The sequence below is a fragment of the Paraburkholderia tropica genome, assembly GCF_900109265.1.
GTDB classification, from domain to species: Bacteria; Pseudomonadota; Gammaproteobacteria; order Burkholderiales; family Burkholderiaceae; genus Paraburkholderia; species Paraburkholderia tropica.
Window position 1 is genome coordinate 1 of record NZ_FNZM01000013.1, and the last position, 224,362, is coordinate 224,362.

The following is a 224,362-nucleotide window of genomic DNA, read 5'->3' on the forward strand; positions in this document are numbered from 1 at the left end:
CATTCTGCGTAATTCGAATGGCGAACGTTTCATGGAACGCTATGCGCCGACGCTGAAGGATCTCGCGCCGCGTGACTTTGTTTCGCGTTCGATGGGGCAAGAGATTATCGAAGGCCGTGGCGTGGGTCCGAAGCAGGATCATATTCTGCTCGACCTCTCGCATATCGGCGCCGAGACCATCATGAAGCGCCTGCCGTCGATTCGCGAAATCGCCATTCGCTTTGCCAACGTCGATCCGATCAAGGAGCCGATTCCGGTCGTGCCCACCATCCACTATCAGATGGGCGGCATTCCCACCAACGTTCATGGCCAGGTCGTGGGCACGTCGAAGGGCTTCAAGGATCCGATCAACGGCTTCTACGCCGTGGGCGAATGCTCGTGCGTCTCGGTGCACGGCGCGAACCGCCTGGGCACGAACTCGCTGCTCGATCTCGTGGTGTTCGGCCGCGCGGCCGGCAATCACATCATCGATCATGTGAAAACCATTCGCAGCCACAAACCGCTGCCCGCCGATGCCGCCGACTTCGCCCTCTCGCGTTTGAACCAGCTGGAAAAATCGACATCGGGCGAGCACACGCAGGCCGTGGCGCGCGATATCCGCTCGACCATGCAGAATCACGCGGGCGTGTTCCGCACCGAAAAACTCATGGCCGAAGGCGTCAAGATGATCGGTGAGGTGGCGCAACGCGTCGGCGATCTGCATCTGAAAGACAAGTCGAAGGTGTTCAACACGGCGCGCGTGGAAGCGCTCGAAGTGGCGAACATGATCGAGGTGGCGCGCGCGACGATGGTCTCGGCGGAAGCGCGCAAGGAAAGCCGCGGCGCACACGCGCCGAGCGAGCACAAGGAACGCGACGATCAGAACTGGCTGCGTCACACGCTGTGGTACAGCGAAGGCGATCGCCTCGACTACAAGCCGGTGCAGATGCAGCCGATGAGCGTCGCGTCGGTGCCGCCCAAGCCGCGTACGTTCTGATCGCGCACGCCTGTCACAAGGAACTGGAAATGGCTAAACGCATTTTTGAAGTCTATCGCTACGATCCCGACAAGGACGCCGCGCCGCGCATGCAAACCTACGAGCTGGATCTCACGCACGAGCGCATGCTGCTCGACGCGCTGGTGAAGCTCAAGGAAGTGGACGAAACACTGTCGTTCCGCCGCTCGTGCCGCGAAGGCGTGTGCGGTTCGGACGCCATGAACATCAACGGCAAGAACGGTCTCGCGTGCCTCACGAACCTGAACGATCTGCCGCAGAAAATCGTGCTGCGCCCGTTGCCCGGCCTGCCGGTCGTGCGCGACATGATCGTGGACATGACGCACTTCTTTAATCAGTATCACTCGATCAAGCCGTATTTGATCAACGATACGCCGCCGCCCGAGAAAGAACGGCTTCAAACACCGGATCAACGCGACGAACTCGACGGCGTGTACGAATGTATTCTGTGCGCGAGCTGCTCGACTTCGTGTCCGAGCTTCTGGTGGAACCCGGATAAATTCGTCGGCCCGGCGGGTTTGTTGCAGGCTTACCGCTTTATCGCGGACAGCCGCGACGAAGCCACCGGCGAGCGTCTGGACAATCTCGAAGATCCGTATCGCCTGTTCCGCTGCCACACGATCATGAATTGCGTGGACGTGTGCCCGAAGGGTTTGAATCCGACCCGTGCCATCGGCAAAATCAAGGAATTGATGGTGCGCCGCGCGGTGTAACGAACGAGACGGCAATAAAGAACGCCCCGGCAGGTTGATCCTGGCGGGGCGTCTTCTTTATGCGACGTAAAACTTCAAACGGCGCTTCAAACGGCGATTTCGCAGGCGGGAATCACCGAGCAGCCGCTATCCATCACGAAGTTCAGCAGATGAGCGCACGACGATTCATAGCGCTGCGCGGGAACGGTTTGAAGCTGCCAGTCGTGCAGGCTCAGCACCGTCTTGAGCGCTTCGATTTCCGCGTCGTTCAGGTGCCACGCGCCCTGATCTTCCGCGCGGCTGCTGCAACGGCACAATGCGGCTTCGGCTTCCTGAAACACCTCGATCTCGCGGCTTTGATCGTTCAGGTCGCTCATCAGATAAGTCAGGTAGACGGCGCGAAACAGAAACGTCACATGCAGGCTCGCACCGTGGCGGCTACGCAGCGCTTCGAGCGCGAGATGGTTTTGCAGCGAGGTGGCCTGCACCATCGCGCCGGAGAGCGGCAACAGCTTGCTGCGGGTCACTCCCTGGCGATTGTTTTTTCTGGATCTGGAGTGGCCCATGCATTGGCTCCCTGCTTCTGAAATGAGCCTGTATTGTAGAGAAACCCCTATTATTCAACGCCATCCGATTGTGAAAGGTGAATTTCAAAACACTCAACGATCCGGACGTGAATTGAGTTCACGGAGCACTCGGTTACACGCCGCGTTACGAATGTAATCCACGCGCACCGGCGCGAAATTCCCTCGCAACCGCGCACCGGCACACTGCTCGTTCCCCTGCATCCGGGCGGCCCGACGGCTCGCTCTCCGCAGGTTCAGTTCGAGGAGCCGATGCCATGAAAGTCGCGCTGTTTATACCGTGTTTTATCGACGCCTTCTTCCCCGAAGTGGGCGTCGCCACCCTGCAATTGCTGGAGCGTCTGGGCTGCTCCGTGGACTATCCGCTGGATCAGACCTGTTGCGGTCAGCCCATGGGCAATAGCGGCTGCGAAAAGCAGGCCGCCGCCACCGAAAATCTCTTCGTGCGCAATTTCACCGGCTACGATTACATCGTCTCGCCGAGCGGCAGTTGCGTGCATCACGTGCGCGACCATCTCACGGCCGCCGATCAGACGCGCGACACCCACACCGTGCGCCGCAACACCTACGAACTCGTCGAATTCATTCACGACGTCTTGCAGGTGCGCGAATTTCCGTGGGCGTCGTTTCCTCACAAGGTCGGGCTGCACAATAGTTGTGGCACGCTGCGCGCGCTGCGGACCGCGAGCATGTCGGAAATCGACGAACCCTTCTTTTCGAAACCGCTCGCGCTGCTGAACAACGTCGCAGGCATCGAGTTCATCAAACCCGATCGTCCCGATGAATGCTGCGGTTTCGGCGGCACTTTCTGCGTTTCCGAAGAACCCGTCTCCGCGCGCATGGGTGGCGACAAGGTCCGCGACCATCAGCGCAACGGCGCCGAATATATCGTCTCGGCCGATTCGTCGTGCCTGATGCACCAGAAAGGCTGCTCGGATCGTCTCGGTCTCGGCCTCAAGTTCATTCACATCGCCCAGATTCTCAACGGAGCCACGGCATGAAGCGCGTCGATCATGCAGCGTATTCGAAAACGTTTATCGCCGACGAAAAACACATTGCGTTTCACGACAAGCGTCTGTGGGATTTGCGTTCCGCGCGCGATGTGGAAGTGCACGGCATTCCCGAATGGGAGGCGCTGCGTTCGCTCGCTTCGGCGATCAAGGAGCATACGCTCACGCATTTGCCCGATTATCTGGAAGAATTCGAGCGCAACGCCACGGCTAACGGCGTGACCGTGCATTGGGCCAAGGATGCGGAGGAACATAACCGCATCGTTCATCAGATTCTGCGCTCGCGCGGCGCGCGCCTGCTGGTCAAGAGCAAGTCGATGCTGACCGAGGAATGCGAAATGCGCCCGTATCTGGAGGCGCGCGGCATTGCGGTGGTGGAAACCGATCTTGGCGAACAGATCCAGCAACTCGACGACCAGATGCCCTCGCATATCGTCGTGCCCGCCGTGCATAAACTCGCCACCGACGTAGCCAAAACCTTCGCGAACAAATTCGGCACCGACCCGAACGAAAGCGATATTCCGAAGCTCGCCGAAGCGCAACGCCAGGCCACGCGCCCGCGCATTCTGCGCGCCGACGCGGGCATGACCGGCTGCAATTTCGCGGTGGCGGAAACCGGCGGCATCACCGTCTGCACCAACGAAGGCAATGCCGATCTGAGCGCCAACGTGCCGCCGCTGCATATTGCGTCGATCGGCATCGAGAAACTGATTCCCAAACTCGAACATCTGGGCGTATTTGTGCGCATGCTCTCGCGCAACGCGCTCGGTTCGCCGATCACGCAATACACCTCGCATTTTCGCGGCCCGCGTGACGGCGGCGAAATGCATTTCGTGCTCGTCGATAATGGCCGCTCCGAACGTCTCGCGATGGACGACTTCTGGTATTCGCTCAAATGCATTCGCTGCGGCGCGTGCATGAATACCTGTCCGGTGTACCGGCGCAGCAGCGGACTCAGTTATGGCGGCGTGTATTCCGGGCCGATCGGCGCCATTATCAATCCCACCTTTGATCTGAAGAAGTACAGCGCGCTGCCGTTCGCGTCCACGCTCAATGGCAGTTGCACCAATGTCTGTCCCGTGAAAATCAATATTCACGAGCAGATTTACAAATGGCGGCAGATCATTGCCGAGCAGCACGAGCTCCCGTTCGTCAAACGCGAGGCGATGAAAGTCGCCGGTCAGGTGCTCTCGCATCCGACGCTCTATCGCGCGGCCATCAAGGGCGCGGGCAAAGCCGTTGCGACATTGCCGCGCGCGGTGCTCTACAATCCGCTCAACGCATGGGGCAAGCAGCGCGAGCTACCCGACGCGCCGAAGCAGACCTTCCGCGACTGGTATCTGAAACACAACAAGAGGAACAAGTCATGAGTAGCCGCGACGCCATTCTTTCCCGTCTGCGCGAAGTCGGGCGCGCCGCGCGTCCGCTGCCGACGGTGCCGACCTACGACACACCGCCCGAAGCGGCGCTCGACACCTTCAAGACCTCGCTCGCGCGGCTCGGTGGCGTCTGGTGCGAACCGCCTGCCGACGGCGATCTCGACGCCTTCATCCGCACGCGCTTTCCCGAGGCGCGCGTGATCTGCTCGGCCACGCCCGAAGTGCGCGGCACGCGCGAGCTCGACGCCGTCGCGCGGCCGCACGACCTCGCGGACGTCGACGTCGGCATCGTGCGCCCCGCGTTCGCGGTGGCGGAAACCGGCTCGATCTGGCTCAGCGAGCACGAGTATCGCGTCAATGCGCTCGGCTATCTGCCGCAGCATCTGGTGGCGCTGCTCGATCCCGATCAGATCGTCGGCAATCTGCATCATGCTTACCGGCGGCGCGATTTTTTCGAGGCGCGCTATGCGGTGCTGATGAGCGGGCCGTCCGCGACCGCCGATATCGAGGGCGTGCTGGTTCGCGGCGCGCAAGGCATCCGTTCGCTGACCGTCGTGCCGGTGCGCCAGCCGCGCGTGGCCAGCTAGTTCGACGAGGACGCGCATGATCTTTTCGATGGCCGGGCGCGCCGCGCTCCTGCGTTCCCTCTCGCATGGCCGCCACCGGCTGCCGTTCTCCGAATCGGTGCGCGGCGGCCTGATCTGCGCCGCGCCCGCCGTGCTCGCGGCGGCATGGCACGCGCCGCTGCTCTGCTGGTCGGCGATCGCGGCGTTCTGGACCTGTCTCTGCGACGACTCCGGCACGCGGCCGCGCGAGCGCATCGTCCAGGGCTTGCTGTTCGCCGTGCTCGGCGGTCTCGCGGCGGGCTGCGCGATCGCGGCGGGCGCGGTGCCCGGCCTCGCCATCGTGCTCGCGGGCGCGAGCGCCTGGCTCGGCGCGCTGGTGCGTTGCCGCGGCGCGTTGCCGGGCCTGCGCGGCCTGCTGGTGGCCACGGCCTTCGCCGTCTGCGCGGCCTTTCCGGTCCACGGATTGCAGGACGCGCGCGAGTATGCGCTGTACTTCATCGCCGGCGGCGTCTGGGCCACCGCCTGCAATCTCGCGCTCTGGCAATACAGCGCCGATACCCGCGTGCGCGCGGCAACCTTCGCCTGGCTCTATGGGCTCGGCTCCTACGTCGGCAAGCTCGCGCAGGCGCCCGACAGCCGTCACGGCGCCGCCGCGAGCCGCGCCCAGTTGCGCGCCTCGCTCGACACGATGAGCGCCGCGATCACGGCCGCGCCCGGCGCGGTCGCGCCCGCCTGCCGCCGCTGGCTGGCCGATGCGGAACAGGCGATGGCGCTGCTCGCGGGCATCGAAAGCCTGTTGCACAGCCGCCGACGCGCGCCGCAGGCGGAGGCCGAAGCGGCCACGCTCGACCTGATCCGCGCCGTGCTCGAACGGCTGGCCGAAGCCATCGACGCCTGCGCGGCCGACCTGCGCCGCGCCGCGAAGCCCGACGCCGCGCTGACCGCCGAGCGTCTGCGCCCGTTCGCCGAACATGCGGAACTCGCGCGCGAATCGGCCGATGCCGAAGCGCCGTCGAGCGATGCACGCGCGTGGCGCGAGACGTTCATGACGCTCTGCGCGCGCCTCGCGACGCTGGCCGCCGACGCCGATCCCGACAGCGACACGCGCGCCGCCGCCCGTGCCGCGGACGCCGCCGCGTCGCGCGCGAGCCAGCCGTGGCGCAACGCGCTGCACGCCGTGGTCGCGCAAGTCCGCACGCATGGCGTGTTCGCGCGCTACGCTGCGCGCCTCGCCGTCGCGGCCATGATCGCCGTGACGCTCGCGCGCTGGCGCAGCGCGGAGCAAGGTTACTGGCTCGCGCTGACGACCATGTTCATCGTGCAGCCGACGTTTTCGCAGACGGTGCGCGTCTCGAGTCTGCGCATCGGCGGGACGATGCTCGGCGCGGTGCTCGCTTCGGCGCTCGCGCTGGCGATCCACAGCCCGATCCTGCTCGCGCTCGCGATCCTGCCGCTCGCCACCGGGACGCTCGCCGCGCGCGCGGTCAGCTATGTCTCGTACATCCTGTTCCTCACCTCGCATTTCGTGCTGGTCGCGCATTTGGGCACGCCCGTGGGCGAGCCGTGGGATCTCGCGGTCTCGCGCGTGCTCAACAGCCTCGCGGGCGTCGCGGTCGGCGTGGCGGCGAGCTTTCTGGCGTGGCCCGAATGGGAGCAGCACAAACTCGGTCCCGCCGCCGCGCACGCGCTCAAGTGCGTGAGCGAGTACGTGCAGGCGGTGTTACGCGGACGCGCCTCGGAATCCGGCGATGACACGCAGCAGGAACAGCACGCCGAACAGCAGGCCGAACGCAACGCACGCGAGATCGCCGCGCTGCGTCGTCAGGCTTGCCTCGCCGTCGATACGCTCGAATCGGTGATTTCGGCCACGCGGCTCGAATCGCTGAGCTCGAATCATCGCGCGGCGCATGCGAGCGTGCTGATGCTGCGTCTGCGCAAGCTCGTGGGCGTGGTCTCGCCGCTCGAAGGCGCGGACGCCGCGCTCGACCACGCGGACCGCGCGCGCCTGGCCGCGCTCGCGCAATCGGTGGGCGCGCTGCTGCGCGCCACGCGTGAGCAGCGCGCCGGTCTGCGCGCGCAACTGCAAGCTGCGGATTCCACCGAATCCATTGAGTCCATTGCATCCGCCGATTACGCCACGCACGCGCGCTCGTTCTTCGCGCGCCATATCGAACATGAGGTGATCGACGGCGCGCTGGCCGTCTCGATGGTGGTGCCCGACGTACTCGATGCCTGATCGAAGCGCTCGTCGCCGCGCGTATCGGCGTTAAAGTTCGCCGCTCCAGCCCGTCGCGTGAGTGAGTTTCTCGACGGGCGCCGCGAACACATAACCCGCGCCGCGCTCGGTCTTGATGAACTCGGGCCGCGCGGGCACGGCCTCGATCTTTCGACGCAAACGCAGGATCTGCACGTCGATCGAGCGGTCGTAGACATCGGCGTACAAACGGCTCGCTTCGAGCAGTTGTTCGCGCGCGAGCACGCAGCCCGGCGCGGCGAGAAACGCCTGCAGCAGGCTGAATTCGCCGTTGGTCAGCGGCACGGCCTCGCCGCGCGGCGACGTGAGCTTGCGCGTGCCGAGGTTCAACTCCCAACCCGCGAATCGATACGCGCGCGCATCGGTCTGACGCCCCGCGCCCGCCGCCGACATCGACGCGGATGCCGACGCCAGCACCGCCGACGCGGCATTCGCACGCCTGAGCAACGCCCGCACGCGCGCGAGCAATTCGCGCGAGCTGAACGGCTTGGTCAGATAATCGTCGGCGCCCAGTTCGAGCGCCATCACGCGATCGGCTTCCTCGCGCAAACCCGAGACCACGATGATCGGCAGCGCCGATTGCACGCGAATCCGCCGCGCGATCTCGATCCCGTCCTCGCCCGGCAGGCGCAGGTCGAGAATCACGAGGTCGATCGCCTGCTCCGCGAGCGCGGCCGACATGGCCTTGCCGCTGGCCGCTTCGCTCACGCGCATGCCGTTCTCGCCGAGATAGGCGGCGATCAGTTCGCGGATGGCGGGGTCGTCGTCGACGACCAGAATGTGGGGGGCGTTGGGCTCGTTCATGACGGCAAGGGCAGCAGCGCGGATGGCGATAGTCGATTCATCGCGACGGAAAATTATAGCGGCAGCGCCGCGCGGATCGCGCGCCCGAGCGCGGCGCGATCGACGGGCTTTTTCAGCACCGCACGCACGCCCGCCGCGCGCGCCGCTTCGTCGAGCAGCGCCGTGCCGTAGCCGCTTACGAGCACGGCGGGCAGATCGGGGCGCTGCGCGTGCAGACGCTCGATCAATTCGATGCCGCTCATCTCCGGCATGGTCTGATCGGTCAGCACGAGGTCGAAGCGCTGCGGATCGGCGAGAAACGCATCGAGCGCGTCTTGTGGCGACGCGAAACCCACCGGCTCGTAACCGAGTTCGGCCAGCCATTCCTCGCCCAGTTCGACGAGCGCGCGTTCGTCGTCGACGAGCAGGATGGTTTCGCCCTGGCCTTGCGGCGCGTGCATGCTGTCTTGCAGCGTGGTTGATGCATCGATCTCACGTGACTCACGTGACGCAATGCACTGAATCGGCAGATCGATCAGAAAACACGCGCCTTCGCCGGGCGCGCTGCGCACCTCGATGGTCCCGCCGTATTCCTTCACGATGCCGTCGACGAGCGACAGGCCGAGGCCCGTGCCCGCGCCGCGCCGCCGCGTCGTGAAGAACGGATCGAAGATGCGTTCGCGCACCTCGGGCGCAATGCCCGCGCCGTTATCGGCCACGCCGATGCGCACGTGACGCGGCGCGTGCCTAGCGTTCGCATCGCCCGCTGCCACTTCATCGACCGACACCGTGATCGCGCCGTCGCCGTCGAGCGCATGCAGCGCGTTGCTGCACAGATTCATCACGACCTGATGCAGATGCGTGGGATCGCCGAGCACGACGGCGTCGGGCGCGTCGATGCGCAGTGTCACGCTCACGCCGGGCGGCACCTGCGCCTTGAACAGATCGACGGTTTCCTCGACCACCGACGCCACCTGCACCGGCAGACGCGCCGCCATGCCGCTGCGGCTGAACGCGAGAATGCGCTCGACGAGTTGACTCGCGCGCGTGCCCGCGTTGAGCACCTGCTGCGCATCGCGGCGCGCGGGCGAGTCGGCAGGCAGTGCCGCGAACACGCGCTCGCCATAGCCGAGAATCGCGCTGAGAATATTGTTGAAGTCGTGCGCGATGCCGCCCGCGAACGTGCCGAGCGCTTCGAGCTTCTGGGCCTGACGCAATTGCGCTTCGAGACGCAGACGCTCCGCTTCGGCGGCGCGGCGCGCGCTCACGTCGTCGATGACGGCGACCAGCATGCCATCGAGTTCGCCCGAGCCGGACAGCCGCGAAATGCTCATCTCCGTCCAGATCACCGAGCCGTCTCGATGCACGTAGCGCTTTTCGAACGTCACGTGCGCGCGCGCGCCGCGTTCGAGTTCGGCGACCTTCGCGCGCGTGAGCGCGACGTCGTCGGGATGCGTGATGTCGTCGGGCGCGAGCGCGTGCAGCGCGTCGAGCGGATAGCCGACCATGCGGCAGAACGCGGGATTCGCGACCATGTACGGCTGGTTCGGCAGCAACATGACGATGCCGACCGGCGCGTTGTCGAACACGGCGCGCCAGCGTTGCTCGCCCGCGCGCAGGTCCGCGTTCGCGCGATCCTGGCGGCGCGCCTCGCGCATCAGCAGATAAAGCAGCACCAGCACGAACGCCGAGATCGCGACCGTGCGGGCGAGCGTGGCGTGGGTCGCGCTGCGCCAGCCGCCCAGCATGGCGTCGCGCGAGCGGCCCACCGCGACGACGAGCGGATAGCCGGGCACTTGCGCGCGCACGGCGATGGTGTTGGCAATGTCGTTGGCGGCGTCGGCATCGGCATGGTCTTGAGCCGACGTCGTGCAGTTGAACGCGCGCGCCTGGCCGCTGCCTTCGATCGCGAGCGTGACGCGTTCGTCGCGCGCGACATCGCCGAGACCGGCCAGCAGCGCGGCGCATTCGCCCGCCGCAAACTCAGGCGACGCGGCAGGCGCATGCCCGAGCGTCTGCCCGATCTGCCCGGCCAGCACGCGCGCCACCAGTTGCAGCGTGCGTTGCCCTTCGGCGAGCGTCGCGCTGCGGCTTTGCCAGACGTTCACGCAGGCCGCCGCACAGAGCACGAACACCACGAGCAGACCGCCCGCGAGCGTGCTGCGATGAAACGAGCGTGTTGGCTTGATCACGGCGCCGACGCCATCAATTGCCGCACGCCCGCGACCAGCGCGGCGCAGTCGAGCGGCTTGGCGATCACGCGGTCCGCTCCGAGCTGACGCGCGACCGAGGCCGCCGTCGCCACGTTGAAGCGAAAACGTCCCGAGATCGCGACGACGCGCGCACGCGGAAACCGCTCGCGCAGCCGCAGCAGACGCGCCGCGCCGTCGCACTTGGGCTCGCCCAGATCGACGACGATCACCGCGACGCCGCCGAGCGACGCCTCGCCCGAACCCTCGCCCGCCGCGGCATGCGCGACGAAGCCCGCATCGCGCAAGGTCGACGCGATCAGCTCGCGCGTGCCGGGATCGTCTTCCAGCACCAGAATCGAATCGGACATGAGCGCCTTGATCCGGCCACCTGCCCGGCCGCGGGGCTGCGGCCCCGAAACGGGCCAGCGACGTTAGTTTACGGGAGCGCGGTTACGCGCGGGTTTCGGGCGGGCAAGCGGCGGATTACAAATGCAATCTCGGGACGGCAACCGGCGCACGACGCCGCCCGAACGGCGTTCCCGACGCTTCAAAAGCATTTCACGCCCGCGCAACTATCCTTAGCTCGATTCGATACTTCGCATCGCGGCCCTCGCCGCTTAGATTCGTAGCGCAACGCTCCTGCGCCCGCCCGGGCGACCGCCATAACAACGAATCGACGACGACATGAACCGCGAGACAACCCGCCCCTTCGCCCTCAAACGCGCCGCCACGGCGATCGCCCTCGCGCTCGGCGCGTTCACGGCGCTGGCCGCTTCAAGCCCCGCCGCGCACGCTCAAGGCGACGCGCTCGCCAGCCCGCAGTCCAATCCGCAAGCCAGCGCCGATGTACCCTCGCTCAAAGGCAAGCGCATCGGCATCACGGCGGCCGGCACCGACCATTACTGGGATCTGAAGGCCTATCAGGGCGCGATCGACGAAGTGAAGCGCCTCGGCGGCACGCCCATCGCGCTCGACGCGGGCCGCAACGACAATCGCCAGATCGCGCAGATTCAAACGCTGATCGCGCAAAAGCCCGACGCCATCGTCGAGCAGCTCGGCACCGCTTCGGTGCTGGAGCCGTGGTTGCAGAAAATCCGCCAGGCGGGCATCCCGCTGTTCACGATCGACACGGCCTCGCCGTCGAGCATCAACGACACCACCTCGGACAACTTCTTCATCGGCGAACAACTGGCGCTCAAGCTCGTCAACGATATTCACGGCGAAGGCAATATCCTCGTGTTCAACGGCTTTTACGGCGTGCCCGTGTGCGCGATCCGGTACGACCAGTTGAAGGCCGTGCTCAAGTACTACCCGAAGGTGCACATCATTCAGCCCGAACTGCGCGACGTGATTCCGAACACCGTGCAAAGCGCCTATGCGCAGGTCAGCCAGTTGCTCGCCAAGTATCCGAAGGGGCAGATTGCGGCGATCTGGTCGGCGTGGGACGTGCCGCAGGTCGGCGCGACGCAGGCGGTCGACGCGGCGCATCGCAACGAGATCCGCACCTATGCGGTCGATGGCAGCCCGGACGTCGTCACGCTCGTGAAGGACCCGAAATCGAGCGCCGCCGCCGTGGTCGCGCAGCAGCCCGCGCTGATCGGCAAGACCGCCGTGGACAACGTCGCGCGCTATCTGGCCGGTCAGCGCGATCTGCCGCCGTACACCTACGTGCCGTCGATTCTCGCGACCAAGGAGAACGCCGGCGAGGTGCAGAAGGCGCTCGGTCAGGCCGCGCAAACCGGCCAGCTCGCCGCGAAATGAGCACGCCACGCGACGACGCGCGCGGCGAGCCGCCCACGCCGCAAGCGTACGAAACGCCGGCAGCACCCGCGCTCGAACTGCGCGGGCTCGTCAAGCAGTACGGCGGCGTGCAGGCGCTGCGCGGCGCGTCGTTGAGCGCGGCGCGCGGCACCGTGCACGGTCTGATCGGCCAGAACGGCGCGGGCAAGTCCACGCTCATCAAGATACTCGCGGGGCTGGAGCGCGCGGATGCGGGCGAGATTCGCGTCGATGGCGTGAAGCGCGACGGCGGTGCGCCTGGCGAGATCGCGTTCATTCATCAGGAGCGGCTGCTGTCGCCGACCTTCACCGTGGCCGAAGCGCTGGCGCTCGGCGACGAACCGCGCGTGCCCGGCCTGCGGCGCCTGCGCGCCTTGCGCTCGCTGCTGCCGCTCGATCTGCGCCGCATGCGCCGGCGCGCGAGCGAGGCGCTCGCCGAACATTTCGACATCGCGCTGCCGCCCGACCGGCTGATCGGCGAACTGAGCGTGGCCGAACAGCAGATCGTGCAGATCACGCGCGCGCTCATGCGTGCGCCGCGCATTCTCGTTTTCGACGAACCGACCGCCGCGCTCGTGAGCCGCGAAGTCGAGCGCCTGCTGCAGATCATCGACCGGCTGCGCGCGCGCGGCCTGACGATTCTGTACGTCTCGCACTATCTGAACGAAATCGCCTCGCTGTGCGACCGCGTGACCGTCCTGCGCGACGGCATCGACGTGGCGCAGGTCGACGCGCGCACGACGCCCGTTGAAACGCTGGTCGAAGCGATGATCGGCACGCCGCCCGCCGCCCGCGCGCGCCGCGTCTCGAACGCGCGGACCGACGCCCACGACACGCAGAACACGCACGAGGCGGTGCTCGAAGCCCGCGATCTGCACGCGCCGGGGCGCTTCGGTCCGCTGTCGTTCGCGCTGCGGCGCGGCGAAGTGCTGGGCGTGACCGGGCTGGTGGGATCGGGCGGCAAGCCGCTGGTGCGCAGCCTGTTCGGGCTGGAGCGCGGCGTACTCGGCGAACTGCGCCTGAACGGCAAGCGCGTGCGCCTGCGCCGCCCCGCCGACGCCGTGCGGCGCGGCATCGCTTTCGTGCCCGAGGACCGCCGCCGCCAGGGCGTCGCGACCGCGCTGCCCGTGCGCGAAAACCTGTCGCTGGCGAGCCTCGCGCGCTTCAGCCGCTTCGGCCTCGTCGATACGCGCCGCGAGACCGCGGCCGCGCGCGCGCTGATCGACACGCTCGGCGTGCGCACGCCCGGCCCGCACGCGCCCGTGCGCCATCTCTCGGGCGGCAACCAGCAGAAGGTCGCGCTCGGCAAATGGCTGGGCCGCGCGCAGGCCGGAGGCGGCATCTACATCCTCGATGAACCGACCGTGGGCGTCGACGTGGGCGCGAAAGCGGACATCTATCGGCTCATCGACGAACTCGTGGCGCAAGGCGCGTCGGTGCTGATCTTTTCGAGCGATCTGCACGAACTGCTCGACGTGACCGACCGCGTGCTCGTGCTGGCACGCGGCGCGATCGTGCAGGACGTGGGCTCGCAGACGGCCAGCACACAGGATCTGCTCGCGTGGGCCACGCTCGCGCGCCGCCGCGCCGGGGCCGCGCCAACTCAGGAGAACGCCGCATGAACGGCAAGGTGATCGAGCGCCTCGACGCGCTGGGCGACAAGCCCGACGCAACGCGCGATATCGACGCGACGCGCCAGCCGGCCGGCGCGCAATTCTGGCTGCGCGGCGGCGCGGTGCTCGCGTTCGCGGTGGTATTCGCGGTATTCGCGCTGACGTCGCCGCTCTTTCTCACGGTGGCGAATCTCGCCAATATCGTGCAGCAATCGGCGGTGGTCGGCGTGCTCGGGCTGGGGCTGACGGCCGTGCTGATCGGCGGCGGCGCGGATCCGATCAAGGGCGGCCTCGACCTCTCCATCGCCGCGAACATGGGCCTGTGCGCCGCCGTTTACGCGGTGACGCTGCGCGCCGGCGCGACCAGCGCCGAAGCCGTGGGCCTCACGCTCGCGGCGGGCGTGGCAGTCGGCGCGCTCAACGCCTGCGCCGTGCTCGGCTTGCGCATCCTGCCGCTGCTGGCCACGCTCACGACGATGAACCTCTGCGCGGGCCTCGAACTCGTGCTCACACAGAATACGTCGGTGCCCGCGTCCTCGCCGCTGCTCGGCTGGTTGATCGACGAAGGCGCGTTCGGCATCCCGCATATGGCGACGGCGCTGATCGCGGTCGCCGCGCTGTTCACGCTGCTGGTCCACTACACGCCGTTCGGGCTGCGTCTGCGCGCGAGCGGCGAGCACGCGCAAGCCGCGCGCGCGGCGGGCCTGAACGTGCGCGGCTACGTGGCCGCGAGCTATCTGCTCGGCGGATTCGCGGCGGGACTCGCCGCGCTCGCCTCGTCGGCGTTGCTGAGCGGCAGCTCGCCGGGCGCGGGCGAAAATCTGCTGGCGGTGGTGGCGTCGGCACTGCTCGGCGTGGTGTTTTCGCGCCGCATGGTCCCGACCATGCCCGGCACGCTGCTGGCCGTGCTGTTCATCGGCGTGGTCAGCAACGGCTTTCAACTCGACAACGTTTCCAGCTATTGGGTCAACGGCGTGGAAGGCGCGCTGATCCTGTTCGTGGTCGCGACCACGGCGCTGCTGCGTCGTCGTCATCTCGGAACCCATGCTCATGACTGACTGGTTCGCGCGCGTTCAGCGCTTTTCGCTGCCGGGCGCGCTGGTCGCCGTCAGCGTGTTCTTCGCGGTGTGCTCGCCGGGCTTCGCGCGTGCGGCCAATCTCGCCGACGTGCTGCTCAACAACTTCGCGTTGCTGGCGATTGCGTCGCTCGGCATGACGCTCGCGCTCTCGATCGGCGCGGTCGATCTCTCGCTCGGCACCGCTGTCGATGTGGGCAGCCTTGTGTTCGTGCTGCTCACCGCGCATCACGTGGGCGTGCCGCTGGCCGCGTTCGCGGGACTCGGCGCGGCCTTACTGGTGGGCGCGTTCAACGGCGTGCTGGTGGCGGGACTCGGCATCGCGCCGTTTCTGGCGACGCTCGGCACGCTGTTTATCGGCCAGACCTTGCAGCAACTCGCCACCGATGGCGGCCAACCCGTTTATCTGCTCGGCATGAGCCTCCCGCCGCTGTTCAGCGCGCTCGCGCACGGCAGCTTCGCGGGCGTGCCGCTGCCCTTGTGGATCGTGGCGGCGCTTGCGCTGGTCGTGCATGTGGCGCTAGCGCATTCGGTGTTCGGTCGCTACAGCGCCGCGCTCGGCTCGCAGCCGGGCGTCGCGCGCTATTCGGGCTTGCCGGTCGCGGCCGTGGTGGTCGCCACCTTCGTGGCGGGCGCGCTGATCTATGGCGTGGTCGGCCTGCTGCTGGCGTCGATGGTGAAAGCCTATGTGCCGCAAGCGGGCAACGGTTATCTGCTCAACGCGATCGGCGCGACCTTTATCGGCACGACGCTGTCGCGCACGCGACGCCCCAATGTGCCTGGTACGCTGCTGGGCGTGTTGCTGCTGAGTCTCGTCGCGAACGGATTGCTGCTGATCGGCTGGAACTTCTATTGGCAGCAGGTGGCCACGGGCGTGCTGATTTTCGCGGTGCTGGCGCTGAGTTTCGCCTCGCGACGCGCGGAATTCGCGTGAGGTGGTGCGCTTCGCTTACGCGAGCAGGCGCAGCGCCTCGTCGAGTGACAGCACCGTGCTGCGGGTTTCAAACGCGGTGGCGAACAGATGCTCGTGCACGACCTCATCCGGGTCGTAGCAACAGTCCTTGACGGTATAAAGGCGGAAATCCGCGTCGCTCGCGTGAGACAGCGACGAGAGCACGACGCCCGTCGACGCAATGCCCACCATGATCAGCGTATCCACGCCTTGCGCCGTGAGTTGCGCCTGCAAACCGGTGCCGGTGAATATGCTGGCGCGATGCGCGGCGATCAGCGCTTCGTCGGGCTGTTGAGCCAGTTCCGGCGCGGTCCGGTCGTCGATAAACAATCCCAGACTTTTAATGCCCTGCCCGTTCTTGTTCAACGGACTGACTTCCGGATAACCGGCGCTGAACCGCAGATTGGCGAACACCACGCGCACGCCTTTCGCTCGCGCGGCATCGCATAACGTGCGCGTATTCGCGAGCAAACCCGGCCCAACCGCTGGAAACAGCCCGAGAATATCGGTTTGATAGTGCATGACGAGCAACGCGGCGCGTGCGGGCTCGAAAGCGGTAAACACTGAATGCGCGTGAGCGGTCATGACGTCTCCACGGGGAAGCGGAACGCCACACGGTAACGCGGCGGTCCGATCCCGGCAAGTGTCATGCTCGCGCGCACACGCGCATCATGCGGGCTTATTGCAACGCAGCAACCACCGCCGCGCCCACGTCCGCCGTCTTCGACGTGCCGCCCATATCGGGCGTGCGCGGACCTTCCACGAGCACCTTTTCGATCGCCTGCATGATCGCGTCGTGCGCCGCCTTGAATTGCGCGTCGCCGTTGCCGAGGAATTCGAGCATCATCGCGCCCGACCAGATCATCGCGACCGGATTCGCAATCTGCTTGCCGAAAATATCGGGCGCGGAACCGTGAACCGGTTCGAACAGCGACGGAAATTTGCGCTCCGGATTCAGATTCGCCGATGCCGCGAGGCCGATCGTGCCCGTGCACGCAGGTCCGAGGTCGGAAAGAATATCGCCGAACAGATTGGAGGCCACCACCACGTCGAAACGATCGGGCTGCAAAACGAAGCGCGCGCACAGAATGTCGATGTGCTGCTTGTCCCATTGCACTTGCGGATACTGCTGCGCCATCTCAGCGACGCGTTCGTCCCAATACGGCATGCTGATCGAAATGCCATTCGACTTCGTGGCCGCCGTGAGTTTCTTGCGGCCGCGCTGATTCGCGAGTTCGAATGCGTATTTGAGAATGCGATCCACGCCCTGGCGCGTGAACACCGATTCCTGCAGTACGAATTCGCGCTCGGTGCCTTCGAACATCTTGCCGCCCACCGAGCTGTATTCGCCTTCGGTGTTTTCGCGCACGACGAAAAAGTCGATATCGCCGGGCTTGCGGTTGGCGAGCGGACACGGCACGCCCGGCAGCAGACGCACGGGACGCAGATTCACATACTGGTCGAATTCGCGGCGGAATTTGAGCAGCGAACCCCACAGCGAAATATGGTCGGGCACCTTCTCGGGCCAACCCACCGCGCCGAAGTAAATCGCATCGAAACCCTTGAGCGTGGCGAACCAGTCGTCGGGCATCATCTTGCCGTGCTGCAGGTAGTAATCGCAGCTCGCCCAGTCGAAATGCGTGAATTCGATCGAGAGGCCGAATTGCTTCGCGGCGGCTTCCACCACGCGCACGCCCTCGGGCATCACTTCCTGACCAATGCCGTCGCCGGCAATGGCCGCGATCCTGTAAGTCTTGCTCATTGTTTCGGTTACCTGTTCGTGTGTGAAGAGACCATGGGGCAGGAATGGCGATGATCCATCCTGCCGCGCCGCCAAACCGCATCGAATATCGCCGCATTGTAGACGCGATTTGGCGAACCGCGAAGCGCTCCGGCACACGCGGCGCGGCGTTCGAACGCCCCAGCAGAAAATGCTGAAAAGCCCGCAAAAAGAGTATGCCGCTGCTGTTTGCGTGATTTTTTCCCTGCACGCCAATGCACGCGCGGCGCTACCATCGTGCGATCCACTTTGTCACTCACCGTCAATCAACGGGACCGTCACGTCATGTCCAATTCGCCGCTGATCGAAGCCGATCGCAAGCATCTGATTCACCCTGTCATCAACTATCGCGCGCATGAAGCGCGAGGGACGACCGTGCTCGAATCCGGTCACGGCGCGTATCTGCGCGATATCGACGGCAATGAATTGCTCGACGCGTTTTCGGGCCTCTGGTGCGTGAACGTCGGTTACGGTCAGCAGAGCATCGTCGAAGCCGCCACGCGCCAGATGACGCGCCTGCCTTACGCGACCACGTATTTCCATTTCTCGTCGGAACCGGCCATCGAACTGGCGCAGAAACTCGTCGAACTGACGCCGGCTTCGCTGCAACACGTGTATTTCACGCTCGGCGGCTCCGATGCGGTCGATTCGGCAATTCGTTTTATCACGCATTATTTCAACGCCACGGGCCGCCCGGGCAAGAAGCAGATGATCGCGCTCGAACGCGGTTATCACGGCTCGTCGTCGGTGGGCGCGGGCCTCACGGCGCTGCCGGCCTTTCATCGCCATTTCGATCTGCCGCTGCCGAACCAGCACCATCTGCCCTCGCCGTATGCGTATCGCCGCGAAGACGGTGCCGACGACGCCGCGCTGATCGCGGCCTCCGTCGCGTCGCTCGAAGCGAAAGTCGCGCAGCTCGGCGCGGAGCATGTGGCCGCGTTTTTCTGCGAGCCGATTCAAGGTTCGGGCGGCGTGATCGTGCCGCCGCGCGGCTGGCTCAAGGCGATGCGCGACGCGTGCCGCCGTCTCGACATTTTGTTCGTCGCTGACGAAGTCATCACGGGTTTCGGCCGCACCGGCCCGCTATTTGCCTGCGAAGCCGAAGATGTCGAGCCCGATCTGATGACGGTCGCGAAAGGCCTGACCTCGGGTTATGCGCCGATGGGCGCGGTGCTCATGTCCGACGCCGTGTATCAAGGCATCGCGGGGGACAAGAACGATACGGCGATCGTGGGCCACGGCCAGACCTACTCCGCGCATCCGGTGAGCGCCGCGATCGGTCTCGAAGTCTTGCGCCTCTATCACGAAGGCGGTCTGCTCGCGAATGCGCAGGCATTGGCACCCCGTTTCGCCGCCGGTCTCGACGGCCTGCTCGATCATCCGCTCGTAGGCGATTCGCGTCATCGCGGCCTGCTTGGCGCACTCGAGCTCGTCGCGAACAAAACTACGCGCGCGCGTTTCGATGCCTCATTGAAGCTCTCGGATCGCATCGCGGCTTCGGCTTATCGCAATCGCCTCGTGTTCCGCGCTTTCGGCGACAACATTCTCGGTTTCGCGCCCGCACTCTGTTATGGCGAAGCGGAATTCGAGCAATTGTTCACGCGCCTGAAACGCACGCTCGATGACGTGCTCGAAGACCGCGAGGTACGCGCCGCATTGTCGTAAAGGGATTGCTGAATTGCACGCGCTTTCTGAAAAGATACGCGCGCAAGCATCGCCTAAGTTCCGGCTGCGAGATTCGCCTTGAGTCTCGCGGCTTTTTTATTGCGAGCACGGATCAAGACGCGCCAGGCGCGCCGTGCGTAAAGAACGGCGCGCCGCCAGAAGCGAAGTTGAATTCGGAAGCGTGGTGATATGAGGCGTTTTCAGCCGTTGGGCCCGAACGGCGCGCCTGCATTGAGCCATTCGACCGGCGTGCAGCCCAACACACGCTTGAAATGACGGCACAAATGGCTTTGATCGAAGAAGCCCACTTCCGCCGCCACGAGCGAGGGGGATACGCCACGACGCAGCAAACGTTGCGCGTGACGCACGCGCACGATGCGCACATATTGTTGCGGCGACACACCCATTTCGCCGCTAAAACGCGCCGCGAAACGCGACACGCTCAGTCCCGCGATTTCCGCGAGTTCAGTCAGGCTGATCGGCTCGGCAAAACACGACTCGATGAAATCGAGCGCGCGTTGTATGGCGCGCGTCGTTTCCGTGGTGCGGGTTTCGCCGCTGCGCCGTGAAGTCGGCGCGGTCTGCAAAGTCGGAGCAATCAACATGGCATGCCTGCGAATCTTTGAATCAGGTTGCCGGAACCGATTGTTGCGCGGACTGCGAACTACCCGCGGGCGGCCGAAAAGCGGCAAAGCGACGAATGTCGAACGGCTCGATCGGCGTCGAGGTGGCGCCCGTGTCGATCAGTTCGGCCATCGTATCGCCCACGCCCGGTCCGAGTTGAAAACCGTGCCCGCAGAATCCGAATGCGTAGAACAAGCCGCTCGTCGTCCCGCTTGCACCCATGATCGGCCGATCGTCGGGCATATAGCCCTCAACACCACTCCAGACGCGAATGATATTGAGCCGTCTGAGCGCGGGCGCGACGCGCTGCGCCTGGCGAAATTGCAGCAAGGTGCTGTGCGGCAGCACTTTCGCACGGCGCGCGTCGAGAAACGCGGGCCCACGTGCGCAGCCGCCAATCACGATATTGCCGCGCGCGACCTGGCGGAAATACACGACCTCCGCGATCTGCGGCGACGACACGCCGACTGCCGGCGCGATGCTATACGGCACCGGTTCGGTCACGGCCATTTGCGGACCGTGCACGGCAATCGGCACCGGCTCGCCGAATTGCTCGCTCAAGGTGCTGCCCCATGCGCCCGCCGTAATCAGCAGAACGGGCGCATGAAACGTGCGGCCGTCGGCGCTGGTGGCGCGAAACTCATTGCCTTCTTTTTCGACCGAGACAATATCGGTGTTTTCAAAGATTTGCGCACCGAGTTTCGCGGCGGCGCGTCCGAACGCAGGCGCGGCGAGACGCGGATTCGCATGCCCGTCGATGGGCGCATACGAACCGGCCAGCACTTCAGGACCGATAAACGGAAAGCGCTTGCGCAAGGCATCGCCGTGCAGCATTTCCAGATCGAGGTTGTAATGCTTCGCCTCGCGCGCGTAGGTCTCGAACATGTCGGCCTGCTCGGAGCGATAGCACACGCGCAAATGGCCCGACATCAGAAACTCGGCATCGTGACCGATCAATTCCGGCATGCGCAGCCAGATTTCCCGCGAGCGGTTCGCGAGCGGCAATTGCGCCAGCAAACGCCCTTGACGGCGCACGTTGCCGAAATTGGTGCCGCTCGCCTGCTGGCCGATCAACTGGCGTTCGAGCAGAATCACCGACTTGCCACGGCGACGCAGAAAAAACGCGGTGGCGGCACCCATGAAGCCGCCACCCACGATCAATACATCGGCTTGCGCGCGCTTCACTCCGTCTCCTCCACAGTCGCGATGGCCAGCGGCTTCACGGGCGCCTGCCCGCGCAAACGTCCGACTTGCTCGAGCGGCACGCGCGCGGCGTCCGCGATAATTTCCGCCGCCGCGTGGCCGCAATAGCGCCCCTGGCAACGGCCCATGCCGACACGGCTCAGCGCCTTCGCGCGATTCGCTTCCTGCGCGCCCTCGTCGTGGATCACGCGGCGCAATTCACCCGCCGTGATGCCTTCGCAGCGGCACACCATGGTTTCGTCAGGCAGCTTCGCGGCCTGTTGCGCGGGCCATTCGAACGCCTGCGCCAGCCCTTCGCGAAAGCGGTCCATGCGGCGCTGCTCGCGTTTGAGCGCATCGAGCACGGCCGCTTGCGCGCCGCGGCCCAGATCGATCAGCGCGGCATGCGCGGCGAGACGCCCCGCGTTCTCCGCACCATCCGCGCCGAGCACACGCACGCCGTCGCCCGCGAGATACACGCCCGGCACGCTGCTGCGGCCGAGTTCGTCGATTTGCGGGAGCCATTGGCGCGTCAGCGTATCGAAGCGGAACGCGCAGCGCGCGAGATCGGCGAGTTGCGTTTCGGGACGCAAGTGATAGCCCATGCCGATGGCGTCGCAATCGATCTGTTCGATCTTGCCGCTCGCGGTGCGAAAGCGCACGGCGCTCACACCCTCGTCCGGCGTGCCGACGATTTCGACCGGCTCGATGCCGTTGTACATTTGCACGCCCGCGCGCTTGAGCGCACCCACGAGCGCACTGCCTTTGCGCAAGACATCGAAACGCGCGAGCAGCTTCGGCAACGCACGCAGACGCGCGCCCGCCGCCGACGTGTCGAGCACGGCGGCGACTTTCGCACCCGCCTGCACATATTGACTCGCGACCAGATACAGCAGCGGCCCGGTGCCCATGAACACCACGCGCCGCCCGATCGAACAGGCCTGCGATTTCAGCGCGATCTGCGCCGCGCCGAGGCTATACGTACCCGCGAATTGCCAGCCCTTCACGGGAATCAAACGATCGGTTGCGCCGGGACACAGAATCAGCGCATCGTAATCGAGCGCGCTCGCGTGACCGTCGCGCACGATATGCAGTTTTTTGTCCCAGATATTCCACGCGAGCGTTTGCGGCCGATAATCGATCTGCGCGCGCAAGCGCGTGAACGTCTCGTGCAGATCCTGCGCACGCAGCGCTTCGGTGCCGTAGAGCTTCGCATAGGGGCGCGTAAAACCATCGGGCTGACGCCGATAGATCTGGCCGCCGTCGCGGCGGCCTTCGTCGATCAGCGTCGGGCGCAGCCCCGCGGCCAGCAGTGTTTGCGCGCAACGCACGCCCGCCGGCCCCGCGCCAACGATCACAATGCGAGGTTCGCCCATTGCGCCTCCGGTTGAGTGGTCACGAGGCGCATGCCCGCTTCGACCACGGTCGTGCAGGCACGCAGGCGTTCGCCCGTATCGGTCCAGACCCAGCAGTCCTGGCACGCGCCCATCAGGCAATAGCCCGCGCGCTTTTCCTCGCCGAATTCCGACTGGCGCACATATCGCACGCTGCACAGCATGGCCGTGAGCAACGTATCGCCTTCGAGCGCCTCAACGCTGTGTCCGTCGATCACGATCGACACGTTGGCGCGTGCGGTTTCGCCGAGCCGCACGAATCGTCCGTTCATGCCGCCGCTCCCGTCGCGCCTTCCGGCGCGCTTTGCGCCTCGCCGCGATTGCCGAGCACGTGACGCAGGAATTCGCGCGTGCGGGCTTCGCGCGGCGCGCACAACACCTGCTGAGCGCTGCCCTGTTCGATGATGTGGCCGCCGTGCAGGAAGCACACGCGGTCCGCGACTTCGCGCGCGAAACCCATTTCGTGCGTGACCACCAGCATCGTCATGCCTTCCTTCGCGAGCGTGCGCATGACGCTGAGCACTTCGCCGACGAGTTCGGGATCGAGCGCGGAGGTAGGTTCATCGAACAGAATCGCTTTCGGCTTCATCGCGAGCGAACGCGCAATCGCCACGCGCTGCTGCTGACCGCCCGAAAGCTGATGCGGATAGTAATGAAGCTTGTGGCCGAGCCCGACCTTGTTGAGCAATTCCTCAGCGTCGCGCTTGGCCGAATGCAGCGGTTCCTTCTTCACATGCACGGGCCCTTCCATCACGTTTTCGAGCGCAGTGCGATGCGGAAACAGATTGAATCGCTGAAACACCATGCCCACTTGCGTGCGCAGATGATTGATATGACGCGAGCGCTGTTCGACACGCTGATCGAGCAGTTTGATTTCGCCCGCGTCGTACGATTCGAGCGCGTTAATGCAGCGCAGCAGCGTCGATTTGCCGGAGCCGGACGCGCCGATCAGACACACCACTTCGCCCTGTTCGATCTTCAGCGAAACGCCGTTGAGCACGGGCGTGGCGCCAAAGCTCTTGTGGACATCGGTAATTTCGATCATCGCAACCTCACTTCTTCGCCTTGTGCTTGCCGAAACGGCGCTCGAGATGCCGCGTCATGCTCATGAGCGGCAGGCTCATCAGCAGATAGCCGATCGCCACGAGCGTATAGACGGTGATGTTCTGGAACGTCGATGCCGCGATCAACTGACCTTGCCGCGTCATTTCCGCCACCGTGATGGTGGACGCGAGCGACGAGTCCTTGAGCATCATCACCAGCGTATTGCTGTACGGCGGCAGCGCGACCTTCACCGCTTGCGGCAGGATCACGCGCACCATCGTTTTCACGCGGCCCATGCCAAGCGATTGCGCCGCTTCATACTGGCCCGGATCGACGGCCTCGATACCCGAGCGGATGATTTCCGCCACGTAGGTCGAATAACCGAAACTCAAGCCGATAATGCTCGCCTGCAATGCCGACACTTCAATATGAAAGTCCGGCAAGACGAAATAAATATAGAACAGCAGGACAATCATCGGCAGGCCGCGCACCACGTTGATCATCGCGCTCACGGCCGTCACCACCGCCGGATAACGCGACATCTTGAGCAGCGCCCACACGAGGCCGAGCGCAGTGCTCAGCAGCAGGCAGCCAACCGTGATGATGATGCTCATCACCGCGCCTTGCAGCAGGATCGGGACAAAATCGACTATGTCGTGCCAACGCATGGTGTGCCTTATGCTTTCATTCGCGAACGGGGGAATGCCCGCGAGTCATACGCCGCGCCGCAAAGGCGGGCCGGGCCGGAACGCGGCGCGGAGCAAACCGTCTCGCCGCTCCGCATTCCGGTCGTTCAGTGGCGGATCAGCTCGCCAGGTGCCACTTCTTCAGGATCTTGTCGAGCGTGCCGTCGGCCTTCATCTTCGTGAGTGCGTCGTTCACTTTCGCCAGCAGCGCCGTGTTGCCCTTCTTCACGCCCACGGCGATGTCGAACTTCTCCATCGGCACGTAATCGTCGTCCACGCGCGTACCGGCCATCGCGCCCGCGGATTCCTGCGCCTTGAGAATCGGGTAGTCGTTGAAGCCCGCCACGATGCGGCCGATCGCAACGTCGCGCGTCATGTCGGCCGGGCTGTCGTACATCTTCACTTCCTTGAAGATGCCGAGCTTGACGAGCTGGTCGCCGTAGTCGGTGCCCGTGGGCGCGCCGACCGACATGCCCTTCATGTCCTGCACCGACTTGTAGTTGGTCTTGTTCGTCGACTTCACGATAATGCCTTCGCCGAACGCCGTCACCGGCTGCGAGAAGTCCACCACTTCGGCGCGCTTGGGCGTGGGCGTCATGCCCGCGACGATGATGTCGATCTTGCCCGAGACCACGGAGGGAATCAGCGCGGAGAAGGGCACGGCCTGATACGACACGTCGAAGCCCTCGCGCTTGCCGATTTCGCGCACGACGTCGGGCATGATGCCTTCGATCTTCTGCGTCTTGACGTCGAGGAAGGTGGTCGGCGCGCTCGACGGCGGCGAGCCCGCGGTCAGCGTCGGGGTATCGGCATGGGCAGCGCCGCACAACAGCGAGAACGCGACGGAAGCGGCGGCGAATGCAAGGGTGGTACGCGACATGGTCTGGTTTCCTTGTGGAGAGTCTTGACTATTTGCGCTGCGCCGTGAAAGGGTCGGCGCTCGGCATCGGCTCAATGAAGCACGTCCTGCAACCGGTAATACGCGCCGACGAGCGGCAGAAACCACGCGCGCCCGAAGTGTCCGGGTATCGCAGGCCATTCGAGCGCTCGCCACGGGTTGCGCGTGGCGGCACCGAACATCACGTCGGCCATCACGCGGCCCATGTGCACCGACATCTGCACACCGTGGCCGCTGTAGCCCATCGAATAGAACAAACCTTCGTGCTCGCCCGCGCGCGGCAGCCGGTCGGCCGTCATGTCGACGAGACCGCCCCAGCAGTAATCGAGGCGCACGTCGGCGAGTTGCGGAAAATACTGAAGCATGCCGTCACGCAAAATACGGCCGCTCTTTTCGTCCGAACGCGGATTCGACATCGCGAAACGCGCACGGCCGCCGAACAGCAAACGGTCGTCGTGCGTCGGACGAAAGTAATTGCCGATCTGGCGCGTCGTCACATACGAACGGCGCGTGGGCAGCAGCGCATCGAGACGCGCCTTGCCGAGCGGCTCCGTGACGACGATAAAACTGCCGACCGGCGCGATGCGGCGGCGAAACCATTGCAGCGGACCGCTCTGCGAAGCACCGGTAGCGAGCAGCACGCGATCGGCGCGCAGCGTGCCGCGTTCGCACTGCACTTCGTAGGCGTGGCCGCCGAGCGGCTTGAGGCCGACCATCGGCGTTTCTTCGAAGATCTGCGCGCCGTGACGCGCCGCCGCTTCGGCCAGACCGACACCGAACTTGCCCATATGCAGCTGCATGCCGTTGTGCTGCACGAGGCCGCCATAGAAACCGTCCGATGCGATTTCGTCGCGAATACGTTCGCGCGAAATCAGCTCGACATCTTTATCGACATCGCGCTTCAACGCTTCGAAAGTCTTCGCCAGCGATGCGTAGTGATGCGGCTTCGCAGCGAGCTTGATCTTGCCGCTCTTGCGCAGATCGCAGGGAATCTGTTCTTCCTCGACGATCTGCGCGACCGACTTCACGGCTTCGGCATAGGCGCGATAGAACAGCGAGGCGCGCTCCGTGCCGAGCTTCGCCGAGAGCGCCGCATAATCCTGCGCGACGCCCGTATTGCAGTGCCCGCCGTTGCGGCCCGACGCCTGGCCTGCGATGCGCCCGGCTTCCAGCACGGTGACCGAGTAGCCGCGCTTCGCGAGCGCCAGCGCCGCCGACAGCCCGGTAAAACCGCCGCCGACCACGACCACGTCCACGCGGCCGGCGAGCGGCCCCTGGGCGGGCTTCGTAAAGCGCGGCGCGGTATCGAGCCAGTACGAATCGAGCTTCATCGTGTTGCGTTCCTGATGACCGACGGTAAGTGCAAGTGGGCGAATGAACGGGCGGCCGAGACGCTTAGACGCCGAGGAGTTCGGCGAGCTGCGGCAGCTGCTTCACTTCGTTGACCTGGTAATACGGCGTGAGCGGCTCATGGTTGCGATTCACGAAAGCCTTGTGCTTGATACCCATGTCATAAGCCGTCATCAGGTCGTAACGGAAACTCGACGACACGTGCAGCACGTCTTCCGGATTGCAGTCGAGCTGGTCGAACATGTACTCGAACGCCTTGCGCAGCGGCTTGTACGCCTGCGCCTGCTGAGCGGTGCAGACCTTGTGGAACGGCGCGCCAAGCTTTTCCACGTTGCTGTGGATCTGCGAGTCGTCGGCGTTCGAGAGAATCACGAGCTTGTACTTCGTGGCGAGGCGCGACAGACCTTCCGGCACGTCCGGATGCGGGCCCCACGTGGGCACTGCCTCGTAGAACTTCAGCGCCGTGGCTTCGTCGAACGGCACGCCGGTGCGCTCGCAGGTGCGGCGAATCGAATTCACCACGACGTCGCGAAACGGCTTCCACGCGCCCATCACCTCGTCCAGACGATAACCGCGGAAGAACTCCACGAACTCGTTCATCCTGGCGGCATCGAGCTTGTCGCCGTAAAGCTGGCGCGCGGTCTCGGCCATCTGGAAGTTGGTCAGCGTGCCGTAGCAGTCGAAGGTGATGTACTTCGGCTCGAAATCGATCATGGTCTGCATCCTGTCGTCGTGGCGAACCTGTTTTCAGGCTCGAATCAAGTGAGAACGGCGCGCTGCGCATGCATGCCAATTAATCAGTCATGCTGACGAACTTGGCGCGGCCCGCGGTGTCGAAATTACCTGTGAAGCGTTGCGCGCAATCCGTGTTCGCTGAAATGAACGCGGCACGGATCGTGCATCTATACGGCGAAGCTGGAACCGAAGTTAAAGCGTGAGTTGAAGCGAATGCGGTAATACTCAGGCCGTGTCGAAATCGATCAGCACGCTCTTGTGGCGCATGCTGGCTTCGAGCGCCTGGCGTCCGAGATCCTTGCCGATACCCGACTGCTTGAAGCCGCCGGTCGGAATGATCATGTCGCCGCTGCGGCCATAGCGATTGATCCAGACCGTGCCCGCCGCAATGCGCCGCATCGCCCGCATGGCCTGGCCGATATCGCTCGTATGCACGCCTGCCGCGAGACCGTAGGTCGGGTGCGCCGCGAGCGCGATGCCCTCCTCTTCGTCCTCGAAGGTTTGCACGGTGAGCACGGGGCCGAACAATTCTTCGCGCACGGCGGGCGTGTCGTCGGTGACGTTGGCGAGCAACGTCGGGCGATGAAACCAGCCGTTTTCGGTGTCGTCGAAAAAGCCGCCGCCGCACAGCACTTCCGCGCCTTGCGCACGGCTCTCGTCGATCAGCGTGGCAATGCGTTGCGCCTGTGCGGGGCTGATGATCGGCGAATAACGCGTCGCGCTCGACCACATCGCGCCCGGCGCGATGCCCGCGAGTTCGCGTTGCACGGCGTCGATCAGCGGTTCGGCAATGTGCTTATGAACGATCAGGCGCGTACCCGCCACGCAGGCCTGGCCGCCGTTCGCAGTAAAGCCGCGCGCCACGCAGCGCGCCGTGTGCGCGAGGTCCGGCACCTGCGCGAACACCAGTTGCGGGCTCTTGCCGCCCAGTTCGAGCGTGACCGGCTTGGTGCCGTGAAAAGCGGCTTCGCTCATGATCGCGGCGCCCGTGCGCGTCGATCCGGTGAAGCTCACCTTCGAGATATCGGGGTGACGCGTGATCGCCGAACCGGTGGTCGCGCCGCGACCGTTCACGACATTGAAAATGCCGGGCGGCATGCCCGCTTCAATCGCCAGTTCAGCAAGACGCAACGTGGAAAACGGCGTCATTTCCGAGGCTTTGAGCACGACCGCATTGCCGGCCGCGAGTGCCGGACCGCATTTCCACGAACACATCGAAAGCGGAAAATTCCACGGCGTGATCGCGCCGATCACCCCATAGGGCTCCGAGGCGACGAAGCCGAGACTGCCTTGACGCGTCGCCGCGATGTCGCCGCCGAGCTTGTCCGCGAGTTCCGCGAAGAAGCGAATCGCTTCGGCCGTGAACGGCACATCCGACGCATACGCTTCCGCAACCGGCCGCGTGGAGCTGACTGCTTCGAGCTGCGCCAGCGCGACCACGTTTTCGTCGATCAGTTGCGCCCAGCGCGTCAGCACCCGGGCGCGTTCGCGCGGCGAGCGCGTGCCCCAGCCGCTCGTCTTCCATGCCTGCAGCGCATTCGATACCGCGTAATCGACGGTCTGCGCCGTGGCGTCCGGCACATAACCCAGCAGACGGCCGTCCGAAGGACGATGCACGGCGATCGGCGTTTCATCGGTCTGGTAGTACGCGCCGCCAATGAAATGGCCTTGCGGCAGCGTGATTGCGGACGGATCGAAATCCAGCGACGGAGTAGTCATGCTCTGCCTGTTCGAAAACCGGTTAGCCCGGCGATGGCGCGCTCGCGAGTCGTCACGTGCGCGGCTTCGCCGCTTCAGCAAGTGGTGGTTCGATGCCTTGGCGGCAAAATGAACAACCACGCGTTGAAATTCATTATAGTGAACAGAAGAGGCTTGGCTAGTGATCAAAAATAATTCTGCGAAAAGCATGCTCATGCGCTTTGCTTACGCGAGAAACGGGCCAGGGCGAACCCGTAGCGGCGAGTTGACACACGCGCGCTTCATTAATGGCGCGCAGGTGACACGCAGTCGGCACGCAGGCAATCGGCAGAAGAATGAAACAACAAGGCGTGCGCGTTCATCCGCGCGATACAGGCCAGTATCGCGGGCATCAACAGGAATGAAAGCGTGGGGAGATCGCGCGTGAAGCGCGTTCAGAAAAAAGCGAGGAAGAACAACCGGGATGCGGCGCCGATACCGGCGAAAAGCGGCGCCGCCAGAGATACTTAAAGATGAATGACCGGCGGGCGCGTGTTCATGATCCACAACAGCCGCGCCGTCTTGCTACTTTCATTGCGCACACTGTGCGGCACCGTGCTCTTGAACTGGAAACTGTCGCCCGCGCGCAGTTCGGCGCGCTGATCGCCCACGTTCAGGATCACCGTGCCCTCCATCACGAGGCCACATTTTTCGCCGACGCCCACCAGCACTTCCTCCGACCCCGAGCCCGCCGGCAGCATGATGACCATCATCTGCAAATCGTGCTCGCCGTGCGGCGAAAGCAGCTCTTTCTGCATGCCGTTTTTGCCCACCTCGAACAGCGGGCGCTCCGCCGCGCGCCGCACGAAATCGCCCGTGAGCGGATCGGACGGCGCGTCGTCTTCTTCCAGCAACGCGCTCAACGGCACGTCGAGCGCCTGACGCAGACGCTCCAGAATGCGCACGGACGGATTGGCCTTGTTGCGCTCGACCTGGCTCACGGTGCCGACCGACACGCCCGCGCGCAACGCGAGTTCATTGACGGACAGGCCGCGAGCATTGCGCAGCGCGCGCAGCCGCGCGCCGACATCGGCGTGGCTCGGCAACACCGCGATTTTCTTGCTGGACTGGGTTCGCATGAGTTTCCTGTTGAATTCGGTGCCGGACGCGCAAAACCGGTTCGTTCCCCAACGCCGGCGCACGATTTCGGTGCATGGCGACGGCGCGGCGCGCCCGCTGCGTGACATCGAGGCACGCACACTGCCACTCATTATATTGAAACTTTTCTGAATGCGATGAACAATAAAAAAGCCGCGCGCTGCCGCCGCTTGTGCTCGCTCAAGTCAGGAAGATCGTCCTATGAAGCCTGTGAGCCGCATGCGACAGTCGAATCTGAACATGCCGTCCACGTCGTTATCCAGGAGTCCGCTGTGTCCGAATCCGCCGTCAAGCCCGACCTTCACTATCGCCGTTTCAGCGCCGACGACATCGACGCCGCCCACGGTCTTTCCGTGGCCGTGCGCTGGCCGCATCGCCCCGAAGACTGGCGCTTCGCCGTCGAGGCGGGCGAAGGCTTCGTCGCCGTCGACAACGGCGTCGTGATCGGCACGGCGCTGTGCTGGAAATTCGGCGCCGACCGCGCCACGCTCGGCATGGTGATCGTCTCGCCCGATCAGCAAGGACGCGGCATCGGCCGCAAGCTGATGGAACTCGTGCTCGAGGCGCTCGGCGAGCGCGTGACTTTCCTGCACGCCACGCCCGCCGGTCAGCCGCTCTACGAGAAGCTCGGCTTCGCCGCGTGCGGCGGCCTCACGCAACATCAGGGCACGGTCGAACAGGCGCCCGCCGTCGTGCTGCCGCAAGGCGAAACGCTGCGCGCCGTCACGCCCGCCGATCTGCCGACGCTCATCGATCTCGCCTCGCGCGGCTGCGGTCTCGACCGCAGCGCCACGCTGCCCGCCCTGCTCGCGGTCGCGCAAGGCGGCGTCGTGCTCGAACGCGACGGCATCATCACCGGCTTCGCGCTCGCGCGCCGCTTCGGCCGCGGCTACGCCATCGGCCCGGTGGTCGCCGCGACGGCGGGCGATAGCGGCGATCAAGACGATCACGCGCGCGCGAAAGCCCTCGTCTCGCACTGGCTCGCGCAACACGTCGGCGACTTCGTGCGCCTCGACGTGCCGGGCGGCGCGGGCATCGAAGCGTGGCTGCCGGGCGTCGGCCTCGTGCCGGTGGATTCGGTCGTCAAGATGGTGCGCAACGCGAGCGCGGCGCAGCACAGCGGCGAGCCCGACGCGGCCTGGCGCGCTTACGGCATCATCAATCAGGCGATGGGCTGACGTGCCATGACGGTGCGCATCCAGCCCGCCCTGTAGCGGACTGGATGCCGCCCGCATTCGCCAAGGAACCCGAATCAACCGGCCCCGACTCGACGCTTCTCCGTCGATCAACTTTCTCAGCCAGGAGGTCCCGCATGAGCATGGACGCCTATCCGATCGAAGTCGCGTTCCCCGACATCGCCGCGCACGCCGAAGGCAACACCGGCATCGCCTACGTGCATACGTTCGACTCCGGCGCGCCCGGTCCGCATGTGATGGTGAACGCCCTCACGCACGGCAATGAAGTGTGCGGCGCGATCGTCGTCGATGCCTTGTTGCGCGCGCAACTTCGTCCGCGCCGCGGCCGTCTCACGCTGGCGTTCGCGAACGTCGATGCGTACGCGCGCTTCGATCCCGCGCAACCGGACAAGGCGCGTTTCGTCGATCAGGATTTCAACCGCGTCTGGACCGCCGCCACGCTCGACGATACGTCGCGCCGCTCGTCCGAACTCGATCGCGCGCGCGCCATGCGCCCCGTGATCGACAGCGTCGATCTGCTGCTCGATCTGCATTCGATGCACGAAAAAAGCGCGCCGCTGATCGTCGCCGGGCCGCTCGACAAGGGCATCGCGCTGTCCGCGCAACTCGGCGTGCCCGCCACCGTGATCTGCGACGAGGGCCATCCGGAAGGCCGACGCATGCGCGACTACGAAGGTTTCGGCGATCCTCAAAGCGCGAAGAACGCACTGCTGATCGAGTGCGGACAGCATTGGGAAAAGCGTGCCGTCGATGTCGCGCGCGACAGCACCGCGCGCTTTCTGCTGCACGCGGGCGTGATCGACGCGAGCGATCTGCCCGGCGGCTGGCTCCTGCCGCTGCCCGCGCAGATGACCGTCGTGCGCGTAACCGAACCCGTGGTCGCGAGCAGCATGGATTTCCGTTTCGCCGGTCCTTATACGGGCCTCGAAACTTTCGATACGGCGGGCACGGTGATTGGCTGGTCGAACGGCGAGCCCGTGCTCACGCCCTACGACGACTGCATGCTCGTCATGCCTTCGCTGCGTCAGTTGCGGCCCGGCGTAACCGTCGTGCGGCTCGGCCGCATCGAACAACGACTCGATCACACTTCACGTCAACAGGAATTCATTCAGTGAAAGTTCAGCAGATTCAGCAGGCCGCCCAGGTGGCGGGACTCGAAGACTGGGGTACGGCGGGCCTGCCCGGCACGCAGCCCGCGCGCGTCACGGGCCGCCAGGTGGTGATTCCCGGCGCGGAAGCCGTCGATACGGGCGTGTTCGAATGCTCGCCTGGCACCTACCGGCGTTCGGTGAAGGAAGCGGAGGTGATGCACTTTCTGTCCGGCTCGGGGAGCTTCACGCCCGATGGCGAAAAAGCGCTGCATTTCAAGGGCGGCGACACGATGTTCTTCGAAGCCAATACCGAAGGCCTTTGGGAAATCAACGAAACGCTGCGCAAGATCTACGTGATTTTCTGATGCTGCATCGCACCGCGCCAAATCTCCGGCGCGGCGGTGCGTGCTAAAAGGGATTCATCAGTCCGACATTTCACGCCCACGTTTTTTTGCCACCTGATAGATTGCACGAACGCTCAGCTAAGGAGACCGTGCAATGGCTGGCAACAACACCTCCCCACCTTCGAATTCGAATCACCTCGGCGCGCTGGCGCTGATCGGCGTCGTCGTGCTGGCGCTGGCCGCCGCGTTCGCCTGGACCGCCGGCTGGCTGTCGCCGCATCGGCTCACGCCCGCCAAACTGGTCGACCGGCTCGCCCCGCCGGGCGGCCCCGCGCTGGGCTTCCGGCGCAATCACGCGAAGGGCATCTGCTTCACGGGCCGCTTCGAATCGAACGGCGCGGGCGCGCAACTGTCGAGCGCGCCGATGCTCGCCGCCGGCACGTTCGCCGCCACGGGCCGCTTCAATCTCGCGACCGCCGACCCGAATGCGCCCGACCCGAGCGTGCACGTGCGCGGTCTCGGCCTGCTCATCGGCTCGCCCGGTGGCAGCGAATGGCGCTCGGCCATGATCGACGCGCCGTTCTTCCCCGTCGCCACGCCGCAAGCGTTCTACGAACTGCTCGGCGCGGCGGGCAACAAGAGCGATCCGGACGCGATGAAGCACTTCATCGCCGCGCATCCCGAGTTCGCGCACTTCGGCGCGTGGGCGTCGACGACGCCGCTGACCGCGTCGTTCGCGCAGGACCGCTACAACAGCCTGAACAGTTTCATCTTCACAAACGCGGCGGGCGAGGCGCATGCCGTGCGCTGGTCCTTCGTGCCGGCGGCCGCGCCGCAACCGCTCTCCGCCGCCGACGCGGCACACCTCGCGCCCAACTTCCTCGAAACCGATATCGTCCAGCGTGTGCAGTCCGCGCCGCAACGCTGGACGCTGCGCATCACGGTCGCGAATCCCGGCGACGCGACCGCCGATCCGAGCCAGGCGTGGCCGGACGACCGGCGCACCGTCGACGCGGGCACGCTCATCGTCACGGCCATCGAGCCGGAAGCGGACGGCCCGTGCCGCAACCTCAACTTCGACCCGACGGTACTGCCCGCCGGCATACACGTCTCGGACGATCCGTTCCCGGCCGCGCGCTCGGCCGCCTATTCGGTATCGTTCAACCGCCGCACCGCCGAAGACAAGGACTACCCGCGCGGCAACGCGCAAGGAGTCGCGCCATGAACGCCGTCCACCCCCGCTTCAGTCCCGCGCAGCGCGTCCTGCACTGGCTCATGGCGATCTGCATTCTCGCGATGCTGTTTATCGGCGTGGGCATGGTGTCGACGGTGCGCCCCGACTACCTCACGCTCGTCTCCATCCACAAGCCGCTCGGCATCGCGATTCTGGTGCTCGCGCTGATCCGCCTCGTGCTGCGGCTCGTGCGCGGCGCGCCGCCGCTGCCCGCGGCCATGCCGGAACCGATGAAGCTCGTCGCCCGCCTCTCGCACGTCGTGCTGTACGCGCTGATGATCGCGCTGCCGCTGATCGGTTGGGGCATGCTCTCGGCGGCGGATTATCCGGTGATGGTGCTGGGCGTGCGCCTGCCCGCGTTCCTGCCGCACAGCAACGCGCTGCATTCGGCGCTCTGGAACGCGCATCGCTTTCTCGCGCTGTGCTTTTTCGCGCTGATCCTGCTGCATCTCGCGGCGGCACTCCTGCATGCACTGGTGCGCCGCGACGGCGTGTTCGAGTCGATGGCGTCGTGGCGCTGAGCATCCGCCAGCAGAGGTTGCGAGGACGATAAAGACGTCGCGCGCATCAACGCCGGACGCTGAAAATACGCTTCGCGGCCACCACGTACACGCTTTCCGGCCCGCGCTCGCCGGTGGCCTCGTAGCCGCCGGTCAGCGCGCCGAAGGCCGGCAGCACGCCCACGCGCGCGCCGAAGCGAAAGCACGGCAAACGCACACGATCGACGCCCGTGCGCAGCGTATAGACCGGATGCTCGTGACCGGCGAGCACATAGCCGTCCGCGTGCGGCTGCGGATGATGGCACAGCGTCCACGGCCCGAGTCGATATGGTTCGAACACGGTCTCGATGCCGAATTCATCGGCAAGCGCGCCCGCGTGACGATCGTGATTACCCTCCACCAGCACGAGGCGCAGCCCGCGATGCGCGGCGCGCCAGCGGCTCAATCCGTCGAGCACCTCGGGCGCGTGCGATTCGCGCGCGTGCAGCAGATCGCCGAGAAAATACAGCGATTGCGGCGCGAACTGCGCGATCACGGCATCGAGGCGCGCGAACGTGTCGGCCGTCGCGCCCGTCGGCACCGGAATGCCGCGCGCGCGAAACACGGCGTCCTTGCCCAGATGTACATCCGCGACGAACACCGCGCGGCTCACGGGATCGAACGCCGCGCGCTGCGCCGAGAGCGTCAGCGGCGCGCCGTTCACGTCGATCGGGTAGGTTTGCGCGGCCATGTCAGTCGGCGCGACGCGCGGCGGTTTCGAGTTCCGCGAGCATGCGCTCGACGCGATCGGCCAGATGCTCGGTGGTCACTTTTTCGCGCAGCCTGGCGACGATCAGCGGGAACGCAAACGGCGTCGGCCTCGGCGGCCGCGCGAGCGCGAAGCGGCTTGTGCTCATGCGCGCGAGCGCCGCGCGGATACGCTCGAACTCCAGCTCTTGCCGCACGACTTCCTGATCGGCCTGCGTGAGCAACAGGTTCGCGCTGTCGTATCGGCGAAAGACTTCGTAGAACAGTCCGCTCGACGCCTGCAACTGGCGCGCACTCTTTTGCTGGCCCGGATGCCCCTGAAAAACCAGCCCCGAAACGCGCGCGATCTCGCGAAAGCGTCGCGCGGCGAGTTCCGATGCGTTGAGGCTCGCGAGGATGTCGTCTTCGAGATGGGCGGCGGAGAACAGGCCGTCGTCGACCAGCGCCTGCCAGTCGAACGGTTGCGCGCACAGCAGTTCGAAGCCGTAGTCGTTCACCGAGATCGAAAACGTGCTCGGCTGGTCGCGCGCCACGCGCCAGCCGATCAACGCGCCCAGCCCGATATGCGCCATGCGGCCCGCGAACGGAAAGCAGAAGAAATGATGGCCTTCGCGCGTGCGCACGCTTTCGGCAACCAGCACGCCCGGTCCGGGCAGCGCCGACCAGCGCGCCTGGAGTTCGAGCAACGGCTGGATCGCGCGCATTTCGGGTTCGTCGTAGATGCCTTCGCTGGCGCGCGCGAGCATCACGAGCGCGGCGTCGGCCAGTTCGGACGACAACGGCATCTTGCTGCCCGCCCATTGCGGCATCGCGCCGCGCGAGGAATTCGCGCGCTTCACGTAGGCGGTCATGTCGCGCACGCGCACGAGTTCGAGCGCGCGACCGCCGAACGTAAAGACGTCGCCAGGTTTGAGGCGCGCAATGAACGATTCCTCCATCGCGCCGATGCGGCCGCCCGACAAAAAGCGCACGTCGATGGTCGAGTTGGCAACGATCGTGCCGATGTTGTTGCGATGGCGGCGCGCGAGGTCGTCGCGCGGCACGCGATAGACGCCGTCGGCGTCCGCCGCGACGCGGTGATAGTCGGGATACGCGCCGAGCGACGCGCCACCGCGTTCGACAAAGGTCAGCGCCCAGTCGAATTCGGCTTGTGTGAGATCGCGATACGCGTAGGCGCTGCGAATCTCGTCATAGAGCGCGCCCGGCGTGAAACCGCCGCCGATCGCCACCGTCACGAGATGCTGCACGAGGACGTCGAAAGGTTTGACCGGCATGTCGCGGCCTTCGATGCGGCGCTCGCCGATGGCCCAGCGCGCGGCGGCCGCCTCGACCAGTTCGAGCGCATGCGTGGGCACGATGGTCACGCGCGAGACGCGGCCCGGCGCGTGGCCCGAGCGCCCCGCGCGCTGCATCAGCCGCGCGACGCCTTTGGGCGAGCCGATCTGAAACACGCGCTCGACGGGCAGAAAGTCCACGCCGAGATCGAGACTCGACGTGCAGACGACCGCTTTCAGGCGGCCGTGCTTCAGCCCGGATTCGACCCAGTCGCGCACCGACTTGTCGAGCGAGCCGTGATGCAAGGCGATGAGCCCGGCCCACTCGGGCCGCAGTTCGAGCAGCGACCGATACCAGGCTTCGGCCTGCGAGCGCGTGTTGGTGAACACCAGCGAGCTTTGCGCCGCGTCGACCCCCGCGGCGACCGCGCCCACCTGGCGCGTGCCCAGATGGCAGCCCCACGGAAAGCGTTCGATGGTGGCGGGAATCAGCGTATCGACGATCAGGGTTTTGGGTTGCGCGCCGCGCACGTTCACGCGCGGCGTGCGCACGCCATGCAGCAGCGCGTCGTGTGCGAGCGCGAGATTGCCGAGCGTCGCCGACAGCCCCCAGACCTGGAGTTCGGGCCGCCAGTGCGTGAGGCGCGCGAGCGCGAGCTGCGTTTGCGTGCCGCGCTTGTTGCCGAGCAGCTCGTGCCATTCGTCGACCACGACGAGCCGCAGATGCGCCAGCTCCTCGCGCGCCTGGGCGCGCGTGAGCATCAGCGTGAGGCTTTCGGGCGTGGTGACGAGCGCCGACGGCATGCGGCGGTTCTGCCGCGCGCGCTCGGTCGACGAGGTGTCGCCCGTGCGCAGCCCGATGGTCCACGGCGCGCCCAGCGCTTTGGCGGCGCTCTGTAGCGCCCGCGCGCTATCGGCGGCGAGCGCGCGCATCGGCGTGATCCAGAGCACCGTGAGCGGCGCGGGCAACGGCGCGCGCCGCGCGGTTCCTGGCGAAGACGCCGAAGCCGAAACCGAAGCCTCCGCCCACGCCGCCAGCGCGCCAATCCACACCGCCCACGTCTTGCCCGCGCCGGTCGTCGCGTGCAGCAGGCCGCTCGCGCCGCGCGCGATCTCGCGCCAGACCGTCTGCTGAAACGCGAACGGCTGCCAGCCCTGCGCCGCGAACCACTGCGCGATGCGCGTCTCGATCGGCGTCTGCGCGGCGTATGCGTCATATGCGAACGGCTCGGGCGTGAACGCGTCGGCGCTGGCCGCGTCGAGTATTTCCTGCGCCGCGCGCGAACGCGGGATGCGGCGCGGACGCGCTTTGCGCGGCGCGGCTTCAGGGCTCTCGTCGGCGTCAGTGTCGGCGTCCGCGTCGGCGTCCGCATTTGCGTTATTCGGCGCGCTCATGTTAGCGCCTCGTTCAAAAAGCCTTTGAGCATGTCGAGCGTGTCGGCGTCGTCGATCGACTTGTCGGTGCGCCAGCGCAGCATGCGCGGAAACCGCACGGCGATGCCCGATTTGTGGCGCGGACTCGCCTGGATTCCCTCGAAGCCGATTTCGAACACGAGCGTCGGCGTCACGCTGCGCACCGGACCGAACTTCTCGACCGTCGTCTTGCGCACGACCGCATCGACCTTGCGCATTTCCTCGTCGGTCAGGCCGGAATACGCCTTGGCGAACGGCACAAGCGTGCGCGTGCCGTCGCGCTCGTCCCAGACCGCGAAGGTGAAATCGGTGTAGAGACTCGCGCGACGACCGTGACCGCGCTGCGCGTAGAGCAGCACGGCGTCGATCGAATACGGCTCGATCTTCCATTTCCACCACGTACCCGACGCCTTGGTGCGCCCCACCCCGTACATCGACGCGCGCTCCTTGAGCATCAGCCCTTCCACGCCGCGCGCGCGGCTCTGCTCGCGCAGCGCGGCGAGCGCGGGCCAGTCCGGCGCCTCGACGATCGGCGACACACGCAGCAGATCGAGCGCCAGCGTCGCCGACATCGTCCGCGCCAGCGTATCGAGCCGCGCGCGGCGGGCGTCGAGCGGCTCGCCGCGCAGATCGCGGCCGTGCTCTTCCAGCAGATCGTAGGCGAGCAGCGCGGCCGGCGAATCGGCGAGCACTTTGCGGGTCAGCGTCTTGCGCGTGATGCGCGGTTGCAGCCGCGCGAACGGCAGCGGCGCGGTCGCGCCCGGCTCCCACGCGAGAATTTCCCCGTCGATCACGGTGCCGTCGGGCAGCGCCTCGCCCAGCGAAGCCAGCTCGGGAAAGCGCTCGGTCACGAGATCCTCGCCGCGCGACCAGATCCACACGCGCCCCGCGCGCTTGACGATCTGCGCGCGAATGCCGTCCCATTTCCATTCGGCGATCCACCCCGCGACCGCGCCCAGCGTGGCGGGATCGCTCTGGAGCGGATGCGCGAGAAAGAACGGATACGGCAAGCCAACGTCGCTCTCGTGCGGCGTATCGACGTCGTCGCCTTCGGCAGCCGGCGCGATCAGACGCAGATAGCGGGCCGCGCTGGGCGCCTGGCGCGAATCGGTCCAGCCGACCATGCGTTGCGCGATGCGTTTGTGATCGACGCCCGCCACGCGCGCGAGCGCGCGCACGACAAGCTGCCGCGACACGCCCACGCGAAAGCCGCCGCCGATCAGCTTGGTCAGCAGAAAACGCTCGCTCCAGTTCAGTTCGTCCCAATACTGCGTCAGGCGCGCGCACAGATCGGCGGGATCGCTGCCGCGCAACGGCAGCACGCGCTGCTCGATCCATTGCGCGAGACCCAGCTCCGTTTCGCGCGTCGCGGGCGGCAGCACGTGCGCGACGGTTTCGGCGAGATCGCCCACCGCCTGATACGACTCCTCGAACAGCCAGTCGGGCAGCCGCGCCCGGTCGCGCGCGCACTCGACCAGCACGCGCGTCGGCACCGCCTGGCGCGGCTTGCCGCCGGCCAGAAAATACGCGGCCCAGGCGGCGTCCTCGGGTTCGGCGGCGGAGAAATAGCTCAGCAACGCGTCGAGCTTGTCGTTCGTCGAGGTCGTGGCGTCGAGCGCCGTATAGAGGGCCGCGAACTGTCTCATGGCTGCGCGCTCGCGGCGTCGGGCGCGGCGCTGTCGTCGGCGTCGGCGGCGCGATCGGCGGCACCGGCTTCGATCGCCTCGTCGCCGTATTCGGTGGCGAACGCGCCCGCGTCGAGCCCTTGCGACGCGAGCCAGCGCACCATCGGCTCGATCTGCCCATGCGTGACGATCACGCGTTGCGCGCCCGTCGCGCCGATCGCCTGTTGCAGACCGGGCCAGTCGGCGTGATCCGACAGCACCATGCCGCGATCGACGCCGCGCCGACGCCGCATGCCGCGCACGCGCATCCAGCCGGACGCGAAGGCATCGCTGTAATCGCCGAAGCGGCGCATCCACGCGCTGCCCTGCGCCGAGGGCGGCGCAACGATCAGCGCGTCCCTGAACGCCGACTTGTCGCGCGCCGCGATCTCGCTGACGAGACGCGTCGGCGGCAGCGCGACGCCCGCCTCGCGATACGCGCGGTTCAGCGTTTCGACCGCACCGTGGCAGAAGATCGGGCCGATGCCGCAATCGACGCTCGCGAGCACGCGCTGCGCCTTGCCGAACGCGTAGCAGAACAGCACCGACGCGCGGCCCGCCGCGGCGTTGTGACGCCACCAGGCGTCGATGCCCGCGAAGATATCGGCGGACGGCTCCCAGCGATAGATCGGCAAGCCGAACGTGGATTCGGTGATGAAGGTATCGCAGCGCACCGGTTCGAACGGCGCGCAGGTCGGATCGGGCTCGACCTTGTAATCGCCGGACGCGACCCACACGCGGCCGCCGTGCTCGACGCGCACCTGCGCCGAACCCAGCACGTGTCCCGCCGGATGCAGCGAGACGCGCACGCCGTTGATCTCGACCTCTTCGCCGTAACGCACGCCCTGCACGCTGATGCCCGGCAGCCGCGCAAGCAGCACGCCGAGCCCCGCCTGCGCGGCGAGATAGCGCGCGTGGCCACTGCGCGCGTGGTCCGCGTGCGCGTGCGTGATGATGGCGCGCTCGACCGGCCGCCACGGATCGATATGGAAATCGCCGGGCGGGCAATACAGTCCTTCGGGGCGCGCCACAATCAGATCGGAGGAATGGATCACGCCTGCCTGCTCCCTGTCGAGGTCGAACGTTCGCCTCGCTCGCGTGACGCAAGAAGCGGTCCCGAGACGGGCGGTCCCGAGACGGGCGCGTTCGCGGTAAAAAATTTCAGCCGACGCTCGCCAGGATTACATCGGCCTCATCGCGCGGTAGCGGCCGCCCACAGGAAGCCACAGACAACGGCTCGAAACCGCGCGTTCGCACGCCGCGACGCAGCATGGCCCGAGCTTTGCTTCAACCGCGTGTTGGTTTGAATGAATGCATCGTCGCCTGGACAACAGCCTGTATGTCGGGGCGTGTTTTGCTCGCTGCGGGTCCGCGCCCGCCGAGCGAGAATGCCGCCACTATCATCGGAGATCACCTGCATGCGAAAGAAGATTCTCGTTACCGCACTCGCCGGCGCCGCGCTATTGCTCGGTGCCTGCGCGTACATACCGCGTCCGGGGCCGGTCGGTAATCGCGCCGTGCCCGAGCCCGCCCGATCCGTCGACCTGACGAAATACATGGGCCGCTGGTACGAACAGTTCCGCTACGAAGCCTCGTTCGAAAAGGACATGGATGCGGTGACGGCGGACTACTCGCTCAACGAAAACGGCACGGTAAAGGTCGTCAATCGCGGCCGCAAAGGCGGCGTGACGGGTGACGAACACGAATCGACCGGCAAGGCCAAGGTCGTCGATGCCGCGACGAACGCCAAGCTCAAGGTGTCGTTCTTCGGGCCGTTCTACGGCGACTACTGGATTCTCGATCACGGCGACGCATACGACTGGTCGATCGTGGGCGAACCATCGGGCCGTTATCTGTGGGTGTTGACCCGCGCGGCCCACCCGTCGTCCGCGCTGCTCGACAGCCTGCGCGAACGCGTGAAGGCGCTCGGTTACGACTGGTCGCTCGTGAGAGTGACGCAGCAAGCGCCGGATTGACGCGGCGTTTTTGTATGGTTTTGTACGGCGTCGAGGCGGCGGCGGCGAGCGCGCAGCCTCAACGCGCGTGCACCGTCCACGCCACCAGCCGGGCGACGATCGGGCGCACGATCAGCACGCAAATAAACGCCGACGGCATCGCCACCCGATACGCATTCATCACATTTTCCATGTAATGCCCGTTAATGCCGAATTCGGCGACGGTAATCACGAGACACATCAGAAACGCCATGATGGTCGCCATATAAAGCGCAAAGACATAAGGCGTCGTCGAGATGGGAAAGCGAATGCGGCGGTTTTGCGGTGTTCCGGCTGGCATGAATGCGACCTCGTTCTTGTGGGCTGTTTAACGGATCGCCAGCGTAACAAGGCCGCGAATACGTGCCCAGCCGTCCAGCGCTTGATTCATTTTTAAGTAAAATTTACGAAATGACCGATCAGCGCGACGTAAAACAAGAGACATAAAACACTGAACACAGGGCAATGGATATTCTCGGCTTGATCAACTGCTTCATCCGCGTCGTGGAAACCGGCAGCATCGCGGCGGCGGCGCGCGCACAAGGCGTGAGCGCGGCGGCCGTGAGTCAGAGCATCGCGCGGCTCGAAACGCACCTGGGCGTGCGCGTGCTGTCGCGAACGACGCGCAGCATGGCGCTCACCGAAAGCGGCGCGCGTTATTACGCCAGGGTCCGCCATATTCCCGGCGACATCGATCTCGCCTCGCAGGTCGCCACGGCCGAGGCGCAGCCGCACGGCGCGCTGTGCGTCGCCACCACGGCGGCGTTCGGCCGCCACGTGCTCGCGCCGCTGATGCCGGGCTTCAAGACCGCGTATCCGCGCATCGATCTCGAACTCATCAGCACCGACCGGGCCGTCGATCATCGGCTCGAGGGCGTCGACGTCAGTATCCGGATCGCCGCGCAACTCGATGAGCGGCTGATCGCCCGGCGCATCGCGTCGAGACCGTTTCTGGTCTGCGCTGCGCGTGCGTATCTGGATCGCGCGGGCGTGCCGCTCACGCCCGAAGACCTCAAGCATCACGCATGCGCCGTGTTCCGCTATCCAACGGACGGCCGCTTTCTGCCGTGGGGATTCGTGCGCGAAGGCAAGTGTTTCGACGCGCCGATCAACCCCGCCTTCGTCTGCGACGACATCGACATGCTGGCGCAGATCGCGGCGAACGGCGGCGGCATCGCGCGGCTCGCGAGTTTCGTGGCGCAGCCGCTGATCGACAGCGGCAAGCTGGTCACGCTGTTCGAGCCGCACGACGAAGGCACCGTCCACGCCGAACCCGAGCCGATGGAACTCTATGCATGCGTCGCCGAGCGGTCGGCGATGAATGCGCGAGCGCGAGCCTTTATCGACTATGTCGAGCAGGCGTTGCAGAGCGAAACGGATTCATGCGATACAGCGGTCGCACGATGACCCGCGACGCGCGGCCAATTCCGGCGCCCGAGGAATGAACGCGGCCAGCATGTCGGCACGCCGCCGCACCACGCCGTGACACGGCGCGCGATACGATGCGATGCGATGACAATGCCGATAACCACGCAATGCCGATGCGCCCGGACATCCTCGATGTCCGGGCTCACCATTAAACCAGGTCGAATCGATCCAGATTCATGACCCTGGTCCACGCCGCGACGAAGTCGTTCACGAACTTCTCCTTCGCATCGGCGCTCGCATAGACCTCCGCGAGCGCGCGCAGCACGGCGTTCGAACCGAACACCAGATCGACGCGCGTGCCGGTGTATTTCACTTCCGCGCTCTTGCGGTCGCGCCCTTCGAAACGTTCCGACGACGCATCGGCCGCTTTCCACGCCGTGCCCATATCGAGCAGGTTGATAAAGAAGTCATTGCTCAACACGCCCGGCCTGCCGGTCAGCACGCCGTCGCGATTCCCGTGCGCATTCGCGCCCAGCACGCGCAGGCCGCCGACCAGCACCGTCATTTCCGGTGCGGTCAGCGTAAGCTGCTGCGCCTTGTCGATCAGCAGCATTTCCGCCGCCGGACCGTCCTGCACGCTGCGATAGTTGCGGAAGCCGTCGGCGCGCGGTTCGAGCACATTGACCGACTCGATATCGGTCTGATCCTGGCGTGCGTCCACACGGCCCGGCGCGAACGGCACGTCGATCTCGACGCCCGCCGCGCGCGCGGCCTGCTCGACACCGACCACGCCGGCCAGCACGATCACATCGGCGAGCGATGCCTTGCCCGACGCCTGCTGGATTGCCTGAAGCGTCGGCAGCACGGCAACGGCGTCCTTGTTCACGTCCCAGTCCTTTTGCGGGGCGAGCGCGATGCGCGCGCCATTTGCGCCGCCGCGCTTGTCGCCGCCACGGAACGTCGACGCCGACGCCCACGCAACCGACACCAGTTCGCTCACCGACAGCCCCGACGCCGCGATTTTCGCCTTGAGATCCGCAATGTCGGCCGCACTCGGCTGATGCACCGGCGCGGGCAGCGGGTCTTGCCACAACAGATCCTGCGCGGGCACTTCCGGACCGAGATAACGCGCCTTCGGCCCCATGTCGCGATGGGTCAGCTTGAACCACGCACGCGCGAACGCTTCGTTGAACGCCTGCGGATCGCCGAGGAAGCGGCGCGAAATCTTTTCGAATTCCGGATCGAAACGCAGCGTGAGATCGGTGACCAGCATGGTCGGCTTGCGCTTCTTCGACGCGTCGAACGGATCGGGAATGATCTCAGGCGCGTCCTTCGCTTCGAACTGGATCGCGCCCGCCGGGCTGCGCGTCTGCACCCACTCGTACTTGAACAGGTTTTCGAAGAAGTGATTGCTCCACTGCGTGGGCGTTTGCGTCCAGACCACTTCGAGACCCGACGTGATCGCATCCGCACCCGCGCCCGAGCCGAATCGGCTCTGCCAGCCCAGACCCTGCGCGTCGAGCGACGACGCTTCCGGGTCCGTGCTCACGTTCTCCGCCGAACCCGCGCCGTGAGTCTTGCCGAGCGTGTGACCGCCGGCGATCAGCGCGACGATTTCCTCGTCGTCCATCGCCATGTTGCCAAAGGTCGCGCGGATGGCCGCTGCCGCCGACGCCGGGTCGCCGCTCGCGTTCGGACCTTCGGGATTCACGTAGATCAGGCCCATTTCCGTGGCCGACAACGGGTTCTTCGCGAGCGTTTCCGGATCGCGGTGCGTCAGCCATTTGGCTTCGTCGCCCCAGTTCACGTCCATATCCGGTTCCCACACGTCTTCGCGGCCAGCCGCGAAACCGAGCGTCTGGAAACCGGCGCTTTCCAGCGCGACGTTGCCGGCCAGCACGATCAGATCGGCCCACGAAATCTTCTGCCCGTACTTCTGCTTGACCGGCCAAAGCAGGCGACGCGCCTTGTCGAGGTTGACGTTGTCGGGCCACGCGTTGAGCGGCGCGAAGCGCTGCTGGCCGCGGCCCGCACCGCCGCGGCCATCGATCATGCGGTAGGTGCCCGCGCTATGCCAGGCCATGCGGATGAACAGACCCGCGTAGGTGCCCCAGTCGGCGGGCCACCACGGCTGCGAGTCGGTCAGCACCGTGCGCAGGTCGGCCTTCAATGCGTCGTAATCGAGCTTCTTGAATTCCGCGCGATAGTCGAATTGCTCGCCGAGCGGATTCGAGCGCTGCGAATGCTGATTGAGCAGATCGACGCGCAACTGATTGGGCCACCAGTGAAGATTGGCGGTGCCGCTGCCGGCAATGGTCTTTGCAGCGGCGTGGAACGGGCACTTGCCTTGTTCGGGCGTCGGTGTATCGATGGGCGTGCTCATGTCGATCAAATTCGGGTTGGGGATTTTTAAATATAGCAGTGATCAATTACCTACCGGCGACCATTTTTCTTCTCTACGCATTACGCCGAACCGCGCAACAAGGCGTAAACCCATGATCGCAAAAGCGTTACGCCGGGTTGACATCGAACCGTGTGCGCAAATGCACAATCGGCTTTTAATATCCGCATGATGAATTAAGAATAATTCAGGTTATGCCCATCACCTTAACGGCGCGCTCGTTCCGCTTTATTTAACCGATGGCTTGCCCCGAACACCAGGCTTAAGGTAAAGAATCCTGTACGCTTGCGCATTCGGCATGCGCTTCAGCAATCGATCCTGCAAAAGGATTTTGCAGAAAATTCAGAAAATTCAGGCCCGGAGGGCGATCGGCATGAACCAGGCAGTGGCATCAGAGCAGGCAACAAAGCAGTCAGCAGTCACCGTGGCGGGCGTGGTCGGCTCGGGTTTGATGGGCGTGGGCATCGCGACGCAATGCGCGCTGCACGGTCTGCGCACCATCGTCCACGATGTCGATCCCGCGCGCCTCGCAGGCGTGACGGCAAAAGCCGAAGCCGTGCTCGACGAACTGATCGACGCGGGCCGTATCGACGCGAACGCGCGCGCCGCCGCGCTCGCGCGCATCGAAACGAGCGTCTCGCTCGACGTCATGGCGCACGCGCAGTTCGTCTTCGAAGCCGTGCCCGAAGTGCTCGAACTCAAACATCGGCTCTACGCGCAACTCGGCGCGGTGCTCGCGCCCGATGCGATCCTCGCGAGCAACACCAGCGGCTTCGAGCCCGATCTGCTCGCGAGCGCGCTGCCCGCGCCCGAGCGTTTCGTGATCGCGCATTTCTGGAATCCGCCGCACATGATCCCGCTCGTCGAAGTCGTCCCCGGCAGCGCCACGCGCGCGGACGTCACCGCGCGCACCGAGTCGCTGATGAGCGGCATCGGCATGGAGCCGGTCGTGCTCGCAAAGTCGATTCCGGGTTTCGTCGGCAACCGGCTGCAATTCGCGGTGCTGCGCGAGGCGCTCAATATCGTGCGCTCGGGCGCGGCGAGCGCCGAAGTCGTCGACCGCGTGATGAAGGCGTCGCTCGGCCGGCGCTGGGGCATCGTCGGTCCGTTCGAGGGCGCGGACATGGGCGGGCTCGACACCTTCGTCGATATCTCCTCGCATCTGATGCCCGAACTCGCCAAGGACGAAGGCGTGATCGACCTGCTGCGCGAGAAGGTGGCCGCCGGACGCGTCGGCGTGCGCAGCGGCGCGGGCTTCTACGACTGGGACGAGGCACGCCTCGCCCGCGTGAAGGCCGCGCGGCGCAAGCTGATCGCGGGCCGTTAAAGCCCGAAGCGGGCGCGGCGCCGGCTCGGCGCGGCCCGCTTCGCGGCTGACGACGGGCTTACCGAAACCGTTCAATTGCCTCATCGGAATCGCCCTCATCCGTTATTAACGGCACTTCGCCGACGAAAAAGAGCCCGATCACCACGCTTTTCGCTGGATTTAAATCGCCGCGCGTCGCGGACAATACGGTCATAGCCCAAAAAGCGGCTACTTCAGGGGTGCACGTCACGGCGTCAACCCGAAGATCGATGTCAATAAAAAAGGGGTGACCGCCTTGTTTGTCCGGATCGTGCTGCTATCGATTGCGTCCTTGATGCTGGTGCAGGTGGGCTTGCGCCAACTCGACGCGAACGCGCCGTTCATGTCCGGCGACGCGCCTTTCGAACAGGCGTCCGGCGCGCCCGCCGCGTGGCAGGACGATCCCGCCGCCGATCTCGCCGCTTCGAGCGAGAGCGCGCACGGCATTGCACCGCGTGTGTCGATCCGTCCGCACATCGTCGATCTGCGTGCGCGCGTGAAACCGCATCTGCGCGACGCCGTCTGGGAAGCCGACGCCGCGTTCGCCGCTGTCGGCAGCGATGCCGATGCGCATTGCACGGCGGCCATCTCCTGCATGCAGGCGTTCGCGCGCTCGATCGATGCGCGCTTCGTCGCGCGTTTCGCGGTGCTCGCGCTCGCGGTGTGCGCGTTTCTGCTCGCGCTGCGCGCCTGGTGGCTGCGCCGTATCCGCGACGATCTGCACGCATTGACGGCGGCCTTGCGCGCGGCGGTCCGCTGTCCCACGACCACGGCGGGCGATGCGTCCTCGTCGTCATCCTCGTCTTTGTTATCAGCCCCGCCCTCGTTCGACGGCCGCCTGCGCGAACTGCACGGCGTCGCCCGCGCGCTGGGCGATCTGCTGTGCCGCCGCAGCGGCGCGGATCAGGACCGCTCGACGTTTTTCCCCGCATTCCTTCGCCAGATCGAATCGCACGCGGCGCGGCTGCGCGCCTACGCGACGAACGGCGCGCGCTGGCATCTGCGCGTCGCGCTGGTCGAGGACATCGATCTCTTTCAGGATCTCGCGCGCCAGTTCGTCGAAACGGTGGGCGGCGGCGCGGATCATGCGCCCGTGGGCGTGGAAGCGTATCTGAGAGACCGCTTCATCTTCGGCGCGAATACCAGCGACGCGCGCATCGTGCTGCACCTCAATGCCGGCGAGGCGTTCGAACTGCCGCGCACCGCGCTCGTGCGTCTCGTCGACAACCTCGTCGGCAATGCGCTCGCGCACGGCGCGCCGCCCGTCGAAATCTGCACGGCGCGCGGCCCGCGTTCGTGGACCTTGAGCGTGCGCGATCACGGGCAAGGCGTCGGCGCGAGTCTGCCCGACGAAGGCGCGCTGGCCGCGCCGTCACTCGCCGCGCGCGCGGCGCGGGCCTCGACGCTCGGCCTCGGCAAGCATTGGGGCATGGGCATGTCGATCGTGCGCCGCCTCGCGCGGCTGTGCAACGCGAAACTCAAGATCGGCGATCACCCGGAAGGCGGTTTGTGGGTGCGCGTGATCGTGCCGATGGAAAAGGAAGCGCGCGCTTAAGCGCGCCGGGAGCGAACGGAAGCGAACAGCAAACAGCGAACGCACAGCGGGCCGGTCGAAGTCTCCGCTTCGACCGGCCCGCTGTGCTTTACACCGACGCTCGCCCGTGTTCAATACCCGCGCGCCGCATCCACGCAGGGCGGAATCGCCCCGCTTTCGCGATACGCCGCGAGGTTGGCCGCCACGATGCGCGACGCCGTCGAACGATCGGTCGGCGCGGAAATATGCGGCAGCACCGTCACGCGCGGATGCGCCCAGTGCCAGCTATCGGCGGGCAGCGGCTCGACCGCGAACACGTCGAGCACCGCATGCGCGAGCGCCCCGCGTTCGAGCGCCGCGCGCAAGGCCGTATCGTCGACGATCGCGCCGCGCGCGAAGTTGATCAGCGACGCGTGCGCGGGCAATTGCGCCAGCACCTGCGTATCGACGATCCCCGCCGTCTGCGGCGTCAGCGGCAGCAGGCAGACGAGGATATCGGTCTGCGCGAGCATCGCGCCGAGTTCGTCCTCGCCCGTATGACACTGCACGCCGTCGATCGCCTTGCGCGTGCGGCTCCATCCGCGGACCTTGAAACCCGCCGCGAGCAGACGCCGCGCCGCCGCTTCGCCGAGCGCGCCGAGCCCGAGCAGCGACACCGTCTTGTCCTGCGCGCGCACGTAATCCTGCGCGCGCCACTCGCGCGCCGCCTGCTGCGCCGCGTAGCGCGGCATGTCGCGGTGCAGATAAAAGGTCCACGCGAGCACGGCTTCGGCCATCGTGTCCGCGAGTTGCGGATCGACGAGGCGCACGATTTGCAGCTTCATGTCGGCGAGATCGGCGACGAGGCGCTCGACGCCCGCCCACACGCTATGCACCCAGCGCAGATTCGGCAGCCGCCGCAGATCCTCCGGACGCGGATTCGCGACGATCGCCACCGTGCATCCGGCGCGCTCGGCCTCGCTCATGTCGTCGAGCGCGACGAGCGTTTCCTGCGGCATCGCCGCCTGCAACGCGGCGAGCCATGGCGCCGTGAACGCGTAATCGGGATTGGCGATGAACGGCAGCACGCGCCTCATTTCGCGTACACCTTGCCGAGATTCGCGAAGCCCTTCACCTCGATCGGATTGCCGCACGGATCGAGAAAGAACATGGTGGCCTGCTCGCCGGGCTGGCCTTCGAAACGCAACGTCGGCGCGATCACGAATTCGAGTCCGCTGGCGCTCAGGCGGTCGGCGAGCGCGCGCCAGTCGGGCATGTCCATGACGAGGCCCAGATGCGGCATCGGCACCCAGTGATCGCCGACGCGTCCCGTGTTCGTCACCGGAAACGGCTCGCCCAGATGCAGCGAGATCTGATGGCCGAAGAAGTCGAAATCGACCCACGTTTCCGTGCTGCGGCCTTCGCGGCAGCCGAGCAGATCGCCGTAGAAAGCGCGCGAGGCGTCAAGATCGCGGACGTGATACGCGAGGTGAAAAGCGGTGTGCATGAGCGTTCCAGTGTTCCGGTGTTCGAGTAATCGGGGCGAAGAATGAAGCCGAGCGTAGCAGCGCCACTTCAAAAGAGATAGCATGGATTTTTTTATGCATCGAAAGGAAAACTTTTGGAGACGCGCTACCTCAAGAGCCTGATCGCCATCGTCGATTGCGGTTCGATCGCCGATGCCGCGCGCACCGAGCACGTCACGGCCGCGGCCATGGGCCAGCGCGTGCAGGCGCTCGAACGCGAACTCGGTTTTGCGCTGCTGTCGCGGCGCGGCCATACGGCCCAGCCCACGCCCGCGTGTCTCGCACTGCTGCCGCGCGCGCGCCGGCTGGTGCGCGAGGCGGCGCTGCTCGGCGGCGACGCCGATCGCGACGGCCTGAGCGGCACGCTACGAGTCGGCGCGATCTCCACGGCGCTCACCGGCATGCTGCCGGCCGCGCTGCGTGCGCTCACGCGCGACGCACCGAAAGCCCGGCTGGCGATCGCGCCCGGCACCTCGCAGAGCCTGTTCCAGCAGTTGCAGGCCGGCCAGATCGACGCCGCCATCACGGTCGCGCCGCCGTTCGACCTGCCGAAAACCGTGCGCGCCACCGCGCTGCGCCGCGAACCGCTCGTCATGCTCGCGCCGAAGAAAGCGCGCGGCACGCCGCTCGCGCTGCTGGCCGAGCGCCCCTATATCCGCTACGACCCGAACGCGTGGGGCGGGCGCTTCGCCACGCGCTGGCTCGCCGATCAGGGCAGGGAACCCGCCGTGCTGTGCGACCTCGATGCGCTCGAAGCCATCGCGATGCTGGTCGCCGACGGCATGGGCGTCGGGCTCGTGCCCCGCTGGTCGGGCATCGAGCGTTTCGCGGGCGACTGCCGCGTGATCGCGCTGCCGGGCGCGGCCTACGAGCGCGAAATCGTGCTGCTCGCCGACGCCGATCCCGAGCGTCCGAATCTGCTCGCGGCGCTGGCGAAGACGCTGGCGCAGTGAGCGGCGAGTCGGCGCGCTGGGTCGTCGATTGTTCTTTTCTGCGCCCCACTATGTACAACTGTGCAATAAAAATACAAACAGGCGATCACATCGCGCATAAAAAATTCATGTGATTTCAAGGCCACACGCGGACGGGCTTTTTTATTCTCGCTTGACGTACATTTTTCACGTTTGTATAAATTTGTACAACTCAAGCAAAACACACCGCCCGCCAACAGGACCCACCATGAACGCACGCTTGCCGATTTCCGCCCTTTCCTCGCTCCGCGCCGTCCCCGTTCTTCCGGCCCTCGTGGCCTGCGCCGCGCTGTGCAGCGCACTCGCCGCGCCCGCCGCCTCGGCGGCCGACGCCGTCAAGACGCTCGACTCGGGCAAGCTCACTTACGGCGTCGCGGCGAGCTTCGCGCCGTTCGAATTCACGCGCAGCGGCACGCTGACCGGCTTCGACATCGACCTCGCCCAGGCCGTCGCCAAGGAAATGAAACTCGAACCGGCGCCGCAGAACATGCAGTTCAACGGCCTGATTCCGGCGCTGCAAGGCGGCCGCATCGACCTCATTAATTCGGCGATGTACATCACGCCCGCCCGCAGCGCGCAGGTCGATTTCGTGCCCTATCTGCGCGTGGGCGACCGCATCATCGTGCAGCAGAGCAATCCCGCGAAGATCACGGGCCGCGACGACTCGCTGTGCGGCAAGAACGTGGCCGTCACGCTCGGCGGCATCGAGGAAACCTACGCGCGCGCCGACGCGAAGCGCTGCACCGCCGAAGGCAAGACCGCGCCGAACGTCATGACGCTGCCGACCGCGCAGGATGCCGCGCTGAGCCTGCGCCAGGGCCGCGCCGACGCGATCTACAACTCCACGCCCGGCACCGTGCAATTGCTCGCCGAAGTGCCCAACACGTACAAGGCCGTCGGCCCCGAATTCGAGCAGACCACCACGATCGGCTTCGCCGTCGCCAAGGGCAATACGGCGATGGCCGGCGCACTCAAGGACGCGCTCGCGAAAGTGGTCGCGCAAGGCACTTATCGCCAGTTGATCGCCAAGTGGAAGCTGCCCGCTTCCGTGTCGATCTTCGACGGCGCGGGCACCGTCGCGAAGGCCGATTGACCGACGCGCCTCGCGCGCGCTTCGCTCACCCTCCTGTTTCGTTTTGTGGTTCGCGTTGACGGTTCCGGAGCGGCCTGACCGCTCCGGCGGGCGCGCTCGCGCCTGCTTTGCGCCTGCTCAGCCCGATACCTCGACGTCCGCTTGATCGCTTTCATCCGCCGCACGCTTCTCGCACATCACCTCAATCACAATTAATTCGCACAACAGATGAAAACCCTGAAAGCACGACTCGCACTCACCGGCGCGGTGCTCGCCGGCGCCGGCATCGGCAACGCTCATGCACAAAGCAGCATCACGCTCTACGGCATCGTCGATGCGGGCATCAGCTATCTGAAGACCCAGAACGGCAACCGCTTCAGCCTGCTCAGCGGCGGTCTCTCGGGCAACCGCTGGGGCCTCAAGGGCAGCGAAGATCTCGGCGGCGGACTGAAGGCGATCTTCCAGCTCGAATCGGGCTTCGCGATCGGCACCGGCAAGTCGCTGCAAAGCAGCCGCGAATTCGGCCGCCAGTCCTTCGTGGGACTGTCGGGCGACCGCTGGGGTTCGCTCGTCGCGGGCCGCATGTACGACCCGATCGTCGATCTCGTGCAGCCGATCACCGCAGACGGCGCAGGCGGCAGCGTGCCGTTCGCCACGCCCGGCGACGTCGACAACAACGACTTCAGCGCGCGCGTTTCGAACGCCCTGAAATACACCTCGCCGAACTTCGGCGGCCTCCAGTTCGAAGCGCTCGTCGCGCCCGGCGGCGTGGCCGGCTCGCTCGGCCAGGGCTACACGCTCAGCACCGCCGCGCTCTACGCGAACGGCCCGCTCAAGCTCGCGGCGGGCTACTTCCAGGCCGCCAACGCCAACGCATCGACGGGCGCACGCACGGGCTGGACCAGCGCCACCACCGACGCGCTCTTCGAAGGCGGCTCGATCAACACCGCCTACCAGAGCGCGCACGTGCTCGGCATCGCCCAGGCCGCGGCGCAGTACCAGCTCGGCGCGTTCCAACTTGGCGCGGGCTACAGCAACGCGCGCTACACCGCCGACGGCGAGTCGAGCTTCGCGCACACGCAGCGCTACAACACGGGCCGCGTGTACGCGTTCTACCGCGTCTCGCCCGCGCTGCGCTTCGGCCTCGGCTACGTCTTCACCGATGCGAGCGGCGACGCGTCCGCGCGCTACAACCAGGTCAGCACGGGCGCGTTCTACACGCTCTCCAAAGCCACCGACGTCTACGCCACCGCCGCCTTCCAGCACGCGAGCGGCGAGCAGCGCACGAGTTCGGGCGCGCTCCAGGACGCGCGCGCGACGATCTCGTCGTATGGCGTGGACGGCACCAGCACGCAGGCGATCGTGACAGTCGGCCTGCGGCATCGTTTCTGATCCGGTTCACGCCGGATCGCCTGGCGCGGCGCACCGATTGCGTTCGCCGCGCGTTTATCGAGGATCGCAACATGTTGTCTTTCCAGACCCCCGCCGCCCGCGACGTGCTCGACGCCGCCGCGCGCCTGCACAACGTCGCCGTCGATACGCCGCTCGTGCGTTCGGATCTGCTCGACGCGCTCACGGGTGCGCGCGTGGTCGTCAAGCTCGAATCGCTGCAACACACGGGCGCGTTCAAATTTCGCGGCGCCTATAACTGCCTGTCGCGGCTTGACCGCGCGCTCTGCCCCGACGGCGTGGTCGCCTACTCGACCGGCAATCACGGTCAGGCGATCGCCACGGTCGGGCGCATGCTCGGTCTCGCGACCACGGTCGTAATGCCGTCGAATGCGCCTGAAAACAAGGTCGAAAAAGCGCGGCTCGCGGGCGCGCGCATCGTGCGCTACGACCGCGAGCGTCAAAGCCGCGAGGAAGTGGCCGCCGAACTCGCGCGCGAAGGCCGCTACACGGTCGTGCCGCCCGGCGATCATCATCATGTGATCGCGGGCCAGGGCACGGTCGCGCTCGAATCGCTCGAACGCCTCGGCGCGGCGGAAGTCGATGCGATCGTCGTGCCGTGCGGCGGCGGCGGACTCGCGGCGGGCACCTGTCTCGCCGTCGAGGCGGCCGGCTCGCACGCCGAAGTCTGGGCCGCCGAACCGGCAAGCTTCGACGATACGCGCCGCTCGCTCGCGTCGGGCGCGCGCGAAACGAATCCGGCCGGACGCGTATCGATCTGCGACGCGCTGCTCGCCCCCGTGCCCGCCGAACTGCCGTTCTCGATCAACCGTTCGCGCCTCGCGGGCGCGCTCGTCGCCGACGACGAAGCCGTGCGCCGCGCGATGGCGTTCTGCTTCGAAACCTTCCGCGTGGTGGTCGAGCCCGGCGGGGCGACCGCGCTGGCCGCGATGATGGCCGATCCGGCCGCCTCGGCGCTGCGCGGCAAGCGCGTGCTCGTGGTCGCCTCGGGCGGCAACGTGGATGCGGAATTGTTTGCGCAGGCGCTGGCTTCGCAGGCTGCGTGATCGATCGATATCGATGGGCGTAAAAAAGGCGCGCCAGAGCGGCGCGCCTTTTTTCGTGACGCGGCTGCGTGCGTTCAGTGCCCGCGCGCCGCCTGCAACCACGCGATCAGCAACGGATGCGGCGCACCCTCGCGCGACGACAATTCCGGATGCCCCTGCATGCCCGCGAAGAACGGATGATCGCGCGCCTCGATCGCATCGGCGATCTCGCCACTGGCGTCGCGCGCGGCAATCGTCACGCCGACACGCGCCAGCGGCGCTTCGAGCGACTTTTCCAGCCGATAACGATGATTGCAGCGAATCGGCGCTCGCGTGCCATCGAGCCAGTGCGCGAGCTGCGAATCGTGCGAGATCGATACCGCTTGCACGCCCGCGCGATGCGCGAGACTGCCATCGTGCTCCTCGCGAATCGGCACGAAACTCGGCACACGCGCGTGCGGTTGCGCTTCGAGCATGCCGACATCGTCGCGTTCGAGCGCCACGCGGGCGAGCGCCGTCGCCATCGACTGCATGCCGAGACACAAGCCGACCACGGGCACGCGCGCGCTCCACGCATGACGCGCCGCCGCGATCTGCCCGGCCACGCGCGACATGTCCGCGCCGCCCGGCAACAAGATCGCCTGCGCGCCACGCAACTGCGCGGCCACGGTCGACGCGTCGAGCGATTGCGCGGCCACGAAGCGCACATCGAGGTCGAGCGCGAGCGCATCGGCGGCGTCGCCGAGCGCGGCGAGCGTCGCCGGATATTGCGCACGCTGCTCGCTTTCGCTGCCGATCAACGCGACGACGAGCGACGCGCGCGATGACGTTTCAAGGTCGACATCGGCAACGGCATCGACGTCAGCATCGCGCCATCGGCCAAAGCGGTCTTGCGTTGCGGCATCGCACAACACGCGATGCTCGTCGATCACCCGCGCGACGGACGACGCGCGTTCAACCACGTAGCGCGTCGACGTCACGCCTTCACGTTCGGCGCGCGACGCAAACGCCTCGCGCAGCGCGGCCGGCTCGCCATTGGCGGGATGCACGGGCACGACCACCTCGGCGTGCCGCGCGCGCATCACGATCTCGTCGATGTCGAGTTCGCCCTGCACGCCGCCGGGACACGCGCGGTCGCGCCAGAGCAAACCGCTCGCGACCAGCGCGCCTTCCGTGCAGACGTGCTGCATCGCATCCGGAAAGCGCGTCGTGTCGAATCGCGCGGGCAGATGCGCGAAGATCGCCTCGCCCGCGGCCAGCCGCATCGCCAGCCGCGCCGCGAGCGCGCCATATTGCACGGGTTCGCTCGCGGCGTCTTCGATCAGATGCAGCATCGCGCACCGCCTGGCAGGATCGCGTGACGAAGGTCCACGCTCATGCGCCCGCTTCCAGCGGCGCGAGCGTGAGCGTCGTGCACGCGGCTTCGATGCGGCGGCACGCTTCCTTCAGCGTCTCGACCGGCACCGCATACGCGATGCGCACGTGATCCTCCACGCCGAACGCGCTGCCGTGCACCACGCCCACATGCGCCGATTCGAGCAGCCACGTCGCCACGGCGAGGTCGTCGCGCAGGACCGCGCCATCGGGCGTCGTCGCGCCGATCAGGCCCGCGCAGTTCACGAACGCATAGAACGCGCCATCGGCGGGCTCGCAATGCAGCCCCGGACACCGCGCGATGGTTGCGTTCACGAGATCGCGGTTCGCGCGCAGCTCCACGAGCCAGTCGTCGAGAAACGACAGCCCGCCGCGCAGCGCCGCAACGGTCGCCGCCTGCGAAATCGTGCTCGGATTCGAGGTGCTTTGCGATTGCAGGATCTGCATCGCGCGCACCAGCCACGCCGGGCCGCCCGCGTAACCGATGCGCCAGCCCGTCATCGAATAGCCCTTCGAGACGCCGTTCACCGTGAGCGTGCGCTCGCGCAGACGCGGCTCGACTTCGGCCGGCGTGCTGAACGCGCCGCCAAAACGCACGTGCTCGTAGATGTCGTCGGCCATCAAGAGGACGTGCTCGTGGTCGAGCAGCACGTCGGCGAGCGCGCGCAATTCCTCGCGCGTGTAGACCGCGCCCGTGGGATTGTTCGGCGAATTCAGGATCAGCCAGCGCGTTTTCGGCGTGATGGCGGCGCGCAGCGTCGGCGCGTCGAGCTTCCAGCCGTTCGACGGATCGCCGCTCAGCACGCGCGCGCGGCCTTCGGCCAGCGCCACCATATCCGGATACGACACCCAGTACGGCGCGCAGATCAGCACTTCGTCGCCGGGCGCGAGCGTCGCGAGCAGCGCGTTGAAAATCAACTGCTTCGCGCCCGTGCCCGCGATCACTTCGTCCATCGCGTAACGCACGCCATTCTCGCGCTCGAACTTCTCGACGATCGCCGCGAGCAGTTCGTTCGTGCCCGCCACGGCGGTGTACTTCGTGTCGCCGCGCTCGATCGCTTCGATGCCCGCCCGCTTGATGTGCGCGGGCGTGTCGAAGTGCAATTCGCCTTCACCGAGATTGATGACGGACTTGCCGGCGGCAAGCAACTCGCGCACCTTGTCGGAAATCGCGGCCGTGGGCGAGGGGCGCACGCGGCTCATGCGCGGCGCCAGTTGGGAAAAAGACATAGACACCTCTTGATTCTTTGGACTGCGCGTTCGCACGCGTTCGGGCACGCTCAGGCGGCCACGCGCAGCAGCGGACGCGCGATATTGCCAAGTGCGCGATAGCCGGTTTCGGTCACGACCACGGTTTCGCTGACACCGACGGTGAACTCGCCGTAGATGCGCAGCGCGGGCGGAATATGGAACGTCATGCCCGGACGCAGCGGCGTCGTCACGCCCGTGTAGAGGCTCAGGATCGAGCCTTCGCCCCAATCCGGCGCGAACGAAATACCGACCGAGTAGCCGGTGCGCTTCTTGAAGTTGTCGGTGTAACCCGCGCGGTCGATCACGGCCTGGCAAGCAAGGTGCGGCGCTTCGCACGGCGCGCCCGGCACGATGGCGTCGAGCGCCGCCTGCAGCGCTTCCTGGCAGACCTTTTCCATATCGAGCGCTTCGGGACGCACGTCGCCGATCCACGCCGAACGCATCAGCGCCGCGTGATAGCGGTCGTGGCACGCGGCCATTTCGAGGAACGCGGGCGCGTTCGCTTCGAGCGCGCGACGACGCCACGTGCCGTGCGGCACGCCCGTGCGCGGACCGGCCGAGACGAGCGGCTCCATGCCGACGTATTCCGAACCGGCCGCGATCGCCGCGCCCATCATCGCCGCGACCAGCGTGTTTTCCGTGTTGCCCACATGCACCGCGTCGAGCCCCGCGCGCATGCCCGCATCGACATAGCTCGCGGCTTTTTCGAGCTTGGCGATTTCGGCGGGCGACTTCACCGCGCGCAATTGCTCGACCACGCCCGCCGCGTCGGCGATGGTGCCGAGCTTCGCGCCCAGCGCCTCGTAGACCGCGATCGGCAGGAACCAGCCGCGCTTGTCGATCGCCACGCGCTTGCCCGCCAGACCTTTCTGCTGGATCACGCGCACGAGCACGTCGACGGGATTGTCGCCGTCGCCGTACACCTGCGCATCGGAAATAAAGGTATTGGCGATGAAGTTGAAATATTCGAGCTGGCGGATCACGAACACCGGATCGCCCTCGACCGGCAGCACCAGCGCCTGGAAGGTGTAGTAGCCCGGCGTCTGCTGGCCCGTCAGATAGAAGATGTTTTCCGGGCCGGTGACGACCATCGCGTCGATCTGGTTGCGCGCGAGCAGCTCGCGGGCGCGCGCGACGCGATGCGCGTATTCGGCGGCCGTGAAGGCCGATTCGCTGCCCTGTGCGGGGCCGTGATTCGCTTGCATGCTGTCAGTCCTTGTGTCGTTCAAAGTGTCGTGGTGAGGGCGGCGTCGAAGCTCACGCCCAGTCCGTGCGGATCGGTGACGTTCACGCCGCCGTCGCGGTAGACGATGCCGCGCGCGGGGTCGTCGACGAGACCGTCCGCGCCGTAGAGTTCCGCCCAGCGCGGCCCGCACGCGCAGCACGCCTGGAGCGCGGCCGCCGTGGCGAGCGCGCCTTCGTTCATCTGGCCGATCATCAGCGCCACGCCCGCCGCCTGGAGCTTGCGCGCCGCGGCCACCGTCGCCGCGATGCCGCCGAGCTTGAGCAGCTTCAGATGCGCGGCGACCGGCAGGCCCGCGAGTGCGCAGAGCGCGTCGATATCGGCGGCCGATTGCAGGCTCTCGTCGAGCATCAGCGTGATCGGGCTGGCGCGCGCGACGTCGCGCAGCGCGTCCCAGTCGCCGGCTGCGATGGGCTGCTCGACGTAGTCCACGCCGCGCGCGGCGAGCGCCGCGAAACGCGTCGCGCAGTCTTCGGGACGCCACTGGCCGTTCGCGTCGACGGAGAGCGTGAGGCGCGCGCCGAAGCGCGAATGCAGCAGGTCGATGCGGCGCAGGTCGTCGTCGAAATGGGCGACGCCCACGCGCAGCTTCAGGTCGCGAAAGCCGCGGTCGAGATACTGCGCGGCGCGCGCGAGCATGGCGTCGTCGCTGGACCAGAACAGCGTCTGGTTGGTACGCCACGACGGCGCCTGCGCGCGCTGCGCCGCGCCATACAACGCGGCCACGCTGATGCCGAGCTGACGCGCGCGCAGATCGTGCAAGGCGCTGTCGATCAACGTGCGCACCGGCGCACCGTAAGGCGCGATCAGCGCGCCGAGCGAGTCGAACAAGGCATGCGCGCCTTGGGACCAGTCGATTTGCCCGATCGCCTTGAGCGCTTCGTCGACGATCTGTTCCGCCGCGTAACCGTTGAGATACGCGCAATTGATGCGCACCTCGCCGGTGCCGCACTGCCCCGCTTCTTCGAGCCGCAGATAAAGCGCCTCCAGACTCGCCACGCTGCCCGACGACGCCGTATGCAGCACGAGGCCGCCGCCGTAATGCAGCGCCGCGCGATGCAGGCTCGCGCGAATGCCCGCGGCGCGCGAAAGCGTCAGCGCCGCGTCGTTCATTGCTCCGCCTTGAGCATCTCGATCGCGACGTCGCGATAGATCAGGCTCGACGCGAGGAATTCGTCGATCGGCACGAACTCGTCGGGCTTGTGCGCGACTTCGAGCGTGCCCGGGCCGATCACCACGCCCGCCGCGCCCACGCTGCGGAAATGCACCAGATCGCAGCCGCCCTGGAAGCCGAACGGACCCGGCTCGCTGTTGCCGTGCGCGCGGCACGCGGCGAGGCTCGCCTGCACGATCTTCGAGTCGGCGGCGGTTTCGGTCGCGCCGCCCGTGGTCGGCTTGTATTCGAGCACTTCCGCGCGCACGCCGAACTGCTCGCGCGCCGTTTCCAGCAGTTGCTCGATTTCGCGCTTGACGTCCTCTTCGAGTTCGCCGGGCACCATGCGGCGGTCGAGCAGCAGATCGCACGCGCCGGGCACGACGTTGTCGGCGTGACCGCCGAGCGCGCGTGTGACCGTGAGACTCGCCGAACCGACGAGCGGATGGCAGCGGCAACGCACTTCGTTTTCGTGATGGCCTTCGACGAGCTTGAGCAGTTGCGCCGCGCGATAGATCGCGTTGTCGCCGAGATGCGGCGTGCCCGAATGCGCCGTCACGCCGTGCACGCGCACAAGCGGACGCAGGCTGCCCTTGTGCGCCGAGAACGTTGCGTTCGAGGTCGGTTCGCCGACCACCACGAAGTCGACGTGCGGACGGCTCGCCGCGTAGAACTTCGCGCCTTCGCTGGCGATTTCCTCGTCGGCGGTGAACACGCCGAGCAGCGTGCCCGACCAGCGCGAGCGGTCGGCCGCGAGCATGCGCATGGCTTCGAGCATGGCGGCGAGCGGGCCCTTGGCGTCGCACGAACCACGTCCGTAGAGGCGGCCGTCGGCTTCGCGCAGCACGAACGGATCGGACTGCCAGCCGGTGCCGGCGGGCACCACGTCGAGGTGCGTGTTGAACGCGAAGGTCGGGCCCGGCCCGTTTTCGAGGCGCGCCATCACGTTGGCGCGGCCCGGCTTGTATTCGCTCAGCGACAGATCGAAGCCCGCTTCTTCGAGCAGACGATGCACGAGTTGCGCGGCCTCGATCTCGCGTCCCGGCGGGTTCTCGGTATTGATGCCGACGAGGGCGGCGAGATCGCGCTTCATGCGCGCGAGATCGGGTTGCATGGCGGGTTGCGTGGCGGATTGTGTAGCGGATGCGGCGGAAGACGGCGTGGAAAGAATCGCGGACATGCAGGGGGCTCCGGTCAATGCAGGATCTGGTCGAGAAAGCGGCGCGCGCGCTCGTGCGTCGTGCCGCTGAAAAACTGTTCGCTGGACTCGGTGAGAATCACCTCGCCCGCTTCCATGAAAACGATGCGGTCCGCCGCGCGGCGCGCGAAACCCATCTCGTGCGTGACGACGAGACTCGTCATGCCTTCGGCGCTCAGCTCGGCCATCACCTCGGTGACTTCGTTCACCATTTCGGGGTCGAGCGCCGAGGTCGGCTCGTCGTAGAGCATGACTTTCGGCTTCATCGCCAGCGCGCGCGCAATCGCCACGCGCTGCTGCTGGCCGCCGGAAAGCTGGTCGGGATAGTGATCGGCGCGTTCGCGCAGATGCACCTTGTTGAGCAGCGCGAGCGCGAGATCGTGCGCGTCGAGCCGCGAGACGCCCGCCACCGACATCGGCGCGAGCATGATGTTTTCGATCGCCGAAAGATGCGAGAACAGCTCGAAGTTCTGGAACACCATGCCGATCTGCTGGCGCACCTGATGCACGCGCTTAAGTTCGCGCGTGAGGTCGCGGCCTTCGAACAGGATGTTGCCGGCGTCGACGGATTCGAGCAGATTCACGCAGCGCAGCAGCGTCGATTTGCCCGAGCCCGACGGCCCGACGATCACGATGGTTTCCTTCGGCGCGACTTCGAGCGAGCAACTTTTGAGCACCTGGGTGCCGCCATAGCTCTTGTCGATGCGGTGAATCTTGAGAAGCGGCGAAGCGGGTACGGTCGACATGAACAAGCCTTTAGCGGACGACGGGTTGCGAAACACCGAGCAGACGTTCGGCGAAGGACGTGCGGCGCACGGCGCTCTTGCGGCGGCGGTTCAGCGCGCGCTCCATCCAGCCTTGCAGCAGCATGAACAGCGTCGTGAACGCGAGGTAATAGATGCCGGCGGCGCTCAGCGCCTCCAGATAGCGGAAGTTCGCGCTGGCCGCCTGATTGGCCACGAGCAGCAGTTCCTGCACGGCGATCACCGACACCAGCGCGCTCAGCTTGAGCATGCCGATCATCTGGTTGCCGATGGGCGGCAGCACCACGCGCAGCGCCTGCGGCAGCACGATGTGGCGGAACACCTTGGCGCCGTTCATGCCGAGCGCGAAGCCCGCCGTGCGCTGGCCCTGCTTCACCGCATGCAGGCCCGAACGGAAGATCTCGGACATGAACGCGCCTTCGTTGAGCGAAAGCGCGAGCACGGCGCACACGAAGGCGCTGAAGCGGATGCCGAACGACGGCAGCACGTTGTAGATGAAGATGATCTGGAACAGCACCGGCGTGCCGCGGAACAGCCACAGATAGAGGAACGTGAAGGTGCGCGCGACACGGTTACGGCTGCCTTGCAGCAGCGCCAGCACGAGGCCGATCAGCATGCCGCACAGCAGGGAGACGACGGTAATCGCCAGCGTCATGGCCGCGCCGCGCACGAAATCGGCCGAGATGAGGTAGTCGAACAACAGGGATAGAGACATTCGCAAACTCCGTTCTTTGCATCACGTTTGTTTCAATTGTCTCAATTTATACAAACGACAAAAACACGGGTCAAGCAATAAAAAAGCCCTCTTGCATGGTTTTTTTTGGCGAGCGAGGATGTTTGCGCCCTCTTTGTGGCACCCAGAATTTGTATTTTTTGTTATTCTTCCGCCATCGACTGGAGGAATGCGGAAATGATCAAGCGCCCGGGCAAAGCCGCCCATGTGCTGGCCAAACAGATCATCGACTTGATTCAGGAAGCGCACTTCGAGGTCGGGCATCATCTGCGCGAGCAGCAGCTCGCGGATCTGCTCGGCGTCTCGCGTACGCCCGTGCGCGCCGCGATGGCGCTGCTCGAATCGTTCGGCGTGATCGAGTCGCGCGAGAATCGCGGTTTTTTCCTCGCGAAGCCCGCCGACGGGCTGCATCGCATCGAACTCGAACTGCCCACTTCGGGCGACGAAGACCTGTACAACCGTCTCGTCACCGACCGGCTCGCGGGCACGCTGCCCGCCTCGCTCACGCAGACCGACATCTGCCAGCGTTACGGCGTCGACCGCATGACGATGACGCGCGCGCTCTCGCGGCTCTCGGAAGACGGGCTCATCGTGCGCAACAAGGGCCATGGCTGGAGCTTCCAGCCGTCGCTCGATTCGGCGCTCACGCTCAAGAGCAGCTACGACTTCCGTCTCACGATGGAACCGGCGGGCCTGATGCTCGCCACCTTCTCCGCCGACCGCTCGGCGCTGGAGCGCTGCAAGCGCGAGCATCTGTTTCTGCTTTCGCAACTGGGCGGCGAGAGCGTCACGCCGCGCCAGGTGTTCGACACCGACGCGAACTTTCACGAACTGCTCGCCGAGTACAGCGGCAACGTGTTCATGCATCAATCGATGCAGCAGCAGAATCGTTTGCGGCGTCTGCTGGAATTTCAGGGCTATGTGAACCGCAAGCGCATTCGCGAGTGGTGCAACGAGCACATCGAGATCATCGACGCGATTCTTGCGGGTGACATGGAAGTGGCCGCGTCGCGCATGCACGAGCATCTGCGCCACGCGTATCACACGACCGGCGCCGCCGATGCGAGCGTGAAACCCGCGACCAAAGCCGTGCGCGCGAAGAAGCCGGTGACGGCCTGAGCGGCGTCGTGTGTTGCGGATTTCGGGCGTGCCAGGACGTGCATGACGGTGCCTGAAATCCGCCGCTTACATTCCTTAATATTGCTGAAAGCATACGGAAATCTGCATCCGCGAAATTGGCGCGCGTTTGCCCCTTTGCTCCGCTCCTCATCGCACCTGCGGGCTTGTTAGTCTTGAGCGTCACTGAAACTGGCGTCTGACGCGCGTATTCGCGACTCCGCGGATCCACGCTTCGGCGCGCCGCCGCACAGACGCTCACACGCCCGATGAAGTCCAACGCTCTCAATTTTTCCGGCGGTCCCGGCGCGTTGCCGGCCGCCGTACTCGACGCCACGCAAACCGCCATCGCCGCGCTGCCGGAAACGGGGCTGTCCGTGCTCGGCATGAGTCATCGCTCGGACTGGTTCGAGCAGATCGTCGACGAAGCCGAGCGCAATCTGCGCGCCCTGCTCGGTTTGCCCGAGCGTTTCGCGGTGTCGTTTCTGCAAGGCGGCAGCAGCCTGTTGTTCGCGACGATTCCGCTGAACTTCGCCACGCGCGCCTTCGCTGCGCCCGATTACGTCAACTCCGGTTACTGGAGCAGCCGCGCGAGCGCCGAAGCCCAACGCGTGGGCCCGTGCCGCGTAGTGTGGGACGGCGCGCCGTCCGGCTTTCGCGAGTTGCCGTCGCTCGATCGGCTCGCCGTCGCGCCGAGCGCCGCGTATCTGCATTACGTGTCGAACGAAACCGTCGAGGGGCTGCAATTCGCCGCGCCCGACACGACGCCGCGTGTGCCGCTGATCGCCGATATGTCGTCGGACTTTCTGTCGCGTCCGTTCGACACGGGACGCTACGGCATGATCTACGCGCACGCGCAAAAGAATCTCGGCCCGGCGGGCGTAACCGTCGCCATGATCGACCGCGCATTGCTCGAGCGCATTCCCGAGGGCCTGCCGCAGATTCTCGACCTGCGCACGCAGATCGCGCATCGCTCGAACTACAACACGCCGCCCGTCTTCGCGATCTACGTGCTCACGCTGGTCACGCGCTGGCTTCGCGACACGATCGGCGGACTCGACGCGATGCAGCGCATCAACGCAACGAAATCGACGCGTCTTTACGACACGCTCGACGCGATGCGCGATGCCGTCGATGTGCATGCGCTCAAGCCGTGGCGCTCGCAGATGAACGCGGCCTTCACGTTCCGCGACGCGCGTCTCGACCGCGCGTTCCTCGACTTCGCGGACGAGCGCGGCATGGTGGGACTCGAAGGACATCGCTCGATCGGCGGGCTGCGCGCGTCGCTCTATAACGCGGTCACGCTCGAAGCCGTCGAGACGCTGTGCGACGCGCTGCGCGAATTCGGAGCACGTCATGGCTGACACACTCGTGGCAACGGAAGTGGATTCGATCGAAGCGGATTCGATTGAAACAATGTCGCGAGCGCTCGACGCCGCGCCGCTCGATCTCGGCTTGCATACGCGCATGCTCGCGGCCCTGCGCGCGGCTCACGACGTGGCGGGCAGCGCCGCGCACGAACTGGCGCTCGCCGCGTTCGGCATGCTCGGCGCGACGCACGGCGATCATTCCACGCATCAGCCCACCCTGCAGCCCACCCCGCAGCACGCGCTCGTGCTCTACAACATCGCGACCGTCTACGCGATGAACGGACGGCGCAAGGAAGCGATCCGCTGGTATCGGCTCGCGCTGGAGATCGATCCGGCGCTCGCCATCGCGCATCAGAATCTGGCCGCGACGCTCGACCGCGAAGGGCTCGCCGATGAAGCGCGCGTGCATCGCGAACGCGCGTACCGGCTGCAACGCGTGTTCGTCGATCGGGCGCTCGGCACGGAAACGCTGCGCGTGCTGATACTCGGCGTGGGTCACGGCACCGGCAACGTGCCGATCGACGCGCTGCTCGATGCGCAAACGACCACGCGCATCCGCTATGCGATCGATTGCGCCGGCGACGCCGAAGACGCGCAGTTGCCGCCGCATGACGTGGTGTTCAACGGTATCGGCGACGCCGATGTGGCCGCGCCGCTCGCCGCTCGCCTCACGCGTTTCGCGGATTTCGCGGCGCGTCGCGAACGGCCGCTGCTCAATGCGCCGGACGCGATTGCGCGCACGCATCGTCATCGGCTGGGGGAATTACTCGACGGCGTGCCCGATGTGATCGTGCCGCGCTGCGTGCGTCTGGACGCACGTCCGTCGAACGAGGCCGCGCTCGCGGCGCAGCTCGCGCAGTCGCAACTGACGCTGCCGCTCCTGCTGCGCCCGCTCGCCGCGCACGGCGGCGAAGGCGTGACGCTGCACGCCTCGCTCGATTCGTTGTGGCGCGCGCTCGCCGATCTCGATGCGCCGTGCTATCTCACGGCCTTTCACGATTTCCGCGCCGCCGATGGGCATTACCGCAAATACCGCACGCTGTTTGTCGCGGGCGAGCCGCATCCGTACCATCTCGCGATTTCGCGTCACTGGATGGTCCACTACTTTTCCGCCGATATGGCGGGGAGCCCGTGGAAGCTCAACGAGGAACAGCACTTTCTGGCCGATCCGCGCGCGGCGCTCGGCACGCGCGCGCACGAAGCGATTCGCGCCATCGGCGCGCGGCTCGGGCTTGCGTATGGTGGCGTCGACTTCACGCTTACGGCCGATGGCCGCGTGCTCGTATTCGAAGCGAACGCGACCATGCTCGCGCACCGCGAAACGCCGCATGGCCCGTTCGCGCACAAGAACCGCTACGTGGAGCGGATCATCGACGCGTTCGGGCGCATGCTACGCGACGCGGGCGACGCGGGCGCCGCGCGTTGACGCCTGGCACGTCAACGAAACCGCGTCACCAGAACTGCGGCAACACGATCGCGTCCGTCTTCGGCGCGCTCTTGCGGCGGCGGTGCAGTTTCACCTGCGTCTGCGCGATGCCGCTCCACGCCTGCTCCGCGCGGCGCACGGCGCAATCGAACGATTCGTCCTCGACCGTGCAGCGGTTGTCGACCGTGATCTGCCAGCCGTGACGCGTGCGCGTGCAGCGCACGCGGTCGTCTTCCATCAGATCGGCGTACCAGCGCCAGACGCGCGCGTCGTCGGCGTTGGCGCGCGCGGCGGCGGACAGCCGCGCGACTTCGAGACTATGCGTCTGCGTGACCATATCGTTCCCCTGTCTTCATGACGCTCAGCGTCCTCATCGTCGAATCTTTGCCCGGCGGACTTCACCAGCCGAGCTTCGCTTCGACGCCCACATAATCGGCATTGCGCGCGCCCAACGCGCGGATCGAGCTGCCCACGTTGAAGTGCACGGCTTCGAGCGCGAGCGCCACGTTGTCGTTGACGATCCAGTCGGCGCGCACCTGCGCATACATGCCCGTGTAGCGATTGCCCTTGCCCGCCGTGCCCGGCACCGTCGCCATGCCCTGGCCGTAAACGGCGTCGGCAGTCGTTTCGCGCCACTGAAAACCGAGCGCGGTCAGCAGCGTGAGCTTCGGCGTGATCTTGAACGTCAGCGAAGGCTTTACGTGGATCAGGTTGCTATAGCCGGTGTAGCCCGCGAGCGTGAAGTAATAGCCGTTCGGAAACAGCGGATTGAAGGTGCCCACGCGGCCGTCGCCGGGATGGTGATCGCCGGATGCGCCGTCGATCTGCAAGCCCGCGCGCGGCGTGCCCGGCAGCGAAGCGAGCGTGTAGCCGCCGAGCGCGCCGAACGCCCACGCGCTCACGGTGTCCGCGCCCACGTGGCCGGTCTGGAACATCGTTTCCACGTCCCAGTCGAAGGGCGCGGATTTGCCCGCGTAGCGCGCGTCGAACACATCGCGCCGCTCGTTGCCGCTCGCGTCGATGAAGCGCGCGTTATCGCGCTCGTAGCGCGACCAGTACGCCGAGAGATCGCCGGGACCGACGCTCGCACGCTCGACGCGCACGCCGTCGAAGGTCAGATGGCCGTTGGAGACATCGTCGAAATCCGAGTTGTCGCGATACTGCACCGGCTGCGTGAGATAGCCAATGAAGCGCCACTTGCCGATCTCGTAGTCGGCCCAGAGCGCGTCGAAGGCCTGGCGCACGTTCGGGCCGTCGCGCACGGACACGAAACGCTGCAAGTCGAACGCCATTTCCTGACGCCCCACGCGCGCCTTGAAGGTGCCGCCGCCCACGCCGTAGACGAACGCGACAAACGCCTGCTCGATATCGAGCGGATTTTTGTCGACGGGCGTGACCGAGTCCTTGCCGTACGGACGCGCGTCCTCGAGTTGAAAGAACGCCTGGACGTGCTCGCCGAAATGCGCATCGGCGTGTACTTCGACGCGCTGGATCAGCCAGCTGTCGGGCTTGTTCGCGCCGAGGCCGAACAGCGGCGTGTTGTTCAGTTCGAAGCGCTCACGCAGATTCGCGCCGAGCGAGAGATACCACGACGGGTCGCTCGACAGCGGCAGGTACTTGAGCGCATCGAGCGGCTTGCGCGGCACGCACGGATTCGCGAGCGCGCTCCAGTCTTCCTGCCAGCGGTTGAACGACGGAATCGGACGCTGCGCGTTGCAGGCCGCCGATGCCGACGTTGAAGCCGCCGCCGCAGCGGGCGCAGTCGAAGCCGCATCCGCTTGCGCATCCGCCGCATTCGCCGCGCCCGCCTGCAACCCGGCGAACGCGGCGCCCGCGAGCGCCGCGCGCCGCCATCCCTGCGCCTGGCGGCGCGATCGCTTGCTCGTGAGCATGCTGCTTACTTCGCGCGCTGATGCAGTTCGGCCACGTAGCCGCCGGGGAACTCGACCATCGCCGTGCGCCCTTCCACGTTCTGCGCGACGGGCACCAGCACCTTCACGCCGGCCGCCTGCGCCTTGGCGAGCGTGGCATCCAGATCGGGCACGTCGTAGCCGGTCGTTTCGCGGCCGTACGGGAACGGCAGCTTGCCGTCGGTCACGAACACGAGCATGTTGCCGAAGCCCGATTGCAGGCGCACGCGACGGATCGTTTCGCCCGGCTTGCCGATCTCGGCGCCGTCCGCGTGGTGGTTGTCGGAGACGATCTTGCCGTGCGAGAAGCGCAGGAAACGCTTGATGAAATTCTGCGCCTCGTACTTCGAAACATAGACGCGGTTGTCCGGCACGTACGCGAGCGGCGCGTACGACGGCGCCTTCGTGTGCCAGTAGAGTTGCATCGTCAGGCCGCCCGGCCATTGAATGATGGCGTCCTTGCCGATCGGATCGTCGAACGATTCGACCAGCACGTCGGCGCCCGCTGCACGCGCGGCGCGCACGGCCGTGTCGATATCGGTGACCAGATAGCCGGTGCGTTCGTTGCCGAACGGGTACGGCACAGGCGTCTGGAACGCGAACACCGAGAGCATGCCCACCGGCGTCTGCACGTATTGCGAGGCGGTCTTGCTCGGCGTCGGCGTGACCGTGAAGACGGCGCGCGGCGAAGCCTTGCCGCCGAAGGTCGCGAGGAAGCTGTTCACGAACGCGTCGATGTCGTCGTTGGCGACGTAGACGTGCGTCGTGTCGTATTGCGGACCGACCGAAACCACCGGCAATTGCGCCGATTGCTTCGCTTGCGCGGATTGCGGATATTGCGCGTCGTCGGCGAAGGCGCTCGACGCGGGCAGCATGACGCCAAGCGCCGCAAGCGCGACGACGAGCGCGCGCACGGGTCGTTGAAAGGCGGAAAGATTCACGTAATGCTCCTGATGAAAAATCGAAACGATGAAACGTTGAAAATCAAGCGGCGGATCCGGCCGGTTCCTCGCGCCACGCCGACGCGGCCAGCATCGCCAGCAACGCGAGCGGCACGACCAGCGCCCAGAACGAAGCCGTCAGCCAGCCCAGCGCGCCGCCGCCCGCGCCCAGCGCGAACGCGAGCACCGGCGGCAGCGTGCGGGCGAGCCGCTCGCGCGTGTCGGCCGGGTCCACGTGCGTGCGGCCCGGAAACAGCAGATCGAACACGTCGATCACGGCCTGCGTGACGTTGCCGGTCATGACCGTATTGGCGACCACGCTGCGCGACGCGAGCCGCGCATGCGCGTTCTGCACGCCCATCCCCGCCGCGCCGAGCAGGCCGCAGGCGATCGTGAGCGGCGCATCGGCATTCGTGATCGGCGCGGCCAGCACGCCCGCGATCATGAACGCGGCGAGCAATGCGATCTGCAAGGCGTACAGGCCGCCGGCGCGGGTGCCGTGCGCGGAATCGCGCAGCGCGTTGTCGAGCACGCGCGCCGCCACGATGCCCGCGATAAAGGCCGGAAACGCGAGCCACTTGATCAGCAGCCCGCTGCCCGCGCCCGCGAGGCCCGAGCCGATCAGAATGAAATTGCCCGTGACGTGCGCCGTAAACAGTCCGAACAGCGCGACGAAGCCGAGCGTATCGACATAGCCCGCGACGAACGCGAGCGCCACGTTTTCGCCGCGCAACGGCGCGAGCATGGCGGCGGGACTCAAGGCTCGTTGCTGCATGACGGTTGCGCCGCGGCGACGGTGGTGGTCGGGTTGACTTCCTGCGGCGCGGTCTGCGTCTGTGACTGCGCCACGGGCGGCTTCAACTGCGCCTGCACGAACGGAATCGCATGCTCGCCGATCACGATGCCCAGCAGGCCCACGAGCGCGATCAGCGGCGGCGCGGGCGACTGCACCCGCGAGAAGTAATAGAGGAAGCCGACCACGAGGCCCGCTCCCAGCGAAATCAGGTATGACATGTCTGCTTCTCCTTGCTGTGCTGCTGTAGCGGACCGCGTCAGGCGCGAGGCGCCGCGCGGGAATGCGGAGGCGTCCGGCCATCGGCTGCCTGCGCGCCCTGCCAGCGCGAGCCCAGAATCTGTCCGCAAAAATTCACGCGGCAATAGTCCGGATCGACGCGGTCGAGCACGTCCGCGCTCGCGGTGCCGAAGGTCGTGTGCGGCCGGTGCGCGACGCCGCGTCCAATCGCGCCGATGATCTCCTCCTCGAAGCCCTTGCCGCGCGGATACGCGGCCAGCACGCCCGAGCGCTCGCCGCCCGTGTAATCGTCGAACTGCGCAGCGACGAGGTCCGTGCGCACCGCGGCCGCGAGCATGTCCGCGAGCGGCGACACGCGCGCGGACACACCCGGCGTGGTGTGCAGCGCGATCGCGAGCCATGCCTCGTCCTGATCGCGCGCGCTCGCGCCATAGTGATGCAACAGGCGGCGCGCCGCGTCGGCGCTGTCGAGTTCGTAGCGCGCCGTCGAATGTGCGTAGGCGGCGCTCAAACCCATGTTCGCGTACATCGAACTCACGTAGAGCGTGCCCTCGTCGCAAGCCACGCCGCCGCGCCGCGCGTTGAGCGCCGCGAACACGAACACGCGGCTCGCATGGCCGAGCAGCACCGGCGGCAGCGCCGCGTGCGCGCTCTCCGCCGCGGCGATCGCGACCGGCGTGCACGGAATGCGTACGCCCGCCACCTCTCCGCCTGCCCTCCATGACGCTGTTCCCATGCCCCGTTTTCCTGTGCGTTGTTGTGAGTGACGTCGATGACGCGCGCCGCCGGTCAAGCGCGATGCGTCTGCGCGGCGAGCGGCGCGCCAAGCCGGTAACGGCCCGGTCCGCCGATCGCCACGGTGCCGAACAGGATCAGCAGCATCCATGCGAACTGGCCTTGTTCGAGCGTCCAGTCCGGATGCACGAGGCCGAGCGCGACCACCGTGACGACGAGAATCGGCAGCGCGGCGAGCCGCGTGTAGATGCCGAGGATCATCAGCACCGGACAGACGACTTCGGCGAAGATTGCGAATCCGAGCGTAAAACCACTGCCCAGATGCAGCGGATCTTCGATCGCGCCCAGTTGTGCGTGCACGTGCAGCGCCTTCGGCAGACCGTGCACGAACAGCACGAGCAGACTCGCGGCCACGCGCAGGAACAGCAGCGCGGCGTCGGTAGTGTCGATGCGTTTCATGATGGCGCGCTCCCCGATCAGAACGCGAAGCAGCTACAGCCGAGCGCGCCCCAGAAACCGTTCTGGTCCGAAACCGGCGCGTTGCTGCGCCACGCGCGGCCGTGTGCGTGCTGGTGCACGCCGCACAGGTTCACGCAGGCGTCGCTGCACGATTGCGCAAGCGATGCCGCATTCGCCGCCGAATTCGACACCACCGGCCGATAGCGCGCATAACCGCCGAACTCCGCAACCGGCGACCACGACGGGCTGACCGGCAACGCGGGCGGCGCGAGCGTGTCGAACTCCGCATCGGCATACACCACGCGGCCATTCACCACGGTCAGCACCGAGGTCAGATGCTTGATCGCTTCTTCCTCGACCGTGAAGAAGTCGTCGCTGAGCACGGCGAAGTCGGCGTACTGGCCCGGTACGAGCGCGCCCTTCTTCGTCTCGTCGTTCGAGAACCACGCGCTGCCCACCGTGTAGCGGCGCAGTGCTTCCATGCGGTCGAGACGGTCGCGCTGCGCGTACATCGGCGTGCCGCCCACGGTGCGACCGGAGGCCAGCCAGTAGAGCGACACGAACGGGTTGTAGCTCGCGACGCGCGTGGCGTCGGTGCCCGCGCCCACGGGCAGGCCCGCTTCGAGCATCTTGCGCACCGGCGGCGTTTGCGCGGCGGCTTCGGCGCCGTAACGCGCGATGAAATATTCGCCCTGATACGCCATCCGATGCTGCACGGCGATGCCGCCGCCCAGCGCCGCGATACGCTCGATATTGCGCTCGGAAATCGTTTCGCAGTGGTCGAAGAACCAGCGCAGACCGTTGAACGGCGTGTCGGCGTTGACGCGCTCGAACACGTTCAGGAAGCGGTCGATCGATTCGTCGTAGGTCGCGTGCAGACGCCACGGCCAGCGGTTTTGCACCAGCAGGCGCACGACGTCTTCGAGTTCTTGCTCCATGCCTTCGGGCAGGTCCGGGCGCGGCTCGAGGAAGTCCTCGAAGTCGGCGGCCGAAAACACCAGCATTTCGCCCGCGCCGTTGACCTTGAGGAAGTCGTCGCCGTCGCCGGGACGTGTGGCCTTGACCCACTTCGCGAAGTCTTCCACCTCGCGCTTCGCGTTCTGCGTGAACAGGTTGTACGCGATGCGGATGCTCAGCTGATCGCGCCTGGCCAGCTCCATGATGACGGCGTAATCGTCGGGATAGGCCTGATAACCGCCGCCCGCGTCGATGGCGCTCGTCACGCCGAGCCGGTTCAGTTCGCGCATGAACTGGCGCGAGGAATTCATCTGATCGTCGAGCGCGAGCTTCGGGCCCTTCGCCAGCGTGGCGTAGAGCAGGCCCGCGTTCGGACGCGCGATCAGCATGCCCGTCGGGTTGCCGCGCCGGTCGCGCTGAATTTCGCCGCCCGGCGGATTGGGCGTGTCGCGGTCGTAACCCACCGCGCGCAGCGCTGCCGCGTTGAGCAACGCGCTGTCGTACAGGTGCAGGATGAAGACCGGCGTGTCGGGCGCGATCGCGTTGATCTCTTCGAGCGTCGGGCCGCGCTTCTCGGCGAACTGGAATTCGTTCCAGCCGCCCACCACGCGCACCCATTGCGGCGCGGGCGTGCGCGCGACCTGCTCGCGCAGCATGGCGAGCGCGTCGGCCAGCGACGGCACGCCGTCCCAGCGCAATTCCATATTGAAGTTCAGACCGCCGCGAATCACGTGCAGGTGCGAGTCGTTGAGACCCGGAATCACGGTGCGGCCGTTCAGGTCGATGCGGCGGGCGTCGTCACGCGCCCATTGCATGACGTCGCGCTCGTTGCCGGACGCCACGACCTTGCCGTTCGACACGGCCAGTGCGGTGACGAACGAGCGGCGCTCGTCCTGGGTGGCAATCTTGCCGTTGTAGATCACCAGGTCGGCGACGCGGGCAGGTTGATCGGGTGCGCTCATCGACGCCCTCCTGTGTTCTCGATGCGGTTGATGTATTTGCTGCTGCGCGCGAAACCGGCCTTCAGGTTTTTTCAGGCGGCTTCGCGCGCGTCGTTCTGCGAGGCTCGCGACAACGCGAGCCCTTCAGCTTCAGCCCGCCTCGCTCGCGTGCTCGCCGAGGATCTGCTTGGCGTAACGCACGCCGATGCCGTACGCGCTGTGCGCCTTGAAGATGTCCATGCAGCCTTCGTAGGTCTCGCCGCGTGCCCAGTCGCGTTGCAGTTCGCACATGAACTGCAGCGAGTTCATCGGCACCGCGCCCGCCTGGACGATGCGCTGCACGGCGCGCTCGTGCGCTTCTTCCGTGATGTCGCCGCATGCGTCGGTCGGCACGTAGATCTCGAAGCCTTCGTTGAGCATCTGGATCGTCGGGAAGGTCACGCAGACTTCGGTCCACAGGCCGGCGATCACGATCTTCTTGCGGCCCGTGGCCTTGATCGCTTCACGGAAGCCCGCGTCTTCCCACGAATTCATCGACGTGCGGTCGATGGGCTTTTGCTGCGGAAACACCGCCTGCACTTCCGGCAGCAGATGGCCGCTGAACGAGTCGGCGGCGATGGTCGTGAGGACCGTCGGCACCTTGAAGAGCTTCGCGGCCTTCGCGAGAATCTGCACGTTGTGCAGCACCGTGGTGCGCTCGTGCGAGTGCGTGCCGAAGAACATCTGCGGCTGGTGGTCGATCAGCGCGAGTGCGCAGGTGTCGGGGGTCAACAGTTCTTTTGCCATGAGAGGCTCCGTTTAAAGGTTGGGTCGGCGACGTTGAGATTAGGGCTCGCGCGTCGCCGCGTCCTTGTCGTTGCGCTGAAATATCCTGAATTCGATCAGGATCGCTTACGATTTCAGGAAGGCGAGCAGATCCGCGTTGACCTTGTCGACGTGCGTGCTGCACATGCCGTGCGGTGCGCCTTCGTAGATCTTCAGCGTGGCGTTCTTGACGATCCTGGCCGACAGCTTCGCCGAATCGTCGATCGGCACGATCTGGTCGTCGTCGCCGTGCAGGATCAGCGTCGGCACGCTGATCTTCTTCAGGTCGTCGGTGTAATCGACTTCCGAGAACTGCTTGATGCACTCGTACTGGCCTTTGATCGAACCAGCCATGCCCTGACGCCAGAATTCCTGAACGAGACCTTGCGAGACCTTGGCGTTCGGACGGTTGAAGCCGTAGAACGGCTGCGCCAGATCCAGATAGAACTGCGAGCGGTTCGCGGCCACGCCCGCGCGGATGTTGTCGAACACCTGCATCGGCAGGCCGTTCGGGTTGGTCGGCGACTTGACCATCTGCGGCGGCACCGCGCCGATCAGCACGGCCTTCGCCACGCGCTTTTCGCCGTGACGGCCGATGTAATGCGCGACTTCGCCGCCGCCCGTCGAATGACCCACGAGCATCGCGCCCTTCACGTCGAGTGCGTCGAGCACGGCGGCGAGGTCGTCGGCGTAGGTGTCCATGTCGTTGCCCTCGGACGGCTGACCCGAGCGGCCATGGCCGCGGCGGTCGTGCGCGATCACGCGATAGCCCTGGTTCACGAGGAACAGCATCTGCGCGTCCCACGCGTCGGCGCACAGCGGCCAGCCGTGCGAGAACACCACCGGCGTGCCCGTGCCCCAGTCCTTGAAGTAGATCTGCGTGCCGTCCTTCGCGCTCACGTAGCTGCCGCCGTGATGGTGGCCGGTGCCGTGCGCGTGGGGCGCGGCGCCTGCCGTCGTCGCCGCGTTCGCGGACAGGCTCGACATGGCGGCCATGGCGCCGGCCATGCCCGCGCTGGCCGAAAGCATCCGGCGACGCGAGGCCGAGGGAATGGTCGTGTCGATTTGCTGCGTGTTCATGCTGGATCTCCGTCGTTGCATCGCTGCGTGTGCAGGGGGCGATGAGGTTGCGCGTGTGAATCAGGCGCAATGCGGCGGGCGAGAAGTCATGAAGTTGACGCCGCATGCGTGAGCGCAGATTACGGAGACGGTCCTGCAAAGTCCTTGGCGCGATCTGAAAAGTCCTGAATTCAGATGCGGATTGACTCGATGACGGGCAACGGGCGAGCGGCATCGGCGGCCGGGGCGAGGCCGCGATGCATCGTCGAAGGGAAGAAGGAAATGAACGCCTGAACGATCGTGCGCTCGGGCGCGAGCGGATCAGCGCGGGTTCAGGCGCGCTTCGAGAAAACGCAGCAGCGCGCGTACTTTGGTCGAATGACGCCGATTCGGCAGATATGCGGCGTGCACGACCACATCGCCGCCTTGCGGACTCACGTGCCAGCCTTCGAACGCGCGCACGAGCTGACCGGACGCGAGCGCGTCGTGCACGAGCCATGCGGGCAACAGCGCGAAACCGTGCCCCGCGTGCACGGCGGCGAGCAGCATGTCGATGCTGTCCGAGACGAGGCGGCCGCGCACGTTCACCGCCTCCTGCGTCTCGCCTTGCGTGAAGGTCCAGACCTGGCGCGCGCGATAGCCGCCGCCATAATTCACGCGCAGACAGTCGCGCCCGGCGAGATCGGCGGGCGCGTCCGGCATGCCTTCGCGCTTGATATAGGCGGCGCTCGCCACCACGATCCGCGCATTATCGGCGAGCGTCTTCACGACGAGTTGCGGATTCGCTTCGGGCACGCCGATGCGCACCGCCAGATCGATGCGCTCCAGCGCGAGATCGACATAGCGGTCGGCGGCCACCACGTCGAGCGCCATGCGCGGATGTTCGCTGAGAAACGCGGCCAGATGCGGCGCGAGCACCACGCGGTTATAGGTGGACGGCACCGCGATGCGCAGCATGCCCGCCGGTTCCGCGCCGCTGTCGAGCACGCTTTCGTCGGCTTCCGCGAGATCGTCGAGCACTTTGGCGACCTGCTCGACATAGGCCGCGCCCGCATCGGTCAGGCTGACACGGCGCGGCGTGCGCGTGAGCAGCACCGCGCCAACGTCCTGTTCGAGCGCATCCATCAAACGCGTGACCGACGAGGTCGCCACGCCGAGACGTTGCGCCGCCTTGGCGAAACCGGCGGCGTCGGCCACTTCGAGCAGGGTCTTCAAGGCGAGTAGCTTGTCCATGGCGGGCATTATGCCAGCGCTGAAACGACCATGAGCGCTGACGACGCGAAGCCGTTGCGCGCCACGCAACGCGGGATTGCGCCGCCGCCCCATTCCGCCGCCGCGACGGCGCGCCTATGCTCGTCGCACCGATTCATCGTTCAAGGAACGCCCATGTCCACGCCTTCGCGCATGCACGGCGGCACGCCGCACGCCGTGCACCTCACTCAGGGACTCATCGCGCTGTTCGCATTCAGTTGCGGCGCGATCGTCGCGAATCTCTATTACGCGCAGCCGATCATCGAACTGATCGCGCCGTCGCTGCACATGACGGGCGGCGCCGCGAGCCTGATCGTCTCGCTCACGCAGATCGGCTATGCGCTCGGCCTGTTCTTCATCGTGCCGCTCGGCGATCTGCTCGAAAACCGCCGTCTCATGATCGTGACCGCGCTTGTGTCGATCGCGAGTCTTGTCGCGGCCTCGCTCGCGCAGTCGGCCGGCGTGTTTCTGGCGATCTCGCTGCTGATCGGTTTCAGTTCGGTGGCGGTGCAGATCCTGATTCCGCTCGCCGCGCATCTCGCGCCCGATCATGCGCGCGGACGCATCGTCGGCACGATCATGGGCGGCTTGCTGCTCGGCATCCTGCTGTCACGGCCGCTGTCGAGCGTGCTCGCCGATCACTTCGGCTGGCGCACCGTGTTCGCAGGCGCGGCCATGCTGATGACGCTCGTGACCGCCGTGCTCGCGCTGACGATTCCGCGCCGTCAACCCGAGCATCGCGCGACGTACTTCGCCCTGCTCGGCTCGCTGATCACGCTCGTGCGCACGCTGCCGGTGCTGCGTCATCGTGCGCTCTATCAGGCGCTGATGTTCGCCTCGTTCAGTCTGTTCTGGACCGCCGTGCCGATCGAACTCACACGCCACTACGGCCTCTCGCAGACCGCCATCGCGCTGTTCGCGCTCGTCGGTGCGATTGGTGCGACCTCGGCGCCCGTCTCGGGACGACTCGCCGACGCCGGGCATTCCGTGCGCGCGACCGTGGTGGCGCTGATCGTCGGCACGCTGTCGTTCCTGCCCGCGCTCGTGCATCCGGCGTTCGGCGTGTTCGGGCTCGTGGTGACGGGCGTCGCGCTCGACTTTGCCGCGCAGATGAACATGGTGCTCGGCCAGCGCGAGATCTATGCGCTGCACGCGGCGAGCCGCAATCGCCTCAATGCGCTCTATATGACGAGCATTTTCGTGGGCGGCGCGTTCGGTTCCGCGCTTGCGGGCCCCTTGTACGAACGTGGTGGCTGGACGCTGGTCGCGTGCGTGGCATTGGTGTTTCCGCTCATCGCATGCGTGCATTTCCTGCTGATCGGCAAGCCACACGCGGCGGCCCAGCGCTAGTTGACTTGCAGAACCCGCCGCGCCGCGCGCGCGGCGTTCACTGTGGCGCAAGCCGCTCCGTGCGCTGCGTGCGTGCCGACTGCAGCGTCTGCCTGAGCGCGGCAAGGCGCTGAAAATCGGGCGCATTCGACGTGCGATCCCACGCCGAATCCTCCAGACCGTCGATCAACGCTGTCGCGCGCGCCGTCTCGCCCTTGTCGAATTCGTACGTCGCGAGATCGAGCGTGGCGCGCAAGGCCCACAGCGGCGCGCCGTCGGCACGCGCCATCGAGATCGCCTCGTCGAGCAGACGCCGCCCCGCTTCCTCGCGCCGCGCCACGTCGTCCGGCGGCGTGCCGCGCTGCGCCGCGCGCCGCAATTCCAGCCAGCCGCGCGCGCGCTGCAACTCGGGCGCGAAGTAACGCTCGCCATTCGCCCGCGCACTCGCAAGCGCTTCGTCGAGCCGCGTGCGCGCTTCCTCGAAACGACCCGCGTGCGCGAGCGTCTGCGCGTGCAGCACGACGAACGGCGTGACCACGCGCCGGAAACCACGCGACGCAAGCCGCGGCAACGCGTTTTCCAGCCGTTCGAGCGCGACGTCCGCATGACCCGCGAGCATGTCGCGCTTCGCCGCCAGACACTCGGTGTAGTCGAGCCAGATCTCCAGCCGATGGCTGGCCGACTGCGAGCGCAGCAGCGCCAGATAGTTGGCGGCCAACTGCCGCTCGCCGCAATCGAGCGCGATCGGCACGGCCACGCAGGCCAGCACGTGACTCAGCGAGGGCTCCAGTGCATCGCCGTGAATCAGATCGAGCGTGCTTTCCACGAGCTGCATCGCTTTCGCGGGCTGGCATTGCAGCAGCGCGATGCGCGCGAGCGTGCCGCGCGCGTAGATCAGCGGATACACCGTGAGCCAGCCGCGCGACGGCGCCGTGGCGCCGAGCGTCGTGAAGGCTTCGACCGTGCGTTCGAGCCGTTCGCGCGCCTGGTCGTGTTCGCCGCAACAGTGCAGCGAAATAGCGAGTGTCTGTTCGGCCAGCCAGCGGCGCCACGGCGAATCGCAAGCGGCGCTCGCGTGCTGAAAACGCGTGGCGTAACGCAGCGACGTGTGAATGTCGCCGCTCGATTGCATGGTGTTCCAGAGACCCCAGAGCGCGTCGGCGGCAAATTCGGCGTCGTCGGCGGCGCGCGCAAGACGCAGCACGCGTTCCCACAGCGCGACGGCGCGGCCCATGTCATCGCCCACGTGCAGCAGCGAGGTCGCGTAGGCGGCGCACAGCTTCATTTCGCAGACGACATCGACGGAGCCCGCGGGCAGCGTGTCGAGCACCGCGAGCGCGCGTTGTGCGCGCTGGCAGCATTCCTGCACGCGCGAGGCGCTGAGCAAGGTGCCGACGAGCGCGCCTGCGAGCGCGACGCCGAGCACCTTGTCGCCGTCGTCGGAGAAGGCCCAGTCGTAGGCGCTGCGCGCGTCGTCGAGCGAGAGACGCGTGCTCACATCGGCGCCCTCGTGCTCCGTCTGCGCGACGAACGGCCCGCTCTCCTCGATGCGCTTGCGCATATAGCGCACGTGGCGCGTGGCGATGATCTGCGATTCGCCTTCGTCGCGCAGCTTTTCGAGCGCATAGGCGCGCGTGCTTTCGGTCAGCCGGTAGACCGCGATCGCGCCGCGAAACTCCACATTCAGCAGCGATTTGGTCGCGAGTTCGGAAAGACTCGACACGATCACCGCGATCGACATGCCGGGCTCGGCCGTCACCGCGCAGACCGCCTCGAAGGTGAACGCGCCCGCGAAGCAGCCTGAGCGGCGAAACAGAATGCGCGACGCGGCGTCGAGCAGCATGTAGCTCCACTCGAAGGTCGCGCGCAAGGTCTGATGGCGCGGCAAGGTCGAACGCAATCCGCCCGTCAGCAGATTGAGCCGGTCGTCGAGGCGCGACGCCACGCCTTCCACGCCGAGCGTGGCCACGCGCGCGGCGGCCAGTTCGATGGCGAGCGGCAGGCCTTCGAGGCGACGGCAGATTTCGGCGACGAGCGCGATGCTCGCCTCGTCGCGCGCACAGTCGGGCGCGAGCGCGCGGGCGCGGCATAGAAACAGCGCGACCGCGGAATGCGCGAGGATCGCCTCGGTGGATGCGCCGTTGGCCGGCACCGCGAGCGGTTCGAGGCGCAGCACGGATTCGGCCCAGATGTGCAGCGGCTCGCGGCTCGTCACCAGCAGGCGCGCACCATGATGGCGCGCGACGAGGGTATCGACGAAACCGGCCACGACATCGATCACATGCTCGGCGTTATCGAGCACGAGCAGACAATTCGACGCTGCAACAGCCTCGCAGATCGCGTCCTCGCACGACACGCCCGGCTCGCCTTGCAGATCGAGCGCCTCCGCGAGCGCGGCGAACACGGTCTCGCGCGAACTGGCCTTGTTCAGTTCGACGAAGCACACGGCGCGGCCCTGGCGGCGCTGCATTTCGCGCGCGGCGTGACGCGCGAGACAGGTCTTGCCGATACCGCCCGCGCCGACGATCGTGGTCACCGGCACGTGCTCGAACTGCTCGACGATGCGTGCGATTTCGGTTTCGCGGCCGATCAGCGGCACGACGCGCAGCGACGCGAGCGAAGGCAGCGGCGCGGCCTCGCGCACTGCACCGCCTGCGTCCGCACCGGCCGTGCTCGACGCATTCGGCATGTTCGACGCCGTCGACTGGTTCGGCACGACCAGCACATAGCCGCGCCCCGCCACGGTCTTGATGAGGTCGCGTTCCGCGCCGAGCAGCTTGCGCAGCGCGGCCACGTGCACCTGCAGGCGGTTTTCCTCGACGATCGCGCCGGGCCACACGGCGTCCATGATCGCGTCCTTCGAGAGCATCGTATTGTTCGCGCGATACAGCACTTCGAGCACGTCGAACGCGCGCGCGCCAATGCGCATCACGAGTCCGTCGCGACGGATCTCGCGCTGCTCGAAACTGACCCGCAATGTGCCAATTTGGATCATGGTCATCTCCAGGACATATTTGCGTGCTCGCACGTGACCCGACACGCACCTGGTTGAACACCGTCATTCGAAACGCCATTGCCGCCCGGTTTCGAACCCAATATCGCGCCTCCTCTCATTGAACGTCGACTGCCCCCTCTATTTTCTGGGGCGAAGTGTAATGATTAGAAATAAAGCCGTCTTGAAGAATAATTCGCGGCATGCGAGGCGCAACGCGCCGCCGGAGCCGCTTGAAGCCGCCCGGGCGTCGAATTCCGGGGCCAGTGCGCCGGACGATTTTCAGCAGTTGCTGACTCCGGCGATTGTGCAAATCATTTCCGGATCGGGTCCAATCCGCAGCCAGACGGGCATTCAGCGATTCCGGAAGCGCCATTCACGCCGCATTGCAGTCGATAAGCACAAGGCATGGCACGCGTTGCCGCTATTTCTGACCGATGGTATAAATGTCACCTCGATTCTGTCGAACCGGTTACAGCGGTGTTTGATCCGCGCCGTTCAATTCATCCGGAGAATCCGGCACGAGGTCACCGTCCATGATTTCGCGAGCAATATCAGCGCCGGTCAAGGCCGCGCCCAAAGACAATCTGGGCTGTGTTGCCAGTAAATTGCGAGTCGATGTCCATGTCGACAACGGGGATATCGCGTTCTACCGCAAATGCATGGCGGAGCCGGACCTCGAACGCATTGCCATGCCGGCCAGCGAACGCGGATTTTTGACGGGTATTTCATTAGGCAATGCCCATCGCCGGAAGATATTCCGGGGGGCACGCGCTTTAGACCGGCATTTCGATACCGATTCGATCTATATCCGCGATTTTTCTGAAGATTATCAGGCGGATATGTATGGCAATTTCGATTTCGTGCTTGTCGAATTGTCACGCCCTTTTCTCGACCGGCTGGCCGACGAGCAGAATTTGCCCGCCATCAGCGGCCTGACCTGCGGCGCGCACCAGAAGGACGCGGTGCTCGGCCATCTGGCCCGCGCGCTCGCCGCGAATCTGGAACTCGCGGGCGACATCAACACGGTGTTCATCGAACAGGTCGGTCTGGCGATCGGCTCGCACGTCGCGCGCCAGTATGGCGGCTTCAACGCCACGAACGAACGCGCCAAGGGCGCGCTCTCGGCGCTCAACGAAGCTCGTGCGAAAGAACTGCTGCTGGAGCGCACGCGCGACGGCGTGTCGATTGCCGACATCGCGCGCGAGTGCAATCTGTCGCGCGGCTACTTCATCCGCGCGTTTTCGAAATCGACGGGACGCACGCCGCATCAGTGGCTGCTCGAACAGCGCACCGAGCAGGCGCGCCGGCTCGTCGAACGCACGGCCATGACGCTCTCGGAGATCGCCGCGCAATGCGGTTTCGCCGATCAGAGTCACCTGAGCCGCGTGTTCCTCAAGCTGGTGGGCGTGTCGCCAGGCGCCTGGCGGCGGCACGCCCTGCGTGCCCCGGATGCTTCTGAGGGTTAACGTACCGCAGTCGCCGCGGATGCCGCCGACGCTGAAGACGCCGCGTTCGACGTTTCCATCGCCGTGCGATCCGAGTCGGCATTGCGCGGCGCGTCGCCGGTCTGCGCAATCCAGCCACCGCCCAGATACTGATACAGATCCACGAGATTCGTGAGTCGGCTCAGATTCGCGCTGATCAGCGATTGCTGCGCGGAATACAGATCGGTCTGCGCGCTCAGCACCGAGAGGTAGCTGTCCACGCCGTTGCGATAACGCAGATCGGACAGCGTGTAACGGCGCTGCTCGCTTTCGGTGTACGCGCGCAGATCGCTGATCTGCGTATCGTACGTGCCGCGCGCGGCGAGCCCGTCCGCCACTTCGCGGAACGCCGTCTGAATCGCCTTCTCGTACGCCGCCACGTCCTCGTCTTTTTCGAGCTTCGCCACGTCGAGGCTGGCCTTGTTCGCGCCGCCTTCGAAAATCGGCATCGTGATGGTCGGCCCGAAATCCCACGCAAGCTGGCCCGGCTTGAACAGCGAGCCGAGGCTCGCGCTCGCGTAACCGAACTGCCCCGTCAAACTGATGCTCGGAAAGAACGCCGCACGCGCCGCGCCGATGTTGGCGTTGGCGGCCTTGAGCGTTTCCTCGGCTTCGAGAATGTCGGGGCGACGCGTGAGCAGATCGCTGGGCAGGCCCGCCGGAATGTCGGCGAGCAGCGCCTGCGAATCGAGCGGCAGACCCTCAGGCAGATCGGCGGGCAACGGCGCGCCCACCAGCAGCACGAGCGCGTTTTCCGCCTGCGCGCGCAGACGCACTTCGCTCTCGTAGTTCGCATGCGCCTGCTGCACCACGCCCGCCGCTTCACGCAGATCGAGTTCCGAACCGGTGCCGGTGTCGAATTCCGTCTTCGTCAGCTCGTACGATTTCTGCGCGGCGTCGAGCGTCTGCTTCGTGACCTTCATCGTGTCGTCGTAGGCGAGCATCGTCAGATACTGATCGGCGACTTCGGAGACCAACGTGATCTCCGCCGCCTTGCGCGCCTGCGCCGTCGACAGATAGGTGTGCAGCGCCTCGTTCGAGAGGCTGCGCACCTTGCCGAAGAAGTCGAGCTCCCACGACGCGCCCGCAGCCGCGTCGTAATCGCTCGCGACCGTCGCGCGGCCCACGTACGAGAGGTCGGCCGGCGTGCGGGTGCGCGTGCCGGTGCCGGTCACGGAGACCGTCGGCATCAGGTTGGCGCGCTCGATGCGGTACTGCGCGCGCGCCTGCGCAACCTTCAGCACGGAGACACGCAGATCGCGGTTGTTCTGCAGCGCCAGCTCGATGAGCCTCTGCAGGCGCGGGTCCTTGAAGAAGTCGCGCCAGCCGATGTCGGCGGCCGAATGACCCTGCGCGCTGCGCGCGTCGGCACCCGGCTGGCTGTCGTAGGCCGGACCCGTGGGATAGGCCGCCGACACCGGCGCGGCGGGTTGCGTGTAGTGCGGCTCCAGCGTGCAGGCGGCGCTCAGGAACGCCGCCGCCACGCCGAGCGCGGTCAGCGAGAGCTTATTCATCGTGGCTCTCCTGCCTGCCGTGAGCCGCATCGGTGCCGCTCTGCGGGTTGTCTTCGGAGCGGCTGAATTTCGATCGAATGACCACATAGAACATCGGAATCATGAAAATGGCGAGGAACGTGGCCGTGAACATGCCGCCGATCACGCCGGTGCCGATCGCGTGCTGGCTCGCCGAGCCCGCGCCGTTGCTGATCGACAGCGGCAGCACGCCGAGCACGAAGGCCATCGACGTCATCAGGATCGGGCGCAGACGCAGACGCGCGGCTTCGATCGCCGCCGCCACCGCGGTCATGCCCTGCTGCTCCTGCAGTTCGCGCGCGAACTCGACGATCAGAATGGCGTTCTTCGCGGACAGACCCACGGTGGTCAACAGCCCCACCTGGAAGAACACGTCGTTTTCGAGGCCGCGTAGCGTCACCGCGAGCAGTGCGCCGATCACGCCAAGCGGCACCACCAGAATCACCGCGAACGGAATCGACCAGCTTTCATACAGCGCGGCGAGACACAGGAACACCACGATGATCGAAATCGCGTAGAGCAGCGGCGCCTGCGAGCCCGATTGCAGTTCCTGGAACGACAGACCCGTCCACGAATAGCCGATGCCCGCCGGCAGTTTCGCCGCCAGTTGCTCCATCGCGCTCATCGCCTGGCCGGTCGACTTGCCTGCCGCCGCCTGGCCCTGGATTTCGAGCGACGAAATGCCGTTGTAGCGTTCGAGCTTCGGCGAACCGAACGTCCACTTGCCCGTGGCGAACGAGGTGAACGGCACCATCGTGCCGCTCGTGCCGCGCACGTACCACTTGCCCAGATCGTCCGGGTTCATGCGGAACGGGCCGTCGGCCTGCACGTAGACGCGCTTGATCCGGCCGTCGGTGTCGAGGAAGTTGTTGATGTACTTCGAGCCCCACGCGATCGAGAACGTATCGTCGATGTCGGCGGCGGCGACACCCATCGCCTGAGCCTTCTCGCGATCGATATCGACCTTGTACTGCGGCGTATCGTTCAGGCCGTTCGGACGCACGAGCGCCAGCGACGGATCCTTCGCCGCCATGCCGAGCAGCTGATTGCGCGCGGCCATCAGCTTCTCGTGACCGAGCGATGCGTTGTCGGTCAGTTCGAAGTCGAAGCCCGACGCGGTGCCGAGTTCGGGAATCGACGGCGGATTGATCGGGATGATCATCGCGTCCTTGTCGCCCGCGAAGTGCGCGAACACGCGGCCCACCAGCGCCTGCACCTTCTCGTTCGACGCGCGGCGCTTGTCGAAGTCCTTCATCTGCACGAACACCATGCCGGAGTTCTGGCCGCGGCCCGCGAAGTTGAAGCCGTTCACCGTGAACACCGACTCGACGATGTTCTTCTCGTCAGTCAGCAGATAGTCGGTGACCGCCTTGAGCGAGCGCGCCGTGATTTCCTGGGTCGAGCCCGCCGGCGTCTGCACCTGCACGTACATCGTGCCCTGATCTTCATCGGGCAGGAACGACTTCGGCAGACGCACGAACAGGAAGCCCACCGCGACGATCACGCCCAGATAGATCACGAACCAGCGCGACGAACGGCGGATCACATGCTGCACGCCGCTGTGATACTTGTCGCGGCTCTTGTCGAAGTTGCGGTTGAACCAGCCGAAGAAACCCGTCTTCGCTTCGTGATGGCCCTGCGGAATCGGCTTGAGGATGGTCGCGCACAAGGCGGGCGTGAGAATCAGCGCGCAGAGCACCGAGAGCACCATCGCGGCCACGATCGTCAGCGAGAACTGACGATAGATCGCGCCGACCGAGCCGCCCGAGAACGCCACCGGCACGAACACGGCCGAGAGCACGAGCGCCACGCCGACGAGTGCGCCGGTGATCTGGCCCATCGCCTTGCGCGTGGCTTCCTTCGGCGGCAAACCTTCTTCCGCCATCACGCGCTCGACGTTTTCGACCACCACGATCGCGTCGTCCACCAGCAGACCGATGGCGAGCACGAGCCCGAACATCGAGAGCGTGTTGATCGAGAAGCCCGCCGCCGACATCACCGCGAACGTGCCCAGCAGCACCACCGGCACGGCGATCGTCGGGATCAGCGTGGCGCGCAGATTCTGCAGGAACAGATACATCACGAGGAACACCAGCACGATGCCTTCGAGCAGCGTCTTGACCACTTCCTCGATCGACAGACGCACGAACGGCGTGGTGTCGTACGGATACTTCACGATGAGGCCGTGCGGGAAGTTCTTCGACAGTTCCGCGAGCTTCGCGCGCACCAGCTGCTCGGTTTGCAGCGCGTTCGCACCGGTCGCGAGCTGAATGCCGAAGCCCGCTGCGGGCGCGCCGTTGTACTTGGTGTCGAAGTTGTAGTTCTCGCCGCCCAGCTCGATGCGCGCCACGTCTTTCAGGCGCACCTGCGAACCATCCTGGTTCACCTTGAGCAGCACGTTGCCGAACTCCTCGGGCGTGCGAAGGAAGGACGCTTCCGTGATGGTCGCCTGCATCGCCTGGCCCTTCACGGACGGCGTGCCGCCGATCGAACCGGCCGCCACCTGCACGTTCTGGTTCGTGATGGCCGTTTCCACGTCCACCGGCGTCAGCGCGTACTGGTTGAGCTTGTCGGCGTTGAGCCACACGCGCATCGAGAACTGCGTGCCGAACAGCGTGACCGTGCCGACGCCGTCGACGCGGCTCAGCGGATCCTCGATGTGCGACGCCACGTAGTTCGAGAGGTCGTAGCGGTCCATGCTGCCGTCTTGCGAGACGAACGCCATCACCATCAGGAAGCTGTTGCTGGACTTCGTGACCTTGATGCCCGCTTCCTGGACGACGGTCGGCAGCACCGGCGTGGCGAGTTGCAGCTTGTTCTGCACCTGCACCTGCGCGATGTCGGGATTGGTGCCCGCCGCGAAGGTCAGCGTGATGGTGGCCGCGCCCGAATCGTCGGACGTCGACGACATGTACAGCAGATGGTCGAGACCGCTCATCTGCTGCTCGATCACCTGCGTCACGGTGTCTTCGACGGTCTTGGCCGATGCGCCCGCGTAGCTCGCGCTAATCTGGATGGAAGGCGGCGCGATGGTCGGATACTGCGCCACCGGCAAGGAAAAGATGGAGGCCACCCCCGCCATCATCAGGATGATCGCGATCACCCAGGCGAAGATGGGCCTGTCTATGAAAAATCGAGCCATTTAACGCGTCACCTCACACTGCGCCAGCGGACGCCGCTGCGGGCGAGGAAGCCGAAGCCGAAGCCGCTGCCGAATCCGAAGCAGCGTCGGCGGCGGCAGCCGTCGCCGAAACCGGCGTCGCGCCCTGATCGACGGCGTGCACGTTCTGACCCGGCTGCACCTTCATGCCGCCCGACACGACCACGCGATCGCCCACGTTGAGCCCCTTCTCGATGATCCAGTTGTTATCCGTCACGCCGCCCGTGGTGAGCTGGCGCAGTTCGATCTGGTCCTTCGCGTTGACGACGAGCGCCGTCGGGTTGCCCTTCTGGTCGTGCTGCACAGCGGCTTCGGGCAGCAGCACGGCCTGCTCGTTGAAGCCTTCGTCGATGCGCGCGCGCACGTACATGCCCGGCAGCAGCACGTCGTGCGGATTGTCGAAAGTCGCACGCACGGTGACCGAGCCGGTCGTCTGATCGACGGTCACGTCGGAGAATTCGAGGTGGCCCGTGCCCTTGTAGGGCTGGCCGTCTTCGAGCACCAGTTGCACCTTCGCGGCGTGCGGGCCGGTCAGCGTGATCTTGCCGTCGGCGGCGGCGCGGCGCAGCTTCAGACCGTCGACGCTCGATTGCGTCAGGTCCACGTACACCGGATCCATCTGCTGCACGGTCGCGAGTTCGGTCGCGCCGCTCGACTGCACGTACGCGCCCGGCGTCACCGACGACTTGCCGATGCGGCCCGTGATCGGCGAATAGACGGTCGTATAGCTCAGGTTGATCTTCGCGGTTTCCACGCTCGCGGCGTCGGCTTCGACATCGGCTTGCGCTTCGTCCGTGGCGGCCACGGCGTTGTCGTAATCCTGCTTGCTGACCGCGTTGGCCGCGACCAGCACCTTGTAGCGATCGGATTGCGCCTTCGCGGCGACCAGCGTCGCGCGGGCCTTCGCGAGCGCGGCCTTGGCGTTGTCGAGCGTCGCCACATAGGGCGCCGGATCGATCTGATAGAGCAGCTGGCCGGCCTTCACCTCGCTGCCTTCGACGAAGGTGCGCTTGAGCAGGATGCCGGTGGCGCGCGCCTGCACTTCGGCGACGAGATGCGCGCTCACGCGGCCCGGCAGATCGACCGTCACGGGCACGGCAGTCGTCTGCACGCGCATCACGTTGACTTCCGGCGTGGCGGAGGCCGCTTGTTGCGGTTTATCGGAGCAGCCTGCGAGGCCGATGGCGGCGCAGATCACCGCGCACTGCGCGGCGAGCGTACGGAGTGACGGCGTTCCCGGTGTGATGGCGTAGTTTCCTGAGTGTCTTGTCATATTCGCTAGAGGCGCGCCGGGCCCATGCCCGGCTGGCTTACCAATCCCTTAACCATTGCTTCACGCGGAATTTACGCAAACTGCAAGCGCGCCGGGTTACGCGAAAAACGCTCCGTAAGATTCACTAAGCAAACGCGGCGCGGGCGTTGATAAGATCGGCGCGAATTGATGTCCTGATGTCCTGCGCGGATGTCCTGCCCGCGCTCGCGCCGTATCGTCGCGCCATCGGGTGTGAGGGCCGGATGCCATGACGGTGCGGGACGCACGGAATTTGAAGGGCCGATTGATATGAGAAGGACGAGGGAGCAATCGCTCGCGCAGCGCCAGACGCTGCTCGATTGCGCGGAGCAGATCTTCTACAGGAAGGGATTCGCGGCCGCCACGCTCGAGGAAATCGCCGGCAAGGCGGGCGTGACGCGCGGCGCGATCTACGTGCATTTCCGCAGCAAGGCCGCGATATTCGAGGCGCTGTTCGAGCGCCCCGACCTGTCGCTCGCGCCCTTCGATCTGCCCGCGCGGCCGGCGACGGCGCGGCCGATGGACTGGCTCGCGCAGGAGTTGCGCGCGCGCCTCAAGCGCATGCTCGGCAATCGCTCGGCGCGCCGTCTTTACGGCATCGCGCTCGCGGACGCCGAATCGGTCCGCCGCAACGCGCCGCTCGCCGCGCGCATGCAAAGCGCAGCCACGCACGCCGAAACCACCATCGCCGCCGTGCTCGACGACGCCGCGCATCTCGGCGAGATCGAGGGGCCGCTCGACGCGCTCGGGTCCGCGCGCTTCATCTATTCGGCGCTCACGGGTTTCTTCTGCCGCCAGCTATCGAGCGGCCAGCCCGCCGCCGACGATCTGCTCGTCGCGCGCGTGGTGGAAACGGTGTTGTGCTGCGTGCAGTTGAGCGTGTCCGATCACGTGCATCACCCGGCGGCGATGCGCGAGACACCGGCGCGCGTCAGTGGCGCGCCGACGTCCATCGGCAGCGCCGATCAACCCGCCTTGCGCGGATAAGGAAAGCTCATCGTCACGACGAAGCCGCCGCGCGGATCGTTGGCGACATCCATCGCGCCGTCGTGATGACGCACGAGGCGGCGCACGATCGCGAGACCGAGGCCGCAATGCGCATCGCCGCCGCGCGCCGCGTCGAGCCGCACGAACGGACGCTGCACGCGATGCAGATCCGCTTCGGGCACGCCCGCACCGTGATCGCGCACGCGCAGCACGTAACGGCCATCGGCGAGCTTCGTCGACACTTCGACCGGCGGCTCGCCATACGTGAGCGCGTTTTCGATCAGGTTCGAGAGCATGCGGTCGAGATCGACGGCGGGCAGCATGAAGCCGTCGCCTGCGTGGAGCGCGAGCTTGACGAGTGCGCCGGCGTCAGCGTCTTCCGCTGCTGCCGTTGCGCCCGTATCGGCTGAATCGCCCGCGTGCGCGCCGTAATCGCGGCGGCAATGCGCGTCGACGCTCACGAACGCCGAATCGCTGACGTTCTCGCGCGCGAAGTCGAGAAACTGCGTGACGATGCGCGACATCGATTCCGTTTCGCGCAGGAACGCCGCGCGATCTTTCGGCGTGGCGAGCAGATCGGCGCGCAACTGCATGCGCGTGATGGGCGTGCGCAGATCGTGCGCGATGCCCGCGAGCATGACCGAGCGCTCGCGCTCGCTTTCGGCGAGTTCACTCACCATGTCGTTGAAATCGCTGACCAGTTCGCGCACTTCGTGCGGCCCCGCCTGCGCCACGCGATGCACGCCGCGCCCGATGCGATACTCGCGCGCCGCGCGCGCCAGTTCGCGCACGGGACGCTGCACCTGCCACGCGAAAATCACCGCCGTGACGATCGCGAACACGAGCGTGAGCGCCGAAAAACCCATGAAGCGGCTGAGCGGCGGCATGAAGCCCGGCATCACGATCCAGTATTTCGCGTCGCGCTGACGCACCCACACGCTGCTGGTGTCCGGCTCGACCACGACGTGACTGCCCTCGCCCAGACGCGGACGCAGACTCTCTTCGAGCGGACCATTCGTATCCGTGCACGGCGCGGGACAGCCCGCCTCGATCGCATGCGCCACACCGACGTAATGAATGCCGAGCGTGTCCGCGACGTGTTCGGCGAGCACCGGGTCGCGCTCGCGCACCTGCGCCGCTATCACGAGATTGTTGAGCGAGCGCTGCGCGTCGATCTTCGCGCGCTCCTTGTCGATCAGCAGTAGCGCCATCACATGCACCAGCACCACGAGGCCGACGATCATCAGCGAAAGGCGGCCGAACAGCGTGTCAAGCGGACGGAAGGGAAGCTTCATCGGCGTCATCGTCGGGAACGAACATATAGCCCACGCCGCGCATGGTTTGCAGGCGGCGCGGGTTGGACGGATCGACTTCGATCAGACGGCGCAGACGCCACACCGGCACGTCGATGCCGCGCTCGGTCACGGCCGCGCCCGGCCCGTGCAAGAGATCGAGCAGCTTCGCGCGCGAGAGCGTTTCCATCGGATGCTGCGCGAAGATTTCGAGCATCGCGTACTCGCTGCCCGTGAGCTTGACCGGCTCGCCGTCGCGCAGCAGCGTGCGCGTGGCGAAGTTCAATTCGAACGGACCGAAACGGCATGGCGCGCGGCGTTCGGGCGCACCGCGATCGGGCTCGCCCTGGCGGCGCAGCACGGCGCGAATGCGCGCGAGCAGTTCCTGCGGCATGAAGGGCTTGCCGAGATAGTCGTCGGCGCCGAGTTCGAGGCCGATCACGCGGTCGGCGCCATCGGCACGCGCGGTGAGCATGATGACCGGAATACGGTCTCCGCTCGCGCGCAACTGCTTGAGCGCCGTGAGGCCGTCGACGCCCGGCATCATCACGTCGAGCACGATGACCGAGGGACGCTCGCGTTCGAGGCGGCGTTCGAGCTGGGTGGCGTCGTGCAGCACCGAGAACGCGATGTTGCGCTGCTGGAAAAATTCGCGCAGGAGGTCGCGCAGCGATTCGTCATCGTCGACGAGCAGGACCTGGAACTCAGGATCGGACATCGTGGACGCCTCCGGGTGAAGCACAACAATGGGCGGCGGAAGGATGGCGCTGGGTCACGGCGGGTCTTTGCAAATCAGGGTGTGGCGGTTCGAATGGCGAAATGGCGCGGTGCGGTGTCGAAGCGGTTCGACACGCGGCGCATGGGGGTATTGTGCCTGTGTTGGCGGGGATGTGGCGGCGAGGGATGTTGCGGGGGATGAATGCACGGCGGACCGCGTGATCCGCAACGGCCGGTTCGCAACGGCCTTTGCCTGAAGAATATCAGTCAGGCAAAAGGCCGCGCGAATTTCACCTGCATCATGCAGCCGTCGCCTTCACAGGAAGTCACCAGCGGCTGGTCCGGCACGACCTTCATCGGCGTCGAATTCGCGGCGGCAGAACCGTTCCGCTACCCGGCCTCACGGTTCTGCTCATTAAACTTGGCGCCTGCGCTCAGCCAAGCGTCGGATAGTCGGTATAGAACTGCGCCGTCCCGCCAAAGAAACCTTCGCGGCGCGGCTCGTTCATCGGCGCGTGGGTCTTGATGCGCTCGACGAAATCCGGATTCGCCAGCACCATCGCGCCGTACGATTCGAGATCGGCCACGCCCGACGCCACGTCGGCGCCCACCTGCTCCCGCGCACGCCCCGCGCGGTTCACCATCAGCGTGCCGGTCCAGCGCGCGCGAATGTCGGCGAGCAACGCCTCATCGCCCTGATGCGCGATGTGAAGATACGCGAGGCCCAGTTTGTCGAGCGCCGTCACCAGATAGCGGTACAACGCGGGACCTTGCTCGCCCTCGTCGATGCCCCACAGCGCCATGCCCGGCGACAGACGGATCGCCGTGCGGTCCGCGCCAATCTCCTTCGCGATGGCCGTCGCGACCTCGATCGCAAAGCGCGCGCGATTCTCGATCGAACCGCCGTATTCATCGGTCCGCACGTTCGCGCTCGGCGCGAGAAACTGCTGCACGAGATAGGCATTCGCGCCGTGAATCTCCACGCCGTCCGCGCCCGCTTCGATCGCACGGCGCGCCGCATGCGCGAAGTCGGCGACCGTGGCGCGGACTTCCTCGGTCGAAAGCGCGCGCGGCACCGGAATGTCCTGCATGCCCTTCGCCGTGAACATGCCGGAGCCCGGCGCGATGGCGGACGGCGCGACACCGGCGCGATGATGCGGCGTGTTATCCGGATGCGACATGCGCCCCGCGTGCATCAGCTGAATGAACAGGCGGCCGCCTTTCGCGTGCACCGCGTCCACGACCAGCTTCCAGCCGGCCACGTGCGCATCGGTGTAGATGCCCGGCGTGGTCAGATAGCCCTGGCCGTCGGCGCACGGCTGCGTGCCTTCGGTGACGATCAGGCCGACGCTCGCGCGCTGCGCATAGTAAGTCGCGGCGAGATCGCCCGGCGTGCCGTCGAACTGGGCGCGCGAACGCGTCATCGGCGCCATGACCAGGCGGTTGCGCAGCGCATGACGGCCGACGCGGACGGAATCGAACAATTGCTTCATGACCAGCTCCTCGAATGGGTTGAACGCAGACGGTTCGGACCTGCGATGGCGCCATCATCGGATGCTTCATGAGGAAGATAAAGACGGCTAATCGGATATCATTGATCCACTCATGGAGCAATGAAGATGGACGATTACCTCAATGACATGGCCCTCTTCGTCGAGGTCGTAAAGGCCAAGGGCTTTCGCCACGCCGCCGACGCACTGGGCATCCCGAACTCCACGCTCTCGCGGCGCATCAGCGCGCTGGAGAAGCACATCGGGCTGCGGCTGCTGCATCGCACGACGCGCAAGATCGAGCTGACCGAAGCCGGGCAGATCTATTTTGAGCGCTGCAAGCGCATCGTCGACGAGGCGCGGCTCGCGCACGCCCAGCTCGGCACGCTGCTCGCACAGCCCAGCGGCACGCTGCGCGTCTCGCTGCCGGTGGATTTCGGCGTGACCTATCTCGCGCCGCTTGTCGTGGAGTTCGGCGAGCGATATCCGGGCATCGGTTTCGATCTCGATCTCACGCCGCGCCGCGTCGATCTCGTGAGCGAGCCGTTCGACGTGGCGATCCGTATCGGCGAATCGGAAAACTCGCAGTTGATCGCGCGTTTGCTGGCAACGCTCACGCCCTCGCTGTTTGCGTCGCCCGCGTATCTGAAACGTTCAGGCGTGCCGGAGAAACCCGCCGATCTCGAACGGCACGAATGTCTGACGATCCTGAAGGCTGCTTCATGGACGCTGCACGACGGTCAGCGCAAACGCGCGGTCACGGTGCCGGTCGGCGGACGCTATGCGCTCAACAGCGTGGGCATGATTCGCCGCCTCGCCACGCTCGATCGGGGCATCGTGCTGGTGCCGCGCGAAGTGGTCGCCGACGATCTCGCGATTGGCGCGCTGGTGCCCGTCATGCCGCAGTGGCACGGCACACCCACGCCGATCTACGCGATGACGGAAACACGCTTGCTGCCCGCGAAAACGCAGCGGTTTATCGAGTTCCTGCAAGCGCGACTGGCCGAGCAAACGCAGCGCGCCTGAACGCCGCATTCACGCTTGCTTGCAAGGCGCGAAGATCACTTTGCACACTTCGGCGAGGTGTTGCGCGCGTGCATCCTCGGTCGTGATCACCGCCAGTGCGCGCCAGCCCATTCACCTACACCCCGCCCCGCAACGCATCGGCGACAACCGTAAACGCCGGTGTCGGCTGCCGTCGGCTCGGGTAATACAGATAGAAACCGGGAAACGGCGCGCACCAGTCGCTCAGCACGCGCAGCAGTTCGCCGCGCTCGATATGCGCCAGCACGCGCGCCTCGGGCACGCACGCGAGTCCCGCGCCCGCAAGCGCGGCGCGCACCGCCAGCGTCGCCGTATTGAAGATCAGCCGGCCTTCCACACGCACCTTGAGCGCGCGCCCGGCCTTTTCGAACTCCCACGCGTAGAGGCTCCCGGCGGTCGGCATGCGGATGTTCACGCAGTTATGCGCGGTCAGATCCTGCGGCGTTTTCGGCTTCGGATGGCGCGCGAAATACGCCGGCGTACCGACCACGGCCATCCGGATGTCCGGCCCGATGCGCACGGCGACCATATCGCGCGCGACCTGCTCGCCGAGCCGCACGCCCGCATCGAGCCGCTGCTCGACGATATCGGTCAGCCCGTTGTCGATCACGAGTTCGATCGTGATGTCCGGATACGCAGGCAGCAGCTTTTCGATGGCGGGCCAGAGCAGCGATTCCGCCGCGTGCTCGCCCGCCGCGATGCGCACGATGCCCGCCGGTTTCTCGCGCAGCGCCGTCAACGCGGCCAGTTCGGCCTCGACTTCGTCCAGCCGCGGACCGACCGACTGGATCAGCCGTTCGCCCGCTTCGGTCGGCGAGACGTTGCGCGTCGTGCGCGCAAGCAGCCGCAAGCCCAGACGCGCCTCCAGATTGCGCACGGTCTGGCTCAGCGCCGACTGCGAGACGCCCAGTTGCGCGGCCGCTTTCGTGAAGCTGCCCTCGCGCGCCACGGCGAGAAATGCGGTGATATCGGCAAGATCGGAACGCGCCATGATTAATAAGCCCAGCTTCTAACTTCATCCCGATTCTAGCGCTTAATCGCAAGACGCCGCGCTGCTACATTGATCGTCGTGCCGCTGTCGGAGTCGCGACGGCAACTCAACGCATAAGGAGTCGACGATGAAAAAACGTGTTCTCGGGAAGAGCGGGCTCGAAGTGTCCGCGATCGGTCTGGGCTGCATGGGCCTGAGCTACGGCTACGGCCCCGCCACCGACAAGGCCGACGCCATCAAGCTGATCCGCGCCGCATTCGAGCGCGGCGTAACCTTCTTCGACACCGCCGAAGCCTACGCGCAAGGCGCGAACGAGGCATTGCTCGGCGAGGCGCTCGCGCCGTTTCGCGACGAGGTGGTGATCGCGACCAAATTCGGCTTCGAAGGCGGCGACGTGCAGAAAGGCGTCAACAGCAAGCCCGACAACATCCGCGCCGTGACCGACGCCGCGCTCAAGCGGCTGCGCACCGATCGCATCGATCTGCTGTATCAGCATCGCGTCGATCCGGACGTGCCGATGGAAGACGTCGCGGGCGCGGTGAAGGAGCTGATCGCGCAAGGCAAGGTCAAGCATTTCGGCATGTCGGAAGCGGGCGCGCAGTCGATTCGCCGTGCCCATGCCGTGCAGCCGGTCGCGGCGCTGGAAAGCGAATATTCGCTGTGGTGGCGCGCGCCCGAGCAGGAGATTCTGCCGCTGCTCGACGAACTCGGCATTGGTTTCGTGCCGTTCAGTCCGCTCGGCAAAGGCTTTCTGACCGGCGCGATCGACGCGACGACGAGCTTCGACAAAACGGATTTCCGTAACGTCGTGCCGCGTTTTTCGGAGGAAAACCGCCGCGCCAATCAAGCGCTCGTCGATGTGCTCAAGCAGATCGCCACGGACCTGAACGCGACGCCCGCGCAAATCGCGCTCGCCTGGCTGCTCGCGCAAAAGCCGTGGATCGCGCCGATTCCGGGCACGACCAAGATGCATCGAATGGAAGAAAACGTCGGCGCGGCGGCCATCGAATTGACCGCTGAAAATCTGCGCGACATTGAAACGGCGTTCGCGAACATCGCCGTGCAGGGCGACCGCTATCCGGCGCATTTGCAGGCGCGCGTCGGCAAGTAAGCGGCCGGGCGCGCGGCTGAGGATCGCCCGCGCCCGCCACCCGTTTAAAGGATCACTATGTCGGACAATATCGCAGGAAAAGTCATCGTCATCACAGGCGCGAGCAGCGGGCTCGGCGAAGCCGCCGTGCGCCGTCTCGCCGCCGCCGGCGCGAAGCTCGTGCTCGGCGCGCGGCGCGTCGATCGCCTCGTGGCGCTGGCCGCCGAACTCGGGTTGCCGGAGAACGCCGCCGTCGAAACCGATGTCACCGATGCGAGCCAGGTTCAGGCGCTCGTCGATCACGCAGTTGCCACGCATGGCCGTATCGACGTGTTGATCAACAACGCCGGTCTGATGCCGCATTCGCCGCTCGAACGCGGCAAAATCGCGGACTGGGATCGCATGATCGACGTGAACATCAAGGGCGTGCTGTACGGCATCGCCGCCGCGCTGCCGCCTATGACGCGGCAAAAAAGCGGTCATATCATCAACGTGTCGTCGGTCGCGGGGCACAAGGTCGGCAAGAACAACGCCGTGTATTGCGCGACGAAAACGGCGGTGCGCGTGCTCTCCGAAGGGCTGCGCCAGGAAGTGAAGCCGCACAACATCCGCACGACGATCATCTCGCCGGGCGCGGTGCAATCGGAGTTGCCGCAGAGCGTGACCGAAGCCGATGTGGCGGCCGGGATCGCCGACTTCTACGAGAAGTTCGCGATTCCCGCCGACAGCTTCGCGCGCATGGTCGCCTTCGCGATCGAGCAGCCCGACGACGTCGACGTCAACGAGATCCTGTTCCGGCCGACGGCGCAGGAGGTCTGAAGCGTGGTGTAGCGCGGCGTGCCTCAGTGCACGACCATGCCGTTGTACTGCGCGTTGCCCGCGCCCGCCGCGATATTGATGCCGATATTGCCGCTGACGTTGGCGAGCGCGCCCGCGCCGAGTGCGGCCGTGCCGCTGCCCGTCATGTGCGCGGTGCCCTGCACGGTCTGCTGCGAGACGATTTCCGCGCGCGACGTGCCGACGAGCGCGATCTGATTGGCCTGCACATTGAACGCCCCGGCGACGAGGTTCACGCCCGCGTTGCCGGTCGCGCCGCGCAGCACGTCCGCGCCCACCGAGGCCGATGGCGCGGCGAGATCCGCGTTGCCTGCCGTGCTCTGCACCGCGGTGAGCTTCACCGGCGCGAAGACGGCGGCGCTGTCGTCGTCGCTCGATACGGAGACTGCGGAGATCGCGGACAGTGGCGTCGCGCTATCCGCGAACGCCGACGTCGCGCCCGCGCACGTGGCCGCGCACAGCGTCGCGGCAATCAACAAACGTAGCTTCATCGGTGGCTCCCCGGCGTGGTCAAGTGAGTGGGATAGCTGCGATATCGACCTTTACGGGCGCGCTTGAAGTGCGGGTTTTCCCTGGGCATCGAGGGCAAGCCTTCGGGCGGGATGACGCCCTGTTTTATTGCGCCAACTCACGCTGATTCAGCCCTTTTCACCGGCGCTTCAACCGTCCCTTTCACCGGCAGCAGCACGATCACCAGCACGGCCAGCGCCGCCACCGCCGCGCCCGTGACGTAGTTCGCGCCCAGACCGCGCGCATCGACGATATAGCCCGCCAGCACCGTGCCGCAGCCGATGCCGACCTGAGTCGTGAGCGTGAACATCGCCGACACCGTCTCGTCCTCGATATCGCGAATCTGCCGATGCCACATGTTCAGCGCGAGCGGCAGCGCGCCCCACGCCACGCCCCACAGCGCGACCAGCGCAAGCACCGCGCCGCGCAGGCCCGTCGCCGCGGGCAGCGCCAGCAGCGTGACGGCCATCAGCACAGTCGCGCCGAGCAGCGTGTGACGCAGGCTGCGCGCCACGTAGCGGCTCGCGAGCGCATTCGAGAGGAAACCGAACGCGCCGTACGCGAGCAGCACCCACGTCGCGTCCTTACCCGCGATCCGGCTTCGTTGAGCAGCGGCACGAGAAACGTGTAGGTGCCGAAGTGCGCGGCGAACAGCAGCGTGATCGTGGCCATGCTGCGCTGGGCCATGCGGTTGCGCGCGAAGGCCAGCAGGCGCGCCGCGCCGGGCGTCGCCGAGGACGTGGCCGCAAGCGCGGGCAGCGCAACGATCTGCACGATCAGGGCGATGGCCGAGAGCGCGGCCGCCGCGAGAAACGCGCCGCGCCACGAGGTCAGATCCGCGACGAAGGTACCGAACGGCACGCCCACGATCATCGCCGTCGTCGCGCCGCCGAACACTGCCGCCGCCGCGTAATGCACGTGATCCGCGCGCACCAGCCGCCCGGCGACCGCCAGCGCCATCGACCAGAACGCGCCGAGACTGGCGCCGACCATTGCGCGTCCGAGCAGCATCCAGCCGAATTGCGTCGACACCGCCGACGTGAGCGCCGACGCCAGCAGCAGCACCGAAAGCGCCAGCAACAGCGTGCGCCGGTCGATCCGCTTGCCGACGAGCAGCACGCCCGGCGCGGCCAGCGCGGCGAACAGGCCCGGCAGCGTCATCATCAGACCGCCGTGTCCGGCGCTCACGCCGAACGATTTCACCACGTCCGGCAAGACGCCGACCGGCAGAAACTCGGTGGTCACCGAAGCGAACGAACCGAGCGCGAGCGAGGCCACGGCGGGCCATGCATCGCGCGAGGTATCGGGGGCGGATTGACGAAGCGGAGAATCGATTTCAGACATAAAGCGCCAGCCGGCCGAACGAAGCGCATTCAGCCGACGATGGATGAGGGGAGCGGGAGGCGGACGCCTCGCAATGAACGGCGCCGATGAATCCAGCACGAACGCCGGCACAGTCCAACGACAGGGACACATCGCGTGCAGCGAAGCGGCCGTCGCGGTTCACGAACGCACAAACGCAAAAACGCACAAACCAACGCAAACGCGAATGTTAGCGCGAGTCAGCCAACACTGGAAGCCGCGCGTAAGCTGCACGCCCGACTTCCCGCGTGCATTCAGCGCTTCGCCCTGCCCGCGTTTTTACGCGCCGGTTTGCGCACCGTCTTGCCTTCCGGCGCGGCCTGGCTCACGTCCACGGGCACGAACGGCGCTTCGAAATGCTTGACGAGAAAGTCGATGAAGGCCCGCGCGCGCGGCGACTCGTTGCGCTGACCCGGATAGTAGACGTACAGATCGGCGGACGGCAGCACCACCTCGGGCAGCACGAGTTTGAGCCGCCCGCTCTGGATGTATTTCGCGAGATCCCATTCCGAGCGGATCAGAATGCCGTGGCCGTCGAGCGCCCATCGCAGCACGATATCGCCATCGTTGCTGGACAGCGCGCCGCTCACCTTCAAGGCTTCCAGATGATCCGCCTGCATGAAGCGCCACACGCCCGACGCGTCGTCGTTCTGCGTGTGAATGATGCAGCGGTGATCGACCAGATCTTCCTTGCGACGCGGCACGCCATGTCGTTCCAGATATTTCGGCGATGCGCACAGAAAGCGCCGGTTGCTCATCAAGCGTCGCGCGCGCAGACGCTGGTCCGGCAACTCGCCGAAACGGATCGCCATATCGAACGCGCCTTCGACCAGATCGACGGGCCGGTCCGTCACCTCGAACTGGATATCGACACGCGGATAGCGCCGCGCGAACTCCGACACCAGCGGCGCAATCGTGGTGCGCCCGAAACCCAGCGTCGCGTTGATGCGCAGGCGTCCGTGCGGATCGGCGGGCGAACCGGCCATCGCGTCCTCCATCTCGCGCACCTGGTCGAGAATCTGCGCGGCGTAACGCGCGAAGGTCTCGCCTTCCGGTGTCAGGCTCACGCTGCGCGTGGTGCGGTTGACGAGCCGCGTGCCGAAGCGTTCTTCGAGGATCCCGAGCCGCTTGGTCGCCGCCGGCGGCGTGATGCCGATCGAGCGCGCCGCGCCCGAGAGACTCTTGAGCCGCGCCAGCTGCACGAAGAACGCGAAGTCGGAAGTCGAATCAGTTCTCACTTTGGGTAAAGAATGAAATGAATTGAGGTGAAGTATAGGCGGCCCGGCGACGGCTATGCTACTTCCCATTGCACCACGCTACTTGACCCGCTCAACCCACATTGCGCGCCCACGCATCCATCCAGGAGACCGCCTCATGAGAATCGTCGAGATTCGCGAGCAAACGCTGCCGATCAGTTCGCCGATCCGCAACGCCTATATCGACTTCAGCAAGATGACGCTGAGCCTCGTCGCCGTGATCACCGACGTGATCCGCGACGGCAAGCCGGTCGTCGGCTACGGTTTCAATTCGAATGGCCGTTACGGTCAAGGCAAGCTCATGCGCGAGCGCTTCATTCCGCGCCTGCTCGAAGCCGATCCCGCCTCGCTCGTCAACGACGCGGGCGACAATCTCGACCCGCACAAAATCTGGGCGACGATGTTCACCAACGAGAAGCCCGGCGGCCACGGCGAGCGCTCGGTGGCGATCGGCACGATCGACATGGCCGTGTGGGACGCGGTGGCGAAGATCGCGGGCAAGCCGCTCTTTCAACTGCTCGCCGACCGCTACGGCAACGGCGAGCCGAACCGCAAGGTGTTCGTCTATGCGGCGGGCGGCTATTACTATCCCGGCCAGAATCACGACAAGCTCAAGGACGAGATGCGCAGCTATCTCGATCGCGGCTACACGGTGGTGAAGAAGAAGATTGGCGGCGCGTCGCTCGACGAGGACCTGCGCCGCATCGACTCGATTCTGAGCGTGCTCGGCGACGGCCAGAAACTCGCGGTCGATGCGAACGGCCGCTTCGATCTCGACACCGCGATCCAGTACGCGAAGGCGCTCTCGCAATACGACCTGTTCTGGTACGAGGAAGCGGGCGATCCGCTCGACTTCGAATTGCAGGCCGCGCTGCGCAACTACTACGACAAGCCGATGGCGACCGGCGAGAATCTGTTCTCGATGCAGGACGCGCGCAATCTGATCCGCTACGGCGGCATGCGCGCGGACCGCGACTGGCTGCAATTCGATTGCGCGCTGAGCTATGGTCTCGTCGAATATCTGCGCACGCTCGACATGCTGCATCAGCATGGCTGGTCGCGCAGCCGCTGTATTCCGCACGGCGGCCATCAGATGTCGCTGAATATCGCGGCGGGTCTCGGGCTGGGCGGCAACGAGTTGTATCCGGATCTGTTCCAGCCGTTCGGTGGCTTCCCCGACGGCGTGAAGGTCGAGAACGGTTTCATCACGATGCCGGATCTGCCAGGCATCGGCTTCGAGGGCAAGGCCGATCTCTACGCGCAAATGCAGAAGCTGCCCGCCTGAACAAGCGCGCGTTTAACGAAAAAAAGCCTCACGAATGTGAGGCTTTTTTGCATGACGTGTCGCTCGATCAGGACACCGCGCGCGCCGGCAGCAGCTTGCCGTCCCACAGCAGTGCGGCCGTCTTGAAGAACAACAGGCCGATCACCAGGTTCGAGGCCGCGAACAGCACGAACGCCAGTTCGTGTTCCCAGTGCGGTGCGCCGCCTTGCGCGATCAGCATCGCCAGCGTGGGCAGCGCGGCCGTGCCGAAGCTGAAGGCCCAGTACGACGGCGCGAAGGCTTGCGCACGGATCCACGGCAGCAGACGCAGCAGCAGAAGCGCCTGATACAGACCGTAGCCGAGCAGCGCGTAAGCGATCAAACCCGTCGTGCCGGTCAGCCCCGTCGTCAAACCCGTATGTGCCGCCGTGCCGGTAATCGCCATCCACGCCACGCCGCCGACCACCGGCGGCGCGAGTTGCACGCCGAAGCCAGGGCGCAGCGCGGGCGCCGTCGGGGCGGCATGCGCGGCGCGGTTGAGCAGCATCGATTCGATCGCGAGCCACGAGAGCGCACCCGCACCGAAGAACAGCATCGCGAGTTCGGGCAGACCGAAAGCGGCGGCCGTGGTCGCGGCCACGAAGCCCGGCGCGACGGTCGGCAGATAGATCGCCGGCGTGACGAGTTCCGCATTGCGCGCGCCCTGCCAGAGCCGTCCGTGCAGCATCACACCGACGCCGAGTTGTGCGACCGCGCCCACCGCGAACAAGGCCAGCGCGAGGTCGGGCGACCAGAGCTTGATCGCCTGCGCCGCCAGCATCGCCGAAACCGGGCCGAGCGCGACGAACGACGACTGCACTTCGTGCGCCCACTCCTTGCGCGCGGCCTCGCGGTGCGCGATCCACTTGATTGCATACATTGCCGTGATCGCGCCCCACACCACGAGCGCGGCGACGGTCAGCACCTGCGCCGCCACCGTCGGCACTTCCCAAAGCTTCGCCGCGACGCGCCACGCGCCCGCCAGCGCCAGCGCGCCCACTGCGATGCCGAAAAAGCCCGCCGGCATCGGTTCATGCTTGGTGATCCATGCGTTCATGATCCACTCCAGACTTGAGACGGCGGATGCCGTCGTTCGATGGAGTGACTTTAGGCGCGCGGGCGTCTGGCGCGAATGCCGGGGGCGCTCAGGAATATGCCCGATCGTCTCAAGCGTCGAAATCCGCGCCGAAAGCGCGCGCCATGCCGCGTCACGACGCCGTCTGCGCGAAGTCCAGCACGGCCTTGAACCAGCCCGACGTCGTATCGATGACGAGCAGCGCGCCCGTCGACGGATCGACCTGACTGCTCGAAATCCACAGGATGCAGCCGTCCGCGCCCGCCGCGCGCAACGCGTCGAGACGGAAGGTCATCTGGTCGTAGGTAAGTAGATGTTCCGTCCCCGCGCTGTCGGTCCAGATCGGCGTGATGTACGGCAGTACCTTTTTCGACGTGCCGTTGAGCGTATCGAACGCGCGCGACTGGGACACGGCGAAGCTCGCGGCCGAACTCCAGTTGGCGTCGCCGGTCGCGGTGCCGTCGTAGTTGTAGTTGTACAGCGACGGGCTGTAGTAATCGACCAGCGCGGCCACGCTCGCATATTGCGGATTGAGCGCGCTGTACGTCGCCTCGGTCGAACTGCTCCAGCCGAAGGTGTTCTGCGGGACTTCGCCGTAAAGCCCGACCACGGCGCCCGGATTGTCGGCCTTGAACAATTGCAACGCCTCGCTCAGATTCTCGACGATGGTCTGGCCGTTGCCCGTCGCCACGCTCGGGTAGAAGCGCTTCGTGTCCCACACTTCGAGGTCGAGCGAAACGGGCGTCTTGCCGGTGCTGTCGGCGGCCTCGGCGGCGGTCGCGATCTTGGTGCTGTCGACGTCGTATTCGTCCGTGCAACTGGACAGCGGACACGTCACGAGCTTGCTCGAATAGATCAGGTTGAGCGGCGCGATGCGCTCGCTCCCGAACCACGCATCGGTGATCGAGTGCGTGCCGCTCGCGTCCTGATACTGTTTGAGCTTCAGGAACTCGTAGATCGAAAAGGGCTTCGCGCAGGTCACGGCGATCGTGGCCGTGTGACCGTCGGTCGTGCTCACGCTGATCGTGGCCGCGCCCGCTGCCACGCAACTCACCGCGCCCGCCGACGAAACCGTGGCAATCGACGTGTCGCCGCTCGACCACGCGATCGTGCTGCTCGCGGGCAGCACGGTCGCCTGCGCCGCCGCCGATTTGCCGACCACCAGCGCGAGCGTGGTGGGCGTGACGCTCAGGCTCGTGGTGACGGCGGTGCTGGCAGTGGCGCTGGTCGTGGCGGTGTCGCCCGGCGTGCCGCCGCCGCACGCGTTGAGGGACACCATCGCGGCGCCGAGCAGCGCCGCCCTTACAACCCGGCTTGAAACCTGGCGTAAATCCCGGCGAAAAAGCCGTAGCGGGATTCGGCTCGAAAACGTCATGTACAACCTTTATGAAATGCAGGGGATCGCAGCGGCGCGCGCGTGCTGGCGGCGCCTTTCTCCTTGTCGGCCAAATGGGGCGCGACTTGAGGGTGCGAGTTGAGCGCGCAACGATGACGAAGCCGCCCAGGCACCGCACTCACCGCGCGAATTCGCTGTCGCGCACCGCCTCGATCAGATAGTCGACGAAAGACGCAATGCGCGCTGAAATCGCCGTATTGCGGTAGTAGACCGCGTTGATCGGCTGCAGCACCTCCAGCGTCTGCGCTGTAAAAAGCTGCACGAGCGCGCCTTCGCCACGGTCGCGCGCCGTCATGAAATCGGACAGACAGACGATGCCTTCGCCCGCCAGCGCGAGTTGCCGCAGCGTCTCGCCGCTGGACGAACGGATGCCCGGCGCAATGCGATACGGCGCGTTATCCGGCCCCGCGAGCGGCCAGACGTTGAGCGCCTCGGGCTCGGTGAAACCCAGCAGCGTGTGCTTCGCGAGGTCCGCGACGCGGCGCGGCTGGCCGTGCGTCTTCAGATACGCGGGACTCGCGAGCACGCGCACGCGGCTACGCCCGACCGGCTTGCTGTGCAGCGTGGAGTCCTTCAACTGGCCGATGCGGATCGCGACGTCCGTGCGCCGCTCCAGCAGATCGATGATCCCTTCGTTGCTGTTCAGCTCCAGCTCGATCTGCGGATAGCGCGCACGATAGCCCTGCACGAGCGGCACGATCACATGCAGCATGAACGGTGTCGCCGCGTCCACCCGCAGGCGGCCCGAAGGCCGTTCGCGGCGCGCGGCCATCTGCTCCTCCGCGCCCTCCACCGACGCGATGATCGCCCGCGCGTCGCGCAGAAACGCGCTGCCCTCCTCGGTCAGTTCGAGACGCCGCGTCGTGCGCCGCAGCAACGTGGTCCTGAGCTTGTCTTCCAGACGCCCCAGCGTGCGGCTGGTGGCCGAAATCGTCAGCCCGAGCTGATGCGCGGCAGCCGTGATCGAACCCGTATCGACCACGCTCACGAAGGCTTGCAGTTCATCCAGTGTGACTTTCATTCTTGATTTGAAATCAAAACTCTTTCGTTTATAGACGACTTTTTCTGCAAAAGTAAAGCGGGCACACTGCGTCCTGTTCAAAAAACCGCTGGAGCCCCTTTCGCCATGACCCCGCCCCTCACTTCCGCGCCCGCACGCGAAGGCCACGCCTGGCTCTCGCTGCTGGCGCTCGCCATCGGCGCATTCAGCATCGGCACCACCGAGTTCTCGCCGATGGGCCTGCTGCCCGTGATCGCCGAGGGCGTACACGTGTCGATTCCCCGCGCTGGCATGCTGATCACCACTTACGCGATCGGCGTGATGGTCGGCGCGCCGCTGATGACGCTCGCGCTCTCGCGCTGGTCGCGCCGCAGCGCGCTGATCGTGCTGATGAGCCTGTTTACGATCGGCAACCTGCTCTCGGCGTTCGCCTCGGACTACACGACACTGCTGCTCGCGCGCCTCGTCACGAGCCTCAATCACGGCGCGTTCTTCGGCCTCGGTTCGCTGGTCGCCGCGAGCGTGGTGCCGCGCCACAAGCAGGCGAGCGCCGTCGCCACCATGTTCATGGGCCTGACGATCGCCAATATCGGCGGCGTGCCCGCGGCCACCTGGCTCGGCCAGACCATCGGCTGGCGGATGGCGTTCGCGGCGACCGCGGGGCTCGGCGTGCTGACGATGCTGATCCTGCGCGTCGCGCTGCCCCAGGGCGCAGCGGGCCAGGCACCCAACCTGCGCGGCGAATTGCAGGTGCTCACGCGCCCGGCCGTGCTCACGGCGATGGCGACCACCGTGCTGGGAGCGGGTGCGATGTTCACGCTCTACACCTATATCGCGCCGACGCTCGAACAGATCACGGGCGCCTCGCCGACCTTCGTCACGGCCATGCTCGTGCTCGTCGGCGTGGGTTTTTCGATCGGCAACGCGGCGGGCGGCAAGCTCGCGGACCGCTCGCTCAACGGCAGCCTCGTCGTGTTCCTGACGCTGCTGGTCGCGATCATGCTGGCGTTCCCGCTGCTCGCAAAAACGCATCTGGGCGCGGCGTTCGCCGTGGTCGTGTGGGGCCTCGCCACCTTCGCCGTGGTGCCGCCGCTGCAGATGCGCGTGATGCGCGCCGCCGCCGAAGCGCCGGGCCTCGCCTCCTCGGTCAACGTGGGCGCCTTCAATCTCGGCAACGCCGTGGGCGCGGCGGCCGGCGGCGCGGCGATCTCGGCGGGCTTCAGCTACGCCGCCGTGCCGGTGGTCGGTGCGCTGATCGCGGTCTCGGGCCTCGCGCTGGTGCTCGTGCAGATCGCCCAGAATCGCCAGCCCGCGCCAAGCGCCGCGCGCTGATTTCACGCTGCTTTTTCAATCGATTACTTCACGGAGTCCAACATGAGCAACATTCCCGCATTCGGTCTCGGCACGTTCCGCCTGCAAGGCCAAGTCGTCATCGACTCGGTGCGCAACGGTCTCGAACTCGGCTATCGCGCCATCGACACCGCGCAGATCTACGGCAACGAAGCCGAAGTCGGCGAAGCCATCGCGGCCTCGGGCGTCGCGCGCGACGACCTCTTTCTGACCACCAAGATCTGGGTCGACCACTATTCACGCGAGAAGCTGATCCCAAGCCTCAAGGACAGCCTCCACAAACTGCGCACCGACGCCGTGGATCTCACGCTGATCCACTGGCCCGCGCCGAACAACGGCGTCTCGCTCGACGAATTCATGAGCGCCCTCGCCGAAGCAAAGCAGCAAGGTCTGACGAAGCAGATCGGCGTGTCGAATTTCAATATCGAACTGACGAAGCAGGCCATTGCCGTGGTCGGCAAGGACAACATTGCGACGAATCAGATCGAATTGAGCCCATACCTGCAAAACCGCAAGCTCGTCGACTTCTTGCAGCAGGCAGGCATTCACGTGACCTCGTACATGACGCTCGCGTATGGCAAGGTGCTCGGCGACCCGGTGATCCGCGCCATCGCCGAACGCCGTCACGCGACGCCCGCCCAGGTCGCGCTCGCCTGGGCGCTGCGGCTCGGCTACTCGGTGATTCCTTCGTCGACGAAACGCGAAAATCTCGCGAGCAACCTGCTGGCGCAGACGCTCGAACTCAGCGACGACGACATGGCGCAGATCGCGGCGCTCGAACGCAATGGCCGCGAAGTGAGCCCCGAAGGTCTCGCCGCACAGTGGGACTGAGGCGCTGAATCGACCGCTTTTCGAAGCTTCGCGGCGTGCGCGCCGCGAAGCTCGCAACACGTATTTTCAAAGGAAAAATGATGGCAAGCGTGAGCGTATCCGTCGATATCGACGCGCCCGTGGAATCGGTCTGGGCCTTGCTGGGCAACTTCGACGGCCTGCCCGGCTGGCTTGAATTCGTGCGCTCGTCGCGGCTTTCGGACGACGGGCGTCTGCGCCACCTCGAAGCGATCGACGGCGCGATCATCGTCGAAGCGCTACTCGAGCACAGCGACACGGAGCGCTTCTATCGCTATGCGATTGTCGAAGGCCCCGATCCGGTGACGGGCTATGAGGCCGAGGTGTCGGCGCGGCGTATCGACGCAAACCGTACGACCGTGACGTGGGCCAGCCGCTTCGAGCCGATCGATGCGCACCACGCGGATTCACTTGTTGGGCATTACTCAGTGCTCTACCGCGCGGGGTTGAACCGGCTGAAGTCGCTGAGCGAAAAATAACGCTGCAATAATCCCGCGCTGCGACTTTAGCCACAAAATCGCAGCGCAGCATCGCCGCCCGCCTGCGGACCCGCTATTTCCCTTAAAATGGTGGTTTATCCACCCCACCCCGCAAGGCGACGCGCTGATGGAACAAGAGCGATACAAGGGCTATGTCCTGTGGGGACATGCCATCGCGCAGCAGGAAGAACTGCTCGCACCCGAGCGCTATGCGGGAAGCGGCACCATCACGCTCGACCTCAAGCTGGTCGAAGCGTCCGGCATACTCGGCACCTTCGACACCGAGCAGGAAGCGCAGGACGCCGGGCTCTCCTGGGCGCGCGCGTGGGTGGATTCGCACGGATAAGCGCACGGATAAGCGCACGGATAAGACCAGGCATCAAAACAAGCGGCGCGCTCAGGCCGCCGCTTTTCCACGCGCCCGCTCGCGTGCACGCCGTGCATCCTCATGCCGATAGTAGCGGCCCAGCACATAGCCCGCCGTCGATCCATGCAGCAACACGGAGATGACGATGGCGTCGAGCGCCGCGGGCAGCACGGGGCGCAGCACATCGCCCGCTTCGGCCAGTCCCCAGACCGCGTAATAGAACGCGCCCACGCCGCGAATCCCCATCCAGGCCATCAGGCAGCGCTGCCGCGAGTCGGCACGCGCGCCGATCATCGACACCAGCACGGCAAGCGGACGCACCACGAACACCAGCACGAGCGCGAACGAGACCGCGCGCCAATCGAGCATCTCGCGCCAGTGCGCCGACACCACACAGCCAATAATCAGCAGTACGGATAATTCGGCGAAGCGCTCGATTTCGAGCGTGAAACCCGTCATGCTCTCCGCGAGCAACACGTGCGCACGCTGCGGATCTTTCGCGGCCTCCACGCGCTCGCCAAGCTGAATGGTCTCCAGCGTCTCGGCGGGCCGTCGCTCGCCGGTCGCGCGCAATTCCTCGTGGCGCAGCGCCACGCCCGCCGCGAACACCGCCACGAACGCATACGCGTGCAGCAGCAACGCGGTGCCATACGCGACCGACATGAGCCCGATGGCGATGAAGCCATCGAGACCCACCGCTTCGCCATAACGCGTACGCAGATGAAAAACGAGGCGCACGCACAGCGTGGCCAGCACCGCGCCGACCAGCAGCGCCCCCGCAACGCCCCAGACGAGCGAGAGCGCGAAGGTCGCCGCGTTCGCCATGCCCGTGACGTGCACGCCGCACAACGCGAGGCCGAGCAAGGCGAACGGCAAGGCCGCGCCGTCGTTGAGTCCGCCTTCGCCGGACAGCGCGAAGCGCACGGGTTCCGCGTCGCCCGCTTCCTGCACGCGCAATTCGTTGGCAAGCACCGGATCGGTCGGCGCCAAAGCGGCGGCGAGAAATAGCGCAACGCCAGGCGCGGCGCCCATCGCAAGGCCGAAGCCGAACATCAACGCGACGCTGATCGCCATCGCGACCACGCCGAGCCGCAGCGGCAAGATCCAGAGCGGATCGAGCAGACGCACGCGCAAATGCATGCCCACCGAAAACAGCGAGATCACGAGCCCGGCTTCGGCCAGCACCGCAAGCGTGGACGCGTTGTCGGCAAGATCGGCGTGAACGAGACCCAGCACGCCTGGTCCGACCACGACGCCCACCGCGAGATAAATCATCGCACCCGTGAGCGGCAGGCGCGCGATCGGCCCGCGCGCGAGCGCCACGAACATCAGCAGCACGCCGACCAGTAAAAACCACAATGCTTCGTCCGACATCGCTCGTGCGTTTTCCTTTTCCTTGTGTCGATGAGAACTGCCTGCGCGTCATCCGTCGAGGCTAAATGTCTTCCGGACCTTCGATGCGATCGGGCAACACATCATCGTCGGGACGCAGGGTTTCGTCGCCGTCGGCGGACGCGCGTTCGCCCGTGCCGCTTCGGTCGGTGTCGCTGCGTTCTTCATCCGCGCCTAATTCGAGCGCGTGATTGTCGAGCTCCGTATCGCGGTCGAATTCGTGGCGCTTCGCGCCGAGCGTATCGCTGCCGCTATCCGAGGAGTCGCCGGGTCCGAGCGATTCGATATCGTGTCCGGGCGCGACGGGCGGCGTCTCTTCGCCTGCGTTGTCGTTGTCGGGGTCGAGTGTGCTGGTCATGATGTCCTCCGTCACGGTTGTCGTGCATGGCACACACTCACCTGTGCAAACGCCGAACCCGGCTCGAACCATAATGAGCGCCGCTATGTTTGCCGGTATGTTTTTACCGACAAAGTCGAAATTACCTTCATCGATAAAAACTGACATATGCCGCGCGAACGCCTACGATTCGTAGAGCTGAAAGACACGCAGTGCGCGATTTTTTTTCTCGCGCATAATGAAGTACACCGAGGACGTAACAGCGTTTCGCGTGGCAAGTCATGCAAGGACCGGCAGGACTGCACCTTGCTGCGCCAGACAGGCCCGGCCAATCCGCAGAGGATTGGCGCCGGGCATTTTCACTACGCCAAACTTCACGGAGGATCGAGATGAGAATCGAGTTTACGAATCGACGTCATAGCGTGGCGGCTGCGCGCATTGCGTTCGAAGCGCACGTCGACGACAGGCCGGTCTGGTGCAGCGTGTCGATGGACGCGCTCAATACACGCTTCGGCAATGAAGGCACGTCGTCGAGTTCGCTATTGAGTGCGTTCGACGCCAATCGGCCCACCATTGAGCGCGCGGCACGTCATGCGCTCTCGAAGAATGGCGGTCAGTCGCTCGAGCTCGAACCCGGCGATTTCTCGTGAATCGACGCGCCGCGCGCCGGGATGCGCGCGGCGCGCTCGCTCCCTTCCCCACATTCGCGTGATTCGGGTCATTCAATAAAAGTCGCGAGAAAACAGCGGACACCGTCCCGCCGCGAGACGCTGCGGAATGACGCGTTGCGCCACCGCTTCGATGCGGCTGCGATGACGGTCGAACGCGGCGATCATGCTGTCGCGACGCGAACGGCTCGCACCGAAATGCTCTTCTATGGCTTCGAGCGACAACTCGCAGATCACCTCGACGCCATCGACGAATGCCGCGAACGCAATAGTCCGGTTCGTCGTCCAGAATGCGGGTCCGGATGGAAAATTTATTAGCAACGTAGTTCTCCGACGAAAGCGCACCGTATGCGCGCTGGGCAAAAGCGCATTTTTCGCGCCCGCGCTGCCCGATCGAATCAGGTGCCAATCATCTCCGGAATGCGCGCCCTCAAGGCGTCGATGGCCACGCGCGTCTTCGCGCGCAGGTTCCGCACCTGCGGCCACACCGCATAGATTTCCTGCGAACGCACGCGATAGCTGTCGAGGACCGGCACGAGCGCGCCGCTCGCCAGATGACGCGCGACCAGCCAGCAAGGCAGCCACGCCAACCCATGACCGTCGATGGCGGCGCTCGCGATCGCCTGCACATCGTCCATGCTGATCTGCGTGCGGATACGCACGGGCTGCGTCTGCGCGTTCGGGCCGCGCGCGTCCCACGGTGCGATCACGCCCGCGCGCGAATAGGCGATGCCGGTGTGATCCGCGAGATCGGCGAGACTGGCGGGCGTGCCGTGTTGCGCCAGATACGCGGGCGCCGCGGCGATCACGATGTGCTGCGTGCCCAGATGGCGCGCCGCCAGCGTGGTGCTGTCGCGCAACTCGCCGATGCGCACGGCAAGATCCACCCCCTCTTCGATCAGATCGGTATAGCGGTCCGTGAAAGACAGATCGATCTGCAATTGCGGATACTGCCGCGCGAGATCGAGCAGCACCGGCGCGACGCACCAATGCCCGAACGCCTCGGGCACGCTCACGCGCAGCCGCCCGCCCGGCTCCACGCGGCTGATGTCGAATGAGGCTTCGGCGTCGTCGAGTTCCGCGAGCGCGCGCACGCAGCGCTCGTAATAGCACTGCCCTTCGGTCGTCAGCGTCTGGCTACGCGTGCTGCGATGAAGCAGGCGCACGCCCAGCCGCGTTTCCAGCCGCGTAATGGCCTTGCCGACCGCCGAGCGCGTGAGATTCAGCCGCTCGGCCGCCAGCGCGAAGCTGCCCGCCTCCACGACCTGCACGAAGGTCGCAACACCATCCAGTTTGTCGTTCATTGGTTCCTCACAGGAATCATGACAGGGACACAAACGCGTCAATACGGGAATTCCATTCCCATAAACTGAGTGTAGCCGATTCGACGACATGCGAATCTCCCCCGCTCACCTGGAGTCCCCACATGCAGCTATCCGAACTCGGGCAAGACCTCGCCCGCGAAACCCATGACCCGCTGCGCCCCACGCAGATGCGCCGGAACGCCCTCGCGCTGATCGCCGTCTGCCTCGCGGCCATGATGTTTTCGCTCGAAATTTCGAGCGTGCCGATGATTCTGCCGACGCTCGAAGTCGTGCTGCACGGCGACTTCAAGCAGATGCAATGGATCATGAACGCCTACACGCTCGCGTGCACGACCGTGCTGATGGCGACCGGCACGCTCGCCGACCGCTTCGGCCGCAAGCGCGTGTTCGTCGTCACCATCGTGCTGTTCGGCGCGGCGTCCTGGCTGTGCGGACTGGCGTCGAGCACGACGGCGCTGATCGCGAGCCGCTTCGTGCAAGGCGCGAGCGGCGGCGCGATGCTCATCTGCCTCGTGGCCGTGCTCTCGCATCAGTTTCCGCAAGGCGCGGCGCGCGCACGGGCATTCAGCGCGTGGGGGATCGTGCTCGGCATCGGCCTCGGATTCGGCCCGCTGGTGGGCGGCGCGATCGTGGCGCTGTCGAGCTGGAAATGGGTGTTCTGGGTGCATGTGGCGATCGCCGTGGCGACGCTCGGCCTCGCGCTCGCCGGCGTGCGCGAATCGCGCGACCCGCAGGCGCGCAAGCTCGACATCGCGGGCATGGTCACGCTGTCGGCGGCGGTGTTCGGCTTCGTCTGGACCATCACGCAAGGCGCGGATATCGGCTTTTTCAGCGTGCCGGCGCTGAGCGTGCTGGCCGCGAGCGCCGCCAGTTTCGCGGCGTTCGTCGCGATCGAATTGCGCGCCGCGCATCCGATGTTCGACTTCTCGGTTTTCAGAATCCGCAGCTTTTCGGGCGCGCTGCTCGGCTCGGTCGGCATGAACTTCAGCTTCTGGCCATTCATCATTTATTTGCCGATCTATTTCCAGAGCGTATTGCACGAAAGCCCGCTCGCTTCCGGACTGTCGCTGCTCGCCTACACGCTGCCGACGCTCGTGTTCCCGCCCATCGGCGAGCGCCTCGCGCTGCGCTTGCAGCCCGCGCGCGCGATTCCGGCGGGCCTCTTCACGATCGGCTTGGGCTTCCTGCTGATGCGCGCGGGCAGCGCCTTCGGCCACGGCCACGCGCTGGCCGTGCTGCCCGGCTGCCTCGTGGCGGGCGCGGGGCTAGGCATCACCAACACGCCGGTCACGAACACGACGACCGGTTCGGTCTCGGCGGACCGCGCGGGCATGGCCTCGGGCATCGACATGAGCGCGCGCATGGTGACGCTCGCCATCAACATCGCGCTGATGGGATCGCTGCTTGTCGCGAGCGTCGCGCGCCATCTGCAGGACGCGCTCGGCGGCGCGGCGCAGACGGTGTCGTGGCAGGCGCTGGCCGCGCGCGTGGCGGCGGGCAATCTCACGCCGGGCGATGGTTTGATCGACCCCGCGCATTTTGAACCGCACTTTGAAACGACAGCCCGCGCCGCGCTCGAAGCCGGTTTCAACACGCTGATGCTGTACGGCGGCCTCGCGGTCTGCACGCTTGCGGTGCTCAGCTATCTGATTTTCTCGCGCAGCCCAACGCGTTGAAGATGGCGTCTTCCTGCAAACGCGCCGCCGATCTATGTCATATTGGCGGTCTTGCGCGCGGCGACCGTCAGGCGAGCCGCGCGCCGCCGCACTTCCCGACACGACCCACTACCTCATGGAGCGATGAAACCGTCCCGGGCGATCGCGCGTAGCGTTCCTTTCCACGCGGCCGCCTGCGCGGCGCTCACGTTCCTCGCGAGCGGCATCGCGCACGCCCAGCACGCGCCCGACCTGCCGCTGCACTGCGCCGATCTCGCGGGCGCGCTGCTGCCGCCCGCCGCCATCGGCCTGCCGACCAACGGCGCGCTCGTGCAAACCGCCACGATGATTCCCGCCACGGCCAACGGCAACCTCAACGGGGACTTCTGCCGCCTGACCGGCGTGATCCGCGCACAGACGGCGGGCACGCCGGACATCCGCTTCGAAGTGAATCTGCCGAGCCGCTGGAATGGCCGCGCGCTGCAATTTGGCGGCGGCGGTTATAGCGGCGTAGTCGTCACCGGCACCGGACCGATGCCGTTCTCGCCGTACCGCGCGCCGCTCGCGCGCGGCTACGCCACGTTCGGCGACGACTCCGGCCACAACGGCGACGCCTCGGTCGCGACCTTCGGCCTGCTCGACGAAGCCGTGGTCAACTTCGGCTATGCACATCTGAAGAAAACCCACGACGTGGCGCTCGCGCTGATCGAACGCGGCTACGGACGCGCGCCGGAGCACATGTATTTCGCCGGCGGATCGACCGGCGGACGCGAAGGCTACACGGTCATCCAGCGCTATCCCGACGATTACGACGGCGTGATCGCCAATTCGCCTGCACTGAATTTTTCGGGCGTGAGATTGATCGGCGTGGAACTCGGGCGGCTCGAATATCGCGTGCCCGGCGGCTTCGTGCCGCCCGCTTTGCTCGAACGCGTCTACGAGCGCACGATGCAGGCGTGCGACACGCTCGACGGCGCCAGCGACGGCATTATCAGCAACGTCGAAGCCTGCCGCGCGCTGGAGCCGAAAATCATCGACTCGCTGCGCTGTCCCGCCGATGCTCTTGCATCGGCCGCGCCGTCCGTTTCTGCCGACGATTGCCTCACGCCGCCGCAACTCGCGACGCTGCTAAAACTGCGCGACGGCCTGCATCTGCCGTACGCGCTCGCCTGGAATGTCGACCGTTATCGCGGCTACAACGTGTTTCAGGGCACGCGCTTCACGAGCCTGCTCGGACTTGCGCATTCGCCCGAGCGCTCGCCGCAACTCACGTTTCGCGCGAACGGCTATCTCTACGCGCAAGGCGACGCCTACCTCAAATACTTCGTGACGCACGACCCGACCTTCGATTCGTCGAACTTCGACGTGATGCATCCGGGCCGTTATCAGCAGCGGCTCGCCACGCTTTCGGCGACCATCGGCGCGATGAATCCGGACATCGCGCATTACATCGCGCGCGGCGGCAAACTCATCACGCTGCACGGACTCGCAGACGAAGTCATCAGCCCGAATCAGACCATCGCCTCGTATGAAGGTCTCGTCGCGCGTTACGGCCAGGTGCGCGTGGACAGTTTCATGCGGCTTTACATGGTGCCGGGTTATCAGCACGGCAACGGCGTGTTCATTCCGTCCGTCGATCTGATCGGCGCGCTCGACGACTGGGTTTCGCGAGGCAACGCGCCGGATACGCTCGTGACCACCGATATCGCGCAAGACACGAACGGACGCACGCGGCCTTTGTGCCGCTATCCCGCGTATCCGCGTTATCTCGGCAAGGGCAATCTGAATCTCGCGAGCAATTACGCGTGCGCAACGCCTTCTTCACCCTGAATTACGCACGCGCGTCGTGCCCGCGTTAAACCCTGTCCGAACTGCAATGCTTACTGACGCTGCTGCTTTTGCAGATACGTCCGTATATCGCTCATCGACACGCGGCCCGTATGCGCCGTGTCGATCTGATCGAAATGCTGCGCGATATAACCGAGTCCGCTGTCTTGCGCCTGGGTTTTCGTAATCGACGCGCCGTTACTGAGCGAGGCATTCGCGCCGAGCCGCGCTTCGATCCGAGACTGCGCCTCGTCCTGCAATTGCGTGCCCGTGGTGGGCGTCACAGGCGCGGGACGGTTCGACGGAAAAAACGGCCCATCGACGCCATGTGCGCCTTGCGGAAGCTGCACGGGCGCCACGGATTGCGTGGCCGCCTGCGCGTTGACGGCGGCCGCGCACACGACGAGCGGCACGATGCAGCAGAGCTTGTCGAATAAAGACATGATCACTCGCTTTCAATAGATGAAGAACCGGTCCTCGCGCGTGCGCGCCGACGACCGGTGCTGAGCGTTACTGCAACGTAGCGGTTTGCGCCGTTTCGGTAGCCGTCGTTGTGGCCGTGGTAGTCGGGGTACTGCCTGAACTTTCATCCGACCACGGCGCGGGCAACGTCCAGAGCGAGAGCGCCAAAGGAATCGGCTGCCCCGCGTAGTAATTGACCAGATCGGCTTTCATTTTCGGCCGCGCAACGTCGTCGAGATAAATCATGTGGCCGCCGGGGAAAAAATTCACCTGCAAATTCGGGCTCAAACCCGCCACCGTCTGCAATCGCGCGAGCTGCTTTTCCGTATTGAAGAACGGCGTCGCGAGATCGTGATAGCCGTTCTCCGAGAGCACCTTCAAGTTCGGATTCAGTTTGATCGCGCCGACCAGATCGGGCAAGGTGTCCGGCAAGGTCTCGCCGTCGTGCGAAAAATCCCAGACCTGAATGATCGCGTCGTTCAGCGGCATATAGGTCGCGTTCGGCGCGGTGTAGCCGAGATAATCGGGCATCTGCGTCGCGAGCGCGGTGGTGAACGGCTGCGAAATCAGAATATCCGACGGGTCGCTATCGGCCTGCAGACGCGGATCGGAATTCGGCAGCGAAACACGTCCGTCGTAACGGCCGATCGTGGTGCCGGGAATCATCGCGTTGTTAAAGGGGTTCGTATTGAAGTAACCCTGCAAGCCCTGCATCGTCAGACTCGACGGCCACTGCCACGACTCCAGTGTGCGCGTGGGCGGCAAGACCGGTGTGCCCAGCGCATCGGGAATGCCCAACTGACTCAACACCCAGGTTTGCGCGTACTTCTTGAAATGGTTGTACTGGCCGGTTGCGAAAATTTCCGATTGCTGCGCGAACAGTCCCTGATCGATCAGACGTGGTGAAGCCAGATTGAAATACGCCGCCACTTCCGCGTAGCCGGGGTAATAGCCCGCGAGCGTATCGGTGTCGAGCGCCAAACCCGCGGTGGAATTCTCGATCGCCGTGGCTTCGATGGCATCGGCGTAATAGTTGAGAATTGCCGATTGCAGCACGATGCCCGTCAATTTCACGCCCGACGCCTCCAGCGCAAGCGCGAGCATGTCCGTCCGCGGCGTACCGTACGATTCGCCGTAAAGATATATAGGCGACGCGCTGCGATTGTTCACCGCCAGATAGCGCTGAATGAAATCGCGCATGACGTTCACGTCCGGATCGCAGCCCCAGAACTTCTGGTTCGTATTCGGCAGAATCGCTTCCGACAAACCCGTTCCCGGCGGATCGATAAAGACCATGTCCGTGGTGTCGATCAGGCTTTCCGTATTATCGACGAGCGGATAATTCGGCCAGTTCGTCATGAGCGGATCGGGCGTGGCCACGCGCGTGGGCGCGAACGAACCGAGCCGCAGCCAGATCGACGACGAACCCGGGCCGCCGTTATACACGAAGGTCACGGGGCGCGGCGAACCGTTGGTGCTCGGCGCGGTGTACGCCACGTAAGACATGCTCGCTTCAGCATTGCCTTTTGTATCTCGCGCCGTTAAGTGGCCGGTTGTCGTGGTGTAGTTGATCGTGGTGCTGCCCGAGGTCCACTGGTAATGCATGACCGCGGACCGTTCCGCGACTTGCGTCGGCGCGAGGCCGTCGCCCGCGTTGAGCGAATACGCAACGGGATCGGAATAAGGCCGGTTGGCCGCGGAAGATTGGCTTGCATCCTGCGCATTCGCCGACACCTGTTTAAAGGCCGTTGCGGATGCACCCGAACCACTATCGCCGCCGCATCCCGCGAGCATCAGCGCGGCGATACATAACGCGCTCGCACTGCGCATGGCAAAAATACGGGAGTGAAGCAAGCCGGAGCTGCCGTCTGATTTCATTATTGCCCCTTCGAATATCAATGCGCTACGCGAAAGCCGCCTGCGCCCGGCAGGCGTGTGAGAGGCGCCTCGTATTCGCATGGAAGCGAGCGGTGCGCGGCGGCTGACATTCGGCTTTCCATCCCTGACGCTATTCATTCAATTAATTGAATTGAATATCATCAGGAATACTATGCATCTGCAATGCATAGCACGGGCAAGGTCATTGCCTGTGGAAATCTTCCCCGGATGAAATATTTTGTAATGAGGATGGCAAGGGAAAAATAGAAGGCACCAGGGGGCTTTGTCAAGGCGTAGATTCGCGCCATGCGCCGTGAATGCGCATGGCGGTAACGATGGGATCGAACAGCGAAAAGCGGACCGCGAGGAGGAAAGAATTACGCAGAGGGAGAACGGTTTGCGGCACGCTGCGGAATGAAGGCCACGCAAAGCACGATAAAGACCAGCAAAATGACGGAAGCGTACAGCCGGCTAAAATGCAGGCCGCCTTGCGCCACCGGTTTGTCGAGCAGATCACCGAGCGTCGCGCCAAGCGGGCGCGTCAGCACGAATGCGGCCCAGAACAACGCGGTGCGCGACACGCCACGCCACAGCCACAACAATCCCACGACGACCAGCGCCGCGCCGAAGATGGCCGCACCGACTTCGAAGCCGAGACCGAGGCCACCGCGATCGTCGCCCGCAACCCAGTCGCCGAGCGCGGTGCCGAGCGTTTGCGAAAAGAGAATCGTGGTCCAGTAAAACCATTCGACGCGGGGCGTATTCACGCTCTCGATCGACACGGTGCCTTCGCTGCGATACCAGATCGCGAGACTCAAGACGAGCAGCGCCACGATAATCGCCACGCCGCCCGGATAGCCGATGCCGAGCGAGCGATCGCAGAAGTCGGCGAGCGTCGTGCCCAGCGTCGTGGTCGCCACAATCGTGGCCCAGTAAAGCGCAGCGCTGAATTGATACGCGCGTACCTGCGCGGAAACGAGCACGACGAATGCCGCGAGAAAAATCAGCGTGCCCACGAGATAACCGAGATTCAACGACATGGTGACCCAGTCGCCGCCCGTCTCGCCCAGCGTGGTTGCAGCGATCTTGATGATCCAGAAGCCCAGCGTGAGAGCCGGAACCTTGCTTGCCGCTTCCAGCAGCGGTTTCTCGGTGGTGGTAGTCAAGAGGAGCCTCCAGGCGGACGCAACGTCCATGGAAACGCTCTAAGCTATAGGGGCCCGACTTAAGAGAACCTTACGGCAAGGCAGAGTCATCATTGCAGTCGTCGATGCGAGACGATTATCTTGACACGAAGAAAGGTCGCTGTTTCGAATAGGCCGAAACCACCGGCAGGCTCAAGTTTTCGATTTATTTGCCGATACGTGCAGTGATGAATACAACAATCGCCCACACACAAGCTGGCAGCATCATCCGCACCGCAACGAAACTGTTCGACCTTGTGGTGGAGTCACGACAGATCGATGCACGTTCCCCCGAAGGCATCGAGCTATACAGCGAGATCGTCTATGGCGCACTCTGGCGAGCGGCGCCGCGAGCAACCATGCAAGAGTTGCTCGAACTGTTTGACGAGCCGGTCAGCGCGGTCGCCTGACACGCTGACCTGAGCGGTTCGAGACCACGCGGTCTTGCGCGACGTCTCGATCCCGCCAGCCCCAACATCCGTGCGAACGGTTTCCGACGGCACTTACTGCCGGGCGTCGCGCACACTTTGCTCCTGCACCGTCACTACCGCTTCGGGCAGCGCTTTCAGCCGCTCGATGGGAATGGGATCGCCGCTCTCATCGGAAAAGCCATACGTGCCGTCGGCGATTTTTTCCAGCGCGCGTTGAATATCGGCAATACGCTGCTGATTCACATTGCGCAGCGCCTGATTCGCGATATCCTGCTCCATCTTCTGGGCGTCGTCTTCGTATTCCTCGGCCTCCGCACCAGTCGCTTCTTCCCTGTCGCGTTCCGCGCCAATGGTGTTTTCCTCGCTGCCCAGCACGTCGCGTTGCATCTCCAGCAAGCGCTTGCGTTGCTCTTCGATGAACGCTGCGCTCAGTGTCTGTCCGGTCATGTCGATTCTCCGAAGAAAAGACCAAGGCGGTGGTTTAGTGCGTCACGCGATTGAACGGCGCGCTCACTACGCGGCCATCCATTCGACTGATCCATAGCCGAAATTCATCCTACAAATTGCTTTCAATCGATGAACACGCACTGCACATACGCCGCTTGATTCGCTGATCGAGCATAGCACCCGGCATATAAAGCGCTGAGCCTCGACGCAAAGCTGCAAAAGCCGCCGTTCAAACTGTACTCTCATCAACCGCCCGGATTTGTGCATTCCGCGACTCACTGTGTCCTTTTAACCTGTGACACATGATGGCGTCGCATCCAGTCGCGCGACGCCCCGAATCAGGAGCGCAACGAATGAAAGGATCGATCTGTCGATGGTGTCAATGGTGCCGATGGCCGGCGCGCACGCGCGCCTTGTCGCCGCAAACGGCAAGGAGCGGCGCGTGAACCTGCTGGAAGCCATGCGGATCTACGTGAGAGTGGTCGAACGCGGCAGCATGTCGGGCGCCGCGCGCGATCTGGACATCGGTCAGCCTGCCGTGAGCGAACGGATCGAACGGCTGGAGAAGTATCTCGGCTGCCAATTGCTGCTGCGCAATGCGCGTACGTTTCAATGTACGCCGGAAGGCATCCTCTTTCTCGAACGCAGCAAATTCGTGCTCGGCGCCGTGGAGCAGGTATTAGCGGAAGTGGCCAACGACGAGCACATTGTCAAGGGCACGATCCGCATTGCTGCGCCGCACTGCCTCGGTGAAACGATCTTGCCGGAAGGATTGAAACGCGTGCGCGATCTGTATCCGCGCCTCGATATCGAACTGGTGCTGAACGACAAGATCGCCGATCTCGTGACCGAAGGCGTGGATATTTCGTTTCGCGTCGGACCACTTGCGGACGGCGCGTATATTGCTTGGCCGCTCGGTCAGATCCGCCGTCTGCTGGTGGCCTCGCCCGACTATCTTGAGCGGCACACGGCCATCGAATCGCCGGCCCAACTCGCGGAGCACAATTTCATTCGCGTGAAAGGCACGTTCGACGCCAACCAGTTGCCGCTCGCGCTCGACAGCGACATCGTCGACAGCGTGCCGATCCGCACGACGATCAAGACCACGCATTGGCGGCCGATGTACGAAATGGTGCTTGCGGGCGCGGGCTTGTGCGTGCTGGAGGAACCGGCGGCCACCGCCGCCATCGAAGCAGGTCGTCTCGCGCATGTGCTGCCCGCCTGGGAAGTGCCGGCGCTCGCGCTCAATCTGCTGATTCGTCCACAACGGCCCGTACCGGCGCGCGTGCGCAAAATCGTCGATACGTTGAAGGATTTTATGGCCGAGACATTCGAGCACCGCGAGAAAGCGGAAGTCTGATAAATCATGCGACCCGGAAAGCGGCAACCTGATCAATTAATCAGGAATGCAAATAGTGATTGCATTGAAGGTTGCCGTCTTCCGCTCCGTTTCGCTCGTGTGCATCGCCCTGAACCGCGTATTGATCGTCGGCGCAGGGCAATGCCATAATGCCCCTGCAGACCTTCAAAGGGAGTCGGCCATGAAACGTGAGTCGCGGAATCGCCGCCAGCGCTTTCTGCACGATCTGAAGTGGATTGCCATTCTCTGGGGCATCGGTTTTGGCGCCACCGTCCTGCTGACCCTGCCGTTTCACTTCCTGGTCATGGCGATGATCCACAAATAGCATCGCGCGCAGCATTTCATCATATGAATCAACGTGGTTCGGCACGTATTTTTTACACGTCCGCCGCACTCGGGCACTCAAGTTTGCGTGGAAAATGCCGTTGACCCGTGCTTGACGGCACACCACGGAACCCGCATTGGCCTTTTCCCCTGACGAACGCCTCGCCGCCGCCCTCACCGGCGCGGAATTTACTGGCGCTAGCGAGTCCGGCGACTCGCCGATTATCGAGTGGCTCCTGCACGACGATCAGGTCATGCGCGAGTGTTTCCGTCACGCCGCTGCCATTCTCAAGACCGTCACGGGTGCGTCGATCACCGCGGTACTGCTGCTCGACGCCGAGCATCAGCACTATCGCGCCGAAGCCGGCGTGGTGCTGCATCCCGTGCCGCGCAAGCAGTCGTTGAGTAACTACGTGATCGAATCCGACCAGTTGTTCGTGGTGGAAGACACGCGCGGCGACCCGCGCTTCACGCAATGCCTGCTGGTCAGCAACGCGCCGTTCGTGCGCTTCTATGCGGCCATTCCGCTGCATGCGCCCGGTGGCGAGCGTGTGGGCGCGCTCTGTGCGATGGACCCCGAACCGCGCCTGCTGACCGACGCGCATCGCGACGTATTCGAGCATTTGCGCGCGATGATCGAGAACGATCTGAAGCTACGCTGCGCGACCGCCACCGACCCCGTGACACGCCTGTTCAACCGGCGCTTCATGCTGGAGAGCATTCGCCAGAAATGGCACGACGCCCAGCCCGGCGACTGGCTCACCGCCGTCATGGTCGATATCGACTGGTTCAAGCAATTCAACGACACCTACGGTCATCCGGCGGGCGACGTCTGTCTGCAGAAAGTCGCCGCGGTTCTGCAAGACGTGGCGGACGAATATCAGGTCATCGCGGGTCGTATGGGCGGCGAGGAATTCGGCATGCTGCTCAGCGGGCAGCCGCGCGGCGAGGTGCCTGCCATCCTCGAAAAATTGCGGCGTGGCGTCATGCAACTGGATATTGCGCACCGGCACTCCACGGCGGGCGTGGTGACCGTGAGCGTCGGCGCGGCGCTCACGCAGCGCTCGGCGCTGGAAGGCGCAAACAGCCAGGCTGCGTTCGCCGCCGCCGACCTCGCGCTTTACCGCGCGAAGCACGCGGGCCGCAATGCGGTCGTCATCCATTAAGCCGGTCGGCGCGCTCACTTTGCGCAAAACGCCGCGAGCTTGCCGACCGTGATGATCGCCTGTTCGATTTCCGGCGACCACGGGCTGCTGTAGTTGAGGCGAATGAAGTTGCGATAATGGTTCGAAACCGAAAACATATAGCCCGGCCCGATCGTAATGCCCTGCGCCAGTGCAAGCTGATAAAGCTTCATTGAATCGACTTTCGCGGGCAGCTCAATCCACAGCACATAACCGCCCGCCGGACTCGACATGCGCGTGCCGGCCGGAAAGAAACGCGTGACCATCGCCTTCATCAGATTGGCCTGCTGCGCGTAATTCTTGCGAACGCGCCGCAAATGATGCTCATAGCCGTCGCGTTCGAGATATTCGGCGATTGCGAGTTGCGGAACGACCGAGGTCGTCAGCGTATTCAGGAATTTCAGTTTCTCGACCTGATCGCGATAACGTCCCGGCAACGCCCAGCCAATCCGATACGCGGCGGTGAGGCTTTTCGAAAACGATCCGCAATGCAGCACCATGCCTTGTTTATCATACGATTTCAGCGTAGTGGGATGCGAGTCGCCAAAATACAGCTCGTTGTAAACGCCGTTTTCGATCACCGGAATCTCCGCTTTGGCGAGCAGTTCGACGAGTTCGCGCTTGCGTTCGTCAGGCATCAGAAAGCCGAGCGGATTCTGGAAATTCGGCATCACCATGCAGGCGGCCACTTTTTCCGTTTCGAGAATCTTCGCGAGCGCGTCTACGTCCATGCCGTACTCGGGATGCGTCGCGACCTCGATCGCCTTCATGCCCGATCGCTCGATGGCGTGCAGCATCGCGTAGAACGTGGGCGATTCCACGGCAATCACGTCGCCCGGTTTCGCCACGGCCTGCAAACATAAATTCATGGCTTCGGTCGCGCCCACGGTCACGATGATCTCGTTGGGGTCCACCGCCATGCCATTCTCGAGATAGCGCCGGGCAATTTGCCGAAGCAACTCCGGGCTTCCCGGCGGCAAGGCGTTGTTCACACCCCACAACGCCTTCCTGCGCCCAACGGCCGACGCATAGCGATTGATCTTTTCATACGGAAACAAGAACGGATCGGGATACGGCGAGCCAAGCGGCACGGCATCGTCGGCGCCGATCGAGCGTAGCGTCGAGAGCACGAGGCGGCTCACGTCCACCGTGGCCGACACGGCAATCGGCTGGCTCGGACGCAATTCATCGGATTGCACACTGCCTTCGCTCACGCGCACGCTCACGAAATAGCCCGATTGCGGACGGCTTTCGAGCACGCCACGGCTCTCCAGCCGCAGATACGCGCGAATCACGGTAGTAATGCTGATGCGGTGCTGCTGGCTCGCCTGGCGCACCGACGGCACGCGATCACCCGGCCGGTACACGCCCTTGCGGATCAACGTTTCAATGTCGTCCGCGAGCTTTTCATAGAGTTTCACTGCCTTCTCCCCGGTAGACGCTCACAACGCGCCTCGCGCAGTGTAATGCGGCGGCGCGGCGCAACTGTACTCTAAGTGCTGAATGGATTTTGTGCGTCATGCACATCGCCCTGACCTTTTACGCTTTCGGCTATGCAGTTAGCGCGCTTGACGCCTCGCGGATCGACCCCGGGGCCGCGCAACGTCAACGGAGCGAAGGGCAATGGACAAGGCGAAATCAAAGGGAAAAATCGAGGCGTATCACCACCCCGCCGCGGGTTGGGGCGCACTCAAATATGTCGCCATCAATCTGATCAAGGAGCGTGTATCGGGCGGCAATTACCGCACGCTGTTCAAACAGAATCAACCGGATGGCTTCGACTGTCCCGGCTGCGCATGGCCCGACCGCGAGCACGCCTCGACATTCGAGTTCTGTGAAAACGGCGTGAAAGCCGTGGCCGCCGAAGCCACGAGCAAACGCGTCACGCCGGACTTCTTTGCGAAGCACACTGTCGAGTCGCTGATGAAGCAGACCGATTACGAACTTGAACAGCACGGCCGCCTCACCGAACCGATGGTCTACGACGCGATCACTGACCGCTACCAGCCCATCGCATGGCACGACGCCTTCGCGCTGATCGCCGAACAATTGAACGCGCTCGATTCGCCCGACGAAGCCGCGTTCTACACCTCGGGCCGCGCGAGCAACGAAGCCGCGTTCGTCTATCAGCTGTTCGTGCGGATGTTCGGCACCAACAATTTTCCTGATTGCTCGAATATGTGTCACGAAGCGACCAGCCGCGGCCTGCCGACGACGGTGGGCATCGGCAAAGGCACGGTCACGCTCGACGATTTCGAAGCCGCCGACACCATCATGATCTTCGGCCAGAATCCGGCGACGAATCACCCGCGCATGCTCGGCGAATTGCGCGAGGCTTCGCGGCGCGGCGCGACGATCGTGTCGGTGAATCCGCTGCGCGAGCGTGGTCTCGAACGCTTCACGAGCCCGCAGCATCCGTTGGAAATGATCACGTTCGGCAGCACGAAAATTGCGTCGATGTTCATTCAACCGAAACTCGGCGGCGACTTCGCGCTGATTAAAGGCGTGGCCAAGCGGCTGATCGAACTCGACGACGAAGCGCTCGAAAACGGCACGGAACGCGTGCTCGATATCGACTTTATCCGCGAGCACACGCTGGGCTTCGCGGCCTTCGCCGAAGAGCTGCGCAACGAAAGCTGGCCGCTGCTCGAAGCGGAATCGGGCGTGGCGCGCGAAGATATCGAAGGCCTTGCTCGCGTCTATGCGAACGGCAAACGTGTGATTGCTACGTGGGGCATGGGCATCACGCAGCACAAGCACTCGGTGCAAACCGTGCATCTGCTCTCGAATCTGCTGATGATGCGCGGCAATATCGGCCGCGAGGGCGCGGGCTTGTGCCCCGTGCGCGGCCATTCGAACGTGCAGGGCAACCGCACCGTCGGCATCGAGGAAAAGCCTTCGCAAGCGTTTCTCGATCGTCTCGGCAAAGTTTTTGATTTCGCGCCGCCGCGCGAGCATGGACTCGACGTCGTGGAAACGGTCGAGCACATGATCGAAGGCCGCCTCAAGGTGTTCATCGGCCTTGGCGGCAACTTCGCGATGGCGACGCCGGACACGCTGCGCACCTTCGACGGCCTGCGCTCGTGCAGACTCACCGTTCACATCACCACCAAGCTCAATCGCAGCCACCTCGTGCATGGCGAGCGCGCCCTCATTCTGCCGACGCTCGGGCGCACCGAAATCGACATGCAGAACGGCGTCGCGCAAGGCGTGACGGTCGAGGATTCGATGAGCATGGTGCATATCTCTTACGGCATGAACAAGCCGGCCTCGCCGAACCTGATGTCGGAAACGGCGATCGTGGCGAATATCGCCCACGCCACGCTCGGCGACGGCAAAGTGGATTGGCTCGGCTATGCGAACGACTACGCCAAAGTGCGCGACGCGATCGAGCAGACTATCGAAGGTTTCGACCGGTACAACGAACGCATCCAGCACCCCGGCGGCTTTCATCTGCGCGTTGCCTCGCGCGAGCGCGACTGGAAAACCGACACCGGCAAAGCGAATTTCATCGTGCACGCGGTGCAGCAGGACACGCCGATCGCGCGCGCGAAGGCGCAGCACGGCGACCGCCTGATGACGCTGATGACGACGCGTTCGCACGACCAGTACAACACCACGGTCTACGCGCTGGACGACCGTTATCGCGGCGTATTTGGCCAGCGCCGCGTGGTGTTCATCAACCCCGCCGATATCGCGATGCTGGGCTTCAAGAATGGCGACTGGGTCGATATGAGCACCGTCTGGGAGGACGGCATCGCGCGCCGCGCCGATCATTTCCGCCTCGTGGAATACGATATTCCGCGTGGCTGTATTGGTGCGTATTACCCCGAAACCAATCCGCTCGTGCCACTCGCGAGCGTGGGCGACGTCTGCAACACGCCGACTTCCAAGTCGATTCCCGTGCTGTTGCACGCTTCCTCCGAGCCCGCGGAACTGCCCGCTTTCTAAAGCGCATGTGTGTTCATCGCTTTTCCAGTTTTCATGATGCACGAACGCGCCCAATGCGTGCGCCGATAGCTAATATCGGCCAGTACACGTTCACGCCCTGAATGCTCATCTCTAGAATAGAATGGCACGCTTCAATTCCCTCTGCTTGCAAGCCGCTTCGGTCGAATTCACCATTTTGAAGCGCACATTCGTCATTGGAAATCGATATATTCAATTAAACACAACGCAACGGAATCGGCGAGTCAAGCAAGGCGAATCGGAGTATTTCATTCTTGTCTCCATATCGGGATTTCCTAAACTGAATCCTGATAACGGGGATGAGCTTTCATCGCGATGCGGTTGCGGCGCCGTCATGCTCGGCGACTTCGGCGCGTAAGCGAAACACCGAATGGAGTTTCCTATGACGAAACTACGCGATGTGCCAGGCGTCCATCCCTACACCGGACCGGCGGGCGGCTGGGGCGCGCTCAAGGCCACGGCGCAGGCGATTCACGACCAGATGGAAAGCATCGAGGCGCCCATCACGCTGATGCGGACCAACCAGCCCGACGGCTTCGACTGCCCCGGCTGTGCGTGGCCCGACAAGGAGCACCGATCGACGTTTCAGTTCTGCGAAAACGGCGCGAAAGCGGTCACCTGGGAGGCCACCAGCAAACGCGTCACGCCTGAATTCTTCGCGGCCAATACCGTCAGCTCGCTGCTGCAAAAGACCGATTACGAACTCGAAGACATGGGGCGGCTCACCCATCCGCTCGTCTACGATCGCGCGACGGATACATTCCGCCCCGTCGACTGGGAAGACGCCTTCGCGCGCATCGGCGAAATTCTGCGTTCGCTTTCGCCGGATCAGGTGGAGTTTTATACGTCGGGACGCGCATCGAACGAAGCCGCATTTCTTTATCAATTGTTCGCGCGTGAATTCGGTACCAACAATTTTCCCGATTGCTCGAATATGTGTCACGAGCCGACCAGCGTTGGCCTGCCGCAATCAATTGGGATCGGCAAAGGCACGGTATCGCTCGACGATTTCGATTCGACCGAACTGATTATTTCCATTGGTCATAATCCCGGCACGAATCATCCACGCATGATGGGTACGCTGCACGAGGCCGCGCGCCGCAACGTGCCCATCATCGTGTTCAATCCGCTGCGCGAACGCGCGCTCGAACGTTTCGCCGATCCGCAAAGCATGATCGAAATGGCGACCTTCGGCTCGACGCGCATCGCCTCGACGTACTTCCAGGTCGATGCGGGCGGCGACGCCGCCGCGCTCAAAGGCGTAATGAAAGCGCTGCTGCAAATGGAAGCGGAGCAAAGCGGCGTGCTCGATAATGCGTTCATCGCGCAACATACCGACAATTTCGATGCTTTCGCGGCAGACCTCGAGGCGACCACGTGGGACGACATCGAGAAAGCCAGCGGCCTCGCGCGGGCCGATCTCGAACACGTGGCGATTGCCTACGCAAAATCGAATGCCACCATCGTCACGTATGGCATGGGGGTCACGCAGCACAACAAGGGCACGGCCAACGTGCGCCTGATCGCCGACCTGCTGCTGATGCGCGGCAATTTCGGCAAGCCCGGCGCGGGTATATGTCCGCTGCGCGGCCATTCGAATGTGCAAGGCAATCGCACGGTGGGCATTACCGAAAAGCCGTCGCCAGCCTTTCTCAAGCTGATCGAAGACGCCTGTGGCTTCACGCCGCCCGCCGGCCACGGTCACGACGCGGTGCAAGCCATGCAGGCGATGATCGACGGCAAGGCCAAGGCGCTGCTGTGCCTCGGCGGCAATTTCGCGGTGGCGTTGCCCGACGCCGAGCAATCGTTTCCTGCGATGGCCTCGCTCGACCTCGGCGTGCATATCGGCACGAAACTCAATCGCACGCATTTGCTGGTGTCGAAGGAAACCTATCTGTTTCCGTGTCTCGGCCGCACGGAGCTCGACATGCAAAGCAGCGGGCGCCAATCGATCACGGTGGAAGATTCGATGTCGATGGTGCATGCGTCGGCGGGCAAGCTCACGCCCGCGTCCGACCAGCTGCGCTCCGAGCCCGCCATCGTGGCCGGCATGGCGCGCGCCACGCTGCCCCATACCAAAGTGCCGTGGATGGAACTGATCGCCGATTATGACAAGATTCGCGATCTCATCGAGCGCACCGTGCCGGGCTTCGAGGACTTCAATCGGCGCATCCGCGCGCCGGGCGGTTTCCGTCTGCCGCTGCCGCCCACCGAACGGCAATGGCACACGCCCTCGGGCAAAGCCGTGTTCTCGGTGTATGGCGGCGTGAAGGAAGACGCCGACGTGCTCGGCGCTCAAAACGTGTTGCGGCTCATCACGATACGCAGCCACGACCAGTACAACACGACGATCTACGCAATGGACGACCGCTATCGCGGCGTGTTTGGCCGCCGCGACGTGCTCTTCATGAACGCCGACGATATGGCGGCTTACGGCATCGAGCACGGCGATCAGGTCGATATCGAAACCGTCACGTCATCGGGACGCACGCTTCGTCTGAAGAACATCACGGCGATTGTGTACAGCATCGCGCGTGGTTCTGTCGCTGCGTACTATCCTGAAGCCAATGTGCTCGTTCCGCTCGACTACATCGACAAGGAAAGTGGCACGCCCTCGTATAAATCCGTGCCAGTACACGTCGTGCGCGCGGCGGGAAATTAGTTGTGTGCAATGCCGCCGGGCGCCGCGCAGCCGCGTCCGGCCGCTCTGGGCATGCGCATGCAGTCGCCAATGGGAGTTTACAAAAATCATGGATATTTTCGACGCCTTTCATCTCGCCAGGCTGCAATTCGCGTTCACCGTCTCCTTTCATATTGTCTTTCCGGCAATCAGCATCGGCATGGCGAGTTTCCTGGCCGTACTCGAATGGCGTCTGCTGCTCACCGGCGACCCCGCCTATAAAGACATGTACCGCTTCTGGGTGAAGATCTTCGCCGTGGGGTTCGGCATGGGCGTGGTGTCGGGCGTCGTGATGGCTTACGAATTCGGCACGAACTGGAGCGGCTTCTCCACCATAGCGGGCAATATTACCGGACCGCTGCTGACCTATGAAGTCTTGACCGCCTTCTTTCTCGAAGCCGGTTTTCTCGGCGTCATGTTGTTCGGCTGGAATCGCGTGAGTCCGAAAGCGCATTTCTTTTCCACGCTCATGGTGGCGGTCGGCACGCTCATTTCCACTTTCTGGATTCTTGCGTCGAATAGTTTCATGCAAACGCCGCAAGGCTATGCCATCCAGAATGGCCGCATCGTGCCGGTCGACTGGTGGAAAGTGATCTTCAATCCGTCCTTCCCGTTCCGGCTCGCGCATATGACGATTGCGGCGTTTATCGTCGCCGCGTTTATCGTGGCCGCGTGCGGCGCATGGCATTTGCTGCGCGGCCGCCGCGACGTGCCGGTCAAGCGCAGCTTTTCGATGGCGCTCTGGATGCTGCTCGTGCTCGCGCCCGTGCAGATTTTCGTCGGCGACGCGCACGGGCTCAATACGCGCGAATATCAGCCCGCGAAAATCGCGGCCATCGAAGGGCTTTGGGAAACCGAGCACGGCGGCACGGCGCTCAATCTCGTCGGTCTGCCCGATATGGACGCCGAAGTCACGCGCTACGCAATCCAGGTGCCGCATTTAGGCAGCCTGATTCTCACGCATAGCTGGAATGGCGAAATTCGCGGTCTCAAGGAATTTCCGCCCCAAGACCGGCCGTATTCGCCGATCATTTTCTGGACGTTCCGCATCATGGCCGGGCTAGGCATGTTGATGCTGCTGACTGCCGTGCTGGGCCTGCTGCTGCGACCGCGCGGCCGGCTGTACGAATCGCGCGCGTTTCAGCGGCTGGTGTTCTGCATGGGCCCCTCGGGCATTCTCGCGCTGCTCGCAGGCTGGATCACCACCGAAGTCGGCCGCCAGCCGTGGACCGTTTATGGCGTGGTCCGCACCATCGATTCGGTTTCGCCTATTGGCGCACAACAGGCGGGCGTGTCGCTGCTGATCTTCGTGATCGTCTATTTCCTCGTGTTTGGCACGGGCGTGTATTACATGCTCAAGATGATGAAAAAAGGACCGGCGACCGGCGTGGAAACGAACGAGTCGCTGAAATATCCGGGCTTGCATAATCGCGCGCTAGACGCCGTGGTGGGAGAGTAAGGCCATGCAAATCGACCTTCCTGTAATCTGGGCCGCCATTATCGGGCTCGGCGTGTTTATCTACGTGATGCTCGACGGTTTCGATCTCGGCATCGGCCTGCTCTTTCCGTTTTTCGAAGGCAAGGGCGAACGCGAGGTGATGCTCAATACCGTCGCGCCGGTCTGGGACGGCAACGAAACGTTTCTCGTGCTCGGCGGCGCCGGTTTATACGGCGCGTTTCCCGTGGTGTATTCCACTTTGCTGCCCGCCAATTACATGCCGCTGATCCTGATGGTGGTAGGCCTGATATTCCGTGGCGCGGCTTTCGAATTGCGCGCAAAAGCCACGCGCACGCAACACGCATGGGACCTCGCGTTCATTGGCGGTTCGGCGCTCGCGGCCATGTGCCAGGGCGTGACGCTCGGTTCGCTGCTGCAAGGCATCAAGATCGTCGACGATAAATTCGCGGGCGATCCTTTCGACTGGTTCTCGCCGTTCAGCGTGTTCTGCGGCTTCGGCGTGTTGCTCACCTACGCCACGCTCGGCTGCGGCTGGCTCATCATGAAAACGGACGGCGACCTTCAGCGCAAGATGCGTGAAGTCATGCGCCCGCTCGTGGCGGTGCTGCTGCTGGCGATTGCCATCGTCAGCCTGTGGACCGTGCTGGGTTTGCCTTCGGTGAGACATCGCTGGTTTCTCAGCGGCAATCTCGGCTGGTTTCTGCCGGTGCCGATTCTCGTGGTCGCCAGCGTGTGGGGCATTTTCCATGCGCTGCGTGCGCGCCACGAAACCACGCCTTTCGTGCTGTCGCTGGCAATCTGCTTTCTGGGCTACACGGGGCTCATTATCAGCATCTGGCCGTATATCATCCCGCCTTCGCTCACGATCTGGGAGGCCTCGTCGACACGTTCGAGCCAGCTATTCGCGCTCGTCGGCACGGTGATCGTCTTGCCGGTCATTCTCGTCTACAACGCGATGCAATACCGCGTGTTCCGGGGCAAGGTGCGCGAAGGCGACCCAGGTTATCACTGACCGGCATGACGCCGCGCCGCGCCCGCGAGAACTGCGAGTAAAACTGCGCGGGCGCGCGCGGCATCCGCATCGTGTCCATAATAAACAAGCATCATGATTGTCCGACCGCGCGAAAACTGGTTCCGGTTGCTGTTCATCTGGAACGGCTCGGTACTCTCGTCGATCATTCCGCAGCTGATTTTCATGGCCGTGGTCAGCACCCTCGCCGTCTTCACGCACGGGCGCGTGTTCGGCGAAAAGATTCCGCTCAATACGGCGCCGTTTACCTTATTCGGCGTAGCGCTCGCGATCTTTCTCGCGTTTCGCAATAACGCGAGTTACGAACGCTTTAACGAAGCGCGCCATCTCTGGGGCAATCTGCTGATCGCTTCCCGCACGCTCACGTCGCAAATGCTCTGCTACGTGCCGGAGCGCGCCGACGCCCAACGCATCGCGCAGCAATTGATTGCCTTCATTTACGCGCTCAAACACGAATTACGCGGTTCCGATCCCTCGCAGGATCTTTTGCGCCTGCTTGGACGCGAACGGGCCGATGCGCTGAGCGGCCAGTGCTATAAACCCATGTCGATACTCAACGACATGCGGCATGAACTGGCGATCGGCCAACATCGCCTTCACGCCTCCGATACGCGTCTGTGGATGTTCGACGCGCAACTCGCCGAACTCGGCAAGTCGCTGGGCGGTTGCGAGCGCATTGCCTCCACGCCCATTCCGTTTGCGTACAACGTGCTGCTTCATCGCACGGTCTACGCGTATTGCGTGCTGCTGCCGTTCGGGCTGGTCGACTCCACGGAATTCTTCACGCCGCTGCTGTGCGTATTCATTTCCTACACGCTGATTGCGCTCGAAGCCATTGCCAGCGAAGTTGCCGATCCATTCAGCCTGACGCCCAATGCGCTCGCCCTCGACGCCATGTCGCGCAATATCGAGCGCTCCGTGCTGGAACTCTGCGGATGCGCCCTGCCCGAGCCGGTTGCGCCAGTCCGTCCCTATCAATTGACCTGAGGGTTCGCCCTCGCGGCCCAACTGTACTGCTGCGTTCCATCACCGACTGTGCACCAGCGTCGTGCGCCCGCGGCACTATGCTGCACACACGCTCGCGATATCGCTCCAATTGACCGCTGATGGAGCCTATCGACGTATTCCAATCGCCTTTTCGCCCTACCCCAACCGATCGTGAACGCCGTCGCCGAAGCTATTACCGCCCAATCCGCCGTGACTGCCCGCCCCGTCGATGCGTCCGCCGCTGCGGCACGAGACCGTCACGACCGGCCGCTGCGCGATTTGCGCCTCTCCGTGATCGACCAGTGCAATTTCCGTTGCACCTACTGCATGCCGCGCGAGGTCTTCGACGAGCACTATCGTTTTCTGCGCGCTTCCGAGCGGCTCTCGTTCGATCAGATGATGAAAATCGCGCAGGCATTCGTTGCGCTCGGCGTCGAGAAAATCCGCATCACGGGCGGCGAACCGCTGTTGCGACGCGGACTCGAAACGTTCATCGAACGTCTCGCCCGACTCACCACGCTCAACGGCAAGCCGCTCGATATCGCGCTGACGACGAATGGTTCGCTGCTCGCCGCGCGTGCGCGCGGTTTGCGCGACGCGGGCCTCTCGCGCGTGACGGTCAGCCTCGACGCGCTCGACGACACCGTATTCCGCCGCATGAGCGACGTGGATCTGCCCGTCGCGCGCATTCTCGACGGCATCGAACAGGCGCAGGCTGTGGGCCTCGCGCCGGTGAAAGTCAACACGGTGATCGAGCGCGGCGTGAATGACAATCAGATTCTGCCGCTCGTGCAGCATTTCAAAAGTAGCGATATTGCGCTGCGCTTTATCGAATTCATGGATGTGGGCGGCGCGGCGGGCTGGTCGAATTCCACGGTCCTGAAAGCGCACGAGATGCGCGCGATCGTCGAAACGGCATTTCCGCTCGTCGCTGCCGATCGTGCCGATGCCGCCGCCACGTCGGTCGATTATCGCCACGTGGACGGCCAAGGCACGGTCGGGTTCATCGCCAGCGTCTCCGAGCCGTTTTGCGGGCAATGCTCGCGCGCCCGCGTGTCCGCGGACGGGCAGCTCTATACCTGCCTGTTCGCGACGCAAGGCGCGGATCTCAAACCGTGGCTCGGCGAAGCGGTGCCCGGCGAGCACTTGCAGGACGCCATTCACGCGCGCTGGAACGCCCGCGACGACCGCTATTCGGAATTGAATGCCGACCGCCGCCGCGCCGGTACGGGCAAGAGCTGGCCCACCGTGCGCATGTCGCTGGTTGGCGGCTGAACCGCGCGCGCCGCTTTGCGCCTCACGAATCCCGCATCGCGGACGTATCGAGGACCCCAGAGGAAATAACGCAATGACACAGCCTTCGGATCGAGACGAGCGGCACGCCGATGAAAAACCGCCGGCTGAAGATCTGCGCTTGTTCGCAAGCGGCATTGCAGCGGGCTTTGAAGTGCGCGTGCAGCACGCACCCATCGACGTGGCGGCGGAAGTCACACCGATCATGCGTAACCCCAACGTGGGCGCCGTGGTGGATTTCGTCGGCATCGTGCGCAATAGCGGCGATGGCGACGACATTGTCGCGCTAGAACTCGAGCACTATCCGGGTATGACCGAGCATTCGCTCTGGAGCATCGTCGAGGAAGCGGCGGCGCGCTGGTCATTGGATGCGGTGAAGATCGTGCACCGGATAGGACGTATTGCGCTCGGTCTTCCGGTGGTGATCGTCGTGGTGGCTTCGCCGCATCGCGCAGCCGCATTCGAAGCCTGCGAATTCATCATGGATTTTCTGAAAACGCACGCGCCGTTCTGGAAAAAAGAAATATGCCGCGATGGCGAATCGCATTGGGTCGAAGCGAAAAGCCAGGACGAGCAGGCCATGCTTCGCTGGGGATGAAATCCGTTTATCGCAACACGGTTGAACATTCCCTCGCACGATTGTGCATCAGGACACTATTCATGCAACTCACTATTAAATATTTCGCGAGCATTCGCGAAACACTCGGCGTGTCCGAAGAAACACTGCAAGTCGACGACACACCGATCACCATCGACGCGCTGCGCAAACAACTCAGGCAACGCGGCGCAGGCGCGGCCGAAGCACTCGACAGCGCCCGGCCGGTACGCGTGGCGGTGAATCACGAAATGGTCAGCAACGACTTCGTGGTCAGGCAGGACAGCGAGATTGCGTTTTTCCCTCCCGTGACGGGGGGATAAGCGACGGGTCGAGCGCGGAAGCCAGCACAGCCCAGTCCGCGTTGATCGGCGCCACACCGCGCGTAAAAGGCCGATAGATCTTGTCGCCGCGCTGAATCGGCGCGCCCGTGAGCGCGCACAGCCCACGCTTTCTCGCGATGCACAGCCGCCACGGCTGTTCCGCATAACGCCCGCTGGTGGGATCGCTCCACGATACCGAAATCAGGTTGTCCGACCACGCTTCGACAAACGCAAAATGCGCGCGCAAGGCGGGCACGGGCCGCGCGATGGGAGGATCGATCCGCGCGGCTCGACTGGCGCACGCGCGACGCGAAGCGCGCACCGCATGACCGTGAGGAACCGGGCCGCCGCTAAGCAGATTGAGCGTGTATTGCCACGCATTGCCGCCGCTGAGTTCTCGCATCGTGTGCCTCTCCTGAAAGACGGGGGTTTATCTGTTTAATTCATACCGTATTACGATTCTTTTATTGAGCACGGAACGATCCCCGATTCATTTCCATGCTAGCACTCGATGCATGGAAATGAGCCATTTCAAACCGATACGATGAATCGGTCAATATCCATCGGGCAGAAGCCGGCCTGAGCAACGCGCCCGGCCCCGGCTCTCTTATCGAAATCCTCACACACCGGCGTCGTTAGCAGCGCACCGTTTCGCGCGTTTCACGCGCTTGCCGCCGCCAAGCACGTTTCCGCACCGCCCGCATCCCCATCACGGTGCATCGTGCCTTCTATGCGGTGCACATCACGGCATCGCTCACGCTCGCGGTGCACGCCGCGTCCGCACCTTCTCGCCCCCCGCCTTGTGCAGCGGCGTTTCCAGCCGCTGGCACGCATCATGCTAGTTGAACATCATTCAAGTTACTTGAATACGATTCCTGTCACTTTCACCACTCGCCACGGTCTTCCAGGGAACATCATGCATAAGTCAGTCCGCCGTTTCGTCCTCGCCCTGAGCGGCGTCTTCACGCTCGCCGCCGCCGCGCCCGTGCTCGCACAGGACGATCTGCTCGCGCGCATCAAATCGAACAAGGAAATCACGGTCGCGACCGAAGCACGTTACGCACCGTTCGAATATGTCGATAACGGCAAGATCGTCGGTTATGACGCCGACCTCATGGCCTATGTGCTCAAGTCGCTTCCCGACGTTAAGGTGAAGCAGCTCGATCTGCCGTTTCAGGGCCTGCTGCCGGGCCTCGACGCGAAGCGTTTCGACATCGTTGTGACCGCCGTCACCGTCAACAAGGATCGCGCCGATCACTTCGCCTTCACGCTGCCGGTGGCGGACGCCACGACGGGCGTGCTGCTGCGTGCGAACGAAAGCGCCATCAAATCGCCGAACGATCTGAACGGCAAGGTGGTCGGCTCGCAAACGGGTTCCGCGCAATTGCAGGCGCTCGTCGCGCTCGACAAGAAGCTCAAGGAAGCAGGCGGCCCCGGCATCAAGCAGATCAAGCAATACGTGTCGTTCGACGAAGCGTATGCGGACCTCGCGGTGGGCCGTCTCGACGCTGTTGCGCAATCGGTCGCGAATCTCGGGCCGCTGATGAAGTCGCGTCCGGGCGTGTTCACGCTGCTGCCGCAAACCATCGGCCCGAAGAGCTACTTCGCGTGGGTTGCACGCAAAGACGCAGACAGCGCCGCGCTGCTCAAGCTCTTTAGCGACGGCATCGCCCGCGCAAACAAGGACGGCACGATGAAGAAGCTGCAGGAGAAGTGGTTCGGCTCGACCATGGACGTGCCCGCTGACGCGCTGCCCGCTCCGACGCTTTAAGTCACGTTTCATCCCGCGTTTTCACCCACGATTTACCGGACCTCGCGCAACATGAACGCACCCGATCTGCTCACGCGCTGCGCCGGCTATCTGCCGCAGCTTCTCGACGGCGCGCTGACGACGCTCTGGCTGTCGGCTGTCGCCGTGGGCTGCGGCTTCTTCGTCGGTGTGTTCGTCTACACCATGTCGGTGAGCCACAGCCGCCTGTTGCGCGGCGTCGCACGCGTCTATGTGAGCGTGCTGCGCGGCACGCCGGTCCTTGCGCAATTGCTGGTGTTTTACTACGTGCCCTCGGCGCTCGGCATCGAACTGCCGGGCGTCGTGGCCGCCGCGATCGGGCTCTCGCTCAACACGGGCGCCTATCAATCGCAGATTCTCGGCGCGGGTTTTCGCGCCATCGCGCCCGGCCAGATCGAGGCCGCGCTCACCTTCAACCTCACGCGTCGCCAGGTGCTCTGGCATATCGAGGTGCCGCAGGTCGTGCGCGCCACGCTGCCCGCACTTGTTTCCGAAATGATCGACATCGTCAAGGCATCGGCGGTCGTCTCGGTGATCTCGGTGACGGACCTGATGCGCGTGGGTCAGCAACTCTCGTCGTCGAGTTATCGGCCGCTGGAAGTCTATTCGCTCGCGGCCGTCTTTTATCTGGCGATCACCTCGCTGCTCGCCTGCGCAGGCCATGTCTTCGCTCGCCGCACGGCGCGGCGCGCTTAAGTCTGCACCGATCGTCTGCACGGATGCCCCCATGGACTCGCTGATTGCCCTCGTTCCCCGCTTCGCCGCCGCCACGGCCGTCACGCTCGAAGTCAGCGTGCTCGCCGCGCTCATCGGCATGGTGGCGGGTTTCGCGCTCAATGCGCTGCGCCTCGCGTTCGGACGCGCCTTCGCGCTGCCGTATGGCGCATTCATCTGGCTGATTCGCGGCACGCCGTATCTCTCGCAACTCGTCATCGTCTATTTCGGATTGCCAATGATTGGCGTGACGATGAGCGCCGTGGAAGCCACCGTCGTTTCGCTCGCGCTCTACGCCAGCGCCTATTTTGCGGAGATTTTTCGCACGGCGTGGGCCAGCGTGCCGCGCGGCCAGCTCGAAGCAGCCGCCGCGTTCGGCGTGAGCCGGCGGGCCACGTTCCGCGCGATCGAACTGCCGCAGGCGCTCGCCTTCGCGCTGCCGCTCATCGCCAATCAAACGATTCTCGTGATCAAGGAAAGCGCGGTGGCGTCGATCATCACCGTGCCCGAACTGACGATGACGGCGAGCGACGTGGTCGCCTCGACCTATACGTATATCGGCCCGTACGCGCTGCTGATCGCGTGCTACTGGCTGCTGACCCAGGCCGTCTCGCTGCTCGCACAGCGCGCGACGGCACGCATTCCCCTTCTGCGAAAGACCTCATGAGCGCTCTTCCGATTCTCCAGCTGCGCGCCGTCGGCAAGTCATACGGCGCAAACCGCGTGCTCAAGGGCATCGACCTCGACATCATGCGCGGCGAAATCGTCACGCTGATCGGGCCGTCCGGCTCGGGCAAGACGACCGCCCTGCGCTGCATGAATTTTCTGGAAGCCTATGACGAAGGCGAAGTGTGGATCAAGGGCCAGCTGCTCGGCTATCGCTCCTCGGGCCGCACGCCGCGCGATCGTGACAGCGAAGCGAGCATCGCCGAGGTGCGCCGCCCCGTGGCCATGGTGTTTCAGCAATTCAATTTGTGGCCGCATATGAGCGTGCTCGACAACGTCGCCGCCCCGCTCGTGCTCGCGAAGAAAATGCCGAAGCGCGACGCCCGCGAGAAAGCGCGCAAGGCGCTCGAACGCGTCGGCATGGGCCACAAGGCCGACGCCTGGCCCGCGAGCCTCTCGGGCGGCCAGCAGCAGCGCGTGGGCATCGCGCGCGCGCTCGCCATTGAGCCGGAAGTGATGCTGCTCGACGAACCCACCTCGGCGCTCGATCCCGAACTCGTCGAAGAAGTGCTCAACGTGATCCGCTCGCTCGCGCAGGACGGCATGACGATGGTGATGGTCACGCACGAAATGAGTTTCGCCGCGAAGATCTCCGACAAGGTCGTGTTCATGGAAGCGGGCGCGATCGTCGAAGCGGGACCGCCCGCGCAACTGTTCGGCAACACGCGCACCCCGCGCCTGCAGCAGTTTCTCAAACCGTGGCTCGAACGCAGCCTGACGTTCGCCGCCGAACCCGCGCTCGCCGCGCAAGGAGCCGCATCGTGAACGCGCCGCATGAACTCGCGACCCGTGTCGCGCAGCACGTCGATGCCGAGCGTTTGCTCGCCGCCGTTGAAACGCTCGCGTCGTTCGGCGCGCGCGACGACGGCGGCGTGAACCGCCCCGCCCTGAGCGCCGACGATCTCGACGCGCGCCGTTATCTGATCGAGCGCGCGCATGCGCTCGGCTGCACGGTGTCCGTCGATGCGTGCGCGAATCTGTTCGTCCGGCGCGCGGGCACCGAAGCGCTCGCGCCCGTCGTCACCGGCAGCCATATCGACACGCAGCCTTCGGGCGGCAAGCTCGACGGCTGCTACGGCGTGCTCGCGGGTTTCGAAGTGCTCGAAGCGCTCAACGATGCGAACGCGCAAACGCGCCGTCCGCTCGAAGTCGCGATCTGGACCAACGAGGAAGGCACGCGATTCGCGCCGGGCGCGATGGGTTCAAGCGCGTTCGTCGAACCGGCGCGCATGGCGCGCTATCTCGACGCGCGCGATGCGCAAGGCGTGACGCTGCGCGAAGCGCTCGACGCCCATCAGCAGGCATTTCCCGAACTCGCCGCGCACGCAGCGCGCGAAGCCGCACACGCCTTCGTCGAATTGCATATCGAACAAGGCCCGCAACTCGAGAATGCGGACCTGCCGCTCGCGGTCGTCAGCGGCATTCAGGGCGTGCGCTGGTACGCGTTTCATTGCACCGGCGTGGCGGCCCACGCGGGCACCACGCCCATGCCGCTGCGCCGCGATGCGATGACGCTCGCGCTCGCGCTGCACGCCGAACTCGACGGCATCGCGCGCCGCCTGGGCGCGGAGCACACGCGCGTCACCTTCGGCCGCTGGAACGTCGAGCCGAATTCGATCAACACGATTCCTTCGAACGTGAGTTTCACGGTGGATTTCCGCCACCCCGACTCAACCGTGCTCGACGCCTTCGACGACGCCGTGCACGCGCTCGCGAAGCGCCACGAAGCACGCCTCGAAGCGCTGTTCTCGCACGCGCCCGTTGCTTTCGACGCGGCCGTGCTCGCGACGCTCGACGCCGCCTGCCAGGCGCTCGATGCGCCCGCCACGCGGCTCACGTCGGGCGCGTTTCACGACGCCATGTATCTCGCCGGCCATTGTCCGAGCGCGATGCTGTTCGTGCCGAGCATCGGCGGCATCAGCCATAACCCGGTCGAAGCCACGCATCCGCATCACCTCGTGCTGGGCGTCCGCGCGCTCGCCCACAGTTTGACCACGCTCTGCGATGCCTGAGCGATTGACCCACTTCACCCGCACCACACCAGGAGTCCCTATGAATTTCCCCGCAGCCACCGCCACGCACGCCGACGACAACGGCACCGAGAACGGCATCAACGCCACGCTGCACGAGCCGATTTCGGCGGATGGCACGCCCGAGCTCGGCAAGACCTACACCGTCCCCGCGCGCTGCGGCCGCGCCGTGCGCGTGAAGGCGGGCCAAACCATTCGCATCGCGAATCCGCACGGCACGCAGGTCTGCGATACGTGGATCTTCAACGCGCAGCATCTGAACGAATTCCTCTCGTTCGAACACACGCGCGCGTATCTCGACAAGATCATTCCGCAGCCGGGCGATCCGCTCGTGACCAACCAGCGCCGTCCGATCGCCGAACTCGTGACGGACACGTCGCCCGGCGTGCACGACACGCTGATCGCCGCGTGCGATCTGTATCGCTATCGCAATCTCGGCGTGGAGGGGTATCACGACAATTGCGCCGACAATCTGCGTCTCGCGCTCAAGGCCATCGGTCTGCGCACGCGTGAAGTGCCGCAGCCGTTCAACCTGTGGATGAACATTCCCGTGAAGCCCGATTATTCGATCGACTGGCTCCCGCCCGTTTCGAAGGCCGGCGATTACGTGGAAATCAAGGCGGTGATGGATTGCGTGGTGGCGATGTCGGCGTGCCCGCAGGATATCATTCCGATCAACGCGCTCAACCCGCTCGAAGTCGAGTTCACGGTGTTCGCGTAACACACGCTATGCCGGTGATAGTGGCGACGTTGCCGTCGCCCTGATCTCTCCGATCGACGGAAACACACACGTGGCCAACGACAAACGTTCTTCCTCGACGGGCACCGCCCGTCCTTCCCGCGCGGGCACGAATACGCGCGCCGCCGCCGGCGCCGTCGCCACTGCTGAGCCGGCGCAGAAAGCCGCTGTGAAAGCGGCGGCGAAAACCGCCCGCAAAACAGCGGTCAAAACGGCCACGGCCGCCGCGTCCACGGGCACCGACGGGCTCGGCACGCGACTGCGCCACGCGCGCCTCGTGCAGCAGATGACGCTCAAGGCGCTCGCGGAACAGGCGGGCTGCTCGGAGAGTCTGCTGTCGAAGGTCGAAGGCGGCCACGCCACGCCGTCGCTCGCCACGCTGCACCGGCTCGCGCTGGCGCTCGACACCAACGTCGCGGCGCTGGTCTCGGGTCCGGTTGCATCGGCCTCGCCGGTGCAGCGCGCGAGCGAGCGGCCCGCCGTGCGCTTTCCCGCTGCGCAGGGCGCGCGCGGGCGCTCGGCGCAACAGACGATCGTGCTCGAACGCCTCGTCGTGCCAGGACCGGGACGTCTGCTGCAAGGCGACATTCACGTGCTCGAACCGCAAGCGCGCAGCGACGAGCAGATCAGCCACGCAGGCGAGGAACTCGGCTACGTGCTCGATGGCGAACTCGAACTCACGCTCGGCGACGAGACCTGGCGTCTGCAGGCCGGCGACTCGTTCTACTTCCCGAGCACCGAGCCGCACAGCTATCGCAATCCCGGCGACACCGTCACGCGCGTCTTGTGGATCAACACACCGCCGACCTTCTGAGCGCTTGCGCCGATGACCCAGACCGACCTCTCGCAGATGCAGATGCCGCGTTTCGCCGGCATTCCCACCTTCATGCGCGTGCCGTTCGCGCGCGACCCGCAGGACTACGACATCGCGCTCGCCGGCGTGCCCTACGACGGCGGCGTGACGGCGCGGCCCGGCGCGCGCTTCGGCCCGCGCGAGATCCGCAATATGTCGACGATGATGCGCGCGATCCATCATGTCACGCGTTTCAATCCGTTCGAGGCGTGCCGCGTGGCCGATATCGGCGACGTGCCGTTCGAGCATCTTTACGACATCGAGCGCGCACATGCCGATATCCGCGCGTTCTTCGAGCCCGTGTTTCGCGCCGGAAAACGCGCGCTGATTGCGGGCGGCGACCATTCGATTACCTTTCCGATCTTCCAGGCAATCGGTGCGGCACAGGCCGCAAAGACGCCGCTCGCGCTCGTGCATATCGATGCGCACACCGACACCTGGGACGCGTACAAAGGCTCCAAATTCACGCACGGCGCGCCCTTCCGGCGCGCGGTGGAAGCGGGCCTGCTCGATCCCACGCGCACGATCCAGATCGGCATACGCGGCGCGCAGAACACCGACGAAGGCTGGCGCTATTCGCTCGACCACGGCATGCGCGTGGTATTCATCGAGGAATTCGAGGCGCTCGGGCCTGCCGCGATCGCCGCCGAGGCCAGACGCATCGTGGGCGACATGCCGGTCTATCTTTCCCTCGACGTCGACGGACTGGACCCGGTCTTCACGCCTGGCACCGGCACGCCCGAAATCGGCGGCCTCACGACGCGCGAAACGCTGGCGCTGCTGCGCGGACTCGATGGCTTGAACTGGGTGGGCGGCGACGTGGTGGAAGTCTCGCCGCCTTACGATCCGTCAGGCAATACGGCGCTGGTTGCGGCCACACTGATGTACGAAATGCTATGTCTATTCGCGCGCGGCCACGCCACCGAAAGCGCCGACCACACTTGATTCACATCGGCCAGTTCAATTTATGAATGAATCTATTGCTGAATCCGCACTAATTACGATTTTTTGATGCCATACAATGGCGTCAACTGTTTTGAGTTTCAAACAGTTATCCACGCTTTGTAGCCCCGCCTGACCGGTGGGGCTTTTTTTCTGGCGCGAAGGTTCTCTTCTGCGGCTAAAACCCCTTGAAATGTGGCGTTAAATCACTTTCAGTGAGTGCCGCATACGCTTTTTTCTTACCATTTATTTCATCGATTTCAATACGTTGGCTTAATCCGCGCCGCGGCGTCGCATACGTATTCGGATGAATTTTCTCTCCGTGTTGTCACAAATTTGCTACGGCTTTTTTAATTGCTTGCGCATCAATGAGAGCACGCGATAGCCTTCGCTTCTCGTTTCAAAAGCCGTACAACAACAACGGAGTTACAGATGAAATCACGCGCCCTTACTCTTGCAGCACTGGCCTCGTTCGGCATCGCCGGCGCCGCCCACGCTCAATCGAGCGTCTCGCTCTACGGTGTGATCGACACGTCGATCACCTACGTCAGCCACGCAGACGGCAGCAACAATCTGTGGGCCCTCGGCAACAGCAGCGCCGGCAACCTGTCGGGTTCGCGCTGGGGCGTGAAGGGTTCGGAAGATCTGGGCTCGGGCCTCAAGGCGATCTTCCAGCTCGAAAACGGTTTTAACCCGTCGACGGGTGGTCTGGGCCAAGGCAGCCGCATGTTCGGCCGTCAGGCATTCGTTGGCCTCGCCAGCGACCGCTTCGGTACGGTTACGCTCGGCCGCCAGTACGATCCGCTGATCGACCTGGTTCAAGGCATCACCGAAGACAACTACTTCGGTTCGGTGTTCGCAACCGCAGGCGACGTCGACAACTACGACAACAGCTTCCGCGTGAACAACGCAGTCAAGTACACCTCGCCGGTCTACCGTGGCCTGCAAGTGGAAACGATGTACTCGTTCGGCGGCGTCGCCGGCTCGACGGGTTCGGAGCAGTCGTACTCGGCAGCCGTTTCGTACACGAACGGCCCGCTGGCAGTCGCAGGCGGCTACTTCTACGCAGCCAACAGCGCAGGCGACCGCTCGACGTGGACGAGCACCTCGGACGGCACGTTCGACGGCGCGATCAACAACGGTTACCAGACCGCTCACTCGCTGCAGATCGCACGTATCGCCGCACAATACACGGTCGGTTCGTTCAACCTGGGCCTCGGCTACAGCAACGCGCAATACGCGGCTGATGCTGACTCGGCGTTCAACACCACGCAGAAGTACAACACGGCGCAAGGCTTCGTGAACTACCAGCTGAACCCGGCACTGCTGCTGGGCGTGGGCTACAGCTACACGCACGCAAGCGGCGACACGTCGGCGAACTACCACCAGATCTCGCTGGGCGGCGACTACAACCTGTCGAAGCGCACGGACATCTACCTGACGGCGGCTTACCAGCACGCGAGCGGCAACACGCGTGACGAAGACGGCAATGTCGTCGCAGCACAGGCTTCGATCGGCTCGTACGGTTACAGCGGCACGGGGTCGCAGACGATGGTCAACCTCGGCCTGCGTCACCGCTTCTAAGCGCATAGCCGACGATTGCGCCGGTTTGGCCGGCCACTCGCGTCGTACCCGAACCGCCCGAAACGCCCCGCGTTTCGGGCGGTTTTGCATGATGGGCCCGATCGATGCGGGCTATACTCGACCGCTCGATGCCGTCGACCTTCGCCCGCCCGTTATGAGACTCGCCCTCGACCGCCGCACCGCGACCGCTCTGCTCGTCGCCGCCGTGTTCTTCATGGAAAACCTCGACGCCACCGTGATCGGCACCGCGCTGCCCACGATGGCACGAGACTTCGGCACCGCTGCCGCGCATCTGTCGATCGGCGTCTCCGCGTACCTCGTCGCGCTCACGGTGTTCATTCCGATCAGCGGCTGGATGGCCGACCGCTTCGGCGCGCGCAACGTGTTCTGCGCCGCCATCGTCATCTTCACGCTCGCCTCGCTGCTCTGCGCCGCGAGCGGCGATCTGGTTGCGTTCACCGCGGCGCGCACGCTGCAAGGCGTGGGCGGCGCGATGATGGTGCCGGTCGGCCGCCTCGTCGTGCTGCGCCATACGCCCAAGGAAGAGATCGTGCGCGCGATCGCGATCCTCACGTGGCCCGCGCTCGTCGCGCCCGTGCTCGGTCCGCCCGTCGGTGGCTGGATCAGCACGCACTGGAGTTGGCACTGGATCTTTCTGCTGAATCTGCCGCTCGGCATCGCGGCGCTGATCGCGGCCCTCGCGCTCGTCGACAACGAGAACGCGCGCCGCGCGCCGTTCGACGTGACCGGTTTCGTGCTCACGGGCGCGGGCTTCGGCCTCTTCATGTCGGGCCTCGAAGCGGCGAGCCGCGCGGATGTGTCGCGCTGGCTCGCGCTCGCCATGCTCGCGGCTGGCCTCGCACTGCTGGCGATTTCCGCGTTCCATCTCAAGCGCGCCGCGAATCCGCTCTTCGGTCTCGCACCGCTTTCCATCGCCACGTTTCGCGTAACGGCGCTCGGCGGCTCGCTGTTTCGCATCGCCATCGGCACGGCGCCGTTTCTGCTGCCGTTGATGTTTCAGCTCGCGTTCGGTTATAGCGCGGTTGAAGCGGGCACGTTATTGCTCTGGCTGTTCGCCGGCAATCTGGCGATGAAACCCGCGACCACGCGCATCATGAATACGTTCGGTTTTCGTCAGGTGCTGATCGGCAATGGCGTGCTGGTGGCGCTGGGCTTCGCCGCCTTCACGTTGCTGAATGCGGATACGCCGCGCTGGATCGTATGCGCGCTGCTATTCGTGAGCGGCATGACGCGCTCGATGCAGTTCACGGCGATGAACACCATCGGTTTCGCCGACGTGCCGCAAACGCAAATGAGCCATGCAACGACGCTCTTTTCGGTCCTGCAGCAGATGAATGCGGGGATGGGGATTGCGATTGGCGCGCTCGCGCTATCGGTCGCGCAATTGCTGCACGGCACGCCGCAGGCCACGCCGGGCACCGCCGACTTTCATCTTGCGTTCGGCATGATCGCGGCCATGGCGGCGCTGGCGATCGTCGATAGCGTGATGCTCGCGCACGATGCGGGCGAACGTGTGCTCGCGCGCGAACGGTCCTAGCAGAAAGCTTGCGATCGAGGCATGAGGGAGCGCCTCATGCCTGAACGCGCACGCCCTATACAGAAGGCTTCAAATACGGATTGCCGCCTTCGTTTTCTCGACGCTGCGCCTTCACTTCCATACGCGCAATGCTTTGCAGATGCACTTCGTCCGGACCGTCGGCGAAACGCAGTGCGCGGCCCCACGTCCAGCTATCGGCGAGCGGCGTATCGGGCGTCAACCCCATCGCACCGAACACCTGCATCGCGCGATCGCACACGGCGGTATGCACGCCAGGCACGAGCGCCTTGATCATGGAGATTTCCTTGCGCGCGTCTTTTGCGCCCACATTGTCGATCATCCACGCGGTCTTCAACACGAACAGGCGCGCCTGATCGATTTCTATGCGCGACTTCGCAATCCATTCCGCGACCGTGCCGTGCTCGAGCAGCGTCTTGCCGAACGCGGTGCGCGACTGCGCGCGTTCGATCATCAATTCGAGCGCGAGTTCGGCTGCGCCAATCGAGCGCATGCAGTGGTGAATGCGGCCCGGCCCCAGACGCGCCTGCGCAAGCGCGAAACCACTGCCTTCCTCGCCGAGCAGATTCTCGCGCGGCACGCGCACGCCATTGAATTCGATCTCGCAGTGGCCTTCGGGCGCGACGTGATTCAGCACCGGAATATTACGGACAATCGTCACGCCCGGCGTGTCGCGCGGCACGAGAATCATGCTTTGCTGACGATGCGTAGGCGCGTCGACATCGGTCTTGCCCATCAGGATAAACAGCTGGCAATTCGGATGCGCCGCATTCGTGATAAACCATTTTCGACCGTCGATCACATAATCGTTGCCCTCGCGCCGGATCGACGTCGTGATATTCGTGGCATCGGAAGACGCCACCGCCGGCTCCGTCATCGCAAACGCCGAGCGGATCTTGCCGTCGAGCAGCGGCTCGAGCCACTGCTTGCGCTGCGCGGGCGTGGCGAACATATGGAGCAATTCCATATTGCCCGTGTCCGGCGCATTGCAGTTAAAGACTTCCGACGCCCACGACACGCGCCCCATGATTTCCGCGAGCGGCGCGTACTCCAGATTCGTGAGCCGCGTGCCCGGCTCGTCATCGCGCAGATGCGGCAAGAACAGATTCCAGAGCCCTTCCGAGCGCGCCTTGTCCTTGAGTGCCTCCATGAATGAAACCGGATATTTTCCGGCGTTCACTTCTTCATGCCATTGATGAATGCACGGCACGATATGCGTGTCCATGAACGTGCGCAATTGCGTGCGCAGCGCGTCGACCTTCGGGCTAAAGGCAAAATCCATTTCATTCTCCTTGCAGGACATTCATGCAGCAACCGGTTCAGATCGTCTGTCCGCCATCGACAACGATGCATTCGCCGGTCGTAAAGCTCGCGGCGTCCGACACCAGATAGAGCACGGTTCCGGCCATTTCGCGCGGCTCGGCATGACGGCGCAGCGGAATCGTTTTCAAGAAGCCTTCATAGAGCGCCTGATTGTCGAACAGCGCGCCGGCGAAACGCGTTTTCGTCAGCCCTGGCAGCAAAGCATTCACGCGAATGCCGAGTGGCCCGCATTCCTTGGCGAACGCGCGCGTCATGTTGACGATGGCGGCCTTCGTGATCGAATAGACCGCTTGCTTGTCGCCGGGCTGCAACGCATTCACCGACGCCGTATTGACGATCGCGCCACCGCCGTTTTCGCGCATCATCTTGCCGGCCTCGACCGACATGAAGAAATAGCCGCGTAGATTGACTTCGACGGTTTTCTCGAATGAAGCCAGATCGGTATCGAGAATATGGCCGTAATACGGATTGGTCGCGGCGTTGTTCACGAGAATATCGAGCCGGCCATGTTTTGCGCGAATATGCTCGAAGATTGCGTGAATATCGTCCATGCGGCCCACATGGCACGGATACGCCTCGGCGCTGCCGCCCGCCTCGCGAATCGCACGGGCCACCGTTTCGCAGTCGTCGCGCTTGCGGCTCGACACGATCACATGCGCGCCCTGTTCCGCGAACAGGCGCGCGATTTCTTCGCCGATACCGCGGCTCGCGCCGGTCACCAGCGCGATCTTTCCCGTCAAGTCGAAGAGATTCGTCGTCACACTTCACCTCGATGATTGTTAATGGATACGTTCCGTGGCGCAACGCCGACGCGAATCAGCCGTAAGTCACGAACTCGCGCCGGTCGGTCTGCTCCAGATGCGGCAAGACGTTGAAGCTCACGAGCGACATGGCCTGTTCGTTGAACACATACTGGCTCACGCTGCTATTGCGGATCTGCATATTGAGCGCAATGGAGGCGGCGGCAGGCGCCTGCAGGATTTGCTGCGTGAATACGGAAATGGGTCCGCCCGAACTCACGACCAGCACGCGTTTGCGGCCCATGCGCTGAATCGCCTGACGCGCGCGTTCGACACGCGCCTGAAACTGCGCCCAGCTTTCGGGCAGCTTGCCGGGCAAGCGGTCTTCCGACCAGAGATGCAGCGTCTGTTTGAGGGCTTTGTAGAAGTCTTTGGGCGAACTTTCTGGCGCGGCATCAGACGTAGACGCGCTTTGTTCGCGCGCCGCAAACAGTGCGCGAAAATCGTATTCGTTGAGGTCGGCGTCGCGCACGACGTCGGTGCGCAGTCCGCGCATGGCCCAGAGAATCGCGTCGGCGGTCTGCTCGTGGCGACGCATCGTACCGATCACCACGCGGTCGAATTCCAGCGCCTGCTGTGCGAAATATTCGCCGAGCCAGCGCGATTGCGTGCGCCCGGAAGGAGAAAGCTCGTCGTAGTTTTCAGCGCCGAACGACGCCTGTCCGTGCCGCACCAGATAGAGTTCCGCCATGCCATCCTCGTCTGAACATGGCAGTCACGATACCGGCCCGCGAGGCATTCAGGAAATTTATTCTATTTATACCGGCTCATAACCATTGGTGACACCATGGCGCATCACCGTGCGTCGAAAATCAAGGTTTTCGCGAGCGCATGAGTCGGCCGATCTGCTCACGCAGCCAGCGATGAGCAGGATCGCCGGACACGCTGCGATGCCAGTAACCATGCGACTCGAGTTCCGGCAATTCAAACGGCAAGGCGAGAATACGCGCGTCGTAGCGGCGCAAAAGTGCGAGCGGCGCGGTCAATACGAGGTCGGTGCGCATGGCGATCAGCGGGGCGACCAGATAATGCTGCACGCGGGTTTGAATCGTGCGCCGCATGCCGAGTTTGTTCAATTCCGTATCGACGAGACCCGGCCCCTGCCTGCGGCTGGACACGTGAATATGGCCGAGCTGCAGATAATCGTCGAGCGTGAGTTTTTTCTTCGTGAACGGATGATCCTTACGCAGCAGACACGCATAACGGTCGCGGCCCAGCGCCTGCTGTTCGAGTTGCGGATCGTCAATCAGCGGCGCGTCGATCGCGAGATTCACCGCCCCGCTCGCCAGCGCCTCGGGCACTTCGCGGCGCGTGGTGAAATAACTTTCGATGCGGATGCCCGGCGCCTGACGTTGCAGCACCTCTTCGAGCGCGGGCAGCAGCAAGGCTTCAGTGAGATCGTTCATGCTCAGGCGGAACGTGCGCTGCGACGTCGCCGGATCGAATTGCTCGCCCGCATGCGTGCTCGAATCGAGCAATTGCAGCGCCTCGCGCACGCGTCCGATGATGTTTTCGGAAACGGGCGTCGGCATCATGCCCGCGGACGTGCTCACGAAGAGCTGATCGCCGAAGGTTTTGCGCATGCGCGCGAGCGCATTGCTCACGGCAGGCTGCGTGATGAAAAGCAGTTCCGCCGCGCGCGTGAGATTACGCGTGCGATAGACGGCTTCGAAAACAATGAAGAGATTGAGGTCGATCTTCGTCAGACTCATGGGTACAAACTCAGGGGCTCAGCCTCGTAGACGGTTTTATTCGGGCTCGCACGAGACTAACCGGCACGGCGCGCTGCCGTCAATCGCACCGCACTATTCCACTCACTGCAGATACGCGGGCCACAACAACGGCACAAGCAGCACGTTGATCACGAGCGCCGCGAGCGAAGCGGGCAAACCAACGCGAAAGAACTCGCCGAAACGATAGCCGCCCGCCGTGCTCACCAGCGAATTCACAGGCGTGGAAACCGGCGACATATACGCCGCCGAAGCGGCCACGGCCACCGTCATCGCAAACGGATACGGCGACGCGTGCAAATGCGCGGCCATCGCAATCACCACGGGCGCCATCAGCACGGCGGTCGCCGTACTCGAAATGACGATGCCCACCACCAGCGTCAGCACGAAAATCGCTGCAAGCAAGCCATGCACGCCCCAGCCGCCCGCAATCCGCAGCACCGCATCGGCGGCCATGTCGATACCGCCGGTGCTTTGCAGCGCGATCGAAAACGGCAACATGCCGACGATCAGCACGAGGCTGCGCCAATGAATCGCGCGATAGGCGCTGTCGAGACTCACGCAGCCCAAGGCGCCCATCAGCAGGCAGCCGATCAGGCCCGCAAGCACATTCGGCACCCACGGCGTGAGCAGCAACGCGATCACCAGCGCCATACAGGCAATCGCGTGTGGCGCCTTGTGCGGCACGGGCACGAAAGCCTCGCTCTCCACCGGCATCGCGAGACAGACGATGTCGCGCTCGACCGAATCCATCGTGAAGAGACTGAGCCACGGCCCGACCACCAGCAGCGTGTCGCCGACCTTGATCTTGCTGGTTTGCAGGCTGCGCGCGAGCGGCGCGTCGCCGCGCCGCAAACCCACCACGGTCACGCCGTGACGACGCAGCGCCACCGAACTGCGCGGCACGCTGCCGACGAGATTCGAATCGGGCGGCACGATCACTTCCGCCATGCCCACGTCATGCGTCTGATCCGTGAAATACGCACCCGACATGCGCATCGGCACCAATGCGAAACGCGTGCAGAACGCCTGCACGTCGAAGTCCTCTTTCTCCACGTCAAGCAACAAGACGTCGTTGGGCGCCACATTGCTGTCCGAAGTCGCGAGCAGCACCGTCGTGCCCATACGCGCGCGGCGCTCGATGGCGACCACGTGCGCGTCGGGATTATCGTCGAGCCCGCATTCGCCGAGCGTCTGCCCCACCAGCACGGAATGCGCGCGCACGCGCAAACGAAACGCGCGCCCTTCGAGCGAATAGCGCTGCACCCAGTCGTTGATCGTCGGGCGCACGAGCGTCGTGCCGCGTTCCGCACCGCGCAAATGGCGCTTCGCGAACAGCATCCACGCAATGCAGGCGAGCAGGATCGGCACGCCAACAGGCGTGATTTCGAAGAAGCCAAAACCGTGATGGCCGCGATGCACGAGCGCGCTGTTCACGACCAGATTCGACGTGGTCGCAACGAGCGTGAGCATGCCGCTCGTCAGCGCCGCCATGCTCATCGGCATGAGCAGACGCGCGCGCGACACGCCCGATTGACGCGCGATGCGCAATACGATGGGAATGAAGATCGCGACGATGGCCGTCGAACTCATCACCGAGCCCATCAAGCCGACCACCGCCATGATCAGCACCACGAGCCGCTTTTCGTTCGAGCCGCCGCGCGCAATCAGATAGTCGCCCACGCGCTGCGCGACGCCGGTACGCACTAGTCCGTCGCCGAGCACGAACAGCGCCGCGATCAGCACGATATTGGCGTCGGAGAACCCCGCCAGCGCCTCGGGCACGGTGATCACGCCCGCCAGCGGCAGCACGACGATCATGATGAGCGCCACGGCATCCGCGCGCGGACGGCCGATCAGGAACATCGCGATGGCGCTCGCGAGACTGCCAACGGTAATCAGGAGTTCGGTGGACACGTTAAGCGCGAGGCGAGTCGAGTTTGGCCGGTCTGTCGCTGCTTCGCGGAGTGTGCCGGATTATCGCGGCGCGTGAATCGAATGGTAGTAAGTAATTGTTTTAGCGGGAGATTTCAGGCGATTAAAAAGTCTGGAGAAAAGCTGGCCGTTCAATACCACGGCACGTCTTTCAAGGTCGCGCCCGTGATGCCGACGATGAAGTCGAGAAACGCCCGCACTTTCGCGGACGGCAAACGCCGCGACGGATAAAGCGCGTAAAGCGGAAAGCGCTCGTCGGGCCAGTCGGGAAACAGATCGACGAGTTTGCCGCTGTCGAACAGCGGCTGCGTGCCGAGCGCCATGATCTGCGCAATGCCGTGGCCCGCCAGACACGCGCCGTGCATGGTCGAGACATCGTTCACCATCAGCCGTCCGCGCGCCGCAATCACGAGTTTCTTGCGCGGCCGGTGAAACTCCCACACGAACGGCCGCCCCGTTTCCGGGTCGCGATAGTGAATGCACTGATGCGGTTCGCGTTCGAGATCTGCGGGTTTGAGCGGGCGTCCGCGCTTCTTCAGATAAGCCGGCGACGCCGCCGTGACGATGCGCGTGTCCAGCAGCTTGCGCGCAATGAGCGTCGACGGACGCGGCACGCCGAAGCGCACCGCGAGATCGAAACCGTCGGCCACCATATCGCCGAGCGCGTCGCGCGTGAAGAGATCGACGTCGAGTTCGGGATAACGCTCGATGAACTGGCCGATGCACGGACTCAGCACGATCTTCGAAAAGAACGGATCGACATTCACGCGCAGCCGCCCGCGCACTGCGCTCGCCCCACCTGCCGCCGCCGACGCCGCGTCTTCGAGTCCGTCGAGCAGCGGCACCACTTGCGCGTAGAACCGGCGCCCTTCGTCGGTCAGCGTGACGGTGCGCGTGGTGCGATCGAACAGGCGGATGCCGAGCCGCGCTTCGAGCCGCGCGACCGAGCGGCTCACGCCCGATTGCGACATGTCGAGGCGCTCGGCCGCGCCCGCGAAACTGCCGCTGTCGACGATGGCCGTCATCACGCCCATGCCGTTGAGTATGCGTTCGTCGAAAGACATCGTGAATCTCCTGCCACGCTCGTCGTGGATTGATGCCATTGTGTCATGAGTCCCATGCCTTCCATGTCATGGTGTAACGCACACGCCGCGCCCACAATTCGAAGCGTCGAACACTTTCCTCGCACCACTGAACGGGAGCATGCAGATGTACGCCATTACGGGAATCACAGGTCAGGTTGGCGGCGCACTCGCGCGCACGCTGATCGCCCAGCAACAAGCGGTGCGCGCGGTCGTGCGCAGCGCCGAAAAAGGCGCGTCGTGGGCGGCGCAAGGCTGCGAAATCGCGCTCGCCGATATGAACGACGCCAACGCACTGCGCCACGCATTCGAAGGCGCGCGCGGCGTATTCGTGTTGCTGCCGCCGGTTTTCGATCCTTCGCCCGATTTCGCAGAATCGAAGCGCACGATCGAGGCGCTGCGCGTGGCGTTGAGCGCGGCGCGACCGGAACGCGTGGTCGTACTGTCGACCATCGGCGCCCAGGCGCGCGAATCGAATCTGCTCACGCAGCTCGGCCTGATGGAGACCACGTTGCACACGCTGCCCTCGCCGGTCGCCTTTCTACGCGCGGCGTGGTTCTACGAGAATGCCGCGTGGGATGTCCAGCCCGCACGCGAATCGGGCACGATCGCGAGCTTCCTGCAACCGCTCGACAAACCTGTGCCGATGGTCGCGACCGAGGATATCGGGCGTGCCGCGGCGCAGTTGCTGCAGGAAACGTGGGACGGCGCGCGCGTGGTCGAACTCGAAGGTCCACGCCGCGTGACGCCGAACGAGATCGCCGCCGCCTTCGCGCAAGTGCTGGGTCAACCGGTGCGCGCGCACGGCGTACCGCGTGAAAGTTGGGAAGCGCAATTTCGCGCCCAGGGCATGCTCAATCCACTGCCGCGCATGCGCATGCTCGACGGCTTTAACGAGGGCTGGATCAAATTCGAAGCCCCGATTCAAGCGTGGAGAGGCCGTGTGACATTGCAATCCGTCATTCAACGCCTTTGCGAGCGCGATCAATTAGCGTGACTTCGATCTTCTTACATTTCACAACGCACGCCCCATCTCGTCGAATTGCGCAATGATGCAATTCATTCCCTTATTTTTGCTCAGATAGCAATAATCAGAGGAATTCGCGGCATTTCATGTAGCGGAAAACACCAATTGCAAACCTCAATGCGTCATCGTGCCCAAATTTGATACGATGCGCGTGAGGCGGATGGCGCGCGTGTTCGCTCACCCGGCGTCCGCCTGTTCAACCCGTTTCAACGAAAGGAGTTCCGCCATGTGGACCAAGCCCGCTTATACCGACCTGCGTCTCGGTTTTGAAATCACGATGTACATCTCGAACCGTTAATTCGCAGCATCGACGGTCACGATAGCCCCGGCCCGCCGGGGCTTTTTCTCTTGACGCGCTTGACACGCACAGCGGCGTCGCCTTTCATCAAGCATGCATATTCAAATTCTCGGCTCCGCAGCCGGCGGCGGCTTTCCGCAATGGAACTGCAATTGCGCCAATTGCGCGGGCTTTCGTAGCGGCCGCATTCGCGCCCAGGCGCGCACGCAATCGTCGATTGCCGTTTCCGACGACGGCGTTTCGTGGGTGCTCTGCAACGCCTCACCGGACATCCGCGCGCAATTGCAGGGCTTCGCGCCGATGCAGCCGAACCGCGCGCTGCGCGACACCGGCATCGCGGCCATCGTGCTGATGGACAGCCAGATCGATCACACGACCGGTCTGCTGAGCCTGCGCGAAGGCTGCCCGCACGACGTCTGGTGCACCGACATGGTCCACGAGGATCTGAGCACGGGCTTTCCGCTGTTCACCATGCTGCAGCACTGGAACGGCGGATTGCGCTGGAACCCGATCGTTTCAGGCGAGGCGTTCCAGATTCCCGCGTGTCCCAATCTGCGTTTCTCGCCGTTCGCGCTGCGTAGCGCCGCGCCGCCGTATTCGCCGCATCGTCACGATCCGCATGAAGGCGATAACATCGGCCTCGTGATCGAAGATCTGCGCACGGGCGGCAAGCTGTTTTACGCGCCTGGCCTCGGCGAAGTGGACGCCGCGCTGCTCGAACGCATGCATGCGGCCGACTGCCTGCTCGTGGACGGCACGCTCTGGACCGACGACGAAATGCAGCAACGCGGCGTGGGCACGCGCACGGGCCGCCAGATGGGCCATCTCGCACAAAGCGGCACAGGCGGCATGCTGGAAGTGCTCGAACAGTTTCCGCGTGCGCGCAAGATTCTCACGCACATCAATAATACGAATCCGATTCTCGATGAAGATTCGCCCGAGCGCGCCGAACTCGCGCGCCGCCAGGTGGAAGTCGCGTTCGACGGCATGAGCATCGAGATCTGATGATTGCGATGCGCCCGTCACGCGCCCCCGACTACGCCGATTACAGCGCGCGCTGAGCGCGCTTTCCTGAGCCGCGCGCGATTTCGCCGCGACGCCATTGGACCGAACCATGAGCCAACCCGCCCTCACTCCCGAACAATTCGAACAGGCCCTGCGCGCCAAAGGCGCGTTCTATCACATTCACCATCCGTATCACGTGGCGATGTACGAGGGCCGTGCGACCCGCGAGCAGATCCAGGGCTGGGTGGCCAACCGCTTCTACTACCAGGTCAACATTCCGATGAAGGACGCGGCGATTCTCGCCAATTGTCCCGATCGCGAAGTGCGTCGCCTCTGGATTCAGCGTCTGCTCGACCACGACGGCGCGCCGGGTGAAGACGGCGGAATCGAAGCGTGGCTGCGTCTGGGCGAAGCGGTCGGGCTCGATCCCGAGCAATTGCGTTCGCAGGAACTGGTGCTGCCGGGCGTGCGTTTCGCGGTCGACGCTTACGTGAATTTCGCTCGCCGCGCGAGCTGGCAGGAAGCCGCGAGCAGCTCGCTCACCGAGCTGTTCGCGCCGCAAATTCACCAGTCGCGCCTCGATACGTGGCCGACGCATTATCCGTGGATCGACCCGCGCGGCTACGAATATTTCCGCTCGCGTCTAAGCCAGGCGCGTCGCGACGTCGAGCACGGTTTGCAGATCACGTTGCAGCATTACACGACGTTTGAAAGCCAGCAGCGTATGCTGGAGATCCTGCAATTCAAACTCGACATTCTGTGGACCATGCTCGACGCGATGTCGATGGCTTATGAACTCGGCCGCCCGCCCTATCATTCGGTCACGAACGAGCGCGTCTGGCATAAGGGCGTTTAAAAGGAACCACACTGTGAATTTCGACCGCAATCTGAAACCGGTCTGGCGCCGGGGGTATCGCTTTCAATACGAGCCCGCGCAGAACGCGCACGTGCTGCTCTATCCCGAGGGCATGGTGAAGCTCAATGAAAGCGCCTCGGCGATCGGCTCGCTGATCGACGGCGAGCGCAGCGTCGCGGCCATCATCGACCAGTTGAATACGCAATTCCCCGGCGCGCCGGAACTGGCCGAAGACGTCGAGCAATTCATGCTCGTCGCGCGTGAAAAGCACTGGATCGATCTTGTCTGAACTCACGCTTTCGCCCGCCGCCTCGACGGGCTCCGCCACCACGGCGGCGCCGAACGTCGGCCTGCCGCTGTGGCTGCTCGCCGAAGTCACGTACCGTTGCCCGCTGCAATGCCCTTATTGCTCGAATCCCGTGGATTTCGCGCGTCAGGGCAACGAACTGAGCACGCAGGACTGGATTCGCGTGATGACCGAAGCGCGCGCGATGGGCGCGGCGCAAATCGGTTTTTCCGGCGGCGAGCCGCTGGTGCGCCAGGACCTCGCCGAATTGATCGGCGAAGCGCGCAAACTCGGCTATTACACCAATCTGATTACGTCGGGCATTGGCCTCACTGAACAGAAGATCGCCGATTTTCAGCGGGCGGGACTCGATCACATTCAGATCAGTTTTCAGTCGAGCGACGAGCAGGTCAACAACATGCTCGCCGGTTCGAGCAAGGCTTTCGCGCAGAAACTCGCGATGGCGCGCGCCGTGAAGGCACACGGTTACCCGATGGTGCTGAACTTCGTCACGCACCGCTATAACATCGACGACATCGACCGCATCATCGAGTTGTGCATTGCGCTCGAAGCCGATTTCGTCGAACTCGCGACCTGCCAGTTTTACGGCTGGGCCAAACTCAATCGCGCGCAATTGCTGCCGACGCGCGAACAGCTCGAACGCGCGGAACGCATCACCAACGAATACCGCGCGAAACTTGAAGCCAGCGGCAATCCGTGCAAGCTGATTTTCGTGACGCCCGATTATTACGAGGAGCGTCCGAAGGCCTGCATGGGCGGCTGGGGCGCGATTTTTCTCACTGTCACGCCCGACGGCACCGCGCTGCCGTGCCATGGCGCGCGCCAGTTGCCGATCCAGTTTCCCAACGTGCGCGATCACGATCTGCGCCACATCTGGTACGACTCGTTCGGCTTCAACCGCTTTCGCGGCGACGCGTGGATGCCCGAGCCGTGCCGCTCGTGCGACGAAAAAGAGAAAGACTTCGGCGGCTGCCGCTGCCAGGCTTTCATGCTGACCGGCGACGCGGCGAACGCGGACCCCGTGTGCGGAAAATCGCCTGAGCACCGCATCATCGTGCAGGCGCGCAGCGAGGCGGCACAGCCGGTGCCCACGACTCAACCGCTCATCTTCCGCAATGACCGAAACTCCCGCACGCTCGGCAATCCCTGAGCGCATGACCGCCGAGCAGGCCGTGGCGGCCGGCAAGGATTTCATCGAACTGGCCGCGAGCGAGCGCGGCGCATTCTGGTCGGCGTACGATCCTGCCGATGCCGTGTGCCGGATCTGGCACGCTGTGCCGCGCGAAGCGGGCAACACGCCGCGCTGTTTGACGCCCGATGGTTTCAGCGTGCGTGGACGCGTCTACGAATACGGCGGCGGTTCATTTTGCATTGCCGCTGACGCGATCGTCTTCGTCAACGAGAAAGATCAGCAGCTTTATCGTCAGCCGATCGACGGTCATAGCGCGCCCGTTACACTCACGCAAGGCACGCGACGCTATGGCGATCTGCGCTTCAGCCACGGCGCGATTCTCGCAGTGGAAGAAGACGGCGGCACGCATCGCCTCGTGTCGATTGCACTCGATGACGGCGCGCGCTCGGTACTCGCGGAAGGCGGCGATTTTTACGCCGCGCCCTGCCTGAGCCCCGACGGTTCGCGACTGGCGTGGATCGAATGGCAACGCCCGCATCAGCCGTGGACGTCGACGCAATTGCGTCTTAGCGAACGCAGTGCGCAAGGCTGGAGCGCGCCGCGCACACTCGCCGGCGACGCACGCGAAGAAGCGTTGCAACAGCCGCATTTCGACGCGCACGGCCATCTGTTCTGCCTGAGCGATCGCGCCGGTTTCTGGCAGCCCTGGCGCGAATCCGGCGGCACGCTCGAAGCCCTGCCGAGCACGCCCGCCGACCACGCTGCCGCGCCGTGGCAACTCGGCGGACGCAGCTGGATCGCGCTCGACGACGGCACGAATCTGGGCGCATGGATGGAGCACGGCTGGGGCAAACTCGGCCATCGCGACGCCGATGGCGCATGCCACGAACTCGCCGCCGAATACAGCCGCTTTCGCAATCTCGCCGCCGACGCGGAGCATCTTTATTGCATCGCCGCTTCACCGAGTTGCCCCGCCGCCGTGCTCGCGATAGGACGTCGCGATCATCGCGTGCGTGTGCTCGCCGAAGTGTCGCCGATGATGCCGGACGCGCGTATTCCGCAGCCGGAGATTCTGCAATTCCCCAGCGGCTACGACGACGAGCAGCACGCGCATGGCGAATCGCACAGCAACGCGCATGGCTATTTCTACGCGCCCGAAGGCGACGTGAAAGCGCCGCCCGTCGTGCTGTTCATTCACGGCGGTCCGACTTCGGCCTGCTATCCCGTGTTCGATCCGCGCATTCCGTACTGGACGCAGCGCGGCTTCGCCGTCGTCAATCTGAATTATCGCGGCAGCACCGGCTATGGCCGCGCGTTTCGCGAAGCGCTGCGCGAGAACTGGGGCGTGGCCGACGTCGACGACGCCTGCAATGTCGTCGCCTGGCTGGCCGGACAACAGCGTATCGATCCCGCGCGCGCCTTCATTCGCGGCGGCAGCGCCGGCGGCTACACGGCGCTCTGCGCGCTGGCGTTCCGCAACGTATTTCGCGGCGGCGGCAGCCTGTATGGCGTGAGCGATCCGCTCACGCTCGCCGAGCACACGCACAAGTTCGAAGCCGATTATCTCGACTGGCTGATTGGCGACCCGGTTGCCGATCTCGAACGCTATCGCGCTCGCACACCGCTACTGCACGCGAGCGATATTCGCGTGCCGGTGATTTTCTTCCAGGGCGAACTCGACGCCGTCGTGACGCCCGATCAAACGCGCAGCATGGCCGCCGCGCTGGAAGAAAACGGCGTGCGCGTGGAAGCGCATTATTACGCCGACGAGCGGCACGGTTTTCGCAAGGCGGTGAATCAGGCGCACGCGCTCAAGGCCGAATACGCGTTTTACTGCGGCATTCTCGGTTTGCCCGTGAAATAAGCGGCGCGCCCTGCATCGATTCATCAGATTTCGAGCAGAATGCGGCCGCCCTCCACTTTCGCGGGCCACGTCTGGAGTTTTTCGCACACGGGCGCACACAACGGGCGCCCGTCTCGCACGTCGAAACGGCCATTGTGTTTCGGACATTCGATCACATGGCCCATCACGAGTCCCTCGCTCAAATGCACCTGCTCGTGCGTGCAGAGTCCGTCGCTCGCATACACATCCGCCCCAATGCGGTAGATCGCGTAGGTATGGCCCGCGTGATCGAAACGCATCACGTCTTCGTCTTCGATATCGTCGAGCGCCGCGGCGTCGATCCATTGCGTCATGTTCGTCTCCTGATTGTCGTGTCGATGATTGTTGTCGTGCTTTATGCCTGTGCGGCGCCCGCTTCCGGAATGGGCCGCGCGACCGCATAGGACGGATCACGCGTCTGGCGCACCAGCGCCGGAATGATCTCCGCGTATGCCGCGAGCGTGCTGGTATACGGCGTGGGCATATCGGCTTTCACCACGTCGTGCAGTTTCGGCAGCGCATGAAACGGCACCATCGGAAACATATGATGTTCGACGTGATAATTCATGTTCCAGTAAAGAAACCGAAAGAGCGGATTCATCTTCACCGTACGGCAATTGCGCCGATGATCGAGCACGTTCTCGGGCAGGCCCGCGTGTTGTGTTAGCCCGAAATACAGATAGAGCCACGCGCCATACAGGCTCGGCAGACCGATGTAAAGCAACGGCAAGATCGAGCGAAAGCCAATGCACGCAGCCAGCACGAGCGCGTAAATACCCAGTGAAATGCGCGCCTCGCGCGTCGCCTTTTTCCATTCCGATGCGGGAATAAAGGTCTCTTCTTCCGCGCCGATCCGCCCGAACGCTGCGCTGATCATGCGCGGCAATTCGTGCGCCACGTGTTTGATCGCGAAGATATTGAGCGCGAGCGCGAACCAATCGGTGGGACGTTGCGCGCCGATTTCCGGATCGCGCCCGACCACAAGCGTATCCGTATGGTGGCGCGCGTGGCTCCAGCGCCAGACCGTGGCGCGGCGGAAAACCTGAAACGAAGCGACCTGATACAGCGCGTCGTTCATCCAGCGCGTTTTGAAAGCCGTGCCGTGTCCCGCTTCATGCCAGCGCGAATCCGCGGGACTGCAATAGAGCGTGCCGTAAAGCAGAAAAGCCGGAATCGCCCAGAGCGAATGCAGATACCACGCGTAGCCCGCCACGGCAGCACTCGCGATGATCGATAGATACCAGAGCACGGTGTCGCGAATCGCACGACCGTCGCTGCGCTGCATCAATTGCTTCATCGTGGCGCGCGGCACGGGGCATTTGTACCAGTCCGCGTTGACGAGACCGGCGGCCTGCGCGCGCTCGCCCGCACCGCCAATCAAGCGATACGCCTCGCGCGCCGGATGCGCGGCCGTCTCCATGGTTTTTTCCGCAGTTTGCCTGTGCGCCACCTGTGCCACCTTGTCCGGTATGGCGCCGTGTCGTATGCGCGGCGCTCATGTGACGAACATAGGTGAGCGCGCGACGCGACTCAATGCGAAGATTGACGAAATTTCGTCTTTCTTCTAGCGTAGCCGGAGCGATCGCGCAATCAGCGTGCACCGCAGCATGACAAAAGACGACAACGAGGAGACGCAACGTGCCGAAGGCAACGCCATCGCCGTCACCAACGCCATCGCACTGGCGTAAGCGCACCGCGCGCTTCGTCGAAATCGCGGAGCTTGCGGGCGTCAGCACGACGACCGTCGACCGCGTGCTCAACGAACGTGGCAGCGTCTCGGCGCAGGCGCGCGAGCGCGTCGTGGCCGCCGCGAAACAGCTTGGCGTGCCGCGCCTGATGCCCGACACGCATCACGGCCTCGTGCATATCGACGTGCTGCTGCCGGACAGCGATCTCCCCTTCTTCCATCGCTTGCGCCAGGCCTTGCAGCGCGCAATGCAGATGCTCGACCGTCGCGTGGTCGTGCATCGCACGCTGTTGAGCGCCGCCGACGAAGCGCGTCTGACTGAATCGATCGGCCACGCCCGTCACCGCCGCGCCGCGCTCATCGTTACCGCGCGAGACACGCCCGACGTGCGCGCCGCACTGGCCGCCGCGATCGCGCGCGGCGAAACCGTCGTAACGATGGTCACCGACATCGGCGGTATCGAGCGACAGCATTTCGCGGGCATCGACAATCGGCGCGCAGGCCGCACGGCAGGCTATTTTCTCGGCCGCCTCGCGAAACCGGGTCGCGTGCTGTTGTTGCCGGCCCGACTCGACTATCGCGCACACACCGACCGCATTGAAGGCTGCCGCGAGCAGATCGCGGAACGCTATCCGCAGTTCGTCTGCGAAGTCTCGCCCAACGAATCGCAAGACGCCGACGACCGCTGCTATCGCGCCGTGAACGCCGCGCTGCGGCACGGTCCACTCGCGGGCATCTACAACACCGGTTATGGATCGGCGGGTATCGAAGCCGCACTGCGCAAAGCGGGACTCGCGGGCGACGTGGTGTGGATCGGCCACGAAATGCTCGACATTCATCGGCAATACATCGACGCCGGCATCATGGATATCGCCATTGATCAGGACCCGGACGGTCAGGTGATCGCCGCGCTCCAGCATGCGCTGCACGCGAGCGGCATCGTTGCCGACTCACCTGGCACGGAGCCGGTCGAATTTCGCGTATTTTGCCCGGCAAACGTGAGGCGCAGTCCGTACCTCGTTGCGTAGGCATGGATCGACGCTTTCCGATTCATCCGCTGATTCGTTTGCATTCGTCTGTCGAACCAGGCACCGAACCTGCTGAGATGATCCCGCGTCTTGCATTGTTGGACGCATGCAAGTCGGCGGGCATCGCCCGAGCCGGCGTGTGTCTTGAAGGCCGCCGTTGACCGGCGGCCGTTTTTTGCCAGGCGCAAATGAAAGTATTGGAAAGTTATCGTAATGAATCATGTGAATCTTTCACGATGAAAAGTAGACGACATAAAGCCGACATACATCCGACTCAATTGGTTTGCTATCCTGATCAATCGTGAAGATATTCACAGTCATTGCGACGGCAAATCGTAATGAAAATCGATATCAAAAAACGTACTCGCGCACGTGCTGTAACGATTCGTCAAATATAAGTGACGAGAATCTCCGTCGCACGACGTTGCCTTAAGCATGCCTTCAGCTAGTAGCTCGTACGATCGCGGGATCTCGAATGCGGCGCGTTGAATGGCGCATGTTTTACCGCAATCGAAATGAATGGTTCCGCATGGAATTTGAAACCCACACATGTCCGTCGTGGCATGGACCGCTGGAGTCGCACACGTGAAATTCTGGACGATTCGCCAGTGGCAAGCACATATTCTGGTTGCTGCTCTCGCTGCACTCGCAATTCAAGGCATGGTCTTTATTGGCGTACTGATTCTGGGCGCGCCGATCGAACGCTTCGACAATCCCACCTTTCATCTGGCTGCCGCGGTATCGATCGTTTTGATCGCACTGCTCGTGCGCACAATGGCGCACGCGGCGTTTCGTCACGCGGCGAGCCGCGGCTTTCTGCGTGATGCCAGCCACGCGCCGGGAATGGAGTGGATGTCACACGATTGCCCTCATCGTGTGCTGGTCAGCCTGCATTGCCTGCTTTGCGAGCCGAAACTCGACGATGCACACGGCGCATTCGCCGGCCGTCACGATGCGCCCCATTATTCAGACCCGAAGTTCTGACTTCGCTGCGTCACCATCTTCACCGACACTATGTCCGGGCATAGACCCGTGCAGGGCGACACTCAACCTATGAAAACGCTGTTCTGGCTGGCTCCGTCGAATAAGAGATTCGACGGCGGCGCGCGCTCGCTCACCTCGGTGCGCGCAGCATGATGCGTACGCCTCGTACACACGACGACCATTCGCTCAAGGCGCTGACCATTGCGTGCGTCGGTCTTTCTCTGCTGGCGATGATCGCCATCGACAAAGCCACCACGCATACTGTCGCGCATTTCCTGGCGTGCCTCGCGACACTGGCCTTTTCCATGCTCGCGGCGATCGGCATCGCTTATACCTTGTTCGCCGCGTGGAACGTGGACCGCTTTTTCCAGCGCAACGCGGCAGTGCCGGCACATTTTCCCGGCGTCACACTGATCAAGCCGCTGCACGGTACGGAGTGGCAACTCGAGGATCACCTTGCGAGCTTTTTCGATCAGGATTATCCGGGGCCGGTGCAGCACGTATTCGGCGTACACGACGCCAACGACGAAGCCCTGAACGTGGTGAATGCGCTGCGCGCGCGCTTTCCCGAAGCGGATATTGCGGTAGTCGTCGATTCGCGTCTTTATGGCCCCAATCGCAAGGTCGCGAATCTCGTCAACATGCTCGATCATGTGCGCCACGACGTGCTGTGTTTCGCCGATAGCGACGTGAGCGTCGATCGCGGTTATCTGCGCGCAATCGCGGGCGAACTCGAGCAGCCGGGCGTGGGCATCGTCACCTGCGCCTATCGCGGCATTCCTGCGCCCGGTTTCTGGACGCGCGGTTCGGTCGCCGCCACCAATTACCATTTCCTGCCCGGCGTGGTGACGGGACTGGCTATTGGCCGCGCACGCCCGTGCTTTGGCCAGACGATCGCCATGACGCGCGCCACGCTCGACGCCATCGGCGGACTCGCGCAGTTCTCGCATCATCTCGCCGAAGACCACGCGCTTGGCGAAGCCGCGCGCCGCATCGGCACGACCGTCGCGGTGCCCTCGCATCTTGTTCGTCACGCCTGCACCGAGGCCACGTTTTCCGCGCTGTTCACACATGAATTGCGCTGGAGCCGCACCATCCGCGCCGCTGATCGACTCGGCCATCTCGGCGCGTGCCTGATGCATCCAATGCCCTACGCGTTGCTGGCGCTGCTCGCGTCGAGCGGCACACTGGCTTCGTCGGGCGTGCTGCTGCTCGCCCTCGCGGCACGCCAACTGCTGCGCTGGCGCATCGACCGCGCGACGGCGCAATCCTCCAAAGGCTGGTGGCTGCTGCCGATGTGGGATATCGTGCAATTCACGGTGTATCTCAGCAGTTTTCTTTCCTCGCATGTCATGTGGCGGGGACGCCGCTTTCGCGTGAACAGCGCGGGCATGCTGACGCTTTCCTCCGATGAATGAGCCATTGGCCGCATCGAAAACGCGTGAACTTCCTTATACAAGCTGGACCAGAATGAATATGAAGCACGTCGGTCGCGTCGCCGCGCTATGCGGTTTGCTCTTCGCGATCTGGCTCGTTTGGCGAGACAATCCCGCAACCATCGTCGAATTGATGCGCAAGGCCGGCTTCGGTCTCGTGCTCGCGGCGCTCGTTCACGTGCTGCCCATGCTCGCGAATGCGTGGGACTGGCGTCTGCTGATCCGGCGCGCGCAGCGCCCTACGCTCGCGTTCATGCTTAGGCTCGTCTGGATACGCGAATCGGTGAACGGACTGCTGCCGGTTGCCCGCATCGGCGGCGAACTGGTGTCGTTCCGCCTGCTCGGCCGCCAGGGCGTGCGCCCTGCCGCCATCGTCGCGAGTCTCGTCACCGATATACAGCTCACGCTCATCAGCCAGGTGATTTTCGCGCTGCTGGCCATCGCGTATCTACTGGCGCAAACGAGCAGCATGGGCGCACGCGTGGCCGCGCATTTCGCGCTGGGCATTGCGCTCTTCATGCCGATCCTGTTGCTGTTCGCGCTCGTGCAACACGCGCGTCCGTTCGAGCGTGCGGCGAATCTCGTCAATCGCGTAACGGGTGGTAAGGTCTATGGACTGATGGGTAATTCGCGGCGTATCGACGATTCGATTAAATCGGTCTGGCGCCAGACGTCCGTGGTGATGCAATACCTCGTGATCTGGCAAACGCTGCAATGCCTCGGCCTCGCGCTTGAAATCTGGATTGCGTTGCACGCATTGGGTGTGAATGCAACGTTCGCACAGGCCTTCGTATTCGAAGCGCTCATTCAGCTTGCCAGCAGCATTGCGTTTCTCGTGCCCGGCAGTCTGGGCGTACAGGAAGGCAGTTTCGTGCTGATCGGCTCGGTGCTCGGCATCGACGCACCCACCTGCCTCGCGCTCGCGGGCGCGCGCCGCCTGCGCGATCTGCTGTTTTATCTGCCCGGACTTGTTGCCTGGCAGATCGAGGAGAACGCACCCAAGGCAGCCGCTCTCGCGAATACAACCACTACGGTGGATCGCGCCGAGACGGAGAATGTAAGCCAGACTGCACCCGACCGGCTGGATTCGCGATAATACGCAGCGTTCGATTCTCCGCTTCGTTGGCAGGACCCTTATGCGTATTCAGATCGCCTCCGATCTGCACCTCGACGCGCTCGACGCGCGCTTTGCCGAGGCGCCCCCTTTTCCGCCCACTCCCGGCGCCGACGTGCTGGTGCTCGCGGGCGATATTCATCGGGGCACCCAAGCCCTCGACGCCTTCGCGAACTGGCCCGTGCCGGTCGTCTACGTCTGCGGCAATCATGAAGCCTATGGCGGCGCATGGCCCGACGTGACCGCGGCGCTGCACGCGCGAGCCGAAGGCACGCACGTGCATTTTCTGGAACGCAGCGCGACCGTGATCGGCAACGTGCGTTTTCTGGGCTGTTGCCTGTGGACCGATTACGCGCTGTATGGCAATCGCGCGCGCGACATGCAATATGCGCTCGACACCAATTCGGATCACAGCGCGATCACGCTCGACGGCCGCGTGCCGTTCAGCCCCGAAGACGCCTTGCTCGAACATCAGCGCTCGGTTTCGTGGCTCGTACGCGAACTCGCTGCACCGTTCAAGGGCAAAACGATCGTGGTCACGCATCACGGTATTTCGCCTGATTCGATTCACGACCGCTTTGCCACGCATCCCGACAATCCCGCCTTTCTCAGCGACCTGCGTTATTTGCTGCCCTACGCGAATCTCTGGATTCACGGCCATGTGCACGATTCGTTCGACTATCGTGCGAATGGCGCGCGCGTCGTGACAAATCCGCGCGGTTACCCGCTCAATGCCGGCGAGGCGCAACGCGCCGACGAACTGGTCTGGGAAAACCGCGCCTTCGATCCGCTGCGCACCATCGAGGTCTGATCCGCCTCGCCACATGACGATTTTGTAATCCGACGGTCACCCTGCGGCAAAGCCCCCGACGTCAGACTGCGGACTTCTGCCCGCTTTGCGCGCGCGTTGCTCTGCACACCGCGCCCGCTCACCGTCAAACAGGTTCGTCATGTGGATTGTCCGGCTCGCCCTGCGCCGCCCTTATACGTTCGCCGTTCTCGCGATTCTCATCTTGATCGCGGGACCGCTCGCGATTCTTCGCACCCCCACCGATATCTTTCCGAACATCGATATTCCGGTGGTCAGCATCGTCTGGTCGTATAACGGCTTTTCGGCGCAGGACATGGCGCAGCGCATTACGTCGAATTACGAACGCGCGCTGACGTCCGACGTCGACGATATCGAACACATCGAATCGCAATCGCTGAATGGCGTGTCGGTCATCAAGGTGTTCTTTCATCCGGGCGCGGATATCAATCGCGCCATCGCGCAGGCGGCGAGCAATTCCGCGTCGATATTGCGCGTGCTGCCGCCCGGCACACTGCCGCCGAATATCATCACCTACAACGCCTCGACGGTGCCGATCCTGCAATTGGGCCTGTCGAGCGCGACCCTCGCGGAACAACAGCTTTACGACCTCGGCAACAGCTTTATTCGCACGCAGCTCGCGACCGTGCAAGGCGCGTCGGTGCCGCTGCCGTTCGGCGGCAAGGTGCGCCAGATCATGGTCGATCTCGATCCGCACGCCTTGCAGGCCAAAGGTCTCGCGCCGCTCGACGTGGTGAATGCGATCAACGCGCAGAACCTGATCCTGCCGGGCGGCACCGCGAAAATCGGCGCGCGCGAATACAACGTGCAGATGAACGGCAGCACCGACACGATCGCCGCGCTCAACAACCTGCCGGTGAAGACGGTGAACGGCAGTGTGATTTACGTGCGCGACGTCGCTCACGTGCGCGACGGTTACGCGCCGCAAACCAATATCGTGCGCAGCGACGGCAAGCGCGCGGCGCTGCTCACGATCGAAAAGACCGGCAATACGTCGACGCTGACGATCATCGACCAGGTGCGCGCGCTGCTGCCGCATATCGCGGCGGGCCTGCCGAAAGCGTTGAAGATCACGCCGCTCGGCGACCAGTCGGTCTTCGTGAAGGCCGCGATTGGCGGCGTGGTCCGCGAAGCGCTGATCGCCGCCGCGCTCACCGCGCTCATGATCCTGCTGTTTCTCGGCAGCTGGCGTGCGACGCTGATCATTGCCGTCTCGATTCCGCTTGCGGTGCTCACGTCGATACTCGCACTCTCCGCGCTCGGCCAGACCATCAACATCATGACGCTCGGCGGCCTCGCGCTCGCCGTGGGCATACTCGTGGACGACGCCACCGTCGCCATCGAAAACATCACACATCACCTCGAAAACGGCGAACTGCTTTACGACGCCATTCTTAATGGCTCGGGCGAAATTGCGGTGCCGACCTTCGTTTCCACGCTGTCGATCTGCATCGTCTTCGCGCCGATGTTTCTGCTCACCGGCGTCGCGCATTATCTGTTCGTGCCGATGGCGGAAGCGGTGATCTTCGCGATGTGCGCATCGTATTTCTTTTCGCGCACGGTTGTGCCGACGCTTGCGCTTTATTTGCTGAAAGAACGCACGACTGGGAATAAAACCAGCAAAACGCGTGCAAACGCTTTCGTTGCGAAAGTTACGCGCTTTCAGGCCGCATTCGAAGCGCGCTTCGAAGCGTTGCGTCTGCGTTATCGCGCGACGCTCGCCGGCGCCATCGCGCAACGACGCCGCTTCGTGCCGATTTTTCTCGGCTGCTGTTTTGCTTCGCTCGCACTGCTCGCCTTCACGGGCCGCGACTTTTTCCCGAGCGTGGATACCGGCGAGATCCGTTTGCATCTGCGCGCGCCCACAGGCACGCGTATCGAGCAAACCGCGCGTCTCACCGACGAAGTGGAAGCACGCATTCGCAGCGTGATTCCCCCCGCGGAACAAGGCGCGATACTCGACAATATCGGCGTGCCGGTCAGCGGCATCAATCTCACGTATGACTCGTCGGACCCAATCGGCACCGAAGACGCCGATGTGATGGTGTCGCTCAAACCGGACCACCGGCCGACCGCGCAGTATGTTGCACAACTGCGTAACGAACTCGCGAAAGCATTTCCCGGCGTGAGCTTCGCATTCCTGCCCGCCGATATCGTCAGCCAGATTCTCAACTTCGGCTTGCCCGCGCCGATCGATATTCAAATCGTCGGCAACAAGCTCGCGGCCAATCGCGTCGTCGCAAACGATCTGCTCGCGAAACTGCGTGGCGTGCGCGGCCTCGTCGATGCGCGGCTGCAACAACCGGGCGACGAACCCGCGATCAATATCGACGTGGATCGCACCAAGGCGATGCAATCGGGGCTGCTGCAACGCGACGTCGCGCAGAACCTGCTGATCGCGCTCTCGGGCAGTTCGCAAACCACACCGAATCTCTGGCTCGACCCGAAGAACGGCGTGAGTTATCCGCTGATGGTGATGATGCCGCAGTACGACGTGAATTCGCTGCAGGCGCTCGCGAATCTGCCGCTGACCGGTTCGGCAACGAGTGACACCGCTGGCCCGCAAAATGCCGCGAATGGCGCGCCGCACGTGCAGAATCTGCTCGGCTCGCTCGGCACGTTTACGCGCGGCACGCAACAAGCCGTCGTATCGCATTACAACGTACAGCCTGTGCTCGATATCTTTGGATCAGTGCAAGGCCGCGACCTGGGTAGCGTGGCGAACGACGTCGCCGCCATCGTGAAGAGCGAGGAAGCGAAACTGCCGCCGGGTTCGTCCATCGTGATTCGCGGCCAGGTGCAGGCCATGCACGAGGCATTCTCCGGACTGCTGAGCGGTCTCGTGTTCGCGGTTGCGCTCGTCTATCTGCTGATGGTCGTGAACTTCCAGTCGTGGCTCGATCCGCTCATTATCCTGAGCGGCCTGCCCGCCTCGCTCGCGGGCATTGCGTGGATGCTGTTCGCCACCGACACCACGATCAGCGTGCCCGCGCTCACCGGCACGATTCTCTGCATCGGCATCGCCACCGCGAACAGCATTCTCGTGATCACCGCCGCGCGCGAGCGGCTCGCCGAAGGCCTGGCGCCTGCGGAAGCCGCCGAACAGGCCGGGTTCACGCGCTTTCGTCCCGTCATGATGACGGCGCTCGCGATGCTGATCGGCATGTTGCCGATGGCGCTCGGACTCGGCGACGGGGGCGAACAGAATGCACCGCTCGGCCGCGCCGTGATCGGCGGTCTCGCGTGCGGCACGCTCTCCACGCTGATGTTCGTGCCGGTGGTGTTCAGCATCGTCCACGGCTGGCTCGCACGGCGCAAAGCACACGCTCAGGCGCGCGAGGCGAAAGCGGCCCAGGAAGCCGCCGCGCTCGATGCGCAATCCGCCGAAGCCGACCAATAACGCCGCGCCTGGCCGCTTCAATCGACACTCCTTATTTCTCGCTCGATTCACGATCATGAACGACATCGACAACTCACAAGAACGCGGCGGCAGCACCAAGCGCCGCTCGCGCTCCTTTGCATTGCCCTTGCTCGCCGCGCTCGCGCTCGCGTTGCTCGCAGCGGGCGTCGTGCCGCGCCTGCGTGCGAACCAGGCGCTCGCCGCGCAAACGTCCGCGCAAAACACGCTCACCGTTTCGGTCGTGCAACCGCAGCACGCGCCGGCAAGCGAAGACCTCGTGCTGCCAGGCGCGGCCACGCCTTATTCGGATGCTTCGATTTACGCACGCACGAGCGGCTATATCGCGCACTGGTACACCGACATCGGCACGCACGTGAAGGCGGGCCAGGTGCTCACCGATATCGCCGCGCCCGATCTCGACGCGCAATTGCGTGCGGCCCGCGCCGACGAAACCTCGGCGCAGGCCGCGTATGCCTATGCGAAAACCACCGCCGCGCGCTGGCAAACGATGCTGCAAAGCCAGTCGGTCGCGCAGCAGGACGCCGACGCCAAAACCAGCGACATGCAGACGAAACAGGCCGCGCTTGCCGCCGCGCAAGCAAACGTCGCGCGCCTGACGCAACTCGTTTCGTATGAAAAAGTCACCGCGCCGTTCGACGGCGTGATTACGTCGCGCGACGTGGACGTGGGCGCGCTCGTCACCGCGGGCGGCACGCCGGGCACGCCCAACGCCGCCAACGAGTTGTTCCATCTGTCGCAAACGCAGACGCTGCGTGTTTTCGTGGACGTGCCGCAGGACGACGCGGCGAGCATCACGCCCGCGACGCAGGCGTGGCTCACGACGCAGCAATATCCGGGGCGTCGTTTCAATGCGCGCGTGGCGCGCACGGCAGGCGCGCTCGATCCCACCAGCCGCACCTTGCGCGTGGAAATCGACGTCGATAATGCCGACGGCGCGCTGTTGCCGGGCGGCTATGTGCAGGCGCATCTCGCGCTCACGACGGCCACGCCCGCGCTGGAGATTCCCGTGAGCGCACTGTTGTTCCGCCCCGATGGCGTGTCCGTCGCCATCGTCGATGCGAGCGGCAAGGTGCAGATCAAGCTCGTGCATCTGGGCCGCGATTTCGGCACGCATGTGGAGATCACGTCGGGTCTCGCGGATAGCGATCGCGTGATCGACAATCCCGGCGACAGCATCACGAATGGGCAAGCGGTCAGCATCGCCACGACCACGCATGACGCGGGAGCGAAGCAATCATGAGCATTTGCACGCTGCCCAAACGCGCGCTCGCTGCGACGGTGATCGCCACGCTTGCCGCGTGCTCGACAGTCGCGCCGTATCAGGCGCCCAAGGTCGAAATTCCCACGCATTTCGCGGGCGCGTCCGACGCTTCGGCGCAGCAGTCCGCGTGGCAAGTCGCCACGCCCGCCGATGCCACGCCGCGCGGCGCGTGGTGGACCGTCTTCAACGATTCGGAATTGAATACGCTTGAAGCGCGCATCGACGTGTCGAATCAAAGTGTGCGCAAGGCGCTCGCCAATCTGAATCAGGCACGCGCGCTAACCGATTATCAACGCGCGGGGTTTCTGCCGACCATTACCGCGGGCGTCGCGCAGGACCGCTATCGCACGTCGGCGAATAAAGAAGGTTCATCGCTTGCGGGCAAGACGATTCCCGATTACGCCGTGGGCGTTTCCGCGACGTGGGAGCCCGACGTATTCGGCCGCATTCGCGACGAGGTCACTAACGCCAGCGCGAATGCACAGGCGAGCGCCGCCGATCTTGAATCCGTACGGCTGGCGATGAGCGCGCAACTCGCCGTCGACTATTTCGATTTGCGTACGCTCGACGCGCAAAAGCAATTGCTCGATGCGAGCGTACAGGCTTATGCCGACGCGCTGCGTATCGTGCAGAACCAGCAGCGCAATGGTGCGATCGACGCTTCGGCAGTAGCGCAGGCGCAAACGCAGCTCGACAGCACGCGCACGCAGGCCCGCGATATCGACGTCAATCGGACGCAACTCGAACACGCGATCGCCACGTTGATTGGCGAGCCGGCGTCGATATTTTCGCTGCCTGCCGCACACACGTCATTCACGTTGCCGACAATTCCGCCGGGGCTGCCTGCGCAATTGATCGAGCGACGTCCCGATATCGCTGCCGCCGAACGTCGCGTTGCAGCCGCCAATGCGCAGATCGGCGCGGCGCACGCGGCGTTCTTTCCGAACCTCGTGCTGAGCGCGACGGCGGGACTCGAAAGCTCGTTCTTCGCGCCCTGGCTCAGCGCGCCGAGCCTGTTCTGGTCGATCGGCCCGCAACTCGTCGGCACGTTGTTCGACGGCGGCAAGCGTACGGCCACCTTGCACGGCGCGACCGCGCAATACGACGGCACGGTGGCCGATTATCGGCAAACGGTGCTCGTGGCGTTCGAACAGGTGGAGAACAATCTTTCCGCACTGCAGACACTCGCCGACGAATCGGTTACGCAGCAGCGCGCCGCCCAAGCCGCGCAGCAGGCGCTGCAACTCACGACGAATCGCTTCAATGCGGGCGCGGTCAGTTATCTCGACGTGGTCACTTCGCAGACCATTGCGCTCACGAACGAGCGCGATGCCGTAGTGATCGAAGGACGAAGAATGGATGCCAGCGTGCGATTGATTCAGGCGCTAGGCGGCACGTGGAGCGACATGCATTGAAACGCGCGGACGCATTTCACGCCGCATCGTCCACAAAGCGGAGAATGAAACGGGTGCTGCGTGCGTCGCTTTCCGCGCGCACGCTGCCGCCGTGCAGTTCCATCACGGTGCGCACAATCGCGAGCCCGAGACCCGCCGATGCGCCCGAGCCCATCGCATCGGGCGCGCTGGTGCGCGACGGATCGGCGCGATAGAAACGCTCGAAAATACGTTCGAGATGTTCGGGGGCAATTGGCGTGCCGGGATTGTCGACGACGACATCGAGCGCATGCGCAGACGGCGTCGCTGTCAACACGATCGTGCCGCCCGCCGGCGTATAGCGCAGCGCATTCGCAATCAGATTGTTCAGCGCACGACGAAACAATTCGACGTCGACATTCACGGTGCCGCCGCCATCGACGCGAATCGCCAGCCCCGCCTCTTCCGCAAGCCCTTCGAAATAGCCTGCGATGCGTTCGAGTTCGTCGTGCACGTTCACGGCGCGACGACGCGTTTCAAAGCGAGGATGCTCCGCGCGCGCCAGAAAAATGACGTTCTCGATCATGCGCGACAGTCGCTCGCATTCCTCGAGATTCGACGCGAGCACCGTTTGATACTCCTCTTCGGGACGCGGACGCGCGAGCGCGATTTCCGTCGCGCCGCGAATATTGCTCAACGGCGTACGCATGTCGTGCGCGAGATCGGCGGTGAATTGCGAAAGCCGCTGAAAACCCGCGTGCAAACGTTCGAGCATCGCGTTCAGCGAGGCCACCAGCGTCGCCAGTTCGCCCGGCACGTGCTTCACGCGAATAGGTTGATCGAGCCGATACGCGGTGACTTCGCGCGCCTGCTCGGCAATCTGGCGCAAGGGCCGCAGCGCGAGACGAATCCACGCGTAACTGCCGAGCAGCACGACGAGCGTGCCCACGCTACCCGCGAACGCGAGCGTGTCGCGATACGAATCGAGCAGGCTCAACGGCCCGCGCATGTCGCGCGCGATGGCCACGCGCACGGTCGCGCCATCGCGCAGCGTCACGTCGAAGGCGATGCTGCGCACGGGTACGCCATGCGCGCTGCGCCATTCGCGAATCGCGCTATCGGTAATGCGCGCGTCGGGCGCGAGCACGAGCGCGCCCGCATGTGCGGGCGAGAGATCGACGTCGGCCGACGCGATGGCGTTGGAGAGCGGCGTGGGCGGTTCGTCGAACGTTTCTCCCTCGTCGTGCGCGGCGAGTTGGCGGCCCTGCGCATCGACAATCTGCAGAGCGAGCGCGGGATTGCCGAGCACGGCGCTCGAAAGGCGCTGCGCGTGCGCGAGCGCATCCTGCGGGGAGCCGAGTTCGGTGGCGAGACGGCGCACATGGCGCGCGGCGAGCACGACGTCCTGATCGTCGTGCTTGCGCACCTGCTGCGCGAGCGCGAGATACAGATACCAGCCCACGCAGACGAACACCGCGAGCGTCGTGGCGCTGAACGCCACTGCGAGCGTGACCGCGAGCGAGCGGCGCGGCATCAGTCGGCGTCCTTTTCTTCCATCACGTAGCCCACGCCGCGCACCGTGTGGATCAGCTTGACCGGGTAGCCTTCGTCGACTTTCGCGCGCAGACGGCGAATGGCGACTTCGACCACATTGGTGTCGCTGTCGAAATTCATGTCCCAGACAAACGAGGCAATCTGCGTACGGCTCAGCACTTCGCCCTGGCGGCGTGCGAGCAATTGCAGCAGGGAAAATTCGCGCGGCGTGAGATCAATACGTGTGGTGCCGCGCTTCACGCGGCGGCGAATCACGTCGATTTCCAGATCGGCGATGCGCATGCTTTCCGCTTCGCGCGGCGGACCGCGCCGCGCCAGTGTACGCACGCGCGCGAGCAGTTCGACGAAGGCGAACGGCTTGACGAGGTAATCGTCGCCGCCGAGTTCGAGCCCTTGCACGCGATCGGCCACGTCGTCGCGCGCGGTCAGGAACAGCACCGGGGTGGGCTTGCTGGCGCGCAGGCGCTTGAGCACGGCCCAGCCGTCGAGCACCGGCAGCATCACGTCGAGCACGATCACGTCGTACTCCTCTTCCTGCGCGAGCAGCAGCCCCTGAGCGCCGTCGGTCGCGAGGTCCACGCTGCAGCCCGATTCCTCCAGGCCTTTTTTCACGTAGGCGCCCGTTTTGGGCTCGTCTTCGATAACGAGGACTCGCATGTGTTTTCTCCGGCTGTATCCCGCCTCCCTGATGGCGCGATTCTACCGGGTTCGCGCACGCGTAGCGGTCAAGCGGATAACCGCCCCATTACATTTTCGACATCTTCGCCACGGCCCGTGGCGAAAACGTCGAATGGCGGTGAATAGCAATGAATGGCGCGCTTCAATGGTGTTCGTAAATCGCTTTGACGGATTGCGGCGCGACGGCGCCGCCAGACTGCGAATAGCTCGCGGGCGTCATGCCGTATGCGCTGTCGTTCTGCGTATGCGTCCGGGCGTGGATTGCGGGGTCGGGGAAACGCGTATTGGACGGATGCAAGGTGCCGTCGTGTTCGGCCTGAACGATTTGCGCCTTGACCTCGGCACGCGAGACCGGATCGTGCGACGGGAATGACGATTGCGCAAAAACCACACTCGGCAACATGGCGGCGGCAACGATCATCGAAACAAACAATTTGGCTTTCATGGATTCATCCTCGAATAAGTAAATCGGATTGACTACGGGTGAAGGCGAATCCATTTTGTGTCTCGCTGGCTTAAGCGAACATGAAACGGAATGCAGATAACGAATTGGTAATCCGGGGGTTATGTGCGTGCAATGTCACGCCAATGTCGCTCATTCGATCGCGAGCGCGTAAACCCAACGCCCGATCGGGCTCGCGAAAAAACGCTGCAATCGCGGCCGGATCGCGCGAAATGTCACGATGTGAAATACCTTCAGATCGTAAGAAACGTATAATGCAGGTTGAGAGCCCGCCGATGCGGGCGTTCGGCGTGGCATGCACGAGCTTGCGCGCACCGTGTCGAACGCAGTCTTGATTCAGCAGAGGAAACCCATGAAGCGACTTTTCCTTGCCGCGTTGGCCGGCGTCTGGACGGCGAGCGCGTTCGCGCATACCTGCACCGAGGGTCCGCAAGTGCGGATCGAGGGCGACGCGCCGGGCGCGATCAGTTACGACATCTATAGCCATCTCTACCCGCTCAGCGCGCAGAAGCTCGCGCGGCTCGCGAACGCGCAGCAGGTCACGATGATTCCGGACGGCACCATTGCGTGCACCATCGCGGACGACGGCGTCGACGATCCGCGCGCGGTGCTCATCAACGGCCCGCACGGTCAGATGAGCTACTGGCTTTCGGAAGATTACGTCAAGCCGCTGAGCTGACCGGTACGGCAACGCTTCATGACATCGCCACGCCGCAAGGCCACGGAGCCGATATCGCGCGCCGATCTGGAGGAGCTTTCCGAGTTCCGCTATCGTCTGCGCCGCTTTCTGCGCTATTCCGAAGAGATCGTGCACGCCGAAGGCGTGACGCCGCTGCAATACATGCTGATGCTGCACACCCGCGCCTTTCCAGACCGCGACTGGGCCACCGTGGGCGAACTCGCCGAACGGCTGCAGGCGTCCTCGCATGGCACCGTGGCGCTGGTCACGCGTTGCGAAGCGGCCGGTCTGGTCGAACGCGTGCCGAGCGCGCACGACCGGCGGCAGGTTCAGGTACATCTCACGGCGGAAGGCGAGCGCTGTCTGATGAAGCTGGCCGCCCTGCACAAGTCGGAAGTCCAGGCATTCGGCTGGGCGTTCCGCGACGAGCAGGCCTGATGTCCGCCGCGCCGTTTAAGCGTTCTTTTAAGTTTCCTTTAAGTATCCCGGCTTAAATTGATCGATATGTCACATCGTGATCGTTCATCGCAGCGCACCGGTAATGGGTGCGCCGCCGGGTCGCGTGACATGGTGGTGTCCTCAGCTTGCCGGACTGTACGTCCAGTTGCCACCGGCGCCAACTGGTGGTGGCTTCCCCTGACCCAGCGTGATCGCTGGGTTTTTTTTCGATCATCGGAAACGACGCGCGCGACGGCGCTATCCACACAACAGCAATCAACAACAGGAGAGACGGCACCGTGCGCATTTTCGGGCTGATCGACCGGCGCGCGATGCAGCGCGCCAACCGGCTGTGGCTGCACTACGGCGTGTTCTGGCTGGGCGCGGTGGCCGTGGGCCTCGTCGCCGTGCTGTACGCCAAGCTCATCGACTTCGGCTACGCGCTCTTTCTGCGCTACGCCGCCGAGCACTTCTGGTTGCCGCTGCTGATTGCGCCCGCGATGGGCGCGTTGACGGTCTGGATCACGCGGCGCTTTTTCGACGGCGCGGAAGGCAGCGGCATCCCGCAGGTGATCGCCATGCTGCATGGCCCCGACGCGCTCGGGCCCCGGCTGCTCACGTTGCGCATTCTCGTCGGCAAAATTTTCGTGTCGTTTCTCGCCATTCTCGGCGGCTTCACCATTGGCCGCGAAGGCCCGACCATTCACGTGGGCGCGGCGCTCATGTTCAGCCTGCGGCGTTTCTATCCGCAGCGTTTTCGCGCGATCAGCCACGGCGCGCTCGAACGCCGGCTCGCACTCGCGGGCGCAGCGGCGGGCTTGTCGGCGGCGTTCAATGCGCCGCTCGCGGGCGTGGTGTTCGCCATCGAAGAACTGATGCGCAGTTTCTCGGCACGCACCAGCGGCGTGCTGATCACGGCGATTATCTTCGCGGGTATCGTTTCGCTCGGCCTGCAAGGCAATTACGTGTATTTCGGCACCATCGACATCGGTTCGGGTTTGCCGAAGTGGCTCACGCTGGCCGTCATGCTGATCGGCATAATCGCGGGCGTTCTCGGCGGCTGCTTCTGCTGGCTGCTGCTCAACACGCGGCGCTGGATGCCCGCCCGGCTGCTCGACATGCGCGCGAAACAGCCGGTGCACTTCGGCGCGCTGTGCGGGCTGATCATCGCGGTTGTCGGCGTGATCTCGCACGGTCACGCGTTCGGCAGCGGCTATGCCGAAGCGCGCAGCATGCTGGAAGGCAACGCGCACGTAAGCGCGGCGTATCCGCTGTTCAAGATCGTATCGATGGTGGGCTCGTATCTGCCCGGCGCGCCGGGCGGCCTGTTCGCGCCGTCGCTCGCGATTGGCGCGGGCATCGGCAATACGCTGCATATGGTGTTTTCGCAGATGCAACTGTCGATGCTGATTGCGCTCGGCATGGTCGGTTATCTCGCGGCGGTCACGCAAAGTCCGATCACGGCGTTCGTGATCGTCATCGAAATGATTAACGGGCATGCGCTCGTGCTGTCGCTCATGGCGACAGCACTGATCGCGAGCCGCGTCTCGCGTTTTTTCGCGCCGCCGCTTTACGAAGCGCTTTCGGAACGTTATCTACGCGAGCCCTGACACAGGCGCTCGCGCACAATCGCACGCTATTTACGGGGTTGAAATGAGGCTCGCGGACAATCTGGAACGGCGCCTGCTGGGTACGGCGCGCGTGTTGTGCATCGTGGCGCTCGTCGGCGCGGTGCTGGCGATGATGGCGGTGATCGCCGCCCTATCCGCCTCCGGCAACGCGAACATGAGCGCCGATCCGCCCGTGAGCGCGAGCGCGGTGCTCGCCTCGATTCCGGGCACGGAGGCGGCCAACGACGCCATTTCGAACAACAACGTCAACAGCGCGAACGACGACGAGGCCACGCTCGAGCTTCCCGCCGCCGCCGGGCTGGCGTTGCCCGCGCCGTTGCGCGCCGTGCTCGATCAGCACAATGCAAGTCAGCCGATGCTCGACGCGTGGCTCGACAACGTGCCGCTCGCCGACCGCCAGCAATTCGTCGATGAACTCGGCCAGGTCATCGCGCACGCGACACACCATGCGTCGGCCTGGGAATGGGACGATCGCGACCGCTACGTGGCGACGGCGATGAATCAATACGCGCGCTTCAAGATCGAGCGCATCGCCTCGGCGCAATCGCTGATCGAGGCGGCCCAGGCACGCAGCGCGCAATTCCGCTCGTCGCTGGGCACGCTGCTCGCGTTGGCGGGCTTCCTCACCGTGCTCCTGCTGCTGCTCGCCATCGAGCGCAATACGCGCGCGTTGCGCACGCCGCAAAACGGCTGAACGCGGCGTCATCGGCGGGTCACGCGAGATCGGCACGAAGCGTGTATCCTGCACGCTGCGCCGCTGCAAGGCCACGGCGCAAGTCATGCGTGTCCGTACTCCAACCTCGATCTGGAGCATGCCGATGCATCGCGTATACAACTGGACGGCGGCCGTTGCGCTCGCCGCCGCGCTGAGCGCTTTCGCGCCCTTCGCCGCCGCTCAATCCACGAACACGGCGGAAAACACCAACGCCGTACCGCCGGGCATGCCCGTCACGCCCGCCGGCGACGGCACGTTCCTGCTGACCGTCGTCCTCAAACACGACGAATCCAAACCGCTGCCGAAGATCAATCAGCAACTCGCCGAACAAGGCTTTTACAAGGCCTTTCCGCCGCCGGGCATCGAAGTGGTGTCGTGGTACGTGATGATGGGGCTGGGCCAGGTCGTCACGTTGCGCGTGCCTGCCGCGCGGCTGCGCGAAGTGAATCGCGCCATCGAAGAAACCGCCTGGGGCGGCTATCGCACCGAGTTCTATCCGACCTACGATTACAAGGCGCTCGCCGAACAGGCCCGCGCGCGCAACGGCCATTAACGTCGGCTCATCGACACGCAACGTCCCTCGCCCTTCCATGAATCCGACCTCACTCGATCTTTCGATGTTCCCCCGTTACGCGCTGCTCGAAGGCCCGACGCCCATTCAACATTTATCGCGGCTCAGCACGCAGCTTGGCGGCGCGACTATCTATGTGAAGCGCGACGATCTGAACGGGCTCGGCGGCGGCGGAAACAAGCTGCGCAAACTCGAATTCCTGATGGGCGAAGCGCTCGCGCGTGGCGCGGATACGATCATCACCGTCGGCGCGCGGCAGTCGAATCATGCGCGCTTGACGGCGGCCGCCGCCGCGCGTGCGGGACTGCAATGCGAACTGGTGCTCACGCGCGCGGTGCCTCGATTCGACGCGGAGTACCTTGAAAACGGCAATATTCTGCTCGACGATCTGCTCGCGGCGCACGTGCACGATCTGCCTGCGGGCACCGACGCGCTGCCATTCGCCGAGGCGCGCGCCGATACGCTGCGCTCGCAGGGCCGCAACGTCTATGTGTGTCCGCTCGGAGGATCGAGCCCGGTCGGTTGCCTCGGCTATGCGGAGGGTGCAGCGGAAATCGCCGCGCAATCGCGCGCGAGCGGGATCGCGTTCGATCACATCGTCATGCCCAACGGCAGCGGCGGCATGCACGCGGGCTTCGTGGCGGGCATGAAGGCACTCGGACTGAATCCGCCCAGCGTGACGGCGTTCGCGGTTTACGCCGGCGCGGAGAAAGCGCACGCCGCGACGCTCGACAAGGCGAATCACACCGCGTGCCTCATCGACGCCAGTTTGCGTGTTGAAGCCGGTGATATCGTGATCGACGAATCACAGCTCGGTGACGGCTACGGCCTCCCCACCGATGCCATGCGCGCCGCCGTGCGCCTGCTCGCTTCGACGGAAGGTCTGCTGATCGATCCCGTGTATGGCGGCAAGGCGTTTGCGGGTCTGCTGGAGAACGTGCGGAGCGGCCGCTATGGTGCGCACGAGAACGTACTGTTCGTGATGACGGGCGGCCTGCCCGGTTTGTATGCGTATCGCAGTGCGTTTTAGTTTCAGGTGCCGCTTTAAACGCAACGTCACGCGTCGTCGATAGCGGAAAGCGGCGTGGCCACATGTTCGAGCGATTTTCGTTCGGCGTCCACGCCCCAGATCGCGGCGATCAGCGCCGCGCCCAACATCAGCGCGGAGCCGACGAGATAACCCGTGAACACTTCGCTACGCTGATGCGTATCGATCAGTCGTCCGAAGAATGCTGGTCCGATCATCCCGCCGAGTCCCGTGCCGAAGGCATAGAAAACGGCGATCGCCAGCGCGCGGATTTCGAGCGGAAACGATTCGCTCACGGTCAGATACGCCGAACTCGCCGCCGCCGAAGCGAAGAAGAAAATCACCATCCACGCCACCGTTTGCTGCACGACGGTGAGCCAACCGTGCGCGAACAGATAGCCGCTCGCGCTCAACAGCACACCCGACAGCGCGTAAGTAGCCGCGATCATCTTGCGGCGGCCCAGCACGTCGAACAGTCTGCCGAGCACGAGCGGCCCGAGAAAATTGCCGAGCGCGAACGGCAGCAGATACAGGCCCACGTCGCCGCCAGGCACGCGATAGAACTCGGTGAGCACGAGCGCGTAGGTGAAGAAGATCGCGTTGTAGAAGAAGGCCTGCGCCGTCATCAACGATAAACCCACGAAGGCGCGACGGCGATGACGCACGAAGATCGCGTGCATCACTTCGCTCAACGGCGTGTGACGGCGCGCGCGCAGACGCAGTGACGACGTCGCGTTGTCATTGAGCGTGTGACCGGCTTCGCGAAAGCGCGTTTCGATGCGTTCGACGATCGAGCGTGCTTCGTCGTGCTCGCCATGCGTAAGCAGCCAGCGCGGGCTTTCGGGAATCCAGCGGCGCATCGGCAAAATGATCAGCGCAAGTACCGCGCCGATGAGGAAGCACGCGCGCCAGCCCCAATCCGGCGGTAACCAACGCGGATCGAGCAGCGCGTAAGAGCCCAGCGCGCCGATGCCCGCGCCCACCCAGAAGGTGCCGTTGATGCTCAGATCGGTCCAGCCGCGCACGCGTGCGGGCGTGAATTCCTGAATCGTCGAATTGATGGCCGCATATTCGCCGCCGATGCCCGCGCCGGTCAGCGCGCGAAACACCATGAAGCTCGCGAAGCTCCACGAGCACGCCGTGGCGGCCGTCGCGAGCAGATAGACCGCGAGCGTGATGAAGAACAGCTTGCGTCGTCCGAGCCGGTCGGTGAGCCAGCCGAAGCCGAGCGCGCCCAGCACTGCGCCCGCGATATACGCACTGCCCGCAAGCCCGACTTGCGCGTTGTCGACGTGCAGCACCGGACTCGTCTTCAGCGCGCTCGCTACCGCGCCCGCGAGCGTCACTTCGAGTCCGTCGAGCAACCACGTCACGCCGAGCGCGACCACGATCAGCACGTGAAAACGGCCCCACGGCAGGCGGTCGAGACGCGCCGGAAGATCGGTTTCCACGATCGCGGCTCGCTCGTTTATGTCGGCGCCGATCGTGGATTCGGAAGACTGAGTGGACTGGCGGGTTTCTGTCTCGCTGGGCATGGCCGCGGCTCGCATCGCACGAAAGCGTGCGCAATCGTGACATCGGCAGCAGGTTGCGTACCCGGCCGCGCTGTGTGCGCGTCTAGTTCGCGGCGAGCAGGCGCGAGCGGTTCGCCTCCACGGCATCGACGATTTCCGCAGTCGTGGCCGCCGAAACCGGATAATCGGCAGCCCGCGCCGCCAGTTCGCCCGCCACATGCGCCGTGCGATCGATGATGCGCGCCGCGCTCGCCTCCTTCACGCCGCTCTCTTTCGCGAGTTTCAGCAAATGGGCGCGCGCGGGCGCTCTCGCCTCGCCGCCGATATCCATCTGATGCTGCCCCGCCGGGCCGCGATTGAACGTGATGTCGTACGCGGGCGCGATGCGCCAGTGATCGTTGCGATCGAGCCGGAACGAGAAGTTCTTCGCGTGATCGTCGCGATTATTAAAGAGCACGTTGAATACGCAGCGCGCGTACAACGCCTCGACTTCGCGCACATCGCGCGTCACGAAGCCCGCGAGGCGCAGCAGATTCGTATAGTCGAGCGACGGCAGCCGAAAGTCCACATGCGCCACGCCCGCCGCCGTGTGAACGGGCACGCGCTGACCCTCCTCGCGATCGAAGCGCGCGATGCCGAACGCAGCGCCCTGTGCGCCGAGATCGAAATACGCAGTGGGCGGCATCTCGATTCCGCACGCGCGCACGAGATCCGAATAAAGCATTTCGATCGCGCACACTTCGGGCGCTTCGTTTTGCGCGGGAAACTTCACGAGCCACGGCGTGCCGGGCGCGTCCTCCGAGTTCCACATGCGATTGGCCGCGTGGTCCACGTTGACCAGCACTTTCGGACGCGCGCCATGCGGCGAGCCGCCCATCAACACCAGTTCGCGCAGCACGGATTCGCTCGCGCCGGCCATCGCCTGCTGCACTTCGTCGGCGATGGTGTGGAGATTCACGTCGGCGACTACGATGGGCGCTTCGCTCTCGGGCGCGTAGCTCAGCGCACCCATGCCGCGATGCCCCACCACGGCGAGGCGATCGAGCGGCGAAACCGAATACGGGTCGATGCCGCGCACGCGAAACAGACGGTCCATCAGCAGCATGCCCCAGCCGTCGGGCAGGCTGTCGGCGACAAGGCCGGGCAAGCGTTGCTGATGCTGCGGGAAGTCGCCGAACGCCGCGGTTTGCAGCGGGAGTTTGAAGCGTGAGAGTTCGAGGCCGCGCTCGCGCGCCGCCTGCGTGTATTCGAAGAGGAGATGCTGGCCGTCGTCCGCGAGCACGCCCAGGTCGAACTGCTCGCCCCAGCCTTCGTAGATCACGCGCAGGCGTTTCATTGGCCGGTTCTCCCGGACGACGTTTTGGCGGACGCGCGGCGCGGTGCACGCTGCCGGTTCGCGCTCGCCTGCTCCATCGCGCGAATCGAGCGCAGCTTGAGCTCGAACAGCGCCTCCAGATCGGATGCCCGCCCGAGCGCCTGCGTCACGCGCAGGAAGGTCTCCAGCGTCGCCTGCCCGCTACGCTCGAAATTACGCAGCGCGCGCTCGGACACGCCCGCACGCGCCGCCAGCTCGGCTTGCGTGAGGGACTGCTGAAGCCTCAGGGCGCGCAGCTTCTGAGCCAGTGCGCCCGCGATTTCCTCGACTGTCGCGAGATCGAACAGCATCGCCTGCTCCACGGTCTGTAAAAGGCATAATTATACCGCTTATTACGCAAATAGATCTATAAACGGCGGAAAATTACCGGTTATATGGAAATACGCGCCGCATCTTCGTTAACCGGCATAAATATGCCTTTTATAAGAAATTTTTGCCATTAAAAGGTACATTTACGCCGATTAAATCAAAGCGGCGAAATGCTCAATCGCGATCAGGCGCGCCCAGCGGAAGCAGGTGCCGATACGGTCGCGCTTCCTCCACCGCGCGCGCAAACGAAGGGCGTGCGAGCAACCGCGCGCGATACGCCCGCAGCGCGCTGAAGCGCTCCGGAATACGATGCGTCCAGTCGGCGTAAAAGAGCGAAGGCGCGGCCGCGCAGTCCGCGAGTGTGAAGTCCTCGCCCGCGGCCCAGGTTCGGTCCGCGAGCCGATCGTCGAGCCACGCGTAGGCCAGATCGAGCTTGCCCGCCGCGTACGCGTGCGCCGCTTCGCGCCGTGCCGCGTCGCCCGTCAACGCGCCTTCCACCGCGCACTGCACCGGCGTCATCACGTGCAGGTCGAAGAAGCGGTCGAGAAAGCGCACGTCCAGCGCGGCCATCGGCTCGGACGGCAAGAACCGCTGCGCCCCGCCATGCGCGAGCTGCAGATATTCGATGATGATGCTGGTCTCCGCCACGCTGCGCTCGCCGTCCACCAGCACGGGAAACTTGCGCAGCGGCCAGAGCGTCAGCCACGCCTGTGTGTGCTGCGGCGTTTCGGGCCCGATCGTGCGAAACGCGAACGGCGTGTCGTTCTCGTAGAGCGCAACGAGCACCTTCTGCGTATAGGAAGAAAATGGATGACCATAAAGCGCGAGCGACATCGTGAGACCTCCCGGTTCGAAGCAAACCGCGCAATGACACAATCACAATGCGTTGAACGAAGGATGCACGATGCGCCAGACGCGCGCGCATGGCAAGCGCGCGCGACGGCGGAGTAGCGATGGGGAGCGCAGCCAGGACACGAGCGCGGCGAGGAGCGCGCGGTCGAGTCTTTTTATCTTTTGTAGTTGGCTGGCGCCGGCGTTCGGGCAAGAACCCGGCCCGCCAGCACACCGGAAAATCAGTCGAGCGACGCGCCGCAATTACAGTCGAGCGACGAGGCCGCCGCCGGACGCGGACGCTCCATCGCCGCGAGGCGCTGCAACGTGATGAGCCCCAGCACGGCCAGCCCGCAGCCGAGCACGAAGTCGGCGCGCACGCCCGCATGATCGACGATCGTGCCGCCCACCGACGAACCGAGCGCGATCGCGACCTGAATCACGCTGACGAACATCGCCGAACCGGCTTCGGGCCGATCGGCCGTGCCGCGCTGAATCCACACGCTGAAGCACAGCGGCAGCGCGCCGAACGCGACGCCCCACATCAGCATCGCCGCGATTTCGCCGATGCGCACGTGATCGAGCAAGAGCATCGACGAAAGCGCGCACAGCAGCAGCGCCGTCATGGCCGCAACCGATGTTTTCAAACGATTCGCCACTACCATCGACAGTAGCGCATTCGAAAAAAAGCCAATCACGCCGAATGCGAGCAACAGCAGCGTAATCGCGCCCAGCGAAAAATCCTGCTGCAGCAACGGCGCAATAAACGTATACGTCGAAAAATGCGCGCCGAAAACCAGTGCGACCATCAGCATGCTCAGACGCGTGTGCGGACGGCGCATCAATTCGACGAAACTGGCAATACGCAGCGCCGTGGCGGACGGCAGCGACGGCACGAGCAGCGCCTGCGCAATCAATGCGACCGCGACGAGTCCGCCCGTCGTGAGGAACGACGCGCGCCACGACGCCAGGCCTGCGATAAAGGTGCCAAGCGGCACACCGATCACCGTGGCACAGGTCACACCCGTGAGAATGATGGCGGTGGCGCGCGCGGCGTCGCTGACTTGCACGAGACGTCCGGCCGCGGCCGTCGCGAGCGTCCAGAAACCGCCGAGCGCTGCGCCGAGCATCGCGCGGCCGATCAGCATGACGGCGAAATTCGTCGACATGGCCGATACGATATTGGACGCGAGCAGCATGGCGGTGAGCAGCAGAAACACGCGTCGACGATCCATACGGCCCGCGAGAATCAGCATGCCGGGCGCGAAAATCGCGGCCAGTACGCCGGGCGTCGTCACCATCAGACCCGCCGTGCCCGGCGTCACGCCGAGATCGCGCGCAATCTGGGGCAGGAGCCCAACCGGAAGAAATTCGGACGTGACGAAAGCGAATGCGCTAATGGCGACGGCAAAAACCGCGAGCCATTGACGCAATGTCGTTTCGGCGCCGGGGCGTAGCGACGCCGCATCGACGGGTTGTTCGTTGATGTGCATGGAACTGTTTTAGAGAGGCGAATAATAAAATCGATTGTTCGGTCAATCCGCGCTAAATAGCGGAGAAAATACGGATAACCGCATTCGCTGCGGGGTTCTTTCTAACTTAACATCGCAGAAAGAAAATTGTTTGAGTGTTTTAAAAAACCGAATACGTCAGTAGGGTCTTGAAACGCATTCCAAACGCATGCAGCGCCCGAAATCTGCGTCAAATGGACGCAAACATCAGGCGCGAATCGCAGTCATCGGTAAAAAAGAAACGGCGAAAAAATAGTGACGCTGGCGTAGCGGATCAGAAGGGATGCTTCAGCCGGATGCGGCGTGTGCGTATTTTACCAACGGTCGCCCACGCCCGCAAAAAAAAGTCTCGACGTTGTGGGTTTCACGTTTTAGCGCGCATGCGCACACGACATCATTCGCGCCTTCTGCGCTTCACATTCTGAAGCGCAATCGGCCCCAGATCGTGCGTCCCGGCTCCATGATGGCGACGCCGCCGGAATAGCCGAATCCCGCGTTGCCCGCGAGATTCAGATGCTCGCTATAGGCCTTGTTAAACAGGTTGTCGACACCGATCGAGAATTGCGTGCGCTTATCCAGATCGTATTGCGCATGCAGCGACACCACGCCGAAACCCGCGCTCGGCCCGAAGTCCTGCCCGACTACATTGCCTTCGTGCAGCGTATAACGCCGTTGCGGCGCGACGATACGCCAGAGCGCGCCGACCGACCACGCGCGCCACGTATAGTCGGCATTCAGACGCACGTCGAGCGGCGGAATTTGCGGCAGCGGTTCGCCGCTGTTGGCGTTGCGTCCCCACGCATAGGCCGCCGACATGCCCAGTTTCCATCCCGCGCCCGCGCGCCATGTCCCGCCCAATTCGCCGCCCATGATTTGCGCATTCACGTTGCTGGCCTGCGAGACATTCGATTGCGTCCCCGTGCCGTAGTTGAACAGAATGAAATCTTCGACATAGCCCGCATAAGCCGAAATCCATGCATCGATCGCGTCGTTACGATAATGCGCGCCGACATCGAATTGCGTCGTTTTTTCCGGCTCGATACCCGCGAATGCGTTGGCGGAATTCGCGGGGCCGCGTGTGGGCGAAAACAATTCCCAGTAATCGGGAAAGCGTTCGGTATGACCGATGCCGGCGTACCACGTCAGCGGCATCGTGCGTGCGGTTTGTTCGTAGCGAATAAATCCGCCGGGCAACGTGCGCGTGCGGGTGGCATTCGCGGTGGGATTGGGCTGCGCCATCGACATCATGGAAGCGCTAACGGTAGCGCGCTCGTCGGTGGCGGCCGCGCGATCGAGACGAAGGCCCGCCACTACGCGCTGCGTTTCGCTCGCGTCCCACGTGACCTCGGAAAACAGTCCGTAATTCGTCATTTGCGCAGAAGGCGTCCACGACAAAGCCGACGGACTTTGCAGCCCCATCGCAGAACGCGAATCCAGCCAGTTCGTCTGCGCGTCGAAACCCACGATCCATTGCAGATTGTCGCCAGTATCGAGCGTCGCCGCTACGCGGCCGCCCGCCGTTCGACGACGCACATCCGAGGCCATCGCCATGCTGCCGGACGGCGTCGCGCGCAACGTATAGTTATCCATACGATGTTCGAAAGCGTTGTAGTAAACCTGCGCTTCGATCTTCCGGATCACGCTACCGAGATGCTGTTTCTCGAATCGCAATGCAACGCTGTCACGCTTGAAACGCACGCCATCCATGCCGCGGCCGGCGTAACGCGCGTGACCGTTTCCCGTCCCCGCATCGAGTTCGATGCGTGTATCCGCATCGGGCGTCACGCCGAGCGCGATATCGGTATTCCATTTATCCCAGGCGGAAGGCACCGATTGACCGTTGCCGTCACGATAATCCTGCGCGTGCGATTTGTTCGCGTTCACGCGTGCGTAGACATCGGGATTGCCTGCCGTGAGTTCGAGATTCTCGTCGTTGCGGCCGTTCGTGCCGCCCATTACGCTTGCATCCACGTGCGCGCCGGCTGTGTCGAAACGCGGCGCTTCGCGCTCGAACAACACCGTGCCCGCCGATGCGCCAGGACCGTACAACACCGTTTGCGGCCCTTTGATGACCGTGACCTTGTCGTAGCTCTCCGGCGCGACGTACGACGATGGCGAGTCCATGCGCGCCGGGCACGCGCCTTGTGTCGGCGCGCCGTTCGCAAGCAGATTCAGACGCGAGCCGAACATGCCGCGCAAAACGGGATCGCCGTTAGTACCGCCACTGCGAATAGCCGTGAAACCCGGCACGGTTTTCAGATAGTCGGCGCCGTCACTCGCGGGCAACGGCTGACGCGGCGTCTTTGGATCGGTCTCGGAGATAAAGGAATTCTTGAGCGGACGCGCGACGACTTCGACGCGGGGAAGCACGAATTCCGCCTCAGGGACGCCGCCGCTCGATACATCGTCCTGAGAAGCAGCTTGTGCATCAAACGACCGGCACAACACCGATCCGAAAATAAACGCCATACGTGCCGCGATGTGAATCGCGGAAGAAGCTTTTGAAATGAACATTCGACCCAACCCATTCGACAAACCAATAGGGCCACCCGCGCGATGCAGAGCAATCGCACGGTGAGGCAATGACTGGCAGCAGGAAAGCGATGAAACGCGATCAGGCGTCGAATGGCGGCGCGCGCAGTGGGCGGCGCAGATAGCGCACACGTGGGAGATCGACACGAACCATCGCGGACACGGATAAACGCGCGCCGGGAATGAAGCGAATGATCTCGTGAGAAGCGGTGTTTAATGCAGGCGAGTGCGCGAGCAGACTGCAATAGCCGCACGCGTCGAGATGCGCGGCTAAAGATTTTCCGGTTTGCGTGCTCGCGCCGTTCGCGCCATCGTGAGCGGCGGCGCTGCAAAGCACATCGGCAGGCACCTGCCCGCGTTCGATCAGTTGCGTGACGAGCGGCGCGAATACGGCCAGCAGGATCGCAAGGATCCCAAGCCAGGCGGTAAGGCGGTTCGATCGGCGGAACATCGGGCGAATGCAGGCTTCGTGGTGCGGGCGGATTCAGGTCGGAGCCTTAAGCGCGATCAATCAACGAAATGCGTGCGGAGTTTCGCGCGACGGGCGCGGCCATTTTGTTGTCATAGCGCGCGAAAGGAAACCGAAGGCTCTGCGAGAATTGATATGCGTCACGGTGGCGCGCAATGTGATGGTCGGCGCTGCGACGTGTTGTCCGCGTTGGTGCTGGCCTTCACGCGCGAAAAGCAGCAAGCGCGGAAAACGCAATAAGGCCTGTGCGGATTTTGAAACCAGCAGAGCGGAAATGGAAAAGCCGAAGCATTGTTTGCGCCGAAAACAACGGCGTAAATGCTGGCTGATCGAACAAGAAGTGCAAAAGACCCGTGGGTCTTTTACCTTCTTCGATCATTAGTATCCTCGAGAAAAGGATACTCTCTGGTGCTCAGGGCGGGACTCGAATGTAAACCCAAAGTCCTTTCTCCATATAGCATTGACGCTAACACAACAGTCAAACAACCCCCATAAGAACCCCCGGAAATCAAGTGCGCCGCCGTGTTGCGTCGTTGATACACGCGACACTAAGCGCATGGATCTCTCGGACGATTGGTGATCGATAGTCGAGGAACCATCCTGCGTTTAGGTTGAACAGCCTCATGAGCTGCTCCTCATCCGTCGGGTAGGGCTTTGCTATGACCTGACCAAGCACTTCGCGCGAAGCTTCCACAATTTTCGCGCACTCAAACCAATCGCACTCGCCCCCATTTGATTGAAGCCAAAGGCGCGACGCCTCAATGAGATGGTCAGTCCGGAGTTGCTCACCGGACCGCGCTATCGCTACCAGATGCCCGACCACCAAAAAAGTTAGGAGCTCGGCCTTCGATTCTTCATCGATCCGCACCACTTTGTATCCTTTCGAGCAAATATGACCGAAGGCGGTCATATGATCGTTACCGGTCTTGCATCTCCACTACAGAATCATGAAAATCGAATCATTGCGAGCAAACCACACTTAGTCTTCAAGACAGCTCCGACGTCCATGGAGCGAAATCCCGTAAGGGCGTGTCTCGGACAGCAAGCCTCTTGGATATGAAGATATTTTCGACAAACGATGTAGCGTCATCGATCCGTCGAGCACACCAATCGTTCACCCATATTCTCGTCAACAGAGGGTACACGACCATCAAGCCCGTGTTCTTCAGATCGTCTCTGATTGGAGACCTTCCAGTGTACCAATGGGCATGGTGGAACAAGGCCACGTATGGACAGCTGGATCGATGGCGTGCAAATGGTGGCGTACTGCTGGACCAATACACGTTTTCGGATCGCTCGGGACCGGCAGATGTACTCGTGTTCGTTGAGTGCCCAATGACCATGGAGAGAATCACACGATCAGGTAGGCATGTGGCCGAATATACGGTTTTACCTCGGCCTCACACGTGGTCGGTACATGAGCAGTGCATTGACCTGCGAACACCGTCTGTGGACCGCCTGAGAGATCTGTGGGCGGCTTGCGGCGGAAAACGCATGGCCGACGATGAACTAGCAGACGCCGTCGATCTCCCGAAACAGCACGTCCAGTACATGAGATCCAGCTTGAAGCCTGTCGAGCAATGGGAGATAAAACCTCGTCTTCGACCCGATTCCGCTGCACTCATCCCCGCATGGGAGTGGATTGGCACCGGCCGATGTGCCGAAAAAAAGGAAATTCGCGTATGCGGCCACAAGGCGGCCGTGAAGGAGATGGCGAGGCTCGGTCACATCCGTCTGCAAAAAATCCAGATCTATCCCGAAATAGAGCCGGATTGGAGACGGCTTGATAAACGTCGCGCCAAAGCTATCACTGATCTGGCGTCAGTTCGATCACTCGTTGAGTCGCTTCCCGACCATCTTCAAGCTTGATGACGGTCTGGCGTATTTCCTTTATACGCGGGGCATTCTGATGGTAAAGCTGGTTGAGTTCCGCTAGAGCGTGCTCAATTTCTCGATCGCCACCAGAAACTGGAGACCCACCGCGCAGCGCTATTGCAGCCTGAAGCTTTACCTTTGCCATCGCGGCGCTGTCCTTGTGATTCATCGTCGCCAGACCGTGCAATTCTTCAAGACCTACGACACGATACGCTCTCGACAAATCAGCCAGGCGACTTTCAAACTGCTCTGCACTCATACGTGCATAAGTGGCATCTGACTTCACTGTATCGATCGCCGCGGCAAACTGCTGGAGATCAGCGGACGCCCGAATGTATCCGTCAAGCTCACGCGCGGTGCAGTCAAGCGCCGTCGAGGCGAGGAAGATATCTCCCTTGGCCTCGGTTAGAGCATCCTTGATAGATTGCTCCGAGATCAAACCAGCACGTTTAGCTCTCTTCACACTCTCGCTCCGCTTTGTGCGACAAGCTTTTGCTCGGCCGACATAGGTTCGATGGTGAACACCCCAAGGTAAGCGTGGTCCTCAAGGTCGAAGGAGCTCTTTGGCGGAATTTCGTCGCTCGACCACATCACAGCTACCACGTTGCTATCCGGATCAGCGCGCACGCCTCGGCAAGGCTTCACCCAGATATGAACGCGGTCGAGACCATTTTCTTCTGCTTGTGAACGAGCCAATTCGATCGCACGGTCGATGAAGCTGAGCGGCAGCGATCCATCCGTCCCACGCACCATATAAATTGCATCTTTCACCTTTTACTCCTTTTCTTTTCCGGCAGGATCTTTACTGACTTGCCGTGCTGAACCTTGGCGAATTCCTTCCCGACTTTCTTCGGGATACCGAGGTTCGAATGCCCTTCGGCTGCCGCGTGCATGGCGCGGTTCTGCGCCTTCGACTTCATCGGCATGATCAATCACTCCTGTTGATCAGGTTCCACTTTAGAAATTCCAGGACACCGACGAGCACAGCCACGGATAAGTCTCCGAATTTCTCTTGCTCTATTACGGCGAGCAATTCATCTTGCAACAGCCCAGCAAACGGATCGCGATTACGCAGCTTCACCACTTCGCATTTGTCAGTAGGCATGTCAGTACCCCAATCCTTTCGCGTAGCCCATGCGCTGCAGATCCGGCAGTTGCTTCTTGAGCCGCCCCACTCCAATGTCCGTGCGGTAGAACGGGCTGTTCGGGATCTTCACCTTCTTGATCGCGCTGTACGCGCTGCGGCGTGCGCCCGTGATCGTCTCGCCAGTCCCCGTCGCGATCAGCACGTAATCGCCCGCCGTCACCGGCCCCGGCAGGTCGACAACCTTGCCGTTCACCTCGCGCGGTGCGGTGCCGAGCATGACCTCGGAAAAGTGCAGGTGCTCCATGTCCTCGGCGCCATAGATCGGGATGCCGCAGAGCTCCTTGTTCGTGATCTTCGAGTACGGGAAGTCCGGCAGCGCCATCAGCACCGAGATGCACACCTCGTCCATGCGAATGCGCAGCGTGTCGCGCCCATCGAGCTTGTCCTTCATCCACTGCGCTGGGTCACCTTCGATGAGCGCGGTCAGGTTGTGCCGGATCGGCCAGCCGTCGCGCATCGTCCACTCGAGCGGGAACGGTCCCTTGCCGTCGGTTGGGATCATGCAATTCACGTCGACGTAGCCGACGTAACCGATCTTGCGCAGATGCTCGGTCGCAGGCTTGAGCACTTCATCGGCCAGCTTCGACTGGCGCACCACACGCACGGTCGTGCCCATCTCGCCCGTGTTCACGCCGAGATCGCCATTCATCAGCTTCTTGTTTTCCCAGTTCTCGACCCAGCCGCGCGACCAACCGCCAGGCCCGAAGAAGCCGCCTACGGCCATTTCGATACCGTCGATCTTCTCCTGCAGGATGAACCCGTCCTGCTTCGCCGCACGGCGGTATTTGTCGATCTTGTTCCAGCGACCGAGCATATAAACCATGTCTGCGGCACTGTTCGCGACGTAGGACATTGCGCGTTCGCCGTCGCCAGAAGGTTTCGAAACGAACGCCTTGGCCTCTTTCTTTACGTACGCGATCGCACTGTCGTAATCGTGGAAGGTCTTGCCAGGGATGATGCGCATGCCGCACTCTTCCATTACCTTCTGCCCAACTTCGCGATCAAGTTCCCATTCGACGGCCGCCAGATTGCAGCCGTAGATCGGGTAACCGATACGTCGAAACGGCTCAAGCATTTCGAGGTAGCTGACGTTATCGGGGGTATAGATCAGGTCGGCCCAGCCGAGCCATTTGCGGCGCAGTTCGTCGTAGTCGCGGATCTTCGGCACAAGGCCCTCGCCCGCGTGCCGGTCCGTGCCGTCAGGGCGCGGTTTGTCGTACCATCGGACCTGATGCCCCCACTGCTGGCACCGCATGAGCCAGTCCAGACAGTTCGAGCCGACGTCGATTGCCAAAATTCGCATGGTCGTTTTTCCTGTGAGACCACAATGAATACGTTAAAAGCAATAGTTAAAGCATTCCCCGTCATGCTGCGTCTGCGCCTCGATGGCGAGGCGAAAGACTGGAAAACGGCTTGGGAAATGGCGCTTATTTACCTGTTTCTGAAGAATCAAAACCAGCAGACTCATTGAGGTGGTCGGTCGAGTAGCATCTGCGTCACGCTCGGACTGAATCGGTTGTAGGCAGCCGCAACGGGCGCGGTCAGCGCGGCAGTGCCGCCGGCCGCCACGGTCCCCAGCGGGTGTGACATCAGGTTCTGCATCAGCGCTCGCTCGGCCGTGCCGCTCGAGGGGCGTTCCTTCATGAAGCGCTGCCCAATGTCTGCGAGCGTGCCGAGATCTCCCGCCGCGCCGCGCGCCATCGCCGAGCGCCCCGCCTGATTGCGTGTCACCGCCCCGAGCAATGCAGCCGGCGAAATGTCGCCCGTGGGAGACTTCGCGACGAGCGGCTCGACAGTCTTACCGATCGCATATTGCCGCCGTGCCTGGTCATAGGCCACGCGGTCCCGGCTGTCGAGATACTGGCTGCGCTCCTCTAGCAGATCGTCCTGCAGGTTGCTCAGCGCCGAGCGCAGATCACCATTTCCGGTTTCACGCATGCGCTTTGAAATCGCGCTATTGATGCGGCGGAAGGCTGCGCCGGGGAGTTCGCGCGGCACATCCGACTTTCCGCCCACAGTCAGGGGCGAGAAGTCGCGCCCGGCCATCTTGTCGATCTGGTCCACGTAACCGTTGACGACGCCCGCTACCTCCGGCAACTGATTTGCGCTGTGCGAGCGCAGCTGGTCGACAAACTGGCGGCTGATGGGCAATGGCGTTTTCGCGGCGATGTCGCCGATCGTCTTGCCCGATTCGTTCATCGCTTCGCTATATGCCTTGCGCGTGAGCTTGTCGCCCGTGCCACCGATCATGGAAACGAGGTTCCGGTTGAACGTCGCCTGATTCTGCTCACGAACAGTCTTGCCGACGAACGGATTGTCTTGTGCCAGTTCGCCCGCGTATTTCGCATATTTGTTCCCGAACACCTGATCTGGTGTAAATCGAAAACCCATCGAATGCCCCTGCCGTAAGAGCTGCGCGGTTTCCGCATCCAACTCCGGCAGCGCATTGGCTGCCACGCGCGTCGCGCCACGCCCCACGGCATTCGCGCCGGCGCGCGCGGCACCTGCAGCACCCTCACCCGTAGCGAGCACCCCGCGCGGCACTTCGGGAATGCGCGCGAACATCGGCCCCTCAACGGGCAGACCCTGCAGGCGGCTCGCATCAAGCGCGCGCCCGGCCGTGTCTAGCATCTCGCGTCCGGCCTGCGTGCGCGGCTGATAGGTCAGCCTGTCAGCCAGCTCGACGCCCGCTTTCTCGCCCGCGCGAATGCCCTGCTGCGTGCCGTATTTCCCGCTCGCGAGCGTCTTGCCGACGCCGTACGCCGCGCCGATCGGCGCAGCGAATGCGCCAGTGGCTGCCGAAAGCCCGGCTTCGCCGATGCCGAGAATCTTGTTCGCAATGCCGTCGGCGTGCTCCGGCTTCATGTCCTGCGCCGGTCCCGTATCGCCTGGAAGACGATCGAGAGGCGCGACAGCGCGGCCTTGCGCTGCCGGTGCAGCGCCTCCAACTGCGCCAAGTCGCTGCTGGAGAATCCCGAACGCCTGCTCCTTCGTAGCGCCGTTAGGCCCCTGCACGTCATAGGTTTTCCCGTCCGGAGAAGTGAACGTAAAGGTCGGCATGTCAGTGCTCCGTCACAGACCATCCGGCCGGCAGACCGCCACCCGGAGGAGGCGGATTAGCCATTGGCTTGCCGCGCGTCACGGCTTCGCGAAACTCGCTGCGCACCTTGCCAGGCGATTGCTGGGCCGCCTCCATCTCACGCTTCATCATGGAGATCACGGACTGGTATTGCTCTGGCGTTTGCGCGGTGTTCAGCATCTCGCGCGCGTGATCCTTGTCGCTCACCGTCGGCGTGCCGCTCGGCGACACTGCGCGCGCGTAAGCATTGATGAGCGAATTCGTGGCCGCGCCGAATGCGACGATCTTCGGATCGCCCGTATTCGACTGATACGCCTGCAGCGCCTTGTTGGCAGGCACGAACTGGCTGCGTGGCACCTGCTGGGACGCCGTCGACGCGATGTCGGCGAACTGGTCCGCCTCGTTGACGGCCATGCCAGCCTGCGCCGTACGCGTGCCGAGTGCTCGCTCGCCGGACTTCACGCCCTCGAACTCGGCTACGGCCGCCGCGAGATCTGCGCCAGTCATGCCGTTTGCCTGCGCCTGCTTGCGCACTTCATTGCGCAGAGCGACAAGGTTCTTTGAGCCCTGTGCGCCGCGCCCGAGGTTCTGCAACACGGTCCGGTCCCCGGCCATGTATTGCTGCGCCATGAATTTCAGGTCATCCGGATCGAGCGCAGCATTCGGATCGCCCTGCGTGCGCGCATTCAGCGACGCGCGGCGCAGTTCGAGCATCTGTTGCTGGATGCCAAGGGAATCCTGATGCGCCTGCATGCGATCGGCGCGATTTGCCGCGTTGTCATCAGCGCGTTGGCGCAGCGAGTCATAGCGCTCCTGCAACTGCGCCATCTGCAGCTCGCGCGTGAACTGTTGCTGCATTTGAGCGGCCTGCGATTTCGCCTGCGAATCGAGGATGGGCATGAGCTGTCCGAGCCCCGCCATCAGATCAGCGCCGGAAAGGCCCTGATCCTTGAGCACCTTGATCGCGCTCTCGAGCGTAAGCGGTCCCGACTGCTGTTGCTGCGGTGCAGGCGAGGCCGCCATCGGAGGTGACTGAATCTGCGGCGCGGAGCCCTGCGCAGGCGAGCCGGTCGTCGGCATCCCGCGGAAAGGCGGCAGCGGAGGCTGCACGCCACCGGGCGCCGGGCCCATTCCAGGAAGCGGCACCCCACCGCCAGCCTGTTGCGCAGGCTGTGCGGGCTGGGACGCCTGACCGGGCATGGGAGGCTGCGGCGGAGGCGGCATTTGCGATGGCTGCCCCTGAATCAGCTGTGGCAGCGCATTGCCCGCCGCGGCGAGCGCGGCCTGCTGGCGCTGACGATCCTGTTGCGCCTGCTGGTACATCATCATCCGCATTGCTGCCTGCTGGCGCGCATCAATCAGATTCTGATTCGCCTGCGCACCCTGCATGGTCGCGAGGTAGTAGTTCACTGGCTCCATGTCTCACCTCACATCGTGAAGCCGTACGAATTCCCGCCGCCCGAGTAATACGGGCTCGACGTGAACGCCCCGCTGAAATCGCCGCTGCCGTACGAACCCGTCGTGCCGCTGAACAGGTTGCTCAGGCCTCCCGCGTTCTGGATAGAGTTCCCGACGCCGCCGATCGCACTGGACAGGCTCTGGCCGTAACTCTGGGCATTCGACGTGGCGTTCTGGTATGGCAGGGACTGCGCGCCGTTCCCGTAGTTCATGTACGGGATGATCTGGCTCATCATGCTTTCCGCAGGGCCATACACGTTCGAGTTCAGGAACGATCCATACGTATTCGCGAGATTGCCCGGCGTCGCGGCGATGGTCTGCGCGGTCTGATACGGAACCTGCCCGCCGAGCAGCGCGTACTGTGGCGCGGACGTGAGCGCGCTGGCGCCCTGCTGGCCGTAGCTGCCCGCGGCGTTCGCCGCGCCCGTGTAGGCAGACAGCCCCTGCGCGGCGCGGGAGAGCTGATTGTTCTGCCAGTCCAGATTGAAATTCGTGAGCGCCTGATTCGCGACGCCCGCACCGGCCGCCGACGACCCGAGCCCATACATCGAGTTCGTGGCGCCGGTCTGCTGCTGGACCTGATTGAGCGTCGAGTTGTAAAGCGCGCTCTGCGGATCGAGGCCCATGTTATAGACGTTCTGGCCCGCGGAGAGCAGCTGCTGTTGTGTCGCGAGATCGCTGTTGCCGAGATTCGTCAGCGCGGTGCCCGCGTTCGTGTAACCTTGGCCCGCGGCATTTGCCGCAGCCATATAGCCCGGTTGATACTGCTGGGCCGCCTGCACCCCGCTCTGCAGCGAAGCCAGTCCGTACTGGTTGAGATCGAGGTTGCCGTAATAGTTGTTGAGGGTCGACAGCAGGTCCTGCCACGTCGTATCGGACGTGCCGAGGCCCGTCGGCACGTAATAGCTGCTGCCGCTCCCGCCGGACGTGCTCGGCGACATCGCGCTCGAGACCGCTGCTCCGGCTACGCTACCAACGACACCTGCGGCGACTCCCCATGGCATGGCTTACCCCTTCATCAAGGTTTCAACGTCGGCCACGCTGTCTGCGTGGATACACAGCCACGTCAGATCGGTGACCGCCGTGATGCGGTGCGACTGTCCAGCCTTCACTTCGAGCATGCACGGGCCGTGGATCACGCTTAGCTCGCCATCGACATCGAGCATCGCGGTACCGCCCGCGAGATAGCTCATGTGGTCGTAGTCGTGCGCGTGCTTCTGCACTTCCTCGCCAGCGAGCAGCGTTTGCTCACGCGCGTACACGCCCCCTGCAGAAAAGTGATGCTTGATCATTTCTCGCACCGGATCGAGACGATCAGCGTGATGCGGTCGTCCTCGCCTTCGTTCACTACTTCGTGCTCCTTCGTGTTGTCGAAATACCAGACGTCGCCCGGCGCCATACGGACGACCTCGTCTTCGACGCGGTTCCAGCACTTCGGGTTCGATTGCAGCGGTACATAGAGCTTCGTGTTGTAATGCTTCACGTGCCAGCCGTCGTCCGCATGAGGCGTCACGCGCCCGCCCGGCGGGATCTTTGTGATTAGAATCCCGCCGAGACGCGTACCTTCGACGCGCGCCATCAGTCCGAAAACGATCGGTCGCACCTGCGGCAATGCAAACCATTCCGGATAAAAAACCGGATCGTGCGGATCGTTGAATCCGGTGTAGTCGCCCTTTTCCTTGAACGGCTTCTCGTCGTTGTAGCGCAGCCAGATATCAGGAATCCCTGCGTGTGGGCTGCCTTCAACATCCTGCCGGATGGTATGGCGATTCCAGAGACCCGGCTGGCGCGCGATGGCGAGCAGCAGCGGCGCGGTGTCGATGCCCTGTCCGATCTTTACGAAATTCCTCACGAAGCACCCTTGATTCGTTCTGCCACGTGCAGGCCTCCGAGACCGAGCATGCCGAGCGTGAGCGTCGACAGCTCGCTCAGATCGAGCGGTGGCATGTTGAGCGGGTGGCCGAACATCGCCGTGCCCGCGTTCAGAAGCGGTTGAAGAACGAAATTCCACGCGTAACCCGCGACGCAGACCCAACCCATACCGCCGCGCCAGTGCTGCAACGGATCGCTGCTCTGCGCCTCGGCCTGGTTGATCTGAAGCTGGCCCTGCACCATCGCGAGCACCGCCGCGAGCTGCTGCTGTTCCTGCTGCGTCTTGTCCGGCCAGATGCGCTGGACAATGGTGGTAGCCAGATCGGATACCGCCGTGATCGGATCAAGTGCCGCCATTTTCTGCCCCTTCCGTTTGCGCTTCGGGCGCCGGCTCATCAACTACGCCCAAGGCCGCCTTGGCGGTCTTCCATAGCGCTTCGCGCTCTGCGAGACCATTGACGCCACCATTTATCCGGCGTGTGATCGTCTCGAAATCGCCAGCGTCGGCCAGATCGTTCAGGCCGTGCTCATTCCAGAACCACGCAGCCGATAGCGCCGCATTCGACGGCGTGGCAAGCAGTTCCGGCGACGAAATCAGATCCATGCCGAGCGCGTCGCCGCACTTCTGGTAGTTCGCGCGCCCGGTGATCTGGATGAGACCACGCCCGCGATACCGGAATCCGTCCCCGCCGTGCGTATTGCCCAGATCGCGCGCCTTCACGGACGGCGGCTCATACCCGGCCTGCGCGGCAGTCGGCCCCCATAGCTCTACCAGGAACACGAACTTGCCTGACTCGTGCCCGATCTGCGCGACGAACGCCGCCAGTCGCGCGGGCGTATCGATCGCGTACAGCGCAGTGGCCGCGCTGAGCGGCCCGGACCACGTTTCCGCGCGCGTGAAAGGAATGTCCAGACACTGCGCAAGGATGTCGGGCGTCACAGCTTTCCCACCGCCTGCATGATCTCGGTGACCTTGTCGGCGGTGGCCTTTGCCGTGTCCTCGATAATCGTGGTGACCGTGCTTTCGATCGTCGAAAGGCTCTGTGCCTTGCCGTGCAGATCGACCAGCGCGGCGAGCTTTTCGGGAATCGAGCGCGCGTCGGTAACGATGGCGTTGAACTCGCTTTCGATGGTGGTCCAGATGCTCATGGCCTTCTCCTAGAAAAACTTCTTGAAACCACCACCGGCCCCGAAGGCAGCAGTGGCAATCAATGCGTACAAAATCACGCGCCACACCATCGCGAGTACGCCGCGTCCCACATTCAGCTGGAAACGCTGGGTAATCCCGTTTTCGATCTCTTTAGCGATCGCTTTAACGTCGTCTTCGGTGAGCGTCCGGTTACCCATGGTTTCCCCGTGTTTAGTGTTGGTGGAAAAGATACGTTTGTTTCCTGGTCCATCAGGGGCCAGCAAATTCGAAGACAAGCACGTACCCTTGAGAGCCAGAGCCGCCCGCATAAGCATTCGTGCCGTTGGAAGAGGCCGCACCCGAGCCGCCCGATCCATAACCAGTGCCAGTCAACCCCGGGCCATAGTTGAAGATTGCGGCCGCGCCCACGCCAAAGCGCGAGCTCGCGCCGGGTCCGGAAATAAAGTTCGAGACGTTCAGTGCGATCGCCGGAACGCGCGCCGTATCGCCGCCGCCGGAAACGATGATGTTGCCGCTGCCGGTCACCGCCGCCGCTGCCGTGTTCTGGCCGCCGACGAAACCACTTGACGGACCGGCGTACGTGCCGCCAGCCCCGCCGGCGCACTGCATGAGCAGACCGAACGACGTCGCGCCGCCGCCATTGCCAGCCGCTCCGGAGACGCCAGTCCCACCCGCGCCGATCGTCACGGAAGTCGCTGCAACGCCAGTAGGCACATAGAGCACCCCGAATGCGCCAGCGTTGCCGCCAAGACCCAGCGTGATTGCACCCGTCGCCGCAGCTGGCGCGCCACCGCCCGCGCCACCGGCACCTTGCCCGATCACGAGCGCGGAATTCGCATTGGTCGACGGGTTATACGTGCCCGTCTGGGTAAATGGCTTCACGCCCACCAGAGAACCGAGCGACAGGTTCTCCAGCATCTGCCCGGGCAGATCGGCGAGCGCGAGCCCATACGTATTGATCGCGTTGATGATGAAATTCAGATTGGCCATCACCTGCGAAGCGTCGGCAGTGGTGCCGTTCTGCAGGTTGTCCGGTAACGGGCCGACGATGTTGGTCATGGATTACCCCTGATTCGTGTACCCGGTGTCCTGATACCGGGCGAAGAAGGTACCGATCTGCGTCTTTTCAGTCGGCGTCACCATGACGTCGATCGACATCTTCTGAAAGACGAGTGCCTGCGGCCACGGGATCGAATAGACGTGAGGAATGCTGGTGTTCGTCGACCAGTTCGCCTGCCCCCAGATGAAACTGCCCCAGAGCGTCCCGGAGCTCATCGTCTGCAGCGCGGTCGCGGCGAGCGTGTTGTTCTGATCGTCGGTGGCGGTCAGATTGAAAAGGACCGGTGCGCCGGTGGTCGCGAGTTCAATCGTTGATTCGACAACCTGCACTTCCTGCATGTGACCGGTCTTCGGAAAGTTCGACGAGCGCAGATGGGCCGAGAAAGCGCTGCCCGCGTCGCTGTATGCGCTGTTCGATGTGGGAATCGTCGTGCTCACGAATAGCGCCGCGCCCTGCGACGACGAAGACAGCGCGAACGATGATCCGTACTGCGCGGCACAGTCATAGATGAACGTGTGCGGCCCGGTCCAGCGCTTGCGCCTGATGTCGTACCAGTAGTCGTTTGTCTGCGCCTGCCCCTGAATCAGCGTCGGCACGCACACCCGATAGATGTTTCCGGCGAACGACGCGCTGATGCGCGAGGGCTGCGTGGCGTTCTGGAACGGCACCTGCAGGTCGGCCGGGAAATCGGTGCCCGGGCGACTGGACAGCGGCACCAGCGTGCCGAGGAAATTGAGGATGTAAGGCGCGTCGACGCCAGCGAAGAAAATACCGAACGGCCCCTGCACAACGCTGCGCGGCGCGGGGCATCCCGTCGTGAGTGAAATGTAATTGAGCGCGAGGTTGCTGGTCGACGGATCGCCCGTCACCTGCCACACCTGCGACTGCTTGAACACCACCAGCGCACCGATGACGCCGCCAGACGTGGTCTGGATCGGCAGGCCCGATTGCGCAGTGATCGGCGTGGTATCGCCGATCGTCACCGCCTGGCTGGCGTTCGTACGCGTGAGCGGCACCAGCGTGTCGCTCATGTTCAGCACGTTGCCCACGGAGAAATAGGCGCGGTTGTTGAAGTTCGCAACCGACGTCGGCACACCGGTGAGCGGGTTCGTCGCCAGATTGCTCGAGGACCACGCGGGCGAACCCGGCGTGGTGATATCGATCACGCCAAAGAAGTTTGATCCCGTGCCACTGAAACCCGGATGCGTGACAAGGATCTTGGTGCTCACCACGGCCATCGTTGGCGGCGTCCACGCACCACTGGTCGACGGCGAGGCGGGCACGTTCGACGACGTCACTCCGCTGATCGTAATGAACGAGTTCGTCAGCAGGTTGTATGCGAACGGCTCGTCGTATCCCGGATTGCGCGCGGTCGACACCATGCCGTAAGCGATGGTACCGATCACGATGAAAACGGAAACGAAGGTCGGGGTATTGAAGCTGCTGAACGTCGTCGCGGCTGTTCCTACACCCGGACGCGCGACGATGATTTCAGGATTGCCCTGATCAAAAACGAGATTTTGAAGCAGCTCACACGCGCCCGAGAACGCGTCAGTCGCGTCGAAGGCATCACACAGACCCTTCGGCGTGAAGCGGACCGGCTTCGCATTGCGGATAGCCATGTCGCGCTCCTAGTCCGTGATCTTCGTCGGCTTGAGCGTGCGATTCGAATGGAAGCGCCGCGGGTCGAGCCGCACCGACTTGACGACGGCCTGCTCGTCGCCTTCCATGATGAGGTGCGTGTAGAGCATCTTTTCGCACTCGACGATCAGCGCATCGTGACGCGTATCGTCGGTCTCGACCATGAGCTCGGCCGCCGTACGCTTGATCAGATACAGGCTGTCCGGAAACCACGGAATGAGCGTCGACGATTCGGGCGTCACAATGTCCGGCTGCTTCACCATGTACCGGTGCGTGAGCGAGATCTGCCCCGACGATTGCGGGTAGATGAAGATCTGGCCGGCAGACTGGTTAGCCTGCGCCGTCGTCTCGTCATAGAGCAGCGTCATGAACTCGTACGGGTAGTTTGCGATCGAGGGGTCTTTGAACTCCTGATCCCACTCCTCCGGCGAGATGGGGTGCAGAAAATACGGCAGGTTGTTCTGCAGGAAGAACAGGTCGTACGTGCGCAGGTAATTCAGCGGCAACGTGAACGGGCCGTAGTTGTTGGCCTGCACGACAACCTGCTCAACGACCCGGTTGATCTTGAGATCGCGGTGCAGCCAGAGATCCTCCAGGACAGCATTCAGGTAGATCCCGCCCTGCGTGATCCAGCCGGGAACCTTGGCGATCGCGCAGGCGCGCTGCACGATCTGCTGTGCCTGGAGGTATGCCATGATCAGACGCCCGCGCGCGCGTCCGCGATCTTTTTGCGCGCCTTTTCGAGCTCGGTCTGAATACCCGCGATCTGGGTCGGCGCATTGGACAGGCTCTGCTGCTCCTGGCTCGTCAACGCCTTCGCTTCCTTGTCCCCTTTCTTGCGCTTGTTGTTGCGCTCGAGCAGATCCGCGTAAGCGCGCGACATGTCGTCGTGCGCCTTCTGCCACTGCTCGATGTGCGCCTCGAGCACGGGGATCTCGAGCAGGCGCTGCTGGCGCTGGAGCGCTTCGCGCACCACGTCCATGCGGTTATCCAGCGAGGCTTTGTCCTCGCCTTCGATCAGATAGCCGCTGGCCGAGAGCTGCGCCTGATTCGGCGCGGGGAGCGTGATCGAGAAGTTGCCGATCACCGTGGCAGCCGTAACTTCCTTGGAGGCTTCCATGCTTTTCCTTTGGAGGGTTGAAAGATTACTGATATGCCCACGACGGAGCAGCACCACCGCCGAGCACCTTGTTCTGGTGTTGCTTGTAGGGGTTGAACGCATGGCCGTTGATGTCGTTCTCGTGGACCCACGTACGCGCGACCATCTCCTTGACGCAGCGAAGCGTGTCGGTGTCGAACTTGTACGTGTGGCCGTGCAGATACGGCTTGCCGTTGATCTTGAGGTGGTCACCACCGGCCGGCGCGAGGTCAATGCGGTAGAACCACAGATCGGTTTCGCCGTCTTCGGCCTTCCCGGCGAAACGCTCGATGACGCCCGAAGTCAGCAGCGCCGATTGCGCCTGCGCGGACAGACGCGCTGATTCTTCTTCGGCGATTTCCTTCGCAGCGGTGAGCGTTTCCTTTTCCGCTTCGAGCAGGCGGATTCGCTCGAGCAGCGCCTCGCGGCTTTCTTCCGCGGGCGAGCCCTCGCCGATCAGTTCTTTTTCAGCGGCGTTAGCCGCCTCCGGAACCGGCTTGCCGGCCGGTTCCTGGGGAGTGCGTGCGACCATCAGTTACTCCTTACGGGGTCGTAATCGTGCCGCCCTGATAGCCCGGCGAGAATGCGGAGCCGCATTCGACGCGAGCCAGGAAGGCCGTGTTGAGCAGAATCGAGCCGTAGAAAACCTTCCACGACACGACACGCGTTTGATTGAGCGGATCCGACTTGTCGGCGCCCGTCAGGTAGTGGAACTCGGGATTCTCGAGCAGTACCTGACCGTAGCTGTGGTTGCCGATGTAGATCACCGGGAACACCGACACGCCGTTCGCGGGCGCGGCCGGCGGCGTCTGCATGACGCCGATGCCCGTCAGCGTGACGGTCTGGTTCGGCTGCAGCTGCGTGGCCTGCCCCGCCAGCACGCCGGTAACGGGCACGCCGTTGCCGATTGCGGTTGCGAGGTTCGACGGATTCGCGGTCGTGCCGATATAGACGTTGAAAACGTAGTTCGGGAACGACGGCAGCGTGACGGCGATCGACCCCGTCGGGCCGGTAACGCTGACCGACGTCGAGACCTGATAGATCGTCTGCTCGACCGACGTCAGCGCGGGCGCGGCGGTGACCTGGATGTAATACGTGCCGGTCGCGAGCTGGCCGCCCGACGTCGACGCGGTGCCGTTGATCTGCGGGCCGCCCGTCCAGTACGGCATCATGTTCGTTTCGCAGAAACGGATGCCGCCGAAGTCACCGAGCTCGTTGTTGTAGAGCCGGTTGACGTCGCTGTAGGCCCACGCCTGCTGGACCGACGAGTTTTCGCGCATGTCCTGCGCCGAAAACGGGCTGATGAGGGCCACGTAGTGCTGCTTGACGCGCGGCGTCTGCGACGGATCGCGATAGGCGCCGGCCTCGATCATCATGTCTTCGCGCTCGTCGCCATTGAAGCGCGGCACGCCGTAGGCGGCCATCGAGGCGAAGATACGGTTCGATTCGTGCGGCGACATCACGTTCGAAGCCGTGAGAGCCGCACGATTCGCAGCGCCGCCTGCATAGTTCACCTGCGGCGCGGAAAGCAGCGTGTTGAGCGTGTTGCGCTCGAGCGTTTCCGGCATCTGGATCGCCACCAGCTCGCACGCCTGCTGGAACAGCGGGTGCTTGATGGTGAGATTCGCGACGTCCGTGATGATCACACGGTCGCCCCACTGCTGCGCCGTGGCGCTGACCTGTTGCAGGGTCATCGCTTCGCCCGGAGGCGCAACTCCTTCCTGCAGTGGCGCGTACGGCAGCGGCAAGCGCTGGTAGCGCGACGCGGTGTACGTCGTGCCGCGGTTCGTGTCCAGTTTCAGCGGCTTGCCGAACTGATACGCGACCAGCTGGCGCCGTGCCAGCGGCTCGACTTCTTCCTGAATGTACGCTTCGACGTCAGCCGTGAAGCTCGTGGACTGGTTCGTCACACCCGGAAACAGGAGGCCCACCAGAAGGGCCAGAGTTTTGGTCAGCATGGTGTCCTCGTGCTGGGGTTAGATATTCACGCCTTCCAGACGCGCCGCGCGCTTCTGGTGATCGGTCTGGCCACGGCCGTTCGGCACATTCGAGCGAACGGCCGGCGACTTGCCGCGCGGAACGTCCGCTGCGGGTGCCTTCGCCTTGGCCTTCGGCTTCAATTTGCCGTCGGCGATGTCTTTGCCGAGCATGTGGTAATAGACGGCCTCGCGCGAGACATTGCGACCTTGCGCGCGCTCGGATTGCACGGCCTGCTCGACGCGGTCGCGATATCGCGCGCGATGCGGATCGCTCGTGAATTTGGATTCGAACGCGGTGCGATCGTTGAGGTCTTGCGCCTGGAATAGCGCGTGCGCCGCAGCCTGCTGGCTTTGGCGCATCGTGCGGTTCGACTGGATCTGCCAGCGCTCGAGCTCGGTCGTGTCGGGATTACGCAGACGCTCTTCTTCGCGCTCGAAGTCTCGATCAGGCGGAGGAGCTACTGGCGATGCGGTTCGGCTTGCGTCTGCCAGACGACCGCGTCGTTCGACTTCCGCCTCCAGCGCCGCGATCCGATCTGCATCGGACGACGAGCGACGCGTGGCCGGGGTCGGTTCCACGAAGTCGAAATCGAAGTCATCATCCTCGGCGCCGCCCGTCGGGTCGGATGACGCAGCGGGGTCGCCGCCGGTCGCTGGATCTCCAGCGGAACCGGGATCGTCCGCACCGGGATCTCCACCACCTGAATCATCAACGCCAGGAAAAAGGAGACCAAGAAGTCGGCGAAGCAGTGCACTCATTTAGACCTCTTACGATTGCGTGCCCGTACCGACCGACTGGATCGTCGCGGTCGTCGCGCTGGTGATGGTGATGATGAAATCGCGCCACGTGTTCTGCGCGATCGACTGAGTGCCGCCGAGCGTCCAGCCGGTGTTCGTGGTCAGCGTCCAGGCGAACGCGCCGCTGGAACTGTTGATCACGCGAAGCTGGAAGCTGATGCCGGTGGGTGCACTCTGAACGACCTGGGGAAGAGCGGCGATCAGGCTTGCGACCGTCGGAAGCTGCGCATTGGCAGCAGCAGTGAGGGTGCCTGTGAGATTCAGGAAGTTCTGTGCTGCGCCAGCGATCTGCTGGGCCGTCAGCGTGAACGCCGCTGTGTTGGTTGCCGCGTTGTAGCCGGTTTCCTGAAACGGGTTCATGCCCAGAATCGCATTGACCAGACCGATCTGATCGGGCATCGAACCGTTGTCGGGAATGTTCGGCGTATTGCCGGCGCCGACGGCCGGAAAGATGAGGCCGATGAGGTTGGCCAAAATGGTTTTGCGCACGATGATCTCCTGATCAGGGTTGCGCAAAAGGTACAAATATTTCCCGCCTTATCAAAGCGTTTGAATTACGGCTCTCCGGCGGGCGGCTGCGGCGGCGCGCCAAACACGCCATTCGAATAGGTCGAACCAATACCGACGTACGTGCCAGTCGGCACTTGAACGGCTGCAGATCCCGATGGCGGTTGCCACGAAGAGACGCCGTCCCATTCAACCGTATTCACGACCAAACCGTTTTCTACGATGGCATAGATCATCAGTTGTACTCCCAAACGATCACAACACCTTTCGCACCCGCGCCGCCGATGTTCGCTGCCTGACTGGCGCCGTTCGCTGTACCGCCACCGCCGGCACAGTATCCCGTTCCTGCTGTCCCGGCAGTTCCGCTGAATCCCGGATAGCCTCCAGCGCCAAGAGGTGAGTCGCCACCGATACCGCCGATGATTGCGGTGTTGCCGAATGCCGCAGTACCGAGTTGCCCGTTGAGATTGATGATCGTGCCGCCCGAAGCGGTTCCGGCGTTGCTGTTGTTGTTGGCGTTGAAGGTAGTCCCGGGACCCTGACTGACGCCGCCCGAGCCGCCATTCGCGGTCAATGTGCCGAAGACAGTGTTTCCTCCAGCACCACCAGCCGCTCCAGACGCCGCTACCCCGCCTGCACCAATGGTGACCGTAACGCCAGAGAAACCCGATGTGAGTCTGCTCTTGATGTACCCGCCAGCAGATCCGCCAGCACCACCAGAAAGCTGCCCGGTCGACGTGGCCGCTGCACCACCGCCAGCACCGCCACCCCCGCACTGTTCAGTGATTACACTATTCGTCCCTGTATCGGGTGTGTACGTGCCGGACGTCGTGAGAACCTGAACGCCAATCAGGCGCCCCGTCCCTGCGTTGGCGATTACAAACGCGGTCGTCGCGATCTGCGTCGTGTTCGTTCCGACACTCGCTGTGGGTGCAGCCGGTGTGCCCGTGAAAGTCGGCGATGCGAGCAGCGCATACGATGCGGCAGCAGTGCCGCCCAGGCTTGAGGCATTGATTGCAGTGTTGCACCCGAACCCATTGGCAGATGTCCAGATCAGCGCGCTGGACGCAGTGCTGCAGCTCGGCACCGTGAGGGCCGAAACGTTCGCTGCTGCTCCGGTCGAGTTGCCCAGCACCGTGTTTGCGGCCGCCTGCGCAAGGTTCGCGTAGGTGATGCCGTTCGTCAGACTCTGGAATGCGTAAGTTCCGGTGCCGGTACGTGTCAGAAAACCAGTGCTTGAGAAGCCTGTGATGTTATCGAGCGCGGTCCCGCTCGCGCTCGCCGCATTCGTGCCGCCAGACGAGACAGCGAGCGGGTGATTCGTGAGCGTCGCCGTACCCTGAACCGTGAGGTTGTTGTAGGTGGGCGACGGGTAGCTCTGCGCGAACACGCTGGCAGAAACCAGCGCGAGCAGCGCGGCAAACAGTTTCTTCATGATGACCTCTACGATTGGGCGAGCGTGCCGCCGTTGTTCCAAAGCACGCCAGCGGTCGCCGGCAGAGAAGTCGGCAGACTGTTGAACCAGGCGAGCATCGCCGCAGCGAATTGCGGGCTTGCGCCGTTCGCCAGCGTGTTCAGCGCCACGTTTAGCTGGTTCGCCATGCTGATGAACCCGGCATTGATTTGCTCGGGCGGCACGTCGGTGCCGGCGGCCAGCACCTGCGGCGGGATGATCCGGAATGCGTCAGCCATTGAGCGCCTCCAGTCGTTTATGCAGACACGGGTAGCCGAGCTGCTTACGCCGGTGCCCGTGCGCGATAAGGAACATCCGAAGCGCAAGACCATGCCCCATCTTGCGGGCATACCGATCAGCCTCCAGCTCCTGCTCTTCGCACATCTGCAGGAAGCCTTGCCAGTCCCATAGCACGCGCAATGTCAAGAACCACAGCAGCCGCTTCTCGGCGTGCCAATGCCTGAGATGTCCGCGTTCGTGTGCGATCACGGCTGCGCGGACCGATGGAATCAGGCAGTCCATCAGGTCTCCTGTCTGGATCGTGTGCCATGGCGTAGTACGTGCGAAGAAGCGTTTCATCGCGCCCCCGCCGTCGGTGAGGCCATCTGATCAGGGTGGATCATTCCAGCGGGACCTTGGGGCCGAGGCATTCCCGGTTGCGCTCCAGGGCGCGGGGTTCCCGCCACACCCGATCCTGCTCCACCCGGCACGCCTGGCAGTCCAGGCTGCTGCGGTTGCTTGGGCGCCATCTGCGCCTGCAGCTTGGCCTTCATGGCCTGCTGATGTTGCTGGATGTGAGCGCGGAACAGGCCCGCCTGATCGCCAGTAAGTTGCGCAGCGCGCAGGTGCGATGCAAGATGGGCGCGGTCGTCGTCAGCCTGATGCACCTCAGCCTGCAGGCCGTTATGCATCATCAGATTCTCGTCCTCGGGGTCGAGGTGGAACATGTTGCGTTCGTCGATCAGGATCCGCGGCGCGACTTCCGGACCGAAGATCTGCTCAGTGCCATACTCGAGGATCGGGCCGATATTCAGGCGGCGGCCGTCGAGCTGCTGCGGCGGGATCCCGCGCAGCACGTTCATCCACGCGATCATCTGCTGCATGCGCTGCATGTTCTGCTGGTACGACGTGCCGCACCAGCGGAAGAAGTAGCGCTCGCCGAATGCCTGCACCGGAATGACCTGCAGATTGGCGCGCGCGCCGACCTCGCCGAGCACCTCGACGGTGAGTTCTTCGGTGCGGAATTGCCGGTCCAGCTCGAACATCCATTCGAGCAGCGGATTGAGGACCACTTCCTCGTACCGCTTCGCGTTGTCGATGATGTTCGATTCCTGCGCCTGCGCCATGGCTGCCATCTGTGCCTGGCTCTTCCGGCCCGCTGGCGCCTTGCCCATCATGGCGTCGTTCACGTCCATCGACTCGTTGATCTGCTGCTTGAGGTTCTCGCACAGCGGGATCGCGTCTTTGTAGATGGCCGGGAAATTCGCGAATTTCGTCTTGTTCGGATCGGTCAGCCACACCGCGGCGAGGCCCACCACCATCGACTGGTAGTTCGGGCTCGAAAGCGGATCGACCATCGTGATCGGCAGCAGGCTGTACTGCGCCGAGTCCTGCCCCATGTTCCAGTAGTCGTTCAGGTTCCACTGCAGGAACTTGACCGGCTCGATGTTGGAGACGCCAAAGAACGAGCCGGTGATCCGCTCGATGGGGGCGCTGATGATGGGCCGTTTTCCAGACCAAAATGGATTGCGGATAATGCCAAGAATGACGTTCTCACCCGCGTAATAAACAAAGCACGGCTCCTTGCCGTTGCCGAGGTCGAGATTCGTGTGGGCTTCATAGATCAGCGCGTATTTGTAGGTGCCCTCGGTGCGGATGCCCGCATCGCCCGTACGGCGCTTGGGCGGCACGTACTTTTCGCGCCCGCCGCTCGGCTTCGCGAGCGTCTCGACGAGGTCTTTGGCGTCATGCCCGACGAACACGCCTTCATCGATGAACTGCTGCACCGCGTCGATGTCGAGGCGCAGCCGGATGCACGTGGCCGTCGCTTTCTCGACGCTGCTGCAGGTGGGCGGGTAGACGGCCAGATCTTCGGTCGCAAACGGCACGACGTCCGGCCCTTCGGTCGTGACGTCTTTTTCCTCCGGCTCCCAGTCCCAGTCTTCTTCGGCCGCCGCCACGTCTTCGACCTCACCGCCCAGCTCGGCATCCTCGAGGATCGGCGGCTTCTTGATGAGCTCGCGCACGCGGCGCTGGGTCTTCGACCAGTCGATGTACAGGTTCCACTGCCCCGTCACGTCGCCCGCGATCAGATCAGCGCGCACGGCTTCCTTCACGCCAGCCGAGCGGATGTAATGCTCGAGCAGGCTGATCTGCTGAAACGGGATATTGCCGTCGGGGCCCGTCGCGCCGACGTGCTTGTGATTGACGGGGAAAAGTTGCGCGATGGTGCGCTTCACGCGCGCCTTGATCGCGTTGCGCACAGCCGGGATATAGCACTGGCTGTTGCCGGAATACTGCTGGTTTTCGTCAGGCTGGGCGTTGAAGATCGACCAGTATTCCTCGCACCGGTCCATCTGCTCCTGCTTGTTCTCGTAGCACTTCGCGAGCTTCGGATAGAGCTTGGCCGCGTCGGTGAAGGCGTCGGAATCGGGCTTTTCGGCCCAGTTCTCGATCTCTTCGCCAGTCCTCTCAGCATCGATGGCCCGCGCGTCCAGGGTTTCGACGGCGGGCTTCCTGTCCTCTTTTTTCTCTTTCTTCGCGCGGGCCATGAACGATTAGCCGATCACCTTGCCGCGGAGCTTGCGCTCGAGCGACGTGCCGGTGTTCCGGTCGCGCGGCGTGCGCTTCGGACGGTCGTCGACGTTGGACTTGTACGGTCCTTTGCCGAAGAACGTGTTCACGTCGCGCGACTCCGAACGCGTGCCCTGAAATTCGCGGGGCTTTTTCATGATTTACCCTTCTTCGGCGGCTTGTTGATGCCGCGTCCACCTACCGTGGTTCCAGAAGCGCCGCGATGGCGCGCCGGAGTAGTGGACTTACTGGCCGCACTACGCTCTTCCGCGCGGATGGAACGAATCTTCGACATCATGTCCCAGGCCGAACCCCCAGCCGATTTTTTCGTCGCCATGATCACAGACCTTCGCGACGCAGCTTTTCACGCATCGGGCCGCCCTGCAGGCGCTCGCCGACACGTTCAGGCTTGCCGTATGCGCCGCCCTGCTGCTTGCCCTGGTAAAAATCCGTGGGGCGCTGGGTGGGCGCCTTGGGGGTGATCTTGCGATCGACGGCCATGGTTATCTCCGCGGCAAAGTGGTCAGGTAGCTCACACCCTGCGGATTGGTGCCCATGTTCACGCCTTCCGGCAGGACGTCCGCGCGTTGAGAGCCGATAACTTGAATCGCCGCTTCCAGACCTTCGATCAAGGTTCTGTGCGGACCAGTCTCGGGGAGACTACCTTTATTTCCTGATCGGTCCATCGGAAAGACATAGCCGCCAGCCATCGCGTTGAGGGTGTGGGTTGCGCCATCGCGATCGACCAGGAACAGGCGCCGTCCCTTCGATTCGGTGCGAATCAACGGAGAAAGCGCACCACGAGCAACGTTGATGTAGGCCCCGCGCATCGGGTGCATGTTCGCAGCGCGCAATGCGGGAACGATCGGCATACGATCGGACTGATCCATCACGTCGGCGGGGAGCCAAGCGGTGATCCGCGCGCGCGGGAACGCCGCGCGAACCAGCTGGGCGATATCGGGCACGGCATCTTTCGGCGGAACGGATGATACCCAGTCGGCAACGACCACCGCCCGTTGACCCTCGATGCACACGAGTGCCGCGGTGGTTTCAGTTCCGCTCGCATTGAAGGCAAGCGCCAGCGGGTTCTGCTGAGTGGGCTCGTATTCGCTGGTGAGATTCCATTCGCCAAAGTCTTCGTAGACCGGAATGCCGGCGAACACCCGCTGCACGTACGCCAGTGCGTTCAGGATGTCTCGCTTGCCGCTCGGGAAGTTGAGGATTTCAGACACGAGTTTCGGATGCGCGCCGCGGCCGCCGACGAGAACAATGTCGCCTGCCTGAAAGAACGGTTGCAGGCCCATAATGAACTGGACCTTGTCCCGATCCTGAGGAGCGGACAGCGCACGCAGCACGAGTGTCGTGCCGCGACGAAGCATCTCCGCGCGCATCGGCTGCAGCAGCCATTCGTCGAGCGAATTCTTTTCGATCGCTACCGACGCGTTCCCATGCCGGCCGGAAGACTTGAACGCGTCATCGATGATCTCGTCCGGCTTCCAGTACTCGCCCGACGAGTCGTGCACGAAAATCCGCGTACCAAGACGGCTCACCACCACACGCCCCGTACGGTCGCTCTTTTTCACGTCCGTCGTGCGCGCCGGGTCGGTGATCACCACCTTCGGCAACCATGGCGCAGGATCGAGCGCGCATTCGCGGATGTGATCCTCCTCGAACGGCTTGTCCTGCGAGCCGATCGCCTCCAGCATGTATTCCTGCATGAACCCGCGCAGTTGCCCCGCCCGCTCCATCTCGTCGCGCTTCTTGCGGATCCAATCCATCGGATATCGCTCCGGCCACGTCGCCTTCGTTTCCGGGTCGTCAATGTCGCCGTCGCAGATCGGATAGCGCCGGCTGGTCCAGTCGGGGTTCGCGCGCAAGCGCGTGATCATGCAGTCTTCGGCCAGTGGCGTGCCCGTGATGCGGATCTTGCCCTTGACCTTGTCCATCGCCGGCATCAGCTCAAGGTAGAGCTTCTTCATCGACGCATTGACCGCCGCCGCGTCCTTCACCCGTTCCTTGTTCTCGATATCATCGAGATACGCGCGGTCCGGCCGCAGGTCGTGCCATTTGAACCCGCGCAGCTCTTCCTCCCACCCGTGCGCCTCGAGCAGAACCCCATTCGGCAATTCGATCTGATGCTCGTTCCACAGTCTGCCGGCCGCCTTCAGCCGTCCAAAGAGGCTCTGCAGCTTCATGTTGCGCGAGGCCTCGAACTTGATCGCCTCAAGCCGCTGACATGCCTTCGTGTACGTTTCGCCGATGATCAGGCAGTAACCGAAGTTGCCGAAAGCCGCCTCCAGCAACAGGAATTCCTCCGAGAGCGTCGACTTGGCGCCCTCCCGGAACGCCTCGATCATCGCGAACTCGTCGACGCTGCGCCAGAGATCCATCATCTCGACGTGGAAAGCCGGAGACGCCTGCGGGTGACGATGCGGAAACATCATCGACGAGGCGAGCGCCCGGTCTTCCGATATCGCCTTCAGCAGCGCTGCGTTGGTGAGTGCCATGCAAAATCCTCCTCGCGGAAGATCATCGGCACTTTTCCTGACCCTATCCGGGCGGGCCGGGAGATCCTCAATTTTGAGGACGCCCGCCTCGACTGACCGACTCAAAAACGGTCTCTGACGCGGGCGCGGACTTCATGCGAAAATCCCCGCAAAGCCCGTCCAGCAAGGGTCCACCGTGGGCGCAACGGTGGGCACCGAATGTTTTTTTGATGCGCGGATTGGAGAGAGGGTCTGGCAAATTTATCCACCCGTCCGGCGGGGCCATGGGGTGGTCCCAGAGTTGCGAATCGTTCTCATCGACGGGCGAATCACATGATATATCAGTCCAAACTGCCGATAAATACCATTATGTTAAATTGTTGTGCGCCACACCAATTCAATATAATCAATGATTTACGCGGCATCGGCCGTGATATTGGCCCGTTATCTGTGTTTGTGCAGTGCATCAACACATCAGCGAATGGTTGATGTAAGGTCAATTCAGGCGATGAAACGCATCGCTGATGGATGTTTTTGGCGTGCGCTAGAGACCTTCCTCCGCCACCCTTCCCTCCCCAATCACACTCGATGCTGAGCCTTTCCACGCGCGTGCATACGCGTGCGCGCGAGACGAATTTGCGACTATCTCTGAGCGAGTCACACTGTCCAACGACTTACGCTCAGTCCTGCGGGGAAGTGGTCGACCTGCACTTATCCCATCGCCCTGCGCCACCCTATCCCGTCAGTGCCGTTCAGATCCGATGCTGATTTGGCATCTTCATTGACGTCACTTACAGTTCGGGGGCAGCCGTTTTGGCTGCGACACGCTACGGAGCAACGATGGATTACGAGACCAAACTGATCCAGGCACGACTTGACGCGATCGAGGCTGTGCTGCTGAGCATCGCCGTTCAGGACGCGGATGGCATGGAGAAAGTGCGAGACGCGCTCTCGAAGGGCTATCGCGACGCCAAGGCTGCGCATGAGGCGCCGAACGTGACGACTATCCAGCAGGCAATCCAGTTCGAGATGCGACCTGCTCGCGATAGGCTTGGCGAACAGGCGAAGGTGGAAGCATTCAGGCGCTTGTGCCGGTCCTACGGAGCGTCGATGGACGAGTGAGAGGTTAGTGCACGGGCGCGTAGGCGATCTGGTCGATACGCGCCGCGACCATCCATTCGTCTCGATCAGCGAAGCCTTGCACGGCCGCACAGTGGTCGGCCATCTGTTCGAGCGTGGGCGGCGTGGCCGTGGTGAGTCGCGCCAGCATCGTTCCGTCAGTCGTGAAGATCGCGTAGGTCATCATGAGTTGGTTTCCTTCTGCAAACGCTTGACCGATGGAAAGGGCGTGACTTCCCACCCGCATCGCGGGTCCACGCGCTTTTTGATTCTCTGAAAATGACCGTCAAATGACCATCAAACAGAGAATGGTGCGCTACGTCGCGGGCGGTATATCCGGATTCGTCGGGCTGCCGCGGCTTGGTCCGTTCGGCCATTCCACCCGGTCGTGGCAGTGCGACTCCGCCATTCATCCACGTTTATTGAGCCGGCGCGACACCGGTTATTCAGGGCTGGGCTAATGGCCCCCGCTCGGCCTTCCTTCTACCCCGCTTGACCTATTCGCGGCACCGTCATCGGGATGTCTCCTGATGGCCTCGGCAAGCCGTTCATCCGCCTTTTTCACGCACGCGTCACACCAAAGCGGCGCGCGGCGCCGAACGAGTGCGATCGTGGAGATTTGCCATTCAGCGCGGCAGATTGGGCAGAAGACGGATTCAGGCTTCATCGAAAAAAGAGCCCCAGGTGACTGGGGCTAGCTCTCATCTTTAGGAGACGCCTCGATTGCAGGCGAACTCACTGTACGAACATTTCCTGCTCCGATGGAAGCTTGCCGCCGGATAATCTGGTTCATGATGTCGCGCAATTCATTGGCCGTGGGCGCTGGCAGCATCTCTCCTGTTCTTACGTCCGGCAACGGCTTGATCGTGCGCGCGTACAGAAACGGCAGCTTGCCGTTCGATACGCCTTTGATGTTGTTGGTCTGGCCAACGAGCCGCACATAGCGCTCATCGCGCAGCAGCTTCAGGCATTTGCATGCGCAGCTGATCGTTACCTCGATTTGGCGTGCCAGTTGCGCTTGCGTGCGCGGGCCCAGACGCTCCAGCGCGTCGCAGATGAGCCGCGTGCTGGAGTCCTCGCGCACCAGATCCCTCTCAGTTGGCATATTCACCTCCACAACGTTGCCATGTCAGGAAGATGCGCTCAAGCTCGCCCGGCGCCGGAATGCAGAAAGTCGTCGATGCGCGCTCTTTTTCTCGCCGCCGACGCTGCTCGATCTTTTCGGATTTCTGCGTGCGCGGAACCACCGCCGGCAACGGTCGACCAGTGCGATACCACCGCTTCGGGTATCCCTCTGAGCGCACGACATCAAGGTCCACGAGACGATCGAGCTGCCGGGCGATTGCACGCTCGTTGACGCGCCTCATGGCAGCGATATTTGCGATGGTGATGCCCGGATTTTCGTCGAGGATCGTGGCTATCTCACGCTGTGCCGAGCCGCTGCGTTCGATCTGCTTCACGATTGGCTACCGCGTGGTTTGTAGGCACTATACGAATAGACCTCGTTTGCGTGCACGTGAAGATGTTTGCCCTCTTCTGTTTCAACCTCCAGATAGCCTTGGCGCCCAGGTTCAGGTCCGAGAATCCGCGCACGTACTTTCTTTTGGCCGGAGGCATCCTTCACCTGACAATTGAATTTTTCGGTTCCGCGGCCGCTGTTTAGTGCAAGCGCTCCCTCAAGCATCTTCTTAACGTCTTCCCGTTTGGGATGCTGAGAGAACAGGCCGGTTTTGACGCCGATATCCATTGCGGCATCAATCATCGAGTTTGTCACATCGGTCTTTGCCATTTTTATCTCCGGTTGAGAAAGCCGAACCAACACTCCATCAGTTATGCCAATTAGCGGATCCTTGCACTTGCTGATATAAGCGCATGCCGGAGATCCTGAATCGTGCCCGCCAGCGTCTCGGTGAGGTACTGCGCCCTATAGTGGTCGCTAACCTCGCCTTCGCGCTCTACGACATCGCTGGGCGTATCCATCACGCGCAGGCAGTTCTCGAAGGGAACACGGAAGACGCGCCAGCCGATCTGCGTGAGCCAGTGATCGGCGCGCAGCTCATCCGCCGAAATACCGTCGTATTCGGTGCCGACCTGGAGTGCGACCTTCGCCTGGGGATTGCCGAAGCTAACTGTGAATTCGCCGACGGGCAGACGAGGCCACAGTGGCAAGCCGCACGAGCGGATGTCCTGCCATGCGCCGAATTCCGGCACGGTCAGTACCACCGCCCAATCGGCGATTTCGTACGGACAGAAGCCTTTCCAGTCGTCCACCCCGAGTCGGACGCGAGTTTCAAAAGTCGCGTAGTTGCGTTTGATGGCTTCACCCTGCTCCGCCCGAGGCATCGAACCTGACACCGGCTCGAACGTGTGGGTTCCGTTGACTTCGAAGCGCCGAACCAGCGCATCACGAATATCGGAAAATCGAACGGTTCCGGGGATCGGGTTCATGCGGGATGCTCCTGGTTGACGTTGCTGAACGAGAGATAGACGTATGGCCGGCGCGCGATGCTCGTGCTGTATTGCTGCGCCTCGTTGTTAAAAAACAGTGGGATTGAACGGCGTTGGGTCTCTCCGTTTCGTTGCTTGTGCAACGTGAGAAATCCATCCGGCGTGTCGTCGTCGGGCATTGCTTCATCCTTCTGGGCCGACCAGACCGCGAAGACGTTGTCAGCGGCGTCCGTGAGTACACCAGCGCCGGAAACGTCCTGCTTGCCGGGCGTTTTCTTCTCGTCCAGCCCCTTGCGTGGATGAGCCACCAGATGCACATGTGTGCCATTGGCACGCGCCCAGTTAGCGAGCTTGCGCATCGCCTCCTTCTGCGACGTGATGGCACCAGACCCATCCGACTGGACGTCGGTCATCATCAGGCTGTCGATCACGCAGTGGCGAATGCCGTAGCGTTTGAACGCGTAGGTGAACACCGAAATCAGTCGGTCGATGGACGCAGTGCCGTTGAGGTTGAACAGCCACAGGCGATCGCGGAGCCATTCGCCCATGTGGTCGAGATAGGCAGGCGACGGACGATCAAGTCCGCCCATCTGCTTCGACATCCGCTCCCCTTGCCTGGCTGGCGGCAACTCGCCGGAAAACACAACAGCGCGCTCTCCCTGATTCATGAGTCCCAGCAAAACCTGGTTGAGCAGCAGCGACTTCCCGTGACCGTTGTATCCGGTCCAGACGGTTACTTCGCCGCCACGAAACTCAAACCACACCTGCGAAACACCGCACAGCGTGAGAAACGGCTCATGAAAATCTTCTTCAGCCGGATAGAACAGCGCCTTTACAGCCGGCCAGAAGTCCGCGATCGAGCGCAGCTCGTCCGGATCGAAGCCGCGGGCCGCCGAGCAGCAGCGTTTGAAGTCAGCAGGCTGCGCGCCGCCCATCAGGAACTCGTTCGCGTCCTTTGCTTCGTCAAAGGTGACGACACGACACCGTTCATTGCCGAGGCGGTTTGCAGCCTCGCGCGCGCCCTTGCGGCCAGGCTCGTCGTTGTCGTAGCAAAGGAGAATCTCGCTGAAGCGTTCGAGACGCTCCCAGTCGTTGTCGATCCACTGGTGATTCCCTGCGCCGGCGTTCACCGACAGCGCGGGAATGCCAACCTGATGCAGCGTCATCGCGTCGAGCTCGCCCTCGGCGATCGCCACCGTACGACACGACGGGTCGATCAGATCCCAGCCGTACAGGCACGGCTCGGCGCCCGCCTCCTGCCGCATGTCTTTTTTATCGGCGATGTTGCGGTACTTCGCGTTGATCAACTCCGCGCCCCGGAAGTATGGGAACACGGCATACAAGGCGTCACCGCGAGGCTGTTCTGCAACCTTGAACGCGTTCGCCGTTTCCATCGTCACACCGCGCGAGGCGAACCACTCTTCGAGGAGCGACGTCGCGCGACGCGCCTTCGGGCGCTCCGGGCGCTGGTACGTCGGCGCCTGACGCTTCGGCATCTCATCGCGCACGCCGAGAAACTGCTTCGCCTCGCGCATCGCCTCAGCGACAGACAGCGCGCGGCACGCGCACCAAAGGTCAAGCAGGTCGCCTGCATCGCCACTGTCGAAATCCTTCCACACGCCGCGCTTCGCGCCAGACAGGCACACAGACATGCTGTTGCCTTTCTCGCCGGCGACGCTGCCCACCTTCCATTCCTTCCCCGACTTGCGGCCATTGGGCAGCAGATGCTCGACGACCTGCTGCGCGTTGTCGGCCATAAATACGGCCAGTTCCCGTGCATTCATGCGGTGGTCTCCGGCCAGGGCTCGACGTTGGAGCCAGCGAGCCTGCGAGTCGGGCGGCCGTCCCGCCACAGGACCGAATTCCGCTCGGTGCAGCCAGCGTTCATCGCGTCCCACTCGTTGCGGAACCCGGCGCGAGTCCACCAGTTGTCGGCGAGTTCGGCAGCCTGGAACAGTCCGTCCTGAGTCTTGCCGGTTGTCGCAAACTCGTCAAAGTGACGATCAGGGCCAAAGAACGTCGACGCCTGCCGGACGTATCGCGTCCCGACGTTTCCCGCCTTCTGCATTGCAACGGCGTATGCCTTCGTGGCCGACACAAGTACATCCGGATCGACGCCCTCACGGACTCGTGCAGTCCATGCCTTCAAAGCTGCCTGCTTTGAATTTCCCCCTTCACGTTTCGGATACGACTTCCATGCATCATCGAATTTCGAATCGCTCAAGAGAGAGAGTTTCTTTTCTGTTTTAACTTCATGTTTTGTAGTGCTGTCAGCACCCACCCCTCCCTGCTGTGAGCACCCACCCTGGGTGCTATCAGAACCCACCCCATAGGGGCTATCAGCACCCACTGCCCCTACGGATGACCCCACCCTAAGCGTGTATTGGTTCGGCAGATTCACGCCGTTCTGAGCTTGTCGACGGATGTCCAGCAAGCCCTTATCAGCGAGTTCGGCTATCGCGCGCTTGACGGAATCCTTACTCATGCCGCAGTCGGCCGAGAGCTTTTCGTGACTCGGATCACACCTTCCCGTGTCGGGATTCGTCCGGTTCGCGAGCATCAATAACACCAGTTTCTGGAGCGCCGGGAGATCCTGCACGACGGCCCATGTCATCGCCTGGAAGCTCATAGCATGGACTCCTGCAACGCCAGCTCCATAGCGAGCCGTCGGCCCGGCGATCGACGACGGATCTCCTGGGCCATCTCGTAGCAACAGACCCGGCGCCAGAGACGCGTTGCGCATGAGGCCTCGATCAAAGAGCCGATAGCACTAATACGCAGTTCGCGCTCGTAGTCGGCGCGGGCTTCGCCGTCCACCTGTGCGGGATCCGCCTGATGGATAGACCATGTGCGAAGGCGTGGTCGAGTAAAGACGCGCACGGCGCGCGCGCGTACTTGGACTGTCGGCATGGCAGACCTCAAGCAGCAAGGGTGCCGCAGACGACCGCTTCGGCGGTGTAATTCAGGGGATCTGCGAGGAACTTATGGATTTCCTCGTTCCGGTAGGCGCTGCAGGTGCCGGAAAAGCGGATCGGCTGGGGAGCCTTCCCGGCGCGCACCATCTTGCGCCACGTCTCGCGGCCGAACGGGAGGAAGGGAGCGATCTGAGGCCATTTCGACAGGCCCATCGCGGGGAGGATCGGCGGGGCAGCGGGCTCGGTCGCCCGAGTTTCGGCAATGTTTTTCATTCGTTCACCCTGTTGGGTACATTTGGTGAACGAATGCTATGCGTCGACTACCCTTATAAATCTCAATTGAGGTAACTTTCGACTCAATTGAGGAACTAACTACTTGTATGCATCACGTCGGCGCTCAACGGCCGAATCAGTCTGCTTGAGAATCTTGTCTACTGTGTTGACAGAAACCGATGCGCCGATCTGGTCCGTGAACCGCGCCACGGCTTCCGCACGCTTGTAGCCGTTTGGCAAGCGTCCATCCAACGCATTCACAAGGGCGGCAATCACCGTCAGAAGAGAATTCTTCTCCTTTGTATTGATAGGCGATTCAGCCTCCGTTCTGCGGGCATGCGGCACCTCAGCTCGAAGCCTTTGCACTTCTTGCAGCAAACTCCGGAATAGCTCCTCTCGGCGGCTCTCCTCCGACGATTTATAAGCCTCTAGAGCGTCGAAATCGAAGTCATCGGTTCTCGCGAGACTCGGCATGTAGTAGTTCGCAATTTCGTGGGCCGTTTCGCTGGTAAATTCAATATCGGATTCCTCGTGCTGCATGAGCCAGTCGCCTGTATCGACATCACGTTCCTGACACCATTCACGAATTGCCTCAGTCGGCACCAGGGTATAGATTGGGTCGATCTCGTCGTCGAGGTTCCGCGCAACGACCGCCGCGCTCAAGCGACCTGTGCCCAAGGATTTCAACAGAGCGCGCTCAAATCTGTCGCGCGAGGTTTTCAATTTGCCGCTTGGCTCGAGTTCAGGAGACATCCAATGCGCGTAATCTCCATTATTCGGGAGTTCAGCTTCGATTTCTGACTGATCCCGAACGTCATTGTCCAAGGCGACCAGAAGAGCCGCCTTCCGGATGCAGATCGTTTGGAAAAGCGAGCCATGCAGCGCATGCGCCAGGTATAGATCTTTGTATGGCATTTCGCGCCCCTTGAAACGCGCCCTTTCGAATTGGAACCGCGCCAACAGGGTAAGGGACTCCCTGCTTTCGCCCCGTCGAGCTAGGCGCGGTTGTAACCTTTATATCCCGTTCAGGCGAACGGGCTGTCCTCGTCCAACGCAGCCGGTCTGATTCCCATGAGCCTGTATAGCTGGTCCGCAATTTCCTTTGCGCAATCAACCGGGAAGCGCACGGAATCGATCTGAACATCCTTGAAATTGTCGGCAATTCCGGCCGTAGTAATCATCACTTCTCCGTCGGCCAGTAGCTCAACCGAAATCTGCGGTCGCATCGAAACGACGAGCCCACCACTGACCACCTTGTTGCCATCCTGTTCAGACATCTGTGCCCCCTGTCGTTTAGGCAATTGCTATTGCAATATACGCCCAAAACATCCCAAAAATAACCACTTCACTGTAAGCGAGGCAGCGCTCTGTTCAGCTTTAGGTGAGTGAACGTCGGGCGGCGTCCGGCCTTACGCCCCACAGGCAGAGCGCGCGTTACTGTCCATGGCGGTCGTCCTGGCGAGCCTCTTCGGCGACTTGCTGCGTGACTAGCAGGCATTGCAATCGACTTGCCTTGACCAGGAGCGCCGCGGAATCCGCCTGTAGTTGCTTGATCTCCCGCCAGATTTCGTCATTGCGCCCCTCAAGCAGGTCAAACGCGTCGCTCCGTTGCTTCTCTTCGCGAATCTGGTCGAGGGGCCAACACGCGTTAGCGTGGTCCCGCCCCCAAGCACGCAAGCGCGCCTCGTCGTCACGGCGCTCGCGTCGCACATCGCAGAGCCGAACGACTGATTTCGGATATCTGCCCCGCCGACGCACGTTTTCGATGGGAACGCGAGCGAATTTCTCGTGCGTAAGGACTGGAATAGAAGCCGGCTTATCCACGGCGCACCTTCCAGGCGAGATTCATGATCGACGAAGCGAGCTTTTCGACATCGTCGCGGAGTTCTGTTACGGCGCACCGAACAGGAAGCTCACCAGCCCTGTCATCATCCAAGCCTGCCGCCATAAACGCGAGCACGTTGAATATCCGCCACGCTTTCATAGACTCGTCGGACAGAAGCGCGTCGAACTGTTCGATGACATCGGGCCCGCTTCCGACTTTCTGCGCGCATAGATAGGTCACGACGCCTTCGTTTAGGCCGACGAAGAATTCATCATGCGCGGCGTCGACCAGCTTTCCGAACTCATCCTCAGTCTGGCCAGCAGAGCTCGGCATGTGGACGTTCACCCAGTTCAGAAACATCTGGTCCGCGAATGGCTGGAGAGCCTCGGCATCTCCGAGACTTTCGCGGCCCGCGGCACGGGCGCGCGTGAACAGTTCGTCGCGCGGCAGGGAAGCGAGATTGATTTGCTCAGGACGAGCAGATGCTTTGGAGGACATGGTTTGGACTCCTAGAACATGTAGGAGCCTGCCGCCGCTGCTAAACGGGTGGGCAGGCACATAGCGGGGTTAGCAGACCGGCGTTCTAGGAAACCGGCAGGCGCGAGCGCCTCCCCACCATGGCCCACCCATAAACTGGGTACGCGATGATACTACGGACGAAAAAATACCGCCTTTCGGCGGTTCGTCCGCCCAGAACTCTCGGGCTGCTAAACCCGTTCGCTGTTGTCTCAGCGACGATTAAAGCGTAGTTATGCGAGAGGATTTCGTCAAGAGGAATTTGTAAACATGGTGAGAAGTGGCAATATATGGGCATCCCAAACAGAAGGGAGGCGTCATGTCAGATTCGCTAGCCGATATCCGGAACGCTGCATTGCGCCTGCAGCGGGACGCAGAAGCGCTTGCAAAGGCGGCACAGCACTGCACCCACGACGAAGTGCCTGAAACGAGTCCAGCGGGACTTAGCGATGCGGAGATCCTTCGCATCGCGCATAGGGCTCTGGAGCTCCATGCCGCTCAGCACCCGCGGCCGCCCCACGTGACGATCAGCCAGGCCGCTGAAATGCTCGGCTTAAGCCGCCGTACGGTAAGCAAGATGCTTCACGCCGGCCAGTTCAGATTGAACCGCTGCGGCCGCATTCCGATCGAGCAGATTGATCTGGTTCATTCTATGGAGCGGTAGTGGTGGCTACCGCGACGACTTTCTCGAACCAGAGATTCCAGAGAAAAAATCGATGAGAACCGACTTGCCCGCTGATCTCGCCGAACTCACATCTCGGCCACCCGTCTTCAGACTTCTTGGTGTGGCTGAAAAAGTTCACGGCAAACATCTAAACCATGTCTGGAAAGGCTTGGCAGGGGTGCCGTGGCTCGACGAGCCAGCAATTCCGGTGTTCGCAAAATTCCTTCCGCGTCCGACCCAGATCGACATCGAGCTTGCTTGCGGCTTAGCCTCTCAGGCCTTACGACTCCCTGTGCCTAGACCAGCGCTCGTAATCGCTGAATTGGAAGATTTGCAATCACCTCCAGCGAGTTTGAAAGACGGTCCGATAATCCTCTTTGGAAGTTTGTTCCAACCACCGGACCCATTTTTCGCTCGGAAAGCAGATGACGATGCACTCGCCACGGAATTCATCTGGCAAAAGGTATGCGACGACGAGGTCGCACCTAAGGGCGCAGCTTGGGATGAATTGGTGGCGAATCCTGACCGTCACGCGCAGAATCTACTCTTTGACGGTTCTAAGTGGTGGCTTTTCGACCATAACCTAGCACTGCAACCTCTCGCTCGCCTATATCAGACACTCGATAAGGACAGCACCCAGCGCACAATCATTGGGCATATCGCCAAAGTGAACCAAATCCTTGCTCAGTTGACAGAGCGCCGTCGCGCTGATCAAAGCGTTCTCGCGGAGGCCGATAGAATGCTCAGGCAGGGAAAAAAGCTTACACTGCTGGCCCGAGAAGTTCGAAAGTGGAAGGTCGATAGCCGGATCGATCCTATTTTCACAATATCCGCAACAATCATCGATCTGATCGCATTACGGCTCCAACCTCTTGCGTTGTATATTGAACAGCGCCTTGATGTCCCGGCTGGAGAGTCCCTTTGGTCCAATTCATGAATTTCTGGGATGTGCCCCCATTCGCAGCAAAAGCTGCTCCGGTCCTGTGGACGCCGAATGCGTCTACTGGAGAGCGGTTTGTAGCTCTTATTTTGCTCAAGTACGAAAGCCCGGAACGAGGCGAAGTCGCGACGCCGCTATCGTTCCACCCCAAACAGATGAAAGCGATGATGGGGACCAAGCGTGCGGAGTCTGCGCTAGGTATCATCCAGCACGTCGCGGATTTCATGCGTCAGCAACTGCTCTCCGGCGTTGCACTCGGTGAAGTCATTGCACCGTTCGACGGTTTCCAAGTCGGCAATCAATCCAGTGTCCGCGGCTACTCCGCAAAGCAGGTGATTGATACGGCAATCAGAACCCTTTCAGCTTTCGGGACAAGAACGTCATTTGACGATGGCGAAGACGCAGCGCAGCGAAATTCCATCCCTACCAGACAATTTCTTCGGTCTTTGCGTTCGGCATTCGCACGTGACGACGATGAACGCCGAGCTCGATTCAACCGTTCAATTACGGTGTCGGGATCCGCTGAGATGACTATTGATTACGCACATGATAAGCAACTTGTGCAGGTGACAAGTCTCCCCCAAAGTGCGCCTCATCTGATCACACTTCAAAAAGAAGCCGAAAGCAAAATTCTTGAACTGGATATTACGGCATCCCTACTACGTTCAGAGTCTGCTCCAGCACGCTCCTCGTTGCTGATCAACACGGCGTCACTCACGCATGCGGAAACGAAGGAGGCGCGCCAAATCGCAAATGAGTTGCTTGATCGACTTCGGTTCATGAGCGAACAAAAAGGCATCGATCTGCACCCCGTGGGTAACCCGATTGAAGCCGCGCATATCTTAGAGAGTCTAGAGTTAAAGCAGAGGCTGCTAAGCGCCTAAGATATTTGCATTAGCAACGTCATTTTGAGACACGTCTTTTCGGTCTGCCTTTCTTGACCTCGGCGAGATTTTTTTAATTCGGCTGTTGCCTCACGGGCAGAGAGGCGCGCTTCACGTCTTGCCGTGTCGCGCGGCCACGGGGTCGCCCTGCGCGCCCGCTTACTGCGGCACAGGGAAGGAAGGCGCGATCGTGCCGACCTTAAGTCGATCCAGATAATCCGCCCATGTCTGCATCATCGCGCGCCTGTCCTTGATGAACTTTGTACGGTTGTATGCGCGGCCAAGGTTATCCGGAACCGAGTGCGCGAGCTGATGCTCGATCACTTCCGGCTTCTGCTCAAGCTCCTCATGAAGAATAGTGCGCGCCATTGCACGGAAGCCGTGGCCGGTAATCTCAGTGCGCGTATCGTATCCGAGCCGACGCAGCGCGGCATTGATGGTGGCATCGCTCATAGGACGCTTACGATCGCGCGCACTGGGAAACAGGTATTGGCCCGAGCCGGTCAACGCATACAACTCGTGCAGAATTGCGACAGCCTGCGTCGAGAGCGGGACGAGATGCTCGGTTTTGGTCTTGCTGACGTGGTAACGCCATTCTGCCTTGTCGAGATTGACCTCTTCCCATTCCGCCTTGCGTAGCTCTCCTGGTCGGACGAACAACATAGGCGCCAACTTCAAGGCGCAAAGAACAGGGAACGTCCCAGAGAAACCGT

General features: G+C 63.9%; 224 protein-coding genes (1 of these 224 cut by a window edge). 92 read left to right on the plus strand and 132 right to left on the minus strand.

Annotation, left to right across the window (positions count from 1 at the left end):
- Window positions 1-976: FAD-binding protein (locus BMY06_RS21850; protein ID WP_143064431.1), on the plus strand; the 976-nt coding region annotated here is incomplete at its 5' end.
- 29 nt (window positions 977-1,005) lie between these two features.
- Window positions 1,006-1,707, plus strand: coding sequence for a succinate dehydrogenase iron-sulfur subunit (locus BMY06_RS21855; RefSeq protein WP_065059628.1), 702 nt, complete (start codon window positions 1,006-1,008; stop codon window positions 1,705-1,707).
- Window positions 1,708-1,793: 86 nt separating this feature from the next.
- Here the strand turns inward: BMY06_RS21855 and BMY06_RS21860 are convergent, their stop codons facing one another.
- On the minus strand, window positions 1,794-2,213 hold the full coding sequence (locus BMY06_RS21860) for a hypothetical protein (RefSeq protein ID WP_080180766.1): 420 nt from the start codon (window positions 2,211-2,213) through the stop codon (window positions 1,794-1,796).
- Window positions 2,214-2,527: 314 nt separating this feature from the next.
- Here BMY06_RS21860 and BMY06_RS21865 point away from each other — a divergent pair, with 314 nt between their 5' ends.
- Genes BMY06_RS21865 through BMY06_RS21880 form a run of 4 tightly spaced genes read left to right on the plus strand, consistent with a single transcriptional unit; the run spans window position 2,528 to window position 7,461 of the window.
- Window positions 2,528-3,271, plus strand: a complete 744-nt coding sequence (locus tag BMY06_RS21865; protein WP_065059630.1) for a (Fe-S)-binding protein — start codon at window positions 2,528-2,530, stop codon at window positions 3,269-3,271.
- Window positions 3,268-4,650 carry a lactate utilization protein B gene (locus tag BMY06_RS21870; RefSeq protein WP_065059631.1) on the plus strand — a complete coding sequence of 461 codons (1,383 nt, stop codon included), beginning with the start codon at window positions 3,268-3,270 and terminating at the stop codon, window positions 4,648-4,650. Before BMY06_RS21865 ends, BMY06_RS21870 begins: the two co-directional genes overlap by 4 nt.
- A complete protein-coding gene (locus tag BMY06_RS21875) occupies window positions 4,647-5,246 on the plus strand; it encodes a LutC/YkgG family protein (RefSeq protein WP_074985200.1) in 600 nt (199 codons plus the stop codon). The genes BMY06_RS21870 and BMY06_RS21875 overlap by 4 nt, the downstream gene beginning before the upstream one ends.
- A 16-nt stretch (window positions 5,247-5,262) precedes the next feature.
- Complete coding sequence (locus tag BMY06_RS21880; RefSeq protein ID WP_074985202.1) at window positions 5,263-7,461, plus strand: FUSC family protein; 2,199 nt, start codon at window positions 5,263-5,265, stop codon at window positions 7,459-7,461.
- A 30-nt stretch (window positions 7,462-7,491) separates the two neighbouring features.
- On the opposite strand, the gene BMY06_RS21885 is transcribed toward BMY06_RS21880, so the two are convergent.
- Genes BMY06_RS21885 through BMY06_RS21895 form a run of 3 tightly spaced genes read right to left on the minus strand, consistent with a single transcriptional unit; the run spans window position 7,492 to window position 10,822 of the window.
- The gene (locus BMY06_RS21885) at window positions 7,492-8,283 is read right to left on the minus strand and encodes a response regulator transcription factor (protein WP_065059634.1); all 792 of its coding nucleotides are present in this window, start codon (window positions 8,281-8,283) and stop codon (window positions 7,492-7,494) included.
- Window positions 8,284-8,336: 53 nt separating this feature from the next.
- Window positions 8,337-10,454 carry a PAS domain-containing sensor histidine kinase gene (locus tag BMY06_RS21890; protein ID WP_074985204.1) on the minus strand — a complete coding sequence of 706 codons (2,118 nt, stop codon included), beginning with the start codon at window positions 10,452-10,454 and terminating at the stop codon, window positions 8,337-8,339.
- Window positions 10,451-10,822, minus strand: a complete 372-nt coding sequence (locus BMY06_RS21895; protein WP_074985206.1) for a response regulator — start codon at window positions 10,820-10,822, stop codon at window positions 10,451-10,453. Before BMY06_RS21895 ends, BMY06_RS21890 begins: the two co-directional genes overlap by 4 nt.
- 316 nt (window positions 10,823-11,138) lie before the next feature.
- On the opposite strand from BMY06_RS21895, the gene BMY06_RS21900 reads away from it, so the two are divergent.
- From BMY06_RS21900 to BMY06_RS21915, 4 genes are read left to right on the plus strand one after another with little or no spacing between them, the layout of a single operon-like run.
- Window positions 11,139-12,215, plus strand: a complete 1,077-nt coding sequence (locus BMY06_RS21900; RefSeq protein WP_065059637.1) for a sugar ABC transporter substrate-binding protein — start codon at window positions 11,139-11,141, stop codon at window positions 12,213-12,215.
- Window positions 12,212-13,855, plus strand: coding sequence for a sugar ABC transporter ATP-binding protein (locus BMY06_RS21905; RefSeq protein WP_074985208.1), 1,644 nt, complete (start codon window positions 12,212-12,214; stop codon window positions 13,853-13,855). Before BMY06_RS21900 ends, BMY06_RS21905 begins: the two co-directional genes overlap by 4 nt.
- Window positions 13,852-14,904: an ABC transporter permease gene (locus BMY06_RS21910; protein ID WP_080180765.1), complete on the plus strand. Its 1,053-nt coding sequence runs from the start codon at window positions 13,852-13,854 to the stop codon at window positions 14,902-14,904. Before BMY06_RS21905 ends, BMY06_RS21910 begins: the two co-directional genes overlap by 4 nt.
- On the plus strand, window positions 14,897-15,856 hold the full coding sequence (locus BMY06_RS21915; protein ID WP_074985211.1) for an ABC transporter permease: 960 nt from the start codon (window positions 14,897-14,899) through the stop codon (window positions 15,854-15,856). The genes BMY06_RS21910 and BMY06_RS21915 overlap by 8 nt, the downstream gene beginning before the upstream one ends.
- Window positions 15,857-15,871: 15 nt before the next feature.
- Here BMY06_RS21915 and BMY06_RS21920 read toward each other — a convergent pair whose 3' ends face one another.
- Together BMY06_RS21920 and BMY06_RS21925 are read right to left on the minus strand one after the other, a co-directional pair.
- Entirely contained in the window at window positions 15,872-16,459 is a 588-nt protein-coding gene (locus tag BMY06_RS21920) for a cysteine hydrolase family protein (protein ID WP_065059639.1), read from the minus strand.
- 94 nt (window positions 16,460-16,553) lie between these two features.
- Window positions 16,554-17,636: a tartrate dehydrogenase gene (locus BMY06_RS21925; protein WP_065059640.1), complete on the minus strand. Its 1,083-nt coding sequence runs from the start codon at window positions 17,634-17,636 to the stop codon at window positions 16,554-16,556.
- Window positions 17,637-17,939: 303 nt separating this feature from the next.
- Between BMY06_RS21925 and BMY06_RS21930 the strand changes: the two genes are divergently transcribed.
- Complete coding sequence (locus BMY06_RS21930; RefSeq protein WP_074985213.1) at window positions 17,940-19,319, plus strand: aspartate aminotransferase family protein; 1,380 nt, start codon at window positions 17,940-17,942, stop codon at window positions 19,317-19,319.
- A gap of 200 nt (window positions 19,320-19,519) precedes the next feature.
- Here BMY06_RS21930 and BMY06_RS21935 read toward each other — a convergent pair whose 3' ends face one another.
- The 11 genes from BMY06_RS21935 to BMY06_RS21985 form a co-directional block, all read right to left on the minus strand.
- Complete coding sequence (locus BMY06_RS21935) at window positions 19,520-19,924, minus strand: helix-turn-helix domain-containing protein (protein ID WP_080180764.1); 405 nt, start codon at window positions 19,922-19,924, stop codon at window positions 19,520-19,522.
- A gap of 22 nt (window positions 19,925-19,946) precedes the next feature.
- Complete coding sequence (locus BMY06_RS21940) at window positions 19,947-21,128, minus strand: NAD(P)/FAD-dependent oxidoreductase (protein WP_074985214.1); 1,182 nt, start codon at window positions 21,126-21,128, stop codon at window positions 19,947-19,949.
- The gene (locus BMY06_RS21945; protein WP_065059644.1) at window positions 21,125-22,501 is read right to left on the minus strand and encodes an FAD/NAD(P)-dependent oxidoreductase; all 1,377 of its coding nucleotides are present in this window, start codon (window positions 22,499-22,501) and stop codon (window positions 21,125-21,127) included. The genes BMY06_RS21940 and BMY06_RS21945 overlap by 4 nt, the downstream gene beginning before the upstream one ends.
- Window positions 22,480-22,791 carry a (2Fe-2S)-binding protein gene (locus BMY06_RS21950; protein ID WP_065059645.1) on the minus strand — a complete coding sequence of 104 codons (312 nt, stop codon included), beginning with the start codon at window positions 22,789-22,791 and terminating at the stop codon, window positions 22,480-22,482. The genes BMY06_RS21945 and BMY06_RS21950 overlap by 22 nt, the downstream gene beginning before the upstream one ends.
- A complete protein-coding gene (locus BMY06_RS21955) occupies window positions 22,788-23,564 on the minus strand; it encodes an amino acid ABC transporter ATP-binding protein (protein ID WP_074985216.1) in 777 nt (258 codons plus the stop codon). The genes BMY06_RS21950 and BMY06_RS21955 overlap by 4 nt, the downstream gene beginning before the upstream one ends.
- 7 nt (window positions 23,565-23,571) lie before the next feature.
- Entirely contained in the window at window positions 23,572-24,231 is a 660-nt protein-coding gene (locus BMY06_RS21960; RefSeq protein WP_065059647.1) for an amino acid ABC transporter permease, read from the minus strand.
- 136 nt (window positions 24,232-24,367) lie between these two features.
- Complete coding sequence (locus BMY06_RS21965; RefSeq protein WP_065059648.1) at window positions 24,368-25,129, minus strand: ABC transporter substrate-binding protein; 762 nt, start codon at window positions 25,127-25,129, stop codon at window positions 24,368-24,370.
- A gap of 71 nt (window positions 25,130-25,200) precedes the next feature.
- Complete coding sequence (locus BMY06_RS21970; RefSeq protein ID WP_074985218.1) at window positions 25,201-26,478, minus strand: NAD(P)/FAD-dependent oxidoreductase; 1,278 nt, start codon at window positions 26,476-26,478, stop codon at window positions 25,201-25,203.
- A gap of 64 nt (window positions 26,479-26,542) precedes the next feature.
- Complete coding sequence (locus BMY06_RS21975; RefSeq protein WP_065059832.1) at window positions 26,543-27,211, minus strand: haloacid dehalogenase type II; 669 nt, start codon at window positions 27,209-27,211, stop codon at window positions 26,543-26,545.
- Between the two features lie 246 nt (window positions 27,212-27,457).
- Entirely contained in the window at window positions 27,458-28,951 is a 1,494-nt protein-coding gene (locus tag BMY06_RS21980) for an aldehyde dehydrogenase family protein (RefSeq protein WP_065059650.1), read from the minus strand.
- A gap of 485 nt (window positions 28,952-29,436) precedes the next feature.
- Window positions 29,437-30,048, minus strand: coding sequence for a helix-turn-helix domain-containing protein (locus tag BMY06_RS21985; protein ID WP_065059651.1), 612 nt, complete (start codon window positions 30,046-30,048; stop codon window positions 29,437-29,439).
- Between BMY06_RS21985 and BMY06_RS39640 the strand changes: the two genes are divergently transcribed.
- The 6 genes from BMY06_RS39640 (at window position 30,047) to BMY06_RS22010 (ending at window position 34,453) form a co-directional block, all read left to right on the plus strand.
- A complete protein-coding gene (locus BMY06_RS39640; protein WP_156773727.1) occupies window positions 30,047-30,199 on the plus strand; it encodes a hypothetical protein in 153 nt (50 codons plus the stop codon). The two genes, BMY06_RS21985 and BMY06_RS39640, sit on opposite strands and share 2 nt — an antisense overlap.
- A 140-nt stretch (window positions 30,200-30,339) precedes the next feature.
- The gene (locus BMY06_RS21990; RefSeq protein WP_074985220.1) at window positions 30,340-31,245 is read left to right on the plus strand and encodes a GNAT family N-acetyltransferase; all 906 of its coding nucleotides are present in this window, start codon (window positions 30,340-30,342) and stop codon (window positions 31,243-31,245) included.
- Window positions 31,246-31,385: 140 nt separating this feature from the next.
- Entirely contained in the window at window positions 31,386-32,378 is a 993-nt protein-coding gene (locus BMY06_RS21995) for a M14 family metallopeptidase (protein WP_065059833.1), read from the plus strand.
- Window positions 32,375-32,719 carry a cupin domain-containing protein gene (locus BMY06_RS22000; RefSeq protein WP_065059653.1) on the plus strand — a complete coding sequence of 115 codons (345 nt, stop codon included), beginning with the start codon at window positions 32,375-32,377 and terminating at the stop codon, window positions 32,717-32,719. Before BMY06_RS21995 ends, BMY06_RS22000 begins: the two co-directional genes overlap by 4 nt.
- Window positions 32,720-32,852: 133 nt before the next feature.
- On the plus strand, window positions 32,853-33,923 hold the full coding sequence (locus BMY06_RS22005; RefSeq protein WP_074985222.1) for a catalase family peroxidase: 1,071 nt from the start codon (window positions 32,853-32,855) through the stop codon (window positions 33,921-33,923).
- Complete coding sequence (locus BMY06_RS22010; protein ID WP_065059655.1) at window positions 33,920-34,453, plus strand: cytochrome b; 534 nt, start codon at window positions 33,920-33,922, stop codon at window positions 34,451-34,453. Before BMY06_RS22005 ends, BMY06_RS22010 begins: the two co-directional genes overlap by 4 nt.
- A gap of 46 nt (window positions 34,454-34,499) precedes the next feature.
- On the opposite strand, the gene pdeM is transcribed toward BMY06_RS22010, so the two are convergent.
- The 4 genes from pdeM to BMY06_RS22030 are packed head-to-tail and all read right to left on the minus strand — an operon-like array spanning window position 34,500 to window position 40,585.
- Window positions 34,500-35,162 (minus strand): ligase-associated DNA damage response endonuclease PdeM, encoded by a 663-nt coding sequence (gene pdeM / locus BMY06_RS22015; protein WP_074985224.1) that lies wholly within the window; start codon window positions 35,160-35,162, stop codon window positions 34,500-34,502.
- 1 nt (window position 35,163) lies between these two features.
- Window positions 35,164-37,848 carry a ligase-associated DNA damage response DEXH box helicase gene (locus tag BMY06_RS22020; RefSeq protein WP_074985226.1) on the minus strand — a complete coding sequence of 895 codons (2,685 nt, stop codon included), beginning with the start codon at window positions 37,846-37,848 and terminating at the stop codon, window positions 35,164-35,166.
- Window positions 37,845-39,512: an ATP-dependent DNA ligase gene (locus BMY06_RS22025; RefSeq protein ID WP_074985228.1), complete on the minus strand. Its 1,668-nt coding sequence runs from the start codon at window positions 39,510-39,512 to the stop codon at window positions 37,845-37,847. Before BMY06_RS22025 ends, BMY06_RS22020 begins: the two co-directional genes overlap by 4 nt.
- Entirely contained in the window at window positions 39,509-40,585 is a 1,077-nt protein-coding gene (locus tag BMY06_RS22030; protein ID WP_124263217.1) for a ligase-associated DNA damage response exonuclease, read from the minus strand. Before BMY06_RS22030 ends, BMY06_RS22025 begins: the two co-directional genes overlap by 4 nt.
- A gap of 363 nt (window positions 40,586-40,948) precedes the next feature.
- On the opposite strand from BMY06_RS22030, the gene BMY06_RS22035 reads away from it, so the two are divergent.
- Window positions 40,949-41,506 (plus strand): lipocalin family protein, encoded by a 558-nt coding sequence (locus BMY06_RS22035; RefSeq protein WP_065059659.1) that lies wholly within the window; start codon window positions 40,949-40,951, stop codon window positions 41,504-41,506.
- A 58-nt stretch (window positions 41,507-41,564) separates the two neighbouring features.
- Here BMY06_RS22035 and BMY06_RS22040 read toward each other — a convergent pair whose 3' ends face one another.
- On the minus strand, window positions 41,565-41,825 hold the full coding sequence (locus tag BMY06_RS22040; protein WP_074985231.1) for a DUF2798 domain-containing protein: 261 nt from the start codon (window positions 41,823-41,825) through the stop codon (window positions 41,565-41,567).
- Between the two features lie 164 nt (window positions 41,826-41,989).
- Here BMY06_RS22040 and BMY06_RS22045 point away from each other — a divergent pair, with 164 nt between their 5' ends.
- Window positions 41,990-42,931 carry a LysR family transcriptional regulator gene (locus BMY06_RS22045; protein WP_074985233.1) on the plus strand — a complete coding sequence of 314 codons (942 nt, stop codon included), beginning with the start codon at window positions 41,990-41,992 and terminating at the stop codon, window positions 42,929-42,931.
- Window positions 42,932-43,100: 169 nt separating this feature from the next.
- On the opposite strand, the gene katG is transcribed toward BMY06_RS22045, so the two are convergent.
- Window positions 43,101-45,275, minus strand: a complete 2,175-nt coding sequence (katG, locus tag BMY06_RS22050; RefSeq protein WP_074985548.1) for a catalase/peroxidase HPI — start codon at window positions 45,273-45,275, stop codon at window positions 43,101-43,103.
- A gap of 391 nt (window positions 45,276-45,666) precedes the next feature.
- Between katG and BMY06_RS22055 the strand changes: the two genes are divergently transcribed.
- Both BMY06_RS22055 and BMY06_RS22060 read left to right on the plus strand, forming a co-directional pair.
- The gene (locus BMY06_RS22055) at window positions 45,667-46,620 is read left to right on the plus strand and encodes a 3-hydroxyacyl-CoA dehydrogenase family protein (RefSeq protein ID WP_074985235.1); all 954 of its coding nucleotides are present in this window, start codon (window positions 45,667-45,669) and stop codon (window positions 46,618-46,620) included.
- 274 nt (window positions 46,621-46,894) lie between these two features.
- On the plus strand, window positions 46,895-48,193 hold the full coding sequence (locus BMY06_RS22060) for an ATP-binding protein (RefSeq protein WP_124263216.1): 1,299 nt from the start codon (window positions 46,895-46,897) through the stop codon (window positions 48,191-48,193).
- Between the two features lie 110 nt (window positions 48,194-48,303).
- On the opposite strand, the gene BMY06_RS22065 is transcribed toward BMY06_RS22060, so the two are convergent.
- Together BMY06_RS22065 and BMY06_RS22070 are read right to left on the minus strand one after the other, a co-directional pair.
- Entirely contained in the window at window positions 48,304-49,248 is a 945-nt protein-coding gene (locus BMY06_RS22065) for a 2-hydroxyacid dehydrogenase (RefSeq protein ID WP_074985237.1), read from the minus strand.
- Entirely contained in the window at window positions 49,245-49,658 is a 414-nt protein-coding gene (locus BMY06_RS22070) for a VOC family protein (RefSeq protein ID WP_065059664.1), read from the minus strand. The genes BMY06_RS22065 and BMY06_RS22070 overlap by 4 nt, the downstream gene beginning before the upstream one ends.
- Before the next feature lie 114 nt (window positions 49,659-49,772).
- Between BMY06_RS22070 and BMY06_RS22075 the strand changes: the two genes are divergently transcribed.
- The 4 genes from BMY06_RS22075 to BMY06_RS22090 all read left to right on the plus strand — a co-directional run bounded on the left by BMY06_RS22075 (window position 49,773) and on the right by BMY06_RS22090 (window position 54,176).
- The gene (locus BMY06_RS22075; protein ID WP_074985239.1) at window positions 49,773-50,630 is read left to right on the plus strand and encodes a LysR substrate-binding domain-containing protein; all 858 of its coding nucleotides are present in this window, start codon (window positions 49,773-49,775) and stop codon (window positions 50,628-50,630) included.
- Window positions 50,631-50,856: 226 nt separating this feature from the next.
- On the plus strand, window positions 50,857-51,741 hold the full coding sequence (locus BMY06_RS22080) for an ABC transporter substrate-binding protein (RefSeq protein WP_065059666.1): 885 nt from the start codon (window positions 50,857-50,859) through the stop codon (window positions 51,739-51,741).
- A 207-nt stretch (window positions 51,742-51,948) separates the two neighbouring features.
- Window positions 51,949-53,112 (plus strand): porin, encoded by a 1,164-nt coding sequence (locus BMY06_RS22085; RefSeq protein WP_074985240.1) that lies wholly within the window; start codon window positions 51,949-51,951, stop codon window positions 53,110-53,112.
- Between the two features lie 71 nt (window positions 53,113-53,183).
- Entirely contained in the window at window positions 53,184-54,176 is a 993-nt protein-coding gene (locus BMY06_RS22090) for a threonine ammonia-lyase (protein WP_074985242.1), read from the plus strand.
- A 74-nt stretch (window positions 54,177-54,250) separates the two neighbouring features.
- On the opposite strand, the gene BMY06_RS22095 is transcribed toward BMY06_RS22090, so the two are convergent.
- Genes BMY06_RS22095 through BMY06_RS22125 form a run of 7 tightly spaced genes read right to left on the minus strand, consistent with a single transcriptional unit; the run spans window position 54,251 to window position 61,853 of the window.
- Window positions 54,251-55,489 (minus strand): glutamine amidotransferase-related protein, encoded by a 1,239-nt coding sequence (locus BMY06_RS22095; protein ID WP_074985244.1) that lies wholly within the window; start codon window positions 55,487-55,489, stop codon window positions 54,251-54,253.
- 40 nt (window positions 55,490-55,529) lie between these two features.
- Window positions 55,530-56,759 carry a pyridoxal phosphate-dependent aminotransferase gene (locus BMY06_RS22100; protein ID WP_074985245.1) on the minus strand — a complete coding sequence of 410 codons (1,230 nt, stop codon included), beginning with the start codon at window positions 56,757-56,759 and terminating at the stop codon, window positions 55,530-55,532.
- Window positions 56,760-56,809: 50 nt separating this feature from the next.
- Window positions 56,810-57,985 carry a M24 family metallopeptidase gene (locus BMY06_RS22105; RefSeq protein ID WP_065059671.1) on the minus strand — a complete coding sequence of 392 codons (1,176 nt, stop codon included), beginning with the start codon at window positions 57,983-57,985 and terminating at the stop codon, window positions 56,810-56,812.
- A 20-nt stretch (window positions 57,986-58,005) separates the two neighbouring features.
- Complete coding sequence (locus BMY06_RS22110) at window positions 58,006-59,136, minus strand: mandelate racemase/muconate lactonizing enzyme family protein (RefSeq protein ID WP_208490353.1); 1,131 nt, start codon at window positions 59,134-59,136, stop codon at window positions 58,006-58,008.
- On the minus strand, window positions 59,133-60,356 hold the full coding sequence (locus BMY06_RS22115) for a M20 family metallopeptidase (protein WP_197520326.1): 1,224 nt from the start codon (window positions 60,354-60,356) through the stop codon (window positions 59,133-59,135). Before BMY06_RS22115 ends, BMY06_RS22110 begins: the two co-directional genes overlap by 4 nt.
- A 14-nt stretch (window positions 60,357-60,370) precedes the next feature.
- Window positions 60,371-61,120, minus strand: coding sequence for an amino acid ABC transporter ATP-binding protein (locus BMY06_RS22120; protein ID WP_065059673.1), 750 nt, complete (start codon window positions 61,118-61,120; stop codon window positions 60,371-60,373).
- A 10-nt stretch (window positions 61,121-61,130) separates the two neighbouring features.
- Window positions 61,131-61,853 (minus strand): amino acid ABC transporter permease, encoded by a 723-nt coding sequence (locus BMY06_RS22125; RefSeq protein WP_065059674.1) that lies wholly within the window; start codon window positions 61,851-61,853, stop codon window positions 61,131-61,133.
- Window positions 61,854-62,048: 195 nt separating this feature from the next.
- On the opposite strand from BMY06_RS22125, the gene BMY06_RS22130 reads away from it, so the two are divergent.
- The 3 genes from BMY06_RS22130 to BMY06_RS22140 all read left to right on the plus strand — a co-directional run bounded on the left by BMY06_RS22130 (window position 62,049) and on the right by BMY06_RS22140 (window position 65,783).
- Complete coding sequence (locus tag BMY06_RS22130; RefSeq protein ID WP_065059675.1) at window positions 62,049-62,990, plus strand: GntR family transcriptional regulator; 942 nt, start codon at window positions 62,049-62,051, stop codon at window positions 62,988-62,990.
- Window positions 62,991-63,256: 266 nt separating this feature from the next.
- Window positions 63,257-64,351: a 3-phosphoserine/phosphohydroxythreonine transaminase gene (gene serC, locus BMY06_RS22135; protein WP_074985248.1), complete on the plus strand. Its 1,095-nt coding sequence runs from the start codon at window positions 63,257-63,259 to the stop codon at window positions 64,349-64,351.
- Window positions 64,344-65,783: a tetratricopeptide repeat protein gene (locus BMY06_RS22140; protein ID WP_074985249.1), complete on the plus strand. Its 1,440-nt coding sequence runs from the start codon at window positions 64,344-64,346 to the stop codon at window positions 65,781-65,783. The genes serC and BMY06_RS22140 overlap by 8 nt, the downstream gene beginning before the upstream one ends.
- A 25-nt stretch (window positions 65,784-65,808) precedes the next feature.
- On the opposite strand, the gene BMY06_RS22145 is transcribed toward BMY06_RS22140, so the two are convergent.
- From BMY06_RS22145 to BMY06_RS22195, 11 genes are all read right to left on the minus strand, one after another.
- Entirely contained in the window at window positions 65,809-66,120 is a 312-nt protein-coding gene (locus BMY06_RS22145) for a hypothetical protein (protein WP_065059678.1), read from the minus strand.
- A gap of 61 nt (window positions 66,121-66,181) precedes the next feature.
- The gene (locus BMY06_RS22150; protein WP_065059679.1) at window positions 66,182-67,675 is read right to left on the minus strand and encodes an alginate export family protein; all 1,494 of its coding nucleotides are present in this window, start codon (window positions 67,673-67,675) and stop codon (window positions 66,182-66,184) included.
- Window positions 67,676-67,680: 5 nt separating this feature from the next.
- The gene (locus BMY06_RS22155; protein WP_074985251.1) at window positions 67,681-68,634 is read right to left on the minus strand and encodes a VOC family protein; all 954 of its coding nucleotides are present in this window, start codon (window positions 68,632-68,634) and stop codon (window positions 67,681-67,683) included.
- Window positions 68,635-68,677: 43 nt separating this feature from the next.
- Window positions 68,678-69,409 (minus strand): YoaK family protein, encoded by a 732-nt coding sequence (locus BMY06_RS22160; RefSeq protein WP_074985252.1) that lies wholly within the window; start codon window positions 69,407-69,409, stop codon window positions 68,678-68,680.
- Complete coding sequence (locus BMY06_RS22165; RefSeq protein ID WP_065059682.1) at window positions 69,391-69,648, minus strand: DUF1427 family protein; 258 nt, start codon at window positions 69,646-69,648, stop codon at window positions 69,391-69,393. Before BMY06_RS22165 ends, BMY06_RS22160 begins: the two co-directional genes overlap by 19 nt.
- Before the next feature lie 38 nt (window positions 69,649-69,686).
- Window positions 69,687-70,403, minus strand: a complete 717-nt coding sequence (locus BMY06_RS22170; protein ID WP_074985254.1) for an HD domain-containing protein — start codon at window positions 70,401-70,403, stop codon at window positions 69,687-69,689.
- 53 nt (window positions 70,404-70,456) lie between these two features.
- Window positions 70,457-70,861 carry a DoxX family protein gene (locus BMY06_RS22175; protein WP_065059684.1) on the minus strand — a complete coding sequence of 135 codons (405 nt, stop codon included), beginning with the start codon at window positions 70,859-70,861 and terminating at the stop codon, window positions 70,457-70,459.
- Between the two features lie 17 nt (window positions 70,862-70,878).
- Complete coding sequence (locus BMY06_RS22180; protein WP_074985256.1) at window positions 70,879-72,780, minus strand: amidohydrolase; 1,902 nt, start codon at window positions 72,778-72,780, stop codon at window positions 70,879-70,881.
- 129 nt (window positions 72,781-72,909) lie between these two features.
- Complete coding sequence (locus tag BMY06_RS22185; protein WP_065059686.1) at window positions 72,910-73,545, minus strand: hydrolase; 636 nt, start codon at window positions 73,543-73,545, stop codon at window positions 72,910-72,912.
- 105 nt (window positions 73,546-73,650) lie between these two features.
- Entirely contained in the window at window positions 73,651-74,643 is a 993-nt protein-coding gene (locus BMY06_RS22190) for an alpha/beta fold hydrolase (protein WP_074985257.1), read from the minus strand.
- Window positions 74,644-74,943: 300 nt separating this feature from the next.
- Entirely contained in the window at window positions 74,944-75,855 is a 912-nt protein-coding gene (locus BMY06_RS22195; RefSeq protein ID WP_065059688.1) for a LysR family transcriptional regulator, read from the minus strand.
- Between the two features lie 153 nt (window positions 75,856-76,008).
- Here BMY06_RS22195 and BMY06_RS22200 point away from each other — a divergent pair, with 153 nt between their 5' ends.
- The gene (locus BMY06_RS22200) at window positions 76,009-77,223 is read left to right on the plus strand and encodes an MFS transporter (protein ID WP_074985259.1); all 1,215 of its coding nucleotides are present in this window, start codon (window positions 76,009-76,011) and stop codon (window positions 77,221-77,223) included.
- Window positions 77,224-77,260: 37 nt separating this feature from the next.
- Here the strand turns inward: BMY06_RS22200 and BMY06_RS22205 are convergent, their stop codons facing one another.
- The gene (locus tag BMY06_RS22205; protein ID WP_074985261.1) at window positions 77,261-80,197 is read right to left on the minus strand and encodes a winged helix-turn-helix domain-containing protein; all 2,937 of its coding nucleotides are present in this window, start codon (window positions 80,195-80,197) and stop codon (window positions 77,261-77,263) included.
- Window positions 80,198-80,378: 181 nt separating this feature from the next.
- Here BMY06_RS22205 and BMY06_RS38855 point away from each other — a divergent pair, with 181 nt between their 5' ends.
- The gene (locus tag BMY06_RS38855; RefSeq protein WP_143064432.1) at window positions 80,379-80,801 is read left to right on the plus strand and encodes a hypothetical protein; all 423 of its coding nucleotides are present in this window, start codon (window positions 80,379-80,381) and stop codon (window positions 80,799-80,801) included.
- Complete coding sequence (locus tag BMY06_RS22210; protein ID WP_065059689.1) at window positions 80,731-81,663, plus strand: AraC family transcriptional regulator; 933 nt, start codon at window positions 80,731-80,733, stop codon at window positions 81,661-81,663. The genes BMY06_RS38855 and BMY06_RS22210 overlap by 71 nt, the downstream gene beginning before the upstream one ends.
- On the opposite strand, the gene BMY06_RS22215 is transcribed toward BMY06_RS22210, so the two are convergent.
- Genes BMY06_RS22215 through BMY06_RS22225 form a run of 3 tightly spaced genes read right to left on the minus strand, consistent with a single transcriptional unit; the run spans window position 81,660 to window position 87,571 of the window.
- Window positions 81,660-83,195 (minus strand): efflux transporter outer membrane subunit, encoded by a 1,536-nt coding sequence (locus BMY06_RS22215; protein WP_074985262.1) that lies wholly within the window; start codon window positions 83,193-83,195, stop codon window positions 81,660-81,662. The genes BMY06_RS22210 and BMY06_RS22215 overlap by 4 nt on opposite strands.
- A complete protein-coding gene (locus BMY06_RS22220; RefSeq protein WP_074985264.1) occupies window positions 83,188-86,355 on the minus strand; it encodes an efflux RND transporter permease subunit in 3,168 nt (1,055 codons plus the stop codon). The genes BMY06_RS22215 and BMY06_RS22220 overlap by 8 nt, the downstream gene beginning before the upstream one ends.
- A gap of 13 nt (window positions 86,356-86,368) precedes the next feature.
- Entirely contained in the window at window positions 86,369-87,571 is a 1,203-nt protein-coding gene (locus BMY06_RS22225) for an efflux RND transporter periplasmic adaptor subunit (RefSeq protein WP_390970330.1), read from the minus strand.
- A 363-nt stretch (window positions 87,572-87,934) separates the two neighbouring features.
- Between BMY06_RS22225 and BMY06_RS22230 the strand changes: the two genes are divergently transcribed.
- On the plus strand, window positions 87,935-88,651 hold the full coding sequence (locus tag BMY06_RS22230; RefSeq protein WP_074985266.1) for a TetR family transcriptional regulator: 717 nt from the start codon (window positions 87,935-87,937) through the stop codon (window positions 88,649-88,651).
- Here BMY06_RS22230 and BMY06_RS22235 read toward each other — a convergent pair.
- From BMY06_RS22235 to BMY06_RS22245, 3 genes are all read right to left on the minus strand, one after another.
- Window positions 88,630-89,946 carry an ATP-binding protein gene (locus BMY06_RS22235; RefSeq protein WP_074985553.1) on the minus strand — a complete coding sequence of 439 codons (1,317 nt, stop codon included), beginning with the start codon at window positions 89,944-89,946 and terminating at the stop codon, window positions 88,630-88,632. The genes BMY06_RS22230 and BMY06_RS22235 overlap by 22 nt on opposite strands.
- Window positions 89,921-90,661 carry a response regulator gene (locus BMY06_RS22240; RefSeq protein ID WP_074985268.1) on the minus strand — a complete coding sequence of 247 codons (741 nt, stop codon included), beginning with the start codon at window positions 90,659-90,661 and terminating at the stop codon, window positions 89,921-89,923. The genes BMY06_RS22235 and BMY06_RS22240 overlap by 26 nt, the downstream gene beginning before the upstream one ends.
- A 433-nt stretch (window positions 90,662-91,094) precedes the next feature.
- On the minus strand, window positions 91,095-92,153 hold the full coding sequence (locus BMY06_RS22245; protein WP_074985270.1) for an alkene reductase: 1,059 nt from the start codon (window positions 92,151-92,153) through the stop codon (window positions 91,095-91,097).
- Between the two features lie 126 nt (window positions 92,154-92,279).
- Between BMY06_RS22245 and BMY06_RS22250 the strand changes: the two genes are divergently transcribed.
- Window positions 92,280-93,176, plus strand: coding sequence for a LysR family transcriptional regulator (locus BMY06_RS22250; protein ID WP_065059842.1), 897 nt, complete (start codon window positions 92,280-92,282; stop codon window positions 93,174-93,176).
- A 115-nt stretch (window positions 93,177-93,291) separates the two neighbouring features.
- On the opposite strand, the gene BMY06_RS22255 is transcribed toward BMY06_RS22250, so the two are convergent.
- On the minus strand, window positions 93,292-94,185 hold the full coding sequence (locus BMY06_RS22255; RefSeq protein ID WP_065059695.1) for a LysR family transcriptional regulator: 894 nt from the start codon (window positions 94,183-94,185) through the stop codon (window positions 93,292-93,294).
- Between the two features lie 127 nt (window positions 94,186-94,312).
- Here BMY06_RS22255 and BMY06_RS22260 point away from each other — a divergent pair, with 127 nt between their 5' ends.
- The gene (locus BMY06_RS22260; RefSeq protein WP_074985272.1) at window positions 94,313-95,296 is read left to right on the plus strand and encodes an aldo/keto reductase; all 984 of its coding nucleotides are present in this window, start codon (window positions 94,313-94,315) and stop codon (window positions 95,294-95,296) included.
- 57 nt (window positions 95,297-95,353) lie between these two features.
- Window positions 95,354-96,094: an SDR family oxidoreductase gene (locus tag BMY06_RS22265; RefSeq protein ID WP_074985274.1), complete on the plus strand. Its 741-nt coding sequence runs from the start codon at window positions 95,354-95,356 to the stop codon at window positions 96,092-96,094.
- 23 nt (window positions 96,095-96,117) lie between these two features.
- Here the strand turns inward: BMY06_RS22265 and BMY06_RS22270 are convergent, their stop codons facing one another.
- From BMY06_RS22270 to BMY06_RS22280, 4 genes are all read right to left on the minus strand, one after another.
- Window positions 96,118-96,603: a hypothetical protein gene (locus BMY06_RS22270; protein ID WP_080180760.1), complete on the minus strand. Its 486-nt coding sequence runs from the start codon at window positions 96,601-96,603 to the stop codon at window positions 96,118-96,120.
- A gap of 137 nt (window positions 96,604-96,740) precedes the next feature.
- A complete protein-coding gene (locus tag BMY06_RS39645; protein ID WP_080180759.1) occupies window positions 96,741-97,193 on the minus strand; it encodes an MFS transporter in 453 nt (150 codons plus the stop codon).
- A complete protein-coding gene (locus tag BMY06_RS38170; protein WP_161495600.1) occupies window positions 97,091-97,966 on the minus strand; it encodes an MFS transporter in 876 nt (291 codons plus the stop codon). Before BMY06_RS38170 ends, BMY06_RS39645 begins: the two co-directional genes overlap by 103 nt.
- 272 nt (window positions 97,967-98,238) lie before the next feature.
- Window positions 98,239-99,222, minus strand: coding sequence for a LysR family transcriptional regulator (locus tag BMY06_RS22280; protein ID WP_074985278.1), 984 nt, complete (start codon window positions 99,220-99,222; stop codon window positions 98,239-98,241).
- A gap of 136 nt (window positions 99,223-99,358) precedes the next feature.
- Between BMY06_RS22280 and BMY06_RS22285 the strand changes: the two genes are divergently transcribed.
- Window positions 99,359-100,525: a mandelate racemase/muconate lactonizing enzyme family protein gene (locus BMY06_RS22285; RefSeq protein ID WP_074985280.1), complete on the plus strand. Its 1,167-nt coding sequence runs from the start codon at window positions 99,359-99,361 to the stop codon at window positions 100,523-100,525.
- Window positions 100,526-100,592: 67 nt separating this feature from the next.
- Here the strand turns inward: BMY06_RS22285 and tehA are convergent, their stop codons facing one another.
- From tehA to BMY06_RS22300, 3 genes are all read right to left on the minus strand, one after another.
- Window positions 100,593-101,600: a dicarboxylate transporter/tellurite-resistance protein TehA gene (gene tehA / locus BMY06_RS22290; RefSeq protein WP_074985281.1), complete on the minus strand. Its 1,008-nt coding sequence runs from the start codon at window positions 101,598-101,600 to the stop codon at window positions 100,593-100,595.
- 151 nt (window positions 101,601-101,751) lie between these two features.
- Window positions 101,752-102,897 (minus strand): Ig-like domain-containing protein, encoded by a 1,146-nt coding sequence (locus BMY06_RS22295; RefSeq protein ID WP_074985283.1) that lies wholly within the window; start codon window positions 102,895-102,897, stop codon window positions 101,752-101,754.
- Window positions 102,898-103,132: 235 nt separating this feature from the next.
- Window positions 103,133-104,035: a LysR family transcriptional regulator gene (locus BMY06_RS22300; RefSeq protein ID WP_065059704.1), complete on the minus strand. Its 903-nt coding sequence runs from the start codon at window positions 104,033-104,035 to the stop codon at window positions 103,133-103,135.
- Between the two features lie 105 nt (window positions 104,036-104,140).
- Here BMY06_RS22300 and BMY06_RS22305 point away from each other — a divergent pair, with 105 nt between their 5' ends.
- The 4 genes from BMY06_RS22305 to BMY06_RS22320 all read left to right on the plus strand — a co-directional run bounded on the left by BMY06_RS22305 (window position 104,141) and on the right by BMY06_RS22320 (window position 107,038).
- Window positions 104,141-105,346, plus strand: a complete 1,206-nt coding sequence (locus tag BMY06_RS22305; RefSeq protein WP_074985285.1) for an MFS transporter — start codon at window positions 104,141-104,143, stop codon at window positions 105,344-105,346.
- 42 nt (window positions 105,347-105,388) lie between these two features.
- Window positions 105,389-106,195 carry a 2,5-didehydrogluconate reductase DkgB gene (dkgB, locus tag BMY06_RS22310; protein WP_074985287.1) on the plus strand — a complete coding sequence of 269 codons (807 nt, stop codon included), beginning with the start codon at window positions 105,389-105,391 and terminating at the stop codon, window positions 106,193-106,195.
- Between the two features lie 80 nt (window positions 106,196-106,275).
- Window positions 106,276-106,692 (plus strand): SRPBCC family protein, encoded by a 417-nt coding sequence (locus BMY06_RS22315; protein WP_074985289.1) that lies wholly within the window; start codon window positions 106,276-106,278, stop codon window positions 106,690-106,692.
- A gap of 127 nt (window positions 106,693-106,819) precedes the next feature.
- Window positions 106,820-107,038, plus strand: coding sequence for a hypothetical protein (locus tag BMY06_RS22320; protein ID WP_065059707.1), 219 nt, complete (start codon window positions 106,820-106,822; stop codon window positions 107,036-107,038).
- Between the two features lie 51 nt (window positions 107,039-107,089).
- Here the strand turns inward: BMY06_RS22320 and BMY06_RS22325 are convergent, their stop codons facing one another.
- Window positions 107,090-108,433, minus strand: a complete 1,344-nt coding sequence (locus BMY06_RS22325; protein WP_074985291.1) for a cation:proton antiporter domain-containing protein — start codon at window positions 108,431-108,433, stop codon at window positions 107,090-107,092.
- Window positions 108,434-108,494: 61 nt separating this feature from the next.
- Window positions 108,495-108,809, minus strand: coding sequence for a chemotaxis protein (locus tag BMY06_RS22330; RefSeq protein ID WP_065059844.1), 315 nt, complete (start codon window positions 108,807-108,809; stop codon window positions 108,495-108,497).
- A gap of 368 nt (window positions 108,810-109,177) precedes the next feature.
- Between BMY06_RS22330 and BMY06_RS22335 the strand changes: the two genes are divergently transcribed.
- A complete protein-coding gene (locus BMY06_RS22335; protein WP_065059709.1) occupies window positions 109,178-109,438 on the plus strand; it encodes a DUF1488 family protein in 261 nt (86 codons plus the stop codon).
- Window positions 109,439-109,510: 72 nt separating this feature from the next.
- On the opposite strand, the gene BMY06_RS22340 is transcribed toward BMY06_RS22335, so the two are convergent.
- Window positions 109,511-109,777, minus strand: a complete 267-nt coding sequence (locus BMY06_RS22340) for a DUF1488 family protein (RefSeq protein ID WP_065059710.1) — start codon at window positions 109,775-109,777, stop codon at window positions 109,511-109,513.
- Between the two features lie 77 nt (window positions 109,778-109,854).
- Window positions 109,855-110,760 (minus strand): LysR family transcriptional regulator, encoded by a 906-nt coding sequence (locus BMY06_RS22345; protein WP_074985293.1) that lies wholly within the window; start codon window positions 110,758-110,760, stop codon window positions 109,855-109,857.
- 122 nt (window positions 110,761-110,882) lie between these two features.
- On the opposite strand from BMY06_RS22345, the gene BMY06_RS22350 reads away from it, so the two are divergent.
- Together BMY06_RS22350 and BMY06_RS22355 are read left to right on the plus strand one after the other, a co-directional pair.
- Window positions 110,883-112,457: an MFS transporter gene (locus BMY06_RS22350; RefSeq protein ID WP_080180756.1), complete on the plus strand. Its 1,575-nt coding sequence runs from the start codon at window positions 110,883-110,885 to the stop codon at window positions 112,455-112,457.
- A 123-nt stretch (window positions 112,458-112,580) separates the two neighbouring features.
- The gene (locus tag BMY06_RS22355; protein ID WP_074985295.1) at window positions 112,581-114,266 is read left to right on the plus strand and encodes a tannase/feruloyl esterase family alpha/beta hydrolase; all 1,686 of its coding nucleotides are present in this window, start codon (window positions 112,581-112,583) and stop codon (window positions 114,264-114,266) included.
- A gap of 50 nt (window positions 114,267-114,316) precedes the next feature.
- Here the strand turns inward: BMY06_RS22355 and BMY06_RS22360 are convergent, their stop codons facing one another.
- From BMY06_RS22360 to BMY06_RS22370, 3 genes are all read right to left on the minus strand, one after another.
- Window positions 114,317-114,706, minus strand: a complete 390-nt coding sequence (locus BMY06_RS22360) for a 2-oxoglutarate dehydrogenase (RefSeq protein ID WP_074985296.1) — start codon at window positions 114,704-114,706, stop codon at window positions 114,317-114,319.
- A gap of 67 nt (window positions 114,707-114,773) precedes the next feature.
- Window positions 114,774-116,603, minus strand: a complete 1,830-nt coding sequence (locus tag BMY06_RS22365) for a S10 family serine carboxypeptidase-like protein (protein WP_065059714.1) — start codon at window positions 116,601-116,603, stop codon at window positions 114,774-114,776.
- Between the two features lie 377 nt (window positions 116,604-116,980).
- Window positions 116,981-117,769: a COG4705 family protein gene (locus tag BMY06_RS22370; RefSeq protein WP_065059715.1), complete on the minus strand. Its 789-nt coding sequence runs from the start codon at window positions 117,767-117,769 to the stop codon at window positions 116,981-116,983.
- 206 nt (window positions 117,770-117,975) lie between these two features.
- Between BMY06_RS22370 and BMY06_RS22375 the strand changes: the two genes are divergently transcribed.
- Window positions 117,976-118,197 carry a hypothetical protein gene (locus BMY06_RS22375; RefSeq protein WP_074985298.1) on the plus strand — a complete coding sequence of 74 codons (222 nt, stop codon included), beginning with the start codon at window positions 117,976-117,978 and terminating at the stop codon, window positions 118,195-118,197.
- A 93-nt stretch (window positions 118,198-118,290) separates the two neighbouring features.
- Here BMY06_RS22375 and BMY06_RS22380 read toward each other — a convergent pair whose 3' ends face one another.
- Entirely contained in the window at window positions 118,291-118,605 is a 315-nt protein-coding gene (locus tag BMY06_RS22380; RefSeq protein WP_244144283.1) for a TraR/DksA family transcriptional regulator, read from the minus strand.
- 502 nt (window positions 118,606-119,107) lie between these two features.
- Between BMY06_RS22380 and BMY06_RS22385 the strand changes: the two genes are divergently transcribed.
- The 3 genes from BMY06_RS22385 (at window position 119,108) to BMY06_RS22395 (ending at window position 121,515) form a co-directional block, all read left to right on the plus strand.
- Window positions 119,108-120,025, plus strand: coding sequence for a LysR family transcriptional regulator (locus BMY06_RS22385; RefSeq protein WP_074985556.1), 918 nt, complete (start codon window positions 119,108-119,110; stop codon window positions 120,023-120,025).
- Window positions 120,026-120,080: 55 nt separating this feature from the next.
- Window positions 120,081-120,350 carry a hypothetical protein gene (locus BMY06_RS22390; RefSeq protein WP_124263213.1) on the plus strand — a complete coding sequence of 90 codons (270 nt, stop codon included), beginning with the start codon at window positions 120,081-120,083 and terminating at the stop codon, window positions 120,348-120,350.
- Between the two features lie 136 nt (window positions 120,351-120,486).
- A complete protein-coding gene (locus BMY06_RS22395) occupies window positions 120,487-121,515 on the plus strand; it encodes a sensor domain-containing diguanylate cyclase (RefSeq protein ID WP_231957531.1) in 1,029 nt (342 codons plus the stop codon).
- A gap of 14 nt (window positions 121,516-121,529) precedes the next feature.
- On the opposite strand, the gene BMY06_RS22400 is transcribed toward BMY06_RS22395, so the two are convergent.
- Entirely contained in the window at window positions 121,530-122,954 is a 1,425-nt protein-coding gene (locus BMY06_RS22400) for an aminotransferase-like domain-containing protein (protein ID WP_074985304.1), read from the minus strand.
- Between the two features lie 202 nt (window positions 122,955-123,156).
- Between BMY06_RS22400 and BMY06_RS22405 the strand changes: the two genes are divergently transcribed.
- From BMY06_RS22405 to moaD, 8 genes are all read left to right on the plus strand, one after another.
- Window positions 123,157-125,484, plus strand: coding sequence for an FdhF/YdeP family oxidoreductase (locus tag BMY06_RS22405; RefSeq protein WP_074985306.1), 2,328 nt, complete (start codon window positions 123,157-123,159; stop codon window positions 125,482-125,484).
- A gap of 400 nt (window positions 125,485-125,884) precedes the next feature.
- On the plus strand, window positions 125,885-128,164 hold the full coding sequence (locus BMY06_RS22410; RefSeq protein WP_074985308.1) for an FdhF/YdeP family oxidoreductase: 2,280 nt from the start codon (window positions 125,885-125,887) through the stop codon (window positions 128,162-128,164).
- 88 nt (window positions 128,165-128,252) lie between these two features.
- On the plus strand, window positions 128,253-129,641 hold the full coding sequence (locus BMY06_RS22415) for a cytochrome ubiquinol oxidase subunit I (protein WP_065059722.1): 1,389 nt from the start codon (window positions 128,253-128,255) through the stop codon (window positions 129,639-129,641).
- A 4-nt stretch (window positions 129,642-129,645) separates the two neighbouring features.
- On the plus strand, window positions 129,646-130,653 hold the full coding sequence (gene cydB / locus BMY06_RS22420) for a cytochrome d ubiquinol oxidase subunit II (protein WP_065059723.1): 1,008 nt from the start codon (window positions 129,646-129,648) through the stop codon (window positions 130,651-130,653).
- Between the two features lie 93 nt (window positions 130,654-130,746).
- Window positions 130,747-131,658 (plus strand): bestrophin family protein, encoded by a 912-nt coding sequence (locus BMY06_RS22425; RefSeq protein WP_074985311.1) that lies wholly within the window; start codon window positions 130,747-130,749, stop codon window positions 131,656-131,658.
- 171 nt (window positions 131,659-131,829) lie between these two features.
- Window positions 131,830-132,933, plus strand: coding sequence for a GTP 3',8-cyclase MoaA (gene moaA, locus BMY06_RS22430; protein WP_074985313.1), 1,104 nt, complete (start codon window positions 131,830-131,832; stop codon window positions 132,931-132,933).
- A 73-nt stretch (window positions 132,934-133,006) separates the two neighbouring features.
- A complete protein-coding gene (locus BMY06_RS22435; RefSeq protein ID WP_080180754.1) occupies window positions 133,007-133,549 on the plus strand; it encodes a molybdenum cofactor biosynthesis protein MoaE in 543 nt (180 codons plus the stop codon).
- A gap of 62 nt (window positions 133,550-133,611) precedes the next feature.
- The gene (gene moaD / locus BMY06_RS22440) at window positions 133,612-133,869 is read left to right on the plus strand and encodes a molybdopterin converting factor subunit 1 (protein ID WP_074985315.1); all 258 of its coding nucleotides are present in this window, start codon (window positions 133,612-133,614) and stop codon (window positions 133,867-133,869) included.
- Here the strand turns inward: moaD and BMY06_RS22445 are convergent.
- Entirely contained in the window at window positions 133,820-134,272 is a 453-nt protein-coding gene (locus tag BMY06_RS22445; RefSeq protein ID WP_080180753.1) for a DUF3331 domain-containing protein, read from the minus strand. The genes moaD and BMY06_RS22445 overlap by 50 nt on opposite strands.
- A gap of 513 nt (window positions 134,273-134,785) precedes the next feature.
- Here BMY06_RS22445 and BMY06_RS22450 point away from each other — a divergent pair.
- From BMY06_RS22450 to BMY06_RS22495, 10 genes are all read left to right on the plus strand, one after another.
- Window positions 134,786-135,640 (plus strand): transporter substrate-binding domain-containing protein, encoded by an 855-nt coding sequence (locus BMY06_RS22450; protein ID WP_065059727.1) that lies wholly within the window; start codon window positions 134,786-134,788, stop codon window positions 135,638-135,640.
- Window positions 135,641-135,691: 51 nt separating this feature from the next.
- Complete coding sequence (locus tag BMY06_RS22455; protein WP_065059728.1) at window positions 135,692-136,354, plus strand: amino acid ABC transporter permease; 663 nt, start codon at window positions 135,692-135,694, stop codon at window positions 136,352-136,354.
- A gap of 31 nt (window positions 136,355-136,385) precedes the next feature.
- On the plus strand, window positions 136,386-137,039 hold the full coding sequence (locus BMY06_RS22460; protein ID WP_074985317.1) for an amino acid ABC transporter permease: 654 nt from the start codon (window positions 136,386-136,388) through the stop codon (window positions 137,037-137,039).
- Window positions 137,036-137,863, plus strand: coding sequence for an amino acid ABC transporter ATP-binding protein (locus BMY06_RS22465; RefSeq protein WP_065059730.1), 828 nt, complete (start codon window positions 137,036-137,038; stop codon window positions 137,861-137,863). Before BMY06_RS22460 ends, BMY06_RS22465 begins: the two co-directional genes overlap by 4 nt.
- Window positions 137,860-139,110 carry a M20 family metallo-hydrolase gene (locus BMY06_RS22470; protein ID WP_074985319.1) on the plus strand — a complete coding sequence of 417 codons (1,251 nt, stop codon included), beginning with the start codon at window positions 137,860-137,862 and terminating at the stop codon, window positions 139,108-139,110. The genes BMY06_RS22465 and BMY06_RS22470 overlap by 4 nt, the downstream gene beginning before the upstream one ends.
- Before the next feature lie 40 nt (window positions 139,111-139,150).
- Window positions 139,151-139,849, plus strand: coding sequence for a DUF1989 domain-containing protein (locus BMY06_RS22475; RefSeq protein ID WP_065059732.1), 699 nt, complete (start codon window positions 139,151-139,153; stop codon window positions 139,847-139,849).
- Between the two features lie 277 nt (window positions 139,850-140,126).
- A complete protein-coding gene (locus BMY06_RS22480) occupies window positions 140,127-140,681 on the plus strand; it encodes a cupin domain-containing protein (protein ID WP_258365490.1) in 555 nt (184 codons plus the stop codon).
- 12 nt (window positions 140,682-140,693) lie between these two features.
- The gene (gene speB, locus BMY06_RS22485) at window positions 140,694-141,665 is read left to right on the plus strand and encodes an agmatinase (protein ID WP_074985321.1); all 972 of its coding nucleotides are present in this window, start codon (window positions 140,694-140,696) and stop codon (window positions 141,663-141,665) included.
- A gap of 429 nt (window positions 141,666-142,094) precedes the next feature.
- Window positions 142,095-143,246, plus strand: a complete 1,152-nt coding sequence (locus tag BMY06_RS22490; RefSeq protein ID WP_065059734.1) for a porin — start codon at window positions 142,095-142,097, stop codon at window positions 143,244-143,246.
- 154 nt (window positions 143,247-143,400) lie between these two features.
- The gene (locus BMY06_RS22495; RefSeq protein ID WP_074985323.1) at window positions 143,401-144,804 is read left to right on the plus strand and encodes a DHA2 family efflux MFS transporter permease subunit; all 1,404 of its coding nucleotides are present in this window, start codon (window positions 143,401-143,403) and stop codon (window positions 144,802-144,804) included.
- Between the two features lie 55 nt (window positions 144,805-144,859).
- Here the strand turns inward: BMY06_RS22495 and BMY06_RS22500 are convergent, their stop codons facing one another.
- The 6 genes from BMY06_RS22500 to BMY06_RS22525 all read right to left on the minus strand — a co-directional run bounded on the left by BMY06_RS22500 (window position 144,860) and on the right by BMY06_RS22525 (window position 151,674).
- Window positions 144,860-146,104, minus strand: a complete 1,245-nt coding sequence (locus tag BMY06_RS22500; RefSeq protein ID WP_074985325.1) for an acyl-CoA dehydrogenase family protein — start codon at window positions 146,102-146,104, stop codon at window positions 144,860-144,862.
- 37 nt (window positions 146,105-146,141) lie between these two features.
- Window positions 146,142-146,906, minus strand: coding sequence for an SDR family oxidoreductase (locus BMY06_RS22505; protein WP_065059737.1), 765 nt, complete (start codon window positions 146,904-146,906; stop codon window positions 146,142-146,144).
- Window positions 146,907-146,961: 55 nt separating this feature from the next.
- The gene (locus BMY06_RS22510) at window positions 146,962-147,636 is read right to left on the minus strand and encodes a histidine phosphatase family protein (RefSeq protein WP_074985327.1); all 675 of its coding nucleotides are present in this window, start codon (window positions 147,634-147,636) and stop codon (window positions 146,962-146,964) included.
- A gap of 121 nt (window positions 147,637-147,757) precedes the next feature.
- Complete coding sequence (locus tag BMY06_RS22515; protein WP_074985328.1) at window positions 147,758-148,657, minus strand: LysR family transcriptional regulator; 900 nt, start codon at window positions 148,655-148,657, stop codon at window positions 147,758-147,760.
- 102 nt (window positions 148,658-148,759) lie between these two features.
- Window positions 148,760-150,592, minus strand: a complete 1,833-nt coding sequence (locus tag BMY06_RS22520) for an SLC13 family permease (protein WP_074985330.1) — start codon at window positions 150,590-150,592, stop codon at window positions 148,760-148,762.
- Window positions 150,593-150,741: 149 nt separating this feature from the next.
- Window positions 150,742-151,674, minus strand: a complete 933-nt coding sequence (locus BMY06_RS22525; protein ID WP_074985331.1) for a LysR family transcriptional regulator — start codon at window positions 151,672-151,674, stop codon at window positions 150,742-150,744.
- 145 nt (window positions 151,675-151,819) lie between these two features.
- Between BMY06_RS22525 and BMY06_RS22530 the strand changes: the two genes are divergently transcribed.
- The 7 genes from BMY06_RS22530 (at window position 151,820) to BMY06_RS22560 (ending at window position 158,181) form a co-directional block, all read left to right on the plus strand.
- On the plus strand, window positions 151,820-152,689 hold the full coding sequence (locus BMY06_RS22530; protein ID WP_074985561.1) for an NmrA family NAD(P)-binding protein: 870 nt from the start codon (window positions 151,820-151,822) through the stop codon (window positions 152,687-152,689).
- Between the two features lie 256 nt (window positions 152,690-152,945).
- On the plus strand, window positions 152,946-153,017 hold the full coding sequence (gene pqqA / locus BMY06_RS38865) for a pyrroloquinoline quinone precursor peptide PqqA (RefSeq protein ID WP_110327818.1): 72 nt from the start codon (window positions 152,946-152,948) through the stop codon (window positions 153,015-153,017).
- Between the two features lie 93 nt (window positions 153,018-153,110).
- Window positions 153,111-154,022, plus strand: a complete 912-nt coding sequence (pqqB, locus tag BMY06_RS22540) for a pyrroloquinoline quinone biosynthesis protein PqqB (RefSeq protein ID WP_074985333.1) — start codon at window positions 153,111-153,113, stop codon at window positions 154,020-154,022.
- A gap of 109 nt (window positions 154,023-154,131) precedes the next feature.
- Window positions 154,132-154,878, plus strand: a complete 747-nt coding sequence (gene pqqC, locus BMY06_RS22545; protein WP_065059745.1) for a pyrroloquinoline-quinone synthase PqqC — start codon at window positions 154,132-154,134, stop codon at window positions 154,876-154,878.
- 13 nt (window positions 154,879-154,891) lie between these two features.
- Window positions 154,892-155,167, plus strand: a complete 276-nt coding sequence (pqqD, locus tag BMY06_RS22550) for a pyrroloquinoline quinone biosynthesis peptide chaperone PqqD (RefSeq protein WP_074985335.1) — start codon at window positions 154,892-154,894, stop codon at window positions 155,165-155,167.
- Complete coding sequence (gene pqqE / locus BMY06_RS22555; protein WP_074985337.1) at window positions 155,160-156,335, plus strand: pyrroloquinoline quinone biosynthesis protein PqqE; 1,176 nt, start codon at window positions 155,160-155,162, stop codon at window positions 156,333-156,335. Before pqqD ends, pqqE begins: the two co-directional genes overlap by 8 nt.
- A 4-nt stretch (window positions 156,336-156,339) precedes the next feature.
- Window positions 156,340-158,181 (plus strand): S9 family peptidase, encoded by a 1,842-nt coding sequence (locus tag BMY06_RS22560; protein ID WP_244144278.1) that lies wholly within the window; start codon window positions 156,340-156,342, stop codon window positions 158,179-158,181.
- A gap of 23 nt (window positions 158,182-158,204) precedes the next feature.
- On the opposite strand, the gene BMY06_RS22565 is transcribed toward BMY06_RS22560, so the two are convergent.
- Together BMY06_RS22565 and BMY06_RS22570 are read right to left on the minus strand one after the other, a co-directional pair.
- On the minus strand, window positions 158,205-158,513 hold the full coding sequence (locus tag BMY06_RS22565) for a non-heme iron oxygenase ferredoxin subunit (RefSeq protein WP_065059749.1): 309 nt from the start codon (window positions 158,511-158,513) through the stop codon (window positions 158,205-158,207).
- A gap of 41 nt (window positions 158,514-158,554) precedes the next feature.
- Complete coding sequence (locus BMY06_RS22570; RefSeq protein ID WP_080180751.1) at window positions 158,555-159,619, minus strand: fatty acid desaturase family protein; 1,065 nt, start codon at window positions 159,617-159,619, stop codon at window positions 158,555-158,557.
- A gap of 218 nt (window positions 159,620-159,837) precedes the next feature.
- On the opposite strand from BMY06_RS22570, the gene BMY06_RS22575 reads away from it, so the two are divergent.
- From BMY06_RS22575 to BMY06_RS22610, 8 genes are all read left to right on the plus strand, one after another.
- Window positions 159,838-160,914 carry a LacI family DNA-binding transcriptional regulator gene (locus BMY06_RS22575; protein WP_065059751.1) on the plus strand — a complete coding sequence of 359 codons (1,077 nt, stop codon included), beginning with the start codon at window positions 159,838-159,840 and terminating at the stop codon, window positions 160,912-160,914.
- A 585-nt stretch (window positions 160,915-161,499) separates the two neighbouring features.
- Window positions 161,500-161,898, plus strand: coding sequence for a hypothetical protein (locus tag BMY06_RS22580; RefSeq protein WP_124263212.1), 399 nt, complete (start codon window positions 161,500-161,502; stop codon window positions 161,896-161,898).
- A gap of 230 nt (window positions 161,899-162,128) precedes the next feature.
- Window positions 162,129-163,316 (plus strand): bacteriohopanetetrol glucosamine biosynthesis glycosyltransferase HpnI, encoded by a 1,188-nt coding sequence (gene hpnI, locus BMY06_RS22585; RefSeq protein ID WP_074985562.1) that lies wholly within the window; start codon window positions 162,129-162,131, stop codon window positions 163,314-163,316.
- 58 nt (window positions 163,317-163,374) lie between these two features.
- Window positions 163,375-164,430, plus strand: coding sequence for a lysylphosphatidylglycerol synthase domain-containing protein (locus tag BMY06_RS22590; RefSeq protein ID WP_080180772.1), 1,056 nt, complete (start codon window positions 163,375-163,377; stop codon window positions 164,428-164,430).
- Between the two features lie 40 nt (window positions 164,431-164,470).
- Window positions 164,471-165,259: a metallophosphoesterase gene (locus BMY06_RS22595; protein WP_074985344.1), complete on the plus strand. Its 789-nt coding sequence runs from the start codon at window positions 164,471-164,473 to the stop codon at window positions 165,257-165,259.
- Between the two features lie 139 nt (window positions 165,260-165,398).
- Window positions 165,399-168,677 (plus strand): efflux RND transporter permease subunit, encoded by a 3,279-nt coding sequence (locus tag BMY06_RS22600; RefSeq protein ID WP_074985346.1) that lies wholly within the window; start codon window positions 165,399-165,401, stop codon window positions 168,675-168,677.
- Window positions 168,678-168,732: 55 nt separating this feature from the next.
- Window positions 168,733-169,938: an efflux RND transporter periplasmic adaptor subunit gene (locus BMY06_RS22605; RefSeq protein WP_080180771.1), complete on the plus strand. Its 1,206-nt coding sequence runs from the start codon at window positions 168,733-168,735 to the stop codon at window positions 169,936-169,938.
- Window positions 169,935-171,374 (plus strand): efflux transporter outer membrane subunit, encoded by a 1,440-nt coding sequence (locus tag BMY06_RS22610; protein ID WP_074985350.1) that lies wholly within the window; start codon window positions 169,935-169,937, stop codon window positions 171,372-171,374. The genes BMY06_RS22605 and BMY06_RS22610 overlap by 4 nt, the downstream gene beginning before the upstream one ends.
- A gap of 16 nt (window positions 171,375-171,390) precedes the next feature.
- Here the strand turns inward: BMY06_RS22610 and BMY06_RS22615 are convergent, their stop codons facing one another.
- The 3 genes from BMY06_RS22615 to BMY06_RS22625 form a co-directional block, all read right to left on the minus strand.
- Window positions 171,391-172,866 carry a heavy metal sensor histidine kinase gene (locus tag BMY06_RS22615; protein ID WP_074985352.1) on the minus strand — a complete coding sequence of 492 codons (1,476 nt, stop codon included), beginning with the start codon at window positions 172,864-172,866 and terminating at the stop codon, window positions 171,391-171,393.
- The gene (locus tag BMY06_RS22620; RefSeq protein ID WP_065059758.1) at window positions 172,866-173,543 is read right to left on the minus strand and encodes a heavy metal response regulator transcription factor; all 678 of its coding nucleotides are present in this window, start codon (window positions 173,541-173,543) and stop codon (window positions 172,866-172,868) included. Before BMY06_RS22620 ends, BMY06_RS22615 begins: the two co-directional genes overlap by 1 nt.
- A gap of 163 nt (window positions 173,544-173,706) precedes the next feature.
- Window positions 173,707-174,063, minus strand: coding sequence for a DUF4148 domain-containing protein (locus tag BMY06_RS22625; protein ID WP_080180750.1), 357 nt, complete (start codon window positions 174,061-174,063; stop codon window positions 173,707-173,709).
- A 316-nt stretch (window positions 174,064-174,379) separates the two neighbouring features.
- Between BMY06_RS22625 and BMY06_RS22630 the strand changes: the two genes are divergently transcribed.
- From BMY06_RS22630 to BMY06_RS22655, 6 genes are all read left to right on the plus strand, one after another.
- The gene (locus BMY06_RS22630) at window positions 174,380-174,706 is read left to right on the plus strand and encodes a hypothetical protein (RefSeq protein WP_065059851.1); all 327 of its coding nucleotides are present in this window, start codon (window positions 174,380-174,382) and stop codon (window positions 174,704-174,706) included.
- 18 nt (window positions 174,707-174,724) lie between these two features.
- On the plus strand, window positions 174,725-175,144 hold the full coding sequence (locus BMY06_RS22635; protein ID WP_074985356.1) for a MarR family winged helix-turn-helix transcriptional regulator: 420 nt from the start codon (window positions 174,725-174,727) through the stop codon (window positions 175,142-175,144).
- Window positions 175,145-175,443: 299 nt separating this feature from the next.
- Complete coding sequence (locus BMY06_RS22640) at window positions 175,444-176,754, plus strand: chloride channel protein (RefSeq protein ID WP_074985358.1); 1,311 nt, start codon at window positions 175,444-175,446, stop codon at window positions 176,752-176,754.
- 43 nt (window positions 176,755-176,797) lie between these two features.
- Complete coding sequence (locus tag BMY06_RS22645; RefSeq protein WP_074985360.1) at window positions 176,798-177,469, plus strand: hypothetical protein; 672 nt, start codon at window positions 176,798-176,800, stop codon at window positions 177,467-177,469.
- 124 nt (window positions 177,470-177,593) lie between these two features.
- Window positions 177,594-178,043 carry a hypothetical protein gene (locus BMY06_RS22650; protein ID WP_074985564.1) on the plus strand — a complete coding sequence of 150 codons (450 nt, stop codon included), beginning with the start codon at window positions 177,594-177,596 and terminating at the stop codon, window positions 178,041-178,043.
- 37 nt (window positions 178,044-178,080) lie between these two features.
- The gene (locus BMY06_RS22655; protein WP_074985362.1) at window positions 178,081-179,091 is read left to right on the plus strand and encodes a D-cysteine desulfhydrase family protein; all 1,011 of its coding nucleotides are present in this window, start codon (window positions 178,081-178,083) and stop codon (window positions 179,089-179,091) included.
- A 26-nt stretch (window positions 179,092-179,117) separates the two neighbouring features.
- Here BMY06_RS22655 and BMY06_RS22660 read toward each other — a convergent pair whose 3' ends face one another.
- The 14 genes from BMY06_RS22660 to BMY06_RS22710 all read right to left on the minus strand — a co-directional run bounded on the left by BMY06_RS22660 (window position 179,118) and on the right by BMY06_RS22710 (window position 191,954).
- Window positions 179,118-180,623: an MFS transporter gene (locus BMY06_RS22660; protein WP_065059764.1), complete on the minus strand. Its 1,506-nt coding sequence runs from the start codon at window positions 180,621-180,623 to the stop codon at window positions 179,118-179,120.
- Between the two features lie 82 nt (window positions 180,624-180,705).
- Window positions 180,706-181,938: a type II toxin-antitoxin system HipA family toxin gene (locus BMY06_RS22665; RefSeq protein ID WP_074985363.1), complete on the minus strand. Its 1,233-nt coding sequence runs from the start codon at window positions 181,936-181,938 to the stop codon at window positions 180,706-180,708.
- A complete protein-coding gene (locus tag BMY06_RS22670; RefSeq protein ID WP_065059853.1) occupies window positions 181,935-182,267 on the minus strand; it encodes a helix-turn-helix transcriptional regulator in 333 nt (110 codons plus the stop codon). Before BMY06_RS22670 ends, BMY06_RS22665 begins: the two co-directional genes overlap by 4 nt.
- A 193-nt stretch (window positions 182,268-182,460) precedes the next feature.
- Window positions 182,461-183,120, minus strand: coding sequence for a glutathione S-transferase family protein (locus tag BMY06_RS22675; RefSeq protein ID WP_074985365.1), 660 nt, complete (start codon window positions 183,118-183,120; stop codon window positions 182,461-182,463).
- A gap of 239 nt (window positions 183,121-183,359) precedes the next feature.
- Window positions 183,360-184,610 (minus strand): MFS transporter, encoded by a 1,251-nt coding sequence (locus BMY06_RS22680; protein ID WP_074985367.1) that lies wholly within the window; start codon window positions 184,608-184,610, stop codon window positions 183,360-183,362.
- Between the two features lie 432 nt (window positions 184,611-185,042).
- The gene (locus tag BMY06_RS22685; RefSeq protein ID WP_080180749.1) at window positions 185,043-187,142 is read right to left on the minus strand and encodes a TonB-dependent copper receptor; all 2,100 of its coding nucleotides are present in this window, start codon (window positions 187,140-187,142) and stop codon (window positions 185,043-185,045) included.
- Window positions 187,143-187,242: 100 nt separating this feature from the next.
- Window positions 187,243-187,611 (minus strand): DUF2946 domain-containing protein, encoded by a 369-nt coding sequence (locus tag BMY06_RS22690; protein WP_074985371.1) that lies wholly within the window; start codon window positions 187,609-187,611, stop codon window positions 187,243-187,245.
- Window positions 187,612-187,831: 220 nt separating this feature from the next.
- A complete protein-coding gene (locus BMY06_RS39650) occupies window positions 187,832-188,008 on the minus strand; it encodes a hypothetical protein (RefSeq protein WP_156773731.1) in 177 nt (58 codons plus the stop codon).
- 129 nt (window positions 188,009-188,137) lie between these two features.
- Window positions 188,138-188,539 carry a hypothetical protein gene (locus tag BMY06_RS22695; protein WP_074985373.1) on the minus strand — a complete coding sequence of 134 codons (402 nt, stop codon included), beginning with the start codon at window positions 188,537-188,539 and terminating at the stop codon, window positions 188,138-188,140.
- Between the two features lie 897 nt (window positions 188,540-189,436).
- The gene (locus tag BMY06_RS38870) at window positions 189,437-189,967 is read right to left on the minus strand and encodes a hypothetical protein (protein WP_124263211.1); all 531 of its coding nucleotides are present in this window, start codon (window positions 189,965-189,967) and stop codon (window positions 189,437-189,439) included.
- Complete coding sequence (locus BMY06_RS22705; RefSeq protein WP_080180748.1) at window positions 189,964-190,275, minus strand: hypothetical protein; 312 nt, start codon at window positions 190,273-190,275, stop codon at window positions 189,964-189,966. The genes BMY06_RS38870 and BMY06_RS22705 overlap by 4 nt, the downstream gene beginning before the upstream one ends.
- On the minus strand, window positions 190,272-190,430 hold the full coding sequence (locus BMY06_RS39655) for a hypothetical protein (RefSeq protein WP_161495599.1): 159 nt from the start codon (window positions 190,428-190,430) through the stop codon (window positions 190,272-190,274). The genes BMY06_RS22705 and BMY06_RS39655 overlap by 4 nt, the downstream gene beginning before the upstream one ends.
- Before the next feature lie 2 nt (window positions 190,431-190,432).
- Complete coding sequence (locus BMY06_RS39660; RefSeq protein ID WP_161495598.1) at window positions 190,433-190,609, minus strand: hypothetical protein; 177 nt, start codon at window positions 190,607-190,609, stop codon at window positions 190,433-190,435.
- 1 nt (window position 190,610) lies between these two features.
- The gene (locus BMY06_RS22710) at window positions 190,611-191,954 is read right to left on the minus strand and encodes a hypothetical protein (RefSeq protein WP_074985379.1); all 1,344 of its coding nucleotides are present in this window, start codon (window positions 191,952-191,954) and stop codon (window positions 190,611-190,613) included.
- Window positions 191,955-191,978: 24 nt separating this feature from the next.
- On the opposite strand from BMY06_RS22710, the gene BMY06_RS39665 reads away from it, so the two are divergent.
- On the plus strand, window positions 191,979-192,122 hold the full coding sequence (locus BMY06_RS39665; RefSeq protein WP_161495597.1) for a hypothetical protein: 144 nt from the start codon (window positions 191,979-191,981) through the stop codon (window positions 192,120-192,122).
- On the opposite strand, the gene BMY06_RS22715 is transcribed toward BMY06_RS39665, so the two are convergent.
- The 26 genes from BMY06_RS22715 to BMY06_RS22830 all read right to left on the minus strand — a co-directional run bounded on the left by BMY06_RS22715 (window position 192,116) and on the right by BMY06_RS22830 (window position 212,086).
- On the minus strand, window positions 192,116-193,711 hold the full coding sequence (locus tag BMY06_RS22715; protein WP_124263210.1) for a hypothetical protein: 1,596 nt from the start codon (window positions 193,709-193,711) through the stop codon (window positions 192,116-192,118). The genes BMY06_RS39665 and BMY06_RS22715 overlap by 7 nt on opposite strands.
- A gap of 1 nt (window position 193,712) precedes the next feature.
- Window positions 193,713-195,119 (minus strand): hypothetical protein, encoded by a 1,407-nt coding sequence (locus tag BMY06_RS22720; protein ID WP_124263209.1) that lies wholly within the window; start codon window positions 195,117-195,119, stop codon window positions 193,713-193,715.
- 38 nt (window positions 195,120-195,157) lie between these two features.
- Window positions 195,158-196,129 carry a hypothetical protein gene (locus BMY06_RS22725; RefSeq protein WP_074985384.1) on the minus strand — a complete coding sequence of 324 codons (972 nt, stop codon included), beginning with the start codon at window positions 196,127-196,129 and terminating at the stop codon, window positions 195,158-195,160.
- 66 nt (window positions 196,130-196,195) lie between these two features.
- Window positions 196,196-196,480 (minus strand): cupin domain-containing protein, encoded by a 285-nt coding sequence (locus tag BMY06_RS22730; RefSeq protein WP_074985386.1) that lies wholly within the window; start codon window positions 196,478-196,480, stop codon window positions 196,196-196,198.
- Window positions 196,477-197,040 (minus strand): aspartyl/asparaginyl beta-hydroxylase domain-containing protein, encoded by a 564-nt coding sequence (locus BMY06_RS22735; RefSeq protein ID WP_074985387.1) that lies wholly within the window; start codon window positions 197,038-197,040, stop codon window positions 196,477-196,479. The genes BMY06_RS22730 and BMY06_RS22735 overlap by 4 nt, the downstream gene beginning before the upstream one ends.
- Window positions 197,037-197,417, minus strand: a complete 381-nt coding sequence (locus tag BMY06_RS22740) for a 3TM-type holin (protein ID WP_074985388.1) — start codon at window positions 197,415-197,417, stop codon at window positions 197,037-197,039. Before BMY06_RS22740 ends, BMY06_RS22735 begins: the two co-directional genes overlap by 4 nt.
- A complete protein-coding gene (locus BMY06_RS22745; RefSeq protein ID WP_074985390.1) occupies window positions 197,404-198,000 on the minus strand; it encodes a glycoside hydrolase family 19 protein in 597 nt (198 codons plus the stop codon). Before BMY06_RS22745 ends, BMY06_RS22740 begins: the two co-directional genes overlap by 14 nt.
- The gene (locus BMY06_RS22750) at window positions 197,997-198,209 is read right to left on the minus strand and encodes a hypothetical protein (protein WP_074985392.1); all 213 of its coding nucleotides are present in this window, start codon (window positions 198,207-198,209) and stop codon (window positions 197,997-197,999) included. The genes BMY06_RS22745 and BMY06_RS22750 overlap by 4 nt, the downstream gene beginning before the upstream one ends.
- A 9-nt stretch (window positions 198,210-198,218) precedes the next feature.
- The gene (locus BMY06_RS22755) at window positions 198,219-198,485 is read right to left on the minus strand and encodes a hypothetical protein (RefSeq protein WP_143064433.1); all 267 of its coding nucleotides are present in this window, start codon (window positions 198,483-198,485) and stop codon (window positions 198,219-198,221) included.
- Window positions 198,460-199,269 (minus strand): hypothetical protein, encoded by an 810-nt coding sequence (locus tag BMY06_RS22760; protein ID WP_074985395.1) that lies wholly within the window; start codon window positions 199,267-199,269, stop codon window positions 198,460-198,462. Before BMY06_RS22760 ends, BMY06_RS22755 begins: the two co-directional genes overlap by 26 nt.
- Before the next feature lie 3 nt (window positions 199,270-199,272).
- A complete protein-coding gene (locus BMY06_RS22765; protein WP_074985397.1) occupies window positions 199,273-200,892 on the minus strand; it encodes a hypothetical protein in 1,620 nt (539 codons plus the stop codon).
- A gap of 9 nt (window positions 200,893-200,901) precedes the next feature.
- The gene (locus BMY06_RS22770) at window positions 200,902-201,606 is read right to left on the minus strand and encodes a hypothetical protein (protein ID WP_074985398.1); all 705 of its coding nucleotides are present in this window, start codon (window positions 201,604-201,606) and stop codon (window positions 200,902-200,904) included.
- A 2-nt stretch (window positions 201,607-201,608) separates the two neighbouring features.
- Window positions 201,609-202,031, minus strand: coding sequence for a hypothetical protein (locus tag BMY06_RS22775; protein WP_074985400.1), 423 nt, complete (start codon window positions 202,029-202,031; stop codon window positions 201,609-201,611).
- 25 nt (window positions 202,032-202,056) lie between these two features.
- Window positions 202,057-202,581, minus strand: coding sequence for a hypothetical protein (locus BMY06_RS22780; RefSeq protein ID WP_074985401.1), 525 nt, complete (start codon window positions 202,579-202,581; stop codon window positions 202,057-202,059).
- A gap of 10 nt (window positions 202,582-202,591) precedes the next feature.
- The gene (locus BMY06_RS22785) at window positions 202,592-204,007 is read right to left on the minus strand and encodes a N4-gp56 family major capsid protein (RefSeq protein ID WP_074985403.1); all 1,416 of its coding nucleotides are present in this window, start codon (window positions 204,005-204,007) and stop codon (window positions 202,592-202,594) included.
- Between the two features lie 18 nt (window positions 204,008-204,025).
- Window positions 204,026-204,787 carry a hypothetical protein gene (locus tag BMY06_RS38875; RefSeq protein ID WP_124263208.1) on the minus strand — a complete coding sequence of 254 codons (762 nt, stop codon included), beginning with the start codon at window positions 204,785-204,787 and terminating at the stop codon, window positions 204,026-204,028.
- 9 nt (window positions 204,788-204,796) lie between these two features.
- The gene (locus BMY06_RS22800; RefSeq protein ID WP_124263207.1) at window positions 204,797-205,315 is read right to left on the minus strand and encodes a hypothetical protein; all 519 of its coding nucleotides are present in this window, start codon (window positions 205,313-205,315) and stop codon (window positions 204,797-204,799) included.
- 65 nt (window positions 205,316-205,380) lie between these two features.
- The gene (locus BMY06_RS22805; RefSeq protein ID WP_074985409.1) at window positions 205,381-205,569 is read right to left on the minus strand and encodes a hypothetical protein; all 189 of its coding nucleotides are present in this window, start codon (window positions 205,567-205,569) and stop codon (window positions 205,381-205,383) included.
- Window positions 205,569-206,768: a hypothetical protein gene (locus tag BMY06_RS39955; RefSeq protein ID WP_176087191.1), complete on the minus strand. Its 1,200-nt coding sequence runs from the start codon at window positions 206,766-206,768 to the stop codon at window positions 205,569-205,571. The genes BMY06_RS22805 and BMY06_RS39955 overlap by 1 nt, the downstream gene beginning before the upstream one ends.
- A gap of 8 nt (window positions 206,769-206,776) precedes the next feature.
- Window positions 206,777-207,025: a hypothetical protein gene (locus BMY06_RS22815; protein WP_074985413.1), complete on the minus strand. Its 249-nt coding sequence runs from the start codon at window positions 207,023-207,025 to the stop codon at window positions 206,777-206,779.
- Entirely contained in the window at window positions 207,018-207,365 is a 348-nt protein-coding gene (locus BMY06_RS22820) for a M48 family metalloprotease (protein ID WP_124263206.1), read from the minus strand. The genes BMY06_RS22815 and BMY06_RS22820 overlap by 8 nt, the downstream gene beginning before the upstream one ends.
- Window positions 207,362-209,557: a portal protein gene (locus tag BMY06_RS22825; protein ID WP_074985416.1), complete on the minus strand. Its 2,196-nt coding sequence runs from the start codon at window positions 209,555-209,557 to the stop codon at window positions 207,362-207,364. Before BMY06_RS22825 ends, BMY06_RS22820 begins: the two co-directional genes overlap by 4 nt.
- A gap of 6 nt (window positions 209,558-209,563) precedes the next feature.
- Window positions 209,564-209,737: a hypothetical protein gene (locus BMY06_RS39670; RefSeq protein ID WP_161495596.1), complete on the minus strand. Its 174-nt coding sequence runs from the start codon at window positions 209,735-209,737 to the stop codon at window positions 209,564-209,566.
- Complete coding sequence (locus BMY06_RS38885) at window positions 209,734-209,916, minus strand: hypothetical protein (RefSeq protein ID WP_124263205.1); 183 nt, start codon at window positions 209,914-209,916, stop codon at window positions 209,734-209,736. The genes BMY06_RS39670 and BMY06_RS38885 overlap by 4 nt, the downstream gene beginning before the upstream one ends.
- Before the next feature lie 2 nt (window positions 209,917-209,918).
- Window positions 209,919-210,080: a hypothetical protein gene (locus BMY06_RS39675; protein WP_161495595.1), complete on the minus strand. Its 162-nt coding sequence runs from the start codon at window positions 210,078-210,080 to the stop codon at window positions 209,919-209,921.
- Between the two features lie 2 nt (window positions 210,081-210,082).
- On the minus strand, window positions 210,083-212,086 hold the full coding sequence (locus BMY06_RS22830; RefSeq protein ID WP_074985418.1) for a hypothetical protein: 2,004 nt from the start codon (window positions 212,084-212,086) through the stop codon (window positions 210,083-210,085).
- Between the two features lie 819 nt (window positions 212,087-212,905).
- Here BMY06_RS22830 and BMY06_RS22835 point away from each other — a divergent pair.
- On the plus strand, window positions 212,906-213,187 hold the full coding sequence (locus BMY06_RS22835; RefSeq protein ID WP_074985419.1) for a hypothetical protein: 282 nt from the start codon (window positions 212,906-212,908) through the stop codon (window positions 213,185-213,187).
- A gap of 4 nt (window positions 213,188-213,191) precedes the next feature.
- On the opposite strand, the gene BMY06_RS22840 is transcribed toward BMY06_RS22835, so the two are convergent.
- Window positions 213,192-213,371, minus strand: coding sequence for a hypothetical protein (locus tag BMY06_RS22840; protein ID WP_074985421.1), 180 nt, complete (start codon window positions 213,369-213,371; stop codon window positions 213,192-213,194).
- Window positions 213,372-213,474: 103 nt separating this feature from the next.
- Between BMY06_RS22840 and BMY06_RS39680 the strand changes: the two genes are divergently transcribed.
- Window positions 213,475-213,645: a hypothetical protein gene (locus BMY06_RS39680; protein ID WP_161495594.1), complete on the plus strand. Its 171-nt coding sequence runs from the start codon at window positions 213,475-213,477 to the stop codon at window positions 213,643-213,645.
- A gap of 233 nt (window positions 213,646-213,878) precedes the next feature.
- Here the strand turns inward: BMY06_RS39680 and BMY06_RS22845 are convergent, their stop codons facing one another.
- The 11 genes from BMY06_RS22845 to BMY06_RS22900 all read right to left on the minus strand — a co-directional run bounded on the left by BMY06_RS22845 (window position 213,879) and on the right by BMY06_RS22900 (window position 221,143).
- Window positions 213,879-214,289, minus strand: a complete 411-nt coding sequence (locus tag BMY06_RS22845; RefSeq protein ID WP_074985422.1) for a hypothetical protein — start codon at window positions 214,287-214,289, stop codon at window positions 213,879-213,881.
- Window positions 214,279-214,644, minus strand: a complete 366-nt coding sequence (locus BMY06_RS22850) for a helix-turn-helix domain-containing protein (protein WP_074985424.1) — start codon at window positions 214,642-214,644, stop codon at window positions 214,279-214,281. Before BMY06_RS22850 ends, BMY06_RS22845 begins: the two co-directional genes overlap by 11 nt.
- The gene (locus tag BMY06_RS38890; RefSeq protein WP_124263204.1) at window positions 214,641-214,973 is read right to left on the minus strand and encodes a hypothetical protein; all 333 of its coding nucleotides are present in this window, start codon (window positions 214,971-214,973) and stop codon (window positions 214,641-214,643) included. The genes BMY06_RS22850 and BMY06_RS38890 overlap by 4 nt, the downstream gene beginning before the upstream one ends.
- Before the next feature lie 50 nt (window positions 214,974-215,023).
- Window positions 215,024-215,632, minus strand: coding sequence for a PDDEXK family nuclease (locus BMY06_RS22860; protein ID WP_074985428.1), 609 nt, complete (start codon window positions 215,630-215,632; stop codon window positions 215,024-215,026).
- Window positions 215,629-217,416, minus strand: coding sequence for a toprim domain-containing protein (locus BMY06_RS22865; protein ID WP_074985429.1), 1,788 nt, complete (start codon window positions 217,414-217,416; stop codon window positions 215,629-215,631). The genes BMY06_RS22860 and BMY06_RS22865 overlap by 4 nt, the downstream gene beginning before the upstream one ends.
- Entirely contained in the window at window positions 217,413-218,261 is an 849-nt protein-coding gene (locus tag BMY06_RS22870; RefSeq protein WP_074985431.1) for a helix-turn-helix domain-containing protein, read from the minus strand. The genes BMY06_RS22865 and BMY06_RS22870 overlap by 4 nt, the downstream gene beginning before the upstream one ends.
- A gap of 289 nt (window positions 218,262-218,550) precedes the next feature.
- Window positions 218,551-218,820, minus strand: a complete 270-nt coding sequence (locus tag BMY06_RS22880; protein ID WP_074985435.1) for a helix-turn-helix transcriptional regulator — start codon at window positions 218,818-218,820, stop codon at window positions 218,551-218,553.
- Between the two features lie 99 nt (window positions 218,821-218,919).
- Window positions 218,920-219,735 (minus strand): hypothetical protein, encoded by an 816-nt coding sequence (locus BMY06_RS22885; protein WP_074985438.1) that lies wholly within the window; start codon window positions 219,733-219,735, stop codon window positions 218,920-218,922.
- Between the two features lie 110 nt (window positions 219,736-219,845).
- Window positions 219,846-220,097, minus strand: a complete 252-nt coding sequence (locus BMY06_RS22890; RefSeq protein ID WP_074985440.1) for a hypothetical protein — start codon at window positions 220,095-220,097, stop codon at window positions 219,846-219,848.
- Window positions 220,098-220,254: 157 nt separating this feature from the next.
- Window positions 220,255-220,644, minus strand: a complete 390-nt coding sequence (locus BMY06_RS38895) for a hypothetical protein (protein WP_124263331.1) — start codon at window positions 220,642-220,644, stop codon at window positions 220,255-220,257.
- On the minus strand, window positions 220,637-221,143 hold the full coding sequence (locus tag BMY06_RS22900; protein WP_074985443.1) for a hypothetical protein: 507 nt from the start codon (window positions 221,141-221,143) through the stop codon (window positions 220,637-220,639). Before BMY06_RS22900 ends, BMY06_RS38895 begins: the two co-directional genes overlap by 8 nt.
- A 337-nt stretch (window positions 221,144-221,480) precedes the next feature.
- Between BMY06_RS22900 and BMY06_RS22905 the strand changes: the two genes are divergently transcribed.
- From BMY06_RS22905 to BMY06_RS22915, 3 genes are read left to right on the plus strand one after another with little or no spacing between them, the layout of a single operon-like run.
- Window positions 221,481-221,825 (plus strand): helix-turn-helix domain-containing protein, encoded by a 345-nt coding sequence (locus BMY06_RS22905; protein WP_124263330.1) that lies wholly within the window; start codon window positions 221,481-221,483, stop codon window positions 221,823-221,825.
- The gene (locus BMY06_RS40215; protein WP_244144277.1) at window positions 221,797-222,762 is read left to right on the plus strand and encodes a hypothetical protein; all 966 of its coding nucleotides are present in this window, start codon (window positions 221,797-221,799) and stop codon (window positions 222,760-222,762) included. The genes BMY06_RS22905 and BMY06_RS40215 overlap by 29 nt, the downstream gene beginning before the upstream one ends.
- Complete coding sequence (locus BMY06_RS22915) at window positions 222,759-223,649, plus strand: hypothetical protein (protein ID WP_074985445.1); 891 nt, start codon at window positions 222,759-222,761, stop codon at window positions 223,647-223,649. The genes BMY06_RS40215 and BMY06_RS22915 overlap by 4 nt, the downstream gene beginning before the upstream one ends.
- Window positions 223,650-223,808: 159 nt before the next feature.
- Here the strand turns inward: BMY06_RS22915 and BMY06_RS22920 are convergent, their stop codons facing one another.
- On the minus strand, window positions 223,809-224,362 hold the final stretch of the coding sequence (locus tag BMY06_RS22920) for a tyrosine-type recombinase/integrase (RefSeq protein WP_074985456.1). 661 nt of this gene lie beyond the right edge of the window; the window shows 554 of its 1,215 coding nt (coding positions 662-1,215); its start codon lies beyond the right edge, outside the window; the stop codon is at window positions 223,809-223,811.

Excerpts from the sequence above, each read along its gene's own strand:
- BMY06_RS22065 (WP_074985237.1), bottom strand. The coding sequence starts at position 49,248 with ATGAGGCGCGTGCTGCCGTTCATCGCCAATCCCGATTACGCGTTCACG.
- BMY06_RS21870 (WP_065059631.1), top strand. The coding sequence starts at position 3,268 with ATGAAGCGCGTCGATCATGCAGCGTATTCGAAAACGTTTATCGCCGAC.
- BMY06_RS38885 (WP_124263205.1), bottom strand. The coding sequence starts at position 209,916 with ATGGCGACGAAAAAATCGGCTGGGGGTTCGGCCTGGGACATGATGTCG.
- BMY06_RS22650 (WP_074985564.1), top strand. The coding sequence starts at position 177,594 with ATGCATCGCGTATACAACTGGACGGCGGCCGTTGCGCTCGCCGCCGCG.
- BMY06_RS22040 (WP_074985231.1), bottom strand. The coding sequence starts at position 41,825 with ATGCCAGCCGGAACACCGCAAAACCGCCGCATTCGCTTTCCCATCTCG.
- cydB (WP_065059723.1), top strand. The coding sequence starts at position 129,646 with ATGCAAATCGACCTTCCTGTAATCTGGGCCGCCATTATCGGGCTCGGC.
- BMY06_RS21915 (WP_074985211.1), top strand. The coding sequence starts at position 14,897 with ATGACTGACTGGTTCGCGCGCGTTCAGCGCTTTTCGCTGCCGGGCGCG.
- BMY06_RS22405 (WP_074985306.1), top strand. The coding sequence starts at position 123,157 with ATGGACAAGGCGAAATCAAAGGGAAAAATCGAGGCGTATCACCACCCC.
- BMY06_RS22500 (WP_074985325.1), bottom strand. The coding sequence starts at position 146,104 with ATGGATTTTGCCTTTAGCCCGAAGGTCGACGCGCTGCGCACGCAATTG.
- BMY06_RS22915 (WP_074985445.1), top strand. The coding sequence starts at position 222,759 with ATGAATTTCTGGGATGTGCCCCCATTCGCAGCAAAAGCTGCTCCGGTC.
- BMY06_RS22870 (WP_074985431.1), bottom strand. The coding sequence starts at position 218,261 with ATGAGCTTCCAGGCGATGACATGGGCCGTCGTGCAGGATCTCCCGGCG.
- serC (WP_074985248.1), top strand. The coding sequence starts at position 63,257 with ATGAAGTCCAACGCTCTCAATTTTTCCGGCGGTCCCGGCGCGTTGCCG.
- BMY06_RS22710 (WP_074985379.1), bottom strand. The coding sequence starts at position 191,954 with ATGCGAATTTTGGCAATCGACGTCGGCTCGAACTGTCTGGACTGGCTC.
- BMY06_RS22005 (WP_074985222.1), top strand. The coding sequence starts at position 32,853 with ATGGCTGGCAACAACACCTCCCCACCTTCGAATTCGAATCACCTCGGC.
- BMY06_RS22510 (WP_074985327.1), bottom strand. The coding sequence starts at position 147,636 with ATGGCGGAACTCTATCTGGTGCGGCACGGACAGGCGTCGTTCGGCGCT.
- BMY06_RS38890 (WP_124263204.1), bottom strand. The coding sequence starts at position 214,973 with ATGGCAAAGACCGATGTGACAAACTCGATGATTGATGCCGCAATGGAT.
- BMY06_RS22835 (WP_074985419.1), top strand. The coding sequence starts at position 212,906 with ATGGATTACGAGACCAAACTGATCCAGGCACGACTTGACGCGATCGAG.
- BMY06_RS22890 (WP_074985440.1), bottom strand. The coding sequence starts at position 220,097 with ATGTCTGAACAGGATGGCAACAAGGTGGTCAGTGGTGGGCTCGTCGTT.
- BMY06_RS22365 (WP_065059714.1), bottom strand. The coding sequence starts at position 116,603 with ATGAAATCAGACGGCAGCTCCGGCTTGCTTCACTCCCGTATTTTTGCC.
- BMY06_RS22630 (WP_065059851.1), top strand. The coding sequence starts at position 174,380 with ATGAAGCGACTTTTCCTTGCCGCGTTGGCCGGCGTCTGGACGGCGAGC.
- BMY06_RS22610 (WP_074985350.1), top strand. The coding sequence starts at position 169,935 with ATGAGCATTTGCACGCTGCCCAAACGCGCGCTCGCTGCGACGGTGATC.
- BMY06_RS22690 (WP_074985371.1), bottom strand. The coding sequence starts at position 187,611 with ATGTTCCGCCGATCGAACCGCCTTACCGCCTGGCTTGGGATCCTTGCG.
- BMY06_RS22105 (WP_065059671.1), bottom strand. The coding sequence starts at position 57,985 with ATGCAAGCGAATCACGGCCCCGCACAGGGCAGCGAATCGGCCTTCACG.
- BMY06_RS21950 (WP_065059645.1), bottom strand. The coding sequence starts at position 22,791 with ATGAACGGACGATTCGTGCGGCTCGGCGAAACCGCACGCGCCAACGTG.
- BMY06_RS22180 (WP_074985256.1), bottom strand. The coding sequence starts at position 72,780 with ATGAGCGCACCCGATCAACCTGCCCGCGTCGCCGACCTGGTGATCTAC.
- BMY06_RS22740 (WP_074985388.1), bottom strand. The coding sequence starts at position 197,417 with ATGGCGGCACTTGATCCGATCACGGCGGTATCCGATCTGGCTACCACC.
- BMY06_RS22090 (WP_074985242.1), top strand. The coding sequence starts at position 53,184 with ATGTTGTCTTTCCAGACCCCCGCCGCCCGCGACGTGCTCGACGCCGCC.
- BMY06_RS22720 (WP_124263209.1), bottom strand. The coding sequence starts at position 195,119 with ATGCAGGGTGCGCAGGCGAATCAGAATCTGATTGATGCGCGCCAGCAG.
- BMY06_RS21880 (WP_074985202.1), top strand. The coding sequence starts at position 5,263 with ATGATCTTTTCGATGGCCGGGCGCGCCGCGCTCCTGCGTTCCCTCTCG.
- BMY06_RS22170 (WP_074985254.1), bottom strand. The coding sequence starts at position 70,403 with ATGGGAACAGCGTCATGGAGGGCAGGCGGAGAGGTGGCGGGCGTACGC.
- BMY06_RS22215 (WP_074985262.1), bottom strand. The coding sequence starts at position 83,195 with ATGAATAAGCTCTCGCTGACCGCGCTCGGCGTGGCGGCGGCGTTCCTG.
- BMY06_RS21965 (WP_065059648.1), bottom strand. The coding sequence starts at position 25,129 with ATGTCGCGTACCACCCTTGCATTCGCCGCCGCTTCCGTCGCGTTCTCG.
- BMY06_RS22590 (WP_080180772.1), top strand. The coding sequence starts at position 163,375 with ATGAAGCACGTCGGTCGCGTCGCCGCGCTATGCGGTTTGCTCTTCGCG.
- pqqB (WP_074985333.1), top strand. The coding sequence starts at position 153,111 with ATGCATATTCAAATTCTCGGCTCCGCAGCCGGCGGCGGCTTTCCGCAA.
- BMY06_RS39640 (WP_156773727.1), top strand. The coding sequence starts at position 30,047 with ATGAGTTTCCTGTTGAATTCGGTGCCGGACGCGCAAAACCGGTTCGTT.
- BMY06_RS21925 (WP_065059640.1), bottom strand. The coding sequence starts at position 17,636 with ATGAGCAAGACTTACAGGATCGCGGCCATTGCCGGCGACGGCATTGGT.
- BMY06_RS22825 (WP_074985416.1), bottom strand. The coding sequence starts at position 209,557 with ATGGCCCGCGCGAAGAAAGAGAAAAAAGAGGACAGGAAGCCCGCCGTC.
- BMY06_RS22080 (WP_065059666.1), top strand. The coding sequence starts at position 50,857 with ATGAACGCACGCTTGCCGATTTCCGCCCTTTCCTCGCTCCGCGCCGTC.
- BMY06_RS22260 (WP_074985272.1), top strand. The coding sequence starts at position 94,313 with ATGAAAAAACGTGTTCTCGGGAAGAGCGGGCTCGAAGTGTCCGCGATC.
- BMY06_RS22840 (WP_074985421.1), bottom strand. The coding sequence starts at position 213,371 with ATGATGACCTACGCGATCTTCACGACTGACGGAACGATGCTGGCGCGA.
- BMY06_RS22635 (WP_074985356.1), top strand. The coding sequence starts at position 174,725 with ATGACATCGCCACGCCGCAAGGCCACGGAGCCGATATCGCGCGCCGAT.
- BMY06_RS22190 (WP_074985257.1), bottom strand. The coding sequence starts at position 74,643 with ATGAACACGCAGCAAATCGACACGACCATTCCCTCGGCCTCGCGTCGC.
- BMY06_RS22845 (WP_074985422.1), bottom strand. The coding sequence starts at position 214,289 with ATGCCAACTGAGAGGGATCTGGTGCGCGAGGACTCCAGCACGCGGCTC.
- BMY06_RS39675 (WP_161495595.1), bottom strand. The coding sequence starts at position 210,080 with ATGGCCGTCGATCGCAAGATCACCCCCAAGGCGCCCACCCAGCGCCCC.
- BMY06_RS22600 (WP_074985346.1), top strand. The coding sequence starts at position 165,399 with ATGTGGATTGTCCGGCTCGCCCTGCGCCGCCCTTATACGTTCGCCGTT.
- BMY06_RS22305 (WP_074985285.1), top strand. The coding sequence starts at position 104,141 with ATGACCCCGCCCCTCACTTCCGCGCCCGCACGCGAAGGCCACGCCTGG.
- BMY06_RS22210 (WP_065059689.1), top strand. The coding sequence starts at position 80,731 with ATGATTTCGCGAGCAATATCAGCGCCGGTCAAGGCCGCGCCCAAAGAC.
- BMY06_RS22010 (WP_065059655.1), top strand. The coding sequence starts at position 33,920 with ATGAACGCCGTCCACCCCCGCTTCAGTCCCGCGCAGCGCGTCCTGCAC.
- BMY06_RS22345 (WP_074985293.1), bottom strand. The coding sequence starts at position 110,760 with ATGAACGACAAACTGGATGGTGTTGCGACCTTCGTGCAGGTCGTGGAG.
- BMY06_RS22085 (WP_074985240.1), top strand. The coding sequence starts at position 51,949 with ATGAAAACCCTGAAAGCACGACTCGCACTCACCGGCGCGGTGCTCGCC.
- BMY06_RS21875 (WP_074985200.1), top strand. The coding sequence starts at position 4,647 with ATGAGTAGCCGCGACGCCATTCTTTCCCGTCTGCGCGAAGTCGGGCGC.
- BMY06_RS22830 (WP_074985418.1), bottom strand. The coding sequence starts at position 212,086 with ATGGCACTCACCAACGCAGCGCTGCTGAAGGCGATATCGGAAGACCGG.
- BMY06_RS22880 (WP_074985435.1), bottom strand. The coding sequence starts at position 218,820 with ATGAAAAACATTGCCGAAACTCGGGCGACCGAGCCCGCTGCCCCGCCG.
- BMY06_RS21885 (WP_065059634.1), bottom strand. The coding sequence starts at position 8,283 with ATGAACGAGCCCAACGCCCCCCACATTCTGGTCGTCGACGACGACCCC.
- BMY06_RS39650 (WP_156773731.1), bottom strand. The coding sequence starts at position 188,008 with ATGATCGAAGAAGGTAAAAGACCCACGGGTCTTTTGCACTTCTTGTTC.
- BMY06_RS21985 (WP_065059651.1), bottom strand. The coding sequence starts at position 30,048 with ATGCGAACCCAGTCCAGCAAGAAAATCGCGGTGTTGCCGAGCCACGCC.
- BMY06_RS22785 (WP_074985403.1), bottom strand. The coding sequence starts at position 204,007 with ATGCTGACCAAAACTCTGGCCCTTCTGGTGGGCCTCCTGTTTCCGGGT.
- dkgB (WP_074985287.1), top strand. The coding sequence starts at position 105,389 with ATGAGCAACATTCCCGCATTCGGTCTCGGCACGTTCCGCCTGCAAGGC.
- BMY06_RS21900 (WP_065059637.1), top strand. The coding sequence starts at position 11,139 with ATGAACCGCGAGACAACCCGCCCCTTCGCCCTCAAACGCGCCGCCACG.
- BMY06_RS22515 (WP_074985328.1), bottom strand. The coding sequence starts at position 148,657 with ATGAGTCTGACGAAGATCGACCTCAATCTCTTCATTGTTTTCGAAGCC.
- BMY06_RS22295 (WP_074985283.1), bottom strand. The coding sequence starts at position 102,897 with ATGGTGTCCCTCAACGCGTGCGGCGGCGGCACGCCGGGCGACACCGCC.
- BMY06_RS22660 (WP_065059764.1), bottom strand. The coding sequence starts at position 180,623 with ATGCCCAGCGAGACAGAAACCCGCCAGTCCACTCAGTCTTCCGAATCC.
- BMY06_RS22645 (WP_074985360.1), top strand. The coding sequence starts at position 176,798 with ATGAGGCTCGCGGACAATCTGGAACGGCGCCTGCTGGGTACGGCGCGC.
- BMY06_RS22255 (WP_065059695.1), bottom strand. The coding sequence starts at position 94,185 with ATGGCGCGTTCCGATCTTGCCGATATCACCGCATTTCTCGCCGTGGCG.
- BMY06_RS22605 (WP_080180771.1), top strand. The coding sequence starts at position 168,733 with ATGAACGACATCGACAACTCACAAGAACGCGGCGGCAGCACCAAGCGC.
- BMY06_RS22325 (WP_074985291.1), bottom strand. The coding sequence starts at position 108,433 with ATGTCGGACGAAGCATTGTGGTTTTTACTGGTCGGCGTGCTGCTGATG.
- BMY06_RS21960 (WP_065059647.1), bottom strand. The coding sequence starts at position 24,231 with ATGCGTTGGCACGACATAGTCGATTTTGTCCCGATCCTGCTGCAAGGC.
- BMY06_RS22375 (WP_074985298.1), top strand. The coding sequence starts at position 117,976 with ATGAATACAACAATCGCCCACACACAAGCTGGCAGCATCATCCGCACC.
- BMY06_RS22495 (WP_074985323.1), top strand. The coding sequence starts at position 143,401 with ATGAGACTCGCCCTCGACCGCCGCACCGCGACCGCTCTGCTCGTCGCC.
- BMY06_RS22145 (WP_065059678.1), bottom strand. The coding sequence starts at position 66,120 with ATGGTCACGCAGACGCATAGTCTCGAAGTCGCGCGGCTGTCCGCCGCC.
- moaD (WP_074985315.1), top strand. The coding sequence starts at position 133,612 with ATGCAACTCACTATTAAATATTTCGCGAGCATTCGCGAAACACTCGGC.
- BMY06_RS22200 (WP_074985259.1), top strand. The coding sequence starts at position 76,009 with ATGTCCACGCCTTCGCGCATGCACGGCGGCACGCCGCACGCCGTGCAC.
- BMY06_RS22205 (WP_074985261.1), bottom strand. The coding sequence starts at position 80,197 with ATGATCCAAATTGGCACATTGCGGGTCAGTTTCGAGCAGCGCGAGATC.
- BMY06_RS21895 (WP_074985206.1), bottom strand. The coding sequence starts at position 10,822 with ATGTCCGATTCGATTCTGGTGCTGGAAGACGATCCCGGCACGCGCGAG.
- BMY06_RS21970 (WP_074985218.1), bottom strand. The coding sequence starts at position 26,478 with ATGAAGCTCGATTCGTACTGGCTCGATACCGCGCCGCGCTTTACGAAG.
- BMY06_RS22045 (WP_074985233.1), top strand. The coding sequence starts at position 41,990 with ATGGATATTCTCGGCTTGATCAACTGCTTCATCCGCGTCGTGGAAACC.
- BMY06_RS21920 (WP_065059639.1), bottom strand. The coding sequence starts at position 16,459 with ATGACCGCTCACGCGCATTCAGTGTTTACCGCTTTCGAGCCCGCACGC.
- speB (WP_074985321.1), top strand. The coding sequence starts at position 140,694 with ATGACCCAGACCGACCTCTCGCAGATGCAGATGCCGCGTTTCGCCGGC.
- BMY06_RS22230 (WP_074985266.1), top strand. The coding sequence starts at position 87,935 with ATGAGAAGGACGAGGGAGCAATCGCTCGCGCAGCGCCAGACGCTGCTC.
- BMY06_RS21980 (WP_065059650.1), bottom strand. The coding sequence starts at position 28,951 with ATGACTACTCCGTCGCTGGATTTCGATCCGTCCGCAATCACGCTGCCG.
- BMY06_RS22685 (WP_080180749.1), bottom strand. The coding sequence starts at position 187,142 with ATGTTCATTTCAAAAGCTTCTTCCGCGATTCACATCGCGGCACGTATG.
- BMY06_RS22360 (WP_074985296.1), bottom strand. The coding sequence starts at position 114,706 with ATGTCTTTATTCGACAAGCTCTGCTGCATCGTGCCGCTCGTCGTGTGC.
- BMY06_RS22285 (WP_074985280.1), top strand. The coding sequence starts at position 99,359 with ATGAGAATCGTCGAGATTCGCGAGCAAACGCTGCCGATCAGTTCGCCG.
- BMY06_RS22150 (WP_065059679.1), bottom strand. The coding sequence starts at position 67,675 with ATGCTCACGAGCAAGCGATCGCGCCGCCAGGCGCAGGGATGGCGGCGC.
- BMY06_RS22820 (WP_124263206.1), bottom strand. The coding sequence starts at position 207,365 with ATGAAACGCTTCTTCGCACGTACTACGCCATGGCACACGATCCAGACA.
- BMY06_RS22765 (WP_074985397.1), bottom strand. The coding sequence starts at position 200,892 with ATGGCTATCCGCAATGCGAAGCCGGTCCGCTTCACGCCGAAGGGTCTG.
- BMY06_RS22220 (WP_074985264.1), bottom strand. The coding sequence starts at position 86,355 with ATGGCTCGATTTTTCATAGACAGGCCCATCTTCGCCTGGGTGATCGCG.
- BMY06_RS38875 (WP_124263208.1), bottom strand. The coding sequence starts at position 204,787 with ATGAGTGCACTGCTTCGCCGACTTCTTGGTCTCCTTTTTCCTGGCGTT.
- BMY06_RS22265 (WP_074985274.1), top strand. The coding sequence starts at position 95,354 with ATGTCGGACAATATCGCAGGAAAAGTCATCGTCATCACAGGCGCGAGC.
- pqqC (WP_065059745.1), top strand. The coding sequence starts at position 154,132 with ATGAGCCAACCCGCCCTCACTCCCGAACAATTCGAACAGGCCCTGCGC.
- BMY06_RS21855 (WP_065059628.1), top strand. The coding sequence starts at position 1,006 with ATGGCTAAACGCATTTTTGAAGTCTATCGCTACGATCCCGACAAGGAC.
- BMY06_RS22355 (WP_074985295.1), top strand. The coding sequence starts at position 112,581 with ATGAAACCGTCCCGGGCGATCGCGCGTAGCGTTCCTTTCCACGCGGCC.
- BMY06_RS22775 (WP_074985400.1), bottom strand. The coding sequence starts at position 202,031 with ATGGAAGCCTCCAAGGAAGTTACGGCTGCCACGGTGATCGGCAACTTC.
- BMY06_RS22070 (WP_065059664.1), bottom strand. The coding sequence starts at position 49,658 with ATGCACACCGCTTTTCACCTCGCGTATCACGTCCGCGATCTTGACGCC.
- BMY06_RS22020 (WP_074985226.1), bottom strand. The coding sequence starts at position 37,848 with ATGAGCGCGCCGAATAACGCAAATGCGGACGCCGACGCGGACGCCGAC.
- pdeM (WP_074985224.1), bottom strand. The coding sequence starts at position 35,162 with ATGGCCGCGCAAACCTACCCGATCGACGTGAACGGCGCGCCGCTGACG.
- BMY06_RS22570 (WP_080180751.1), bottom strand. The coding sequence starts at position 159,619 with ATGGAGACGGCCGCGCATCCGGCGCGCGAGGCGTATCGCTTGATTGGC.
- BMY06_RS22320 (WP_065059707.1), top strand. The coding sequence starts at position 106,820 with ATGGAACAAGAGCGATACAAGGGCTATGTCCTGTGGGGACATGCCATC.
- BMY06_RS22125 (WP_065059674.1), bottom strand. The coding sequence starts at position 61,853 with ATGTCTCTATCCCTGTTGTTCGACTACCTCATCTCGGCCGATTTCGTG.
- BMY06_RS22110 (WP_208490353.1), bottom strand. The coding sequence starts at position 59,136 with ATGAACGACGCGGCGCTGACGCTTTCGCGCGCCGCGGGCATTCGCGCG.
- BMY06_RS21975 (WP_065059832.1), bottom strand. The coding sequence starts at position 27,211 with ATGATCGATTTCGAGCCGAAGTACATCACCTTCGACTGCTACGGCACG.
- BMY06_RS39670 (WP_161495596.1), bottom strand. The coding sequence starts at position 209,737 with ATGAAAAAGCCCCGCGAATTTCAGGGCACGCGTTCGGAGTCGCGCGAC.
- BMY06_RS22130 (WP_065059675.1), top strand. The coding sequence starts at position 62,049 with ATGATCAAGCGCCCGGGCAAAGCCGCCCATGTGCTGGCCAAACAGATC.
- BMY06_RS22665 (WP_074985363.1), bottom strand. The coding sequence starts at position 181,938 with ATGAAACGCCTGCGCGTGATCTACGAAGGCTGGGGCGAGCAGTTCGAC.
- BMY06_RS22270 (WP_080180760.1), bottom strand. The coding sequence starts at position 96,603 with ATGAAGCTACGTTTGTTGATTGCCGCGACGCTGTGCGCGGCCACGTGC.
- BMY06_RS22185 (WP_065059686.1), bottom strand. The coding sequence starts at position 73,545 with ATGGCAAAAGAACTGTTGACCCCCGACACCTGCGCACTCGCGCTGATC.
- BMY06_RS22235 (WP_074985553.1), bottom strand. The coding sequence starts at position 89,946 with ATGAAGCTTCCCTTCCGTCCGCTTGACACGCTGTTCGGCCGCCTTTCG.
- BMY06_RS22595 (WP_074985344.1), top strand. The coding sequence starts at position 164,471 with ATGCGTATTCAGATCGCCTCCGATCTGCACCTCGACGCGCTCGACGCG.
- BMY06_RS22330 (WP_065059844.1), bottom strand. The coding sequence starts at position 108,809 with ATGACCAGCACACTCGACCCCGACAACGACAACGCAGGCGAAGAGACG.
- BMY06_RS22695 (WP_074985373.1), bottom strand. The coding sequence starts at position 188,539 with ATGACCGCCTTCGGTCATATTTGCTCGAAAGGATACAAAGTGGTGCGG.
- BMY06_RS22245 (WP_074985270.1), bottom strand. The coding sequence starts at position 92,153 with ATGAAGCAATTGTTCGATTCCGTCCGCGTCGGCCGTCATGCGCTGCGC.
- BMY06_RS39680 (WP_161495594.1), top strand. The coding sequence starts at position 213,475 with ATGACCATCAAACAGAGAATGGTGCGCTACGTCGCGGGCGGTATATCC.
- BMY06_RS39655 (WP_161495599.1), bottom strand. The coding sequence starts at position 190,430 with ATGCCGATGAAGTCGAAGGCGCAGAACCGCGCCATGCACGCGGCAGCC.
- BMY06_RS21865 (WP_065059630.1), top strand. The coding sequence starts at position 2,528 with ATGAAAGTCGCGCTGTTTATACCGTGTTTTATCGACGCCTTCTTCCCC.
- BMY06_RS21905 (WP_074985208.1), top strand. The coding sequence starts at position 12,212 with ATGAGCACGCCACGCGACGACGCGCGCGGCGAGCCGCCCACGCCGCAA.
- BMY06_RS22350 (WP_080180756.1), top strand. The coding sequence starts at position 110,883 with ATGCAGCTATCCGAACTCGGGCAAGACCTCGCCCGCGAAACCCATGAC.
- BMY06_RS21955 (WP_074985216.1), bottom strand. The coding sequence starts at position 23,564 with ATGATCGAAATTACCGATGTCCACAAGAGCTTTGGCGCCACGCCCGTG.
- BMY06_RS22445 (WP_080180753.1), bottom strand. The coding sequence starts at position 134,272 with ATGCGAGAACTCAGCGGCGGCAATGCGTGGCAATACACGCTCAATCTG.
- BMY06_RS21935 (WP_080180764.1), bottom strand. The coding sequence starts at position 19,924 with ATGTTGATTGCTCCGACTTTGCAGACCGCGCCGACTTCACGGCGCAGC.
- BMY06_RS39955 (WP_176087191.1), bottom strand. The coding sequence starts at position 206,768 with ATGAAGAAACTGTTTGCCGCGCTGCTCGCGCTGGTTTCTGCCAGCGTG.
- BMY06_RS22175 (WP_065059684.1), bottom strand. The coding sequence starts at position 70,861 with ATGAAACGCATCGACACTACCGACGCCGCGCTGCTGTTCCTGCGCGTG.
- katG (WP_074985548.1), bottom strand. The coding sequence starts at position 45,275 with ATGAGCACGCCCATCGATACACCGACGCCCGAACAAGGCAAGTGCCCG.
- BMY06_RS21945 (WP_065059644.1), bottom strand. The coding sequence starts at position 22,501 with ATGGGCGAACCTCGCATTGTGATCGTTGGCGCGGGGCCGGCGGGCGTG.
- BMY06_RS21930 (WP_074985213.1), top strand. The coding sequence starts at position 17,940 with ATGTCCAATTCGCCGCTGATCGAAGCCGATCGCAAGCATCTGATTCAC.
- BMY06_RS22410 (WP_074985308.1), top strand. The coding sequence starts at position 125,885 with ATGACGAAACTACGCGATGTGCCAGGCGTCCATCCCTACACCGGACCG.
- BMY06_RS39660 (WP_161495598.1), bottom strand. The coding sequence starts at position 190,609 with ATGCCTACTGACAAATGCGAAGTGGTGAAGCTGCGTAATCGCGATCCG.
- BMY06_RS22425 (WP_074985311.1), top strand. The coding sequence starts at position 130,747 with ATGATTGTCCGACCGCGCGAAAACTGGTTCCGGTTGCTGTTCATCTGG.
- BMY06_RS22865 (WP_074985429.1), bottom strand. The coding sequence starts at position 217,416 with ATGAATGCACGGGAACTGGCCGTATTTATGGCCGACAACGCGCAGCAG.
- BMY06_RS22475 (WP_065059732.1), top strand. The coding sequence starts at position 139,151 with ATGAATTTCCCCGCAGCCACCGCCACGCACGCCGACGACAACGGCACC.
- BMY06_RS22615 (WP_074985352.1), bottom strand. The coding sequence starts at position 172,866 with ATGCCGCGCCGCTCGCTCGCGGTCACGCTCGCAGTGGCGTTCAGCGCC.
- BMY06_RS22035 (WP_065059659.1), top strand. The coding sequence starts at position 40,949 with ATGCGAAAGAAGATTCTCGTTACCGCACTCGCCGGCGCCGCGCTATTG.
- BMY06_RS22100 (WP_074985245.1), bottom strand. The coding sequence starts at position 56,759 with ATGTCTTTTTCCCAACTGGCGCCGCGCATGAGCCGCGTGCGCCCCTCG.
- hpnI (WP_074985562.1), top strand. The coding sequence starts at position 162,129 with ATGATCGCCATCGACAAAGCCACCACGCATACTGTCGCGCATTTCCTG.
- BMY06_RS22160 (WP_074985252.1), bottom strand. The coding sequence starts at position 69,409 with ATGCAGCAACGAGCCTTGAGTCCCGCCGCCATGCTCGCGCCGTTGCGC.
- BMY06_RS22490 (WP_065059734.1), top strand. The coding sequence starts at position 142,095 with ATGAAATCACGCGCCCTTACTCTTGCAGCACTGGCCTCGTTCGGCATC.
- BMY06_RS39665 (WP_161495597.1), top strand. The coding sequence starts at position 191,979 with ATGAATACGTTAAAAGCAATAGTTAAAGCATTCCCCGTCATGCTGCGT.
- BMY06_RS22560 (WP_244144278.1), top strand. The coding sequence starts at position 156,340 with ATGACCGCCGAGCAGGCCGTGGCGGCCGGCAAGGATTTCATCGAACTG.
- BMY06_RS22435 (WP_080180754.1), top strand. The coding sequence starts at position 133,007 with ATGACACAGCCTTCGGATCGAGACGAGCGGCACGCCGATGAAAAACCG.
- BMY06_RS22730 (WP_074985386.1), bottom strand. The coding sequence starts at position 196,480 with ATGATCAAGCATCACTTTTCTGCAGGGGGCGTGTACGCGCGTGAGCAA.
- BMY06_RS22055 (WP_074985235.1), top strand. The coding sequence starts at position 45,667 with ATGAACCAGGCAGTGGCATCAGAGCAGGCAACAAAGCAGTCAGCAGTC.
- BMY06_RS22900 (WP_074985443.1), bottom strand. The coding sequence starts at position 221,143 with ATGTCCTCCAAAGCATCTGCTCGTCCTGAGCAAATCAATCTCGCTTCC.
- BMY06_RS22250 (WP_065059842.1), top strand. The coding sequence starts at position 92,280 with ATGGACGATTACCTCAATGACATGGCCCTCTTCGTCGAGGTCGTAAAG.
- BMY06_RS22750 (WP_074985392.1), bottom strand. The coding sequence starts at position 198,209 with ATGAGCATCTGGACCACCATCGAAAGCGAGTTCAACGCCATCGTTACC.
- BMY06_RS22670 (WP_065059853.1), bottom strand. The coding sequence starts at position 182,267 with ATGCTGTTCGATCTCGCGACAGTCGAGGAAATCGCGGGCGCACTGGCT.
- BMY06_RS22415 (WP_065059722.1), top strand. The coding sequence starts at position 128,253 with ATGGATATTTTCGACGCCTTTCATCTCGCCAGGCTGCAATTCGCGTTC.
- BMY06_RS22450 (WP_065059727.1), top strand. The coding sequence starts at position 134,786 with ATGCATAAGTCAGTCCGCCGTTTCGTCCTCGCCCTGAGCGGCGTCTTC.
- BMY06_RS22025 (WP_074985228.1), bottom strand. The coding sequence starts at position 39,512 with ATGAGACAGTTCGCGGCCCTCTATACGGCGCTCGACGCCACGACCTCG.
- BMY06_RS22300 (WP_065059704.1), bottom strand. The coding sequence starts at position 104,035 with ATGAAAGTCACACTGGATGAACTGCAAGCCTTCGTGAGCGTGGTCGAT.
- BMY06_RS22655 (WP_074985362.1), top strand. The coding sequence starts at position 178,081 with ATGAATCCGACCTCACTCGATCTTTCGATGTTCCCCCGTTACGCGCTG.
- BMY06_RS22780 (WP_074985401.1), bottom strand. The coding sequence starts at position 202,581 with ATGGTCGCACGCACTCCCCAGGAACCGGCCGGCAAGCCGGTTCCGGAG.
- BMY06_RS38170 (WP_161495600.1), bottom strand. The coding sequence starts at position 97,966 with ATGTCTGAAATCGATTCTCCGCTTCGTCAATCCGCCCCCGATACCTCG.
- BMY06_RS22465 (WP_065059730.1), top strand. The coding sequence starts at position 137,036 with ATGAGCGCTCTTCCGATTCTCCAGCTGCGCGCCGTCGGCAAGTCATAC.
- BMY06_RS22240 (WP_074985268.1), bottom strand. The coding sequence starts at position 90,661 with ATGTCCGATCCTGAGTTCCAGGTCCTGCTCGTCGACGATGACGAATCG.
- BMY06_RS22120 (WP_065059673.1), bottom strand. The coding sequence starts at position 61,120 with ATGTCGACCGTACCCGCTTCGCCGCTTCTCAAGATTCACCGCATCGAC.
- BMY06_RS22565 (WP_065059749.1), bottom strand. The coding sequence starts at position 158,513 with ATGACGCAATGGATCGACGCCGCGGCGCTCGACGATATCGAAGACGAA.
- BMY06_RS22380 (WP_244144283.1), bottom strand. The coding sequence starts at position 118,605 with ATGCAACGCGACGTGCTGGGCAGCGAGGAAAACACCATTGGCGCGGAA.
- BMY06_RS22620 (WP_065059758.1), bottom strand. The coding sequence starts at position 173,543 with ATGCGAGTCCTCGTTATCGAAGACGAGCCCAAAACGGGCGCCTACGTG.
- tehA (WP_074985281.1), bottom strand. The coding sequence starts at position 101,600 with ATGAACGCATGGATCACCAAGCATGAACCGATGCCGGCGGGCTTTTTC.
- BMY06_RS22885 (WP_074985438.1), bottom strand. The coding sequence starts at position 219,735 with ATGCCATACAAAGATCTATACCTGGCGCATGCGCTGCATGGCTCGCTT.
- BMY06_RS22725 (WP_074985384.1), bottom strand. The coding sequence starts at position 196,129 with ATGTCGCCGAGCACGTCCGGCGGGAGCGGCAGCAGCTATTACGTGCCG.
- BMY06_RS22860 (WP_074985428.1), bottom strand. The coding sequence starts at position 215,632 with ATGAACCCGATCCCCGGAACCGTTCGATTTTCCGATATTCGTGATGCG.
- BMY06_RS22680 (WP_074985367.1), bottom strand. The coding sequence starts at position 184,610 with ATGCACATCAACGAACAACCCGTCGATGCGGCGTCGCTACGCCCCGGC.
- BMY06_RS21995 (WP_065059833.1), top strand. The coding sequence starts at position 31,386 with ATGGACGCCTATCCGATCGAAGTCGCGTTCCCCGACATCGCCGCGCAC.
- BMY06_RS22675 (WP_074985365.1), bottom strand. The coding sequence starts at position 183,120 with ATGTCGCTCGCGCTTTATGGTCATCCATTTTCTTCCTATACGCAGAAG.
- BMY06_RS22770 (WP_074985398.1), bottom strand. The coding sequence starts at position 201,606 with ATGGCATACCTCCAGGCACAGCAGATCGTGCAGCGCGCCTGCGCGATC.
- BMY06_RS22625 (WP_080180750.1), bottom strand. The coding sequence starts at position 174,063 with ATGGATTCGCCTTCACCCGTAGTCAATCCGATTTACTTATTCGAGGAT.
- BMY06_RS22315 (WP_074985289.1), top strand. The coding sequence starts at position 106,276 with ATGGCAAGCGTGAGCGTATCCGTCGATATCGACGCGCCCGTGGAATCG.
- BMY06_RS22530 (WP_074985561.1), top strand. The coding sequence starts at position 151,820 with ATGTACGCCATTACGGGAATCACAGGTCAGGTTGGCGGCGCACTCGCG.
- BMY06_RS22140 (WP_074985249.1), top strand. The coding sequence starts at position 64,344 with ATGGCTGACACACTCGTGGCAACGGAAGTGGATTCGATCGAAGCGGAT.
- BMY06_RS22115 (WP_197520326.1), bottom strand. The coding sequence starts at position 60,356 with ATGTCCGCGATTCTTTCCACGCCGTCTTCCGCCGCATCCGCTACACAA.
- BMY06_RS21910 (WP_080180765.1), top strand. The coding sequence starts at position 13,852 with ATGAACGGCAAGGTGATCGAGCGCCTCGACGCGCTGGGCGACAAGCCC.
- BMY06_RS22195 (WP_065059688.1), bottom strand. The coding sequence starts at position 75,855 with ATGGACAAGCTACTCGCCTTGAAGACCCTGCTCGAAGTGGCCGACGCC.
- BMY06_RS22805 (WP_074985409.1), bottom strand. The coding sequence starts at position 205,569 with ATGATCTATGCCATCGTAGAAAACGGTTTGGTCGTGAATACGGTTGAA.
- BMY06_RS22460 (WP_074985317.1), top strand. The coding sequence starts at position 136,386 with ATGGACTCGCTGATTGCCCTCGTTCCCCGCTTCGCCGCCGCCACGGCC.
- BMY06_RS22715 (WP_124263210.1), bottom strand. The coding sequence starts at position 193,711 with ATGCCGACCTTTACGTTCACTTCTCCGGACGGGAAAACCTATGACGTG.
- BMY06_RS22525 (WP_074985331.1), bottom strand. The coding sequence starts at position 151,674 with ATGTCTTTCGACGAACGCATACTCAACGGCATGGGCGTGATGACGGCC.
- BMY06_RS22335 (WP_065059709.1), top strand. The coding sequence starts at position 109,178 with ATGAGAATCGAGTTTACGAATCGACGTCATAGCGTGGCGGCTGCGCGC.
- BMY06_RS22165 (WP_065059682.1), bottom strand. The coding sequence starts at position 69,648 with ATGTCATACCTGATTTCGCTGGGAGCGGGCCTCGTGGTCGGCTTCCTC.
- BMY06_RS22760 (WP_074985395.1), bottom strand. The coding sequence starts at position 199,269 with ATGACCAACATCGTCGGCCCGTTACCGGACAACCTGCAGAACGGCACC.
- BMY06_RS22455 (WP_065059728.1), top strand. The coding sequence starts at position 135,692 with ATGAACGCACCCGATCTGCTCACGCGCTGCGCCGGCTATCTGCCGCAG.
- BMY06_RS22095 (WP_074985244.1), bottom strand. The coding sequence starts at position 55,489 with ATGCTGCATCTGATCGAAGACGCCGCGAGCGAACCCGTGCAATATGGC.
- BMY06_RS22815 (WP_074985413.1), bottom strand. The coding sequence starts at position 207,025 with ATGGCTGACGCATTCCGGATCATCCCGCCGCAGGTGCTGGCCGCCGGC.
- BMY06_RS22905 (WP_124263330.1), top strand. The coding sequence starts at position 221,481 with ATGTCAGATTCGCTAGCCGATATCCGGAACGCTGCATTGCGCCTGCAG.